Below are 223,762 nucleotides of genomic sequence, written 5' to 3'. Positions count from 1 at the left end.
GTCTACGGCTACCGCCTCGCGCCGGCCGACGACGGCACCCGCGTGACCTCGTACCACGACTGGTCCGCCATCCACCCGGAGTGGGCGGCGCGCGACATCTTCCCGGTGATCCACCCGCAGTCGATCAGGGCGACGCTCGGGATCCTGGCCCGGGCGGTCCAGAAGGACTGACCCCCAGCGGCGCCTCGGCCCCGACGTCCCAGGTCGCGGTGCGCACGAGGAGCTGCACGGCCTCGACGCGCACGGTCAGCGGCAGGCGGGGCGCGAGCGCGGCCTCGGCGCGTCGCAGGGCCGCGGCCGGGGCGGCGCGACGCAGGCCGACCGTCAGGTGCGGGACGAGCTCGCGGTCCTCGCGCTCCAGCGCGGGGAACGCCGCGTGGACCCGCTCGGCGATCTCCCGGAACGCGTCGACGGCGTGCGGTCCGTCGGGCGCCAGCCACAGCACCCGCTCGCCGAACCAGCGCAGCGCGCCGAAGGTGCACGCGAACGCCGGCACCGGGGCCACCGCCGCGCGCAGCGTCGCCACCGTCGCCGCCGTGACCTCCGCCGGGAGGACGAACGGGTGGACGAGGGTCAGGTGCGCGCCCAGGCCCCGCCGCGCGGTCGGGTCGAGCTCGTCGCGGAACGCCCCGACCAGCGGCTCGGCCTCGGGCACCAGGGCCGCGATCATCGTCCGGCGCGCGGCGGGGTCGAGGAGCGGGTCGGGGGACGGGCCGGGCACGGCCCGAGGATGCCGCTCGTCGAGGCGCTCCCGCAGGTCGGGCGGCCCGTGGCACGATCCTGCGGGTGACCGGGCGAGCGTCCCACGAGGAGTACCTGCGCGAGCTCGCGCTGCTGCGCCGCGTGCGGGACCGCATCGACCGCGAGTACGCCCGGCCCCTCGACGTCGAGGCGCTGGCGCGCGGGGTGCACCTGTCGGCCGGGCACCTCAGCCGGGCCTTCCGCCGCGCGTACGGCGAGTCGCCCTACAGCTACCTCATGACCCGGCGCATCGAGCGGGCGATGGCGCTGCTCCGGCGCGGCGACCGGAGCGTCACCGAGGTCTGCTTCGAGGTTGGCTGCTCGTCGCTGGGGACCTTCAGCACCCGGTTCAGCGAGCTCGTCGGGATGTCGCCGAGCGCCTACCGCCGCGAGGCGTCCCGCGAGACCGAGGGCATGTCGCCGTGCGTCGCCCGCAAGGTCACGCGACCGATCAGGAATCGAGAAGCACCGGTCGTCGAGCCCTCCCTAGCGTGAGCGGCATGACCAGCACCGGCAGCACCGACATCACGATCTACCAGGCCTACCTCCCCCACGACGACGCCGAGGCCGCCATCGCCTTCTACCGCGACACCCTCGGCTTCGAGGTCCGCCAGCACGTCGAGTACGGCGACATGCACTGGATCACCGTCGGCCCGCCCGGCCAGCCCGGCACGTCGATCGTGCTGCACCCGCCGACGGCCGACCCCGGCATCACCGACGACGAGCGCCGCGTGGTCGCCGAGATGATGGCCAAGGGCACCTACGCCGGCATCAACCTCGCCACCCCGGACGTCGACGCCACCTTCGAGCGGCTCCAGGCCGGTTCCGGCGACCGGGTCGACGTCGTCTCCGAGCCCACCGACCAGCCCTGGGGCGTGCGCGACTGCGCCCTGCGCGACCCCGCCGGCAACATGATCCGCATCTTCGAGGTGACGTGAACCCGGCTGTCCGACCAGCCCCGACCCGCCGCACCACCCGGAGGACCGAGACCCGATGAGCACGGCCACGCCGGACGTCCGATCCGACGGTCCCCTCGGCGTCCACACCGCCGACGGGCACGACCGCATCCGCGTGCACGGCGCCCGCGAGAACAACCTCAATGACGTCAGGGTCGAGCTGCCCAAGCGGCGCCTGACGGTGTTCACCGGCGTCTCCGGGTCGGGCAAGAGCTCGCTGGTGTTCGGCACGATCGCCGCCGAGTCACAGCGAATGATCAACGAGACGTACAGCGCGTTCGTCCAGGGCTTCATGCCGACCCTCAACCGCCCCGACGTCGACGTCCTCGACGGCCTGACCACGGCGATCGTGGTCGGTCAGGAGCGGATGGGCGGCGACGTCCGCTCGACGGTCGGCACGGCCACCGACACCGGTGCGATGCTGCGCATCCTGTTCAGCCGGCTCGGCGAGCCGCACATCGGTGGGCCGCAGGCCTTCTCGTTCAACGTGGCCTCGATCAGCGGCGCGGGGGCGGTGACGTTCTCCCAGGGCGGCCGCGAGATCAAGGAGCGCCGCGACTTCAGCATCACGGGCGGCATGTGCCCGCGCTGCGAGGGCCGCGGCGCCGTGTCCGACGTCGACCTCACCGTGCTCTACGACGACAGCAGGTCGATCAACGAGGGCGCGATCACGATCCCCGGCATGAGCATGGACGGCTGGTTCGGCCGCATCCTGCGCGGCTGCGGGTTCTTCGACCCGGACAAGCCGATCGCGCGGTTCACCAAGCGCGAGCTCGACGACCTGCTCCACAAGGAGCCGACGAAGCTCAAGATCGAGGGCATCAACCTCACCTACACCGGCCTCATCCCGCAGATCGAGAAGTCCTTCCTGTCCAAGGACCGGGAGGCGATGCAGCCCCACGTCCGCGCCTTCGTCGACCGCGCGGTCGTCTTCACCACCTGCCCGGAGTGCCACGGGACGCGGCTGTCCGCGGCGGCGCGGTCGTCGACGATCGCCGGGAAGAACATCGGCGAGGTCTGCGCGATGCAGATCAGCGACCTCGCCGCGTGGGTGCGGGGCCTCGACGAACCGTCGGTCGCGCCGCTGCTGGGCTCGCTGTCGGAGACGCTCGACTCGTTCGTCGAGATCGGCCTGGGCTACCTGTCGCTCGACCGGCCGGCGGGCACGCTCTCGGGTGGCGAGGCGCAGCGGACGAAGATGATCCGGCACCTCGGCTCGGCGCTCACCGACGTCACCTACGTCTTCGACGAGCCGACGATCGGGCTGCACCCGCACGACATCGCGCGGATGAACGACCTGCTGCTGCGCCTGCGCGACAAGGGCAACACCGTGCTCGTCGTCGAGCACAAGCCGGAGACGATCGCGATCGCCGACCACGTCGTCGACCTCGGGCCCGGGGCGGGCACCGGCGGCGGGGAGATCGTCTACGAGGGCGACCTCGACGGGCTACGGCACAGCGGGACGCGCACCGGGCGGCACCTCGACGACCGGGCGTCGCTCAAGACGTCGGTGCGCACCCCGACCGGCGCGCTCGAGGTGCGCGGGGCCGACGCCCACAACCTGCAGGGCGTTGACGTCGACATCCCGCTCGGGGTGCTCGTCGCCGTCACGGGGGTGGCGGGGTCGGGGAAGAGCTCGCTGATCCACGGGTCGGTGGCCGGGAGGGAGGGCGTGGTGGTCGTCGACCAGGCGCCGATCAAGGGCTCGCGGCGCAGCAACCCGGCGACCTACACCGGGCTCCTGGAGCCGATCCGCAAGGCGTTCGCCAAGGCCAACGGCGTGAAGCCGGCGCTGTTCAGCGCGAACTCCGAGGGCGCCTGCCCCAACTGCAACGGCGCCGGGGTGATCTACACCGACCTCGGGATCATGGCCGGCATCTCCACGGTGTGCGAGGTGTGCGAGGGCCGGCGGTTCGACGCCTCGGTGCTCGAGTACCTCCTCGGCGGCCGGGACATCAGCGAGGTCCTGGCGATGCCGGCCGCGGAGGCCGCGACGTTCTTCGGGGCCGGCGAGGCGAGGACCCCGGCGGCGCACCGGATCCTCGAGCGGCTCGTCGACGTCGGCCTCGGCTACCTGACGCTGGGGCAGCCGCTGACGACGCTGTCGGGCGGCGAGCGCCAGCGGCTCAAGCTGGCGACGCAGATGGCCGACCAGGGCTCGGTCTACGTCCTCGACGAGCCGACGACGGGCCTGCACCTGGCCGACGTCGAGCAGATGCTGGGCCTGCTCGACCGCCTCGTCGACTCCGGGCGGTCGGTGATCGTCATCGAGCACCACCAGGCGGTCATGGCGCACGCCGACCACGTCATCGACCTGGGGCCGGGCGCCGGGCACGACGGTGGGCGGGTGGTGTTCGAGGGGACCCCGGCGCAGCTCGTCGCCGACCGCTCGACGCTGACCGGGCGGCACCTCGCGGAGTACGTCGGGGCCTGATCAGGTCCCGGCGGGCGTCGGGGCCGAGAGGTCGGGGGCGCGGGCGTCGACGGACGGGCGGCCGGCGTCAGGCGGCGGCGACCAGGCCGACGAGGCTGCCGATCGCGGCGAGCACGGCCAGCGGGACCCCGACGACCAGCGCCGTGCGGACGTGGCGGAGCCGGCCCGTCGCCCACATCGCGGCGGCGGGCAGCAGCGCCAGGACGGCGACGCCGAGGAACGGCACGGCCAGGGCGGTGAGGACGCCGGCGGTGCCGGTGGGCACCGCACGCCCGGTTTCGGTGTCGAGCTGGGCGGGGACGACGTCGCCGGCCGCGGAGTCCGGGGTGGCGTCGACCGCGACCGCCGGTCCGCCGCTGTCGGGGACGAAGGTGCCGCGGCAGTCGTAGCGGCCCTTGCCGAGGGCGAGGCACTCGTCGACGGTGAGGGTGCCCGGGACGCCGGCGCCGCCGGTGGCGAGCTGGAGGTCGCCCCATGAGGTGACCAGGGGCGTCACGCCCATCACGATCCACAGGACCAGCAGCACCGCCCGCCCGGCCGGGCCGGGACCGCGGCCGCGGGTGGGCGTCGGGGCGCCGAAGAACTCCGTCACGGCGCCAGCATGATCGAGCCCGCGGCGCAGGAGTACTGAGGAAACGCTGTGGCTCGGTCGCCGGCGGCGGCGCGTCCCCACCCCGTGCCCGTTAGAGGGGGACGCGGGGTCGGCCGCCGGGTCGGGGCTGCTGGTCGGGGTCGATCCAGGGTGGTGGGGTGAACCAGGGCAGGCCGTCGCGGATGGTGACCTGCCAGTGGCCGTGGTGGATGAGCCGGTGGTGATAGCGGCATGCCAGCACCAGGTTGGCCAGGCAGGTCGGTCCACCGTCGGCCCAGTGGTGCAGGTGGTGGGCCTGGCAGCGGCGGGGCCGGCGGTCGCAGCCGGGGAAGGCGCAGCCGCCGTCGCGCAGGTTCAGCGCCCGGCGGATCGCCTCGGGCACGGCGCGGGTGGCCCGGCCGACGTCGAGGGGCTCGGAGCGCGACCCGAGCACCACGGGCACGACCTCGGCGTCGCAGGCCCACCGGCGCGCCGTGGCCGCGGCGACCCGGTGCCCGGAGTCGAGGGTGGCGTGGCCGGTGGCCGCCTGCAGCCACCGGTGGTCCATCGTGATCGTCAGCAGCGCCCGGCCGGGCCGCTCGACCCGCCCCGCCCGCTCGGGTGCCGGGCGCGGCGCGGGGATCAGGGGCTCCCCGGTGTCCTCGGTGTCCTCGGCGTCCTGGGTGTCCTCGGCGTCCTCGGCGTCCTGGGTGTCCGGGGCGGCGGTGCCGTCGACCGGCTCGAGCTCATCGGTGGGGGTGAGGCCGCCGGGGCGGCGGGCGTCCTGGACGAGGTCCTTGAGCCCGTCGGCGCGGCGGCGCCCGATCTCGCGGCGGTCCTCGGGCCCGCACGGCTGGGCCAGGGCGTCGATGACCTCGCAGAACGCCTCGGCGTCGACCGGGTCGTGCAGCCGGCCCTTGTACTCCAACGCGCCGTCGCGGCGCCGCCGGGCCCAGATCAGCTCGTCGCGGCAGTCCTCCCCGTCGGCCGGGGCGACCCCGTCCGGGTCGAGCCGCGCCAGCAGCGCCTCGGCGGCCTTGGCCAGCGCGCGCGGCGCCAACCGCGTGGCCTGGGCGGCCAGGATCGCCTCGGCCTGGGCCCACTGCTCGGCGCTCACCGTCTCGACCCGGTCCAGGCGGGCCATCGTGCGGCGGATCACCGCCAGGTGCCCCGCCCCGATCCGGCCCGCCGCGGCCACGGTCGCGGTCGCCGGCAGCCGTGGGGGCAACGACTCCCCCAGCAACGAGCACCGCGCCACGAGGTCGGCGGCCTCCTCGCACCACCGCTTCGCGTCGTGGGCGTCGACGCGCCACAGCTCCGCCACCAGCCGCGCGGTGCCCGCATCGCCGGTGCGCTCGGCGACCCCGTCGGCCTCGAGCGCGGCGATGTCCTCGAGCAACCGGAACTGCTCGGCGCGCAATGCGACCATCCGCGCCCGGGCACGGTCGAGCAGCTCCTGCCCGACCACACCCACCGGTTCGCTCATGTGTTCGAACCTAGGACACACCCCCGACACTGCGGCCCTGAACGCTGAGACCGGTCTCAGCTCACGGCACGTCGCCCCCGGGTCGCGGTCATCTCGACTCGGGTCATCGGGGGTGGCCGTCGGACACCGACCAGCTCGGCGGGGTCCTCGCCGCGCTGGGCCCCGAGCGCCCGGTCGTCGTCGGGCACCCCACCTCGCCCTGCTCGGCGGGCCCGAGCGCTTCGCGGCGACGCTGCGACCCCAGCTCGACGCCCCGGACTGACACCGTGGCCCCATGAGCTTCTTCGTGCGCCCCCCGGGCGACGGCGACCGGTACGAGTTCGGCGGCGCGACGTTCACGGTCAAGGCCGACGGCGGCGACACCGAGGGCCGCGTCGGTGTGATGGAGCAGTCCGGGCCACCCGGGCTGACCGTGCCGCCGCACACCCACGAGGGCGAGGACGAGATGTCCTACGTCCTCGCCGGCGAGCTCTCCGGGTTCTGCGGCGACGAGCGGTTCACCGCGTCGGCGGGCTCGTTCCTCTTCCTGCCCCGCGACGTCGAGCACGGCTTCGAGGTCGTCGGCGACGAGCCCGCCCGGGCGTTGACGATCGTCGGGCCGGCCCGGTTCGACGCGCTCATCCGCTCGCAGGGCCGCCCGCTGACCTCCTAGGCTGGTCGCGGGGAGGGATCGCCGTGCGGGACGAGGAACTGATCGTCGAGTTCGCGTTGACGCGCCTCGACCACCCCGGCACGGACCTCGAGGAGACCGCGACGCTGCTGGTGCGTCGGGTCGGCCCGGAGCAGATGCTGGAGTTCGCCTCGCAGAACCTCGCCGACCGGGGCGAGCTGCGTGGCGCCCTGTTCGACGCGGCCGTCGAGCGGGTCGTGCGCGTGGTGCTGCAGCTGCGCGACGCCCCGCTCTGACGGCCCGGCTCACGCCCCCCGGCGCTCGGGCGGCGGCACCGGCACCCAGGTGGGGTGCTTGCCGTGGCGGCCGTCCCCCGACGACCGCCCGCGCAGCCGGCGCCCGACCCACGGCAGCACGTGCTCGCGGTAGTACCGCAGCTCGGTGACCACGCCGCGCGCGCCCGCGCCGTCGGTGGGTCCCGCAGCGGGCGCCGGCCCCTCCCCGATCCCGGCGAGCACGAGGTCGGCGGCGCGGCGGTGGCCCGCCGGCCCGAGGTGGAGCCGGTCGGGCGACCAGTAGCCGGGCCGCTGGATCTCCGCGTCGTGGAAGACGTCGACGAAGCCGGTGCCGTGGGCGGCGAACTCGGCGGCGAGCTCGGCGATCCCGGCGGTGAGCAGCTCCCCGCGGCGCCGCACGACGCTGCCGAACGGGAGCCGCTGCGACGGGTCGGCGCCCGAGATGAGCACGACCCGCACCCCGGCGTCGGTCGCCCGGCGCACCGCCCGCTCGGTCATCGCGACGAGGTCGTCGACGGCGATGTGCCGGCGCAGCATGTCGTTGCCGCCGCCGTTCAGGGTGAGCAGCGTCGGGCGCGGCTCCAGCGCGAGGGCCGCGTCGAGCTGCTCGGTGACGATCGGGCCGAGCAGCCGCCCCCGCACCGCGAGGTTCGCGTACCCGATCTCCTCGCCGCGGGCCGTGGCCAGTCCGGCGGCGACGAGATCGGCCCAGCCGCGGGTCGCCCCGTCCCCGACCTCGTCACCCACGCCCTCGGTGAAGCTGTCCCCGATCGCCGCGAAGTACACGGCGACCATCCTGCGCGAGGATCAGCCGCCGATCTCCGCCCGGGGCCGGAAGTGCAGCTGGTTCCACACCGCCCACGACTGGTCCATCGTCGCCGTACGGATCTCCCAGCTGTACGCGAGACCGTCGTAGAGGCCGGTCGAGTAGATCGTGCCGTCGCGCTCGGCGGTGTAGAGCGGGCCCTGGGACGCACCCCCGGGCAGCGACCAGGTCTGGTACTGGTCGACGCGGGGCCCCAGCGACTCGGTGTCGCGGTAGAAGGCCTGGGCGCCCGCCGTGTCGGGCCATCGGGCGAAGATCACCCGCGCGTCCGGGGCGACGCCCGGGTAGCGGCAGATGACGGCCTCGGCCGGGTCGACCCCGGTGCTGGTGGTGAGCCGGTCCTGCGGGCCCGCGGGGCGGCAGTCGGCGCCCGCGGCGTCGGGGAAGACCTCGGTGACGGCCAGCGCCGCGGCGCCGGTGGACGGCGCCGGTGCGGTGGACCCCGCCGGGGCCGGGGCCGACTGCGGGGACGACGACGGTGGCGTGGCCGTCGTCGTGCTCCCGGAGTCGCGCTGCACGAGCAGCGCCACCGCCCCGACGACCACCAGCAGCAGGACGACCACGACGCCCGCCACGATCGCGGCGGTCCGGCCGTTACCCCGCCCTCCCCGCGGCGGCGGAGGGCCACCGGGCTCGGTGTAGCGGACGGTGCCGGGTCCCGGCGGTGGTGGGGGGAACGAGCCGGGACCGCCCATCGGCACGCCGGTGGCGGCCGGGCCGTGGGGAGCCGGCCCGTGGGGCGCGGAAGGGCGCCACGGCTCGGGCCCCGACGCCGGACGCGGACCGGGCAGCGGTCCGGGGACCATCGTCGGCGTGCTGCGCTGCGGTCCGGAGACCGGAAGCGCCGCCGGGCCCACCGCCGTCGGCTGCTCCCCGCCCTCCCGGTCGCCCCGGACCGCCGCGGCCGCGGCGACGGCGAGGTCGCCGGCGGTGGCGTAGCGGCGGGCGGGGTCCTTGGCCATGGCGGTCGCGAGGACGGCGTCGAGCGCGGGCGGCGAGCCCGGCGCGACCTCTGACAGGCGCGGGGGCGTCTCGTTGAGGTGGTCGTACATCAGGCCCGGGCCCTCGGACACGAACGGCGGGCGACCGGCGATCGCCTCGAACAGCAGGCAGCCCAGCGCGTAGACGTCCACGCGCCGGTCGAGGTCGCGGCTGAGGAAGATCTCCGGCGCCATGTAGGCGAGCGTCCCGATGGCCATGCCGGTGCCGGTCAGCGAGTTGCGCGACCCGTCGCCGACGGACCGGACGATGCCGAAGTCGACGAGGTAGACGAAGTCGCGCCCGCGGTGCTGGGTGATGAGCACGTTCGACGGCTTGACGTCCCGGTGGACGAGCCCGTCGTCGTGCGCGGCGTCGAGCGCCTCGGCGACCTGGTGCACGATCTCCACCGCCCGCGCCGGCTCGAGGCCGCCGTGGCGCTCGATCTCCTCGGCGAGGTCGGCGCCGGACACCAGGCGCATGTCGATGAACAGGTGCCCGTCGATGGTGCCGAAGTCGTGGATCGGGATGACGTGCGGCGACGACAGGCGCGCCGCGGTGCGCGACTCGCGGCGGAACCGCTCCTGGTACTCCGCGTCGTCGACCAGTCCGCCGTGCAGCCGCTTGAGCGCGACCGTGCGCTGGCGACCCGTGTCGTAGGCGCGGAAGACCTCGCCCATCCCGCCGCGCCCGATGCGCTCCTCGAGGCGGTAGGGCCCGAACATCTCCACCGGCCCGCTCGACGACGGCGGCGTGTGGCCCGGGGCCTCGGTGCTCATGGGCGGGGTCTCCTGGGTCACGGGGAGCAGATGTCACCGAGAGTATGCGCGATCACGGTCTACTAGGCCAACAGCGACTTCTTCGTGCCGCGACCATCACTCTGCGTGAAATCATCTCCCACGGCGGAACTCGAACGACGACCGCGGCACGCCGCGACGATCGGAGCAGTCGTGCCCGGCGAACGACGGCCGTCGACGGGCGACCGGCCGAACTTTGCCGGCGGAGCGCCTGAGATCGCCGCGCCGGGGAAGGACGACCACATGAGCGCTGACGACACCGTCAAGAACCGCACGCAGCAGGTGAAGGGCAAGGCCAAGGAGGCGGCGGGGCAGGCCACGGGCAACAAGAAGCTCGAGTGGAGCGGCAAGCGCGACATGGCCTCGGGCGAGGTGAAGCAGCGGGGCTCGAAGCTCACGGGGTCGTAGCGCCCGGCGAGGGGGCCCGGTGTGCCACGGATCGGGAGGCCGTGGCTGTCCCCGTCGGACCGGACGAGTGTCGGTGCCACACCGCACGGAGACGACCCGAGGAGCCCCCGATGCCCCGCACCCCGATCGACATCACCGTCCCCGACCTCACCGGCCGCCGCGTGGTGGTCACCGGCGCCAGCGACGGTGTCGGGCTCGGCCTCGCCACGCGCCTCGCCGCGGCGAACGCGGAGGTCGTCCTCCCGGTCCGCAACCCGCGCAAGGGGCAGGCCGCGATCGCCCACATCCGCGAGCGGGCCCCGCGCGCGACGGTCTCGCTGCGCGAGCTCGATCTGTCCTCGCTGGCCTCGGTCGCCGCGCTGGGCGAGACCCTGCGCGGCGAGGACCGCGCGATCCACGCGCTGATCAACAACGCGGGCGTCATGACTCCGCCCGACCTGCAGCGCACCGCCGACGGCTTCGAGCTGCAGTTCGGCACCAACCATCTGGGCCACGTCGCGCTGGTGGGCCACCTGATGCCCCTGCTGCGCGCCGGCCGCGCCCGCGTGGTCTCGCAGCTGAGCATCGCCGCCCGCCGCGGCCGCATCCACTGGGACGACCCGCACTGGGAGCGGGACTACGACGGGGGCCGCGCCTACGCCCAGTCGAAGATCGCCTCCGGGCTCTTCGCGCTCGAGCTGGCCCGCCGCAGCCGGGCGAACGGGTGGGGCGTCAGCAGCATGCTGTCCCACCCCGGCGTCGTGCCGACCAGCCTGCTCGCGGGGCGCCCCGAGGTCGGCCGCGCGCAGGACCTCCCGCAGATCCGGCTCATCCGGGCCCTGTCCCGGTGGGGCGTGCTCGGCACCGTCGAGACCGCGCTGCTGCCCGCCCTTTACGCCGCCACCTCCCCCGACGCGCGCAACGGCCGGTTCTACGGACCCGCGGGCCTCGGGCACGTGCGTGGTGGCCCCGCCGAGCAGGAGCTCTACGCCACCCTGCGCAGCACCGAGGAGGCCGCCCGCGTCTGGGCGCTCTCGGAGGAGCTCACCGGGGTCAGCTTCCGCACGGACGGGGTGAACGGTGCGCGCCCGCTGCCTCGGTCGCGCAGCATGCAGGTCTGAGTACCGTCCCGGGGACGGCCCACCGGCCGTCCCCGCGGCGCCCCGGAAGGAGCCCGCGCGTGTCCGACACCCTCGACCGGTTGCAGCCCGACCTCCGCCTGCCCGCCCGCCTCATGAGCGCGGCGCTCGGGCAGCGGCGCAGCGTAGAGAGACTCCGCCGCCCGCCCGGCGCGGTCGACCGCGTGCTCTCGGAGCTCGCCCGCCGCCGCGTGCCGAAGTCGTTGCGCGTCCACGAGGAGAGCGTCGCGCGGGCCGACGGGTCGCGGCTGCGGCTGCTCGTCATCCGGCCCCGCCGGCCGCGCCGCGACGTCCCGGGCCTGCTCTGGTTGCACGGCGGCGGGTACCTCACCGGCGAGCCGGAGCAGGGCATCGCCGTCGTGCGGTCGTTCGTCGAGGGCAGCGGCTGCGTCGTCGTGGCCCCCGCCTACCGCCTCAGCGTCGACGCGCCCTACCCCGCGGCCCGCGACGACGCCTACGCCGCGCTGCTGTGGCTGCGCGACCACGCCGACGAGCTGGGCGTGCGCCCCGACCAGCTCGCCGTCGGCGGCAACAGCGCGGGCGGCGGGCTGACCGCCGCGACCACGCTCTGGGCGCGTGACCGGGGCGAGGTGTCGGTGGCCTTCCAGATGCCGCTCTATCCCATGATCGACGACCGCACCCCGGTCGACGTCCTCGACGACGCCCCGGTGTGGGACGCGGTCACCAACCGGAACGCCTGGTCGATGTACCTCGGCGACCTCGACGGCACCGACGACGTCCCCGCCTACGCCGCGCCGGCACGGTGCACCGACCACGCCGGCCTCCCGCCGACCATGACGTTCGTCGGCGACGTCGACCCGTTCCACGACGAGACCACCCGCTACGTCGAGGCGCTGCGCGCGGCGGGCGTGCCCGTCGAGTTCCGGGTGGTCGCGGGCGCGTTCCACGGCTTCGACGTGATCGCGTCGAGCGCGAGCACGGCCCGCGAGGCCGTGGCGTTCCGGGACCAGTGGTTCGGCCACGCCGTGCGGACGTTCCGGGCGGCGCAGCCCGGCTGACCGTCAGGCCCTGATCAGGCGCTTCGTCGAGCGGCGGAAGGCCCAGAACCCGACGGCGGCGGCCACCAGCGTCAGCGGGGTCCCCATCGCGATCCTCGCGATCGCGAGGGCGCCGGTCGCGTCGAGGACGTAGAGCCACTGCGTCACGACGAAGCGCGCCGCGAACACCAGCGCCGCGGCCAGGGTGGCGACGTCGTGGGCGCGCCGGACCCCGCGGTCCGCGCGCCAGGGGTGGCCGCCGCCGTGCAGCGCGTTCCAGGCGAGGCCGGTGAGGGGCCGGCGCACGACGAGCGAACCGGCGGTCGCGGCGAACCCGATCAGCGCGGCGACGATGCCGACGAGGAAGAAGTCGCTCGCCGAGCCGGTCCAGACCGCGATCCCGCCCGCGACCGCGACGCCGAGCACCCCGCTGAGCGCGGAGGACAGGGGCGCGCCGCGGGCCCAGCGGACCGTGCCGAGCACGACCGCGACGGTCAGCGCGAGGACGACCGCCGCGAGCAGGGTGACGAACGGCGTCAGCGCGGCGAACACGACCTGCGGGAGCCCCGCGCCGACGATGCCCCACCAGCCACCGAGGCGGTCGAGCATGGTGGGCGGCGGGGCCGCCGTCGCGATCGGGACGGTCGGCGTCTCGGTGCGGGTCTCGTCGACCATCACCACGGTCCCTCCCCAGGGGGCGGGCCCGGCCGGGCCCGTGCGAAGCCCACGGAACGCCGTGCCGCTGCGGCACACTCAAGTCCGGCCGGGGTGACCCGGCTCACGCGCGCCGATCAGTACGACTTCGGCAGCCCGAGCACGTTCTGCGCGATGTAGGCCAGGACGAGCTCCTGGCTGACCGGCGCGATCTTCATCAGCCGCGCCTCGCGGAAGTACCGCGGTATCCCGTACTCCTCGGCGTAGCCCATGCCGCCGAGGGTCTGCAGCGCGCGGTCGGCGGCGAAGAAGCCCGCGTCGGCGGCGAGGAACTTGGCGGTGTTCGCCTCCCGCGCGCACAGTCGTCCGGTGTCGTAGAGCCACGCCGCCTTGCGGCACACCAGCTCGGCGGCGTCGAGTCGGGCCGTGGCCTCGGCGAGCGGGAAGGCGATGCCCTGGTTGCTGCCGATCGCGCGGCCGAACACCGTGCGGTCCGAGGCGTAGCGGACGGCGGCGGCGACCGCGGCCCGGCCGATGCCCAGCGCCTCGTGGGCGATGAGGATGCGCTCCGGGTTGAGGCCGTCGAGCAGGACGCGGAAGCCCTCGTGCTCGGTGCCGACGAGGGCGCTCGCCGGCACCCGGGCGCCGTCGAACGTCACCTCGTAGGAGGTCACGGCGTTGCGGCCCATCTTGGGGATCGGCGCGACCGAGACGCCCGGCGTCGCCATGGGCACGAGCAGGATCGAGATGCCGCGCATCGGCGATCCCTCGTCCCGTGGCGCGGTCCGGACGGCGAGGACGACGACCTCGCTCTCCCCCGCCTTCGAGATCCAGACCTTGCGGCCGTCGACGACGTACTCGTCGCCGTCGCGCACGGCCCGCGTGCTGATCCGCGAGGTGTCGGTGCCGGCGTCGGGCTCGGTGACGCCGAAGCAGGCGTGCAGCTCGCCGGTGGCGACGCGCGGCAGCGTCTCCCGCCGCATCCGCTCCGAGCCGTGCTTCGCGACGACGTTCATTCCGAACATGCCGAGGTGGACCGGGGTGCAGGCGTTCATGGCGCCGTCGGACGCGGCGAGGGTCTCGACGACGACGCTCGCCGCGGTCACCCCGAGCCCGCCGCCGCCGTACTCCTCGGGGACCGAGATGCCGAGCCAACCGCCGTCGGCCAGCGCCCGGTAGAAGTCCCACGGGAACGCGTGGTCGCGGTCGTGGCGGTTCCAGTACTCGCGGTCGAACCCGGCCGCGAGCTCGGCCACCGCGGTCCGGATGGCCCGCAGGTCCTCGTCCTCGGTGAAGTCCACGGCGTCACTCCTCGTCGGGATCGTCCGTCTCGGCGCGCAGCGCGTCCCCGTGCTCGTCGAGGCGAGGGGCGGGCGCCCAGTCCGGCGCGCCGCTGCGGGAGAAGCCCACCGGGCCGCGGGCCTGGCGCAGCGGCCCGGCGTGGGGATGCTCGGCGTGCTGCAGGAAGTCGACGGCGGCCAGGTGGGGGTCGTCGAAGAGGGCCGGGACGTCGTTGACGACGGTGGCCGGGACGTTCGCCGTCCGGCACAGGGCGATCACCTCGGCCGTGGTGCGCGTGGCGACGGCCTCCTCGAGCCAGCGGTAGAGCTCGTCGATGTGCCGGCTGCGCGCGCCGATCGAGGCGTAGCGCGGATCGTCCGCGAGCTCGGGGTGGCCCAACGCGGGGAAGACCGCGCGCCAGTGGGCGTCGGTGTAGGCCAGCACGCTCACCAGGCCGTCCGTGGTGCGGTACGGCCGGCGGTGCGGCGAGCTGGTGCGCGCGTAGCCGGCCGGGCCCCGCGGCGGGTCGAAGACGTAGCCGCCCTGCTGCTCGAGGAGCAGGAACTGCGCCATTGTCTCGAACATCGGCACCTCGACGGCCTGCCCCCACCCGGACGACGACCGCTCGACCAGCGCCGCGGCGATGGCGCCGACGGCCATCAGCCCGGTGACCTTGTCGGCGACGGGGCTGCGCACGAACTGCGGCTCGCCGGTCCCGGTCTGGGTCGCGGCGAGCCCCGAGACGGCCTGGATGACGTCGTCGTAGGCGGGCTGGGTGCCGTACGGGCCCCCGGCGCCGTAGCCGCGCATCGCGCACACGACGAGGGCCGGGTTGACCTGGCGGAGCGTCGCGTGGTCGATGCCGAGGCGGCGGTCGGCGCCGTCGGGGCGGTTGTGGGTCAGGACGTCGGCCCGCGCCACGAGCCGGTGGAGCCGCGCCCGGTCACCGGCGTCCTGCAGGTCAAGGACGACGCTCTCCTTGCCCGCGTTGGCGTTGAGGAAGATCGGGCCCAGGCCCTGCTCCCCGCCGTCGCCCACGCCCCGTACGACGTCACCCGCCGGCGGCTCCACCTTGATCACCCGCGCACCGAACTGTGCGAGGACCAGCGTCGCGTAGGGCCCCATGAACGTCGTGGTGAGGTCGACGACCGTGATCCCGGCGAGGGGTCCGCGCGGCCCGTCCGTCCCGCCGGCGTCCGGAGCCGCCACGTCCCACCTCCCCGTCACCGATCTCGGGCGGTGCGCCCGGGAGGACCCTAACCACACGTGGGACCCGATTCCCATGTTGAGTTCCGCGTACCGCCTGTCGTACGGTCGGCGTCCCCCACCAGCGTGACGCGGACCACACCGGGGCCCCGGAGGACGCATGATCCACGGACTCGCACGGCTCCTGGCCGTGGTGGCCCTCGTCGGCCTGGTGACGACGGGGTGTGCCGGCCGTGACGGGCCGCCCGGCACGGCCACGCTGGTCGTCGGCGACTCGTTCCCGACGTCGCACCCGTTCTCCCGCGACGGCGCGAGCTTCTTCATCGACCGCGCCGAGGAGCTCTCCGGCGGGCGGCTGGCCTTCGAGTACTACCCGTCCGAGGGCCTCGGCGCGGCCCAGGACTTCGTGACCCTGACCGACGCCGGGGTCATCGACATCGCGATGATCTCGCCGGGCTACGTCTCCTCGCAGCTGCCGCTGTCGGGGGTGGCGGACCTGCCCGGCATGAGCACCGACCCGTGCCGTGCCGCCCTCGCCCTCGAGCCGCTGCTCGCCGAGGGCGGGGTCCTCGCCCGGGCGGACTTCGCCCCCGACGGGTTGCGGCCCCTGGTGGTGGGGGTCGTGACCGGCTACGAGGTGATGACCGGCGGCGGGCGGGCGATCACCGACCCGGCCGACGTCGTGGGCCTGCAGCTGCGGTCCTCCGGCGGGGCCATCGACCGGACCGTGCAGGACCTCGGGGCCGCCCCGGTGGCCATGCCGGTGACCGAGCTCTACGAGGCGATCGCCCGGGGCACCGTCGACGGCACCGTCCTCGGCCCGATGAGCGCCCTGCCCTACCGGCTCGACGAGGCCGCCACGAACTCGACTCTCGGGGCCCAGCTGGGCAGCTTCACGATCACCTACTCGATCGCGCAGCGGACGTGGGACGGCCTGCCGCCCGACCTGCAGGGCGTCCTGGCCCAGGCCGGGCGCGACACCACCCGGCACCTCTGCGGCGCGGTCGCCGCCTACGACGCCCGGGCGCGGGACCGCCTCGCCGCCGGCGGTCTGGTCTTCCACGAGCTCGCCCCGGACGAGTCCGTGCGGTGGCGCGCGGCCGTCGCGCCGGTCCGCGAGCAGTGGGTCGCCGACATGGAGGCGATGGGCCTGCCCGGTCGCGCCGCGCTCGACGACCTCCTGGCCGCGCAGCAGCGGGTCGCCGGGGTCGCCCCGTGAGCGGGTTCGAGGCCGGGCTGCGGCGGGTCGAGGACGCGCTCGCGGGCGTCGCGGGCCTCGCACTGCTCGCCCTGACCGGGCTGGTGGTGCTGGGCGTGGTGCTGCGCTACCTCGTCGGCAGCCCCCTCTCGTGGGCCTACGCGTTCAGCACCGACTACCTCCTGACCGCGGTGTTCTTCCTCGCGCTGCCCTACACCGTGCGGGCGGGCGCGCACGTCCGCATCGAGGTCGCGTACCGGGCACTGCCCCGGCGGGCGCAGCGGTGGTGCGACGTGGTGGGCAGCGTGCTGTCGGTGCTCTTCGCCGCCGCCCTGACCTGGGGCGGGCTGCGGCTGACCCTCGGCGCGTGGGCGGACGGCGACGTCCCGCCGCCGGGCGGCGCCGAGCTGTCGTGGCCGGTCTGGACCTCGGCGATCATGGTGCCGATCGGGTGCGGCGTGCTCCTGGTGCGGCTGCTCCACACCCTCGTCGTGCACCCCGGCGGCGACGCGTTCGGCGACCGTCTCGACGACGCCGACACCACCACCGCCGCCCCGACCGAGGCGGGCCCCTGATGCTCGCGCTGCTCGTCGTCGTCCTGCTACTGGTGCTGCTGCTGATCCGCGTGCCCGTGGGGTTCGCGATCGGCGCCGCCGGGTGTCTCGGTCTCCTCCTGTACGGCGGCCTCCCGGCACTGACGGGGTTCCTCGAGACGACACCGGCCACGACCGCGTCCGCCTACTCGCTCTCCCCCATCCCGCTGTTCATCCTCATGGCCCAGTTCGTCCTGCACAGCGGCATGGCCTCGCGCCTGTTCGACAGCGCGCGGACGTGGGTCGGCCGCACCCCCGCCGGCCTCGGAGTGGCGACGACGCTGTCCGGCGCGGTGTTCGCCGCGATCTCCGGGTCGAGCACCGCGGCGGCCGCGACCCTGGCCTCGACGACGGTTCCCGAGATGACCCGCCGGGGCTACGACCCGCGGCTGGCGAACGGCCTGGTCGCCGTGGTCGGGACGCTCGCGGCGATGATCCCGCCCAGCATCATCCTCGTGTTCTACGCGGTCATCGCCGAGGAGAGCGTCGGCCAGGTGCTCATCGCCGGGTTCCTCCCCGGGGCGCTGGTCGTCGGCGCGCTCGTGCTCACCACCTGGCTGGTCATCTGGCGCCGCCCGGAGCTGGCGCCGCGCGGCGAGCGCCACGCGCTGCTGACCAAGGTGCGCACGCTGACCGCGATCGGGCCGGTCGTGGTGCTCTTCGTCCTGGTCACCGTGAGCATCTACCTCGGCGTGGCATCCCCCACCGAGGCCGCGGCGCTCGGCGCGGCCGGGGCACTCGTCCTCGGCCTCGTCGGGGGCGGCCTCGACGGCGCGGGCATCCGCGCCGCCGTGCTGGAGACCCTGTGCTCCACCGCCATGATCCTGCTGATCATCCTGTCCGCGCACGTGTTCGGCTACGTGCTCACCCTCAGTCAGGTCACCGGCACCGTCGTCGACGCGCTCGCCGCCATCCCGGCGCCGGCGACCGTGGTGTTCCTCGGCCTCGCCGTGGTCTACCTCGTGCTCGGCGCGTTCATGGACCAGATGGCGATCCTCGCGCTCACGGTGCCGATCGTGCTCCCGGTCATCGAGGAGCTCGGCTACGACCCGATCTGGTTCGGCGTCATGGTGGTGCTGCTCGCCGAGATCGGGCTGGTCAGCCCGCCGCTCGGGCTCAACGTCTTCATCGTCGCCCGGTCGACCGGCGTGCGGACCGAGGAGGTATTCCGCGGCGTGCTGCCCTTCGTGGGCGCCCTCCTGGTCCTGGTGCTCGTCCTCACGTTCGTGCCGGACCTGGTCCTGTGGCTGCCGGAGACGATGACGGGCTGACCTCCTCGCCCGCGCCGCGCAGCATGGCCTGGGCGGCCCACCGGATGATCCGGCTGCGCTCCTGGGCGTCGTCGACGTGGCACGCGTCCTTGAGGGCGATGAACGACTCGGTGCCGGCGAGCATGGCGAGACCGGCGACCAGGTCCGTGTGCGCCTGCGGCGCGAGCCGCCCCCGCAGCGGCTCGACGGCGTGCCGCATCCAGGCGAGACGTCGGCCCTCGAGCAGGCGGACCTCCTCGGCCTGGCCCGGCTCGAGCCGCGCCTCCTTGTCGAGCGACAGGCGGATGATCGCGCGGAACGCCGCCTCGTGGGCGGTGATCCGCTCGTGCATGGCCCGCAGGATCCGGTCGACGCGCTCCTCCACGTCCTCGGCGTCCGTGTCCTCCTCGGCCGCCTCCGCGGCGTGCGCTGTCTCGTCGAGCAGCGCGACGACACTGCCCATCGACGCCTCGAGGATCAGGCTCTCCTGGGTCGGGAAGTAGCGGTAGGCCGTGCTGCGGCCCACGAGAGCCTCGTCGGCGGCCTCGCCGACCGTCGGCACCTTGCCCTGGTCGAGCAGCGTCTGCGTGGCCTCCAGCACCGCGACACGCGTCCGCCTCTTCTGGTTGACCCGGCCCGACGCCAACGCATCTTCGGACCGCCACGACGGGACACCCTTTCCCATGACGGCACCGTAGGACACCGACGCGTCGCCCGGGCTGCTCGGTGGGGCTACTCGGCGGGGGCGGCGTCCTCGCGGTGCCGCTGGTGGTGCCGGCGGACCTTGAGCCGGTTGCCGCAGGTCCTCATCGAGCACCAGCGCCCGGAGTTCGCCCGGCTCCGGTCGAGCAGGAACAGGCGGCACTCGGGGTTGGCGCACGGCCGCAGCCGCCCGGGGTACCGCTGCGCGACCGCGCTCCAGGCCAGGACCAGCTCGACGGCGAGCCGCCGCGCGGCCGGGGTCTCGAGCCGCCAGGTGACGCCGCCGTCGCCGACCTCGGGGAGCTGACGGGCCCCGGCGAGGAGGTCGCCGAGCCGCTCGGGATCCGCCTCCCCCGCCACGACCTCCTGCAGCCGGGCGCGGGCGTCGCGCAGCGGGCCGAGCTCGGCGTCGTCACCGTCGCCGCCGTGGGCGCGCACCCAGGCGCGGAGCTCCTCGTCGTCGGCCCACCGGTCGGTCGGCCGCCCGTCCACGACCGGCGTGCTGTTGAGCGCCTCGACCAGCGCCTGCTCGTCGAGCACGGGGCACCACCTCCTGCCGCTAACCGTATCACCGCACTTGACAGGTTAGACCGTGCTGCGTTCACTGAGGACCACTAACCACCACGAAACACCGAAGGAGTTACGCCATGGTCGAGGTCCGTCACCGTGCCGCCGTCGTCGACGGCCACCGGCTCGCCTACCGGGAGGCCGGCCCGGCCGACGCGCCCGTGCTGGTGCTGCTGCACGGCTACCCCACGAGCTCGCGCATGTTCCGGCACCTCATCCCCGCGCTGGCCGACCGCTACCACGTGATCGCGCCCGACCACCTCGGGTTCGGGCGGTCCGACGCGCCGCCGATCGAGGAGTTCACCTACACCTTCGACGCCCTCGCCGACCTCACCCGCGGCCTGCTCGCGCGGCTCGGCGTCAGCCGCTATGCGATCTACGTCCAGGACTACGGCGCCCCGATCGGCTGGCGCCTCGCGCTGCGCGACCCGTCGGCGATCACCGCGGTCATCAGCCAGAACGGCAACGCCTACGACGACGGATTCGTCCCGGCGTTCTGGGCGCCGGTCTGGGCCTACGGCGCCGACCCCGGTCCCGACACCGAGGACCCCGTGCGCGCCGCGCTGAGCCTCGAGGCGATCCGCTGGCAGTACCTCCACGGCGTCGCCGACCCCGAGCTCGTCGACCCCGACACCTGGGCCCAGGACCACGCCGAGGTCTCCCGGCCCGGTCAGGAGCGCATCCAGCTCGCCCTGTTCGCCGACTACGCGACCAACCCACCGCTCTACCCGGCCCTGCACGCGTGGTTCCGCGCGAGCGGGGTGCCCCTGCTCGCCGTGTGGGGCGCCGAGGACGAGATCTTCGGGCCCGCCGGCGCCCGCGCCTTCGCCCGCGACCTGCCCGACGCCGAGATCCACCTCGTCGAGGGCGGCGGCCACTTCCTGCTCGAGAGCCACCTCGACCTCGTGGCCGGCCACGTCAGCGGGTTCCTCGGCCGCGCTCTCACGCCGGTGCTCGCCGGGGCGTGACGCCGCTCACGGACGGCCAGCACCCTCGGCGCCGCGCGACGGGCGCGCCGCGACGTCGACCGTTCGCCGGTCCCACCGCCGCCCCGCCGCACCCCTGACCGTGCACCTGCGCTGAACGTCGTCGTGCTCGATCACTCGCTGGACGTGAACGATCGTTGCGGGTGAGGCTGGGGCCGGCCTCCGTGGCGGCAGCGTTGCCGTCCTGCGCGTTGCCCTCGTCGAGGCCACATCCCGCGCCGACGCGTCGAGCCGACGCGCGCGCCGAGCGAAGGGGAGGAACCCATGGGTGTGCCCACCGGAGGCCGACGCGTCCTGCCGGAGCCGGACGTGCCACGACGGACGATCACGACGTGCGGGCCCGACGGGACGCCGCGGCCGTTCGACCCGGTGCGGCCGACCGAGCCGCCCGCCGGGGCGCCGAACGTCGTGCTCGTCGTGCTCGACGACCTCGGCTTCGGCAGCTCCAGCGCGTTCGGCGGACCCTGCCGGATGCCGACGGCCGACCGCCTCGCCGACGGCGGGCTGCGCTTCACCCGCTTCCACGTCACGGCCCTGTGCTCCCCCACCCGCCAGGCGCTGATGACCGGCCGGAACCACCACGCCGTCGGGATGGGCGCGACCACCGAGATGGCGACCTCGGCGCCCGGCTACACCGGCTACCGCCCGCGCAGCGCCGCGACGCTCGCCCGCGTGCTGCAGGGCAACGGCTACAGCACCGCGGCGTTCGGGAAGTGGCACCAGACGCCGCCGGCCGAGATCAGCCCCGTGGGCCCGTTCGACCGCTGGCCCACCGGCGAGGGGTTCGACCACTTCTACGGGTTCATGGCCTGCGAGATGAACCACTGGTACCCGCTGCTCTACGAGGGCACGACGCCCGTCGAGCCCACCCGGCGCCCCGAGGACGGCTACCACCTGTCCGAGGACCTCGTCGACCGCGCCGTCGACTGGGTGCACACCCAGCGCTCCCTGACGCCCGACCGCCCGTTCTTCACCTACCTCGCCTTCGGTGCCTCCCACGCCCCGCTGCACGTCGCCCCGGAGTGGCGCGAGCGCTACGACGGCGAGTTCGACGGCGGCTGGGACCGGCTGCGCGAGGACACGCTGGCGCGGCAGAAGGCACTCGGCGTGGTCCCCGGGCACGCCGAGCTCGCCCCGTGGCCCGACGGCGTCCCGCACTGGGACGACCTCGACGACACCCGCCGGGCGCTCGGCGCGCGGTTCATGGAGACGTTCGCGGGCTTCACCGAGCACGCCGACGCCCAGCTCGGCCGCTTCGTGGCCGCGCTCTCCGAGCTCGGGGCGATGGAGAACACGCTGTTCCTCTACCTGCTCGGCGACAACGGCGCGTCGGGCGAGGGCGGGATCGAGGGCACGCACGTCGAGCACCGCCTCGGCCACGGCATGGTCGACGACCCGGCCGAGATGCTCGGCCACCTTGACGGTATCGGCGGCCCGGCGAGCTACCCGATCGCGCCGGTGGGCTGGGCGCTGGCGATGAACACGCCCTACCAGTGGACCAAGCAGGTGGCCTCGCACTTCGGCGGCACCCGCGACGGGCTCGTCGTGCACTGGCCCGCCGGGATCGCCGACCGCGGCGGGCTGCGCCACCAGTTCCACCACGTCATCGACGTGCTGCCCACCGTCCTGGACTGCGCCGGCATCCCCCGGCCCGACAGCGTCGACGGCACGACGCAGCAGCCGGTCGACGGCACGAGCATGCGGTACACGTTCGACGACCGGGACGCCGCCGACCGCCGGCGCACCCAGTACTTCGAGATGTGCGGCAACCGCGGCGTCTACCACGACGGGTGGACGGCGGTGACGCGTCACGGCACGCCGTGGGAGATGGTGCCGACCGACAGCGGCGGGTTCGGCGACGACGTCTGGGAGCTCTACGACACGGTCGCCGACCCGAGCCAGGCCCACGACGTCGCCGCCGAGCACCCCGAGCTCCTCGCGCAGCTGCGCGAGCTGTTCGGGGTCGAGGCGGCGAAGTACCAGGTCTTCCCCCTCGACGACCGGGTCACCGAGCGGGAGAACCCGCGGCTCGCGGGCCGGCTCGACCTGGTCGGCGACCGCACGTCGGTGACGTTCCGGGGCTCGACCCGGCGCCTCATCGAGGAGACGGTCCCGAACGTCAAGAACCGGTCGCACGCGGTGGTCGCCGACGTCGAGGTGCCGGCGGGCGGCGCCGAGGGCGTTCTCGTGGCCCAGGGCGGGCGCTTCGGTGGCTGGGCGCTCTACGTCGCGGACGGGCGGGCCTGCTACGTCTACAACTTCTTCGGCCTGCGCCGGCACACCGTCCGCGCGGAGCACGCGCTCGCCCCCGGGCGGCACGAGGTCCGGATGGACTTCGCCTACGACGGCGGCGGGGACGGCCGGGGCGGGACGGCGACGCTGCGGGTGGACGGGCTCGTCGTGGGCACGGTGCGGGTGGACGCGTCGGTGCCGTACTACTTCTCGTTCGACGAGACCTTCGACGTCGGCGTCGACCTCGGCACCCCGGTCACCGACGACTACGCGGCCGGGGACAACGCCTTCACCGGCACCGTCCGCTCCGTGCGTGTCGAGCTCACCGCCCCGGAGCCCGAGCCGGGGCCCGACCCGGAGGCACGGCAGCGGCGGGTCATGACGTCACACTGACTCACACCGACCCCGCGCAACGGAAGCCCAGGTTCCCCGAGCTCGACTCCGGTGTGTTCGACGTCCGGGCCGCGACCCGGTAGCGGTTGCAGTACGAGTCGTGGCAGAGGTAGGAGCCCCCGCGCATGACGCGGGTGCTCCCCTCGTCCGGGCCGGCCGGGTCGAGCTCCGGGGAGCGGGCGTACCAGTCGGCGGCGAAGCGGTCGGCGCACCACTCCCAGACGTTGCCGACGGTCTGCCAGAGCCCGTAGCCGTTGGGCCGGTAGGTCTTGACGGGGGCGGTGGTCAGGTAGCCGTCGTCACGGGTGTTCTCGGTGGGGAACCGCCCCTGCCACGTGTTGAGGTTCCAGCGACGACCCAGCTCGTCGCCCCACGGGAAGCGCCCGCCCGCGAGACCGCCGCGGGCGGCGTACTCCCACTCCGCCTCGGTGGGCAGCCGCCGGCCCGCCCACGCGGCGTACGCCGTGGCGTCGTGCCAGGAGACGTGGACGACGGGGTGCTGGGCGCGGTCGCCGACCGACGACCCCGGCCCTTCGGGCCGTCGCCAGCACGCCCCGCGCACGGCGAGCCACCACGGGGCGCCGTCGACGCTGGTCAGGACGTCGGCGCGGTCGCCGGTGAAGGCCAGGTGGAACACCGCGGACGAGCCCCACCGCTCGGCGTCGGTGACGTGGCCGGTGTCCTTGACGAACCGGCCGAACGCCGCGTTGGTGACGGTGGTGGCGTCGATCGCGTAGGGGCTCAGCACGACGCGGTGCACCGGGCGCTCGCCGTCGCCGGGGTCGCCGTCGCCGTGGTGGTCCCCCATCGCGAACGCGCCGCCGCTGATCGGGATCTGACCTCGTGCCACGAGCGGGCAGTCTCGCCTCCGCGACCGTTCGGCACCAGCGGACAACCGAGCACGGAACTGTTGGGATGTGCCGCATGGACCTGTCGCTGCGCCGTCTGCGCACGCTGCGCGAGGTCGCGCGCCGCGGCGGGGTGAACGCGGCCGCGGCGGCGCTGCACTACTCCCCGTCCGCGGTCAGCCAGCAGCTCGAGGCGCTGGGCGTGGAGGTCGGCACGCCGGTGCTCGAGCGTGTCGGGCGCGGGGTCCGGCTCACCGAGGTCGGCCGGGTCCTCGTGGAGCAGTCCGAGCTGCTGCTCGCCGCCGAGCACCGGGCGATCGCCGCGGTCGAGGGCGCGCGCCGGCACCTGTCGGCCCGGCTGTCGGTCGGCATCTTCGCCGCCGCGGCGGCCGGCCTGCTGCCCGCCGTCATCACCGACCTCGCCGCGACCCACGCCGGCATCACCCTGGAGAGCACCGAGACCGACCAGGAGCAGGCCGTCCTCGACGTGCGGCACGGGCACCTCGACCTCGCCCTGCTGCTCGACTACCCCGACGCCCCGGAGCCGTGGGCGCCCGGGCTGACCGTCGTCCCGCTCGGCCAGGACCGCATCCACCTCGCGGCCCCCACCGGCTCGCCCTACCGCCCCGGCACCGACCTCGCCGAGCTCGCCGACGAGACCTGGATCATCTCCGGCCCGCACACCTACTACGGCCGCGCGGTGCGCACCGCCTGCCGCCGGGCCGGCTTCGAGCCGCACGTCCGGCACCGGGTCGACGGGCTGGCGACGGCGCTGGCGATGGTCGCCAACGGGCTGGGCGTGACGCTCGCCAGCGATCTCGGCCGCGTGTTCTGCCCGCCGACCGGCGTCGACGTCGTCCCGTTCGAGCACCCGCTGCTGCGCACGGTCGTCCTCGCGCACCTCCCCCACGCCGTCGAACGGCCGAGCGTGCGGGCCACGGTCGACGCCTTCGCCCGCGCCGCGGCGGCGCAGGGGCTGGCGGCGACGGGCTGATCGGACGGCCTGCTCAGCCGTCCGTGCCGCGCCGGCCGGGCGGGGACGGGGCGTTGAGCCGGAACCCCACGCCGAGCATCCGCACCGTGAACGCCAGCGCGGCGCCCACCAGCGACCACACGAGCGCCGTGCTGCCCAGCCGGTCGGCCACCACCACGACGAGCGCCCCGAGCAGCGCCGGGACCGCGTAGAGCTCGCTGGAGAGGACGGTGGGGATGCGGCGCACGAGGACGTCGCGGAGGGTCCCGCCGCCCACCGCCGTGATGCCGCCGAGGAGCACCGCCTGCCCGGCGCCGGCGCCGAGCTCGAGCGCCCGGGTCGCGCCCGTGACGGCGAAGAGGCTCAACCCGAGGGCGTCGAACACGGTGATCGAGAGCGTGACGCGCTCGAGCTGCCGGCTCAGGACGAAGGCGAGCAGCCCACCGGCCGTCGCCACCAGGAGGTAGCGCCAGTCGCTGAAGGTCGCGGGCGGCAGCGCGCCGAGCAGGACGTCGCGCAGGATGCCGCCCCCGAGCGCCGTGATCATGGCCAGGGTGACGACGCCGACGATGTCCAGCCGCGCGACGCGCACGGCGGTCAGGGCGCCGTTGAGCGCGAACGCGAACGTGCCGGCGAGGTCGAGGACCAGGGCGGCGGTGGAGGCGGCGGTCGCGGGGGTGGTCAGCCCGAACGCTCCTGCGCGAACCGCGCGTACCAGCGCAGCGCCTCCGGGTCGTCGACCGACGAGAGGTTCGCGGCCTTCTCCAGCGACCGCCCCGAGAGCAGCCTCTTGATCGGGACCTCGAGCCGCTTGCCCGTCAGCGTGTGCGGCACGGCCGGCGCGGCGAGGATCTCGTCGGGCACGTGTCGGGGCGTCAGGCGCGACCGCAGCGTCGACACGATCTTCTCCCGGAGCGCGTCATCCACCTCGTGGCCCAGCGCCGGCACGACGAACAGCCCCAGCCAGTAGCCGCCGTCGGGCAGGTCGACCCCGACGACCAGCGTCTCGGTGATCTCCTCCATCGTCTCGAGCACGTCGTAGAAGTCGCTGCTGCCCAGCCGCACGCCGCCGCGGTTGAGCGTCGAGTCGGACCGGCCGTGGATCGAGACACTGCCGTCGCCGTGCATCGTCACCCAGTCGCCGTGACGCCAGACGCCGGGCCAGGTGTCGAAGTAGGACTCGGTGTAGCGCACCGCCTCGGGGTCGTTCCACAGGTACACCGGCATCGACGGCATCGGCTGGGTGATGACGAGCTCCCCCACCTCGTCGACGACGGGCCGGCCCTCGTCGTCCCACGCGGCGGCGTCGACCCCGGCGATCGGGCCGCCGATGCGTCCCACCTGCACCGGGGCGTACTCGTTGGCGCCGACGAACGAGCCGGAGACGTCGGTGCCGCCGCTGGTCGAGTCGATGCGGATGTGGGGGCCGACGTGCTCGGACAGCCAGTGGTAGCCGTCCGGGGGCAGCGCCGAGCCGCTGAGCATGACGTGGCGCAGCCGGCCCAGGTCGTGCTCCCGGCGCGGTGAGACCCCGGTGTTCGCCGTCGCGGTGACGACCCCGGCGCCCATGAGCACGACGTCGGCGCCGGTCCGGGCGGCGACCTCCCACACCGCGCCGGGCGGGTGGTTGGGCGCGCCCTCGTAGAGCACGATGCTCGCGCCCTGGGTCATGGCGCAGAGCTCGATGTTCCAGAGCGCCCAGCCCGTCGAGGTGTAGGTGAACATCCGCTCGCCCTCGCGGAAGCCGCCGTAGAGCCCCGACCACAGCAGGCCCTGCAGGGTGATCCCGCCGTGCCCGTGCACCAGTCCCTTGGGCAGCCCGGTGGTGCCGGAGGTGAACAGCACCCACAGCGGGTGCGAGAACTCGACCTGCTCGAACTCGAGCTCTTCGTCGTGGGCCAGCAGGTCGGCCCACGGCGTCGTGCCCTCGGGGTCCGGCCAGTCGAACACGTACGGGACGTGGACGACGTGCTGGACCGTCGGCAGGTTCTCGCGCAACCGGGCGACGACCTCGCCGCGGTCGACGACCTTGCCGTTCCAGTGGTAGCCGTCGGCGGCGACGAGCACGGTCGGCTCGAGCTGCGCGAGACGGCCCGTGGTGCCCTCGGCGCCGAAGTCGGGCGAGCAGCAGGCCCACACCGCGCCGACCGCCGCCGTGGCCAGGCAGGCGACGAGTGCGTGCTCGGTGTTCGGCAGGTAGGCCCCCACCCGGTCGCCGGGCCGCACCCCCGCCCGGCGCAGCCAGCCGGCCGCCGCGGCTACCGCGCGGCGCAGCTCGCCCCACGTCGTCTCGCGGGCGGGCGCCACGCCCTCCTGGACGGCGAGGAGCGCGACGTCGTCGTCGGCGCCGCGGCGGAGCATGTGCTGCGCCCAGTTCAGCCGCGCGCCGGGGAACCAGCGGGTGTGCGGCATCGGATCCTCGGTGCGCACCTGCGTCCACGGGGTGGAGAACGCGACCCCGTAGTAGTCGACGATCGAGAGCCAGAACCGGTCGAGGTCCTCGACCGACCAGCGCCAGAGGGCGTCGTGGTCGGGGAACGGACGTCCCTCGCGCTCCTCGAGCCAGTCGAGGTAGGCGCGCAGCGGGGAGCTCGCGATGCGGTCCGCCGTGGGGCGCCAGAGCGTCTCGGTCGTCTGCGTCATCGCCACCGCCTCGTCGCGCCGGGTCTCCCCGTGAAGATAGAGGAACGGGCCACCGCAGCCACCTCCCCGGCGATCACGTCGCGGGTTCGCGGGCCAGGACTCGCCCCGGTCAGGATCCGGAGGGCGTCGTCCCACTCGCGGTCCCGCTCGCGGTCCCGCCCGCGGCGCGCAGGGCGGCCGCGACGGGCTGCACGTCGACGGGCTGGTCCCACGGGACCACCGAGAACGCACCCTTGTTCTCGTAGATCAGGTAGCGAACGTCGACCTCTCGCGCGACCCCGTGCGCGCGCAGCACCCCGTGCAGGTCGTCGAGCGTCAGTCCGGAGCGGCGCAGCTCCCTCTCCTGCAGACGGCCGTCGGCGATGAGCAGCAGGAGCGGCTGGTCGACCAACGCCGCCACCGGCCGGTGGCGTCGCAGCCGGGCCACGGCGCGGTGGGCGACCAGGATCGACACCAGCGCGACCACGCCCACCAGGAACGCCGTGTTCGACGCGGTGGCGGTGCGGCCGACGACGGCACCGACGCTGACGACGGCCACGAAGTCGAACGGCGCGAGCTGGGCGAAGGTGCGTCGCTCCCCGAACCGGAACCCGATCACCGCCACCAGGAACAGCAGCACCGCCTTGACCGCGGTCTGCCAGAGGTCGGTCCCCTGTCCGACGAACCAGCTCATGCGCGCACTCCCTCCGTCCGACGCCTCGACCCCCGGGTGGGGAGCGTGCGTCCGCCCCGGCTACCCGTGCCCTCGGGGCAGCCACGCGGAGCCGGTGCCCGGTGCCACCGCGACGACCGGCCGGCACGGACCGCTCGGCGCACCGGGTGGTGATGGCGACGGTGCGCGGTTACCCGCGCTCCATGGCCGATTTCACGGGCACCACCACCGTCGACGCCGCCGACGACGTCCTGTTCGCCTACCTCTCCGACGTGCACAACCTCCCGCAGTACTTCGCGCGCATGACCTCCGCCGAGCCCGGTGAGGGCAACGAGGTCCGCACCACCGCCGCGCTCCCCGACGGCTCGCAGGTCGAGGGGCGGGCGTGGTTCGAGGTCACCGAGGACACCCGCCACCTCGCCTGGGGCTCCGAGGGCGAGAACGGCTACCACGGCTACCTCGACGTCCGGGCGGTCGGCGACGACCGCAGCGAGGTCGAGGTGCACATCCACACCGAGCGGGTCACCGAGGACACCGACGGCAGCATCCAGGCCGGCGTCGACGAGACGCTCGCCGCGATCAAGCAGCTCGTCGAGCGGGCCGGCGCGCTCGACTGAGCCTCACGGGGTCTCGGCCGGGACCGCCTCCCGGCCGAGTTCCTCGGCGTCGACGAAGCGCGGCAGCGACGGGGCCGCCTGCTCGACGACGACGCTGTTCGACGTGCGGTTGATGAGCAGGCGCATGACGTCGGGCCGCGAGTAGTGGCCCACGGGGTCGGCGGCGGACTTGGCGATCGAGATCAGGGAGAAGTCGAGGTCGGCGACGACCAGCCCCTCCTCGGTCTCGGCCAGGTCCTCGCCCAGCGGCGTGCCCTCCGGGCCGAAGACGCGGGCGAAGCCGCCACCCTGCAGCAGCAGCTGTCGCTTGGTCTCCGTGTCGCAGTACAGGTCGTGCGCGGCCTGCCCGACCACCGAGCACGGGGCGACGACGAAGGTCTGCCCCTCCACGGCGTAGACGAGGCTGGCGGCGTTGTTGACCTCCGGCCCGAGCGCCCGCGCCCCACCCCGGTAGACCGAGAAGCTCGGCCACGCGGCGACGTGGATCTGCTCGCCGAGGCTGTACATCGCGTACTTCGTCAGCGGCTGGAAGTGCTCCCAGCAGTTCAGCGCGCCGAGGCGGCCGAGCGGGGTCTCGTGGACCTGGATGTCGCTCCCGTCGCCCTCGCCGAACACCGAGCGCTCGACGTGGGTCGGCTTGAGCTTGCGGCGCACGCTGACGACCCGGCCGGTGTCGCTGATGAACGCCTGCGCCATGTAGACGCTGCCGCCGGCGCGCTCGCTGAAGCCGAGGACCACCCAGACGCGGTGTTCGGCGGCGGCCGCGGCGATGCGTGCCATGTGCTCGCCGTCGCGGGTCATCGAGTGCTGGTGGTAGCGGTGCACGTACTGCATGCCCGACGCGGGCGCGTCGAGCCAGATCCACCAGGGGTAGCCGGGGATGAAGGTCTCGCCGAAGCCGACGAGCGCCGCGCCCTGCGCGGCCGCGTCGGCGATGTACCCGACGACCTGCTCCACGCCGGCGTCGATGTCGAGCCACCGGGGCTCGGCCTGGACGGCGGCCACCCGCACCACGTCCGTCATCGCGTTCCCTCTCGTCGGACCGCCCGGTGACCTCCCCACCCGACGTCGTCGGAGGCATCGTGCGCCGACGCCCGCGTCACCGGCTGCCGTCGCGTGCCGGACGGGATGACGATCCGTGCCTCAGCGGCGCGCCCGGTAGGCCGCCGGCGTCGTCCCGGTCTCGGCGCGGAAGGTGCGGTGGAGCTGGGTCTCGCCGGCGAACCCGCTCCGCCGCGCGACGACGGGCAGGGGCAGCGAGGGCGAGCCGCGCAGGAGCGCCCGGGCTCGGCGGACGCGCTCGCGGCGCAGCAGGCCGGCGACCGTCTCCCCCTCGGTCGCGAGCACCCGGTAGAGCGTGCGGCGCGAGACCCGGCAGGCGGCGGCGATCGCGTCGACGCCGACGTCCGGGTCGGTCGCCGCGCGCGCCACGACGCGGTGGACACGTTCGCGCAGCGCGGCACCCGGCTCCTCGGTCGCGGCGCCGGCGGCGAGCCCGAGGGCGAAGTCGAGCAGCCCGAGGGCGTGGGGCACGAGGCCCGGGTCGACGGTCCGCTGCTGCGCGAGCCCGACGAAGAAGTCGGCGACGAGCCGTCCCGGCCCGTCCGCGGGCAGCGCCACGGCGGTCGCGCCGTCGGTCCGGCGCCGGGTCAGTGCGGCCGTGGGCACCTGGACGACGAGCTGGCGGAACGGGTCGTCGAAGCGCAGCGTGTAGGGGCGGGTGCTGTCGTAGAACGCCATCGACCCGGCCGACAGCACGGCGCGGCGGTCCCCCTGGGTCACCGCACCGTGCCCGTCGAGCTGGATGCTCGCCAGCACGTAGTCCTCGTGGCCCTGCCGGATCAGCCCCGGCGTGCGGTCCACCTGCTGGGGCCCGGCCGCGACGAGGGACAGCGCGAGGTCGTCGGCCTCCGCGTGCTCGATCCGCCCCGCGAACGGGCCCGGTGCCACCGGACGGGCGGCGAGCTGGACGAACGCCTCGCAGATGACGTCGCGCCAGTAGGCGAACGCGTCGTCCTGGTCGACGGCGGCCGTGGACCACGCGGCGGGCGCCGGGGTCGCTCCCATACCTCCGGCATCGAAGCGCGCCCCGCACGGTGTGTCCACCGCCCGCCCACGACACCGGGGTTTGCGCTCCCCGCGCCGCGGGCGACCTCGCCCCATGGCCGACGACTACGGGCACTGGCAGGACGTCACCACCCGCTGGAACGACAACGACCAGTACGGGCACCTCAACAACGTGGTGCACCACGCGATCATGGACACGGTCGTCAACCGCTGGCTGATCGAGACCGGCTGTCTCGACCCGCACGGGGGCGACACGGTCGGCCTCGTCATCGAGGTGCGCTGCGAGTACAAGGCGCAGGCCGGGTTCCCCGACGTCGTGTCGGTCGGCCTGCGGGTCGGCGAGCTCGGCGACTCCAGCGTGCGGTTCGAGGTCGGCATGTACCGCGGCGACGGCGAGCTGTTCTTCACCGGTGACTTCGTGCACGCGTTCGTCGACCGCGAGACGGAGAAGACGGTACCGATCGAGGGTCACCGTCGGGCGGCACTGGAGAGCTTGCAGCGCACGGCATGAGGAGGACCTGCTGGCAGGGTCCGACCATCGACGAGGGTCGCGGGGTCGGGCGCCTACGGTGGGCGCGTGAGCACGGCGGCGGTGCGCGAGGTCGAGAGCCCGGCCGCCACGCCTCGCGCCCTCATCGTCTCCCTGTTCGGGCTCTACGCCCGCGACCTGGGTGGATGGCTGTCGGTCGCGACGATCGTGCGGCTCATGGCCGACCTCGGGGTGGACGAGCAGGCCACCCGGTCCGCGGTCTTCCGCCTCAAGAGGCGCGGCTGGCTGGACGCCGAGAAGGAGGGCCGGACCGCCGGCTACCGCGCCTCGGCGGAGGCCCTGGCGATCCTCGCCGAGGGCGACGAGCGGATCTTCGGCCGGCGCCGGGCGACCGCCGACGACGGCTGGCTGCTGGTCGTCTTCTCGGTGCCCGAGTCGGAGCGGGACCAGCGCCACCGGCTGCGGACGACGCTGGCCCGGCTCGGGCTCGGCACGGTCGGTCCGGGTACGTGGGTGGCGCCCGGTCACCTCGACCGGGCCGTGCTCGGCGCGCTCGACCGCGGCGGGCTGCGCCAGTTCACCGACGTCTTCCGCGCCGACCACCTGTCGTCGGCGCCGCCGCGCGACACGGTCGCCGCCTGGTGGGACCTCGAGGCCCTGCAGGCGACCTACGCCGAGTACCTGCGCCGGTTCTCCGCCGTCGCCGACCACGAGCCCGACGAACCCGACGGGCCCCGGGCCTTCGCCGACTACGTCCGGGCCGTCACCGCCTGGCGCCGCCTGCCCTACCTCGATCCCGGCCTGCCGCTCGAGGCGCTGCCCGAGGACTGGATCGGCCTGCGCGCCGAGGCGCTGTTCGCGCGGTTCCGCGCGCACCTGGCCGCGCCGGCCGCCGCGCACGTCCGGGCGGTCGTGCGGGGCTGACGCTCACCGGCTGACGCTCACACCGCCGCGACGGCCTGGATCTCCACCAGCGCCTCCGGCTGCCAGAGCCCCGTGACGCCCACGCCGGTCATCGCGGGGTAGTCGCGCCCCACGAGCTCCTTCCACACGGCGCCGATCTCCTTGCCGTGCGCCTGGTAGTCGGGGATGTCGGTGAGGTAGATCGTCACCGACAGGAACCGCGTCGGGTCTCCCCCGGCCTCGCGCAGCGCCGTGACCACGTTCGACAGCGCCCGGCGGAACTGCTCGACGATGCCGCCCGGGACGATCCGCCCGTCGCCGTCGAGGGCCGTCTGCCCCGAGAGCCAGACGAGGTCGCCGTGGCGCACGGCGTGGGTGAACCCGCGGGGCCTCGCGAGGGACGCCGGGTTGACGAGGGAGATGCTCACGGGGCCCTCCTGGGGTCTCCTGGTGTGGATCGTTGACGACCGTACCGAGAACGCAACACACTTTCCCGGTCGCCGACGACGCACGGAGGCCTGCCGTGAGCGACCAGCCCTACTGGAACCCGAAGACCGAGACCCTGCCGCGGGAAGAGCTGCGCGAGCTCCAGATGGTCAAGCTCCGCCGCACGGTCGCCTGGGCCAAGGCCCGCAGCCCGCACTACGCCCGGACGCTCGCGGACGTCGACCCGGAGCGGCTGCGCACCTGGGACGACGTGGCGCGGCTCCCGTTCCTCACCCGCGAGGAGTGGATGGCGAGCCAGGACGCGACCCCGCCCTACGGCCGGCTGCCCGTCACCGGGCCGGAGAACGCCATCCGGGTGCACACCACCAGCGGCACCTCGGGGCACACGCCGCTGCGCGCCCTCGACTCGCGCAAGGACTGGTCGTGGGCGGCGGAGATGTGGTGCTACGCCCTGTGGGGCGCGGGGGTCCGGCCGCACGACGTCGGCTACGTCGCGTTCGGCTACGGCAGCTTCATCGGCTTCTGGGGCCTGCACGGCGGCCTCGAGAAGCTCGGCGCGCTGACCGTCCCCGGCGGCGCCCGGACCACGCCGCACCGCGTGCAGCAGATCGTCGACTTCGGCGCCACCGTCGTCGCCTCCACCCCGACCTACGCGCTGCGCCTGGCCCAGGAGGCCGAGGCACGGGGGATCGACCTGCCCTCCGGACCGGTCCACACGCTGATCCTCTCCGGTGAGCCCGCCGGGTCGATCCCGGAGACCAAGGCGCTCATCGAGCGGGCGTGGGGCGCCACGGCGATCGACACCGCCGGCATGACCGAGGTGTCGACGATCGTCATGTTCGAGCCCGCCAACCAGCCCGGCGGCTGCCACGTGATCGAGGACCACTTCATCGAGGAGGTCATCGACCCGGCCACCGGCCGCGAGGTGCCCTACGGCGAGCGCGGCGAGCGGGTCTGCACCTCGTTCGGCCGGTCGACCACACCGCTGCTGCGCTACCGGACCGCCGACCTCGTCGTGAAGGTGCCGGCGGCAACGGCCGGCAACGGGCGCACGTTCGACCTGTACCGGGGCGGGATCGTCGGCCGGGTCGACGACATGAAGCTCGTCCGCGGCACGAACGTCTACCCGGGCGCGGTCGAGGCGATCATCCGCGGGTTCGACGGGATCGTGGAGTTCCAGATTCGGCTCGAGCACGTCGACGGGCGCGACGAGGTGATCCTCCTCGTCGAGTGCTCCCCGACGGTCGGCGACGGCGGGTGGCAGCGCCTGTGCGCCGACCTCGTCCGCGAGCTCGCCGACGCCCACGAGGGGCTGCGGTTCCTCGTGCGCCGCGCCGCCACCGACGAGCTGCCGCGCTTCGAGCTCAAGGCCAAGCGCCTCACCGACCTGCGCGCCGAGCAGCAGCGCGCGGCCCTCACGGTCCAGGAGACGGTATGAGCACCGACCTGCTCGGACGCGAGCTGACGCCCACCGAGACCCAGCTGCTGGACGCCTACGACGCCCTGCGCGCCCTCGCCGCCGACGACGACCTCGCCCCCTGCGCGGCCGCCGGCGTGCGCGCCGCACTCGCGCCGCTGGCCGTCGTCGTCACCGACCTCGGCCTGCGCTTCGAGCACCTCCTCGACGACGGGGTCTGACATGGGCACCGCACACCGCATCGCGAGCATCGGGGGCGGGCCGGGCGGGCTGTTCACCGCCATCCTCGCCAAGGCCTCGCACCCCGAGCGCGAGATCACCGTCTACGAGCGCAACGCCGCCGACGACACCTTCGGCTTCGGCGTCGTGTTCTCCGAGGAGACCCTGCAGAACATTGCCCACGCCGACCCGACCTCGATCGAGCGCATCCAGGCGGAGTTCCGCCACTGGTCGGCGATCGACGTCGACTTCCTCGGCACCGTCGAGCGCTCCGACGGCCACGCCTTCGCCGCGCTCGAGCGCAAGCGGCTGCTGCAAATCCTCGGCGAGCGCGCCGCCGAGCTCGGCGTCGACGTGCGCTACTCCACCGAGGCGCCGCCGCTCGGCGAGCTGTGCCGGGAGCACGACCTCGTCCTCGCCGCGGACGGGCTGAACAGCCGCACCCGGGAGACGCTCGCCGACGCGTTCGTGCCCTTGCGGGAAGGCCGCACGGCGAAGTACGCCTGGTTCGCCACCGAGCGGCCCTTCGACTGCTTCACCTTCCTCATCGTGCAGACGCGGTTCGGCCTGTTCTGGGCGCACATCTACCCCTTCGACGAGCAGCGCTCCACCTTCATCGTCGAGACCGACGAGGCCACCTGGCTCCGCGCGGGCCTCGACGTGCACACGGCGGTCGAGCGCCGGCCCGGGGAGAACGACGAGGCCTCGATGCGGTTCTGCGAGGAGATCTTCGCCGAGCACCTGCAGGGGTACGGCCTCATCGGCAACAACTCGGGCTGGCTGTCGTTCACGGTGATGCGCAACGAGCACTGGGCGGCGGGGAGGGTCGTCCTGGTCGGCGACGCCGCGCACACCGCCCACTTCTCCATCGGCTCGGGCACCAAGCTCGCCCTCGAGGATGCGATCGCGCTGGCCGGCGCGCTCGACCGCGAGAACGATGTCGACGCCGCGCTCAAGGCCTACGCCGAGGAGCGCCGGCCGCTGGTCGCGTCCCTGCAGCGCTCGGCACAGACGAGCCTGGAGTGGTTCGAGGGCCTCGCCCGCTACCGCCACCTCGCGCCGCCGCAGTTCGTCTTCCAGCTGCTCACCCGCTCGCAGCGCGTCACCTACGACAACCTGCGGCTGCGCGACGCCGCGTACGTCGGGCGACTCGATCGGTGGCTCGCCGAGCAGACCCGCGCGCAGGGCCTCGAGGTCGCCGACGGCACCCCGCCGATGTTCCACCCCTTCCGGCTGCGCGGGCGCACGTTCGGCAACCGCATCGTCGTCTCCCCCATGGCCCAGTACTCGGCGGTCGACGGGGTCCCCACCGACTGGCACCTCGTCCACCTCGGCTCCCGCGCGGTCGGCGGCGCCGGGCTCGTGATGACCGAGATGACGTGCGTGACCCCGCAGGGCCGCATCACCCACGGCTGCCCGGGGCTGTGGAACGACGAGCAGACCCGGGCGTGGCGGCGCATCGTCGACTTCGTCCACCGCGAGACCCCCGCGCTCATCGGCGCCCAGATCGGCCACTCCGGGCGCAAGGGCTCGACGAAGGTCATGTGGGAGGGCATGGACGACCCGCTGCCCGACGACGAGGCGTGGGAGGTCATCGCTCCCTCGCCGATCCCCTACCGATCGGACTCGCCGGTGCCGCGGGAGATGACGCACGCGGACATCGAGGCCGTCGTCGCCGCGCACGTCGACACCGCGCGCCGGGCCGCCGAGGCCGGCTTCGACCTGCTCGAGCTGCACTACGCCCACGGCTACCTCGTCTCGTCGTTCCTCTCGCCGCTGTCGAACCGGCGGACCGACCGCTACGGCGGGTCGCTCGAGAACCGGGCACGCCTGGGCCTGGAGATCCTCGACGCGGTCCGGGTGGTGTGGCCGGAGGACCGGCCGATCAGCGTGCGGATCTCCGCGACCGACTGGGTGGACGGCCTGGAGGGAGTCGGGCCGGGCTTCACCGGCGACGACGCGGTCGCGCTCGCCCCGATGCTCGCCGCGCACGGCGCCGACGTCGTCGACGTCTCCACCGGCCAGACCTCCACCGACGCCGACCCGCAGTACGGGCGGCTCTACCAGACCCCGTTCGCCGACCGGATCCGTCAGGAGACCGGCGTCCCGACCATCACCGTCGGCGCCGTCGCCTCGGTGGAGGACGCCAACACGATCGTCGCCTCCGGCCGCGCGGACCTGTGCGCCATCGCCCGCCCGCACCTGGTCGACCCGTACTGGACGTGGAACGCCGCGCTCGACCAGGACTTCCGCGGGGTGCCGGTCGCGAAGCAGTACCGCTCCGGGCTCTCGGCGCGCCGACGGGAACAGACGCCGTGACCCGCTCTCCCCGACTCAGTGCCCCTTGAACGCCTCGGCCAGCCACCACGACGGGCCGTCGGCGGTGACCTTCGCGTCCAGCAGCAGCGGCCGGTCCCGCGGGCCGTCGAGCCAGGTGCGCACGGCCGCGAGGTCGGCGGTCGAGCGCACGACGGCCGCGTCGCACCCGTGGCCGCGGGCGATGGCGGCGATGTCGGTGTCGGGGAACCGGACGGTGGCGTGGTCGCCGTCGGCGAAGTGGTGGAACTCCGCGCCGTAGCCGGCGTCGTCGTACACGACGATCACGATCCCGAGCCGGAGCCGCGCCGCGGTCTCCAGCTCGCTGATGCCCATGAGGAACCCGCCGTCGCCGCAGGCGGCGACCGGGAGACGGTCGGGACGCGCGAGCGCCGCGCCGATCCCGGTGGCCAGGCCGAGGCCGATGGACTGGAAGCCCTGGGTGAAGCAGAACCCGGCCTCGTCGGGGACCCGCAGGTAGGCCGCGGGGTGGCCCATGAAGTTGCCGGAGTCGACGGCGACGGTGCGCTCGAGCGGCAGCAGCTCGTCGAGCGCGGCCGACAGCACGCCCGGGTCGATCCGCTCCGACCCGGGTGTCCCGGGTCCGGGGGCGCGCCGGGCGTCGGTGCGGATCCGCTCCCCGACCTCGGGACGGCGGTAGCCGGCGGTCTTCCCGCAGGCGTCGAGCACGTCGGCGGCCGTGGCGGCCACGTCGCCGAGCACCCCGAGCGCGACCGGCCGGTTCGCCCCGAGCGCCTCGGCGGTGTCGTCGACCTGGACGAGGGTGGCGCCGGCGGTGAGCTCCCCGTGCCGCGTGGTCCACATCGTCAGCGACGCGCCCCACGCGACGATCAGGTCGGCGCCGGTGATGAGCTCGGCGGCCAGCGAGGTGGAGAACCCGCCGGAGATGCCCAGCGACCACGGCGAGCCGGTGAACAGGCCGTGGGCGACGGCGCTGGTCGCGAGCAGGGCGCCGCAGCGGTCGGCCAGCGCCTCGAGCTCGGCGCGAGCGCCGCGCGCCCCGCGTCCGGCGACGAAGACCGGGCGGGCCGCGCCGTCGAGCAGCGCGGCGAGCTCGGCGACCGCGGCCGGGTGGGGGCGGGGCGGGCGCCAGGTGGTGCGTGCCCGGGCCGGCCCGTCGATCGCGGGCGCGGCCTGCACGTCGAGCGGCAGGTTCAGCACCACGGTGCGGCGCTGGTCGCGGCAGAGGCCGTAGGCCCGGACGACGTCGGCGGCCGCCGAGGCCGGCGAGTGCACCCGCTCGGGGATCGCCCCGACCGCGCGGACCAGCGCGTCCTGGTCGATGCGGAAGTTGTTCCGGACCTGGGGCCCGGGGGTGTCGGCGGCGAGGACGAGCAGGGGCGTCCGCGACTTCGCGGCCTCCCCGATCCCGGTGACCGCGTTCGTCAGCCCGCAGCCCTGGTGCACCGACAGCACGCCCACCTCGCCCGACGTGCGGGCGTAGGCGTCGGCCATCGTCGCGGCCCCGCCCTCGTGCCGGGCCGCCGTGTAGGAGACCCCACCCGCGCGCAGGGCGTTGGTGACGTGGAAGTTGCCGCTGCCGACGACGCCGAACGCGTGGCCGACCCCGAGCTGCGCCAGCAGGGTCCCGACCTGGTCGGCGACGGTGCCACCCCCCGTCGCTGCGCTCGCCCCGGTGCCACCCCCCGTCGCTGCGCTCGCCCCGGTCACCGCTCCACCAGCGCGAGCACCCGCGCCGGCGACCCGGACCCGCCGACGATCGGCAGCGGGCAGACCACGACCACCGCACCGGTCGCCGGCAGGGCGCCGAGGTTGCGCAGGCTGGTCAGACCCCACTTGTGCGCGCCCATGAGGAAGTGGTGGCAGGAGAACGGCGGGTCGAACCCGCCCGCGGCGCCGGCGTCGGTCCCCACCGTCTCGACCCCGAACCCGGCCACGGGCGACGACTCGGCGATCCACCGCGCGCACGCCGCCGACACCCCGGGGGTGTGGGGGCCGGCGTCGTCGGCGTTGACGAACTCCTCCTGCGTGCCGCCCCGGGCCTCCCACCCGGTGCGGTAGAGCAGCCACCCGCCCTCGGGCAGCGGGCCGTGCTCGGCCTGCCAGGCCTCGATGTGGTCGACCTCGAGCAGGAAGTCCGGATCCTTCTCGACCTCGGCGGTCATGTCGATCACCGCGGCCGGCGCGACCATCGTCGTCGTCGGGAGCTGCGAGACGTCGGCGCCGTCGCGCCCGGTGACCCAGTGGTTGGGGGCGTCGACGTGGGTGCCGGTGTGCTCGCCGGTGCGGATGTCGTTCCAGTACCAGGCCGGCCCGCGGTCGTCGTAGCGCGAGAGCTCCTCGAGCCGGAACCGCGAGGTGTTCGCGAACGGCGGCGGCAGCTCCAGGATCGGGGTGGACTCCTGCAGCGGTGTGGTGAGGTCGACGACCTCGACGGCGCCGGAGCGCATCGCGTCGGCGACGGCGGTCAGGACGGACATGCGCGACTCCTCCGTGATCAGTGTCCGACGAGCATGGCCCGTCCGGGCCGGTGCGCGCACCATCCCGGTGACGACGACCGACCCCGGCGCCCGACGAGAGGGACGACCATGCCGCTGACGCGCGACCCCGGCCACTTCCTGCTCGGCCTGTTCTCCCCGAACTGCTCGTCGGGGCTCGCGGTCACCACGGTCCCCGAACGCTGGTCGGGGAGCTGGGAGGACAACCTCGCGCTCGCCCGCATCGCCGACGAGGCGGGGATCGACTTCCTCCTGCCCATCGCCCGCTTCATCGGCTACGGCGGCGAGACCAACTTTCACGAGGGCGTGCTCGAGCCCGTCCCGTGGGCCGCCGGCCTGCTCGCCCACACGCGGCGCATCCACGTCTTCTCGACGGTGCACACCGCGTTCAACCACCCCGTGGTGACGGCGAAGCAGCTCGCCACCGTCGACCGGATCGGCGGCGGGCGCGCCGGCATCAACATCGTCGCGGGCTGGAACAAGCCCGAGTACGACGCGATGGGGGTGGACCTGCCGACCGACCACGACGCCCGCTACGCCCGCGCCCAGGAGTGGTGGGACGTCGTGCGCCGGATCTGGACGCAGCCGGGCCGCTTCGACCACCACGGCGAGTACTTCCACCTGCGCGGGGTCGAGGGCATGCCCAAGCCGGTGCACGGGACGCTGCCGGTGCTCAACGCCGGGTCCTCCGGGCAGGGCCGCGACTTCGCCGCCCGCAACGCCGACTTCGCCTTCACCGTCGTCGCGGGTCCGGAGGACGGCGCGGGGGTCGTGGAGGCGGTGACGACGGCGGCCCGCGAGCGCTACGCCCGAGCGATGGGCGTGCTCACCCTGGGCCACGTCGTGTGCCGCCCGACGCGCGACGAGGCCCGGGACGCGCTGCACCACTACGCCGAGGAAGGCGCCGACGGGGAGGCCGTCGACAACCTCATGGCCCTGCAGGGCCTGCACGCCCGGTCGTTCACCCCCGAGATGCTCGCGACCTTCCGGCACCGGTTCGCGGCCGGTCACGGCAGCGTCCCGCTCGTCGGCACGCCCGACGACGTCGCCGCCGAGATCGCGCGGTACGCGGCGGCGGGGTTCTCCGGCATGACCCTCGCCTTCCTCGACTACGCCGCCGAGCTGCCCGGGTTCGCCGACGAGGTGCTCCCCCGCCTCGAGCGCCTCGGGGTGCGATGAGCACGGCGGGGGACGGCGCGGGAGGGCACCCGGCCCGGGGACGCCCGGCGGGGCCGACCGGCCCGGCGATCCGGCGCGCGTTCGACCTGCTCGACCTGTTCACCACCGCCCGGCCCCGCCTGACGCTGAGCCAGCTCGCCCGCCACGGCGACGTCCCGCTGTCCACCGCGCACCGGCTGGTCGCCGAGCTCGTGCGGTGGGGCGCCCTGGAGCGCGACGCGGACGGCAGCTACCACATCGGCCTGCGGCTCTGGGAGCTCGGCGCGCTCGCGCCCCGCGGGCAGGGCCTGCGGGAGATCGCCCTGCCGTTCCTCGAGGACCTCTCGCAGATCAGCCGGGAGAACGTGCAGCTCGCCGTGCGCGAGGGCGCCGAGCTGGTGTTCGTCGAGCGCATCGCCGGCACCGGAGCCGTCCCCGTCCACACCCGCGTCGGTGGGCGCTTCGCGCTCACGGCGACCGGCGTGGGCCTCGTGCTGCTCGCCCACGCCCCCACCGAGATCCAGGACGACGTCCTCAGCGGGCGCATCGAGCGCTACACCGACCACACGGTCACCGACCCCGCGCGACTGCGCCGGATGCTGGCGGACGTCCGCACCAACGGCTTCTCCATCAGCGACCGGCAGGTGACCACGGACTCGCTGTCCGTCGGCGCCCCGGTCCACGACCACCTCGGCCAGGTCGTCGCCGCGGTCTCGCTCGTCGTCCGCCACGGCGCGGCGTCCCCGCACGCCCTCGCGCCCCTGGTGCGCACCAGTGCGCGGGCGATCAGCCACGCCCTCGCCCGGCGACGCTGAACTTCCATATCTCGGAAGTCTCGTTCAGCACTCCCACCCCGGCACCGCATCCTCGGAGCACCCCGCCGGGACGACGTCCTCCCCGGCAGCGGCCCACCACCACCGTGTCGGGCCGCCGACGACCCCTGCAGACAACGGAGTGCTGCCGTGCCTGTCCCCTCCTGCCCCGAGCACCGGACCGACCGCCGATGAGCGCGCCGATCAAGGACCTCATCGACGACCGACCGATGTCCCGCTTCCAGTGGGGCGCGGTCGTGGTCTGCGTCCTGCTCAACGTCCTCGACGGCTTCGACGTGCTGGTCATGGCCTTCACCGGCAAGTCGGTGTCCGCCGAGTGGGGCCTGTCCGGGGCCCAGCTCGGCCTGCTGCTCTCCGCCGGCCTCGTCGGCATGGCCGCCGGGTCGATGTTCGTCGCGCCGTGGGCCGACCGGATCGGCCGGCGCCCGATGGTGCTCGGCTGCCTCGCCGTCGCGAGCGCCGCGATGATCCTGTCCTCGGTCAGCCAGGGCCCGGTGCAGCTCGGCCTGCTGCGCGTCCTGACCGGCCTGGGCATCGGCGGCATCCTCGCCACCAGCAACGTCATCGCCGCCGAGTACGCCTCGAACCGCTGGCGCGGCCTGGCCGTGAGCCTCAACTCGACGGGCTACGCCCTCGGCGCGACCCTCGGCGGCCTGCTCGCGACGCTGCTCATCGGCGGGCTCGGCTGGCGCTCGGTGTTCCTCGTCGGCGGTCTCGCCACCGCGGCCGCGATCCCGCTGGTGTGGTGGCGGCTGCCCGAGTCGCTCGACTTCCTCGTCACCCGCCGCCCCGCGGGCGCCCTCGAGCGGATCAACGCGCTGGTGCGGCGGATGGGCCACCCCGTCCTCGACGCGCTGCCCGACCGCCCGACCGCGCCGGCGGGCATCGGCGCCGGCTACCGCGAGCTGCTGACCCCGCGCCTGCGCCGGACCACGCTCGTGCTCTGGGTCGTCTTCTTCTGCGTCATGGCCGGCTTCTACTTCGTCACGAGCTGGACGCCGACCCTGCTCACCGAGGCCGGGCTCTCCCCGACCGCCGGCATCGCGGGCGGCACCCTGCTCAACGTCGGCGGGATCTTCGGCGCCGCCCTCCTCGGGCTGCTGGCGGCCCGGTTCGCGCTGCGCAACGTGCTCGCGACCTACCTCGTCGCCACCGGCGTCCTGCTCGCCGTGTTCATCGGCGCGACCTCGAGCCTCACGCTCGCCTTCGTCGTCGCCGCGGTGATCGGCGTCTTCGTCAACGGCTGCGTCGCCGGCCTCTACGCCCTGACGCCGACCGTCTACGAGGCGGCGGTGCGCACCACCGGCGTCGGCACCGGGCTCGCCATCGGCCGCGCCGGCGCCATCCTCGCGCCCACCCTCGCCGGCACCCTGCTCGACGGCGGCTGGACCCCGCAGTACCTCTACGTCCTCTTCGGCGCGGTCTTCGTCCTCGCCGCCGCGATGCTCTTCGTCCTCCGCCTCCGCCCCGCCGGACCGTCCGCGGCACGGCACACGGAGCAGCCCACCACCGTCCGAGCCGAGGGAGCGTCCTCGTGAGCACCATCCCGCGCAACCAGTGGTACGTCGCCGCCTACGGGGCGGAGATCAGCAACGAGCTCTTCGCCCGCACCATCTGCGACGAGCCGATCCTCTTCTGGCGGACCGCGCAGGGCACCGTCGTGGCCCACGCCGACCGCTGCGTCCACCGCCGCTTCCCGCTCTCCCAGGCGCCGTCGCGGCTGGTCGACGACACGGTGATCTGTGGCTACCACGGCTTCACCTACGGTGCGGACGGCCGCTGCGTCGCCGTGCCCGGGCAGACGAAGGTGCCGCGCACCGCCCGGCTCGCGGCGTACCCGGTCGTCGAGGTCGACTCGCTGATCTGGGTCTGGATCGGCGACCCGGCGCTGGCCGACGAGAGCCGCATCCCGCGCGCAACGTACCTCGACGCGCCCGGCTGGACCACGGTGCGCGGCCTGGAGCCGCTGGCGGCCCGATTCTCGCTGCTCGTCGACAACCTGCTCGACCTGTCGCACGAGACCTACCTGCACGGCGGCTACATCGGCACCCCCGAGGTCGCGTCCACCCCGATCACGACCGAGGTCGACGACGACGCCGGCGCCGTCTACGTCTCGCGGCACATGGACGACGCGGAGTGCCCGCCGTTCTACCGCGAGTCGACGGGGCTGGCGGGGCGGATCGCGCGCTGGCAGGACATCGAGTACACCCCGCCGTGCCTCTACAAGCTGCACTCGCGGATCGCGCCGGTCGGCTCGGTGCCGAACCCGGACGGCACCGACCCGGACGCGTTCCACGTCGAGGTCGTCTACGCGATCACGCCGGAGACCGAGCACTCGACGCACGACTTCTGGATGGTCGCCCGCGACTTCGCCCTCGACGACGAGGGCGTCTCCGCCTTCCTCGCCGAGAACAACCGCACCGTGGTGCTGCAGGACGTCGAGGCGCTGGACGTCCTCGAGAAGGTCATCGCGACCGAGCCCGCGGGCTACCAGGAGCTGTCGATCAACATCGACACCGGCGGCCTGGCCGCACGCCGGATGCTCGCGCGGATGGTCGGCGAGGCCCCGCGCAACGCCCCCGCGGCCCCGGTCCGGTGAGCATCCCCGAGGCCCCGCCGGTGCTGCGCGGCGAGCGGGTCCAGCGCGTGCACTGGGTGCTGGGCACCGACCAGCTGCGCGCCGTGTGCCACTGCGGCGCCGAGCGGCTCTTCGACGACCCCATCGAGCTGTGGGAGTGGCTGCTCGGCCACCCGGTCGACCACGAGCCGGCCCCCGCCGAGCCCACCGCTCCCCCGCCCCGCACCCCCCGCGAGCCGGCGACCGTGCCGGCCTGAGGAGCAACCATGACCACGACGACCGACCGCGAGCTGCGGCTCGTGCTGGACGAGAAGGAGACGCTGGCCGACGGCGTCGTCGCCCTCACGTGGCGCAGCGCCGACGGCTCCGAGCTGCCGCCCTGGGAGCCGGGCGCGCACCTCGACCTCGTCCTCACCGACGAGATCACCCGCCAGTACTCGCTGTGCGGCGACCCGGCGGAGCGCTCGGTCCTGCAGGTCGCCGTGCTGCGCGAGCAGGACGGGCGCGGCGGGTCCGCCCACGTGCACGACACCCTCCGCGAGGGCGACGTCGTGACCGCGCGCGGGCCCCGCAACCACTTCGCCCTCGTCCCGGCCGAGCGCTACGTGTTCGTCGCCGGCGGCATCGGGATCACCCCGCTGCTGCCCATGATCGAGCAGGTCGCCGCCGCGGGTGCGGACTGGCGTCTCGTCTACGGCGGGCGCACCCGCGGGTCGATGGCGTTCCTCGACCGCCTCGAGGAGCGCCACCCCGACCGCGTGGCGATCCGGCCGATGGACGAGGTCGGGCTGCTCGACCTGCCCGAGGCCCTGGGCGAGCCCGGGGCGACCGTCGAGCAGGTCGCGGTCTACTGCTGCGGGCCGGAGCCGCTGCTCGCGGCGGTCGAGGAGGAGTGCGCGCGGTGGCCCGCGGGGGCGCTGCACGTCGAGCGCTTCGCCCCGAAGGAGGGCGCCGACGACGGGCCGCGCGCGGCGTTCGAGGTCGAGCTCGCCGCGTCCGGGACCGTGCTGACGGTGCCGGCCGACCGCTCGGTGCTCGAGGTCGTCGAGGAGTCCGGGGTGCCGGTGCTGTCCTCCTGCCAGGAGGGCACCTGCGGCACCTGCGAGACGACCGTCCTCGACGGCGTCCCCGACCACCGCGACTCGCTGCTCACGCCCGAGGAGCGCGCAGCGAACGACACGATGATGATCTGCGTGTCGCGGTCCTGCTCCGGGCGCCTCGTGCTCGACCTCTGACGGGTCAGGTGGTCGGCGCGTCCGGCTCGTCGTCCGGCTCGTCGTCCGGCTCGTCGGAGGTGGCGTTCTCCGCGAGCTGGTCGTCGGGGTCCGACGAGGTCTCCCTCTCGGCGGGCTCGGCACCGGCCCCGCCGCCCGTCACGCGGGCGAAGGTCAGCATCGTCTGCTCGTCGTCCGTCGAGGGATCCGGGCTCGGCTCCTCCGTCACCTGGCCGTCGGGCCCTTCCCGGTCGCCGGCGTTGGTGGGTGCGGGCTCCTCGTCGCCATGCGCGGCGTCCGACACGCCCGCCCCCGTCGTGGGGGCGGCGGCCGGCGGCTCCGGGCTCCCGGCGGGCCGGGCGCGTGCCACCGACTCGGCGGGCTCCGCCGCGGCGACGGTCCCGGTCGGGGCCCCGGCCTCCGCGACCGGGGCGGCCGGCGCCTCCACGACCTCGGCCTCGTCGAGCACCGCCGGCGAGGCGGGCGCGGCCCGCGTCCCGGGCACCTCCGGGACCGTCTCCGAGACCGTCTCCGGGATCACCTCCGAGACCGTCTCCGGGACCGCCTCCGACACCGAGGCCGCGAGGACGACGGTCGGGGTGTCGACCCCGCCCGATCCCCGCGCCGCGAGCTCCGCCGGCGACGGGCCGTCGTCGGCGCCCGGGACGTCCTGGCCGAGGGCGAGACGCAGGACCCTCGCCTCGACCGGGTCCCCGAGGACGTTGCGTCCCGAATCCAGCGCCCGCAGCATCTCCTGCGCGGCCCGCAGCTGTGGCCAGCCGTTCGCCAGCGCGGACTCCGACCCGGGCGTGGAGCGCAGCGTGGTCATGGTGGTGCGCAGCGCGTCCCGGTGGAGCAGCAGCGCGGTCCGGCGCTCGAGCAGGTCCACCACCGCGCCGGGCGGCGATCCGGCACGGCGGGCAGGGGGCGAGGCGTCCCACCGGCGCCGGACGTCGTCCACGCGGCGGACCTCGACGTCGAGCGAGGCCAGGACGGGGGTGGCCTCGTGCGTCCACGCCGAGCTGCGGGCGAGCAGCGAGTCGGCGTCGTCCGCCGTCCCGGGCAGGGCCTCGGGCGGCCCGGCCGACCGCGTCTGCACGACGACCCCGCCGGCGAGGGCCGCGGCGGCGAGGGCACCGGCGACCACGACGCGGCTCGGCACCACGCGCGCGCGGCCCGCACCACGCGGTCCGGAGCGTCGAGCGGCGCGGTCGATGCTGTCCGGCAGGTAGCCGCGCCAGCCCGGCATCTCGTGTCGACCCTGGTGACTCGGCATGCCCTCGACGGACCTCCCCCTGATCGCGCGCCGGGGCCACCCTCCCCGCCCCCGGCCCGCACAGGGAAGCCCCGACGCCGAATCCCGGGACTATTTTCGACAGATCACAGAATGATTAAGGCGATCGCGCGAACGAGGCTCGGCGTTCGGCTGTGGACACGCAGCGGTCGCCGCGACGGTCCGGGCGCAGAGCGGTGTCGGCCCGATCGGGGGTCGGTCTCCCGGCCTCCCCACCCCGGCCTCCCCACCCCGGCCTCCCCACCCCGGTCACCCCTCGCCCAGCGCCGGGTAGCGACGGATCGCGATCGACTCGTGCAGCCCGAGATCCCCGCCGAGGGCGACCAGCCGGCGGCCCACCGCCCGGGGCAGGCGGGTGACGAGCGCGGTGCCGGTGGTGAGGGCCCACACGCCGGCCCTGCTGCCCGGGACGAGCCGACGGGCCATCGTGGTGGCGAACTCCCGGCTGCGGTGGACGTACTCAACCATGGCCGCCTCGTACGCCGGGTACGCGACCGTGGTGTCACCGCCGGCCTCGGCGACCTCGCCGGCGAGGGTGTGGGCACCGACGACGGCGAGGCTGGTGCTGCCCCCGACCGCGGGTCCGGGGCAGTAGCCGGCGTCCCCGACGAGCGCGACGCGGCCGCGGGACCAGGTGTCCAGCTCGAGCTGGGTGATGGCGTCGAAGTAGAACGCCGCGCTGCGGTCGACCTCGTCGAGGAGGTCGGGCACCGGGTCGCCGAGGTCGCCGAACGCCTCGCGCAGCAGCTGCTTCTGGCGCTCGACGTCGTGGTGCTCGACGGCGAGCTCCGCGGGCGGGCGGAACAGGAAGAACGCGCGCGCGTCCGGGGTGTGGCGCGCGCCGTAGACCCCCACCATGCGGTCTACCCCGAGCACCGTGGTCATCAGCCCCGGGGGTCGCCGATCGGCCGGGATCGTCGCGACCGCGATGTAGCCGCCGAGCCAGCGCGAGTACCCGGCCTCCGGACCGAACACGATCCCGCGCACGCCGGAGTGCAGGCCGTCGGCGCCGATCACCGCGTCGAAGCGGCGCGCGGGCGCCCGCTCGAAGGTCACGACGCCGTCGTCGGCGATCGCCGTGATCCGGTCGCCGAACACGTACTCCACGTCGTGCCGGGTGGCGTCGTGGAGGATCTCGCCGAGATCGTCGCGCATGATCTCGACGTGGCGGTCCGACAGCGCACCCATGAGGCGGGTCAGGTCGATCGTGACCTCGCGGGACGAGCCCTCGCGCCGGACGGTCATCCGCTCGGTGCCCGTCGCGCGGTCGCGGACCGCGTCCCGCAGACCCATCCGCTCGACGACCTCCATGGCGGGGGTGAACAGGTCGACGGCGTGGCCCCCGGTGCGGCGCAGGTGCGGCGACCGCTCCACCACGGTGACCGCGTGACCCGCCCGCCGGAGCCAGTAGGCCGTCACCGGGCCGGCCACGCTCGCGCCCGAGATCACGACGTCCACGGCGCACCTCCCACACCGACGCCGGCCACGATCAGCCGCCGTCGACGAGGCGCTCGATGTCGTCGTTGTGGCCCACGGCGAGGACGATGTCGTCGCGGGAGACGACGGTCTCGTTGGTGGCGTAGGTGAACGACCGGCCGTCCTTCTTGACCGCGACGACGGTGACGCCGTGCTCGCTGCGGATCGTCGACTCGGCGAGCGGCACGTCGACGATCTCGCGCGGCGGGCGGAGCTTCGCCAGGGCGAAGTCGGCGTCGATCTTGAGGTAGTCCAGGACGTTGCCGGAGACCAGGTGGGCCACCCGCTGGCCCATGTCCTGCTCGGGGAACACCACGTGGTGCGCACCGATGCGCTCGAGGATCCGGCCGTGGTGGGCGCTGGTGGCCTTGGCCCAAATGTCGGCGACCTCGAGGTCCACCAACATCGAGGTCACCAGGATGCTGTCCTCGAGGTGGTCGCCGATCGCGACGACGGCCCGGTGGAAGTCGCCGACGCCCAGCTGCTGGAGGGCCTCGACGTCGGTGCAGTCGGCGGTCACCGCGTGGGTGAGCTGCGAGGACATGTCCTGCACCCGGCGGTCGACGTTGTCGATCGCGAGCACCTCGGTGCCCTGGCGCTCGAGCTCGAGGGCGATCGCCGACCCGAAGCGGCCCAGCCCGATGACCACCACCGGCTCGTGCCTCGTCTCAGCCAATGATCGTCCTCTCCTGGGGGCGCTGATAGTGCCGAGGACGCTCGCGCAGGGCCAGCGCCGAGGCCAGCGCCAGCGGCCCGAGCCGGCCCACGAACATCAGCACGACGAGCACCACCTGCCCGGGGGCCGGCAGCTCCGAGGTGATGCCCGTCGAGAGCCCGACCGTACCGAGTGCGGAGAGCACCTCGAAGAGCACGCGGTCGAGGTCCTCGTCGCTGACCCCGAGCAGGACGAACGTCGAGACCATGGCCAGCCCGACACCGAGCAGCGCCACCGCCAGGGCCTGGCGCTGGTTGGCGATCGGGATGCGGCGGCGTCCCACGTCCACGTCGCGCTCCCCGCTCATCTCGGCCCACAGCACCGCGGCGAGGAGACCGAAGGTCGTGACCTTGATGCCGCCGGCGGTGCTCGCGCTGCCCCCGCCGATGAACATGAGGACGTCGGTGGCGAGCCAGCTCTCCGGGGTCATGGCGCCGATCTCGACGACGTTGAACCCGCCGCTGCGCGGCATCACCGACGAGAAGAAGCCGGCCAGGATCTTCCCGGCCACGCTCATCGGCCCGAACGTCGCCGGGTTGCCCCACTCCAGGGCGATCAGCATGACGGTGCCCACGACCAGCAGCACCGCCGAGGTCACGACGGTCAGCCGGACGGTCACCGACCACGTCCGCGGCCGCCACGACCGCAACAGCTCGAGGATCACCGGGAAGCCGAGGCCCCCGACGACGACCGCGAGCGCGACCGGCAGGAGCATCCACGGGTCTCCCGCGAAGACGGTCATGTTCTCGGACCACAGCACGAAGCCGCCGTTGTTGAACGCCGAGACCGCGTGGAAGACGCCCTCCCAGGCCGCCCGGGCCGGGTCGACGTCGTAGGCGGTGGCGAGGCGCAGCCCGAGGGCCGACGCCGTGACGGCCTCCCCCACGACGCTGAAGAGCACGACGTTGCGCAGCACCCGGCGCACGTCGCTGAGGTCGAGGCTGCCGGACTGGGCCTGGGCCACCAGGCGCGCCCGCAGGCCGAGGCGGCGCGACACCAGCACCACGAGCAGCGAGGCGACGGTCATGATGCCCAGCCCGCCGACCTGCATCAGCGCGAGGATCACGACCTGCCCGGCCGGCGACCAGGTCGTGCCCGTGTCGACGACGACCAGGCCGGTGACGCACACCGCCGACGTCGCCGTGAACACGCTCTCCAGCAGGCTCGCGCCCGCGCCGTCGGCCGACGACCCCGGCAGCAGCAACAGCCCCGTGCCGACGGCGACGCCGACGGCGAAGGCGGCGACGATGATCTGGCTCGGATTGCTCGCGCGCGGGCGGTGGCCCCGCGTGCGTCGACCCATGGGTGATCTGTCTACCGCAGGCCCCGGTTGCGGGCAGCGTTGCCCAGGGCAACGATTAGCTCGTGCAACGACATACGGCGCCGGACGACGAGCTCGTCGACGCGGTGATGACCGCGAGCCGGGCCCTGCTGGGCGTCGTGGTGCGCTCGCTGGCCGAGGTGGACGAGGACGTCACGCTGCCGCAGTACCGGGCGCTGGTGGTGCTGGGCCAGCGGGGGTCGATGCGGCCCGCGGAGGTCGCCACGGCGCTGGCGGTGACACCGCCGACGTCCACGCGGATGTGCGCGCGGCTCGAGGCCAAGCGACTCGTGGTGCGCGAGCGGCCCGCCGGCGACCGCCGTGCCGTCGCGGTCTCGCTCTCCCCCGCGGGGCGCGACCTCGTCGACGAGGTCAGCCGGCGCCGCCGCGCCGAGCTGCGCACGTTGCTCGCCGGGGTCCCCGACGCCCGCCGCGCCGCGGTCGTGGAGGGGCTGCGCGCCGTCGCCGAGGCCTCGGGCGAGGTGGGAGAGCGCGAGTGGGCGGTCACCGCCCACCCACGCACGCCCACCGGGGCCGACCGGTGAGGCGTCGGGGCCGGTGGCGGGCCTGGCCGGCACGCACCGGCCAGGCCCTGCACCGCTGGCTCGTCGACACCCGGCCGGGCCTGGTGGGGCTCGCCCTGATCATCGGGGTGGGCGCGGGCCTCGGCGCGGTCGCCTTCCGCTGGCTGATCATCTCGATCACGTGGCTCGCCACCGGACGGGAGGACTTCTCCGACGCCGGACGGGTCGCGAGCACCCACCTCGAGGCGCTCGGACCGTGGTTCCTCCTGCTCGTGCCGGTGCTCGGCGGGCTGGTCTACGGGCCGCTGGTCCACCGCTTCGCGCCGGAGGCCCGGGGCCACGGCGTCCCCGAGGTGATGGTGGCCGTGGCCCGCAACGGCGGGCGCATCCCGGCGCGGGTCGCCGGGGTCAAGGCGCTGGCCTCGGCCGTCTGCATCGGCACCGGCGGCTCGGTGGGCCGCGAGGGCCCGATCGTGCAGATCGGGTCGGCGCTGGGCTCCTCGATCGGCCAGGCGCTGCGGGTGCCCGCGGGGCGGCTGGTGCTCATGGTGGCGTGCGGCGCGGCGGGCGGGATCTCGGCGACGTTCAACGCGCCGATGGCCGGCGTCGTCTTCGGCCTGGAGATCATCCTGCGGGCGTTCGCCGCCGAGGCGTTCGGGGTGCTCGTGATCTCCTCGGTGACCGCCAACGTCGTCGCCCGGCTCCTGGTCGGCGACGACACGATCCTCCGGCTCCCCCCTTACACGCTCGGCTCGACCGCGGAGCTCCCGCTCTACGGGGTGCTCGGGCTGCTCGCCGGGCTGCTCGGCTGGGCGTTCGCCCGCGTTCTCTACGGCGTCGAGGACCTGTGCGACGCGGTGTGGCGGGGCCCCGAGTGGCTGCGTCCCGCCGTCGGCGGCGTCGTGCTGGGCGGGGTGCTCCTGGCCCTGCCCCAGCTCTACGGCGTCGGCTACCCGGTGCTCGAGGACGGGCTGGTCGGGCAGTACGCGACCGGGTTCCTGCTGCTGCTCGTGGTGGGGAAGATGCTGGCCACGAGCCTGACGATCGGCATCGGCGGGTCCGGCGGGGTGTTCGCGCCGTCGCTGTTCATCGGCGGGCTGGCCGGCACGGCGTTCGGCTCGCTCGCGGCCGCGCTCTTCCCGGGGCTGCACCTCGCGCCCGGCGCGTTCGGGCTGGTCGGGATGGCCTCGGTGTTCGCCGGCGCGGCCCACGCCCCGATCACCGCGGTGCTCATCGTGTTCGAGCTGACCGGCAACTACGCGGTGATCCTGCCCCTCATGATCGCGGTGGTGCTGGCCACCGGCCTGAGCCACCTGATCTCGCCGCGCACCATCTACACGCTCAAGCTCCTGCGCCGCGGCGTCGACATCGACGCCGGCGACGCCCCGCGCGACCCGCTGACCTCCCGCGCCCGGTAGTGACCTCCCGCGCCCGGTAGGCCACAGCACTTGCCGTTCCGGCAAGAACGCGCGACGCGGCGGCGTCCTCGCCCGCTGCGGGGCGGGGGCGTGCCCGGTCCGGTCAGCGCACCGCGGCCAGCCGCGACCCCGCCCGCGGCCACGGCGCGGCGGCGGCCTCCTCGTCGGCCAGGGCCTGCCGGTAGTACGCCTGGGCGGCCGCGACGCCCGCGCCCGCCTCGACGTCCACGCCCACGTCGAGCAGCGCCATCTCCGCCGCGGCGAGCGCGGTCAGGCACGAGACCTCGTTGACGTCGCCGAGGTGTCCGATGCGGAACACCCGGCCGGCCACCTTCCCGAGCCCGCCCCCGAAGGACGTCCGGTAGCGCTGGTAGGCCGTGCGGCACACCACGGCCCCGTCGATCCCGGCGGGCAGCCGCACGGCGGTCACGGTGTCCGAGTCCCAGCGCCGCGACAGGGCGCCCAGCTCCAGGCCCCACGCGTTGACGCCCTGGCGGACGCCCTCGCCCAGCCGGTGGTGGCGGGCGGCGACGTCGTCCATCCCCTCGTCGAGCAGGCGGTCGAGCGAGGCCCGCAGCCCGTGCAGGAGCGGCAGGGGCGGGGTGTAGGGGAAGTAGCCGACGTCATTCGCGGCGATCATGTCGCGGAACGCGAAGTAGCAGCGCTCGGTGGACGAGGTCTCGGCCGCCGCCAGGGCCTTCTCGCTGACCCCGAGGATGGCGAGGCCCGCGGGGAGCATGAACCCCTTCTGGCTGCCGGCGACCGCGACGTCGACGCCCCAGTCGTCCTGCCGGAAGTCCAGCGACGCGATCGACGAGACGCCGTCGACGAGCAGGAGCGCGTCGGAGCCCGCGGCGTCCATCGCCCGGCGCACGGCGGCGACGTCGCTGGTCACGCCGGTGGCGGTCTCGTTGTGGGTGACGAAGACGGCCCTGATCGACGGGTCGGCGCGCAGCGTCCGTTCGTAGGCCTCCACCGGGACGCCCTCGCCCCACTCGACGTCGTGGCAGACCACGTCGAGGCCGAGCCGGCGGGCCATGTCCACCCACAGGTGGGAGAAGTGGCCGTGCCGGGCCATGAGCACCCGGTCGCCCCGGTCGAGGCAGTTGCTGATCGCGGCCTCCCACGCCCCGGTCCCGGAGCCGGGGTAGAGCAGGACGCGACCCTCCCGCAGCCGGAACACCCGCTTGGTGTCGGCCAGGAGGTCGAGGACGAAGTCCGGGAAGTCCGGGGCGCGGTGGTCCTCCATCGCGACGTTCAGCGCGCGGCGGACCACCTCCGGCACGGTGGTCGGACCGGGGACGAACAGGTGGGTCGTTCCGATCTTCACGGCCGCTCCTCCCGACGGGCGCCTCGAGCACCCTCGACGCTAGGTCCCGCCGCGCCGTCCGGACTCCCCCGTGACGGGGAGGCGCCGGGGGGAACCCGTCGCGGGCCGTCCCCCTCCCCCCGGCGCCGGCGCGCGCTAGCGTGTCCACTGCTTGCAACCCGCAACTCCTCCAGGAGCGCCGATGTCGGACACCACCTGCCACATGTCGATGTCGGTCGACGGCTTCGTCGCCGGCCCCTCCCAGAGCCGCGACGACCCGCTCGGCCGGCGCGGCATCGAGGTGCACGGCTGGCACATCGGCGACCCCCGCGCCACCGAGGCCGACGAGACCGCGACGGGGTGGCTCCTGCGTCCCCGCGGGGCCTACGTCATGGGCCGGAACATGTTCGGGCCGGTCCGCGGCGAGTGGGACGAGGACTGGCGTGGCTGGTGGGGCCCCGAGCCGCCGTACCACGCGCCGGTGTTCGTGCTGACCCACCACGCGCACGACCCGATCGAGATGGAGGGCGGGACGACCTTCCACTTCGTCACCGACGGCTTCGACGCGGCCTACGCCCGGGCGCTCGAGACCGCCGGCGACCGCGGCGTGGACATCGCCGGTGGCGCCTCCACCGTCCGCCAGGCCCTGGTCGCCGGCGTGGTCGACGAGCTCACCCTCGACATCGCCCCCACCCTGCTCGGCGGCGGCGAGCGCCTGTTCGACGGCGTCGGCTCCTTCGACTTCGAGCCCGTCGAGGTGCTGCACTCCCCGCTGGCCACGCACATCCGCTACCGGCGGGTCGCCCGGGGCTGACCGCGGCGGGCGGGCCCGTCAGTACAGGAGCGTGCGGTAGTTCCCCGGCTCGTACCGGTCCTCCAGCTCCTGCAGCGAGCAGGAGGGGCTGGTCCGGTGGGCGATCTCGGCGACGCTCGGGAGGTCCGTGGGCGGCCACGCCTCGGGCTCCCACAGGTGGGAGCGCAGGAAGGCCTTGGGGCAGTGGAAGTAGACCTCGTCGACCGTCACCTCGACGACGATGCGGGGGCGGTGCCCGCGGACCTCGAGGTCGGCGGCGTCGTCGGGGTCGAGCAGGAGGCGCGCGCGCCCGTTGACCCGCAGGGTGTCGGTGCGGCGCGGGACGAGGAAGAGCAGCCCGACGTGCGGGTTGCCCACGATGTTGGTCATCGCGTCGACCCGGCGGTTCCCGGGCCGGTCCGGCAGCAGCAGGGTCCGCTCGTCGGCGACGCGGACGGCGCCCGCCGGGTCGCCGCGGGGTGAGACGTCCAGCGTCCCGTCGGCCCCGGAGGTGGCGAGCAGGTGCAGCGGCGAGCAGTCGACGAAGGCCCGGTCGACGTCGTCCAACGTCGGGCGCACCTTCTCCACCGCGCGGGCGCCCGGCCGGCCCACGATCGCCCGCAGCTGCTCGAGGTCGGTGATCTCGGTGCCGCCGCGTGCGCCCGGGGTCGTCATCGCCCCGACCGTACGGACCCCGGGTCCGCCCCGGAAGCGTCGCCGGCCGGCGCGAACAGCCGGCGCCGGACCGCGGCGCGCACGTCGGCCCGCGCGAGGGTGCCGTGGTCGGCCGCGATGAGGTGGTCGGCCACCGCGACCGAGAACGCGACGAGGCAGCGGGCCTCGAGGTCCTCCTCGTCGGCGCTGACCGGCCCGAGCAGCACGCGCAGGTAGGACATCCGGGCGTTGTCGACGCGTCGCAGGCGCTCGGCGACCTCGGTGTCGCGGCGGGCCCACTCGCGCACCGCGAGGTCGACCGGTCGCAGCTCGGTGCTGAAGGTGAGCTCGGCCGCCCGCAGGGCCCTCGCCATGGCGTCCCCGCCCTCGTCCTCGACCTGCGCGACGACGTCGCCGGCGCTGCGCGACTCCCAGGTGTCGAGCACCTCGCTCAGCAGGGCCCGCCGGTCGGCGAAGTAGCCGTAGAAGCCGCCCTTCGTGACCCCCAGCGCCCGCGCGAGCGACTCGATCTGCACCGCGTCCGGCCCGCCGGCGGCCAGCGCCTCGAGGCCCGCGCCGACCCAGTGGTGGCGCGGTGTGCGGGCGACCGCCATGCACGCTCTCCTTCGTCCGCCGGCTTCTGTACGGCACCGTACACATGCTGGTAGCGTCCGCGGCTCCGGTATACGACGGCGTATAGACCGAGGAGCGGACATGACCTCGACCGCCACGGACCGATCTGGGACCGCCGAGAGCCACCCGGGACTGACGCTGCCGCCGGGGCAGCGTCCGGTCGTCGGCTTCCCGCGCTTCGGCACCCACCTCCACCACCCCGCCCCGGCGGTGCCCGCCGACCACCGGATCGACGTGCGCGGGGCCGTGAGCCGACCGGTCGGGGTGTCGTCGGCGGACCTCGGACGCCTCCCGCGCCGGGAGCAGCGGGCCGACCTCCACTGCGTCGCCGGCTGGTCGGCGGTCGGCTTGACGTGGGAAGGGGTCCCGTTCGCGGCGTTCTGGCGCGAGGTCGTCGAGCCGGCGCTCGACCCGGCCGCCGTCGTCACCCACCTGGTCTTCGGCGGGCTCGACGGCCACCGGTCGGTCGTCACGATCGAGGACGCGCTGGCCGCCGACGTCATGCTCGCCGAGCACCTCGACGGCCGCCCCCTCGACGGCGACCACGGCGCGCCGGTCCGGCTCGTCAGCCCCAGCCAGTACGGCTACATCAGCACCAAGCACCTCAGCCGCATCGAGGTCCGCACCTCCGTGCCGACCGACATCCGCCGTTCACCGGCCCAGCGGCTGCTCGAGGAGCACCCCCGCGCGCGGGTCCGGGAGGAGGAGCGCCACGGCAGCCTGCCCGGCCGCCTGGTCCGGCCGGTCTACCACCTGCTGATCCCGCCGATCCGCTACCTCAGCGCGCTGGGTGCCGCGCGACGTGAGGGGCCGAGCACCGCGGGCCGGTGACCCCGGTGCCCGGCACGCTCGTCCTCGGGAGCCGGACGGCACCTCACGCCCCGGCCAGCTCGAACCGCGCCCGCGGACGCGAGCGCGCCTTCGCGCCCTCGAGGACGAGCAGGTCGAGCCGGCGGACCCGGGCCCGGATCGGCAGGCTCCGGCCGAGGCGGGCGGCGGCGATGCGCAGGTCGTCCACCGACGACGCGCGGGCGAAGCCGACGGTCAGGTGCGGGACGACCGGGCGGCGGCCGCCGTAGGGCTCGAGCTCGGGGAACTCCGCGCACACCCGCGTGGTCAGAGTGCGGAACGGTGCCTCGGAGACCGGCGCGAGCCAGAGGCAGTCGCGCGCGAACCACCGCGTCTGGTCGAAGGCGCAGTCGAACGCGGGCGCCTCGTCCAGGGCCGCGTCCAGCCGCTTGATCACCGTGTCGTCGATCATCGGGGGCGGCAGGAACGGGGCGAGCACCGTGACGTGCGCGGTCAGCCCGGCCGCAGCGCGCGGGTCGAGCCGCCACCGGTGCCCGGCGAGCGCGGTGTCGGCCTCGCCGATGAGCGCGACCAGGGCGCTGCGACGGCCCACATCGCCCACGTCGCCCACGTCGCCCTCGGGGCGCGCGCGAAGGTCGCTCGGGGGCACCGTAGGAGTGTGCACGATCATGTTGTGCGCGACAGGCTTCACCCGCGTGCGCGCTCCTCTCGCCGTCGGGGTCCAGCGGTTGGTGCGCTCGGAGCACCGCACTCCTAGCCGGAGCGGGGCCCGCTCCGCGGCCGACCGGCGCGTCGGGCGATGTAGAACGCCGGCGCCGTCGTCGTCGTCCCGCACTGCGGGCACCGTCGCTGCTCGTGGTGGCCGTCGTCGACGAGCTCACCGGGCGGGAAGGTCCGCACCCGCCCTCGGCACGGCTCCCCGGGGCAGATCAGGTCCTGGTGCCACACCAGGTGCTCGAGCGCCGAGGGGTCGGCCCCGCCGAACGAGGTGCGTGGCGCGACGTCGTCTCCCATCAGACCGACTGTCCCGTCCGTTCCGCACGTCGACGCCGCCGCGATCGGCAACTATTTTCCTCGCCGGGCGCAGGAACGGCCGCGTCGGCCGGACCGGGGCCCGGGGCGAGGAGGGCGCACGTCCGCCGTGGCGCCGGCGACCCCGACGCCTCAGCGCTGGGTGCGCCAGGGCCCGGTGATCGCGTAGCAGATCCCGGGCTCGTAGAGGTTGGCGAACAGCAGGCGCTTGTCGCGCGAGTAGACCGGCCCGGCCATCTCGTTGGTGTTGAGGTCGTTGCGCGCGATCGGGTAGGTCTCGCCGCCCGGGGTGGCCCCGACCAGGTGCTGCACGCCCTCGCCGTCCTCGGCCAGGATCACCCCGCCCCACGGCGAGACGGTGATGTTGTCCGGTCCGTCGTAGGTGCCGTCCCGGTCGGGGTCCGGGTTGACCCCGAAGCGCAGCACCAGCGTCAGCGTCCGGCGCCGCGGGTCGTGGAACCAGACCTGCCCGTCGTGGGGCACGGGGCTCTCGTCGCGGGCGAAGCTGCTGACGACGTACGCACCGCCGTCGCCCCACCAGCACCCCTCGAGCTTGCGGCCCCGGGTGACCTGCGGCGGGTTGAGCTGCAGCCGCGTGGGCACCGCGCGGGAGTCGCGGTCGGGCACCGCGGTCCAGCGCACCCGGTAGGTCGTCCCCACCTCGGTCGCGCGGGAGAGGTCGTCGACCGGCGCCCCGTCGCGGTCGGTGCACAGCATCGCCTCGTACGCGCCCTCGGCGGGCCCGAGGCGGCGCAGGGCGCCCTTGCCGCCGCGGAACCCGCGCGGCGGGGTCCAGCGGTAGAGCAGGCCGTTCGGTGTGGCGGCGTCCTCGGTGAGGTACATCGTGCTGCTGGCCGGGTCGACCGCGACGGCCTCGTGGGCGAACCGGCCGAGGGCCTTGACCGGCTGCGGGTCCCGGTTGGCGGCGCGGTCCTCGGGGTCGACCTCGAAGACGTAGCCGTGGTCCTTCGTGAAGCCGTTGACCCCGGCCAGGTCCTCGGTCTCCTCGCAGGACAGCCAGGTCTGCCAGGGGGTGACGCCTCCCGCGCAGTTGGTCGACGTGCCGGCCAGGGAGACGTACTCCCCCTGGCGGCGGCCGTCCTTGTCCACCGTGATCGTCGTGGTGCCGCCCGGGGCCTGCGGGTCGTAGGTGAACTCCGGCTGCGTCGGCACGACCAGCGGCCCCGCCGCCGCGCGCGCCCCGCGCAGCTCGTGGTTCTGCACGAGCACCGTGCCGTTCGCGCGCGTCGGGAAGGCGCCCATGCCGTCGCTGTTGGTCGGGCTGGGCTCCCCCGAGTCCAGCCGGGTCACCCCGGCCTCCGAGACGACGGTGTAGCGGAAGCCCTGCGGCAGCGCGAGCCGGCCGGCCGGGTCACGGACGACAGGGCCGTACCCCGGCCCGCCCGGCCCGCCCGGACCGGGTGCGGCGCCCGCGTTGGGCGCGGAGAACAGGCCCTCGGCGCTGCCCAGCAGGGCGACCCCGCCGACGGCGACGGCGGAACGGGTGAGGAAGCTGCGGCGGGACAGGCCCCCGGCGAGTCCGTCGGACACGGTGGTGGTTCCTCTCGGCGAGGCGGTGTCTCCGGATGGGTACGACGTGCGGGACGCTGCCCCACCGAAGTGTCCGTCACGTGGACGGCACGCGACGGGACGCCACGCGGAGCACGCACGCCCCGGCTGCCGGCCGCGCAACCCCGTCAGCGCCGGGGTGGCGCCGTGTCCCGCTCGTCGTCCCGACCCCGGCGCAGGGCGCGCATCGAGGCGCGGGCCGCGGTCCTCTTGCTCTGGAGCAGCGCGGCCTCGACGGAGCGCTGCGTCCGGCGGCAGTCCGTGGTCTCGACGACCAGCCGGTGGAACGGGCGTCCCGAGAGGTAGACGACCACGACGTCGGCGCCCCCGCGGGCGGCCCAGAGCTGGCGGCGCTCCCCGACCCCCCAGCACCCGGCGCGGAGCCGGCCGGGCCACCACACGCCGGGAGAGGGCAGGTGCGGGCTCGAGGCGACGGCGTCGGCGCGCGACATCGCCCGCGACCCGACGATGCGCTCGAAGGGCACGTGCAGAGCCCGGCGCCCGGCGGCGGCCCGATCGATCCCCGAGAAGCACAGCTCCAGTCCGGTCGGTGTCACCACGAGCTCGATCGCCATCGACACCTCACGTCCGTCCGGGGCAGGCCGACCGCCCGCCCGTCCAGCGCCACCCCGTTGCTGGAGGTGGGCCGACCGACGCCCTGTCGGCGCAGCGCACGTCACCCAGTCGACACGGCGCACGCCGGAGTTACCGGGACGGGGCGGCACCGGCCGGAATTCGTTCCGTCGACGGCACCCGGTGCCCTCGACGGGGGGTACCGCTACGCCCGAGTGGGCCGCGCCTCCGCGCCTCCGCGCCGGGCCACCGGGAACGCCCACCTCCGCCCGGCCGAGAACGTCCCTCACCCCGGGTCGGCCGGCGCCTGCGCGAAGCCCCGCATCAACCGCGCGGCGGTGCGCAGGTAGCGGACGACGGCGGCGAGCTCGGCCTCGGTGAACTCGCCCGCGGCGTCGTCGATGTCCGAGAACAGCGGGGAGAGCTCCCCGATCACGCGCGCCAGCGTCTCCTCGCCGGGGTGCAGCGCGACGCGGCGCCGATCGTCGGCGTCACGCTCCCGCCGTAGGTGGCCGGCGCGCTCGAGGCGGTCGACCAGCTCCGTCGCCGAGCCGCTGCTGATGCCCAGCCGCCTTCCGAGCTCGAAGGGTCCGAGCGGCACCTCGGCCGCGAGGACGTGACTCATCGCGGTGTAGTCGATCGCCCGGAGCCCCAGGCGCCGGGCCAGGGCGTGGTCGACCTCGTCGGCGGCGCGGTTGGCATCGCGCAGCGCCCACGAGGCCTCGGTCGCCGAGACCCGGGTGCGCTCGCGCTCCTCGACGGGATCCGCGGCCGGCTCCCTGTCCTCCGGACTTGCCATCCGTCCACCCTAGCCGCACACTTCTCCGCATCCAGGTATCTCGGAAACGGAGATACAATGGCATCGTCGACGGAGCAGACGGGACCGACGATCGTGACCACGCCGCGCGGCGCGTTCGGAGCGCGCCTCCGGGGCGAGCGCGGCCCCTGGGTGGTGTGCCTGCACGGCTTCCCCGACGACGCCGGCACCTGGGACGGGATCGCGGCGGGGCTCGCCGCCGACGGGTACCGCGTCGCCGCGGTCAACCTCCGCGGCTACGCTCCCTCGCCCCTCGACGGACCGCTCGACGCCGCCGGCCTCGTCGCCGACCTGAACGCCGTCGTCGACGCGCTGTCGCCGCAGGAGCCGGTCGCCTTCCTCGGCCACGACTACGGAGCCCAGCTCGCCTACACCGCTCTCGCCGAGCGCCCCGAGCGGTTCCGGTCCGCGGTGCTGATGGCCGGGGCCCACCCCGCGTTCGTCACCCGCAACGCCCGACGTCTCCCGCGCCAGCTGTGGATGAGCCGCTACATCGTGTTCTTCCAGCTCGGCGCCCTCGCCGACCGTGCGGTGAGCCGTCGCGACTTCGCCGCCGTCGACCGGCTGTGGCGCCGATGGAGCGCGCCGGACGCCGCGCTGCCGGCCGAGCACCTGGCCCACGTCAGGGAGACGCTGGCGCGAGCATGCCCGGGCCGGTCGCCATGTACCGCGCCGGCGGGTTCGCCGCCGAGCCCCGCCCGATCGCGGTGCCCACGCTCTATCTCACCGGCGCACGGGACGGCTGCGCCCTCCCGGAGCTGGCGGCCGGGCAGGACGCCCTGTTCACCGGGCCCTACCGCGCCGAGACCTGGCCAGACGTCGGGCACTTCCCGCACCACGAGGCCCCCACGCGGACCCTCCGCGCGGTCGCCGACTGGCTCCGCCACAGCGACACCCTCGAGGAGAACCGGTGACCGTCCGCACCCTCGCGCCCGCCCCGCCCGCCGACCGGACGGCTCCACCGGCACCGCCCCGCCCGCGCTACCGCTGGTGGCACGCCGCTGCGGTCGGAGTCGTGGCCAACCTGCCCGGCACCCTCGCCGGCGGGGGCACCGGCGAGCAGGAGTTCTACGCGAGCCTCCCCACACCCCGGTTCGCCCCGCCCGGCTGGCTCTTCGCACCGGTTTGGGCGGTCAACAACACCCTGACGCTCTGGGCGGATCTGCGGATCGCGAACCTGCCCGAAGGCACCCCGGGACGAGGCGCCGTGCTGGCGTCGGAGACCGCCACGTGGGTCCTCTACGCGGCCTTCTCCCCGCTCTACTTCGGCCGGCGCAGCCCCGCCCTCGGCGCCGCGGACACCGTCGTCGCCCTGGCCACCACGACCCACGCCTTCACCCGGGCCGCGACGCTCGACGCACGGGCCGCCCGGGCCCTCGCGCCCCGCCTGGCCTGGCTCGCGCTCGCCTCCTGCGTCTCGGTCGTGACGGCCGTGCGGGCACACGCGGGGCGGGCGTCGGCGAGGGCGTGACGAGCCCCCGCTGCTGCCCCACGCCGCGGCCGTGCCGAACCGGGCCGGAGCGCCGGGACGTGCGGGCCCCGCCGGGTCACCCCCGTTTCACGACGACCATGACGGCGAGGCGCCAGTCGAACCACGGCCCGGGTGGCTGGGCCGCGATCGCGTCGGCCAGGTGACGGTCGAAGAGCTCGGTGGCGACGGCGGCGCGCCGGTCCGGGTCGAGGTCCTGGAGCAGCGAGGGACCGAAGGACACCCGCAGGGCCGCGGCGACCCGGGCGGGGTAGGCCGCGGGGTTCCCGGACTCCTCGGTCTGGCGCCACAGGGGATCCCCGATGTCGACGAGCTCCAGGTGCTCGAGCTCGAGGTCGCCGCCGTCGCCGCCGTCGCCGAACGGGGCCCGCCACTCGGCATCCGTGCGGTACCAGGCCGGGATCGTCATCCGGTCCCGTTCCTCCTCGCGCAGGACGCCGCGCTCGACGAGCCCCTGCAGGCCACGGGCGACCTCGTCCATGGCGCGCTCGGCGCCGGACCGGCGCGTGCGTCCCTCCCCGTGGGCGGCGCCGACCACGATCACGAGGCGGGCCCCCGGCAGCATCTCCGCGGCCCTCGCACCGAGGAACGCGGACCAGTCGGCGGCGCCCGCCCGCGCCCAGGCCTCGTCCTGCTCGCGGTTCGCACTGCTGAACCAGAAACCGTCGAGCGGCCCCGGGACCTCGCCGAGCCAGTGCACGGCGATGGAGCTCCACCCGACGCTCACCCAGCCGTCGGGGAGCAGCTGCTCGTAGAAGGACCGTCCGACGGCCGCGGTGTGCACGCCCGGGCGCCGGTAGGTGCCCGGGTCGTCGGCGACGGTGCGGAAGAGCGACCCGAAGTCGTTGTCCGGCAGGTCGGTGTGGCACACCCACACCGGCTGGTCCTCGCCCCGGGTCTGCCGGACGGCCTCGACGGCGGCCGCCATCGGCGCCAGGGAGTTCTGCCCCTCGGACGCCCCGTAGTCGACGACGGTGACCACCCCGGCCGGGCCGAGCGGCGCGCGGGCGGCGGCGTCCCGGAACAGGTCGAGACCGAACGCGGACGACGCGGCCTGGGCCGAGGCGTTGGCGTTGTAGCGCCCGCCGCCCTCCATCGCGGTGGACATGGCGTGGGAGGCTAGCGCGGCACGCCGGCGCGGGCGGTCCACCGCCCGCACCCCCGCGACGGACGGTCCGGTCACGCGACACACCCGCAGCCGGCGGCGGTCTTGGCCTCGGTGGCGGTCACGCCGGGCTCGGTCGGCGCCTCGTCGTGGGAGCAGCAGGCGGTGACCCCGCAGCACGCGCCCGCCGCGGCCGGGGTCCCGGCGGCGTCGGCGTCGGGCATCGTGGCTCCGATCCCGCTGGTGCCGAAGTCCGGCGAGTCCTCCGTGACGGTGTAGACCTCCCACGGCTCGTCACCCGGACCCCGCACCCACACCTTGTCCTGGCGGGCGTAGCAACAGGTGGTGTCCTCCTCGACCTGGGTGAACAGCCCCAGCTCCGAGAGGCGCGCGGTGGCGTCGTCGACCTCGTCGGTGGACGTCACCTCCACCCCGAGGTGGTCCATCACCGTCGGGCGGTCCGGCCGACCCTCGAGCAGCACCAGCTTCAGCGGCGGCTCGGCGACCGCGAAGTTGGCGTAGCCGGGGCGGCGCTTGGCCGGCTCCACCCCGAAGAGCCGGCTGTAGAAGCGGATCGAGCCCTCCAGGTCGGAGACCCGCAGGGCGAGCTGCACACGGGACACGGCGTCCTCCTCGAACTCGACGACGTCTGTTTCGACGTCGGTCGAAGCAGAGGTTGCTCCTTGGTTCGACACGTGTCAAGGTAGACGTATGTCGAATCAGGAGGGGACGCGGGAGCGAGGGCCGGCCCCGCTCGCCGACGTCGTCGGGTGCTGCGAGCCGCTGGCCCGCGAACCGCTGACCGCCCGGCAGTCCACCGAGCTGGCGCGGGTGTTCAAGGCCATGGGCGATCCCGTGCGGCTGCGACTGCTCTCGCTGATCGCCTCCCACGCCGGCGGCGAGGCCTGCGTCTGCGACCTCACCGACGTGTTCGACCTGTCCGGGCCCACGATCTCCCACCACCTCAAGGTGTTGCGCGAGGCCGGGCTGATCACCGGCGAGCGCCGGGGCACCTGGGTCTACTACCGGGTCCGACCCGAGCTGCTGGACCAGCTGTCGGCCGTGCTGGTGCCCGCCGCTCCGGACAGCCCCGCCGCGCTGCCGGCCGACCGCGACGAGCTGCCGGTGGTCGAGGCGTGAGCACCGAGGACCTGACCTCGCGCGATCCGGCCGGCGCCGAGGGGGCCGGGGTCGTCGCGAAGCTCTCCACCCTCGACCGGTTCCTGCCGGTGTGGATTCTCGCGGCCATGATCCTCGGGCTGCTGGCCGGCCGGCTGATCCCCGGTCTCGGCGAGGCCCTGGGCGCGGTCGCCATCGACGGCGTCTCGCTACCGATCGCCCTCGGCCTGCTGATCATGATGTACCCGGTGCTCGCCAAGGTCCGCTACGACCGCCTCGACACCGTCACCGGCGACCGACGGCTCCTGGTGTCGTCGCTGGTCCTGAACTGGGTGCTCGGGCCCGCGCTCATGTTCGCCCTCGCGTGGCTCCTGCTGCCCGACCTGCCCGAGTACCGCACCGGGCTCATCATCGTCGGGCTCGCGCGCTGCATCGCCATGGTCATCATCTGGAACGACCTCGCCTGCGGCGACCGCGAAGCCGCCGCCGTGCTCGTCGCCCTCAACTCGGTGTTCCAGGTGATCGCCTTCGGCGCCCTGGGCTGGTTCTACCTCGCGGTCCTGCCCGGCTGGCTCGGCCTGCCCACCGCCGGGCTCGACGTGTCGGCCTGGGCCATCGTGCGCTCGGTGCTGATCTTCCTGGGCATCCCGCTGCTCGCGGGCTACCTCACCCGCCGCCTCGGGGAACGCGCTCGCGGCCGCGACTGGTACGAGACCCGCTTCCTGCCCCGGATCGGACCGTTCGCGCTCTACGGGCTGCTGTTCACCATCGTGATCCTGTTCGCGCTACAGGGCGAGGCGATCACCAGCCGGCCCCTCGACGTCGTCCGGATCGCGCTGCCCCTGCTCATCTACTTCGCCGTCATGTGGGCCGGCGCCTACGCCCTCGGCCGCGCGGTCGGTCTGGGCTACGGACGTACCACCACACTCGCGTTCACCGCCGCGGGCAACAACTTCGAGCTCGCCATCGCCGTCGCCATCGCCACCTTCGGCGCCACCAGCGGCCAGGCTCTCGCCGGGGTCGTCGGCCCCCTCATCGAGGTGCCCGTCCTGGTCGCCCTGGTCTATGTGTCGCTGTGGCTGCGCCGCCGACTCTTCCCGTCCCGCACCGGTGACGCGGAGCCCACCGAACCAGGAGCACGCTGAGATGAGCGAGCTGAGCAACGATGCCGTCGACCCCCACCCCACCACCAGCCCTGTCGGCCCGGCCGGCCCGGCCAGTCCCGTGGTCCCGCCGCGACGCGACCTCGAGGCGCTGAGCCTGCTCTCCACCGACCACCACCTCGCCCGCGCCGCCGACACGCTCACCGAGCGCTTCGCCGGGGTGTTCTCCCCCGAGACCGTTGCGACCTGCGTCGTCGAGTCCCACGAGCTGCTCTCCACCACCGCGAAGCTCACGACCCACCTGACCGTCCTCGCCGAGCGGTTCGCCCGCGAGCGCCTGACCGCCGCCGCTCAAGCCCAGGGAGCACTCGTGTCCGACGTCCCCGAGGTCCTGTTCGTCTGCGTCCACAACGCCGGCCGGTCCCAGATGGCCGCCGCACTGCTCGATCACCACGCCCGGGGCGCGGTCCACGTCCGCTCCGCCGGCTCCACCCCGGCCGACGAGATCAACCCGGCGGTCCGCGAGGTGATGGCCGAGCTCGGCCTCGACCTCTCCCGCGAGTTCCCCAAGCCGCTCACCACCGACGTCGTCGAAGCGGCCGACGTCGTCATCACCATGGGCTGTGGCGACGCCTGCCCGGTCTTCCCCGGCAAGCGTTACCTCGACTGGGAGCTCACCGACCCCGCCGGCAAGGGCATCGACGACGTCCGCCCCATCCGCGCCGACATCGACCGCCGCGTCCGCGCCCTGCTGACCGAACTGGTCCCCGCCGCCACCATGTGACCGTGGCCGACACCGGCGCCGCGACGACCAGCAGGCGACGCGCCCTCACCGGTGCTGTCCTGCTCGACCTGGCGGTCAGCCCGCTGTTCGCCTGGGACGTCTTCACCGACTCCCTCGGCCGCGATCTCGGCATCAGCCGTGCGGTGCTCGCCGGCGTGTTCTCCGTCGGCCTGGCCGCCTTCATGCTCGGCGTGCTCACCGGCGGGCGGGCCGCCGACAGGTACGCAGCGCGCCGGCTCGCCCTCGTCGCGCTCGCCGGCACGGTGCTCGGGCTGCTCGGCAGCGCCGCCGCGTCCTCCGTGGTGCTGCTGCTCCTGACCTTCGGTGTGCTGGTCGGCGGCTCCACCGGACTCGGCTACGCCACCGCTGTCCGTGTCGCCGGTACCGTCGCCTCCGGCCGCGGTCTCGCCCTCGGCCTGGTGGTGAGCGCCTACGCCGCCGGCAGTGCGGTCCTCGCGCCGTTCGCCGCAGCCCTGCTGGCGGCGGTGGGCCGCAGCGCGACCTTCGTCGTCCTCGCCGCGGTGCTCGGCGCCGTGCTCGCCGTCGCCGCCGCCCTCGTCCCCGGCGCCCGGCCCACCCCGCGCCGCCCGCGGGACCCCGCCGCCCACCGGTCGCGGCCGAGCCGGCCCGTCGTCGCGCTGTGGCTGGCGTTCGGGCTCGGCAGCGCGCCGGCCCTCGCCGCGTTCGCCCAGGCCGGCGACCTCGCCGGCGACGCCGCGACGGCCGGCCTCGCGGTGGTGCTGCTCAACCTCGGCAACTTCGCGGGCCGGCTCGTCGCCGGGCCCCTCTCCGACCGCATCGGCCGGCGCGCCGCACTGCACGGCAACGCCGCGCTGCTCCTCCTCGCCTGCCTCCCCCTGGCGGTCGGCGCGGGCGGACCGGTCGCCCTGGGCGCCCTGCTCCTGCTCGGCACCCAGTACGGGGCGCTGTCGACGCTGACGCCGGCGGCCACGTCCGACGTCGTGTCCGCCGACCGCTTCGGCACCACCTACGGGCTGGTGTTCACCGGGTGGGGCTTCGCCGGCCTTCTCGCGCCCGCCGCCGCCGCACTGGCCACGGTGACCGGCTACGGGGCCGTCTACCTGCTCTTCCTCGGGGTCGCCGCGCTGGCCTGGGCCGCGGTGGGGGCCTACGGGCGCCTCGCCGCAGATCACGCGTGAGGCGCCAGCGCCGTGAGCCGGAAGCGGAAGAACTCGTGGCGCCGGGCGTCGGGGCCGTCGGGGTACCAGCCCACCGCGCCGGTCGCCGGGACCACGGAGGTCCCGAAGAGCCGGGTGGTCGTGACCCGTCCGCCGAAGGGGTACCAGTCCCACCGGCCGGTCCCGTCGGGGTCGCCCCAGCGCATCGTGCGGAACGTCCGCGGCCGCCCGGTGTCGTCGAGGTGGAGGTGCAGGTCGACGGGGGTGTCGCCGACGGCGAAGTGGACGCGCAGGTGGCGGTCGTCGGGCGCGGACCACGAGACACCGGGGCCGGGCAGAACGGCCGCCGGCGCCCAGATGGCCTCCGCGCCGGCGCGCCCGGCGGCGCTGCGGCTGACGTCGGGGCCGTCCGCGTCCACCAGGGTCAGCAGCCGCGCGAGGGTCCAGCGCATCCGCCCCGGTCCCGCACCCCCGCGGTCGGCGCCGCGGATGACCCCGCCGACCGTCGCCGACCAGCGGAAGCCCCGCCGCGGCGCGAGGACCTCGTCGGCCCGGAACGGGAGCCACACGCGCCCCAGCCGCAACGACCCGCGCATCCGCAGGCGCACCCCGGGGACCACGGGCGCCCCGGGGAGCAGGGACTGCGCGAAGTAGCGCAGGACCGCGGGGGGCACCCGATCCCGCAGGTCGCACGGCCAGAAGACCGCGGCAGCGACCGGCTCGCGCTCCGCCCGCGCCTCGCCCGCCATGTCGTCCCCCTGGTCGTCCCCTGGTGGACCCGCCGACCCGTCCAGGCTCGGGTCGCACCGGCGCCGCCGCCAGGGCCGTTGGTCCCCGTGCGCCCACGGGGTCGCGAGCCGATGTCCTCAGGCCGCCCCGCGGCGCGGCGCCACCGTGTCGAGCCTCCCGATGTGGACGTGGGAGAAGTCCTCGGCGGTCCCGTCGTCGAGCACCCGGCCGACGCGCACACCGGCGAAGTCGGTGACCCAGCCGTCGTCGCCGGCGCGGCCGATGCCCACCCCGGCGTGGTCGACGACCCGACGTCGCGTCCCGGCGGTGCTGTCGGCGGTGCTGTAGGTGGTGCTGTCGGTGGTGCTGTCGGTGGTGCTGGGCATGGCTGTCTCCTCTCCGCGCGGGCCCTCGCCCGCTCGAGGAGACGCTCGTCCGCGGGACGGGTCGGCTCCCGGGTCCTCCGTCCCGGACGCGGGGGTCGATGGTCGTCCGCCGCGGGCCGGTGCGGCGGTCACGACGTGCCCACCTCCGGCCCTGCGTCGTCCGTCGCCCCCGCCGCGGCCCCTGGTGCGCCGTCGACGACGTTGTCCTCGCGCAGCAGCCGCCGGCGCAGCCGGTTGACGTCGCCGGCGCGCTGGCGCAGCACGGCCGCGAGGCCGTCGAGCAGCTCGGCGAGCTCGCGGGCGTGCGGCACCGGAGCGCCGTCGAGCGCGGCCAGCACGTCCTCGCTGAAGAGCCGGCCCATGAGGTCCGCGACGCGCCGGCCGCGGGGAGTGAGGTCGATCAGGGTGCTGCGCCGGTCGGACGGGTGCGGGCGGCGCACGACGAGCCCCTTGATCTGCAACCGGTCGACGAGCGCGGTACCCGCCGGCGCCGTCACGCCCAGGCGCGCGGCCAGGATCGCGACCGGCCGGGCGCCCTCACGCCCCAGGTCGGAGAGGGTCAGCACCTCGCCGACGCCCAGCCCCAGCGCGTCGGCGTAGGCCCGGCGGTAGGCGTCGACGGCGAGGACCAGCTCCCGCATCCGGTCCGGCACCTCGGTGGGGCCCGGCCCCTCGGTCACGTCGACCACCTCCGCACGACCACTCCCCCGCCGGGCAGACGTCCGCCCCCGGGTCGGCGCCGTGCCGTCCCGGGGGCGGAGCTTCCTCAGTGACGCGCACCCAACGGGTCGTTCCAGGTCGTGACCAGCGCGTAGAGGATCACCACGTCCAGCGCGATCACGACGATCGACCACACGGGCGCCACCGGGATCATCACCAGGTGCACGATCGCGCTCAGCCCGACGACGGCGATGCCCGCCCCCCGGGCCCAGCTCGCCGCCTCGCCGAGCAGGCCGGCCCCGACGATCGCGACCAGTGCGCCGATCACGAGGTGGATCCAGCCCCACGTCGCCCACGACAGCACGAGCACCGTGCCGGTGCCGGTCACGAAGTACGTCGGGCTGACGATCGCCGCCAGGCCCTGGACGACGCCGAAGACCCCGACGACGACCATCACGACGGCGCCGAAGCGCACCCAGCCGGCCCAGGTGTCCCGGTCCGTCGCGCGTGCGGGCGCCGACGGACCGTCCGTCGCCCCGGCCGACCGCGCCGGGGACTCGGGACGAGCCCCGGCGGTCTGCTCGCTCATGGCTCCTCCTCCCACCATCGCTCGCGGGCCCGTCGGTCGACGCGCCCAGCGGCAACGGTCACCCCGCGCGGCGTGCACCGGCAGGGACCAACGGCCCGACCGGGACGGACGGCGGTCCCGGCCCCCGCCCCGGCCGGTCCCCGCGGAGGGGACCGACGGCCCTGGCGGGGGACGACGGTCTCGGGCGGGATGGCGGCATGACGACCACACGCTCCGGACCCCCGGACCCGGCTCCGGGCCTGCGTCCCACCCGGCCCGTGCGGGTGGTCACCGAGCAGACGTCCGTCGCCGAGGCCCTGCGCGTCATGCGCGTGGCCGGGGTGCGGCACCTACCGGTGATCGCCGGCGACCGCTGCACCGGGCTCCTCGTCGACCGCGACGTCATCGCCGCGGCCGTGGACGGCGTCACCGCACCGGTCGGGCGCCTGGTCCGGGGACCCGTGCCGACCGTGGAGGCCGGCGCCACCGCGGCCCGCGTCGCGCGGGCGGTGCTCGCCGGCGGCCTGGACGCCGCGGTGGTGGTCGAGGAGGGCGCCGTGGTCGGCATCGTCACCACGACCGACGCCCTGCTCGCCCTCGCGCACCTCGACGAGGACTGAACGCCCCGCCCGCTCCGGTCCGGTCGGCCCTGCTCGCCGGCGGCCGTCGCCGCCAGCGTCGGCGCACGCACCCGCGACGCCCGGAGGGCCGCCATGACCACCACGCCCGTCCCGCAGTCCCCGCCCCCACCACCTCCGCCGTCCCCGCCGCCACCATCCGCACCGCGCTTCCCGGCCCGGGTCCGCGGCGACCTGGACCCCGGGCTCTCCCGCTGGCTGTGGCTGGTCAAGTGGATCCTGGCGGTCCCCCACTGGATCGTCCTGGCGTTCCTGTGGGTCGCGCTCGGGCTCGTCACGGTCGTCGCCTTCGTCGCGATCCTCGTGACCGGGCGCTACCCGCGGGTGCTGTTCGACGTCACCGTCGGGGTGCTGCGGTGGACGTGGCGCGTGGCCTTCTACACCAACGCGGCGTTCGGCACCGACCGCTACCCGCCCTTCAGCCTGCGGCCCGATCCCGCCTACCCCGCCGACCTGGAGATCGAGTACCCGGAGCGGCTCTCCCGGGGCCTGGTCCTGGTGAAGTGGTGGCTGCTGGCGCTCCCCCAGTACCTGGTGGTCGGCCTGCTGATCGCGAGCCCGTGGTGGATCTGGGAGGACCAGGGCTACCGGTGGTCCCTGGGTGCGGGCGGGCTCATCGGCCTGCTGGCCCTCGTCGCCATCGTGGTGCACGCCGTGCGCGGGACCTACCCGCGCCCGCTGTTCGACCTGATCATGGGCTTGAATCGCTGGGTTCTGCGCGTCGCGGCCTACGTGCTGCTGACGACGGATCGCTACCCCCCGTTCGTGCTCGAGCCGGGTCCGCGCGAGCCGGGGGCGCCGGCGACGACGGCACCCTCGCCCGCGCCCCCGCCCCGTCCGGGCTGGACGGTGGGCCCGGTCCTGGGGCTCGCCCTGGGCGCGGTGCTGTGCCTCGGCGCCGTGGCTCCGGTGGTCGGCGGCGCGACGGGGCTGGCGACCGACGCGGCGGGTCGCGACGCCACCGGCTTCCTCACCACCCCGCCGACGGTCGTGACGGGCACGGGTTACGCGGTGCGGTCCCCCGAGCTGCTGCTCGAGCCGAGCGACCCGACCCTCTTCTCGCCCGGCGCGGCGCTGGGCGACGTGCGGGTGCGGGCCGCCGCGCTGGAGCCGGGGCGCCCGGTGTTCCTCGGGATCGCCCCGCGCGACGCGGCCGACCGCTGGCTCGCCGGCGTCGCCGTGGGCACCGTGGCGGAGAGCCGGGACGGCGACACGGGGCCGCGGGTGGTGGAGCAGCCCGGCGGGCCGCTGTCCGGGCCGCCCGCCGACGCCGGCATCTGGGTCGCCCAGGTCTCGGGCCCGGGGACGCAGACCCTGACGTGGCGCCCCACGCCGGGCGACTGGGTGCTCGTCGTGGTCCAGCCCGACGGGCGGGCGGGGATCGACGTGGCCGCCGACGCCGGCGCCACCGTGCCCGGCCTGCGGGCCCTCTCGCTGGCGCTGCTGGTCGCGGGCGCGGTGCTGGTCGGCCTCGGTGCGACCGCGGTGACCGCGGCCGTCGCCACGGCGCACCGACGGGGTCGACCGACGACCGAGCCGGTGGCCTGAGACGAGCGACGGCCCCGCCCTCCCGTCGGGGAGGGCGGGGCCGTCGTCCGCCGCCGGGGACGCCTACCAGAGCTGCCCCTCGGCGGCGTCGCCCGGCACGGCGTCCGGGTCGCAGAGCTCGTCGAGGACCGGTCCGCCGGCGTGGACGGGCTCCAGGCCGACGACCTGGAAGCGCAGGACCTCGCGGGTGGGTCCGGGCCCGTCGGGACGCCACGCGAGGATGCCGGTGCTCGGGACGGTGAGGCCGTGGAAGGTGCGGTGCTCGAGGATCTCCGCGCCGAAGGGGACGTCGCGGAAGAAGCCGGTGCGGTCCGGGTCGCCCCAGCGCACGGTGCTGATGCGGCGGGGCAGGCCGCCGTGGTGCAGGGTCAGCCGCACCCGGACCGGGGCGCCCGCGACGGCGAAGGCGACGGTGGCCGTGTCGCGGTCCTCGACGTTCCACCGGGTGTGCTCCGCGGGGAGCAGGACCGGGGGCACCCACATCGCGCTCAGCGCGGCGTGCGCGAGGTCGGCGCGGGCGAGGTCGGGGCCCACCAGCGCGGGGTGCACGCACCGGCCGAGCACGGTCGTGGCGCGCCGCGCGCGACCGGCCACCCAGGAGTCGACGACGCGCAGGCCGCCGACCACCCGCATCTCCCGGAAGTAGCCGTGCGTCGGCAGCGTCACCTCGTGCCCGCGGTAGGGCCACCAGGCGCGGCCGACGCGCACGACGCCCCGGACGCGCAGGCGTGCCCCGATCACGTCACGGGCCGACGCCGCCACCGAGTGGTCGCGGAACCGGGCGGCGATCGCGGGGTGGGTGTCGGGCTCCTCCTCGAGCACGGGCGCCGTGCCCTCGACCGACCGATCGTCCGTCGCCACCATCGTGTCCTCCTCACATCGCGCTGCGTGGCCTCCAGCGTCGGACGCGTCGCGGGGTCGCCGGCAGGGTCGGCGGCGTCGCGGGGTGACCCCGGGCGACCCGTCATCTCCGGGCCCTCCGGCCCTGCTCGCCCCGGCCGGCCCCGCCGACCGTCAGGTCATGACCACGCACCCGTGACCACGCACCCCGTGACCACCGCGGCGCGTGCCGCCGGCGTCCCGCCCGAGGCCCTCGACGACGACCAGCCGGTGCGCTTCCTCATGGGCCCGCTCGCGCCGGTCGAGGTGCCGGACACCACGCGGGTGAGCACCGCCCTGCACCGGCTGCGCGAGCTCGGCACCGACCACCTGGTGGTCCGCGGGCACGGGACGGTGCGGGCCGTGAGCGAGGTGGACCTCCTGCGCCACCTGCTCGACGGCGGGGCCCGGCCGGCCCGGATGCTCGACACCGTCGGCGCGCTGGCGACCCGCGTGCCGACGGTCGCGCCCTCGGTGCCCCGGTCGCGCGCCGCCGAGCTGATGCTCGCCGAGGGCCACGGACTGCTGCTCGTCGTGGTCGACGGCGAGCCGTGCGGGGTCCTCGACGCCCGGACGCTGCTGCACAGCGTGGCGGAGCGCTTCCGCCGTCGGTGAGGGAGCCCGTCGGTGAGGGAGCCCGCCGGTGAGGGAGCCCGCCGATCAGGGGTAGAGGCGGACCGCCGCGTGCCCGACGCCGGTGTCGTGCTCGGCGGCGGCGAGCGTCGCGGCCCGGACCGCGGGGTCGTCGAAGGCCTCGACGTGCGGCTCGACCTGCAGCCCGCGCAGGGCGGCCTCGACGACCGCCCGCTCGAGCACGACGCCGGCCAGGACGGCCTCGCGCACGCCGTCCTCGTGGGTGCACACCGCCAGCACGGGGTCGCGGCGCCACGGCAGCTCGAGGGTGAGGGTGTCGGCCGGGACGGGCGCCGGGGTGCGCCAGGCCGGGACCCCGTCGCGGGTCGGGCCGTTGAGCAGGTGCAGCCACGCCCCGCGGGACGCCGCGGCGTGGGCGACGTCCACCACGCGCGAGGCGTCGGCGGGGGCGGCGTAGCGCGGCGAGGCGGCGCCGCCCGCCCGGCGGTCGACGCGGCGACGGCCCAGGTCCATGGGGGTGGCAGGGCGCCGGCGCGTCGCGGACACCGCGGCGAGGGGCCGGGCGTCGGCGTCGGTGGCGACGACGGTGCGGGGCGCCCACCCGGACGAGCGCAGGGCGTTCTCCACGGCCCCGACGAGACGCCCCGCGTGCACCAGCACGCGGTGCGGCGGGATGCCCGCCGCGGAGAGCGCCGCCGGGTCGAGGGTCAGCTCGACGCGCCGGTCGCGGACCGAGACCGCGCACGCCGCCCCCGGCCCGGCCAGCGGCTCGAGGGCGCGCAGCAGGGCGGCGACCTCCGTGGGGCTCCACCGCTCGGACGACCGGGTGCGGGTCACGCTCATGCCGGGACTGTGCGCGGGTGCGCGCCCGTCTCCCAGGGCCGGACGTCACCGAGGTCGGGCCCTCCGTGCCCCCGGCGCCCGGTCCGGTGGCCCTGCCGCGGCGGCGCGGACCCTCGAACGATCGCGGGATGGACACCGCCTCCGGCCCGCGCCGGGCCCGCGACCTCATGACCAGCCCCGTGCTCACGGTGCCGCCCGACGCGCCCCGCGCGGCCGTCGCGGCCCTGCTCGTGTCCCACGGCATCGCCTCGGCCCCCGTCGTCGACGCCCGGGGCCGCCTGCTCGGCGTCGTCGACGAGCGGCGCCTCGTCGGGGCCGCCGACGACGCCCCCGCCGCCGAGCTGATGACCCACGTGCCCACCGCCGATCCGGACACCCCGGTCGACGAGCTCGTCGACCGCCTCCTCGACGCCGGCTGCCGGGCGCTGCCGATCCTGCAGGAGGAGATCCCCGTCGGTGTCGTCAGCCGCCGCGACGTGCTGCGGCGCGTGGCCCGCGGCGAGCTGGACGTGCACGGCGCGCGCGCGGCGGCCGACGCGCCGGTGGTCGTCGGCGTGGACGGGTCCGACGAGTCCGTGCAGGCCCTGCGCTGGGCGGCCGGCATCGCGCAGGCGGAGGGCGCGCCGCTCGTGGCCCTCATCGCCTCCGGCCCGGCCGACCTCTACGGCACCGCCGGCGACCGCGCCCGGGACGCCCGCGCGGAGCTCGAGAGCGCGGTGCGCCGCGCGCTCGGCGACGACGCCGCGGAGCGGGTCCGGCTGAGCCTGGAGGTCCGCGAGGGCCGGCCCGCCCGGGTGCTGCTGCGCGCGAGCGAGGACGCCCGCATGCTCGTGCTCGGCACCCGCCACGTCGAGGGCCTGGGCGACCCGCCCGGGGGCTCGGTGACGGCGCGGCTGGTCAGCCGCGCCTGGTGCCCGGTCGTCGCCGTGGTGCCGGTGCCGGAGGCCGGGCCGGCCTACCGGGTCGAGGACCACGCCCGGGCCGTGCCGACGCGCTGACGCGCCGGACCGCCCGTGGGTCCGCCCCGGTGCCGGACCCGAGGTCCGGCACCGGGGCGGTGCTCTCTGGCGGTCTGCTCGGTGGCGGTCAGCGCATGCTCGGGTGATCCGGACCGGTGAAGCGGCGCCAGGCCGCCTCCCACGCCCGCAACCGGGCGCGGTCGAGCACCCAGCGCAGCCCGGCGAGGAGGCCCACCGACACCAGGAGGTCGCCGAGCAGGATGACGAGCGCGGTGAGGACACCCTGGGTGGCGGGGAAGCCCGGGCTCAGCGGCGCCCCCGTCGGCCGGTCCGCGGCGTCCACCCACAGCACGCGGGTGTCGCCGGGCCGGGTCTCGGCGGGCACCCGCACGACGGCCTCGCGCGGGGTGCCGTCCGCGGCGGTCCACCGGACCGGCGCACGCTCCTCGTTCACGACCACGTCGGGCCGGGGCGGCGCCTGACGCGGGTCCGCCACGACCTCGCCGACGACCTGGTGGCGCTCGGCCCGCTGCGCGGCGACCTGCGGGGTCAGGTCCGCCGTCACCTGGCTCCCGACGGCCAGGGCCACCGGCACGAGGAGCAGGCCGACGAGCAGCAGCACCCAGCGGGCCCCCACCTCGAGGCGGTCGCTGGGCCGCCGCAACGTCGAGCGGCGCGGGAGGAACAGCCCGATCGCGCGGTGCACCGCACCCGTCCCGGTCGTGCTCATCGTCGGCCGCCTCCTCGCTCGCTGGGTCGGCGGCCAGCGTGGGCGGCGGGGGCGCAGGCCCGGTACGGGCGGCGGGCCCGTCCTCGACGGGCACTCGGCCCGGCCCCCCGGGGACCAGCGGCGGGACCTTCGACCCTGATCATCAACAGCCCCGCCACGGCACGGTCGTCGGCGATCCCCGCGTCCGGTGCGGGCCCGACGCGGGAGGCCCTCGAGATGGCGCTGGACCTGGCGCGCTGGCAGTTCGGCGTGACGACCGTCTACCACTTCCTGTTCGTGCCGCTGACGATCGGCCTGTCGCTGCTGGTCGCGGGCATGCAGACCGCCTGGGTGCGCACCGGTGACGAGCGCTGGCTGCGGATGACGAAGTTCTGGGGCAAGCTCTTCCTGATCAACTTCGCCATGGGCGTCGTGACCGGCATCGTCCAGGAGTTCCAGTTCGGGATGAACTGGAGCGACTACAGCCGCTTCGTCGGCGACGTCTTCGGTGCGCCGCTGGCGATCGAGGGCCTGCTCGCCTTCTTCCTCGAGTCGACGTTCCTCGGCCTGTGGATCTTCGGCTGGGGCCGGCTCCCGCAGCGGGTCCACCTGGCGACGATCTGGGCCGCAGCGATCGGCACCCTGCTCTCGGCCTACTTCATCCTGGCCGCGAACTCCTGGATGCAGCACCCCGTCGGGTCCGTGGTCAACCCGGTCACCGGGCGCGCCGAGCTCACCGACTTCGGCGCGGTGCTGACCAACTCCACGGCCGTGGGCGCCTTCACCCACACCATCACCGCGGCCTTCCTGACCGCCGGCATGTTCATCCTCGGCATCTCCGCCTGGCACCTCGCGCGGCGCAACGAGACGCGGGTGTTCCGCTCCTCGCTGCGCCTGGCGCTGGTCACGGTGCTCGTCGCCGGCGTCGGCACGGTGGTCACCGGCGACGTCCAGGCCCGCCTCATGACCGAGCAGCAGCCGATGAAGATGGCCGCCGCCGAGGCCCTGTGGGACACGAGCACGCCGGCCTCGTTCTCGCTGTTCACCATCGGCAGTCTCGACGGCTCGCAGGAGGTCTGGAGCATCCGGGTGCCCAAGGTGCTCTCCTTCATGGCCACCGGCGACCCGGACGGCACGGTCGAGGGGATCAACGACGTCCAGCGGTCCTCCGAGGCGCAGTTCGGTCCCGGTGACTACCGGCCCAACGTGCCCGTCGCCTACTGGACCTTCCGCGTCATGATCGGCTTCGGCGCCCTGGCCATGCTCCTCGCGCTGGCGGGGCTCTGGCTGCAGCGCGGGGGCCGGGTGCCGACGTCCCGCTGGTTCACGTGGGCCGCGCTGGCCGGCATCGGGTTCCCCGTCGTCGCCAACTCCGTCGGCTGGATCTTCACCGAGATGGGCCGTCAGCCGTGGGTCGTGTACGGGACGCTGCGGACCGCCGACGGGGTGAGCCCCTCGGTCGGCCCCGCCTCCGTGGCGACGTCGCTGATCGTGTTCACCGTGCTCTACGGCGTGCTCGCCGTCGTCGAGGTGACCCTGCTCGTCCGCTACGCCCGCAAGGGGCCCGACCCCCTGCCCCCGCCCGACGAGGACGCGCCGAGCACGCCGGCGCCGCGTCCGCTCGCCGTCGCGTACTGACCCCCGCCGACACGAGGAGAAGAGGGACGCCGTGATCGGCCTCGCCCTGACCGACATCTGGTTCCTGCTCATCGCCCTGCTCTGGACGGGCTACTTCGTCCTCGAGGGCTTCGACTTCGGCGTCGGCGCCCTGCTGACCCGGCTGGGCCGCGACGAGGTCGACCGCCGGCGCGTCGTCAACACCATCGGCCCGCTCTGGGACGGCAACGAGGTGTGGCTGCTCGTGGCCGGCGGGGCGACCTTCGCGGCGTTCCCCGAGTGGTACGCGAGCCTGTTCTCCGGGTTCTACCTGGCGCTGCTGGTGCTGCTCGTCGCCCTCATCGGTCGCGGGGTCGCCTTCGAGTACCGCGGCAAGGTCGACGACGACACGTGGCGCCGGCGCTGGGACGCCGTCATCGTCACGACGTCGGCGGTCCCCGCGCTGCTGTGGGGCGTGGCGTTCGCCAACATCGTCGCCGGGGTGCCGCTGGACGCCCGGCACGAGTACACCGGCACGCTGCTGACGCTGCTCAACCCGTACGCGCTGCTCGGCGGCCTGACCACGCTGCTGGTGTTCCTGCTCCACGGCGCGGTGTTCGTCTCCCTCAAGACCGACGGCGACCTGCGCCTGCGGGCCCACCGCCTGGCCCTGCGCCTCGGCGCCGGCGCGGTGCCGGTCGCGGCGGTCTTCCTCGTCTGGACCCAGCTCGCGCACGGCAAGGGCTGGACGATCCTCAGCGTCGTGGTGGCGGCGCTCGCCCTCCTCGGAGCGGTCCTGCTCGTGGGACGGGCCCGCGAGGGGTGGGCGTTCACGCTGACCGCGGTGACCATCGTGGCCACCACGGTGACGCTGTTCGGCTCGCTCTACCCCGCGGTCCTGCCGTCGTCCACCGACCCGGCCGGCACGCTGACCACCACCAACGCCGCGTCGACGCCCTACACGCTGCAGATCATGACCTGGGTCGCGCTCGCCGTGACCCCCGTCGTGCTGGCCTACCAGGCCTGGAGCTACTGGGTCTTCCGCCGGCGCCTGACCCGCGACGACATCCCGCCGCCCACCGGCCTGCCCCCGCGCGAGCGGCGCCCGCGGGTGGAGCGGTGAAGCCCCTGGATCCCCGCCTGCTGCGCCACGTCCGCCCGGCCCGCACCTTCGTGGTGCTCACGGCCGCGGCGGGCGTGGTCACGGCCGGGCTGGTCGTCGCCCAGGCGGACCTGCTCTCGCGGGTGGTGGCGCGGGCGTTCCTCGACGGCGCACCGCTCGCGGCGCTGACGACCCTGCTGGCGGGGCTCGTCGTCGTGGTCGCCGGGCGGGCCCTGCTGGCCTGGGCCACCGAGGCCGCCGCGGTGCGGGCGAGTGCCCGGGTGATCGGGCAGCTGCGGGCCGACCTCGTCGACCAGGTCCTGCGCCTCGGCCCGCGCGACCCGCGCCTGCCCTCGACCGGCGAGCTCGGCACGCTCGCGACCCGCGGCATCGACGCCCTCGACGGCTATCTGCGCCGCTACCTGCCCACGCTCCTGCTCGCCACGACGGTGCCGCTGCTGGTCGGGGTGCGGCTGCTGACCGCCGACTGGCTCTCCGCGGTGATCGTGGCGGTCACCGTGCCCCTGATCCCCCTGTTCATGATCCTGGTCGGCCTGCGCACCCGCGACGACACCACGCGGCGGTGGCGGGCCCTGGCGGTGCTGGGCCACCACTTCCTCGACCTCGTCGCCGGGCTCGACGTGCTGGTCGCCTTCGGGCGCGCCGGCGCCCAGGCCGGGCGGCTGCGCGCCGTCGCCGCCGAGTACCGCCGGGCCACCATGCGCACCCTGCGGGTGGCGTTCCTGTCCGCGCTGGTGCTCGAGGTGCTGGCGACGCTCTCGGTCGCCCTCGTCGCGGTCTCGGTGGGCCTGCGCCTGGCGGAGGGCCGCCTCGACCTCGCCACCGGGCTCCTGGTGATCATGCTGGCGCCGGAGATCTACCTGCCGCTGCGCGCGGTCGGCGCCCGGTTCCACGACAGTGCCGAGGGCCTCGCCGCGGCCGACGAGGTGTTCGCGGTGCTCGGCACCGCCGCGCCGGCGGGCCCGGGGGGCGCCCGCCGGCCGGCGCCCGACCCCTCGCGGGTGCCGGTGCGCCTCGAGCGGATCGGCGTCGACGGACGCGCCGGCCCCGTGCTCGACGACCTCTCGCTGACCGTGGCGCCCGGCGAGGTCGTCGGGCTGCGCGGCCCGAGCGGCGCGGGGAAGTCGACGCTGCTCGACCTGGTCACAGGGCTGCGCCGCCCCGACCGCGGCCGCGTGCTCGTCGGCGGCGTCCCGCTCGACGAGCTCGACCCGGCGGCCTGGCGCGCCCGCGTCGCGTGGGTGCCGCAGCGTCCCGTGCTCGTCGCGGGCACGGTCGCCGACAACGTCCGCCTCGGCGCGCCCGAGGCGCCCGACGCGGCGGTCGCCCGCGCCGCGCGGGTCGCGCGGGTGGACCTGCCGCTCGACACCCCCGTCGGCGAGCGGGGCGCGGGGCTGTCCACCGGCCAGCAGCGCCGCGTCGCCCTCGCCCGCGCGCTGCTCGCCGACCGCCCCCTGGTCCTGCTCGACGAGCCCACCGAGGGCGTCGACGCGGCGACCGAGGCCGCCCTGCTGGCGTCCCTGCCCCACGCCCTCGCCGGCGGCAGCGCGATCGTCGTCAGCCACCGCCCCGACGTGCTCGCCGCGTGCGACCGGGTCGTCGATCTCGCCGGCCCGCCCCCGGGCCCCGCGGGAACCACCGCGCCCGCGGTCGCCACCGCTCCCCCGCCGGCGCCACCCGCGCCGGTCCCGGCGCCGGCGCCCGAGGAGGCCGTGGAGGCCGTGGAGGCCGAGGAGGCCGAGGAGGCCGTGGAGCCGACGGCGGCCGAGGGGCGCGTGGCGGGCGCGCTGCGCTGGTTCGCCGCCGCTGCCCGCCCCCGCGCGGGCCGGCTCGCGGTCGCCGTCGTGCTCGGCGCCGGGGCGCTGGGCAGCGCGGTGGCGCTGACCGCCACGTCGGCGTGGCTGATCTCCGCGGCCGCGCTGCAGCCGCCGCTGCTGACCCTGATGGTCGCGATCGTCGCGGTGCGCACGTTCGGGCTGGCCAAGGGCGTGCTGCGCTACCTCGAGCGCCTGGCGTCCCACGACGCCGCCCTGCGCCTGGGCGCGGACCTGCGCGTGCGCGTGTGGCGGGCCCTCGTGCGCCGGGGCCCGGCCGCGACCGCCGGGCAGCGCCGCGGCGACCTCCTGTCCCGGCTCACCGGCGACGTCGACGCCCAGCAGGACGTGCTCATCCGCACCGTCGTGCCCGCCGCGTCCGCGCTGCTCGTCGGCGCGGCGCTGGTCGGTCTGTTCACCGTCCTGCTGCCCGAGGCGGGCCTCGCCCTCGCGCTGGGCCTGATCCTCGCGGGCGTCGTCGCCCCGCTGCTCGGTGTCGCCGCCGGCCGGCGGGCCGCGCGGAGCACCGCCACGGCCCGCGCCGCGGTGGCCACCGGCACCCTCGAGCTGCTCGACGGCGCCGCCGACCTCCTCGTCCTGGGTGCGGCGGACCGCCGCCGGCGACGGCTCGCCGCGCACGACGCCGAGCTCGCCGGCCGCCTCGTGGCGCAGGCGGGCGGTGCGGGTGTCGGCGCGGGGCTCGGGGTCCTCGGGCTCGGGCTCGCGATGGTCGCGGCGACGGTCCTCGGCGTGCTCGCGCTGGCCGACGGGCGGCTGGCGCCGACGGCCCTCGCGGTCCTCGCGCTCACGCCGCTGGCCGCCGCCGAGCTCGTCGCCGGGCTGCCCGACGCCGCGACGCGTCTCGCCGAGGCGGTCCCGGCCACCCGCCGGCTCGCCGGGCTGGAGGCCGCACCCGCCCCGGTCACCGACCCGCCCCGCCCCGCGCGCGTGCCCGACGACCCGCTGGTCGCCGCCGAGGCGCTGGCCGTGCGCTGGCCGGACGCGACGCGGGAGGCGGTCAGCGGGGTGTCGTTCGCGCTCCCGCCCGGCGAGCGGATGGTGCTCGCGGGGCCGTCGGGATCGGGCAAGAGCACGGTGCTCGCCGCGGTCCTGCGCACCCTCGCGGCCGCGCGCGGCGCCGTCACCCTCGACGGCCGGGACACCGCGACGATGGCCGCCGAGGACGTGCGCGCGCACATCGCGTGGTGCGGGCCGGCCGCGCACCTGTTCGACAGCACCCTGCGCGAGAACCTGCGCCTCGCCCGCCCCACGGCGACCGACGGGGAGCTCGTCGACGCCCTGCGGCACGCACGCCTCGGCGGGTGGTTCGCGTCGCTGCCCGAGGGGCTCGACACGCCGCTGGGCGAGCACGGCGGCCCGGTCTCCGGCGGCGAGCGCCAGCGGCTCGCGGTGGCCCGGGTGCTGCTGGCCGACCGTCCCGTGCTCGCCCTCGACGAGCCCACCGCCCACCTGGACGCCCCCACGGCCACGGCGCTCGCCGACGAGATCACCGAGCTGAGCCGTGGCCGCACGGCGCTCGTCGTGTCCCACCGGCCCGCCGAGTTCCCGGGGCTGCCGGTGGTGGAGCTGGGGCGCACCTCCGTCCCGGGCGTGGCCGGATCCCGGGCTGCCGTGGCGGCGCCCCGCTGAGCGGGCCACCCGACCGAGGCACGACAGAGCTGGCTGGACGACGCCCGGATCGGGCTCTCCGGACCGGGCCCGACGGCACATACGCACAAGATCGCGTCGAGGCCGACGTCCTGGTGGGACGCCGGCGCGCCGGGTCGGCGAGGCGCCGGCGCTGTTCGTCCCTTCCTCGAGGGCCGGGCGTGGCGTGGCGAGGTCGGCCCCGCGGAGCGGGTCGCACCGTCGCCGGGAGGTCAGCGTGCGAGCGCCGCCCGCACCTGGTGGGCGATGACGAGGTCCTCCCGGGCGTGCACCACCACCGTGCGCGCCGTCGCCCCGGGAGCCGACACGTCGCCCTCCGCCCCGCCGACCGCGGCCGCGTCGGCGTCCCGGTCGACGGCGAGACCGAGGAAGCCGAGCCCGTCGACCACGCGGCGTCGCAGCACCGGGGCGTTCTCCCCCACCCCGCCGCTGAACGCGAGCACGTCGACACCGCCGGCCGCCGCGGCCATCGCGGCGAGCTGCGCGCACGCCCGGTGCACCCACACGTCCACCGCGAGGGTCGCGTCCGGGTCGCCGGCCTCGGCGGCCGCGAGCACGCGGCGCATGTCGGGGTCGCCGGCGAGCGCCGCCAGGCCGGAGTCGTGGGTCAGCGCGTGCTCGACCTCGGCGGGTGGCACGCCGGCGTGCACGCTCAGCCAGGTGACCGCGGACGGATCGAGGTCCCCGCACCGGGTCGCCATGACCAGCCCGGCGGTGGGTGTGAACCCCATCGTCGTGTCCACCGACCGGCCGCCGAGCACGGCGCACGCCGACGCCCCGGAGCCGAGGTGGGCCACGACCACGCGCAGCTGCTCGAGCGGCCGGCCGACGATCGCCGCCGCCCGCGCCGAGCCCCACGCGTGCGCGAGCCCGTGGAACCCGTACCTGCGCATCCCGTGCTGCGCGCGCCAGGCCGCGGGCACGGCGTAGGTGCTCGCGGCGGCGGGCATCGTCGTGTGGAACGCCGTGTCGAAGCACGCCACCGCCGCCACGTCCGGCAGCGCCTCGCCCATCGCCCGCAGGCCGGCCACGGCCGGGGGCTGGTGCAGCGGCGCGAGCACGGTGAGCCGGTCGATCCGGTCCACGACGTCGGGCGTGGTCACGACCGGGCCGGCGAGGTCGGGGCCCCCGTGCACCACCCGGTGACCGATCGCGTCCACCCCGCCGGCCTCGCCGGCCAATCGCATCGCGGCCGCCTCGAGCTCCCCGGCCGCGGGCCGGCCCCGCGGCGCGTCGAGGTCCGCCCGGTGGACCACCGTGTCGTCGGGCTCCACCACCCGCAGCTTGACGCTGCTCGACCCCGCGTTGACGACGAGGACGCGCATCAGCGGACGTCGGCCAGCGGGTCGTGCTGGTCCGGTCCGACGCGCACGTCGTCGGGGAAGTCCGACGCGGTGTCCGCGCCCGTCCCGGGCCGCTCCGCCCGCCCGTCCGGGTCGCCGGGGTCGGTCCACACCCAGTCGCGCACGTCCGGCCGGTCCTCCCCGTGCCGCCGGGTGTACTCCCGGCAGGCGAGCCTCTCGTCGGCCATGCGCTGGCGCAGCCCCGCGTGGCGGACCCCGAGGCCCGGGACCCGGTCGATGACGTCCATGACCAGGTGGAACCGGTCGAGGTCGTTGAGCATGACCATGTCGAACGGCGTGGTCGTCGTGCCCTCCTCCTTGTAGCCGCGCACGTGCAGGTTCGCGTGGCCGGTGCGCCGGTAGGTCAACCGGTGGATCAACCACGGGTAGCCGTGGTAGGCGAAGACGACCGGCCGGTCCGGCGTGAACAGGGCGTCGAACTCGCGGTCCGGCAGCCCGTGCGGGTGCTCGGCCGGGGTCTGCAGGCGCATGAGGTCGACGACGTTGACCACGCGGACCCGCAGGTCGGGCAGGTGGCGGCGCAGCAGGTCGACCGCCGCGAGGGTCTCCAGCGTCGGGACGTCACCGGCGCAGGCCAGGACCACGTCCGGCTCCGCGTCGCGGTCGTTGCTGGCCCACTCCCACACGCCGAGCCCGCGGGTGCAGTGCGCCACCGCGGACTCCATGTCCAGCCACTGCGGCGCGGGCTGCTTGCCGGCGACGACGACGTTGACGTAGTCCCGGGTGCGCAGGCAGTGGTCGGCGGTGGAGAGCAGGGTGTTCGCGTCCGGCGGCAGGTAGACCCGCACCAGCTCGGCCTTCTTGTTGACGACGTGGTCGATGAAGCCCGGGTCCTGGTGGGAGAAGCCGTTGTGGTCCTGGCGCCACACGTGCGAGGTCAACAGGTAGTTCAGCGAGCCGATCGGGCGCCGCCACGGGATCCCACGGGTGACCTTCAGCCACTTCGCGTGCTGGTTGAGCATCGAGTCGACGATGTGGATGAACGCCTCGTAGCAGGTGAACAGCCCGTGCCGGCCGGTGAGCAGGTAGCCCTCGAGCCAGCCCTGGCACAGGTGCTCGGAGAGCACCTCCACCGCGCGGCCCGACGGCGCCAGGTGGTCGTCACCGTCGTGGATCTCACCGTCGAACTGCCGGTCGGTGACCGCGAAGACGTCCTGCAGCCGGTTGGAGGCGATCTCGTCGGGCCCGAAGAGCCGGAAGTTCTCCGGGTTCCGACGCACCACCTCCCGCACCCAGCCGCCCATCACCCGGGTCGCCTCCGCCACCGGTCCCCCGGGCCGGTCGACGGGCACCGCGTGGTCGCGGAAGTCGGGCAGCCGCAGGTCGCGCAGGAGCTCGCCGCCGTTGGCGTGCGGGGTGGCGCTCATCCGCCGGTCACCGCCGGGGTGCAGTGCCGCGAGCTCGGGCCGCAGCCGGCCGGCGTCGTCGAACAGCTCCTCGGGCCGGTAGGAGCGCATCCACCGCTCGAGCTCGGCGCGGTGCTCCGCGTTCTCCCGCGTCCCGGCCAGCGGCACCTGGTGCGCCCGGTAGGTGCCCTCGACGGGCACCCCGTCGACCTGCCGGGGACCGGTCCAGCCCTTCGGCGTGCGCAGGATCAGCATCGGCCACCGCGGCCGCGACACCGGGCGTCCGCCGGCCTCCGCCTCGGACGCCTCCCGGCGGATGCGGGCGATCTCGTCGACGATCTCGTCCATCGCGTCGGCCATGCGCCGGTGGACCGAAGCATGGTCCTCGTCCAGGCCCGCCTCGACCACCCACGGACGGTGGCCGTAGCCGGTGAACAGCGCCAGCAGCTCCTCGTCGGGGATGCGCGCGAGCACCGTCGGGTTCGCGATCTTGTAGCCGTTGAGGTGCAGGACCGGCAGCACGGTGCCGTCGTGGACGGGGTGGCAGAACTTGTTCGCGTGCCACGCCGTCGCCAGCGGCCCGGTCTCGGCCTCGCCGTCGCCGACGACGCACGCGACGAGCAGGTCGGGGTTGTCGAAGACCGCGCCGTAGGCGTGCGCCAGCGAGTAGCCCAGCTCGCCGCCCTCGTGGATCGAGCCCGGGGTCTCGGGCGCGACGTGGCTGGGGATGCCGCCGGGGTAGGAGAACTGCCGGAACAGCGTGCGCATCCCCTCCTCGTCGGGCGTGACGTGGGAGTAGCGCTCGGAGTAGGCGCCCTCGAGCCACGTCGCCGCGACCACCGCCGGCCCCCCGTGGCCCGGCCCGGAGACGAACAGCGGGGTGAACTCGCTGCCGCGGGCGACCCGGTTGACGTGCGCCCACAGGAACGTCTGACCCGGGGTCGTGCCCCAGTGCCCGAGCAGGCGGGGCTTGATGTGCTCTGCGGCGAGCGGCTCGCGCAGCAGCGGGTTGTCCCGCAGGTAGATCTGGCCCACGGCCAGGTAGTTCGCCGCGCGCCACCACGCGTCGAGCAGGGCCAGGTCGTCGGCGCCGTCGCGCCCCTCCACCGTGCCGCCTGCCCGCGGCTCAGGCGGCACGGACGGCACCGGAGGAACGGACGGCGTCGACGACCCGTCGGATGGCGGCGGACGCCGCGGCCGCGCTCGGGTCGACCGAGAGCCAGCCCTGCAGGCTCGCCTCCGCGGTGAGGTCGCCGTGCTCGGCGAGCACCAGCAGCTCGACCAGCGCGTCCCTCCAGCTCGCGCTGTCCGGCGGGGCCGCCTCCACCGGGGACGGGGCGACGACGCCCGGGCGGAACGGATCGGTGACGGTCATCGGGTCTCCTCGCGGCCGCGGGCCGGCCATCGCGATCGGGTCGTCGGCGGCGACCGGCGACGGACCATTGACTCCCGACCTCCGGTGCCGCGGCCAGGCGCACTCGGACCGTCATCGGCGCCGAAGGTCCCGAACCGGGCGGATCGACCGGGTCCGCGGACGGCCTAGGCTCGCGACGCCCCGGACACGGAGAGGACCGCCATGACCTCGTCGCGCGGTGACGTGCCGTCGTGGACGTTCCTCACCAACCACGGGCACGTCCTCGTCGCGCTCGCCCGTGACCCGCACCGGCGGCTCCGCGACGTCGCCCTCGAGGTGGGCATCACCGAACGCTCCGCCCAGTCGATCGTGGCCGACCTCGAGGCCGCCGGGTACCTGCGCCGGGTGCGGGTGGGGAGGCGCAACCGCTACGAGGTGGAGACCTCGCGACCCCTCCGCCACCCCGCCGAGCGGGACCACGTGGTCGGCGAGCTGCTCGGGCTGTTCACCGGCGCCGTGGAGGAGGACGGCGAGCGACCGCCCTGACAGGTGTTGCCGAGATACACGAATTCTGCTTCACTTGTTGCGCAGGAGGGGAGTAACCCCCGCGCCCCTGGTCGTCACCACGGGCCGCGTCCGGTCACGGACGCCGCCCCGGCCGGGCGGGCCCGCGTCCTGGGCCGGGTGAGACCTCCGAGTGTGGATCGCGCACCTCGGAGGAGAGTTCATGGACGTCACGCTCGGGATCTGGCTCGCGGTCGTCGCGGGCATCGTCGCCATGCTCGCGGTGGACCTGGTCGCCCACCGCCGGGCCCACGTGATCGGGGTCCGCGAGGCCGCTGCCTGGTCGGCGGTGTGGGTGGCCATCGGGATCGGCTTCGGGATCGCCGTGTGGTGGGTCTGGGGCGCCGAGTTCGGTCAGCAGTACTTCGCGGGCTACCTGATCGAGAAGTCGCTCGCCGTCGACAACGTGTTCGTCTGGGCGGTGATCTTCAGCTTCTTCGGGGTCCCCCGCGAGTACCAGCACCGGGTCCTGTTCCTGGGCGTCGTCGGCGCCCTCGTGCTGCGGGGCGCGTTCATCGCCGCGGGCGCGGTGCTCATCGCGAACTTCTCCTGGGTGCTCTACCTGTTCGCGGCGTTCCTCGTCGTCACCGGCGTCCGGATGGCGGTCCAGCGCGACAGCCACATCGACCCCGAGCGCTCCCGCACCCTGCGCTGGTTCCGCCGCGTGGTGCCGATGACGGACGCGTTCCACGGCCAGCGCTTCCTCGTCCGGCGGGCCGGGGTCCTGCTCGCCACTCCCCTGCTCGCCGTCCTGGTGCTCGTGGAGGCCACCGACGTCGTCTTCGCGGTCGACTCGATCCCGGCGATCTTCGCCGTCACCGACGAGCCGTTCCTGGTGTTCACGGCCAACGCCTTCGCGCTGCTCGGCCTGCGGGCGATGTACTTCCTGCTCGCCGACCTCATCCACCGCTTCGTCTACCTCAAGCTGGGGCTCGCCCTGGTCCTCGTCTGGGTGGGCGTCAAGATGGCCCTCAAGGTCGACGTCACCTACATCCCCACCCCGATCTCGCTCGCGGTCATCACCACGATCCTGGCCGTGGCGGTGGGGGCGAGCTGGTGGACGACGCGGGGACTGCCCGCACCCGACGCCGCCGGCGCCCCGGTGGCCGCCGGACCCTTCCGGCACGCGACCGCGGACGAGCTGGCGGAGCTCGAGCCGGTGGTCGCGCGGCGGAGGAGGTCGTCCGGCACCTCGCGGGACGGGGCCACGTCCGATCGCTGAGGCCCGGGCACCCGGCGAGCGGCAGCGCGCCGACCTACCCGCCGACCTACCCGCCGCCCGTCCGGTGCCCCGGCCCGGCCGGCGCGTCGGCGCCGACCCCGGCGAGCGGCATCGGCGGCACGACCACGACGGGGCAGACCGCGTGGCGCACCACCTCCGGGGTCGCGTGGTGGTGGAACCACCCGGCGTCGACGCCGAGGACGAGGACCTCGGCCCCGCGGGCCCGGTCCAGCAGGGCCCGGTCCACGTGCTCGCCGCCCGTCACCCGGACGGCGACCATCGCCACCCCGCGCCGTGCGGCCCGGTCGGCGGCGAAGCGCCAGGCGCCGGTGCAGCCGTCGGTGCCGTCGTCGCCGACGAGCACGGGGGCGTGGTCCCCGTGCGGCGCGGCGGGGTCGTAGCCGGTGGGCACGACGACCACCGGGACGTCGACGTGCCCGGCGACACCCCGGACGACCCCGCCGAGCAGCCGGTCGCCGACGGGCCCGAGCCCGTCGCTGCCCACCACCAGCAGCTCCGCGTGCCGCGCCTGGGCCCGCAGGACCGGCACCGGCGCGCCCCGGATCACCCGGGTCTCGACCTCCAGGGTCGGCGCGACGTCGGAGGCCGTCGCCGCGGCGGCCTGCAGCGTCTGCCGGGCCCGTCCGCGGAGGGTGGGAGCGACGGTCAGCCCCCACCCGGGGTGGTGGCCGACGGGCAGCACCAGGGCGTGCACGAGGCGCAGCACCAGATCCCGGTCCCGCGCCTCCCGCGCCGCCCAGCGCACGACCCGCTCGTCGGGGTCGAACCCCAGCCCCACCACCACCGCACCACGCACCACGACCACCTCCGCGTCCGGCAGGACCTCGAACCGTCCCGACCGACCCTCTCCACCCGGTCGCGGGTCCCGGCAGGGGCCGACGCCCCGACCCGGTGGGACCTCCGTCCGGCGGCGGGCGACCTGCGGCCCTCGATCCCCCCGTCCCGACGAGGTGGGCTGGGCCCGGAGAGGAGCCCCGCCATGGACACCCCGCCCGCCCGCCGGCCCTCCGAGGCCGTCGACCTCGTGTCGCGCGTCGTCGTCCTCCGGCGCCGCGGCGCGCCGCGCGTGACGGTGCTCGCGGCGACGGACCAGGCCCGGCGGTCGCTGGACCACGAGACCCACCACGGCGTCCGCCGCACGCTGACGCGGATCCTGCGGTCCCTCGACGACGGACTCGACGCCGGGCCCGAGCTGGACGCGGCCCTGCGGCTCGCCGACCGCGACGTGCGTCGGCCACCGTCGGCGGGATCGGTGCCCTGAGCACCCGGGGACGGTGACCGCCGGTCGGCCGTGCGGGGCCGGGCTCAGTCCGACCGCGGCCACCAGGACGACCGCGGCCACCAGGACCGGCGGGGCGGACCGGGCGGCGGGACGACGAGGACGGGGCAGCGGGCGCGCAGCGTCACCGCCCCGACGGGTGAGGCGGCCACCCTCGACAGCACCCGGCCACGCCCGGACCGCGAGAGGACGAGGAGCCGCGCCTGCCCGGACAGGTCGACCAGCGCGAGGGCGGGGTCGCCCTCGGCGACCTGCACCTCGACCGGGATCCCGGGGTGCGACACCCGCCAGGCGGCGAGACGGTCCCTCCAGGACTCGCCCTCGTCGTCCAGCGCCTCCCCGGCGGTGGCCGTGTCGAGCGTCCACGGCGACGGGGCCCGCACACGCAGCGCGAGCAGCGGTGCCCGGCGCTGCGCGGCGGCCTCGAAGGCGGCGTCGACGGCCTCGTCACCGGTGCGGGGCGCCAGCGCCAGGACGACCGGGCCCCGGGTGTGCGGCGGCTCGTCGGGGACCACCGCGACCGGTTCGTAGGCGCTGTCGACGAGATCGTCGACACCGGCGAGGCGCTGGGGCACGACGAGCATCCCGCTGCCCGCCGCGGCGCGGGCGAGCCGGTCCACCAGCGACGACCCGCCCAGCACGGGATCGAGCACCGGTCGGACCAGCCGGGCGAGGACTCCGAGCGGCCCGTCGCGCGGCTCGCCGGGCCCGTCGGCGGCGGGTTCGACGAGGAGCTCGAGGCGGGCGCCGGTCCGGCGCGCCTGCCGGCGGGCCCAGGCGACGACCGCGTGCCGGTCCGGGCCCGCCGGCGCGAAGGCGCGCACGACCGCGGAGGACCGCGGCCGACGCGGGCGCACCTCCCCCACCGCCGACTGCGCGCCGCCCCGGGGACCGGGGGCGCCGGCCGCAGGACGGCTCCTCACCGCGCCGCGGCGTGGACGCGCTCGGCGGAGCGGGGCCGCTGCCGCACGCCGGGCGGGGGCACGACGGCGACCGGGCAGGGGGCGCGGTGCACCACGGCACGGCTCACGGAGCCGAGCAGCAGGCCGGCGAAACCCCCGCGGCCCCGCGTCCCGACCACCAGGAGCCGCGCGCCACGCGCCACCTCGAGCAGGGCGCGGGCCGGGCGGGAGCGTGTGACGACCGTCGTCACCCGCAGGTCGGGGTGCGCGGCGCAACGACCGGAGAGCTGCTCGACCAGCACCCGCCGCTCGTCCTCGGTGATCGCGTCGAGGTCGATGAACGCCTCGGGCACGGTGTCGATGAGGGGGTCCGACCAGGTGTGCACCGCGATCAGCGGGCGCCCCTCCGCGTCGGCGACGGCCACCGCGAAGTCGATGGCCGCCTCGCTGGCGGGCGATCCGTCGACCCCGACGACGACCGGCGCGTCGGGACCCGGGCCGGCCGTCCCGCGGACGACGACGACCGGACCCTCCGCGTGGGAGGCCACCGTGGACGCCACCGAGCCCAGCAGCGCGCCGCCGAGCCCGTCGGCACCCTGCTCCCCGACCACGAGCACCCCCGACCCGGAGCGCTCCATCAGCGTCTCGGCGGCGGGACCGTCGACCAGCTCCTCGGTGACCGCCACCGACGGCGCCGCCGCCCGCGCGGCCTCGGCCGCCCGGGACAGCTCGTGGCGGGCCTGCGCCTCGACCTCGCGCTGGTAGCGGCGCCAGAGCGAGGCGTCGGCCAGCAGGGAGGAGTCGACGGCGCCGTAGGCGAGCACCACGTGCAACCCCCGCCCCATCGAGGCCGCCGACCCGGCGGCCCAGCGCACGGCCGCGAGCGACGACTCCGAGCCGTCGGTCCCCACCACCACCGATCCGCCCGGGCCGACAGCCCGGCCCGTGCCGGCGCCGTCGCCGTCGCCGTCGGGGACGGTCGCGGGGCCGGTGGTGGGGAGGGGGTCGCGTCGCTCGTCCATGGCTCTCTCCTCCGGTGGGGTCGGTGCCGGGGACGAGCGTCGCCCGGGGCGGCGGCCGGCGCCCGGGCCGACCGGGCCCCGCCGGGCGGGCCGTTGGTCGTCGGCCGCCCGGCCGGACACCGGCGGTCAGGCCCGGACCCGGCCTGCGCCTCGCCGCGCCACCGCGCGCAGGGCGACGACGGTCAGGAACCAGGTGACGACGACGCCCGCCACGAAGGCGCCCACCAGCACCGCCCCGAGACCGGGCACCAGACCCCAGACGAGCGCGGCGACGCCCACCACGAAGGTCGTCCCCCCGGCGACGACCAGGGTCGGCGTGCCGAGCGGGACGAGCGAGACGCTCGCGATCGCGGCCACCGCCACCACCCCGAGCCCGAAGCCCGCCATGCCGCGCGGGTCGGCCACGAGCCACGCCGAGCCCGTGGCGACGAGGACGAGGTACTGGACGACGAGCACCGCGACCAGCAGGTCGACGAGCAGGGCGCGCGGGGTCCGCAGCACCGCGGTCACGAGCGCACCTCCTGCGACACGCGCACCGCGGTCGGCGCCGCGACCTCGGGCGGGGGCGACGGCACGATCAGCACCGGGCACGAGGCGTGCAGGACGAGAGCCGGGCGCGTCGGGTGGTGGGGGTGGCGCCAGCCGTGCTGGCCGATCCCGAGGACGACCAGCTCGGCCCCGCGGGCCTGGTCGGCGAGGACCCGGTCCGCGCGCTCCTCGGCCAGCACGACCCGCACCGAGGGCGGGCGGTCGGGGCCGAGCGCGGGGACGTCCTCGGACAGGAGGCGGGCGTCGCGGCCGGCGCGCACCACCACCAGCGGCGCCCCGCGCGTCGAGGCCCGCGCGGCCGCGAACCGCACGGCCGCCCGCGAGGCCGGGGAGCCGTCGTCGCCGACGACTACCGCGGCGGCGCCCTGCGCGCGGTCGCGCACCCGCGGGTCGCAGCCCTGGGGGACCACCACGACCGGCACGTCCACGTGGCCGACGAGGCCGCGACCGATGCCCCGCAGCGCGAGGTCCAGGAGACGGGGCAGGCCGTCGTTGCCGACGACCAGCAGCGACGCCGACCGGGCGTGCGCGCGCAGCACGCCGACGGGGTCGCTCTCCACCACGTCCTCGCTCACCGCCAGTCCCGGGGCGACGGCCTGCGCCGCCTCCCGCATCTCCCGCAGCTCGCGCCGCGCCAGCGACCGCAGGCCGGTCGCGACGTCCACGCCGACCAGGCCACCGTGCCCGCCGCGCGGGATCACCAGGCCGAGCACCAGGCGCAACGGCACTCCGCGGTCGCGCGCCTCGGCGGCCGCCCACCGCACGGCGGTCTCCCCGTGGCCCTCGAGGGACACCCCGACGACCACGGCTCCACCGCCCTCGCCGGCCCGGTCGTCGATCCTCGTCCCCGACTCCGCCTCGGACATCGGCCCACCTCCTCGTCGCCCCCCAGCCTGCTGAGCGCGACACCGTCGACGGCAGGGCCGGAGGGCCCGCGCGGCCGGGACCGGGGGCCGCGGGGCGAGGGGATGACCGGCGAGCGGGCTCTGATCAGTCCCCGTGCCCGTCGGGCACCACCCGGACGGGACAGGGCGCGTGCAGGACGCAGCCCCACCCGACCGAGCCGAGCAGGGCACTCGCGACCGCCCCGCGCCCCCGGTGCCCGACGACGAGCTCGTCGGCGTCCGCGGCCGCGCGGACCAGGACGTCGGCGGCGTCGCCCGGCGTGACCTCGACCGTGACGGGCGGGCGGACACGGTGCTCGTGGCCCAGCTCGTAGGCGGCGTCGGTGACCATGCCCCGCACCGCGCCCGCCAGCGACTCCTCGATCTCGGCGCGGGCGGGCAGGGGTGTGGGTGCCGCCGGCATGCGCCATTCGGGCGGCTCGTACACCGCGACCACCCGCACGCGCGCGCCCCGGCTCGCGGCGGAGCGCATGGCGTCGACGAGGGCCGACCGCGAGCCGGGCGATCCGTCGACCCCCACCACCACGGTCGGCCGGTGCGGCTCACCCACCGGGGACACCGGCCTTTCCGACCGCTCGCTCCCGCAGGATCGCCACGACCTCGGCCTCCTCGACCCGGTGGAACTCGACGTAGCTCGCGGCCACGTCGTGGAACGCGGCCGGGCGCGCGAGGACGACGAGCTCGTCCACGTCCTGCGCGAGGACGTCCACGGCGGCCGGGGCACCCACCGGGGCCGCGAGGACCACCCGGCGGGCGCCCCGGGCACGGAGCACGGCGACGGCGGTCCGCACGGGTGTGGCCACGGCGACGCCGTCGGTGACCAGCACGACGGTGCGCCCGCCGACCGGTACGCCCGGTCGTCCACCCCGGTAGCGCCGGACGAAGCGGTCGACGACGGCCCGCTCGCGGCGCACCGCCGCGGCCAGCTCGGCCTCGCCGACGCGCAGCGCGCCCACGAGACCGTCGTCGAGCGCCAGCACGCCCTCCTCGCCGACGGCGCCCAGGACCAGCGAGGCCCGGGCGGGGACGCGGACCTCGCGCGTCACGGCCACGTCCAGCGGCGCCGCGAGCGCCGCGGCGACGGGCGCGGCGACGAGCACACCACCGCACGGCGTGCCGAGGACCACGACGTCCTCGCCCGCGAGGTGGCCCAGCCGCCGGGCCAGGCGCATCCCGGCATCGCGGCGATCGGCGAAGGTCATGACGCCGGGACGGCGACGCCCGCGGCCAGCGCGGCACCCCAGGCCCGCGCGCGCTCGAGCTCGCCGTCGCGCAGCGGGCCCTCCGAGCCCGCCACCCAGAAGGTGTGCGCCCCGCCGACGGTCAGTCCGCGGCGGCGGAGCCGGCGGGCGACGGCGCGCGCCGCCGAGCCCGGGACGCGCGGCCGCACGACGCGGGTGTCGAACGCCGCCCCGACCAGGCCGGGCCGGTCGGGCAGCGTCTCGAGCCACTCGCGCACCCCGGGTCCCCGCGACACGGTCGGCCGCGCGACCTTCGCGGCGGCGTCCTGCCGGGTCGCCGGCCGGGTCATGCCGAAGGCTTGGGTCGGCCCGCCCACGACGAGGAGGGCGACGTCGTCCCCCGGCTCCTCGGGCGCCGCGCCGACCTCCACCACGTCCACGGGCAGGTGCGTCGCGATGCCCTCGGCGACCGCGCGGGCCACCGCCTCGGTGTTGCCGTACATCGACTCGAAGACCACCAGGGACCGGGACACGGTCCACCTCCTCCTCTGTCGGACTCCGTCCGGGCTCTCCCCGGACTCCGTTCAGACCTCGACGACGGTCCACGTGGCGCGCGGGCGCGGGGTGCGCACGGCGGCGAGCGCCGCGTCCACGGCGGCGTCGACGGCGCCGGCGGTGTCGATCACCGTGGCCTCGAGCCACGGGTCGGCGTCGGCGGCCATCACCGCGGCCACCAGCGGGGTGGCGTCCGACGCCGACCCGCGCCGGCGTCGGATGCGCTCGTCGGCGACCGCGCGCGGCGCCTCGCAGCGCAGCGAGGTCAGCGCGGCCGAGCAGCGCGCCGCGAGGGCCGTCGCGGCCTCGCGCGGCGCCGCGGCGGTCCACGAGGCGTCGAGCACCACCGACTCCCCCAGCCCGAGGAGCTCCTCGGCCCGGTGCAGGAGCTCGCCGTAGGTCGCGGCGGTGTGCTCGGAGCCGTAGAGGCCCGTGCCGTAATCGGCCGCGGCACCCGTCGACGGGTCGAGGCCGGCGATCTCCTTGCGGACCCGGTCGCTGGACAGCAGCGTCGCCCCGAGCCGGTCGGCGAGCCCGCCGGCGACGGTGGTCTTGCCCGTCCCGGGCAGGCCGCCCACGAGCACCAGCCGGACGCGGCCCTCCTCGAGGTGCGCGGCGGCCAGGTCGAGCAGGTCACGGGCCTGGTCGGCGCCCTCGCCGCCCTGGTCGACCCGCACGCACGTCACCGACGAGCGCACCGACGCCCGGTAGGCCGTGAGGTGGTGGCGCAGCGCGGGCGGCGCGGGGTCGGCGGCGAACTCGGCGTACCAGCCGAGGAAGCGCTCGGCGAGCCCCGCGTCGCCCAGGCGCTCCAGGTCCATCGCGAGGAACGCGGCGTCGTCGAGCCCGTCGACGTAGCGCAGGCGGTCGTCGAACTCCAGGCAGTCGAGCACCACCGGCCCGTCCGGGAGGCAGAAGACGTCGTCGGCGAGCAGGTCGCCGTGGCCGTCGACCACCCGGCCCTCGCGGCGGCGGCGGTCGAACAGGGCGCGCCGGCCGTCGAGGAACGCGCCCGCGGCCGCGGCCACGTGGTCGACGACGTCGGCGGGCAGGAGCGTCCCGGCGTGCCGGCGCAGCCCGTCGAGGACGCCGGTCCACCGGGTACGCGCGGCCTCGACCGTTCCCTCCCGGTCCACGGCCGGGCCGCGGGCGGCGGTGCTGTGGAAGGCCGCGAGGCGCCGGGCGAGCGTGCGGACCTGGTCGTCCACCGGCTCGCCCGCCCGCACGAGCGCGGCCAGGCGCCGGTCGGCGGACATCCGCCGCATCGCCACGAAGTACTCGCAGGCCATCCCGTCCGGCCCGAGCAGGCTCTCGAGCCCGAGGTAGGCCTCGGGACTGAGCCGCCGGTTGAGGGCGATCTCCCGCAGGCACGCCTCCCGCCGGCGCTCCAGGGTGGTGAAGTCGCAGAACCCCAGGTCGACGGGCTTCTTCATCTTGTGCACCCGATCCCCGGCGAACCACAGGACCGCCGTGTGGGTCTCGACGACCGCGGGCGCCGGCCCGGGACCGGTCACCGGGAACCCTCCGTGGCGGCCACCGCGGAGGACGCCGGGTCCAGGCTCCGGGGCCCGAGGACGGCGACCGGGCACGGGGCCGCCGCGAGCAGGGAACGCGCGGTCGAGCCGGGGCCGCCCAGCCTGGTGGCGCCGCCACGGCGGTGGCCGACGACGACCTCGTCGGCGCCGGCCGCGCGCTCCAGCAGGGCGCGGGCCGGGCGGTCGACGACCACGTCGGTGCGCACCGTGACGTCGGGCCCGGGGCGCAGGGCGGCGGCGACGAGCCGGTCCAGGCCGTGCCGGGCCGCGGTGAGGTCGGCCTCGGTCACCTCGGCGCCCTCGGCGTCGTCGGGCGGGGGGACGATACGGACCGCCTCGAGCGGCACGCCCAGCTCGGCCGCGGTACGCACGGCGAAGGCGAGCACCGCGGCCGCCGAGGGCCCGTCGTCCACGCCGGTCACGACGGCCCGACGAGCGACGGCGCCGCGCGGGGTCGGTCCGCGGTACTCGGGGATGAGGAGCACGGGGCACGGCGCCGCGGCGATCACGCGCTCGGTGGTGTGCCCCGCCTCCGTGCCGAGACGCCGGTGCCGGTCGCCGAGGACCAGCACCGAGCCCGGCGCGGCGGCGCCGACCAGGGTGTCGGTGATGTCGCCGGCACGGCAGAGGAGCTCCACCGCGAGGTCGGGTGCGGTGCGGGCGAGGTAGGACTCGGCGCGGCGGCCGGCGTCGTCGTACCAGGGGGCCAGGGGCGTCTCGGGGCCGTGGGTGTGCACGAGGACCAGCGGCCCGCCGCGGCGCCGAGCCTCGCGGACGGCCCGGTCGAGCACGCGCTGGCGCAGCAGCCCGTCGTCGACCCCGACGACCACGGGGGCGCGCATCACACGCCCTCCTCGGCCCAGACGGGGTCGGACGCCACCCAGCGCTCGGCCGCCCCGGCCGGCAGCACGGCGACCGGGCACGGCGCTGCGCGGACCACACGCTGGCTCGTCGAGCCCAGCAGCGTTCCGGTGACAGCACCCCGCCCGCGCGAGCCCAGGACGACCAGCGCGGCACCCTCTCGGGCCTCGCGCAGGATCTCCTCGCTCGGGTCGCCACGGTGGAGGACCTCGTGGAGCCGGACGCCCGGGTGCCGCGTCGCGAGCCCGCCCCGCGCCTCGGCGAGGTCGCGCCGGCGGTCGTCGGCGTCGACGTCCGTCTCGCCACGGGGAGCGACACCGACGACGGTGACGCGCGCGTGCCAGCGGTCGGCGACGTCGGCGGCGAAGGCGACGGCGCCGTGGGACTCCGGCGAGCCGTCGACGCCGACGAGGACCGGCCCGTCGTGGCGCTCGTCGGGGTCCCAGCGCGGTCCGACCACGACGACCGGGCACGCGGCCCGGGACATGGTGTGCGCCAGGGTGCGGCCGACGGTGAGGTCGAGGGCCCCGTCGAGGTGCCGCGCCCCGACGACGAGCAGATGCGCGCGGTGGGCGACCGCCACCAGCGCCGGACCGGCCACGCCGTCGACCACCGACAGCCGCGGCGCCGGCCCGGGTGCCGCCGCCTCCACGATGCGGCGCGCCTGGCCCAGCAGGGACAGCGCCCGGCCGGTCGGTGCGCGCAGCTCGTCGGGTTCCCGGTCGGACGGCGGCAGCACCTGGACGACGTCGAGGGGCAGGCGCCGGCGGTGGGCCTCGCGGGCCGCCCATCCCACCGCCCGCAGCGTCCCGGGGTCGCCGTCCACCCCGACGACCACCCCGGCGGGTGGCACCGAGCGATCGATCATCGTCCAGCCTCCTCCGGCGGCCTGGCCGCCATGGTCGTGATGCGTGTGTGTACGAGCGGGTGTCAGGCGATCGGGCCGACCGGCAGCGGTCCGGCGAGGACCTGCGCGTCGTGTCCGGCGTCGTCCTGCGCGGCCTCGTGCGGCTCCGAGGCCGCGGGCACGACCGTGACCGGGCACGGGGCGTGCAGGACCACCGACAGCCCGACCGATCCGAGCAGGGCGCTGCGCAGCCCGCCGCGGCCGCGGTGACCCACCACGAGCATCGCGGCGTCCTGCGCCTCCCGGGTGAGGACGGAGGCGGCGGGGCCGGTGACCGCGACGACCGTGACCGGCACCGCGCGGTCCGCGGCGCGGAGCCCGGCGCGCAGCTCCTCCACCCGCTCGCGGGCCGTCTGCTCGACCGCCGCCCGGAGCTCCCCGCTGTCGGCGAGCAGCGGGTAGCCGTAGGCGGTCATCCAGGCGTCCGGGGGCTCGTGGGCGACGACGACCCGGACCGTCGCCCGGCGTCGGCCGCCCTCGGCGATCGCCCAGAGCACGGCGGTCTCGCCGTGCCGCGAGCCGTCGAACCCCACGACGACCGTCCCGCCGTCGCCCTGCGTCGTGTCCATCCCGTCCACTCCCCGGTCCGTCGGAGCCGCTGGCCGGGGTCCACCCTCGCGCTGCGTTGCGTCCCGGCACCGGAGCCGGACGGTCCCTCCGCACCGGGCCGTCGGTCCCTGGTGGGCGCCCCGGCCGGGGACGGACGCTCTGCGCCGAGGACGAGGAGGACGTCGTGGCCGCAGCGGGAGGCATCGTGACGATGCGAGAGGACCGGGCACCCGGGTCGGTGGCGGTGGCCGAGCTCCTGCGCGCCGGGGCGAGCGCGCCCTCGAGCCACAACAGCCAGCCGTGGCGGCTGCGGTGGCACCACGACGCGGTCGAGGTCCACGGCGACCCCGGACGCCGGCTCGCGGTCGCCGATCCCGACGCCCGCGAGCTGCGGCTGGCCTGCGGCGCGGCCCTGCTCAACGTGCGGCTCGCGGTGCGCGCCCAGAGCCGGCGGGCCCACACCCAGCTGCTGCCCGACCCGGCGGACCCCTGGTTCCTCGGGCGGGTGCGTCCGGGCTCGCTCCTGCCGCCGTCGCTGTGGGAGAGCGAGCTGGCGACGGCGATCCCGCGCCGGCACACCGACCGCCATCCCTTCGACGGGCGGCCGCTCCCGGCCCTGCTGCGCGACCAGCTGGCCCGCGCGGCGGGGCGTGAGAGCTGCCGCCTGGTGGTGGTCACCGACGCCCGCCAGCGACGCCGCCTGCGCGAGCTCACGGCGCAGGCCCACCGGGCGCAGCGCGCGGACCCGGCGTTCGTCGCCGAGTGGGAGCACTGGATCGGCCACACCGCGCGGGACGAGGACGGCCTCCCGCCCGCGCACGCGCAGGCGGCGCCACGGGCCGACGCCGCCTGGCGGCCCCGCGACTTCGGCGACGCCGTCACCGACACCGACCGCACGGCGCTGACCGTCGGCACGGAGGACGAGCCGACCATCGCCGTGGTCCTCTCCTACGACGACGGCCCTCTCGCCCACGTGCGGGCCGGCGCGGCGATGCAGCAGGTGCTGCTCACGGCCACGGCCCACGGGGTGGGGGCGTCGTTCGTCGCACCACCCCTCGAGGTCCCGGCCGTCCGCGACGAGGCGCGCGCCCTGCTCGGCGGGGTGCTATGGCCGCAGGTGGTCCTGCGTCTGGGGTGGGGGCGGTCGGTGCACCCGACGCCCCGCCGCCGCGACCCCGGCGCCTGATCAGGTCGGGTTGATCAGGACGGGGTCTCGAACGGGACCCACCACGACAGCCGGGTCCCGGACCCGGTCGGCCGCCGTCCGACGCTCGCCTCCCCGCCGAGCGCCCGGGCGCGGGCGGTCAGGTTCGCGAGGCCGCTGCGCGCCACGGTGGCGGGGACGCCGACCCCGTCGTCGGTCACGTCGACGGCCAGGACGTCGTCCACGGACACGGTCACCACCACCGAGTCCGCGCCGCCGTGACGCACGGCGTTCGAGACGCCCTCGCGCACGACGGCCTCCACCTGCACGGCGAGCTCCTCGGGCACGGTGTCGACCGGTCCGGACAGGCGCACCACGGGCTCGGTCTCGACGTGGGCGCTCATCTCGGCGACGGCGGCCCGCAGCCGCCCCCCGAGGCCCGGGGTGGTGCCGACGGCGTGGAGGTCGAAGATGCTCGTGCGGATGTCGCGGACGATGCCGTCGATCGTGTCGACCGCCTCGTTGACCCGTCCCGCGGCCTCCGGCCGGCCGCGGAGCCGGGCCTGGGTGGCCTGGAGGCCGAGGCCGAGCGCGAACAGGCGCTGGAGCACGTGGTCGTGCAGGTCGGCGGCGATGCGCTCCCGGTCCGCGGCCACGTCGAGCTGCCGGCGGGCGCGCTGGGACTCGGCGAGCCGCAGCACCAGCGCGGCCTGGTCGGCGAACGAGGCCGCGGTGGAGAGGCCCTCGGACCCGATGGGCGGCGAGCCCGGGCGCCGCACCACCACGAGCACACCGGTGATCACCTCGGTGCCGTCCAGCGGCAGGAGCAGCGCCGGCCCGAGGTGCTCCTCGCGGCCGTCGACGGCGAGCACCAGGTCGGCCTCGAGGCGGGGCAGGCGCAGGCGCGCCACCGCGTCGAGCGCGGCGCCCGCGAGCTCCGCGCCGGTCGGCAGGCGGGCCTCGAGACCGACGCTCACCGTCACCCGCACCGGCGGCGCCTCGTCGCGCTCGCCGGCCACGGCCGGCGGGGTGATGATGACCGCGCCGACGCCGTCGGCGAGCTCGGCGGCGCGCTCGGCCGCCAGCACGAGGGCCTCCGTCGGGTCCGCGCCGGCCAGGACCTGGGTCGTGATCTCCCCGGACGCCTCGAGCCAGCGCTGGCGGCGTTGTGCCTCGCCGACGAGCCGCTCGGTGTCCTGATGCAGTCGCGCGTTGTCGACGGCCACCGCCGCGGCGGCCGCCAGCGCGACGATGAGCTCCTCGTCGGCGGCGGTGAAGCCCTCGCGCTTGTCGGTGAGGTAGAGGTTGCCGAAGACCTCGCCCCGGACGCGGACCGGGACCCCGAGGAAGGACCCCATCGGCGGGTGGTGGGGCGGGAAGCCGACCGAGGCCGGGTGGTCGTGCAGGTCGTCCAGGCGCAGGGGCGTCGGGTGCCGGATGAGCTCCCCGAGCAGGCCCCGGCCGCGGGGCAGGTCGCCGATCCGCGCCCGCGTGGCCTCGTCGATCCCGGTGTGGACGAAGCGGGCGAGGCCGTCGCCAGCCTCGTCGAGCACGCCGAGCGCACCGTAGCGCGCACCCACCAGGTCGGTGGCCACCTCGACGAGGCGGCGCAGGGTGGCGTCCAGGTCCAGGCCCTCGGCCACCGCCACCATCGACGAGAAGAGGGCCGCCACCTGGTCGGTACCGGCCCTGCTCAACCGAGGCCCGGGCGGGCCCGACCCCTCGACGAGATGTCGTGCCGTGCCCTGCGTGTCCACCACGACGGCCGTCTCCCCCTCCGCGTCGCACCTCGGCCGCCCATCCTGGCCCCGACGGCCCGGCGCGGCCAGGGCCGGAGGTCCCGCGCCGGTCCCCCGGCGACGGTCCGCCGCCCCGTCCCCGCCGCCCGGCCCGGAGGTCCCGTGACCGCCGGGCCGACGGCCCTGCCGTCTCGCCCGGAGCCTCGGCTGTGATCGGCCCATGAGCGTCCTCGACCCCGCCGAGCCCACTGTCGACCGGCGCGTGCTGCTCGCGGACGGCAGCCCGGTGGACATCCGGCCCCTGGACCGCCGGGACGGGCCCGCCCTGGTGCGCCTGCACCGCGAGCTGCCGGAGCACGACCGGTGGCTGCGGTTCGCGACGCTCTCCCCGCACGCGCTCGACACGTACGCGGTCGAGGCCGCGGCCTCGAGCACCGTCTGGGGGGCGTTCCTGGGCGCCGAGCTGGTCGGCGCGGTGCAGGTCGCACCGGCCGGGGCGCGCCCGGAGGACGCGGAGGTCGCCGTGACGGTCGGGCACCGGGTGCAGGCTCACGGGGTGGGGACCGCCCTGCTCGAGCGGGCCGTCCAGGAGTCCGTCCGGCGCGGCGTGCGGCGCTGGACCGCCGAGGTGCTCACCGAGAACGCCGCCATGCGCCGGGTGTTCGCCGACCTCGGGCTACCCGTGACGCGCGAGCTGGACGGCCCGTCGCTGCACGTCGTCGTCACCCTGCCCGACCCCGGGGACCCGGCCGCGACGGCCGCCTTCGCCACCGCGACCGCGGCCCGGGCCGCCCACGCGGCCCGGGCCGGCCTCGGCCCCGTCCTGCGCCCGCGCTCGGTGGCGGTCGTCGGCGCGGGTCGGCGGCCGGGCTCGGTGGGCCGGGCGGTCCTCGACGCCGTGCTCGCCGGTGGCTTCACCGGACGCGTCCACGTCGTCCACCCGCACGCGGACCGCGTGGCGGGCCTCCCGGCCGTGGCCTCGGTCGACCTGCTGCCCGAGGCGCCCGACCTCGCGGTCCTCGCCACCCCGCCGGCCACCCTCCCCGCGCTCGTGCAGGCGTGCGGGGAGCGCGGGGTGCGGGCCGTGCTCGTGATCACCTCGGGGCTCGCGGCCGCCGGGGTCGACGGCGCCGTCCTGGAGGCCGTGCACCGGCACGGGATGCGCCTGGTCGGGCCGAACTGCCTGGGGCTGGTCGACACCGCGCCCGACGTGCGGCTCGACGCGACCTTCGCCCCGGGCGCAGCGCCGTCCGGCTCGGTCGGCGTCGTCACCCAGTCCGGCGGGGTGGCGATCGCGGTGCTCGAGGCCCTGCGGGGGCTCGGGCTCGGTGTCTCCACCCTCGTCTCGGTCGGCGACCGCTACGACGTCAGCAGCAACGACCTGCTCGCCTGGTGGTCCGAGGACACCGGCACGCAGGTGGCCGTCCTGCACGTCGAGTCGTTCGGCAACCCGCGCGCCTTCTCCCGCCTGGCGCGGCGGGCCTCCGCCCGGATCCCCGTGCTCGCCGTGCGGGCGGCGAGCAGCGAGGTCGGGGCGCGGGCGGCGGCGTCGCACACCGCGGCGTCGGCCACGCCGGCGGTGCGCCGCGACGCCCTCTATCGGCAGGCGGGGGTCCAGCCCGTCGACGACCTCGGCGAGCTCGCCGGTGCCCTCGCCGCGCTGTCCTGGAGCGCGCCCGCCGCGGGCGACCGGATCGCGGTGCTCGGCAACGCCGGCGGGACGAACGTGCTCGCCGCCGACGCGTGCGTGGCCGCCGGGCTGCGCGTCCCGCCGCTGGGCCCGGCCACCCGGGCCCGACTCGACGCCCTGCTCCCGTCGACCGCGGCCACCGGCGGGCCCGTCGACACCACCGCCACCGCCGATGCGACGACCTTCGCCGCGTGCCTCGACGTGCTGCGCGAGGCCGCCGAGGTCGACGCCGTGCTCACCGTCGCCTGCCCGACCGCCCTCGGCGACCCGGGCACGGGGCTCGGCGCCGCCCTGGCCCGTCCGGCCGGGCGGGCGGTCCCCGTCGTCACGGTCGCGCTGGGCCGACGGGCCCGGGTGGCTCCCCTGCTCGACCCGGACGGCATCCCGCGCGCGGCCGTGTTCGCCGACCCGGCCGACGCCGTGCGGGCGCTCGCGCACCTCGTCCGCCGCGGTGCCGACCTCGCCCGCGACCCCGGGCGCCCGCTGCCCGCCGACGAGCACCCCGTCGACCTCGCCGCCGCCCGGGCGGTGGTGGCGGGCGCCCTGGACGCCCACCCCGGCGGCGGGTGGCTGGAGCCGGACGAGTGCGCCACCCTCCTGCACGCCGCGGGGCTCGACCTCCTGCCGGCCCGCGTGGTGCGCACCGTCGACGAGGCGGTCGCCGCCGCCCGCGCGATCGGTGGACCGGTCGCGCTCAAGGTCGTCGCCGAGGGCGTGCTGCACAAGTCCGAGCAGGGCGGGGTCGCCCTGTCGCTGCGGGGCGACGTCGCCGTCCGGGCCGCGGCGACCGGTTTCGTGGCCGCCTTCGCCGGGGCGTGGCGCGGGTTCGTCGTCCAGCCCATGGCGCCCGCGGGCGTCGAGATGCTCGTGGGCGTGGCCGGCGACCCGGACTTCGGTGCCCTCGTCACCGCCGGCGTCGGCGGGACGGGCACCGACGTGGCGGACCGGCGCTGGCACCGCCTCGTCCCGATGACGACCACCGATCTCGCCGAGCTCCTCGACGAACTCCCGCTGCGCCGCGGCATCGCGGCGCGGCTGGTGGACCGCGAGCGGCTCGGGACGGTCGTCGCCCGGGTCGCCCGGCTCGCCGACCTCCTCCCCCAGATCGCCGAGATGGACCTCAACCCCGTCGTCTGCACCCCGGACGCGTGCCGGCTCGTGGACGCCCGCGTCCGCGTCGCGCCCGTCGCGGTCGATCACGGTGCTTGACAGCACCGTCGTTCCTCGGACGATGAGGGTTCGTCCCACGTCCAGACCGCAGCGTGCCGGAGAGGTGCTGTGCCCGACCGTCCCGAGCCCACGACCCCGTCCGAGGGCCTCGCGTTCCCGACGGTGGCGCGGCTCGAGCTCGACGACCTGCTCGACCAGCTCATCGACCGTGCCACCGAGGTCAAGCTCACCCAGGGCCGGCTGCGCGGCCTGCTCGACGCCGTCCACCACATCACCGCGGGCCACGAGCTCGACGACCTCGTCGCGCGGATCGTCGAGAACGCCCGGAGCCTGGTGCGGGCGCGGTACGCGGCCCTCGGCGTCGTGCGCGACGGCCGGCTGATCCGCTTCGTGCACGTCGGCATGGACGCCGGCACGGTGGCCCGGATCGGCGAGCTGCCGCAGGGCAAGGGTGTCCTCGGCGAGCTCATCGACCACCCGCGGGCCCTGCGCCTCGACGACCTCTCCACCCACCCGTCGGCCGTTGGCTTCCCCGCCGACCACCCGCCGATGCGGTCCTTCCTCGGGGTGCCGCTGCTCGCCGGCGGTACCGTCTACGGGAACCTCTACGTCACCGAGAGCGAGCACGAGAGCGGCTTCGGTGCCGACGACGAGCAGCTGCTCACCGCGCTCGCCGGGGCGGCCGGGATCGCCGTCGAGAACGCCCTGCTCCTCGACGGGGAGCGCCGGCGCGCACGCTGGCAGGCCGCCTCCGCGCAGCTGGCCAGGAGCCTGCTCGCCGGGGACCTCCCGCCCGAGGACGAGCTCCAGCACCTGCTGGAGACCGCGGTGGACGTGGCCCGGGCGCACGGTGCGGCGATCACGGAGGTCCGGGACGCCGACCCGTCCACGGCCCACGTCGCGGCGGCGGCGGGGCACCTCGCCCCCTGGGCCGGTCGGACCGCCGAGGTCCCCGGCTCGATCACCCAGACCGCCCTCGACGCCGCCGGGCCGGTGCTCGTCGCCGACGCCACGGCCGATCCCCGCACCACCGGGGTGGTCGAGCGGGCACCGGAGGTGCGGTCGGTGCTGGCGGTGCCCCTCGACGCCCCGCCCTCCGGCTCCCGGGCGGTGCTCGTGCTGACCCGCGCCGCCGCCGACGACGTGTTCGGCCCGGTCGAGGCGGAGATGCTGCTCGCCTTCGCCGCCCACGCCACGACCGCCATCGAGCTCGGCCGCGGGCGGCGCGATCGTGAGGCCGTCCGCGCCCTCGAGGACCGCGAGCAGCTCGTCCTGTCGCTGTCCGAACAGGTGCTCCAGCGCGTCCAGCGGGTGGGGCTCGCGCTCACCGCCGCGGCCTCGGGCGCCGAGCCGACGCTGCGCGACCAGCTCCTCGCCCAGGTCGCCGAGCTCGACGACGTCACGCGCGCCGTGCGCGACACGGTGTTCCCCCGCTGACCCGGCGGCCGGCCCTCAGCGCCGGCTCTCCTCGTCGGGCCCGGCGAAGTGGCGCCACTCGTCGTCCCACTGCCGCATCCGGACCCGGTCGAGGACCCAGCGCAGGCCGGCGAGGAGCAGCAGCGAGACGGCCAGGTCCCCGAGGACCAGGACGAGGGTCAGGAGACCACCCCGGGTGGCCGGGTCGCTCGGGTGCATCGGCGCCGGCACCGGCCGGTCCTGGCCGTCCACCCACAGGGGATGAGTGTCCCCGGGGCGGACGTTGGAGACCACGTCCGTCCGGGCCTCCCGCGCGGTGCCGTCGGCGGCGATCCTGCGCACCGGTGCGCGCCAGCCGATGGCGCCGCTGTCCTCGTGACCGCCCCGGCAGGCGCTGCGCGTCGGCGGTGACGGTGGCGGTGACCTGGTGCCGCTCGGCCTGTTGTGCGACGACCCAAGGTTCGGACGGCGCAGCGCCGAGCGACGCGGCACGAAGGCGCCGACCCACCGCCGGGTCGCCTCGGTCGTCCTGTCCATGTGAGCCGCCTCCCGCTGCTCCGCGACGTCGACGCCGAGCGTCGCCCCCGGCCGGGTGCCGCAGCACCGCCGGCGGACCTCGTGACGGTGGTCGGCGGACCCGGTACCGACGGGACCATCGGCCGGTCCTCAGCCGTCCCCGGTCGGGTCGAGCACCAGACGCCGACCCGTGATCCGGTGCGCGGCGATGCGCACGACGTGGGCGCCCCGCCGGCGGACCCAGGGCCGGTGCGCCACGTCGAGGACGGCGATCAGCTCGTCGACATCGGTGACCACCTCGGCGCGCCCGACCACGAGCACGCTCCAGCCGGTGCGGGTGTCGGCGTCGACCCGGTCGGCCTCGAAGGCGACCAGGTCGCCCCGTCGGGCGGCCTCGAGCTTCGGTCCCGCCCCGGTCCGCACGATGATCGAGGGACCGTGCCGGAGGAAGTTCACCGGGTGCGCGGCGGGCCCGGTCGCGTCGGTGAAGACCATGCGCCCGACGGGGACGCTGTCGAGCAGGCGGTGGCACTCGGCCACCGTCATCTCGCCGGTCTCGCCGGTCTCGCCGCTCCTCGTCATCGCGTCTCCGATCTCGCGCCGGTCCCCGCCCGTGCGCTGCACGCTGCGGGAGCCGGGCCTCGAGGATCAGGGACGCAGGACCCGGATCGGGGGCCGATCGTCCCGCTCGGCGGGGCACTTCGTGCCTGGTGGCCGACGTCCGCCGGCGCGCACCCTCGAGAACGGCGACGGGAGACGAGGAGACCGGCATGGAGACGCGCCGCGAGGCCGGGGGGACGTCGCCGGCGGGGTCCGGGACGCCGACGAGCCCGCGGGAGGCGGTGCTCGCCGCGCTCGAGGGCTCGCTGCGCGCGCCGTCGGAGCACAACACCCAGCCCTGGCGGTGGACCCTCTACCCCGACCGCCTCGAGCTCGCCGTCGACCCGCACCGGCGGCTGCCGTTCACCGACGAGCGCGGCCGGGGCGCCCTGCTCGCCTGCGGCGCCGCGCTGCACCACCTGCGTCTCGGTCTCGCCGTTCGCGGCTGGACCCCGCTCGTGCGGCTCGACCGGGAGGGTCCGCCGCAGCACCGGGTGGCGGAGGTCGGCTGGCAGGCGGCCGACGCCGTCGCCGACGACGTGCGCCGGCAGGCCGCCGCGATCGAGCGTCGCCGGACCGACCGCCGCCGCTTCGCCGCCGACCCCGTCGACCCCGGCGTCGTCGACGAGCTCGCCCGCGCCGCCCGGGCCTTCGGCGGCGCCCTGCGCGTGGTCGCGGGCCACGCCCGCCGCTCCCTCGTCGAGGCGATGCGCGACGCCGCGCTGCTCCAGCTCGCCCGGCCCGGGTACGCCGCCGAGCTGCAGCGCTGGACGCACCGCTACGCGGGCGGCGCCGACGGGATCCCCCACGCCGCCCGGCTCGCCGAGCCCCACCTCTACGACGACCTCGTGCTGCGGTGGTTCCCCGGTGGGGGTCTCCACCAGCCCCCCGGCGGCGCCGACCACGCGGACGCCTCCACCCTGCTCGTCCTGTCCGCCGGTGGCGACGACACGGCGTCGGTCGTGCGGGCGGGCGAGGCCATGAGCGCGGTCCTCCTCGAGGCGACGAGCCACGACCTTGCCGCGACGCCGATCACCCAGGTCGTCGAGGTGGTGGAGACCCGCGAGCGCGTCCGCCGGCTCGTCGGGGGCCATCCGGTCGTCGTCCTCCGGGTCGGCCGGGCCCTTCCGGAGGCGCCGCCCCCGCCGCGCACGCCCCGCCGCGGGCTCGCCGCGGTCCTGGTCGACCACGGCGGCGCCGAGCAGGAACCCCGGTGACCCGACCGGACACCTGGACGCTCGTGCTCGACGGCTGGGATCCCGCCGACGAGGGGCGCCGGGAGGCGCCGTGCACCCTCGGCAACGGCTACCTCGGCACCCGCGGTGCGCTGCCGGAGAGCCGCGCGGACGGCGTGCACTACCCGGGCACCTACGCCGCCGGCGTCTTCAACCGGCTGTCCGACGTGGTCGGCGGCGTGGCGGTCGAGAACGAGAGCATGGTCAACCTCCCGAACTGGCTCGACCTGCGCATCGCGGTGGAGGACGGCGCGTAGCTCGACGTGTCGGGCGTGCGGGTGCTGGAGCACCGCGAGCAGCTGGACACGGCGCGCGGCGTGCTGCACCGCACCACCCGGTTCGTCGACGGCGCCGGCCGGCACACCCGGCTGCACCAGCGCCGGTTCGTGCACCGGGAGCGCCGGCACCTGGCGGGACTGCACACCGCGGTCGTCGCCGAGGCGTCGTGCGCAGCGACGTCGCCGACCTCCAGGGCGGCACCACCGCTGAGGGCGTCCACCTCGGGGCGATGGCCGGGGCCGTCGACCTCGTGCAGCGCTGCTTCGCCGGCGTGGAGACCCGCGGCGACGTGCTCCGGTTCAATCCGCACTGGCCCGGTCGCTTCGGTGTGCTCGAGCTGGCACTGCACTACCGGGGACGGCCCCTGACCGCGCGGGTGACCGACCGGGAGGTGTGCGTCTCGGCCGACGACGGGCCCGGGGAGCCGGTCTGCGTCGCGGTCGGCGACGAGACCTGCGACCTGCGGCCCGGGCAGACGGTGCGGCTGCGGCTGCCGCGCGCCTCCCCGCTACCGCCGCCGCGCCCGGGGCGAACCGTGTCGACGACCGGCTCGACGCGTCACGGCGTCTCGCGGTCGCCGTGACCGGTGTCGAGCAGCTCGTCGATCGCGTCGACGGTCACGGTCGCGGCGGTGGCGAACGGTTCGAGGACCGCCGAGGGGCCGGCGGCTCGCAGCCGGTCGGCATCGACGCTGTTGAAGGCGGTCACCGCGGTGCGTCCTCGGTAGTCGTGGTGGCGGAGGTTGTGCAGCAGCGCGAGGTTGGTCTCGAGGTCGGGGATGGCGCTGATGACGCAGCGGGCGCGGGCCAGGGGCAGGGTCTCGAGGAGGTGGACGTCCTCGGCACCTCCGTACAGGGTCGTCACGCCGTCGCGGGTGTCGTCCCGCGTCTTCTGCGGGTCGTAGTCGACCGCGAGCACCCGATGGCCGGCACGAGTGAGCCGATCGACGAGGTGGCCGCCGAAACGACCGAGCCCGTAGACGATGACGTCGGTGTCGGCGTCGGCATCGTCCTCGGTGCCGGCGCGGTGGGCCCGGTCGGCGCCGCGCCGCTCGAGCGGGGCGAGCCAGCGCTTGATGCGCTCGTAGATCGGGTGCGAGTACATGATCAGGTAGGTGGAACCACCGATCGTGATCAGTCCGACCACGGTGATCAGGCTGACGGTGGCGTTGGTGATGTGGCCGAGGCTGAGCCCGAGTGCGGCCAGGATGAGGGAGAACTCGGAGATCTGGGCGACGGTGAGTCCGGCCAGGAAGCCCACCCGGACCGGATAGCGCATCGCGGCCATGATGAGCACGACGATCAGCGGGTTGCCGACGAGCACGAAGACCGAGAGGACGGCGGCTTCGGTGAGCTGGGCGGCGGCGTCGGTGAACTCGAGCCTGGCGCCGAGGTCGAGGAAGAAGAACAGCAGCAGGAAGTCGCGGAGGCTGGTCAGGCGGGCGCCGAGGGCCGCGCGGTAGGCGGTGGGGGCGAGTGAAATCCCGGCGAGGAAGGCGCCGACCTCCGAGCTGAAGCCGAGCGCCTCGCTGAGCGCCGCGACCGAGACGGCGTAGGCGACGCCGAAGAGGACGAGCAGCTCCTGGGACCGGGCGATGTGGTGCAGCAGCCGGGGCAGGACGTAGCGCATGAGCAGCCCGATGCCGGCCAGGAGGCCGAGTCCCCGGCCGACCATCGCGACGATGCCGAGGGCGAGGTCGTCGCCGATGCGTTGCCCGAACGCGGTCAGCGCGATCATCACCAGGACCACGACGATGTCCTGGACGATGAGGAAGCCGACCGCGATCCGACCGTGGAGCTGGTCGAGCTCGCGCTTGTCGGACAGGAGTTTGACGATGATGATCGTGGAGGAGAACGTGAGGGCGACCGCGACGTAGATCGCGGGGACGACGTCCATGCCGAGAGCGATCGCGATCAGGTAGCCGAACACCGAGGTGAACAGCACCTGCCCGAGCCCGGTGGCCAGCGCGACGGGCCCGGTGCTGCGGATCAGGTGCGGGTCGAGGCGCAGGCCGACGAGGAACAGCAGGATCGCGATGCCCATCCGGGCGAGCAGCTCGATGGTGCCGTCGGCCACGACCCAGCCGGTGCCCACCGGGCCGACGAGCACGCCGACGCCGATGAACGCGACGATCAGCGGCTGTCGCAACCGGACCGCGAGCAGCCCGACCGCGGCGGCCAGGGCGAGGATGATCGCCACGAGGGGGAAGGCGTGCAGCTCCACAGGTCAGCCCCTCCTCATCTTGTGGCCCCGCGGGCCGGTCGGAGGCGCTTGTCCACGGCAGGATGCGCAGCCAGACCTCCGCGTCGAGGGGGGCGGTGTCGAAGATCGTGTTCATGGCGGGCAGGCAGGTGATGGCGGCCTGTCCGAGCGCCTGGACCCCCACAAAGTGGTCACGGGGCGGGCGTGCTCGTGTCGGACGGGGACCGGGGTGCGCTGCTCGGGCCGCCCTGGTCCTCCTGGACGCCGTGGTCGGTGCGCTCGGTGTTCTCCATGCCCGCGCCGGCTCGCGGGGCCGGTGCCGGTTCGACGACGAGCACCGGCACCGGGGAGTGGTGGACGACGTCGGCCGACACACTGCCCAGCAGCCGGGCCGACAGGCCCCGTCCGCGCCGGCCGACCACGAGCAGGTCCATGTCCTGCTCCTCGGCGAAGCGGCGCAACGCTGCGCCCGGCGAGCCGGCCAGCACCTCGTACCGCGCGGTGATACCGCGTGCGCCGGCCCGGGCGGCTGCGGCGGCCAGCCGTTCGGTGGCGGCGTCGAGCAGCTCGTGGGTGTCGTCGTCGGCGTCCTCGTAGCAGACGACCTCGGTCAGGACGACCATCCCGCGCTGCGGGCCGAGCAGCTCCAGCGCGGTGGCCAGGGCCCGCTCGGACTCGGGTGACCCGTCCAGCCCGACGAGCACGCGGGGCTGATCCGGCGCTCCGGTCTGACGGTTCGGGACGGCGTCCGGGCCGGGCGCGGCCAGCCGGGCGCGACGCTCCACCCGCTCCAGCGCCGCGGGCACGAACAACGGCCCGAGCGCCACCGCGACGAACAGCCATCGGGGGCTGTGTCCGAGCCGGATCATCCACCAACCGGTGACCAGCCCGACGACCAGCCAGATCAGCACGACGACGAGGACGGAGGTCGGGGTCGCGTTCATGGTCGTACCGTCGCGACCGGGACCGGCCACGTGCCACGGACCGACGGTCCCGCGGCCGAGGCCGGAGGGCCCTGCTCCCCCACTCCGGCGGGGCCTGCGGGCCGTCGCCGTCACCGGCCGGCCGGGGGCTCCCGCTGCGCGGTGAGGTGGTGGACCGTCGCGAGCGCCCAGAGCACCACGGTGAGCACGACGAGCACCGCGAGCATCACGCGGCTGCCGGTGACCAGGGTGCTCACCGCCGCGAGCGCGGCGAGCCCCCCGAGCGCGGCGAGCGGGCGCATGACCGCGAGCTCGCGCGCGGCCGTCCGCCAGGAACCTCCCACCACCGCCGCCGTCAGCCCGAGGACGAGCACGACGACCGCGGTGAGCCGCGTGTCGGCCAGCGGCCAGGTCGTCTCCGGCACCGACGCCATGGCGAACACCGCGACGGCCGTGAGCACGAGGAACCCGGCCACGACGTCGTGACGTGTCAGGGCGCCCGCACGGCGCCGCCCTGTCGAGGACATGGCCGCACCCTGCGTCACGCGGGACGGGCACAGCAGGGTCGCTGGGCCCGGATCGGGCAGGGTCCCGGGGACCTTCTCGGTGCCGGGCAGCCCGGCGATCGGGCGACGTCGGCTCCCGTGCCGGCCGTGACGCCGCGCGGCCCGGACGTCCTCAGCCGAGGTGCCGGCCGCGGACGACCACCACGGGGCACGGGGCGTGGTGCACGCAGTACGACGCCGTGGAGCCGAGGTGCATGCCGGGCAGCTCGCCACGTCCGTGGCTCCCGATGACCAGCAGCTGGGCGCCCTCGGCCCACGCCGCCAGCGCCAACGCCGGCCGCTGCTGGACCAGGTGCTTCTCGATCCCGACGTCGGCCTCGGTCTCCTGGACCTCGGCGACCACCCGGTCCAGGACCTCGCGCGCCTCCCGGGCGTAGTCGGCCTCGGTGTACGTCGGCACCAGCATGATCGTGGCCGGGACCTCCCAGCCGGTGACGGCGTGGACCTCGGCGCCCGTCAACCGGGCCTGGCGCACCGCCCATCGCAGCGCCTCGACGCTGCGCACCGACCCGTCGATCCCCACCACCACCGGGCCCGCCTGCGCTTCCGCCATCGTGCTCCTCCCACCGTCCGTGTCTCGGAGGACCACCCGAACCCGGTCGCGGCGGGCGGTGAAGAGGGCGTCCGTCCCGGTCGGCGGGGCCGGTCGTGCCGGCGACCGCGTGCCGCGCCCCGGCGCGCGGGCCGGACAGGGGACACAGGGCCCGCTCCTCCGGGGACCTGCGGCGCCGAGCCGGCGACCGGGAGGACCTCGATCCGGTGCGCCGGCGGGGGTGCGCTGGACTCGCCGAGAGGAGACCCCCATGGACATGCCGGAGCGTCGCCGGACCGAGGCCTACGACCTCGCCTCCCAGGTCGTGGGCCTGAGCCGCCGCGGGGTGCCGCGCGCGACCCTGCTCGCCGCCCTGGACCAGGCGCGGACCTCGTTGCGCCGCGAACCCGACCGCGACGTCCGGCGCACCCTGACCTGGGTGGTCGGTGCCGTCGATGCAGGACGAGCAGGCCTCGGCCTGCATCGACGCGACCCTGCGCGTCGCCGCCCGCGACCTGGAGCGGTCGACCGAGGACCGACGGTGATGCACCGGCGGGGCGAGGACCGCCAGTGCCACCCGCACTCCTCCGGACGGGGCCGACGACCCGTCGGTGCAGTCCCGGGGTCCGTACCCGTGGCGTACCGAGCGCGGCAGGCTGGCCGTCGTGACCAGTGAGGTGCCGGGCGTCCCGGCGACGGACCGCACCGCCGATCTCGTGCTCGTGGGCTTCGACGGCTCGCGGGGGGCGGCCCGCGGGATCGCGACGGCCGCGCTGCTGTTCCCGCGAGCGGCCGCGCGCGTGGTGACCGTCTGGGCGCCGGCGTCCGTGGACCCGGTGCTGAGGCACCGGGTGACCCGGCTCGCCCACACCCTCGACCGTCTGGGCGCCCTGATGGAGCAGGAGTCCGCGGCCGACGCGCAGGAGACGGCCGTGGAGGGAGCGGCTCTCGCGCGGGCGGCGGGGTGGTCGGCCGAGCCGGTGGCCCACCGCGCCTACGCCGACCCGGGTGCCGTGCTCGCCGGCATCGCCGACGACCTCCACCCGCGCGCGGTCGTCGTCGGTGCACGCGGTCTGGGCGGGACGGCGGCGGTGATGGGCAGCGTCTCCGACCTCGCCGTGCACCACAGCCCGGTCCCGGTGCTCGTGGTCCCCCCGCTGCTGCGCCGCGAGCGTGCGGCCGCGGCGACGGGCCCGGTGCTGGTCGGCCACGACGGCTCCGCGGGCGCCGAGCACGCGCGGAGCGCGGCCGCCGCCCTGCTGCCGGACCGCGACCACGTCGTGGCCCACGTCCACGCCGGCGGCACCACGGACGGGGCCGGGGACCTGCCCCCGGCCGCCGTCGACCTGCACGCGCACGGACGGGGCGCACGGGCGGTCGCGAACGCGCTGGACACGGCGGCCGCGGAGCGCGACGCGGGTGTGGTCGTGGTCGGCTCGCGTGGACGCTCGGCACTGCGCGAGATGCTGCTGGGCAGCACGGCAATGGCGGTGCTGCACCACGTCCACCGACCGGTCCTCGTCGTGCCGAGGCGCGCATCGGAGGGCTGAGCGGCGGAGACCGTCCCTGCTCCTCGAGGCTGCTCGGGGAGGTCAGCCCGTGCGGCCGAGGACGTCGTCGATGAGCTCCTCGATGGGGCGCAACGGCCGGTAGCGCGCGCGGGCCGCGACGGCCGGGCGCGCCGGGAACGCCTCGGGCGACGGCTCGATCCCGGGTCGACAGCCCTCGCCCACGGTGGCCTCCGGTGACGACGCGTCCTCGTCCACGGGACCTCCTCCGATGACGGCGACCTCGGGCGCTGCCCCAGGGTGACCGTCCGGGGACCCGCCGTGCAGGGCCGAAGGTCCCGAGGCGGACACCCGGCGACCGGACCCGGCCGCTCCCCCGGCGAGACGAGTCCAGCCCAACCGTCGGGCAGGCCCCTCGGTCCCGCCGCCGCGCGACCGTCGACCCAGGGTGGCCGGTCGCGGCCACCGGAGGCTGGGGCTCGTGCCGAGGACCGCGGGGGGACCGCCGCCAGCCACGCCGCCCTCGCGTTCCGGCAGGAGCAGCACACCGAGCACGCGGTCGCTGCGCTGGAGGCGTACCTGCCGGGGCCCTCAGTTCACCGGTGGCCGCGGCGCCGACGTCGTCCTCGACTGCGTGGGCTCCGACGCCACCCTGGCCCTCGGCGACCTCACGGTGATCGGGCTGGCGGGCGGGACGCTGCCGGTCGGGTTCTTCGGCGTGCGCCCTACGAGCTGTCGGTGCAGACCACGTACTGGGGCACGCGCCCCGAGCTGGTCGAGGTGCTCGACCTCGCCGCCCGCGGCCTGCTCCGCACCGAGGTCACGACGTATCCCCTCGACGGTGCCCTCGACGCCTACCGGGCGCTGGAGCGGGGCGCGATCACCGGCGCACCCGGCGGGTCAGGTGGGTGCCGGCACCACCGTCACCGGGCAGCGGGCCCGCAGTACGCAGCCCAGGGCGACGGGCCCGGTGAGGCGGCCGTGGCGCGCTCCCCGCCCCCGGTGCCCGACGACCAGGAGATCCGCGTCGGCCGCGACGTCGACGAGGACGTCCGCGGGCGGGCCTGCGACGCCCACGACCTCGATCCCGCCCTCGGCCGGTGGCTCGCCGGCCGCCGCCCGCTCGGCGACGACCTCGTCCACCAGCGCCCGGGCCCGCGTCGTCGCCCCGTTGCCCGGGTCGGGCGTGGGCGGGCGATGGTCGAGGGCGAACAGGTCGGCCCAGTAGTCCACGGGCAGGTAGGAGACGACGACCCGCACGCCGGCGCCGCGCCGCGCCGCCTCGCCCAGGGCGTGGTGCAGGGCGGTACGGGACCCCTCGGAGCCGTCGACCCCCACGACGACGGCGTGGTCCTCCGTCACCGTCACGTGCCGGCCGCCACGCCGCTGCGGGCGCGCTCGGCGCCGTCGCCGGTGAGGGCGGCCCGCACGACCGTGACCGGGCACGGGGCGTGGAGGACGCAGCCCAGTCCGACGGACCCGAGCAGGGCCGAGCGGAACGCCCCGCGGCCCCGGTGGCCGACCACGAGCAGGTCGGCGCCGCGCGCGGCGGCGACCAGGACGGGCGTCGGGCGGCCGAGCCGCGCGACGACGTCGACGGACACGTCCGCGTCGTCCGCGACGACATCCCGCGCATGCTCCCGGGCGCGACGCTCGGTGCTCTCCCGCACCTCCTCGGGGTTGACGGGCAGCGACTCCACGTCGATCGCGGTGAGCGCCGGGACGTCGCACGCGGCGACCGCGAGGACGCGGCCGTGCCGGCGGCGGGCCTCCGCCACCGCGTGGTGCAGCGCCGCGTCGGCGTCGGGCGACCCGTCCACGCCGACGACGACCAGCGGGGCCGTCGTGTCGTCATCCATCGTCGTGTCCTCCGTCGGGATCAGCAGGGCCGGGGTCGGGATCGGGCGGGACGACCGCCACCGGGCACGGGGCGCGCAGCACGGTGCCGTGGGCGACCGAGCCGAGCAGCCAGCGCGCGAGGGCGCCGTGGCCGGTGCGCCCGACCACCACCACGGCCGCGCCCAGCTGCTCGGCGACGTCGATCACCGCCACGGTCGGGTCCTCGGCCCGCACGACGGCGTCGACGTGCGGGACGGGCCGGTGGCGCGCCTGCTCCTTCACGATCTCCTGCACGAACCGTTCGACGCGGGGGCGCAGCGCGTCGCGCACGCCGGCCAGGGTGGGACCCGCCAGCGGGCGGAACCCCACGGTCGTCGGGGGCGGCGCGACGCCGGTGACCGCGAGGACGCGGGTCTCCCGGCGCACGCCCTCGTCGAGCGCGAAGCGCAGCGCGGCCGCCGACCCGGGTGACCGGTCCACGCCGACGACGACGGCTCCGTCGGGCCCCGGCGCGCGGGGCCGCACCACGAGCACCGGGCACGGGGCGAGCGCGAGCACCCGCAGACCGGTCGACCCGAGGACGGCGCTGCCCAGCGGACCCCGCCCGCGGTGGCCGACCACGAGCAGCGGGGCCCCGCCGGCCGCCTCGGCGAGCACCGGCGCGGGCGAGCCCGGCAGCGCGCGGACCGCGAGCGGGACCTCCCGCAGTTCGGCGGACAGCGGCGTCCGGGCCTCGTCGGCGAAGCGCTGCGCCTGCTCGTGGACCGCCGCGGCCATCCGGTCCGGCTCCGGGAGGTCGTCGACGTCCTCGCCGTCCGCCCAGGAACCGGCCGCCGGGAAGGCGGTCACGGCGGTGACGGGCTCGTGCCGTCGCCGGCCCTCCGCGAGGGCCTCCGCCAGCGCCGCCGCGGCGGCGGGCGAGCCGTCGAGGCCCACGACCACGCCCCGGGTCGGCGTCACGGTCGGCGTCACGGTCGCCGCCCGTCGTCGAGCAGCGCGGCCAGCAGCCCGCGGGTGGTCACCACCTGCCACGTCGTCTCGGGTCGCGGACGGACGGGCAGTGCGGGCAGACCCGTCCCGAGGAGGCGCCGGCCGGCGTGGCGCACCGAGTCCTCCGCGTCCAGCGTCTCGACCCCGCAGGGGCGGTCGAGGACGTCGCGCACGGTGGTCCGGTGCTGGACGAGCGGTCCGCCGGCCGGCCAGCGCTCGGCGAGCCCGCCGGCGGTGACGACGGCGATCGGCATCCCGTCGCGCACGACGACGCCGCACGCGTCGGGATCGCGGTGGAGGCGCGCCCAGGCCTGCGGCAGGGGCGTCGACTCGGTGATCAGCGTGGCCGAGCGGGCGATGGGGTCCACCGGACCGTCGAGGTCGACCGCCACCGCCTCGTCGAGGGTCGAGGTGGACACGCCGGGCCCCTCAGGCCGCGACCGGCTCGGGGACGACGGTCACCGGGCAGCTCGCGTGGAGCACGCAGCCCAGACCGACCGAGCCCAGCATCATGCTGCCGAAGGCGCCCCGGCCGCGGTGACCGACGACGAGCTCGTCGGCGCCCCGGGCGAGGTCGACCAGCACCTCGGCCGGCCGCCCCGGCGCGACCTCGACGGTCACCTCGGGCAGCGCCGCGTCCCACTCCGTCTCCTCCAGGACGTCGTCGACCATGGCCCGGGCCGCGCGCAGCTCCTCGTCGCGCAGCGCGTCGGGGTCGGGCATCGGGAGCGCCGACGCCGGGCCGTAGCCCCAGGCCGCCCACATCTCCGGCGGCTCGTAGACGGCCACGGCACGCACCCGTCCGCCACGGCGCGCCGCGGTGCGGATGGCCTCCTGCAGCGCGAGCCGCGATCCGTGCGACCCGTCGATCCCGCAGACGATGACGCCGGCCTGACCGTTGTCGGTCATGTCTTCCCTCCCTCGGTGCGGCCTCGTGCCGCGGGTCCACCGTCGCGTGGACGGCACCGGGGGAGGCAGAGCCGGACGGTCCGCGGTCCGTCCCGTCGCGAGGGGTCGAAGGTCCCGCGTCGCGGGTCAGGACTGCTCGAGCAGGAAGCCGACGAGGTCGCGCATCGACACGATCCCGGTGATCGGGCCGGCCGCCGGGTCCTCCCCCTCGCCGCCGCGGACCAGGACGTGGCGGACCGCGGCGTCGGTCATGAGGCGTGCGACGTCGAGGACCGCGGTGTCCTCGCCGGTGGACACCAGGTCGACGGTCATGAGCTCGGTGGCCTGGGTGCCGAGGTCGCCGCCGCCGGCGATCACGGCGACGAGGTCGCGCTCGGAGACGACACCGACCGGCTCGTGCCCGTGCACCACGAGCACCACGCCGATCTCGTCCATCGCGAGCTCCTCGGCCACCTCCTGCAGCGTGGCGTCGGGCGGGACGGTGGCGAGGTCGCGCTGCGCCACCTGACGGATCGGGGTGGTCGCCCGCTCGGGACGGGTGACGGTCGGGCCCATGGCTCCTCCTCGGGGTGCTCGGGCCCGAGGCTCGCGGCGCTGCCGGCACGCCGGCAGGGACGACGGTCCGCCTGCTTCGGGACCTCCGTCGCCCTCACCGTCGTGGACGTCCCCGTACCCCAATGTCTCGACGTTAGGCTGGGGCGGTGCCGAAGCGCGCCGTGGACCGCCAGAGCCCCGTCCCCCTGTGGTCCCAGGTCCAGGACGACCTGCGCCGGCGCCTGACCGAGGGCGAGTTCGACACGGCGTTCCCGGGCGAGAACGCGCTCGTCACCGACTACGACGTCAGCCGCAACACCGTGCGCGAGGCGCTGCGGGGGCTGCGGGCCGAAGGTCTGGTCACGGCCGAGCGGGGACGGGCCCCGCGGGTGCGCCGCGCGGAGATCGAGCAGCCCGTCGGCACGCTCTACAGCCTGTTCGCCTCCGTGGAGGCCGCGGGGCTGACGCAGCGCTCCGAGGTGCGGGTGCTCGACGTGCGGGCCGACGGCGTGGTGGCGGCCCACCTCGGGCTCGAGGAGTCGACCCCGCTCGTGCACCTCGAGCGCCTGCGCCGGGCGGGCGACGCGCCGCTGGCCGTGGACCGCGTGTGGCTGCCGGCCGCGGTCGCCGCCCCGATCCTCGACGCCGACTTCACCCACACCTCGCTCTACACCGAGCTCGCCGCACGGACCGGCACCCGCCTGGAGTCGGGTCACGAGCGGATCAGCGCCCAGGTCCCGACCGCGGGCGAACGGAAGCTGCTCGAGTGCGGCGTGGACGTCGCGGTCTTCGTCATCGAGCGCACCGGCATCGCCCAGGGGCGACCGCTCGAGTGGCGCCAGACGGTCGTGCGCGGCGACCGCTTCGCCCTCGACGCCCGCTTCTCCGCCCGCGGTCTCCACCTCGGCGTGGCCCCGCCCCCGCCGCGCCCCCCGGCGATGCCCACGGCCGCCGGGACCTGAGTCCGGCACGAGGACGGCCCTTCCGCGGTCCGGTCGGGAGCGCTCCGCGCGAGACCGTCGCGCCGCGGGACACCACGCCGAGACCTCGGTTGACGCCTCACTCGAACTCTCCTAATGTTGGGACATACCAACGACGAGGGAGGTTCCGTGCACGTCGAGGTCATCGCCACCGAGGCCCTCGGAGACCGCAGCTACGTGGTGCACGACGGCGAGATCGCCCTCGTCGTCGACCCGCAGCGCGACCTCGACCGCGTCCACGCGGTCCTGGCCGAGCAGGGGGTGCGGGTCGGCGCGGTCGCCGAGACCCACATCCACAACGACTACGTCACCGGCGGCCACGCGCTCGCCGCGCAGATCGGGGTCGACTACCTCGTCAACGCCGAGGACCCCGTGGCCTTCGACCGCCGTGGGGTCGCCGACGGCGACGAGATCGCGGTGGGGAGCCTGCGCGTGCGGCCGGTCGCCACACCGGGGCACACCGTCACGCACCTGTCCTACGTCGTCGACGACACCGCGGCACCCGACGAGCCGGCCGCGGTCTTCACCGGCGGCTCGCTGCTGTTCGGCAGCGTCGGGCGCACCGACCTCGTCGACGCCGCCCGCACGATCGAGCTGACCCACCACCAGTACCGGTCGGCCCAGCGGCTCGCCCAGCTGCCCGACGAGACCCGCGTCTTCCCCACGCACGGCTTCGGCAGCTTCTGTTCCTCGGGCGGTGCGACGGGCGCCGACTCCAGCACGATCGGCGCCGAGCGCGCCGCCAACGACGCCCTGCTCGCCGCCGACGAGGACAGCTTCGTCGCGACGCTCGTCGCGAACCTGACCGCCTACCCTCGCTACTACGCGCACATGGGCCCGCGGAACCTGGCCGGACCGGACGCCGCCGACCTCTCGCCCGTGGCCGCGGTCGACCCGGACGAGCTGCGCAAGCGCATCGCCGACGGCGAGTGGGTCGTCGATCTGCGCGACCGCACCGCCTACGCGGCGGAGCACGTCGCGGGCACGGTCGGCATCGCGCTCGGCGGCCAGTTCTCGACCTACCTGGGCTGGCTGCTGCCCTGGGGCACGCCGGTCACGCTGATCGGGGACACCGCCGACGACGTCGCCGAGGCCCAGCGGCAGATGGCCCGCATCGGTATCGACCGCCCGGCGGGGGCGGCGGTCGGCACCCCGGCCGAGCTGGCCCCCTCGGGCGACCTCCGCCACTACCCCACCGCCACCTTCGCCGACGTGGCGGCCCGGTCCGGGGCCGAGGCCGACGAGCCCGTCCTCGACGTCCGTCGTGACGACGAGCGCGCGCAGGGCGGCATCCCCGACGCCGCGCACCTCCCCCTGCAGGACCTGCTGACCCGCCTCGACGAGCTGCCGGACGGGCGGCTGTGGGTGCACTGCGCCTCGGGCTTCCGGTCCAGCATCGCCGCGAGCCTGCTCGACCGCGTGGGACGCGACGTCGTCCTCGTGGACGACGAGTACTCCCGGGCGGTCGAGCTCGGTCTCGCGACCGGCTGACCGGTCGCCGTGACGCTCGCGCTCGAGATCGGCATCGGTCTCGCCATCGGGCTCGTGGTCGGAGCGCTGGGTGGCGGGGGCGGCGTGCTCACCGTGCCCGCCCTCGTCTACCTGCTCGGGGCGTCGACCCACGAGGCCGCCACGGCATCACTGGTGATCGTCGGCATCGCCGCCCTCACCGGGCTCCCCGCACACGCCCTGCGCGGCCACGTCCGCTGGCGCGCCGGGCTCGCCTTCGCGGCGGTCGGCACCGGATCGGCCGTCGCCGGCACCGTCCTCGCCCGCGACCTCGACCCGGCGGCGCTGCTGCTCGCCTTCGCCGGGGTCATCACGGTGGCCGCCGTGCTGATGATCCGCGACGCCCGCCGTGGCGAGGACGAGGACGAGGACGACGACGACGACGCGGGGTCCCCCCGCACCGACCCGCGGGCTCCCGCGCGGCAGCGCTCCCGCGTGCTCCGTGCGGCGCTGGTGGTCCTCGGCGGCCTGGCGGTCGGCCTCATGACCGGCCTGTTCGGCGTGGGCGGCGGCTTCCTCGCCGTCCCCGTCCTCATGCTGGTGATGCGGTGGCCGGCCCGTGCGGCGATCGGCACGTCGCTGCTGGTCATCGTGATCAACTCGGTGGGCGCGCTGGTCCCCCGGCTCGGCACGGAGTCCCTCGACGCCCGCGTCGTCGTCCCGGTGACCGCTGCGGCCGTCGCGGGCACCCTGCTGGGCAAGCTCGTCGCCGACCGCGTCTCCACACCGTCCCTGAGCCGCGTCTTCGCCGCGCTGCTGCTGCTGCTCGCCGCGTACACCGCTGTGCGGTCCGGCATCACGCTCGCCGCCTGACGACGGCGTGTCGGCCCGCCGTGGCGCGGTTTCGATGTCCTTCCGGCCCGGGCAGCCGCCCCCATGTCAGCTGCGCATGATGGAACGGATTCGCTCCCGCGGGGTCGAGGCCTCGCCTCGACCATCGGTGTCGGCGTCGCCTCCGGGCTCGCCACCGCGGCCGGCGTGCTCGCCGCCCGGAAGGCGGCCACCATCGCGAAGATCAGCCAGGGACATCCCCTGAAGCACCGGGTGCTCGACGCCGCGGCCGGCACGATCCAGCCGAAGTACCCGCTCGACGCGATGAGCACGTACCTCAACGGCTTCCACATGTACGCCGACGACATGGGACGCCAGGTGGAGGCGTCGCACTTCTGCATCCACCTGCAGCCCGACCTGCACCAGTGCGTGATCTTCGACCGGAACGCCACCGACGCCCGTCTGATCGGGATCGAGTACATCATCAGCGCAGACCGTTTCCGGAGCCTGCCCGAGGACGAGAAGCGGCTCTGGCACAGCCATCACTACGAGGTCAAGTCCGGCGTCCTGGTCACCCCGGGGGTCCCGGAGCTCGCGTCCCGCGCCTACTTCGAGGATCTCGTGACGACCTACGGGAAGACCTTCCACACCTGGCAGTACGACCGCGACGACTTCCCCTACGGCGTCCCGCAGCTGATGATGGCCTTCACCCGGGACGGGCAGGCCGACGAGGCGCAGATCGCCGAGCGGGACCGGCGGGTCGGCGTCTCGAGCTCGCAGACCCGGCAGCGCCGTGCCGACATCCCCACCCCGGACGTGCTCCCGGGCGCGAACCCGTGGGAGAGCGGCCGCACCGTGCAGACCACCGTGGAGGAGCGGCCGTTCCACCGCCCGTGACCCCGTGATCCCGTCGCACCGGAGTGGCGCCCCCCACCCGGACCCCGTCGTCCCGCCGGCTTGAATGACGGTATGTTGGTACTTGTTCAGCGCGACGAGAGGACGGCGATGGCGAACGTGCGCGAGACCTCGGTCGACGAGTTGGCGGCGTCCGGCTGGGCGCCGGGCCGCCTGGTGGACGTCCGGTCCACCGAGGAGTTCGAGGCCGGCCACGTCCCCGGGGCACACCACGTTCCCCTCGAGGACGTGCTGGCGGACCCCGCGCGCTTCGGCCCGGAGCCGGTGCAGATCATCTGCCGCTCGGGCGGCCGGAGCGCCACGGCAGCCGAAGCCGTCGAGCAGGCCGGGACCCCGGCGGTCTCCGTCGCGGGCGGGACAGCCGCCTGGATCGAGTCCGGCCGCGCCGTCGACACCTCGCACTGACGACCCTCGACGACCCTCGACGACCCCCGACGACCCCCGACCGCTCCCGACCGACCCGGAGGCCCCGTGAGCACCGCGACCCGCCCCCTTCTCGACACCGCCGCCGTGCGCGCGCTGCTCGCGTCGCACCCTGGCACGCGCCTCATCGACGTGCGCAGCCCCGGCGAGTTCGCCGCCGCGCACATCCCGGGCTCCTACAACGTCCCCCTCGACCTGCTGCGCGAGCACCGCGACGAGCTCCGCGCGGAGCACGACGACCCGGTGGTGCTCGTCTGCGCCTCGGGCGCGCGGGCCGAGCAGGCCCGCGGCGTCCTCGACCGCACCGGCATGGAACGGCTCGAAGTGCTGCGGGGCGGCGTCACCGACTGGCAGCGCGACGGCGGCCCGATCCGCGAGGGTGCGGGCACGTGGGCCATGGAGCGGCAGGTGCGGCTCACCGCCGGGTCGCTCGTGCTCGCCGGCGTGCTGGGGAGCCTGCGCTACCGACCCCTCGTCGCCCTCGCCGGCGTGATCGGCGCCGGCCTCACGTTCTCCGCCGTGACCGACACCTGCGGCATGGCGCGGCTGCTGGCCCTGCTGCCCCACAACCGCCGAGGCGCCCCGGACCCGGCGTCCGCCCTGGCCGCGCTGGCCTGAGCGACGGCGCCCCGTGCCCGGGGACGCGGTGACTCACACCTGACTCACACCCGACTCACACCCGCGCCGCGGGTCCGCCCGCGCCGGCCGGCTCCGACGTCTCCTGCCCGGGCGACGGTGGCACGACGACGACCGGACAGGCGGTGTGCAGCACGCAGCCCAGGCTCACGGAGCCGAGCATCGTGCTGCGCAGCCCGCCACGGCCACGGTGTCCGACCACGAGCAGGTCGGCGTCCCGGGCCGCCTCGACGAGGACCGGCGCCGCCCGACCGGCCACCGCCTCCACCGAGATCGGTACCGCGCGCAGGTGCTCCGGGAGGCGTGCGCGGACGTGCTCCACCTCGGCGTTCATCTGATCCCGCCTCCCGGCGCGGACCACGTCGGTGTCGGGCACGGGCTCGATGCCGGCGGCGAAGGCCCAGACCTCGGGGGGCTCGAGAGCGGTGATCACCCGCACCTGCGCGCCCCGGAGCGCGGCCTCCTCGACCGCGAACCGCAGCGCCGTCTCCGCCTGCGGCGACCCGTCCAGGCCGACCACCACGGTCGTGCGTCCCTGCTGCTCCATCACTCCTCCTCGGCGTGTCTGCGCCCGTGGACGTCGACCGTCACCGGGTCCCGGCTGCGGCGTCGCTGCTCTCCGGCACGACCAGGACGGGGCAGGGCGCGTGCAGCACGCAGCTCAACGCGACCGAACCCAGCGCCACGCTGCGCAGGCCCCCGCGCCCCCGGTGCCCCACGACCAGCAGGTCGGCGCCCCGGGCCGCCTCCACGAGCACGTCGCCGGCACGCCCGACGCGGGCCCGGACCTCGACCGTCACCCCGGCCACCCCGGGGTCGTCGGCCATGACCCGGTCGACGCGGTCGCGGGTGTCCTGCTCGTGCGCGGCCTGGATCTTGGCCTCGTCGTGCATCGGCAGCCCGTAGAACTCCGACAGCGACATCTCCGGGCGCTCCCAGGCCGACACCGCCAGGAGCCGCCCGCCTCGACGCGCGACCTCCCGTAGGGCATACCGCAGGGCCGCGTCCCCGTGCGAGGTGCCGTCGGCACCGGCCACCACGAGGGGACCACTCTCCTCGGACATCGCGCCCTCCCGTCCACGTCGTCCCGACGCGGCTGCGCCGGAGCCGGGTCCGCACCCGGCGTACGCAGACTCCCCCACCCGACACCGCGACGACAGGGCCGAAGGGCCGCCCGACGGTCCCGACGGTCCGGTCCCGACGGCCCGGCTCCCGCCGGACCGCGACGGTCAGGGCACGAGGACCGCCGCGCCGGTGACGCGGTCCGCCGCGAGGTCGGCGAGCGCCGCCGCGGCGGCATCGAGGGGGTAGGGCACCGTCGTGACCTCGAGGTGGTGCTCGCCCGCGACGCGCAGGAACTCGCGGGCGTCGGCGCGGGTGTTCGACGTGACGCTGCGCAGCGAGCGTTCCTGGAACAGGTGGCGCTGGTAATCGAGCACCGGGACGTCGGTGACGTGGATGCCGGCGAGGGCGAGCGTGCCACCCCGGTCGAGGGCCTCGAGGGCGGGCGGCACCAGCTCGCCGGCCGGCGCGAAGAGGATCGCCGCGTCGAGGGGCTCCGGGGGCGGGTCGGCGGCACCCTGGGCGGAGGCCGCGCCGAGCCGCAGCGCGAGGTCCCGGGCGTCGGGACTGCGCGTCATGACGTGCACCGTCGCCCCCTGGGCCAGGGCGACCTGGCTCGCGAGATGGGCGCTGCCACCGAACCCGTAGACCCCCAGCCGCCCGCCCTCGGGCAGCTCGGCGCGGCGCAGGGCACGGAAGCCGATGATCCCGGCGCACAGCAGCGGGGCCAGCTCGGCGTCGCTGTAGCCGCCGGGCAGGGGGTGAGCGAAGTCGGCGGGCACGGTGGCGTACTCGGCGTAGCCGCCGTCGGCGTCCCACCCGGTGTAGAGCGAGGAGGGGCACAGGTTCTCGTCGCCGCGCCGGCAGTACCGGCAGGTACCGCAGGTGCGGCGCAGCCACGCGATGCCGACGCGGTCGCCGGCGGCGAAGCCCGCGACGGCCCCGCCGACCCGCTCGACGCGCCCGACGACCTCGTGGCCCGGAACCACCCCGGGTCGGCGGACCGGCAGGTCACCCTCGGCCACGTGCAGGTCCGTGCGGCACACCCCGCACGCCGAGACGGCGACGAGCAGCTCGTCGGGCCCGGGTTCGGGCACCGGCTCGTCCACCCGCTCGAGCGGTCCCCCGGCCGCCGGGCCCGGGCGCGTGACACGGAACGCGCGCATGCGCTCTCCTCCCCCGCTCGGTCGTCGGCACGGTCCGCGGCCGTCGACGACGACGGCCGGGGCTCGAGCACGGTTCCTCCTCGGCCAGTGGGACGCCCGGTGGGGCGACCTGGCGGTCAGCCCACCGCTCGCCGTGGCCCGGACCAGGAGCCGTTCGACCCGGGGGATCGCACCGAGGGACCCGACCGGGGTGGTCGGGCAGCCCCGTACGTCGTCACCGTCACCCGGTCTCCTCGCTCTTGACCTTGTTGGCCAGGACCGCCGCCTGCACCCGCCGCTGCATCCCCAGCTTGGAGAGCAGGGCCGACACGTAGTTCTTCACCGTCTTCTCCGCGAGGAACATCCGCTGGCCGATCTCCCGGTTGGTCAGCCCCTCGCCGATGTAGCCCAGCACCTCCCGCTCCTTGGCGGTCAGCTCCGCCAGCGGGTCCGGGGCCTCGGTGCGGGTGCGGAAGCGGTTCATCAGCGCCGACGCGGCGCGGCCGTCCAGCAGCGAGCGCCCGGAGCCCACCTCCCGCACCGCGTTGACGATGTCGTTGCCGCGCACGTCCTTGATGACGTAGCCCGACGCACCCGCCAGCACCGCGTCGAACATCGCCTGCTCGTCGGTGAACGAGGTCAGCATGAGGCAGGCCAGCTCCGGCATGCGGGAGCGCAGCTCCCGGCACAGCTCGATCCCGGTCCCGTCGGGCAGCCGGACGTCCAGCACGGCCACCTGCGGGCGCAGCGCCGGGATCCGCGCCAACGCCTCGGCCACCGACCCGGCGCCGCCCACGACCTCGAGGTCGTCCTGGGCGTCCAGCAGGTCGGCGACACCCCGCCGCACCACCTCGTGGTCGTCCACCAGGAACACCGTGATCACGGCACACTCCTCCACTGCAGCTCTGCGGGTTCCCGGGGACGTGACGACGGCCCGCGGTCGGTCAGCGGCGGGACCGGTGCCGGCCGGTCGAGCGGCGCGACGAGGTCCACGCCGCCCAGCATCGACGGTGCGGACATCCGCGGACAGGGTCGAACGTCCCGACGATCACGCCAGATCCAGAGGCACCTCCATCGTCATGCCTCCCTCGTCCGGCGCTCTCGACCGCCCCGCGGCGGCGCAGTGATCACCCCCGATCCGACCCGGTCGCCCCCACCACGTCGGCGCTCCCGGCGTCGTGCCGGCGGTCCGGCCGCTCGGCGAGCAGCACGGGAACCGCCGCGTGCCGGCTCACCCGGTGCGCGACGTCGCCGAGAAGGTGCCGGGTGCGACCGGCCCCGTGGCGCCCCAGCACGATGACGGCGGCTCCCCGAGCGGCGGCCACCGTCTCGACCCCCCGGGCGGGCTGGCCACAGACCACCTCGGTCTCCACCTGCTCCGCGCCGGGGCCGAACCAGGCGGCGCGGTCGGCCAGCAGTGCGCGGGCCTCCCGCCGTCGTCCGTCGTCCGCGTCGCCGGCCGCGTCCGGGTCCAGCACCGTCACCAGGACCATCGGCACCCGTGCCGGGTCGAACAGGCGGGCGGCCAGGCGGACGGCCCGGTCGGACCCGTGCGAGCCGTCGACGCCGACCACGACCGGCATCCCGGCCGCGCGGGGGTGCTCGTGGGCGAGGTCGACCACCGTCACGGACCGGTCCGCCCGCTCCGCGGCGATCGGGATGAAGAGAGGGCCGAGCACCGCCCCGATGAGGTACCAGCGCAGGTCGCGGTAGCCCTGGCGGCCCAGCAGGACCAGCGCGGCCAGCAGTCCGGTCGCCATCCACACGGCCACGACGACGACGGCGACCAGCGAGGTGGTCATGACGCGGGGGTGCGCGGGGCCGGCGAGGTGAGGGTCGGGCGGCCGCCGGAGGCGTTGGCGACGGCGTCGCCGATCGTGACGGGAGCGCTGTCGAGAACGGCGCCTGCGAGGGTCGCGCCGCCGTCCTGGTCCAAGGTCACCGTGACCGTCCAGCTGCTGATCGTCATAGCCCGACCCTGACCCGGGCGGGCTCCGGGGACAGGGGGCCGCCGGGCCGGCTCTCCGGGCCGAAGGTCCCGCGCTGCGCTCTGGTCGGGCCCGGGTCTCCTGCCGGCGCGCAGACCGTCCGGTCGCTCGGAACTCGCCGTGGCGCTCAGGCCGATGCCCGCAACCGCTGGCGGGCGAGCCGCTCGAGGAGCTCGGGCAGGGCGCCGGGCGGCACCGCTCGAGCTCCCGCCGGCACCGGAGCACCGTGGCCGACACGTCCGCGACGGGCCGGGCGGGGAACTCCGCGCGGAGCCGCGTGACGGTGTGCGGGACGGCGTCGTCGTCGCCGCCGGTGGGCTCGACGTCGTTGCCGGGCAGGGGCGTGGGGAGCGGCGGTCGAGCAGACATCGGGTCCTGTTCGTGTCGGGGCCGGTCCTGCCGACCGTGACGCGCCCCCGGTCCACGGGGCAGGGCCGAACGTCCCGACCAGGACGAACCCGACGCCGGTCGCTCGCGACCTCCCCGCGACCACCGTCGCGCCGTCACGCCGCCGGCGCGTCCTCGAACCGCTCGATCCGCGTCTTCCGCACCGGGACATCGCCGCCCGCCGGCGGGGCGGACCTGCCGCCGCGCGCGGAGGGGAGCCGGCGGTCGAGGGCGTCGAGCAGCGGCAGGACCATGAGGGCCGGCGGCAGGGCCACCGGGACCCAGAGCAGGCCGGTCACCGCACGGCCTGCGAGGTCGACGGGCTGGTGCCCACGACGACCACCGGGCACCGGGCGCGGCGGGCGCACCCGGCGGCGACGGAGGTCAGGCGCCCGTGGTCCGTGCCGTGTCCCACGACCAGCTGCTCGGCACCGGCGGACTCCCGGACGAGAACGTCGACGGGACGGCCGCCCACCGCGCGGACCGCGACCGGCACCGGAGGGACCCCGTCGCCGAGGACCTCCCCGACGAACGCCCGCAGCGTCGCCTCCTCCGCAGCCCGGACCCCGCGCTCGTCGGGGACGGGGAGCAGGTGTCCTCCGGGCAGCGAGGCGAGCGCGCCCCAGAAGTAGCCGACGGCGTCGTAGGCGGTCACGACGGTCACGCGCTCCCCGGTCGCGGAGGCCCGGCGCACGGCCTCGAGGAGGGCGCGCCGCGAGCTCGTCGAACCGTTGACGCCGCAAACGACGCCCCCGGTCACCGCCGACCTCCGGAGGGCATCGGAGCGGGCACCCCGCTGGGGCGGGGTTCCCAGTGCCGGAACGCGGCGTAGCCGCACCCCGCCGCCACGGCGACGGGCCAGCTCACGAGGCCGGTGACCGCGAGCGCGGCGACGCCGAGGTAGATCGGGACCGGGTTCGCCGGCAGACGGGCGCGCACCTGGTCGACGAGCGCCGCGCCGCGCCGCAGCTCCCGGTCGAGGACGTCGCCGACGTGGGCACCACCGGCGGTGGGGATCACGGGGCGGACCGCGGACCCGTCCGGCGGGGTGGCCTCCGGCGGGGTGGCCTCCGGCGGGGTCGTGGACTCCTCTGTCGTGGTCATGCCCGCGATGCTCGGCCGCCGACGCCCGCCGCAGGAGGGCCGTTGGTCCCCCGGAGCGGGGCGGACCTGCCCGGACGCCCCCGTCGGGGAGTTCCCGCTCAGCCCGGGACGGCGAGGTCCACACGCGCAGGTTTCGACCGCGGCCCGGGGATCGTCGCCCGCAACGTGACGGGCCCGGGCACCGCGGTGACGGGACAGGGGGCGACCCGCGCCAGGCGCAGCAGCGACGACGGCGACCACACGCCGGCCCGCGGCACGACGAGCTCGTCGGCGGCGAGGTCGCGGGCGGCGCCGAGGACCGCGCGCTGCGGGTCCTGGGGCCACCCGAGGACGTCGACGGTGACGCCGCCGCACCCCCCGTCACGGCGGAGGCGCTGGACGGCAGGCGTGACCACGGCGAGGGTCGCCTCCCGGACGGCGCGCACCTGCTCCTCGACCGTGGGCGAGGGCCGGTAGCCGCGCGGCCAGTCCCCGCGGACCGGCAGCGGGTGGAAGCCCGCCACCACCGTCACGCGGTCCCCGTCCCGGCCGCGCCGCACCACGTCCCCCACCGTCGTCGCCACGATCTCGGGGACCGAGGCCGCCGAGCCCGCCGCCGAGCCCGCCGCCGGGTCGACGCCGACGACGACGTGGCGGGCGCGAGCGGCGCGGACGGAAGGACCCACCACCGTGACCGGCCCCGGCGCACCGGCGAGCAGCGCCGCGACCGTCCGCCCGCGACGGACGGGCCGCCCCACGACGAGGGCGGCGCCGCCGCCCACCGCGGCGAGCAGCACGTCGCAGGCGCGACCCGGGCACCGGGACAGGGACACCGGCGGAGGAGCCGGAGCCCCGAGGACCTCCGCCGCCCGGGCGGCGGACCGCTCCGCCGCGGCCGGCTCGGTCTCCGCCAGCGCCTGGTCGGACCCGGCGGAGCAACCGGCCACGCTCCCCTCGACCTCGTGCCGGATCGCCCGGACCACACGCACGGCCCCGCCTGCGCGGACCGCGCTCGCCGCCGCCCAGCGCAGGGCCGACCAGGACGCGTCGTCGTCGGCGAGGCCGACCACGAGGTCCGGGGCCGCCGTCCCGTCCGTCACGGACATGGCGATCCCTCTCCGAGCGGGTACGAGGTGTGAGGTCAGGCCGTGACGGCGGACGGCCGCATCCGGCCGGCGACGAGGATCGTCGCGCCCTCGATCAGGACCTGGACGCCGATCAGGAGACCCAGCAGCGACGGCACCGCGATCGTGAGGTTGAACAGCACGATCAGTCCCAGAGCGATCGACAGGATGCCGCTGACGACGAGGACCACGCGGGCCGCGGGCACCTGCGTCGCGGCGAACAGCCGGGTGAGCCCGACGGCGAGGAAGAGCGCGCCGGCCAGCAGCGTGAGGCCCGCGGCACCCGCGAGCGGGTCCCGCACCATGATCACGCCGAGGACGATGAGCACGGCGCCGCCGAGCGCGGCCGACCACGAGACGCCCGACTCGCGGCGGAAGAACGCCCCCACGACGGCGACCACACCGGACCCGATCGCGATCCATCCGAGGAACAAGACGGACAGGAAGGTCGCGATCACCGCGTTGCCCAGCACGAACAGCCCGGCCAGCAGCAGCAGGATCCCGAGCACCACGTCCCAGCCGGTCCTGCGTCGTTCCATGACGGTCGCCATGATCGTGCTCCTTCCACCTCGAGGTGGGGCGACCGTCGCTCCGCGCGGCCGTGCCCGGTAGGGGCCCAGGTCCCGGAGGCGGCGGGGCGATCGTCCCGCCCGAGCTCGGCTGCTGGCGTGGGGCTCACCGCCCCGCTCGAGTCCTGCTGACGAGATCCGCCTCCGGGAAGAGGTCGAGACCGACCCCTCCGACCGTCAGCGTCCGGCCACCCGGCGCTGGTCCGGGCTCCCCACGCAGGAGACGGCCGAGTACCGGGCCGACGACGTCTGGGCCGCGATCACCTCACCGTCCACCAGGATGCGGCACGTGATCAGCCCGGCGACGGCGGTCGAGGCCTGCACGGTGAGGGTGTAGGTGTCGTGGCCGTCGCCGGACGTGGTCCTCGTGCTCCACGGGAGGGCGACGCCGTTCTCCCGCGACGCGGATCCGTTGCGGCCGTAGGTCACCAGGCCCCGGACGGCGTCCCCGGTGGCCTCGTAGACCACGCCCGACCGGACCGGCACCGGAGGCGCCGTGCGCTGCGCCGGGACGGGCACGGCCGCGCGGATCGCGGCGAGGAGCGCGATGACGAGGACGGCGCCGACCGCGACGGCGAGGACCGCGGCGCGCCACCGGGACCGCGGCTCCGCCGGCCGGAGGCGGGACCCGCCCCGGGAGGGCGAGACGAGCCGCACGTCGCGGGGGACGGTCGGGACAGGCGGGTGGGCGGTGGGGAGGACGGGACGCAGCCGGGAGGTCGGCTCGTCCCCCGGTGGGCCCGGGATCGCGGGATCGGAGCGCCGCGCCGGAGCGCCTGCCCGTCGGGGCGGCGGCCGACCGGGCCCCGCCGGGGCCGGCCCGTGCGGGCCCGGCCGGCCGTGCGGGTCTCGCGGCTGATCCACACCGAACCTCTCGACGGCCGACCGGAGCTGGTCGGGACGGGTGTCGCAGCCCGCGCGCTCCCCTCGCGCCGGACGTCACCGGGACGGGCGGGCAGGGGTCCCCTCGTCCGGCCCGAGCGGCGCTCGGCAGCCGGTGCCGGCGCCGCCGCACTCTCCCAGCGGGCCCGCGCCGCACGTCCCGGTCCGACCTTGCGACTCGCTGACGACTCCCGGGGGCGGAGGGGACGCCCGTGGAGCGCCAGCAGCCGGGGCCGACGCCGGGCCCCGCACGGCAGGACGCGCGGCGAGCACGCGCACCTGACGATCAGCTGACGAGGGCGCGCGCGCTGCTGTGCGGGCACGCCCCGGGTGGCCGGGGACGGGTAGCGTTCTCACACCGACGCCGCGGGAGGCCAGCAGATGGGGACGCGTGTCCTGCTCGTCGAGGACGACGAGCGCATCCGTCAGGCCCTCGGGCTGGCCCTGGCCGACGAGGGCTACGACGTCGTGGAGACCGCCACCGGCGAGGAGGCGCTCGAGGTCGTCGACCCCGACCTCGACGTCGTCCTGCTCGACCTGATGCTGCCGGGCATCGACGGCATCGAGGTCTGCTCGACGCTGCGCTCGCGCGGCGACCTGCCGATCATCATCGCGACCGCGCGCTCCGACACCGCCGACGTCATCGCCGGTCTCGAGGCCGGCGCGGACGACTACGTCACCAAGCCGCTCGTCGCCGGGGAGCTCGCCGCCCGCATCAAGGCGCTCCTGCGCCGGCGGCGCCCCGGGGGCGCCGAGGAGCCGCCGGGCCCGCCGGAGCTGCGGGTGGGCGATCTGGTCATCAGCCCGGGGCGCGAGGCGGTCGAGCGGGCCGGGCAGCCGCTGCACCTGACCCACACCGAGTTCCGGTTGCTGGTCGAGCTGGCCACGGCCCGCGGCGACGTCGTCACCCGCGAGCAGCTCCTGCAGCGGGTCTGGGGCTACGACTACTTCGGCGACACCCGGCTGCTCGACGTCCACGTCCGCCGGCTCCGCCGGAAGATCGAGCCCGATCCCGACGACCCGACCCTGGTGCTGACCGTTCGCGGCTCGGGGTACCGCACCGGACCATGACCGACCTGCGTCGCCGCTGGGAATCGGTGTCGCTGCGGTGGCGGGTCGCCCTCGCGTTCGGCGTGGTCACGACCGCCGTCGCCGCCCTCCTGTCGGCGACGACCTGGCAGCTCGCCTCGAGCTACATGCTCGACCAGCGGGCACGGGGCGCGACCAACCAGGCCGTGGTCGACGCCCGACTCGTCGCCGACAGCCTCGGACGGGGTTCCGCCGACCTGCCGACGCTGCTCGTCGGGCTCACCGGCGAGCCCCAGACCGCCGTGCTGCTGTTGTCCGACGGGCGCTGGACCACGGCGGGACGGCAGGTCGACGCCGACGACGTCCCTGCCGCCCTGCTCGCCGTCGCGTCCTCGGGGACGGCGGCCCGCCAGCGGCTGGTCCTCGACGGGAGCCCGGTCCTCGCGGTGGCGCTGCCCGTGAGCGCCGACGGCGACCTGTTCGTCCGGCTCGTCCCCCTGACCGAGCTCGACCGCACGCTGCGGTACGTGTCGATCGTCCTGGTCGCCGGCACCGTCCTGGCCGGGCTGTTGGGGGTGCTGCTCGGGTGGTGGACCGCCCGGCGGGCCCTCGCGCCGCTGACCGAGCTCACCGACGCCGCGGGGCGCATGGCCGAGGGCGACCTGTCCGCCCGTCTCCCGGTGCGGCGCGAGGCCGACCTCGCGCCGCTGGCGTCGCGGTTCAACGCCACCGCCGAGGCGCTGGAGGAACGGGTGCAGCGCGACGCCCGCTTCGCCGGCGACGTCAGCCACGAGCTCCGCACCCCGCTCACCACCATGATCAACGCGGTCGAGGTGCTCCGCCGCCGGCGCTCCGACCTCCCCGATGCCGCCGGACGGGCCGTGGACCTGCTCGGCGCCGACGTGCAGCGGTTCCACCGCATGGTGGAGGACCTGCTGGAGATCTCGCGCGGTATCCAGGTGCCGCACGGCCACGACCTCGCCCCGGTCGACCTCGCCGTCGTCGTCGGCAACGTGCCCGACACGCTCGTCGCCGGTGCCGACGTCGAGGTCGTGGACCCGCCGCCGCTCGTGCTGGCCGACCGCCGGCGCCTCGACCAGGTCGTCGCGAACCTGTGCGACAACGCGCGGCACCACGGCGGCGGAGTGGTCCGTCTCGGGGTCGTGCGCCGCGACGGGCAGGCGGCGATCGAGGTCGACGACGCCGGGACGGGCGTGCCGGAGGACCTGCGCGAGCGCGTCTTCGAGCGGTTCACGCGCGGCGGGCGCTCCGGGCGCAACGGGGCCTACAGCGGGGGCACCGGCCTCGGTCTGGCGCTGGTCGCCCAGCACGTCCGCGGACTGGGCGGTCGCGTGTGGGTCGAGGACCGCCCGGGCGGCGGGGCGCGGTTCGTCGTCGCTCTCGAGGAGGTGTCGTCGTGACCCGGCGTGCGGGCCGGCTGCTGGCCGCGGGCGCGGTCGTCCTCGGCGCGACCGTGGCGTGCGGGGTCAGTCCCGAGCGGGACCCCGAGCCCCTGCCCCCGACGACGCCGGTGGTGCTCCCACCGTCGGTCACCCAGGAGCCGGCCCCACCGACGCCGAGCCCGCCGCCGAGCCCGACGCCGGTGCTACCGGTGCCGGGTGCCGCCGGGTCCTGAGCGGGCTCAGTTCGGGGCGCCGAGGCCGAGCGCGCGGCAGGACGGGACGGTCGCGGCCTGGGCGGTGAGCGACGGCGGCAGCGCGAGGTCGGGCAGGGACACCGTCGGACCCGCGAGGACGAGCCGGCCGCGGATCTTCTGCAGGGTGTCGAGCAGCGTCCCGGACGAGGCCTCCGGGACCGCGAGGAGGTCCTCGCGCAGCATCGTGAGCTGCTCGGTCCGGTTGCGCAGCAGGCGCACGACGGGCTCGGTCACCATCTGCCCGGCCTCGACCGGCGGGGGTCCGGCGCGGTTGATCCCGTCCGCGGCGGCGTCGAACGCCCGGATGCGCTCGTCGAGGTAGGCGAGCATCTGCTGCCGCGACCCGAGGAGGTCCTCCACGCGCACCTCGGGCGGCCCCGGGGCCCGCACCGCCGGGGTCAGGGCGGTGCACACCTGCGCGAGCCACGTCTCGGGCGTCGGGTTGCCCGACGGGTTCTCCGGGCCGAAGGGCCGGGGCTGCGGGGGCGCAGCCTCCACGCCGTAGGCGCACCCGGAGAGCAGTCCGAGCAGCAGGACCAGGGGCATCAACACGCGGCGCACACCTCAGCGTGCCCGCGTGTCGGTCGCCGACATCGCCCTCGTCGGCTTCGTCAGGCGATCGTCAGCCGATCACACCCGTGCCGGACCGGGGGACGTGCTCACGTGGAGACATGGGCAGCCCCGCCGTCGAGGACCCCGACCAGCCCGAGCGGCCCGACCGGCTCCACCTGCTGCTGCGGGGCGCGCTGGCGACCGCGCTCGCGGGCCTGCTCGTGGCCGCGCTGCTGACGCCGGTCGCGGTCGGCGCGGGCACGGTGCTCGCCCGGGCCTCCACGGGGGTCGGGGGCACGACCGTCGGCGTCGTCGACCGCGCGCCGGACGCGGCCACGGTGGTGACCGACGCGACCGGCGCACCGATGGCCCTGCTCTACCGCCGGTTCCGGCTGCCCGTCGGGCCGGCGGGGATCGCGGGCACGATGAAGGCCGCGATCGTCGCGATCGAGGACCGGCGGTTCTACGACCACGACGGCGTCGACGCGCGGGGCCTCGCCCGCGCGCTGGTCAGCAACGCGGTGCGCAGCACGCCGCTCGAGGGCCAGGGCGCCTCGACGATCACCATGCAGTACGTCAAGAACCAGCGGCTCTACACGCTCGCCGACACCCCGGAGGAGCGCCGGGCCGCGACCGCCGACACCGTCGGGCGCAAGCTCACCGAGGTCCGGCTCGCGCACCGCGTCGAGGACCGGCTCGACAAGGACACAATCCTGGCCCGCTACCTCGACCTCGTGTACTTCGGCCGCGGCGCCTACGGTGTCGAGGCGGCCGCCCGCACCTGGTTCGGCACGAGCGCCGCGGCCCTCACGGTGCCGCAGGCGGCCCTGCTGGCCGGCATGGTCCGGGCCCCGGCGAACTACGACCCGATCGACCGTCCCGACGCCGCCCGGGCCCGGCGGGACCAGGTGCTCACCGCGATGACCGAGGTCGGCTCGCTGACCCCGGCGCGGGCCGCCGCCGCCCGCGCCGCCCCGCTCGGTGTCCTCCCCGACCCGACGCTGCCCGCCGAGGGGTGTCCCGCCGCGCGCGAGGGGACCGGGTTCTTCTGCCGCGAGGTGGTCGACCGCCTCGGCGCCGCGGGCCTCGACCTCGCCACCGGCGGCTACACGGTGCGCACCACGCTGGACCCGCAGGCGACGACCGAGGCCCGCGAGGCGGCCCGGGACGCGGTCGACCCGGACGGCGAGGTCGCGGAGGCCGTCGCGGTGATCGCGCCGGAGGCCGACCGCCGACCGGTTCTCGCCCTGACCGCGAACCGGCCCTACGGCGGCGACGCCGCCGCGGGCGAGACGATGCTGCCCGTCACGACCGCCCCGTTGCGCGGGGCCGGGTCGATCTACAAGATCTTCACGGCGGCCGCCGCGCTCGAGCGCGGGCTGGTGACCCCGGACAGCGAGCTCGACGTGCCCGAGCGTTACACCACCACCGCGTTCGACGACGCCGGCGCCGACTACACGGTCGAGAACCTCGGCTCCTACGACGACGAGATGACCCTCGAGCGGGCGCTCGCCGAGTCGCCCAACACCGCGTTCCTGGCCCTCCTCGACCGGCTCGGCAGCATCGACCCGGTCGTCGACGTCGCCCGCCGCCTCGGCCTGCGCACCACCCTCGCCGCACCGGGACCCGACGGCCGTTCCCTGGCCGAGCGGGTGCGCGCCGCCGAGCAGGCGTCGTTCACGCTCGGACCGGACCCCACGAGCCCGCTCGACCTCGCGAACGTCGCCGCGACGATCAGCGCGGGCGGCAGCTGGTGTCCCCCGACGCTGGTGGCGCAGGTGACCGACCGCGCGGGCCGGGACGTCACCCCGCCCGCGTCGCCCTGCGAGCGGGCCGTCTCGCCGGTGGTCGCCGACCAGCTGCGGACCGCGCTGTCGGAGGACCACGTCGACGGCACCGCCGCCGACGCCGCCGACGACGCCGGCTGGCGGCGGCCGATGATCGGCAAGACCGGGACCACCCAGCGGTCGGCGTCGGCGGCGTTCCTCGGCGCCACCGACCGCTACGCCGCCGCCGTCGCGGCCTTCTCCCTCGACGAGCCCGAGCCGGTCTGCGTCGACCCGGTGCGCACCTGCTCCGACGGCGACCTCACCGGGGGCTCCGCGCCGGCGGACACGTGGTTCGACCTCATGACCCCGCTGCACCGGGGCTCGGGCCCGTCCCCCGACGCGGACGACGGCGCGGACGGTGACGACGACGGTGACGGCGACGGTGACGGCGACGGTGACGGCGACGGTGACGGCGACGGTGACGACGACGACGACGAGGACGAGGACGAGGACGACGACGAGGACTGAGGCACCGGCCGGGCGGGCACGTGTGACCGTGGCCCTGATGCGCCGGCGACCGCCCCGGACACGCGTGGGTCGGATCGCGGCGTCGGCGTCCCGGCATCGCCTCCCCGCGCTGGCGGCGGAGTCGGCGTTCTTCGCGGCACTGGCCGTCTTCCCCGCCCTGCTCACCGTCGTCGCGATCCTGAGGGCCACCGGGACGGTGCTGGGGGCGGACGCCGACGTGGCCGCCGCCGAGGGCATGACCCGGCTGCTGCGGGTGGTGCTCACCACGCGGGGCAGCGCCGCGGCGGACGCCGCCGCGACGCTGCTGACCACCAGCACCACCGGCCTGCTGACCGTCGGCACCGTGGCCGCGCTGGTGCTGCTGGTGCGGGCCCTGCGCTCGGTGCTGCACGCCCTGGCCACCATCGCGGGACGCCCGGCCCGGACCTGGCGTGCCGCCGGCGCGCTCGGGGTCCTGCTGCTCGTCGGCGGCGCCACCGTCACCGCCGCCGCGGTGCAGGACCCGCTGCTGGTGCTCGACGTCCCGGCGGGGCACCTCGTGTGGCGCCTCCTGCGCTGGCCCGTCGTCGTCGCGGCCCTCGTCGCGTGGGCGGTGCTGGTGCTACGGGTGGGGATGCGGTTGCGCCGGGGGACCTGGCAGGTCTCGCTGGTCGGCGCGGCCATCGCCGTCGCCGGGTGGCTCACGGCCAGCGCGGTCTTCCCGCTCTACGTCTCGGTCGTGGCCCGCCTCGCGCGGGGGCTCGGCGCGCTCGGGGGCGGGCTGATCCTGCTCGTCTGGCTGTACCTGCTCACGCTGTCGCTCTACCTCGCCGCGGAGACGCTGCGCGAGCTCCGCGACGGCGGGTCCGAGGACACCCCGCGGGCCCCGCAGTGACGAGCGACGCCCCGCGGCCCAGGGGCCGCGGGGCGCCGGTCGTCGTGCGGGGGTGATCCGACCTCAGCGGTGGTCTCCGCCGGTGGCCTTCCGGGGGCCCTTGGTCAGGGACGCGCCGGCCCCGGTGCCGATCACGGCCGCGCCGAACGCGAGCCCGAGCCACAGCGCGGACCAGCCGGCCGCGTTCTGGACGGCCTGGATCGCCTGGGCGACCACGGCCGGGTTGCCGGCGAACTGCTGCGGGCCGGTGAGGACGAGGAGCTGGGTGAGCCCGCCGAGGCTGCCGGCGAGGGCGGCGCCGCCGAGCAGGCCGAGGACGAGCAGGCCGACGGTGCTCAGCGCCCAGGTCATCGCGCCCTGCAGCGCCGCGTTCGGCGAGCCAGCTCGCCACGACGAGGCCGTGCCGCCCGCGAGGCCGCCCACGAACAGGGCGATGATCGCGAGGAGGGCGCTAACGATGCTGGCCGCCACGCCGGCGCCGGCACCGTCGACACCGAGCGCGATCCAGCCGAGGGCGATGAACAGCATCTGCAGCACGACGTAGACGGGCAGCGCGACCACGGCGCCGACCCACGCCGGCCCCCAGCGGGTCGTTCGCTCCTCGGAGTGGGACGTCGGCTGCTCGGCGACGGCGGTCCGGTCCTGCGACGACGTGTCCGTCGCGTCGGAACGCTGATCGAAGGTGGTCATGGGGGTGTACCTCCACGAGAGACGGGTCTCGGTGGTGTCCGGGGCTGCGTGCCGGCCCCGGTGACGGGTCGCGAACGCTTCGGGGGGCCTCGGGCCTCACCGCGTCCGCCGCGACGCCCGGCTGGTCCATCAACCGGCCACCCTCCGGCTGCCCCGCGCCGCCGTGCCCACAATCTTGCGTCGGCCTTGCAACCGGCTCGGGGCTCCGTCGCAGGTCAGACGTCCCGTCGCCCGGCGGCGCGGCCGGGTGTCCTCACCCCGCCGCGACGCCGGCACGGCAGGCGGCGATCGCGGCCTCCAGCCGGGCCTGCTGGCGCTGCACCTCGTCGAGCACCCCCCGCAGGGCGCGCGGGTCGAAGTCCCGGAGAGCGCCGACCGCCCGGTCGAGATCGGCGCGGATCGCGGCCCCGGCGTCGGCCGCCGCGGGGCACGGCACGCCCGGCACCGGCGTCGGTGTCGCGGCGACCGGCGGCGCAGGCGGGGCCGGGGCGGGCACGTCCGCGACGTCGCGCGCGACCCACCCCCCGCCGGCGCCGATCGCGAGGGCGAGGACCACCAGCACGATCCACGGCCACCGCCGTCCGGACACCGACCCCGTCCCGGCGGCCGTGCCGTCCTCGCCGGCCTCCCCGCCGGCCTCCCCGCCGGCCTCCTCGCCGGCCTCCTCGCGGGCCTCCTCGCCGACCTCGGCGCCGTCGTCCGCCCGGTCCGACGGGCCCCCGCCGTGACCGACGTCCGCCCGGTCCCCACCCACGACACCGAGGGTGGCACGCCACCGCCACGGGCGTGACCGCTCGATGGACGCGTCAAGCCCGGGGTGGCAGCGTTCCCGTGGTGGGCGCCGCACGGGGCACGCCGACGGGCGCCGAGCCGGAGGGCCCGGAGCCGGGGGGCGGCCCGCCCCGGGGTCGCACCGCCCTCGTGCGCGCCACCGCCGTCGTCCTGACCCGCGGATGGTGGGCGGTGCTCGCACTCGTCGGCGTCGGGGTGTGGCTCACGGTGACCTCGCTCCCGACGCTCGCCGGCGCGAGCGAGGGTGCGGGGGGTGGCGGGCTCGCCTCGGTGATCAGCGAGGACGCCCCCGCGGTGCAGGCGCAGCTCCGGGCCTACGAGATCTTCGGCCTTCCCCTGCTGACACGCACCGCGGTGGTGCAGCACCACCCGGACGGTCTCGACCCGTACGCCCAGGCCCGGGCGACGCTGCGCGCGGCCGAGGTCTCCGAGCCCGCCTTCCGGGGCCGGCCGACGCCGCCGCTGCTGCTGGCGGTCCCGGTGTTCGACGGGCTGCCGCGCGGCGTGCCCGAGGGCCTCACGCCGGGGTCGGGCACCGCCCTCACCCCGGAGGCGCTGACGACGGCCGGCCCGACGACAACGATCGTCACCTACCTGTTCACCGATCCGCGCACGCCGACCTGGCTGCAGGAGCAGGTGGCCCGCGACTACGCCGCCCGGTTCGACCACCCGGGCGACCACATGCTCGGGGTGAGCGGGACGATCCCGCTCCAGTCGGAGCAGGCCCGGCTCGTGACGGAGAACCTGCCCGCCGTCGAGATCGGCTCGGTGGTGGCGGTCGCCCTGGTCGTCGCCCTCGCGTTCCGGTCGGTCCTCGCGCCGGTGATCACGTTGGTCGCGGCCGGGCTCGCCTACCTGCTCGCCGACCACCTCGTGGGGACGGTCGCGGCGGCCTACGGGGTCAGCGCGCCGGCCCAGCTCGAGCCGGTGCTGGTGGCCCTGGCCCTCGGCCTGAGCACGGACTACGCCGTCCTCTTCCTCTCCGGGACGGCGCGGCGGCTGCGGGCCGGGGAGGACGGCCGGGCCGCCGCGCGGGGGGCCGTGGAGGGCTACCTCGCGATCGTGGTCGTCGCCGGCCTGACCGTCGCTGCCGGCGTGGCCGCCCTCGGCGTGGCCCGGACGCAGCTCTTCCAGGCGTTCGGGCCGGGTCTCGCCCTCACCGTGCTCGCCTCGCTCGTGGTGTCGGTGCTGGTCGTGCCGCCGCTGCTGGCGCTCTCCGGCCGGGCCGTGCTGTGGCCCGGACGGCCCGTGCGGCCCCGGCAGGACGGCCGCGAGCGGGCGTCGCCGCTGGAGCCGGATCGGGGCCGCAGCCGGTTCGTCGGCGTCATCACGCAGCGGCGGGGCGCGGCGCCGGCGGCGGCGGTCGCCGGGCTCGCCGTCCTCGTGGTGTGCGCCCTGCCCGTCACCGCGATGCAGGAGTCGGTCTCGCCCATGGACGCGCTGCCCGAGGGCAACCAGGTCCGCGTGGCCTGGGAGGGCGCCGCGGCCGGGTTCGCCCCCGGCGTCCTGTCCCCCACCGAGGTGCTCGTGACCGGCCCCGGGGTCACCGAGCGCCGGGACGCCCTCGAGGACCTGCAGCGGGCGCTGGCCGAGCAGCCCGGCGTGGCCGGGGCCCTCGGGCCGATCCAGGGGCGGCTCCCCGAGGCCGTCCCCGACCGCTACGCGCTCTTCCTCGGGCCGAACGGGGACGCGGCGCGCTTCCTGCTCGTGCTCGACGCCGACCCGCTGGGCGCCGAGGCCCTCGACACCCTGGGGACGGTGCAGCGGGCGATGCCGGCCCTGCTCGAGGACGCCGGGCTCGAGGGCGTGTCCACGGCCTACGCCGGCGACACGGCCCTCGGCCTGGGTCTGGTCGAGAGCGCCCGCGCCGACTTCGTCCGGGTGGCCGTGCTCGTCGCCGCGGTCGAGCTGCTGCTCCTCGTGCTGTTCCTGCGCAGCCTGGTCGCGCCGCTCTACCTGCTCGCCTGCAGCGTGCTCGTGGTCGCCTCCTCGCTCGGGCTGACCTCGCTGGTCTTCGGCGAGCTGGGGCAGGAAGGGCTGATCTTCTTCGTCCCGTTCGCGGTGGGCGCCCTACTCGCGTCCCTGGGCTCGGACTACAACATCTTCAGCGTGGGTGACGTCTGGCAGGCGGCGCGCACGCGCCCGCTCGCCGAGGCGCTCGCCGAGGCGATCCCCCGCTCGACCCGGGCCATCGGCGCCGCCGGGGTCACCCTCGCGGCGAGCTTCGGACTCGTGGGCCTGGTGCCGCTCGCCCCGTTCCAGGAGCTCGCCTTCGCGATGGCGGTCGGGGTGCTGCTGGACACCTTCCTCGTCCGCGCCTTCCTCGTGCCCGCGCTCGTCTGGTGGGTGGGTCCCGCCAGCGCCTGGCCGAGCAGGCGCCTGCGGTCGCCGGTGTCGGTCCGGCGGCCGTCCGGGTAGGCGGTGACGATGTCCGCCGCGTGGCCACTCGGGACCAGTGTCGCCGTCCTCGTGGCGGCGGCCGCCGTCATCGTCGTCGCCGGCGTGCGGCTGACCCGCGTGGCGGACTCGCTGTCCGAGCGCACCGGTCTCGGCGACGCGATCGGCGGCGCGCTGCTGCTCGGTGCGGTCACGTCGCTGCCGGGGATCGTCACCACCGTCACCGGCTCGCTCGGCGGTGATCCCGCCTTCGGCCTGGCCAACCCGATCGGCGGGGTCGCCGTGCAGACGGTGTGGCTGGCCATCGCCGACCTGGTCCACCGGCGCGCCAACCTCGAGCACGCGGCGGCGTCGCTGCCGAACGTGATGCAGGCCGTGATCCTCATGGCGCTGCTCGCCGTGCCCGTCGTCGCCTACGCCACCCCCGACCTGCGGTGGGGCTGGATCCACCCGGTGACCCTGCTGATCCCCGTGGCCTACGGCTACGGGCTGCACCTGCTGCGCACCCTGCAGCGCCAGCCCATGTGGCAGCCGGTCCAGACCTCGGCGACCGAGACCGAGGAGGGGCAACCGCCCGCCGACGACCGGCCGCTCTCCCGTCTCTGGCTGGCCCTCGCGGGACTCGGCCTGGTGGTCGGCGTGGCCGGGTGGGCCATCGGGCGGGGCGGGCTGGGCGTCGTGGCGGCCACGGGCCTGCCGAGCGGGGTGGTCGGCTTCACCCTGACCACCGCCATCACCTCGCTGCCGGAGCTGATCGTGCTGCTCACCGCGGTCCGGATGGGCGCCCTGACGCTCGGGGTCGGCAACATCATCGGCGGCAACACCTTCGACACCCTCATGATCACGGTGGCCGACCTGTTCTACCTCGACGGCCCGGTCTACCGCGACGCCGGCGACCAGAGCCTGGTGCTCCTCGGCGGGACCTCGCTGATGATCGCCGTCCTCGCCGGCGCCCTCGTCGTCCGCGATCGCCGGGGCATCGGCTTCGAGGGCCTGCTCATCCCCGGCGTCTACCTCGGCACCGTCGCCCTGGCCTACTCGGCGGCCTGACGCCGTCAGCCGACCGCAAGGGCGGGATCCGCTTCGGTGCGGCGCCGACCGTCAACACCCCTGGCGTCGCCGGTGCACCGCCGCACGTCGACAGCAGCGTCCACCCCGCGGGCATGGAACACGGACCGAACACAGCCACTCATGGAGGTGCGCGATGAAGGCCGTCGTCTACAAGGACGCCCACTCGGTCGCCGTCGAGAACGTCGACGACCCCCGGATCGAGGCGCCCACCGACGTCCTGGTCCGGATCACGACCACCGCGATCTGCGGCTCGGACCTGCACATGTACGAGGGGCGCACGGTCGCCGACACCGGCATCGTGTTCGGCCACGAGAACATGGGGATCGTCGAGGAGGTGGGCTCGGGCGTCACCCGCGTCCGGGCCGGTGACCGGGTGAGCCTGCCGTTCAACGTCGCCTGCGGGTTCTGCCGTAACTGCCTGTCCGGCAAGACCGCGTTCTGCCTGACCACCAACCCGCCGTACGCCGGCGCCGCCTACGGCTACGTCGGTATGGGCCCCTACACCGGTGGCCAGGCCGAGTACCTGCGCGTCCCCTTCGCCGACTTCAACTGCCTGGTGCTCCCACCCGGCGACGAGCACGAGAACGACTTCGCGATGCTCGCCGACATCTTCCCCACCGGCTACCACGCCACGGTGCTCGCCGACCTCAACCCCGGCGAGACCATCGCCGTGTTCGGAGCCGGACCGGTCGGGCTGATGGCCGCCTACTCGGCGATGCTCAAGGGCGCGTCGAAGGTCTTCGTCGTCGACAAGGTGGCCCACCGCCTGCAGCTGGCCGAGCAGATCGGGGCGATCCCGATCGACTTCTCCGCCGGCGACCCCGTCGAGCAGATCGCCGACCAGACCGACGGCGTCGGCGCCGACAAGGGCGTCGACGCCGTGGGCTACCAGGCCACTGTCTCCAGCGGCGAGGAGCAGCCCGCCGTGGTGCTCAACCAGCTCGTCGACGCGGTGCGCCACACCGGCCGGCTCGGCGTGGTGGGGCTCTACCTGCCCCAGGATCCCGGTGCGCCGGACGAGAACGCCGCCAACGGCCGTCTGCTGTTCAACATCGGCCGCTTCTTCGAGAAGGGCCAGAAGATGGGCACGGGCCAGGCCGACGCCAAGGCCTACAACGCCCAGCTGCGTGACCTCATCGTCGCCGGGCGGGCCACCCCGTCGTTCGTGGTGTCGAAGGAGCTTCCTCTCGACGAGGCCCCCGACGCCTACGAGCGCTTCGACCGCCGGGAAGAGGGCTACTCCAAGGTCGTCCTCCGGCCCGGCAAGGCGGCGTGACGAGCGCCGGCACCTCCACCGCCGAGATCGGCACGACCACGTCCCGGGCGGCCGCGCAGGGCCCTGCTCGCCGAGGTCGTGATCACCTTCCGCTGATGGACGGCAGTGACGAGCGGGGCCGGCGCGCGGCGTCGGCCCCGCCCACCGGGTAGCCGCATCCCATGTGGTTCGACGCATGGGGTGAGCTCGTCCGGGTGCTGCTGGTGGGGACGGCGGCCTACGCCTTCCTCGTCGTCCTGCTCCGTGTGTCGGGCAAGCGGACCCTGGCCAAGCTCAACGCCTTCGACCTCGTGGTCACCGTCGCCCTCGGCTCCACGCTCGCGACGATCCTGCTCAGCACCGACGTCTCGTGGTCCGAGGGCGCCGTCGCGCTCGCCCTGCTCGTGGCGCTCCAGTTCGTGGTGGCGTGGACGACGACCCGGTGGCCGGCGACCCGCACCGCGGTGACCTCGGCACCGACGCTGCTCGTGCTCCACGGCGAGATCCTCGAGGAAGCCCTCGTGAAGCACCGGATCTCACCGGGCGAGCTGCGCCAGGCGGTCCGCGCGAGCGGCAGCGGCGACCTCTCCCGGGTCGGAGCCGTCGTGCTCGAGAGCGACGGCACGCTCAGCGTGGTCCCGGCCTCCGCGCTGGGGAACGCCTCAGCCCTGCGCGACGTCCCCGGGACGCCCGCCTGAGTCCCGGCGTCGGTGCTGCCACCACCACCGGCCCATCGGTACGGCCGCCACCGCGACGAGCAGCAGCGCGTGGCCGACCACGCCGAGGGCCATCAGGAGGATCCCGACCACCAGTCCGACCGCGAGCGCCGAGGTCGGCCACCACGGGATCCGGCGTCGGGCGGAGCCCGTCCGCCGGTCCGGTTACGGCGGATCGCCCACCGCCGCGGAGGCGCCCGCCCGGTCCGTCCCGGTCTCGCCCTCCGGCTCGGTCTCCGGCTCGGCGCTCTCGGCGGGCTCCGTCCGGGCCTCGGCCGGCCGGTCACGGCGCAGCGACTCGCTGACGCTGCGCGCGACGGCGACGAGCGGGACCGCGATGACCGCACCCGCCACGCCGAACAGCACCCAGCCCGCGGTCACCGACAGCAGGATGACGACCGGGTGCAGCTTGACCGCCCGGCTCTGCACGAACGGCTGGAGGAGGTTGCCCTCGACGTTCTGCACCACGAGCACCACGCCGAGCACGAGGAGGGCGATGACGGGCCCGCGGGTCACCAGCGCCACCAGCACCGCCGCGGCTCCGCTGATCGTGGCGCCCAGCAACGGCACGAAGGCCCCGAGGAACACCAGCAGGCTCAGCGTCAGCGCGAGCGGCACCCCGAGGACGACCAGACCGATCCCGATCAGCACGGCGTCGGCCACCGCGATGACGACCACGCCGCGGACGTACCGGCTCAGCGTCTCCCAGCCGCGCCGCCCGGCCTCCTCGAGGCGCTCCCGGTGCCGTGCGGGGCCGACGGCGACGACGGACCGCCACATCGCCGAGCCGTCCTTGAGGAAGAAGAACAGCACGAACAGGGCGATGAGGAGCCCGGACAGCACCGTGATCACGGTGTTCGCGGCGGCGACACCACTGGGCGCCGCGGCCCGGAGGGCGTCGACGAGGCGGGCGCGCACCTCGTCCACCTGCTCGGGTCGCAGCGCGAGCGGGCCGGTCACCAGCCAGTCGCGGATGCCGTTGATGCTCGCCGTGAGCGACGACGCCAGGTTCTCGAGCTGCCCCCGGATCCGCTGCTCGAGGAGGTAGCCGGTGCCCCCCACCGCCGCGACGAGGACCAGCACGCTCACGATCGCGGCCAGCCAGGCCGGCAGCACACGGTGCAGCAGCCGGGCCAGCGGGGAGAGCAGCGCGGCCAGGAGCAGCGCGGTCGCCAGCGACAGCGTGACCAGGGCCAGCTGCAGGGCGATCCAGCCGAGCACCCCCACCGTCGCCCCGATGACCAGCAGGCCCCCCGCAGACCGCGACGGCCCGGCGGAACCACCGCGGGACGAGCTCGCGCCCCGCGTCCCCGCCGCCGGTCACGGCCGGCTCCCGCGCGCCCACAGGAGCAGCGGCACGGCGGCCAGGACGGCCGGTCCGATGACGAACCACATCGCGTTGTATCCCTGGGTGTCGGGGAAGAGCGGGGCGGCCAGCGACACCGCGGCGCCGACGGCGAGCGGCCCGAGCAGGCATCCCGCGCCGCGGCTGAGCAGGAAGAGCCCGGCGGCGCCGCCGTGGTGCTCGGCGGGGAGCACCTGCATCAGCGCGGAGTAGTTGAGCGTCATCACGACACCCGCCCCGGCCGCGGGCAGCGGGACCAGCGCGATCATCCACGCGCTGTGGGAGAACCCCGCACCGATCAGCCCGGCGCCGTAGGCCGCCGAGGCGACGGCGAGGACACGCCGGTGGCCGACGGTGTCGGCGACACGCCCCGCCAGGGGCACCGCGACGACGAGACCCAGCGCGACGAGCGGGAACACCACCCCCGACACGAAGCTGGCGCTGCGGCCGAGCCCGACGGTGAAGAACAGGACGACGAACGCCTTGAGGCCCTGGAGGGCGACGTTCCACAGCAGGGTCGCCCCCAGGACCACGGCGACCTCGCGGTCCCGCGCCAGCCGGACGACCGCCCGCAGCCCGCCCGGTGAGGCCGACGCGCCCGCCAGCGGCTCCCGACGCGAGGACCACAGGCCCGCGAGGAGCGTGACCGTCCCGATCGCCACGGCGCCCACCGCCGCGAGGAACACCGCCGGCGCCCAGAGGTCGAGCAGGAAGCCGCCGCCGACCAGGGCCGCCCCCAGCCCGGCGAAACGCCAGGAGGAGGCCGCGGTCCGGGAGCGGCCGCTCACCTGCCTCGGCACGAGGTCGGGGTAGAGCGCCTCGTAGGGCGTCAGGTACGCGAAGTGCCCGACGAAGTACGCGGCGGCCCCGACGACGAGCACGGTCCGGCTGAGGTCGGTCGCCACCAGCAGCAGGCCGGTCAGGCACAGTGGCGCCGCGACGAGGACGAACCAGAGCCGGTGGGCCACCGTCCGCGCCGCCCGGTCGTTGGCCAGGCCGACCAGCAACGGCAGGACGAGACCCGCCGCCCCCTCCCCACCGATGACCAGGCCCGTAACGAGCGGACCCGACTCCGCGCCCAGGAGGCTCGGCAGATAGGTGGTCAGTGCGGTGATGGCGAAGGTGGTGCCGAACGCCGGGGCGCCCAGCATCACCAGGAACGGCCATCGGCCCCGTCGGTCGCCCTCGTCCGCCTGGGCGGGCGCGGTGTCGTGGGTCGGCCTCGTCACCAGCACCTCGCTCGACCCGATGTCCGCCGCGCCCTGCGCCCGCCGGAGACTTCCCTCTTGCCGCGGGCCGGGGTTGCCGGTCGTCGGGCATCCGCAACCTTGCGCAGGTCTGACGATGGGGCGGTCGGGGGACGCCCGCGAGGCGACCGCCGGCTCGAACACCACGCTCGGCAGGTCGCGGTCCGGGAGTCAGGTGTCGAGGGCCCTGATCGCGAACCGGCGCCCGATCAGAAGTCCTGGCCGGACTCCCGGGCGACGGCCTCGCCCGCCGAGGCTCCGGTGTGTCGGCGCAGGTGCACGACGCGGGTCATCCGGATCACGGGCCGGATCAGGAGCTCGACGCTCCCGACCAGGAAGAGCCAGGTCCCCGCGGTGGCGGTCGACTCCGAGAAGAACAAGATGCTGCCGACGGTGAACCAGAGTCCGATGAGGATGTCGTTGACGATGCTCAGCGCCTCGTACCGACGGCGGATCACCAGCTCGTCATGGCCGATGCGCAGGATCGTCCCGGACGCCCTCGTGCCGTCGCCGTCGGCCGGGGTGCCCCCCGCCGTCGTTCCGCTGGTCGTCGTCATGCGTCCCGGCTTCCCCGCCGGCCGAGCCGGTGCGGCGCCCACCGACTGACGATCAGCTGACGGAACCGCAGGTCGGGTTGGTCATCAGCTTCGCCACCGTCTGGCCCGCCGACGTCTGGCTCAATCCGTCACGGCATCGAGGAGGCCATGCGAGGGTGCTCGCGACGACCCCTCGTTCGGGCCCTCGGGACCGCGCCCGGCCACGCCGAGGAGCATGGCCGGTCGCGGCCCGAGCACGGACCCGGGGGTCCGCCGTGTCCGGCTCAGCAGGTCACCGCTCGTCCGGCGGCGGGGCGGACCGCTCCTTCTCCCGGTTGTCGTGGGCCTGCTTCGCCGCCGGCGCCCGTTCCTCGTCGTACTGGTCCTCGGGCGTCTCGGCGTTCTCGTGCGCGCGCTGCGACGCGCGGGGCGCCTCGGGCTCGGTCATGGTTCACCTCCTGGTCGGGATGTCGGGAGGCTCATGGGATGCCCGTTCCCGGCGCCGCCCAGACAGGCGGCGTCGCTGCTCGGGGGCGGGGCGCGGGCACGGGCGGGCGCCGCGTCGTTGGACGATCAGCGTGCCGCCCGGCCGGTGGTGGGCATCCCCTGACCACGCCGACCTGTCCGAGGAGGAGTCATGGCCGATCCGGCACGCAGACGCGACCGCGGGGAACGCCTCCACCAGGTCTGGTGGGCCTCTCGTTGGATCCTCAACCTGCTGCTCCTGGCCCTCGTCGTGGTCTTCATCCTCCAGAACCGCGAGCCCGTGACCGTGAGGCTGCTCGTCCCGATCGTCCAGATGCCGCAGTGGGTGGCGTTGACGCTGACGCTGGTGATCGGCGCGGCGATCGGGTTCCTGTCCGGGCGACGGCGATGACCAGCCCCAGATGACCCAGCACGCTGCGACCGGCAAGGAGGACCCGTGACCCACACCGCGCACCACACCGACGTGGTCGTCGCCGGGATCGACGGCTCCCTGGCCTCCCGTCTCGCGCTGGCCCGGGCGGCCGACGAGGCGGCGCGGCGAGGGTGGCACCTGCACGTCATCACCGCCTGGCAGGACCCCGCACCGTCCACGGAGGTCGACGACGGAGCCGACCAGCCCGACGATCCCGCAGGGGAGGCGACCGCGCTCGTCGACCGCGAGGTCCTCGCGGTCCTCGGAGAGGACGCCACGACGGCGCGCCGCGCCGAACCCGGCCGTCCCGCGGAGGTCCTCCTCGAGGCGGCGCGGCACGCCCGGCTGCTCGTGATCGGTGCACCGGGTCAGGGCGTCCGCGACCGGTGGCGAGGGGTCGCCGAACAGATCGCCCGCCGGGCCCGGTGCGAGGTCCTCATGGTGCCCGGCCCCGAGGGGCAGGCCGGCGACACGGCGTGACGTGCCCTCGGGGGGAAGACTGGCGCCATGAGTGCGGTCTACGCCCTGAACCTGTTCGACCTCGCCCCGAACGACGACTACAAGGCCTACTCGAAGAGGTCCGCTGCCGCCGTGGCCAAGCACGGCGGCAGCGTGGTCGCCCTCGGTCGGCTGAGCGGGGACTCCCCCAGCTCGGGGGGCTCCCCCCGCCAGGTCCTCGTGCTCGTCGAGTGGCCCTCGAGCGAGGCGTTCCAGGCGTTCAAGGACGACCCCGACCACGTCGACCTCCACCCGCTCCGCGAGGGCGGGACGGAGAACTACCTGTGGTGGGCCTACGACAAGCTCGAGGACCTGCGACCCGTGGTCAACGACAGGGACGTCTGACGGGGACCGCCGGCCGGTCCGGGTCGACCCGGACCGGCCGGCGGCGACGGTGCGGAGGCACCGGCCCGCCCGTCAGTCCTGCCGGGACGGCGACGCCTGGGAGAACTCGGCGACGGTGGTCTCGCCCAGGGATGGGTCCACGGCCTCGTGGTCGTCCTCGTCGAGACCGGAGCCGTCGGCGGGCTCGTTGAGGTCCGAGCTGTCCTCCTGGGAGTGCCGACCGTTGCCGTTGCCGTTACCGGACGCGGTCAGCACCGCTCCCGGCGGCCTGGCGGCCGCCCGCAGTCCCGGCATCGGGGACGCCTCGGACGGCATGCGGACCACGAAGCGTTCCGTGGACATGGCCTTCACCAGCCCGACGCACATCGTGATGAGGACGAGGCAGAAGGGCAGGCCGGCGAGGATGGACGCGGTCTGCAGCGCGCTGAGGGCATCGGCGCCGCTGGCGGCACCGGCGGCGAGCAGGACCGCCGCGATCACCCCCTCCATGACCGCCCAGAACAGGCGCTGCTGCCAGCGCGGGTTCGGGTCGCCGCCGTTGGTGAGGATGTCCACCACGAGGGACCCGGAGTCCGACGAGGTGGCGAAGAACAGGACGACGACGATGATCGCCACCGCCGACGCGAGGAGCGAGACGATCCCCGCGACCGGGAGCTGCTGGAGCAGCACGAACATGCCCGTGTCCGTCGACGCCTCGGCCAACGGGTTGGTCGGGTTCTGCAGCAGGGCCGCCAGCGCGGTGTCACCGAAGACCGTCAGCCACACCATCGACGCGCCGACGGGCGCGAACAGCGCCCCGGCGACGAACGAGCGGATCGTGCGGCCGTAGGAGATGCGGGCCAGGAACATGCCGACGAACGGCGACCAGGAGATCCACCAGCCCCAGTAGAAGAGGGTCCAGCTCGCCTGCCACTCCTGGGCGGCCGGGTTGCCGGGGTAGGTCTGGAAGCTCTGCGCCGGCAGGTTCTGCAGGTAGTAGCCGATGTTGGTGACCGTGGTGTTGAGCAGGTCGCGCGTCGGGCCGAACGCGAACACGAACACCATCAGCGCGAACGCGAGCCACAGGTTGATCAGCGACAGGTTCCTGATGCCCTTGTCGATGCCGAGCATCACCGAGACCACCGCGATCGCGGTGATGCCGAGGATCAGGAAGACCTGCAGCGTCGTGGTGTTCGTGAGCCCGAACAGTGTCTCGAGCCCGGCGCCGACCTGCTGGGCGCCGAGGCCGAGCGAGGTGGCCAGGCCGAACAGGGTGCCGAACACCGCCAGGACGTCGACCACGAAGCCGGGCCACTGGTTGATCCGCTCGCCGAGCAGCGGGTAGAGGGCCGACGCCGGGCGCAGCGGCAGGCCCTTGCGGAACGCGAAGTAGCCGAGCGCCAGTCCGAGCACGATGTAGATCGCCCACGGGTGCAGGCCCCAGTGGAAGAACGTCAGGAACATCGCGTTCTGCGCGGCCTCGGGCGTCCCGGCCGGCCCGACCGGCGGCTCCTGGAGGTAGCTCACCGGCTCGCTGACCGCGTAGTACACGAGCCCGATGCCCATGCCCGCCGTGAACAGCATCGCGAACCAGGACATCGTGCCGTACTCCGGCTTCGAGTCGGCCGGCCCGAGGCGGATACGGCCGTACCGCGAGGCCATGAGCACGAGGACGAAGATCAGGAAGCCGCTGGCGCTGAAGATGTAGAGCCAGCCGAAGTTCTCGACGATCCCCGAGTTGACCGCGCTGGCGGCCGAGGACAACGAGGACGGGGAGATCACGCCCCACAGGACGAGCCCCACCGCGATCACCGCCGAGGAGACGAAGACGGGCGGGCTGGTGTGCTCGCGGAGATATCGGATCACGACGGGGTTCCTCCTCGGGGCGGGCGTAGCTCGTGCTCCGGCGTCGGGGCGAGCAGGATAAGGGGTATGCCGCGCTCGGCGTCGGCTCCGAGACGCTCGTACTCGGTCCGCGTCGCGGCGACGCCTGCACGGGTCGAGATCCGCTGCGCCGCGTCTCCCTCGACGTCGCGGTCGAGCATCCGCATCAGCGCTGCCGCGGTCCGGGGACGGCGCCGTGCGTACTCGGCCAGGCGCCGGCCGGATTCCACCGACGGTAACGGGTACGCCCAGCCGTCGCGCCGCCGAGCGCCGACCTGATAGCTCACCTCGGGGTGGGCGACGACGTTGCGGTACCACTGCGCGCGGCCGCCGTAGCCCGACGCGACGACGTAGGAGCCGGTCACCGGGCCCCGCCCGACGACCTCGAGCACGGCGTGCCGGGGCCGGCCCGTGCGGCGCCCGACGTGGGTCAGCAGCACCAGACGACGCCCGAAGATCCAGCCGAGGCCGCACCGGTAGACCAGGATCGGTGCGCGCACGAGGGCACGCGAGAGCCGGCGTCGCGCCGGATCGGCGGTCCGCATACGTGTGCCCCTCCTCGGTGTCCGCGTCCGAGTGGACCGCCGCCGCACCCCCGCGCGCCACCGGCACGGCCGGACGTCAGGTGATCGCAAGGCGCCACCGGCTCACGCGGGCGCGCCCGGATTCGTTGATCCCCCACGGGGGCGGTGTGCGGCCGTCGAGGGGGCGGCCGCGCACCGCCCCGCCGCGTGTCGACGGAGACCGGAGGAGACCGAGGATGGACGACCCCCGCCCGACCGACCGTTCCGGCGAGGTCGAGGAGACGGTCTGACGGTGTCGCCCACCCCTCGCCGGCGGGCCTTCACGGTCCTGTGGGGCCTGCTCGTCGTGGCCGTCCTGCTCGGCGTCAACCTGCCGCCCGCCCTCGCCTACGTGTCCCGCTGGCGCCACGAGCGGCTGGTCAACAGCCTGCCCTACATGCAGCAGCACGGCCGCTGGGACGTCGTGACCGTGCCGCCGACCGACCGCGTCAACGCCATCCACGCCGCCCTGCTGCCCAGCGGCAAGGTCCTGCTCATCGCCGGGTCGGGCAACAAGGAGGACCTGTTCGCCACCAAGGCGCTCAAGAGCCTGCTCTACGACCCCCGCGACGGCTCCTCGCGCATGATCCCGGTGCCCGACGACATGTTCTGCGGCGGCCAGACGCTGCTGCCCGACGGCCGGCTGCTCGTGGCCGGTGGCACCGCGCGCTACGAGAAACTGGACGGTGCGGTCACCCACGCCGCCGGGGCGATGCGCGTCAAGAACGAGGACCCCGACGTCGCCCGCCCGGTGCCGGCCGGCACCGAGTTCGTCTCCCCCACCGGGCTGCGCTACCGCAGCGCCCGGGACGCCCTCGTGCCACCGGCGGCGAAGACCACCACCAGCACGGGGGCCACGGTGACCGCCAGCGAGGTCACCGTGTTCGTCGAGGCCGTCGTGCCCGGTCCCGGGTCGGTGAACCCGGACCGGGAGCAGTACGCCATCGCCGGGCTGCCGCCGGAGCGCAGCCGGAACCTCTACGGCCTCGGCGCCCCGATGACCCTCGAGAAGCAGGACTACCAGGGCACCGAGAAGGCCTACACCTTCGACCCGGTCAGCGAGACCTGGAGCCGCGTCGGCGACATGGCCTTCGCCCGCTGGTACCCGACCCTGACCCCGATGGTCGACGGGCGGGTCCTGGCCACCTCCGGCCTCGACGGCGTCGGCGAGGTGCTCAACGGTCAGACCGAGATCTTCGACCCCGCGACGAACACCTGGACCGAGCGCAAGGACCTCACGCAGTACTTCCCGACCTATCCGGGGATCTTCACCACGGACCGGCCGGACGAGATGTTCTACACCGGCACGACCGCGGGCTACGGCCCCGCCGACCAGGGCCGCGTGCCCGGTCTCTGGGACCTCGAGGACAACACCGTGAGCCCGGTGCCGGGGCTGCGCGACCCCGATCTGCTCGAGACCGCCGGCGCCACCTGGGTCGGGCCGGTCCAGGACCAGCGGATGGCCGTCATCGGTGGCGGCGGGATCGGCGAGAGCCCCCGCTCCACCGCGCGCATCGACGTCGTCGACCTCGACGACCCGGCGCCGCGGTTCACCCCGGGCCCCGACCTCCCCGCGCCCACCCGCTACCCGAATGTCGTCACGCTGCCCGACGACTCGGTGCTCATCAGCAACGGCTCGGGCGACTACCGCGGCAAGGGCGCCTCGGACCACCTCCTCGCCCGGCTCTACCGGCCGGGACCCGACGGCGGCACGCTCACCGAGGCCGCCGCCCCGGATGTGGGCCGCAACTACCACACCGAGGGGCTCCTGCTGCCCGACGGCCGCGTGCTCACCGCCGGCTCGGACCCGCTGTTCGACGACGAGAACAACACCGTGCCCGGCACCTTCGAACAGCGCCTCGAGATCTACTCGCCGCCCTACCTCTTCCGCGGGCCGCGACCCGAGATCACCGAGGCACCCGGGGAGATCGAGCGCGGCGACACCGCGCTCGTCGCCACCCCCGCCCCCGAGCGGGTCGAGCGGGCCCGCCTGCTGCGGCTCGCGACCTCGACCCACGTCACCAGCGTCGACCAGCGCTCGGTGGCCCTCGACGTGCGGCCCGCGCGCCGGGGGGTCGCCGTCGACGTACCCGCCGCGACCGAGACCGTGCCGAGCGGCTTCTACATGCTCGTGCTGGTCGACGACCGGGGCGTGCCCTCCGAGGGCCGCATCCTGCGCGTCGGCGGGGACGGGTCGAGCCGGACGGAGTGACGGGCGGCGAGATCGTCAGACCGCCGCAAGCCCGCGTACGGGCCGTCCGTGGTGACCTGGACGGGCACGGGCGCGACCGGCTCGTGGCGACGTGGACCCCAAGACGAGAGGTGCGTCATGAGCCTGCTGGGCAACCTGCACGACCTGATCGGTGACCTCCCGGACGGCGGCGCGTCCTGCCCTCCCCCGGAGCCGCCGCCGACCGAACCCTGGCGGCGACCCGTTCGTGCCGGCGGGAGCGGGCCCGCGACGTGCTCGGTGCGCTCGTCCCCCACCCCGACCCGGTCGTACGACGCCACGAGGTCGGCGGTCGCGTAGTCGCCCAGCCGCGGTCGGCACCACCACGGTCCCGGCTCGTGGTGGGGCATCCCCCGTCAGCTGACGATCCGCCGACGATGCGCGTCTCCCCACGGCGGGGGCGTCCCCGTCCGGGCACCTCTCGCCCATGCCCCCACGACGCGCGCACCGATGGCCCCTCGCTCTCCGGCTCGGGGACCACGTGCCCCGGCCCGACGCTCGACGACGGCGACGCGGTGGCGCCGGGGCAGCCGCGGTCCTCATCGCCGCGCTGGTGCTCTCGGCCTGTTCCGCCGGGTCCACCGAACCGGCCGCTCCCGCAGCCACCTCCGCCACCTCCGCGCCCGCGCCACCGCCGGCCCCGTCGCCCGCCCCGGCGCCGTCGCTGCCCGACGTCATCGCCCGGGTCGAGCCGAGCGTGGTCACCGTCCGCCTGCCGGGCGGAGTGGGCAGCGGCGTGGTGTACCGCGACGACCTCGTCGTCACGAACCAGCACGTCGTCGGCGACGTGCGGGGGGTGGTCCTGCAGTTCGCCGACGGCAGCACCACCTCCGGTGAGGTCCTGGCGGCCGACCGCATCAGCGATCTCGCGGTGATCCGCAGCGACCGCGGCGGACTGCCGCCGCTGCCGGTGCGCACCGAGCTCCCCCGCCAGGGCGAGGCCGCGATCGCGGTCGGGAGTCCGCTGGGCCTGGAGAACACGGTCACCGCGGGCATCGTGTCCGCGGTCGGACGGGAGCTGCCCGGACGCACTCCCGGGTCGCCGCTGGGCCTGATCCAGACCGATGCGCCCATCTCGCCGGGCAACTCCGGCGGCGCGCTGGTCGACGCGCAGGGGCGGCTGATCGGCGTCAACGAGATCTACATCCCGCCCGGGACGGGAGCGGTGTCGTTGGGCTTCGCCATCCCGTCGGCCACCGTCGTCGACGTCGCCGACCAGCTCATCACCCGCGGTGCGGTGGCCCATCCCTGGATGGGGGCGTCGCTCACCGCGCTCACCCCCGAGATCCGCGACCGCCTCGGGGTCGACGCGCCGGCCGGTGCCCTCGTGCTCGAGGTCGTCCCCGGCGGGCCGGCCGAGCGCGCCGGACTGCGATCGGGAGACGTGATCACCGGGTTCGCCGGCGCCCCCGTCGCCTCGGTGGAGGACGTCGTGACCCGGCTCGCCGACACCGTTCCCGGACAGAGCGTGCCGCTGACGGTCGCGCGTGCCGGAGCGCCGACGACGCTCCGCCTGGTGGTGGGGGAACGGCCGAGCTGAGCCGGGAGGGCTACCCCTGACGAGGTGTCCCGCGCCATCGTGCGGAGCTTGCGAACGACTGACGTTCGGCGACCGGGTCGGTGGGCGTCGACCTGAGAACCGCGTGAGCCCGAGAGCCCTCCGACGGCTCCGTTCGGCCGTGCCGCGCGCTGCTCGTCGTGTGCGACGGACCCGCCACCGCCGATGTCGCCATCGCTCTCTCAGTCTCACCCTCACCCGTTCGCGAGCCTCCTACCGTCCGTCGCCATCGGATCACCGGGCGGCGCCGCTCCCCCTCGCCGCCGCCCGCGTCCGACGACCTGACCGAGAACGACCACGATCTCGGCGCGGGCCCGGGCTCCCCCTCGACACCCGCCGCGTCCACGCCGAGGCCAGGAGGTTCCCGTGCCCCGACGCGGAAGACACCGCACGACCGCACCCGTTCGCATCGCCGCCGCCGCGGCCGCCGCCCTCGTGGCCGGTGGCATCGTCGTCGCCGCCGGCTCGGCGTCCGCCACACCTGACGCCGACTCCGGGGAGAGCTCGAGCATCGTCAGCACGCTCACCGACTCGCTCGGGTCGGACGGCGGCGACGAGCGGGACTCGGACGACCGGCACCAGGACGACGGCTCCGATCGCGAGGAGTCCGGCCGCGACGAGTCCGGCAGCGAGGGCACGGACGACGAGGCCGAGAGTGACGACCAGGAGCAGGGCGACGGCCGCGACGACCACGGCCGCGACGACCACGGCCGCGACGATCGTGGCGGTGACGACGAGAATCGTGGCGACGACCACGGCCGCGACGGCCGCGACGGTCGAGGCGGTGACGACGAGGACCGTGGCGACCGCGGGGACGACCGGGGCAAGGACCGCGGCAAGGACCGCGGGGAGGACCGCGGGGAGGACCGCGGGGAGGACCGCGGGGAGGACCGCGGGGAGGACCGCGGCGAGGACCGCGGGGAGGGCGAGCAGGCTCCGGAGGAGGAGCAGTTCCCGGGTCGTGGCGAGGCGGCGCCGCCGGACGCCGGCGACTTCGTCGACATCCGCGAGGTCGAGCCCGGCACCGGCGGGGGACGCGGCGGCCGGTTCTCCGAGGCCGGCACGTTCCGCACCGAGTGCGGCACCAACGCCGACGGCGCCCACCGCAACAGCGACAACATCGTGCTGGGTCCGGGCAAGCGCAACGCCGCCCAGCACGTCCACGACTACGTCGGGTCGACGGCGACCACGTTCGCATCCTCGGACGAGGAGATGCGGTCCGCGTCGACGACCTGCGGCAACGGCGACCGGTCGACCTACTACTGGCCGGTGATCCGCGACCTGAACAGCACCGGGTCGGACGCCTTCGAGGACGGCGGCGGGCTCGACGGCAACTTCGGCGCCGTCCTGCCCGCGGCGTCGGTCGACCTGACGTTCCACGGCAACCCCGCCGAGGACGTCGTCGCCGCGCCGCAGGGGCTGCGGATGCCCACCGGCGACGCCAAGGCGCGCACGAACGGCGACGAGAACGCCAACGCGAAGTGGACCTGCACCGGCTTCGAGGACCGGACGACGACGCAGTACCCGCTCTGCCCCCAGGGCAGTGACCTCGTGCGCATCCTCGACTTCCCCAGCTGCTGGGACGGGGAGAACACCGACTCGGAGAACCACCGCGACCACCTGGTCTTCCCCGAGGACGACGGGTCGTGCGCCGAGGGCACGCAGCCCGTCCCGGCCCTGCGGATGACGCTGACCTACGACCGTCCGGACGGTCGCGCCTTCGCGCTCGACTCCTTCCCCGACCAGCAGCACGCCCCCGAGACCGACCACGCGAGCTCGATCAACTTCATGCCCGACGAGCTGATGGACCGCGCGGTGGGCTGCATCAACGACGGTCAGGACTGCTGACGTCCGATCGCGCCGACGTCCGGCCGCCCACCGGTTCTCCGGTGGGCGGCCGGCGTGCGTCGGCACGGAATGTGACCGTCTCGGGCCGCGTCCGCTCCGAACAGCGAGAACGGGGGTGCTCCATCGCCCGATCGGCGGCAGCTCGGCCGCCTCGAGTCGCGAACAGCCTTCGCAGGGGGGACCGGACGTGGGAACATCATCCGGTGCTGATCGGAGGCGCCGTCGCGCCGCGATGAGAGGGGACGCGATGACCGAGGTTCGGACCCCACCGACGACGAGTCCCGAGGGTGGCGTCCGGATCAAACCGGTGGTGTTCTACGGCTCCGCCGCCGTGACCCTGGCCATCGCGTTGTGGGCGATCTTCGCCCCGACGTCCGCGGCCGACACCATCGGCGCGGTGGTGAGCTGGACCTCGCAGTGGTTCGGCTGGTTCTACATCCTGCTGACCACGGTGGTCCTGGTCTTCGTCATCGTCGTGGGGGCCTCGCGCCTCGGCCGGACCCGGCTCGGTCCGGAGCACTCACGGCCGGAGTTCAGCACCTTCGCCTGGGCGTCGATGCTCTTCGCCGCCGGGATCGGCACCGACCTGATGTTCTTCGCGGTCGTCGAGCCGGTCACCCAGTACCTCTCCCCGCCGCGCGGCGAGGGCGGCACCCTGCAGGCCGCCGAGGACGCCACGGTGTGGACGCTCTTCCACTACGGCATCAGCGGCTGGGGGCTCTACGCGCTGATGGGCATGGCGCTGGCGTACTTCGCCTACCGCCGCAACCTCCCGCTCGCGATCCGCTCCGCGCTCTACCCGATCTTCGGCAAGCGGATCCACGGCGGGATCGGCACCGCGGTCGACCTGGCCGCCGTCCTCGGCACCATCTTCGGGGTCGCCGCGTCGCTCGGCATCGGCGTGGTGCTGCTCAACTACGGGCTCACCTTCCTCTTCGGCATCCCGGAGGGCACCGGGGCGCAGATCGGGCTGGTGGCGCTCGCCGTCGCCATCGCCACCGCGTCCGCGGTCAGCGGCGTCGACCGGGGCATCAAGCTGCTCAGCCAGCTCAACGTGCTCCTCGCGATCGGGCTCGCCCTCTACCTGCTCGTCGCGGGCAACACGGTGTTCCTGCTCAACGCGCTCGTGCAGAACGTCGGCGACTTCGTCAGTTCCTTCCCCGGCCTGACACTGGAGACGTTCGCGTTCGACCAGCCCGTCGACTGGCTCAGTGCCTGGACGCTGTTCTTCTGGGCGTGGTGGATCGCCTGGGCGTCCTTCGTCGGGCTGTTCCTGGCCCGCATCTCCCGGGGCCGCACCATCCGCCAGTTCGTGGCCGGGACGCTGATCATCCCGTTCACCTACATCGTCATGTGGATCTCGATCTTCGGGAACAGCGCCATCGAGGTCATCCGCAACGGCGACGCGGCCTTCGGCGCGAACACGATGGAGAACAACGCCCAGGGCTTCTACCAGCTGCTCGCGCAGTACCCCGCCGTCCCGCTCGTCGCCGGGGTCGCCACCTTCGTCGGCCTGCTCTTCTACGTCACGTCGGCCGACTCGGCCGCCCTCGTGATGGCCAACCTGACCTCCCACCTGCCGACGCCGCAGTCGGACGGGGCCCGCCCGGTGCGCATCTTCTGGGCCGTCGCCACCGGTCTGCTCACGGTCGGGATGCTCGCCGTCGGCGGGGTGCCGGCGCTCCAGAACGCCACCATCATCATGGGGCTGCCCTTCGCCTTCGTGATCCTGCTGGTCATGTACGGGCTCTGGAAGGCGCTCCGGTCGGAGGCCCTGCTCGCGGAGAGCCAGCGGTCGGCGCTGCGGTCGTCGATCTCCGGCCGCGCCGGCGCCCACCCGCACGGCCTGCCGGGATGGCGACAGCGTCTCGACCGGGCCCTGTCCTTCCCCGGGCCGGAGCGCGCTCGGGAGTTCCTCGACGACGTGGCGCTCCCCGCGGTCGAGGAGGTGGCCGCCGACCTCAGCCAGCGGGGGGTGGACGCCGAGGTGCTCCAGGAGCGCGACGACGACGGCACCGCGATGGTGGCGCTGGTGGCGGGCGCCGGCGAGGAGCACCCGTTCGCCTACGAGATCCGGCCCCGGCAGGTACCGGTCCCGGTCTACGGGCGGGCCGTGCCGGAGGGCAGCGACACCTACACCCGCCTCGAGGTGCACCTGCGCGACGGTGGCCAGGACTACGACGTCATGGGCTACACGCACGGGCAGCTGATCGACGACGTCCTCGACCAGTACGAGCGGCACCTCGAGTTCGTCCGTCTCGAGCAGGGGATCCGCTGAGCGCGACCCGCCCCTGACTCAGCACCCTCTCAGCCGCCCGCGGCACACTGGGTCCCGGTGTGCCGGGAAGCCTGGTCGGCGGTCACGACGACGTCCGCGACCAGCGAGGTGGTGCCCGATGGCGACCGAGCCGACCCGGCCCGAGCCCGCCCGACCCCTCACCGACCGGGAGAGGGCGGTGCTCGCCGAGATCGCGGCCGAGCTCCGGCGCACCCCCGGACGAGCCGAGGCCCGGGGGCCCCAGGGCCGGCGACCCGGACGTGCGCAGCTCGCGAGGCCGGAGAGCCCCCGGCCCGGAGCGTCCCGACCGCCCGGACCACGGACACGGGCCGTCGTCGAGGTGGTGGTCGTCGTCGTGCTCGCCGTCGTGCTCATGCCGACGGTGTGGGTGGGCGCCGTCCTCGCCGTGGTCGTGCTGGTCGGCCCCCTCGCCGCGACGTGGTGGGCCCGCCACCGCGGCGGGGGCTGACGACCCGGACCGGACACCGACAGAGCGGCGCGCCCGGGGCCGTCGGTGTGCCCCGAGCGCGACGCGCGGACCTCCGCCTCGTGGCGAGCGGAGGGAGCTCGTGATCAGGTCTCGCGGCCCCCGACCACCTCCGACCGGGGCGCCGCAGGTCGCGGCCGGGGCTCCCTCGTCGCCGGGCTCCTGGGCGCCCTCGTCCTGGTCCTGCGAGGGCGCCGGGCGCAGCCGCCGTCGCGGGAGGTCGGGGGGTGACGTGCGGTCGGTCAGAGCGCGCCGCGGCGGATCGCCACGAGGACGATCGCCATGGGCAGCAGCACGACGGCGAGGGAGATCAGTACGCCGGCCCAGGCGCTCGGTAGCACCACCAGGGCGACGGCGAAGACGACGGCGGCCTGGATGGTGGCGTTGTAGGCGCGGGGCGAGAGGCTCTCGTGCCACCGTGTCCGGGTCCGCCGCATGCGCATGCTCAGCGCCGGGTCCTCGGAGGTCGCCTGCGCCTCCAGATCGGACAGCGCCTTCCGCTCCCGCTCGGACAGGGGCCGCGGGTCACGGGGCTGGGGGTCGGGCGCGGCGGGCGTGGCGGCCATGACGACCTTTCCGTCGAGGACAGGACCACGCCGACCAGGCTTCCCGGCACACCGAGGACGACGGTATCGGGAGGAGCTGATGGGAGGCTGAGAGGACGCTGCGCGGCGGTTCGGGGAGCTTCCGCGGGACCCTGCCGCGGCGTAGCGTCCGCGTCGGAGCGCCGGGAAGCCTGGTCGGCACGCAGGAGCTGTCTGGTCCGACCTGTGGGGTGCCCGTGGACGCGTCCGCCGTCAGCACGCGTGCGCTGACCAAGCGCTACGGCTCCGTCCTCGCCCTCGACCACCTCGATCTCGACGTGCGCCCGGGCGAGGTGTTCGGCTTCCTCGGGCCTAACGGCGCCGGCAAGTCGACGACCATGCGCCTGTTGCTGGGTCTCGCCCGGCCCACCTCCGGGCAGGCGCGGATCTTCGGCGTGCCCGTCCAGGACGTCGAGCGAGCCCACCCGCTGCTGGCCCACGTCCCGGCCGACGTCGCCCTGTGGCCGCGCATGACCGGTGCCGAGATCCTCGGACTGCTGGGCGGCACCGGGCCGCCCGTCGATCTCGGCCGCCGCAGGGAGCTCACCGAGCGGCTGGCGCTCGACGTCGGGCGACTCGCTCGCACGTACTCGTCGGGCAACCGCCAGAAGGTGGCGCTGGTCGCCGCCTTCGCCACCGACGCGCCGCTGCTCCTGCTCGACGAACCCACCAGCGGCCTCGATCCCCTCGCCGAGCGGGAGTTCCGCCGCGTGGTCGTCGAGGCGCGCGAGGCCGGCCGGACGGTGTTCCTCAGCTCGCACCAGCTCGGTGAGGTCGACGCGGTCTGCGACCGCGTGGGCGTCCTGCGGGCCGGGCGGCTCGTCGAGGTCTCCAGCATCGCCGCGCTGCGCCGGCGCCTGCGGCGCACCGAGTTCGCGGTCACCCACGACGGGCCCGCCCCCGTCCTGGACCGGGTGCCGGGGGTCGGCCAGGTCGAGCGGCCCGCGCCCGGGCACCTCACCTTCACCGTGTCCGGTCCCCCGGGTCCGGCCCTCGCGGCGCTGGCGGGCGCCGAGGTCCGCTCCGTCGAGGCGCGCGAGCCGTCGATCGAGGAGCTCTTCCTGTCCTACTACGGGGAGCGGGCGTGACCGGCGTCGGCAGCGTGGTGCACGCCCCGGCGCGCCACGCCCGGCACACCGAGCCCGCCGGGCGGGCCCCGTCCACCGCGGTGGCCGGGCTCGTCGCTCGCGAGGTCCGCCGCGGCGCCCTCGTCGTCGTGCTCGTGACCGGTGCGATGACCGCGCTCACCGCCCTCACCCACCGGGGGCTCGCCCCCGGCGACGTGGCCGGTCTCGCCGTCCTCGCCGCCAACGCCGCGGTCCGCACCCTGTTCGGGGAGCCGACAGCCCTGGACACGGCCGGCGGCTTCGCGGTGTGGCGCACGGGGACGCCGCTGGCGGTCCTGGTGGGCGCGTGGAGCGCGCTCACCGCCGTGCGTGTGACCCGCGGGGAGGAGGACGCCGGCCGCTGGGCGCTGGTGGCGGGGGGCCGGATGACGACGACCGCCCTGGTGTCGTGGCACCTCGCGGTCGTGGCCGCGGCCGGCCTGCTCACCGGCGTCGCGGCGACGAGCGCCCTGCTGGTGGCCGGCGCGGACGGCACCGGGGCCGTGCTGCACGGCCTGGGCCTCGGGCTCGTCGCGGTCCTGTTCGCCGGCGTCGGCGGCCTCGCCGCCCAGGTCTGGTCCCACCGGGGTGCCGCGAGCGCCGCCGCTGCCGCGGTCATCGGGGTCGCGCTGCTGGCTCGCATGGTCGGCGACGGGGTCGCGGCGCTGTCGTGGCTCCGCTGGACCTCGCCGTTCGGCCTGCTGGCACTGTCCCGTCCCTACGCCCGCGACCACGTGCTGCCGCTGCTGGTGCTCGGGTGCGCGGCGATCGTCCTGGTCGTGGCCGCTCCCCTGGCCGCGGGCCGCCGCGACCTCGAGACCGGCCTGGTGGGGGTGCCGGCAGCGCGGCCGGCACGGCTGCGCCTGCTGGGGTCGGTCCCGGCATTCGCGGTGCGGCGCCTCCTCGCGCCGCTGGCGGGGTGGGCGGTGGCCGTCGCGGCCTCCTTCGGGCTCGTCGGGCTCGTCGGGGTGTCGGCGACGACGTTCCTGCGCGAGAACCCCCGGTTCGCCGTGCTGGCCGAGCAGGCGGGGATGGGCGGTCTCGACGGGATGAGCGGCTACGCCGCCGCCCTGTTCGCGGTCCTGGCCGTCCCGCTCGGCGTCTTCGCCGCGGCCCGCGTCGCGTCGGTCGCCGCCGAGGAGACCGCCGGCCGGCTGACCCTGCTGCTCGCGGGCCCGGTGCGCCGACCGATGCTCGTGCTCGCCGAGGCCGCTGCCACCGCCCTCGGCGTCGTCGTCCTGGCGCTCACCGCCGCCGTCGCGTTCCGGGCCGGGGCCGGGCTCGGCGGCGGCGCGATCTCCCTCGGAGCCGCGGTGGCCGGTGTGCTGAACGTGGTCCCGGTGGCGCTGCTCTGCCTCGGGGCCGCCGTGGCGGCGCTGGGGTGGCGTCCGCGGTGGACCGCGGCGGTGGGCGCCCTCCCGGCCGTCGGCGGCTTCCTGCTCCAGGCGCTCGCCGAGGACGCCGGCGCCCCGAGATGGGTGCTCGCCCTCTCGCCGTTCCGCCACGTCGCCCCCGTGCCCCTGACGGACGCGCACCCGCCGGGCGCCCTGGTCATGGCCGTCGTGGCCGCGGCGCTGCTGGCGGCGGGGATCGCGGGCCACACCCGTCGGGACCTCGGACCCTGACGGCCCGCCTCCGCGACGCCGGCGCGACCCGGCGGGCCCGTCAGGCGTCGGAGGGCTTGCGGGCCGGCTCTTCGCCGGAGCGCCGCGGGCTCGGGACGGTGGGACGGCCGCCCCACCCGCCGACGGCGGAACCGGTGTGGCCCGTCGTGTCGTGCCCGGCCACCGATCCCCGTCCCTGCGTGTCCTCCGGCGCCGTCGCGGCGCGGGTGCGGCGCACCGAGAACCGGCCGAGGGCGAGCCCGGCCAGCAGGGTCGTGACCGCGCCCAGGCCGCTGGCCATGCCGAGCCGCTCGGCGGCGCTGATGCCCTCACCGGTCACCCCACCGACGAGGACCCCGCTCGGGGTCCAGGGCCACAGGGCGACCCCGATCGTCAGCCAGAGGCCCGCCGCGGCGGCGACCGCCGCGGCGACGAGCCCGACGAGGGGGCGCCGGGTCACGACCAGCGCGATGCCGACGACCAGGAGCACCACGCCGGGGACGATCTGGAGCCAGAGCGCCGCCCACGGCCTCGTCCACGGACCGGCCGGGCTGAGGGCGTAGCCGAAGTAGGGTCCGACCAGCGGCACGAGGAGCGACCACAGCCCCAGGACCGCGATGCCGGCGCCCGCCAGCACGCCCCGGTTCTCGGCGGTCCGGAGCTTCCCGCCGCGCGGTGACTCGTCGGTGTGCGCGTTCATCGAGTCCGCCTCCTCCATCTCCACGGTGTGTCGAGGGCGCCGCGACCGGTCGGTGACGCTCGTGTGCGGCGTGCTCAACGGTTGCCCGTCCGTGGCCGCATGCGGAGATGCGCAGGCTGACGATCCGCTGACACTCGTCGACGGGGACACCGGGGTCTCCCGGGTCCGGGCGTGCTCAGGTCACCGAGCGGCGCAGCGCCGGACGGTCGAGCTTGCCGCTGCCCGTGCGCGGGAGGGCGTCGACGATCTCGATGCGACGGGACCGGCGATCGGCGCTCGTCACCGGTCCGGGCCCAGGGAGTTCAGCTGCCCCACTCAGGGTCCGTCGGCTGGACGGCCCCATGCCTCGACTTGCCCGGCCCCTGAGTGAGCCTCCGGGGCTTCCCCGAGGTCGTGCGGTGCCTGACGAAGAACGCTGGGAGCCGAGAGAGACCGTGCGAGGACGGAGGCTCGGCGTGATGCCCGGTGTCGACACCCTGCTCGCCGTCCAGGGCGGTGGCGTCCCGGGGCTGGCGCCTCTCGCCACGGCAGGGACCCCGGGCTGGCTGCTGGCGATGCTCGGACTCGGCATCCTCGTCGAGGGCCCGGCGGCCACCGTGGTCGCCGGCTCCCTCGCGGGGGCCGGTCTGCTCGGTTGGAGCGCGGTCTGGGCCGTGGCCGTGGTCGCCGACGTCGCCGCCGACAGCGTCTTCTACCTGCTCGGACGAGGCGGCCGTCGGCCGTGGTCGGCAGGACTGATCGCACGGCTCGGCCTGACCGAGGACCGGCGCGCCGCGCTCGTCGATCGTGTGACCACGAGCCTGCCGTGGGTCGTGGTCGGCGCGAAGCTCGTCGACATCGCGGCGATACCGAGCTTCGTGGCCGTGGGTCTCGCCGGGACGCCCTACCGCCGGTTCGCGGCGTGGGTCGTGCCCGTGACGGGCGTGCGGGCCGCGGTGCTCGTCGCGCTCGGCGGGCTGGTCGGCCGCTCGTTCGCCGCGGACCTCGTCGAGCGGCCGTGGCTCGTCGTCGCGGTCGGCGCCGGCCTCGGGCTCGGGCTGCTGATCCTGCGCGCGCTCGGCACGCGTGCGCTCACCGTCTGGAGGAGACGCACGTGAGAATCCTTCTCGGGGCGGACACCTACGCCCCCGACGTCAACGGGGCCAGCTACTTCGCCCAACGCCTCGCCGCGGGCTTCGCCGAGCGCGGCCACGACGTCCACGTCGTCGCCCCGGCCGGCGACACGCGCAGCCGGATCGCGATGCCGGCCGGGCCCGTCACCGAGCACCGCCTGCGCTCGGTGCCCGTTCCCCGGCCGCGTGGCTTCCGGCTGTGCCCGCCGGTGGGGCTGCGGCGGCTCTCGGGGAAGCTGATCGACCGCATCCGTCCCGACGTGGTGCACGTCCAGAGCCACTTGCTCGTGGGCCGGGCCCTGCTGACGGCCGCCGCCGAACGGGGCGTGCCGTCGGTGGCGACGACGCACATGGTCCCCGACAACCTCCTTCCCGCGCTCCCGGTACGCCCGCTGCCGGCGGCCGTGTTGCGCAGGCTGTTCTGGCGCGACGCCGCGCGGGTCCTGGAGCGAGCCGGCGTCGTCACGGCTCCGACCGCGCACGCCGCGGCGCTGGCCGAACACCACGGTGTCGCCGGTCCGATCCTGCTCGTGTCGAACGGCCTCGACCCGACCAGGTTCCGCCCCGACACCGCAGGGCGCGCAGCGGCCTTCCGGAGCCGGCACGGACTCGGACACGGGCCGCTGATCGGGTTCGTGGGGAGGCTGGACCGCGAGAAGCACGTCGACGAGCTCGTGCGCGCACTGGCCCTGCTACCGGAGGTGCTCGACGCCCGGCTGGTGGTGGTCGGCGACGGCGCCGACCGGGCACGGGTGCTGGAGGTGGCCCGCCGGAGCGGGGTGGCGGGCCGCGTGGTGCTGACAGGACGGCTGGACGATGACGACATCCCGGACGCGTATGCGGCGTTCGATGTGTTCGTCAACGCCGGCACCGCCGAGCTCCAGAGTCTGAGCACCCTCGAGGCGATGGCCACGGCGCTCCCGGTCGTGGCCGTCGACGCGGGGGCGTTGCCGCACCTGGCCCGCCACGGTGAGAACGGTTGGCGCTACCCGCACGGTGACATCGACGCACTGGCGAGGGCGCTGTGCGACCTCTTGAGTGACCGGTCCCGAGCACGGCGGATGGGAGCGGCCGGCCGGCGCCTCGCGCTCGAGCACGCGTTGCCGCTCACGCTCGACGCCTTCGAGGACCTGTACCGGACACCGCAGGGTGGGCGCCCTGCCCGCGAGATGACCTGTCGTGGAGGTCGAGCCGCGTGACGACGACGGAGAGCCCCGACGCCCGCGTGCGCGAGCGGGTGGTGGATGGGGTCCGGACCCGGTGGGTCGAGTACGGCGACCCGACCCATCCCCCGCTGCTGGCCCTCCACGGGTTGCGGGGCACCCACGAGGGCTTGGGTCCGATCGCCCGTCGGCTCGCCGGCCTCCACGTCGTGGTGCCGGACCTTCCTGGTTTCGGCGCCACGGCGCCGTTCGAGGACCGTCCGCACGACGTCGCCGGATACGCCCGGTGGGCAGCGGCGTTGGTGGCCGCGACGTCGTCACCGCCGACGCTGCTCGGGCATTCCTTCGGGACGGTCGTCGCCGCTGCGGCGGCCGCGCGAGCCGGGATCCGGGTCCGAGGGCTGGTCCTCGTCAACCCGATCACGCGCCGCGCGACGGGGCCCGGCGCCCTGGCGGCCGCCGCCGTTCACGAGGCCACGGCACTGATCGGCCTGCGCGCGCGGAACGCGCTTCTGCGCCACCGGGCGCTGGCCGATCTCGCCACACTCACCATGACGACCACCGCCGACCCGGCGCTGCGCGCCTGGGTCCGCGAGGAGCATCGCACCCACTTCGTCCGCTTCGCCGACGTCCACGCTCTCGGCCAGGCCTTCCGCGCCGCTCGTACGGGGACCATCGCCCGATACGTCCCCGCCCTCGACGCTCCGACGCTGCTCGTGGCGGGGGCCCGCGACCAGGTCGCTCCGCTTCAGGGCATCGATGCCCTGAGAAGCGCGTTCCCGCAGGTCGACCTGGAGATCGTCCCTGAGGTCGGACACCTGTTGCACTACGAGGCTCCCGATGAGGTCGCCGCCATCGTGCAGGACTTCCTGGAGCGGGTCGGATGAGGGTTCTCGTGGACTGCCGCTACATCCAGGTCGGCCGCGCCGACGGCATCAGCCGATACACCCGAGGAGTGGTGCGGGCTCTGGATCGCCGTCATCCCCTCGAGCTGCTGGTCTGCGATCCGCGGCAGCTCGACGGGCTCCCCGACCGACCCTGGCACCGGATCGGCAGCCCCACCTCACCGCTCGAGCCGTTCGTCGCCCGGCGGATCAACCGGATCGGCGCCGACGTCGTCTTCAGCCCCATGCAGACCGTCGGGAGCCTCGGACGGCGCTTCGCGCTCGTGCTCACCGTGCACGACCTCATCTACTACCGGCACCGCACTCCTCCGCCGTGGGTCCCGGCCCACGTGCGACTGCTGTGGCGGCTCTACCACCTCTCGTGGTGGCCACAGCGGCTCCTGCTGGACCGTGCCGACGCCGTCGCCACGGTGTCCGCGACGACCGCGCGGCTGCTCGCCCGGCACCGGCTCACCCGCCGTCCGGTGAGCGTGGTGCCCGACGCCACGGACTTCCACCTGCCGCCGGCGACGCCGCCCCGGGCGCGGCCCGACGGCGTGCCTCGCCTGGTGTACGCGGGCTCGTTCATGCCGTACAAGAACGTCGAGACCGTCGCCGCGGCGGCCGCGCGGTTGCCCGGCTACGAGTTGCACCTGCTCAGCCCGGCGCCACCGGAAGCGCGTGCCCGACTGGCCGCTGCGGCCGGCTCCGGGCGACTGGTCTTCCACGACGGGGCCGGCGACGAGAGCTATCGGGCCCTGCTCGACTCCGCCGTCGCCCTGCTCTCCGCGTCGCGTGACGAGGGGTTCGGGCTGCCGGTGCTGGAGGCGATGGCGCGGGGCACACCGGTCGTGGTCAGCGACATCCCGGCCTTCCGTGAGGTCGCCGGGCCCTGCGGGATCTTCGTCGACCCCGACGACGCGGACGGCTTCGCCCACGCCGTGAGGCAGCTCGAGGAACCAGCCCGGTGGGCCCGTCGGTCGGCCGCCGCCCGAGAACAGGCCGCCGACCAGACATGGGAGAACACGGCTGAGAGCCTGCTCAGCGCTCTCCGTACCGCTGTCGGAGACCCTCACGGCTGGATTCCGGCCGGGTCGTGGTCGGTCTCTTCGAATCCGGACCTTCTCCGCGGTTGCCGCGGCCGTCCGTCGTGATCGCGAGAACGACGTCGCTCGGGCGGCAGCGCTCGCTGCCGACGGGTGATCGTGGAGCCAAGCTCGGGGGCTCTGCCTCCACGGGCAGCTCCACGCTCACGGGCCGATGAAGATTCATCGACCCGTGAGCTGCGTCGGGACGACAGGATTTGAACCTGCGACCCCTTGACCCCCAGTCAAGTGCGCTACCAAGCTGCGCCACGTCCCGATCGCCCGCGCCCTGGGGCGCGACATCGAAAGGTTACCCCACGGCGGCGTCCCGGCCACGACCCGGGGCCGCGGGCCCGGGGTGAGCGGCGACGTGCCGTGCGGTAGGCATGGGCGGTATGGGGGGATTCCGTCGTTCCGTTCGCCGCCGTGCGCCGCTCGCCCTGCTCGCGGTGCTGGCCGTCGCGCTCGCCGCGTGCGGCGGGACCACCAGCGACGACCCGACACCGGGGACCGTCGCCCCCGGCGAGCGGGACCCGCTGATCCAGCCGTTCGCGTCGGACAGCATCTGGAACACGCCGATCGGGAGCGGGGCGGTCTACGTCCCGGCCGGGCTCGAGCCCCTGCCCAACGGGCTGACCAGCGGCCGCATGCCCCAGGTCGACGACGAACCGATCATCCTGAGCCCCGGGGCGCCCGAGACGCCGATCCTCTACAGCCGCGGCGGCTTCGGCGGCGACCGGTGCGTGGCCGATCCGTCGCGGCTGCTGCGGACCGCGCCGATTCCCGCCGGATACGTCCTGCCCAGCGACAACAAGAACCAGAGCACCGCGATCCTCGGCGCCGACCGGCGCACCGTCATCAACGTCCAGCCGCTCGCCCGCTGCGAGGCCGGCGGGCCCGCGACCAGCCTCGTGTACTTCCCCGACACCGACCTCTACGGCCCCGGCGTCGACGGCGCGCACGGCGGGTCGGGCCTCTCCGCGCTCGGTGGGTCGATCCGCCTCGGCGAGCTGCGGCCCGGGCAGGAGGGGCCGCGCCACGTCCTGAAGGTCAACGTCTACGGCCGCGGTGAGCTCGCCCGGTGCACGGACTCCGCGAGCTGCTCCCGCTGGCCCGCCCGCAAGAGCGACCGCGCCGGCCCGCGCAACTACGGCACCGACGGCGACAACCGCAACGGCGCGATGCGCCTCGGCGCCCTGCTCGCGCTGCCGCCGTCGGTCGACATCGGGGCGATCGGCCTGACCACCGAGCCCGCGCGTCAGCTCGCGTGGACGCTGCAGAACTACGGCGCCTACGTCGTCGACGACACCAACGGCCCGCAGTTCGCCCTCAACGCCGAGGTCGGGCCGGCCGGGTCGATGCGGGAGCAGTTCCGCGACGACTGGGGCTACGACTTCGAGGTCGACTCCGAGGTCACTGACAACCCGTGGGCCGAGGACGTCAAACGGATCCGCCCGCTGCTCCAGGTCGTCGACAACAACGGGCCGGACAGCGTCGGCGGTGGCGGGACCCCACGCCAACCGCTGCTCCCGCCGCTGGGCGACCCGCCGCCGCGGACGGTGGTGCAGCCGCCGCTGGAGGACCAGCCGGAGCCCCCGACGCTGGTGCGCTGACTCCGGCGGATGCGCACCCCCGGTGATCCGCGACATAGTGGGCGGTGTGGCTGCGACGACGCTGACGGCGGCGAACCTGGCGGACCTGCCCGCGGACGTCCCGGGACCGAGCTACGACCGCGGCGCGGTGTCGGTGGGCATCGTGCACTTCGGGGTCGGCGGGTTCCACCGGGCGCACCAGGCGATGTACCTCGACGAGCTGATGCAGCAGGGCAAGGCCCTGGACTGGGGCATCTGCGGCGTGGGCGTGCTCGAGGCCGACAAGAAGATGGCCGAGGTCACGCAGACCCAGGACGACCTCTACACCCTCGTGCTCAAGCACGCCGACGGCCGGCGCGAGGCGCGGGTGATCGGGTCGATCGTCGACTACCTCTACGCGCCCGACGACCCCGAGGCCGTGCTCGACCGCATGGCCGACCCGGCCACGCGGATCGTCAGCCTCACCGTCACCGAGGGCGGCTACCACAAGAACGCCAGCACCGGCGAGTTCGACGACCGCGACCCCGCCATCCAGGCCGACATCGCCGCGGAGCCGGGCACCGCGCCGCGGACGACGTTCGGTTTCCTCGTCGAGGCGCTGCGCCGGCGCCGCGACGACGGCACCGGCCCGTTCACGGTGATGTCCTGCGACAACATCCAGGGCAACGGCCACGTCGCCCACGCCATGATCACGGCGTACGCCCGGCGGAGGGACCCGGAGCTCGCCGACTGGATCGAGGAGAACGTCCCGTTCCCCAACTCGATGGTCGACCGGATCACGCCGCGCACCACCGACTCCGACCGCGAGGAGCTCGAGGCCGACATCGGCATCATCGACGCCTGGCCCGTGGTCTGCGAGCCCTTCACCCAGTGGGTGCTCGAGGACCGGTTCGCGGCCGGGCGCCCCCCGTTCGAGGACGTCGGGGTCCAGGTCGTCGACGACGTCGAGCCCTACGAGCTGATGAAGCTGCGCCTGCTCAACGCGAGCCACCAGGCGATCGCGTACCTCGGCTACCTCGCGGGCTACCGGTACGCGCACGAGGTGGCGGGCGACGCGCTGTTCGCCGGCTTCACCCGCGCCTACATGGACCGCGAGGGCACGCCGACCCTCGCGCCCGTGCCCGGCGTCGACCTCGACGACTACAAGGCCACGCTCATCGAGCGCTTCGCCAACCCGGAGATCCGCGACACCCTCGCCCGCCTGGCCGCCGAGAGCTCCGACCGGATCCCGACGTGGCTGGTGCCGGTCATCCGCACCAATCTGGAGCGCGGCGGCGAGATCGAGCGCTCCGCCCTGGTCGTCGCGGCGTGGGCGCGTTACGCGGAGGGGGTCGACGAGAGCGGCGAGCCGATCGAGGTCGTCGACACCGGCCGCGCCGAGGACCGCATCGCCGCCGCCCGCCGCTACCCCGACGAGCCGCTGGCGTTCCTCGCCGACCGTGACCTGTTCGGCGACCTCGTCGACGACGAGCGCTTCACCACGGCCTACCGCGCGCACCTCGACGCCCTGCACACCGACGGCGCCCGCGCGACCGTCCAGGCCCTGGAGCAGCGGCTGGGCCGGTGAGCCCGGATCAGCGCGGGCTGGGGAGGGCAGGCGCGGACGGAGCGGAGACCCAGGCGACGAGCTGGTCGGGCGGGAGGGGACGCGAGAACAGGTAGCCCTGGGCGGTGGTGCAGCCCATGTCGAGCAGCGTCCGCGCGGCGAGCTCGGTCTCGACGCCCTCGGCGATGAGGTCGAGGCCGAACGAGTGGGCCAGGCCGACGATCGACCGGACGATGGAGAGGTCCTCGGCGGTCCGCCCCAGGTCCTGCACGAAGGTTCGGTCGATCTTGAGGATGGTGACCGGCAGCGCCTTGAGCTGGGCCAGCGAGCTGTAGCCGGTGCCGAAGTCGTCGATGGCGACGCACACGCCGAGCCGGCGCAGGCCGCGCAGCGTCGCCGACGCCGCGTCGAGGTCGCCGACGACGGCGTGCTCGGTGACCTCGAGGACGAGGTCGCGCCCCTGGAGGCCGTGGCGGGCCAGCACCTCGGCGACGGCGTCGACGAAGTCGATGGCGAGGAGCTGCACCGGCGAGACGTTGACCGCCATGGTGAAGTCCGGGCCGACCACGTCGGGGCGGTCACGGCGCCACGCGGCCAGCTGGCGGCACGCGCCGTCGAGCACCCAGCGACCCAGCTCGCCGGCCAGGTTGGTGGCCTCGGCGACGCCGACGAACAGCTCGGGCGACACCGGCCCCAGCGTCGGGTGGTGCCACCGCAGGAGCGCCTCGACACCGCCGGTCGACGCGGTGCGCAGGTCCACGACGGGCTGGTAGTGGATGGCGAGGGTGCCGTCGCGGATCGCCGAGAGCAGGCTCATCTCGACGGTGACCCGCACCTCCTCGCGGACCCGCATCTCCGTGGTGAACGTGACGACCTCGTTGCCGCCGCGCTCCTTCGCCGTGAGCACGGCCTGGTCGGCGCTGCGCAGCCACACGCCGACCTCGGCGGTCGGGGCGTGCGCCACGGCGATCCCGACGCTGACGGTGCGCCGCAGCGACTGCCCGCCGAGCCGGATCGGCTCGGCCATCGCGCGCTGCACCCGCGTCGCGATCGCGGCGGCCTGCGCCTCGTCGGCGGACCCCGCCAGGGCGACGACGAACTCGTCGCCGCCGAGGCGGGCCACCATGTCGTTGACGCCCACCGCGGCGCGGATGCGCTCGGCGACAGCGATGATGAAGCGGTCGCCCGCGTCGTGGCCGAGGAAGTCGTTCGTGGCCTTCAACCGGTCGACGTCGATGAACAGCAGCGCCCGCGGCCCGGGCGGCGGCGACGTCAGCGTCGCCTGCAGGTGCGCGAGCAGCGCGCGGCGGTTGGGCAGGCCGGTGAGCTCGTCGTGGTGGGCGATGTGGCGCAGCTGGTCCTCGGCGAGCAGACGGGCCTGCATCTGGGCGATGAGGGTGGCGATGGTCCGCAGCGCGCGGGTCTCGTCGGCGCTCCAGCCCCGGTCGCCGTACTTGACGAACCCGAAGATGCCGGTCGTGCTCCCGCCCGACCGCAGCGGGATCGAGACGGCCGAGGTGGCGTCCACGCCCGATCCCTGCTTGACCCGCTCCTGGTAGCCCTCCGAGTCGGCGGGGCGCACGGCGTAGATGTCGACGAGGTGCTCGGTCGCCGCGAAGGACGGGTCCGCGGCGTCGAAGAAGATGACGCCGAGCGGGTCCGGGTCGGGCACGACCTCGCGGGGCGGCCACTCCGCGATCAGCACGGTGGCCCGCCGCGCGGCGTCGTGGAACCGCAGGAAGCTCAGGTCCACCTGGAAGTAGGCGACGAGGACCTGCAACATCTCCTCGCTGGCCGTCCGCAGGGTCGTCGAGTCGACGCCCATGAGCGTGGTCGCGACGCGGGTGACGAGCTCGTCGAGGTTCGTCGGCCCGATCTCGCTCTGCGTACGGTTCACGCACGCAGCGTAGCCGTCCTGCGGCCGTTCAGGTAATCGAGGAGATCTCGGTCAGCGGACGCCGGCGGCTGCGGGGTGCGGGGACGTCGGTGTGGCTCAGCCGCAGGACCAGGGCCACCGACTCCTCGGGCCCGAGGCCCGCGATCCCTCGGAAGGCGGACCGCAGGGCCCCGAGCTCGTCGGCGAACCGGGGCGACAACACCACCAGATCGTGGGGGTGTGTCGCGTAGAGGAACACCGGGGACGTCGGGTGCACCGCGAGGCCCTGCTCCTCGGCGGCCACCCACACCGCCTCGACCGCGGCGCCGCCCCGCACGAAGTCCGCCGGCGCCGACCCCGCGACCGTGACGACCGCGAGGGCGGAGCTCGACGCCAGCCGGTCGCGGGTGTCCTCGCCGAGCGCGTCGCCGGCGTCCCAGTCGGCGAGCAGGGCCATGACCTCGGGGCGCCGGGCGATCGCCAGCTTCGCGAGGTCCGCGGGGTCCAGGCCGAGGGTCCGGGTCTCGATGCCGACGTCGGTCCGCGCGGCGCCGGGCTCGACCAGCTCGGCGAACATCTCCCGGTGCAGCCGCTCGGTCAGGTAGCGCACGCGGTCCGACGCGGCGAGCGTCTCCCCCGCGGCGGCCAGGTCGTCGCCGGTGACGAGGTGCACCCGCCCGCCCTCCGCGTGCGCGGCCTCCCGCACCGCCGCGACCACCGCGTCCGCGAGGGGTGCCGGCCGGCCGTGCGCCCGGTTGGTCCCCCGGCGCAGCACCCCGGCGTGGGCGGCCGCGAGGCGCTCGTCGCCGCCGGGCTCGAGACGCAGGGTCGCCACGAGGTCCGGGTCGGCGGGGTCGCCGACGAGCCGGCACGGCCCGAGGGCGCCCGCGGCCGCGGCCGCTGCGCGCGCGTTGAACAAGGCCGCGCCGAGCGCGACGTAGCTGCCGCGGTGCCCGACGTCCATCGTCGTCGTGCGCGCGCGGTCCAGGCGCAGGCGGACCTCCGCGTCGTGGACCTCCACCCGCCACGGCTGGACGTTGCCCCCCGACGGGGCGCGCCGGACGGCCTCGAGGATCCCGTCGACGACCGCCTCAGCGGGCCCCGGAGCCGGCGGGTCCACCGGCTCGTCCTCGGGGGCCGGGGGCTGCTCGACCGGCACGGCCCCGAGCGCGTCGAGACGCTCGTCGAGGTCGACCCGGACGCGCCCGGACGCGAGCTCGCGCCCGGTGCCCAGCCGGCGCACCGCCGCGGCGACGGTCGCCCCGCCCAGCGTGACGTCGCCGCCGAGCTGCGGCCACGTGGTCAGCGTGCGGCCGACCTCGACCATGGACGCCGCCGTCCGCGCCGAGAGGTCCCCGGCGCCGAGGATCCGCAGGACGTGGGGCACCTTGTCCTGCGCCGACAGCGCGCGCAGCGCCGCCGAGTCCACGTCGCCGAGCAGGCCGTGGAGCAGGGGGCGGTCCGGCTCGAGGTCGAAGCGCTCGACGTCGAGCAGGCCGCGGTCGCTGGTCTCCATCAGCACCGGGATGCGCCGGCGGCGCGCCTCCTCGCGCAGCCGGACCTTGACGTCGAGGGAGTCGCACTCCTCGACGAGCACGTCCAGCCCGTCGAGGAACGCGGCGAGGCCGTCGTCGGTGACGCCGTCCGGCTCCACGACCGTGGTCAGGTACGGGTCGAGCTCGGCGATCCGGCGGGCGGCGACCACGGCCTTGTTGACGCCGAGGTCGAGCAGCGTCGCGGGCAGGCGGTTGAGGTTCGAGACCTCCACCGCGTCGAAGTCGGCCAGCCGCAGCTCGCCGCACAGCCCCTCCAGGGCCAGCGTGTGCGCGATCGTGTGCCCGACGCTCAGGCCCACCACGCCGATCCGCAGCCGGCGCAGCCGGTCCTGCTCGGGCGCGGTGATCTTGTTCCGGTTCCGGTCGAGGCGCAGCCGCCGGAAGGCCTCCTCCCCCAGGACGGCGACGACCGTGCGCCGCCACGGGTAGTAGGCCCAGGTGCTCGACGACCCGTCCGACCCCGCCGACCCGGACCGGACGCCGGCCAGGTCGGCCTGCTGGGCCTCCCGCCGGTCGATCACGGTGACGCCCGGGTCGGCGCGCAGCCCGGCCAGGACCTCGGCGTCGGCGGGAACGGTCTCGTCGAGGAGGACGGCGCGCCACGCCCGGTCGTCGGCCGGCCCGGCGCCGCTCACCGCGTGACGGCCGGGATCGCGGGCGACAGCAGCTGGGCGGTCTCCAGGTCGAGAGCCCGGCGGACGCCGTCCGGGACCGTGTCGGGCAGGTCCCAGCGGTCCCACCAGAGGAGGTTGGTGCGGTAGCGGACGTCGGGGTAGCCGGCGGTCGCGAGGCCGCCGACCGCCTGCGCGCCGCTCGCGGCCCACATGGGCAGGGCGTGGGCCGCGGCCGTCCCGAACGCGTACCGGGCCCCGAGGATCATCGAGGCGTGCAGCGGTACCCGGGCGAAACCGCCGACGATCTCGCGGCGGCCCGGGACGTCGCGCTCCACCCACACCGTCTTCGACTCCACCACCCCGAACGGCAGGCGCTCCTCGATCAGCGCCCGGACGAGAGGCTGGTCGGGGTGCCCGTCCCACTCCGCGACGGCGTGCGCCTCGTCGGCTCTGGTGTAGGGCCCCTGGGAGCGCAGGCCGGCGACCACGCGGTCGTCGGGCGAGAGGGCGACGAAGAACAGCGCCGTGGCCGCGCCCTCCCGCACCCGGTCGAGCTCCACGACCCCGCCGACACCGTGGGCGGCGTAGCTGCGCGCGGCCCCGGCGAGGTACTCGTCCCACAGCTCCGGCTCGGCGCGCGGCGTGCTGACGACGATGCGGTGGGGGGACTCGGCGATGCGGTAGCCCCGTGCTCGCGCGCCCGAACGGCCGTCCAGGGTGATCACTGCAGTCACGGCGGCTCCCGACCCGTCGGCCGGACCCCGACCCCGACGACCGCGATCCGACAAGATCCATCGTCGTCGGACGGTTGCCGCGGGCACACCGCCGTGGAGGTGTCACGGTGATCGCTCGTCGGCCTCGTGGCGGCCACGAACCGTGGGCGCCTGCTCCCGGCCGGTGACCGCGGACGCAGCAAACTCGGACGATCGGAGTGGAGCTCGCGGGGGCCGAGGACGTCAGCCGGTGGTCGCGAGCGGGCGCCGCGGATCGCGTCCGGCGAGGGCGAGCACCCGGTCGAGCTCGCTCCCGCCGTCGGTGGTCACCACCGGCCCGTAGAGCCCGGTGCGCTGCTCCTGGGGCGCGTGCTCGAAGTTCACGACGAAGCTGCGGACGATCGCGAGGTCCTCGTCGCGCACGTCGTACGGCGCGCCGATCGCCTGCGCGAGATCCCAGCCGTGCAGCACCAGCTCCTCGAGCGCCACGACCCCGAGGTCGGCGCGCGGCATCGACAGACCGCCGGCCTGGCCCTCGCCCTCCCATGCGCTCGGCTCCCGCCAGGCGGCGACGAGCGCATCCAGGCGGGCGTCGAGCTCGCCGCGCCAGTCGTCGGGCAGCTGCTCCGGCGCCCCGCCGGCCTGCGCCTCCTCGTGCCGGGCGACCCGCACGAAGTGGCCGGCGAAGGCCAGCAGGTGCCCGAGCAGGTCGCGCACCGACCACTGCCCGCACGGGGTCGGTCGGGCGAGGTCGTCGTCGCGCACCCGGGCGACGACGCGGGCGGTCTCCTGCGCGGCGGGTCCGAGATCGTGCACGTCGATCACTCCTTCAGGACAGCGAAGTCCTAGGAATGTATCAGCGTCCGCGACCTCCGCGCTTCCCCTTCTCGCGGACCCGCACGTTGATCTGCACCGGGGTGCCGGTCAGCGGGAAGGTCTCGCGCAGCTTGCGCTCGAGGAAGCGCCGGTACCCGGCCTCGAGGAAGCCCGACGTGAACAGGACGAACGTCGGCGGCCGGTTCTGCGCCTGCGTCGCGTAGAGGATCTTCGGCTGCTTGCCGCCGCGCACCGGCGGCGGGGTGGCGGCGACGACGTCGGCGAGCCACTGGTTGAGCTGGCCGGTCGGCACGCGCCGGTCCCAGTTCTCCAGCGCGGTCCGCATGGCCGGCGCGAGCTTCTGTACCGCCCGGCCCGTGCGCGCCGAGATGTTGACCCGCTCCACCCACGGGAACCGCACCAGCGCCCGCTCGAGCTCGCGCACCATGGCGTGGCGACGGTCCTCGTCGACGAGATCCCACTTGTTCATCGCGAGCACCAGCGCCCGCCCCGCCTCGGCGACCTGCGAGGCGACCCGCAGGTCCTGCTCGCTGATCGGCTCGGAGGCGTCGAGCAGCAGCACCGTCACCTCGGCGGCCTCGATCGCGGCCTTCGTGCGCAGTGACGCGTAGTACTCGGTGCCCGACGCCTGCCCGACCTTGCGCCGCAGGCCGGCCGTGTCGACGATCTTCCAGGTCTCGCCGTCGATCTCGACCAGCGAGTCGACCGGGTCGGTCGTGGTGCCGGCGACGGCGTCGACCACGGAGCGGGTCTCGCCCGTGAGCTGGTTGAGCAGGCTCGACTTGCCCACGTTCGGCTTCCCGACCAGCGCCACCCGCCGCGGGCCGCCCTCGAGGTCCACGTCGTCCCGCGGGGTCTCGGGCATGGCCTCGAGCACGAGGTCGAGCAGGTCGCCCGACCCGCGCCCGTGCAGGCCCGACACCGGGTGCGGCTCACCGAGCCCGAGGCGCCACAGCGCGGCGATCTCGCCCTCGCCCCGCGAGTCGTCGATCTTCGTGGCGGCGAGGATCACCGGGCGGTCCGAGCGGCGCAGCGTGCGCGCCACCGCCTGGTCGACCGCCGTGGCGCCGACCTGGCCGTCGACCACCAGCAGGATCACGTCCGCCGTGCGCATCGCCGTCTCGGCCTGGGCCGCGATCGCGGCCTGCATGCCCTTCGCGTCCGGCTCCCAGCCGCCCGTGTCGAGCAGCGTGAACCGCCGCCCGTTCCACAGCGCGTCGTAGGCGACGCGGTCGCGCGTCACGCCCGAGACGTCCTGGACCACGGCCTCGCGGCGGCCCAGGATGCGGTTGACCAGCGTCGACTTGCCCACGTTGGGGCGCCCGACGACCGCCAGCACCGGCTGCGCCGGGCGTGCGGTGTCGGGAAGATCGCCCGTGCCTTCGCCGACGAGCGAAGCGGGCCCTTCCTGACTCACGTCATCCTCCGTGTCTGCCGACTCCCGCGTCGGCGAGGCCGGTGACCAGTCCGCGGTCCTCGGCCAGGTGCTGCAGGCGTGCGAGCACGCCCTCGATGTCCAGGGTCGAGGTGTCGACCTCGACCGCGTCCTCCGCCGCGCGCAGCGGGGACGCCGCGCGCGAGGAGTCGAGCGTGTCCCGCCGGGCCAGGTCGGCCCGGGTGTCGGGGGCGCCGGAGCGCCCGGCGGCGGTGTTCTCCGCGTCCCGCCGGCCCGCGCGGACCAGCTCGGAGGCGGTGAGGAACACCTTCAGCCCGGCGTCCGGCAGGACGACCGTGCCGATGTCGCGTCCCTCGACGACGATCCCCGCCCCGTCGGCCAGGGCCTCGTCGACGATGCGGCGCTGCTCGGCCACGAGGTGGGTGCGCACCGCCGTGAGCGCCGAGACCGCCGACACCGCCGAGGTGACCTCCGTGCCGCGGATCTCGGCGTCGACGTCCTCGCCGTCGAGACGCACCCGCGGCTCGGCCGGGTCGGTGGACACGGTGACCCGCGCCCCGAGCGCCACGCCGACCACGTCCTCGCCACCGTCGGACGCGGTGGCGGCGACGTCGAGGGCCAGGCCCGCGCGCAGGACGGCGAGCGTCACGGCGCGGTACATGGCGCCGGTGTCGAGGTAGCGCGCGTCCAGCCGCATCGCGAGCCCGCGGGCCGTGGTCGACTTGCCGGTCCCGGAGGGCCCGTCGACGGCGACCACCCCGCGCAACGTCCCGTCCATCCCCGCGCCTCCCGAACGTCGACCCGACAGCGTTCGGAAGACCATTGTGCCCTGCGCACGGGTGTGACGTCCGCCCCGTCCGGCGCTCGTCACGTCCGTCGGCGACCGCAGATCAGAGCCCGACGGCCTTGTACAGCGCCCCGACCTCGTCCTGGCCCAGCTTGCGCAGCGTGCCGGGCCGCTGGTCGCCGAGGCGGACGTCACCGACGGCGGTGCGCACGAGGCGCGCCACGGGCTTGTCGACGGCGTCGAGCAGGCGCCGCACGATGTGCTTGCGGCCCTCGTGCAGCACGACCTCGACCATCACCCGCGCACCCGAGCGGTCGACGACCCGGAAGCTGTCCACCGCGACCGGCCCGTCCTCGAGCTCCACGCCCTCGCGCAGCCGGCGCCCGAGGTCCTTGGGGATGGGCGCGCGGATCTCGGCGAGGTAGGTCTTGGGCACCTCGTACGACGGATGCATCAGCCGATTCGCGAGCTCGCCGTCGTTCGTCAGCAGCAGCAGGCCCTCGGTGGCGGCGTCGAGGCGCCCGACGTGGAACAGGCGCTGCCCCTCGGCCTTCTCCAGGACGATGTCACCGACGCAGCGGCGGCCCTGCTCGTCCCACATCGTCGAGAGCATGCCCTCGGGCTTGTTCAGCGCGAGGTGCACGGTCTCGGTGTCGGTGACGATCCGCGAGCCGTCGACGTGGATCACCGCGGTGTCCGGGTGGACCCGGATGCCCATCTCGGTGACGACCTTCCCGTCGACCTCGACGCGGCCCTCCCGCATGAGGATCTCCGCCTGCCGCCGCGAGGCGACGCCCGCCTCCGCGAGCACCTTCTGCAGGCGGACACCCTCGCCGCCCTCCGACCCGCTCACCGCGCTCCTCCGCTCACCAGGTCCTCCAGCCTACGGCCTGCTCAACGCACCCCGTTCCAGACCTCCTGCTCGGGACCGTCTGGGGTGTCGGTCTCGCTGTCCTCGGCCGCGAAGCGGCGCGTCGTGGGCGTGCCGGCGGTGTACTCGGGCCAGCCGGGGTCGCCGTCGCGGGCGAAGGCCACCCAGGCCGTGCGCATGCGGGCGGCGAGCGCGCGGGTCTCCTCGGTGTCGGGCACGGCGAGCGCGCCGGTGTCGACGTGCCCGACGGCATCGAAGACGAACGGCAGCTCGCGGCCGTGGCAGGCACCGAGGCCGTCCTGGCCCCAGGCGAACAGGTAGCGCCAGGTCCGGCCCGAGGAAGCGCCGTGCGCGTCGGCGAGGCGGCGGGTGGGCACGCCGAACATCCAGTCGGTGCGGATCGCCTCGTGCAGCGCGGCCGGCGTCGCGCCCCGCACCGCGGCGCGGTAGGCGTCGATCACGCGGTCGGGGTCGTCGTGCAGGCGGGCGACGGTGGCGCGCAGGGCCTCCTCGCCGGGCGGCGCGAGCCCGAGCGCCTCGTCGACGAGCCGGTAGAGGGCCATCTCGTCGACGTTGTGGCCGACGAGCAGGTCGACCTCGCTCGCCGCGCCGGCCGCCACGGCGTCCACGGGCGGGCCGTCGAGCAGGTCGCCGTCGATCACGGGACCGAGCACGGCCAGGCCCATGAGCGGGTCGCGCAGCCCCGCGACGGCGAGGTCGGGCGGGTGCCCGCCGAGCCGCGCGACGGCGGCGACGAGGCCCTCGTCGGGGACGTCGACCAGCGCGTGCGGGTCGACGCCGAGCTCGTCGGCCAGGGCCTGCGTGGCGACGGCGGCCTGGGCGGGCGCGAGCACGTGCGAGCCGCCGCCGCTCTGCACCACCGCGCGGCGCACGAGGCCCCGCGGGGCGGCGACGAGCAGGTCGGCGACGCTCAGCGCGCCCGCCGACTCCCCGAACACCGTGATCCGGTCCGGGTCGCCGCCGAACGCCGCGGCGTTGTCGCGCACCCACTGCAGGGCCGCGATCTGGTCGTGCAGCCCGCGGTTGGCGACGACGCCGGGCAGCGCCGCGAACCCGGGCACACCGAGGCGGTAGTTGATCGAGACGACGACGGCGCCCTCCCGGGCGAGCCGCGTGCCGTCGTAGACCGGGGCGCGCCCGGTGCCGCCGGTGAACGACCCGCCGTGCACGAACACCATCACCGGTAGACCCGAGCCACCGGCGTCGGGCGTGCGCACATCGGCGGTCAGGTAGTCCGCGCCGGGCACCCAGCCGGGGCCGACGATCGGGGCGAGGTCGGGCATGCCGGCGATGTCGGTCGGGGCCTGCGGCGCCGTCGGGCCGCGCGCGGTGGCGTCGCGCTCACCGTCCCAGCGGGCCGGCTCGGGGCGGGCGAAGCGCCGCTCCCCCACCGGCGCCGCCGCGTACGGCACGCCGAGGAAGGCGGCCACCCCGTCGGTGACGGTGCCGCGGATGATGCCACCGGTGGTCTTCCGGGTGTCGTCCACTCTGCGCGGATGCCCTATTCGTCGATGTCGTCCACGTCGGGCAGCAGCGGGGCGATCGGGGGCAGCTCGTCGATCGACTGCAGGCCCAGGCGCTCGAGGAACAGCTCGGTCGTGCGGTAGAGCGTGCCGCCGCCGACGTCGGTGCCCGCCTCGATGATCAGCCCGCGGGCGGCCAACGTGCGCATGACGCCGTCGACGTTGACCCCGCGCACCGCCGCCACCCGCGAGCGGGTCACCGGCTGGCGGTAGGCGACGATCGCGAGCGTCTCCAGGGCCGCGCGGGTCAGGCGGGTGCGCTGGCCGTCGAACACGAAGCGCTCGACGTACGGCGCGAAGCGGTCGCGGCTGTAGAGCCGCCAGCCCTCGCCGGTGGCACGCAGCTCGATGCCCCGCTCGCGCTCGGTGTACTCGGCGGCCAGGGCCTGCAGGGCGTCGCCGACCCGGGCGACGGGCTGGCCGAGGACGTCGGCGAGCTGGTCGGTCGGCGCCGGCGCGTCCACCACGAGCAGCACGGCCTCGAGCGCCGCGACGAGCTCGGTGTCGGAGTCGAGGGTCTCCTCGATCTCCTCGAGGGGATCGGGCTCGTTCACGCCTCCTCCTCGACCATCCCGGCGCTGCCCGCGTCACCCCCGGGCGCCCAGCGGACGCGGAGCTCGGCGAACGCCTCGGGCTGGTCGAGGGCGACGTCGCGGGCGCGGTACATCTCGAGCACGGCGAGGAAGCGTCCCACGACCTCGATGCCCTGCTCGCAGTCGGCGACGAGCTCGGCGAACGTCGCCGCGCCCGCCGCCTGCAGCCGCCCCGAGAGGATGCGGACCTGCTCGGGCACCGACACCGTCGACGCGTGCAGGTGGTCCAGGCCGACCGTCGGCGGCGGCTTGGGACGGAACACCGCGGCCGCGATCTCGGCGAACCCGTCGGCGTCGACGCCCAGCTGCACGGGCGGGAGCAGCTCGGCGAACCGCGGCTCCAGCGTCACCGCGCGCGGGTAGCGCATGCGCGCCGCGCCCTCGAGCTCGCGGAAGAGGGCCGCCACCTGCTGGTAGGCGCGGTACTGCAGCAGGCGCGCGAACAGGACGTCGCGCGCCTCGAGCAGCGCGAGGTCCTCCTCGTCCTCCACCTCGGCCTGCGGCAGCAGCCGGGCGGCCTTGAGGTCGAGCAGGGTCGCCGCGACGACGAGGAAGCCCGTGGTCTCCTCGAGGTCCGCGTCGTCGCCCAGCGCGGCCGTGTAGGCGATGAAGTCGTCGGTGACGCGCGAGAGCGCGACCTCGGTGACGTCGAGCTCGTGGCGGCCGATGAGCTGCAGGAGCAGGTCGAACGGCCCGGCGAAGTTGTCCAGGCTGACCTGGAACCGGACGCGTTCGGGGGCTTCCGGCGTCAGCGTCACCGGGCGATGACCTCGCGGGCCAGGGCGCGGTAGGCCTCGGCGCCGGCCGACCGGGTGGCCCACCGGGTGATCGGCTCGCCGGCCACGGTCGTCTCGGGGAAACGCACGGTGCGGTTGATGACGGCGTCGAAGACGAGCTCGCCGAAGGCCTCCACGACGCGGGTCATCACCTCGCGGGTGTGCAGCGTCCGCGGGTCGTACATGGTGGCCAGGATGCCGGTGATCTCGAGCTTGGGGTTCAGCCGGTCCTGCACCTTCTCGATCGTGTCCATCAGCAGCGCCACCCCGCGCAGGCTGAAGAACTCGCACTCGAGCGGGATCAGCACGCCGTCCGCGCACGCCAGCGCGTTGACCGTCAGCAGGCCGAGGGACGGCTGGCAGTCGACGAGGACGTAGTCGTAACGGTCGAGCACCGGCGCGATCGTGCGACCCAGCGACTGCTCGCGGCCGACCTCGGTGACCAGCTGCACCTCGGCCGCGGAGAGGTCGATGTTCGACGGCAGCAGGTCCATCCCCTCGACGGTGGTCGGGCGGATGACGTCGTCGATCGTCGTGCCCTTCTCCATGAGGAGGTTGTAGATCGTCGTCTCGAGCTGGTGGGGCTGCACGCCCAGGCCGACCGACAGGGCGCCCTGCGGGTCGAAGTCGACGAGCAGGACCCGCCGGCCGTACTCGGCGAGCGCGGCGCCGAGGTTGATCGTGGAGGTCGTCTTGCCGACGCCGCCCTTCTGGTTGCACATCGCGAGGACCGTCGCGGGTCCGTGCCCGTCGAGGGGCCCGGGGACCGGGACGTGCCGGCGCGGGCGGCCCGGCGGGACCTCGGCGGTCTGCTCGGGCGCCTGCCCGGGTGGGTTCTCGGGGGGCTGGTCGGTGGCCGGCCAGAGGACCGGCTGCGGGTTCGACATCGCGTGTCCCTCCCTCGCGTGCCCGGCCGCGTGCTCGTGCGATCAGCCTAGGCACCGCGTCGGGCACGCCGGTGCGCGACTCGCCGAGCACGCCGCGGGCTCCGTCACGCTCGTCACCGACGGCCACCCCCTCCTGCCCGTTGTGTCACGATCTCCCGGTCAGCGGAAGGCGGGACGACGCCCTGGCGTGACCACTCGCATACTCTCCGCTTCCCTGCCGTCCGTCGACCACGAGGACGTGAGCGATGACGACCGAGCCGACCACCGCCACGCCCGGCCCGGGCACCCGCAGGGCCGGCACGGGCTGGGTGCGCCCGCTGTGCTGGTCCGCCGTGGCCCTCGAGGGCTTCGACCTCGTCGTCATCGGCGTGGTCATGCCGGTGCTGCTCCGGGACCCGGCGTGGGATCTCGATCCCGCGGGGGCCTCGGTGGTGGTCACCGTCGGCCTGCTGGGCGTCATGGTCGGGGCGCTGACCGTCGGCACCGTCGCCGACCTCTACGGACGCCGCCGCGTCCTCATCGCCACCGTCATCGCGTTCTCGTTGCTCACCCTGGCCTGTGCCTTCGCCACCGGGGCAGTGGTGCTGGGCGTGCTGCGGTTCCTCGCGGGCATCCCCCTGGGCGGGGTGCTGCCGGTCGCGCTGACCCTCGTCGCCGAGAACGCGCGGCAGGGGCGCGGGAGCAGCGCCACCACGGTGCTGATGACCGGCTACCACGTCGGCGCCGTCGCGACCGCGCTGGTCGGAGCCCTGTTCCTCCAGTCCGTCGGGTGGCAGGTGATGTTCGTGGCCGGGGCGCTGCCGGCCCTCGTCCTCGTGCCGCTGCTCCTGATGCGCCTGCCCGAGTCGGCGCAGTACCTGGAGAGCCGTGGCGCCTCCCGCGACTCGAGCTGGCGGGCCGGGCGCGGGGCGGACGTTGCGCAGCGCGCTCCCGGCCGTCGTGGCAACCCGGTGACGGCGCTGTTCCGCGACGGGCTCGCCCGCCCGACGCTGGCGTTCTGGATGGCCTCGTTCATGGGTCTGCTGCTGGTGTACGGGCTCAACACCTGGCTGCCCGAGATCATGCGCTCGGCCGGGTACGCGCTCGGTGCCGCGCTGGTCCTGCTGCTCGTGCTCAACGTGGGCGCGATCCTGGGCCTGCTGCTGGCCGGCTCGGTGGCGAACCGGATCGGCGTCCGACCGGCGACGATCGCGTGGTTCGTGGCGGCGACGCTGTTCCTGGCGCTGCTGTCGATCCGGCTGCCCGGCATCGGTATCTACGTGAGCGTGCTGCTGGCCGGGGTGTTCGTCTTCTCGGCCCAGGTACTCGTCTACGCCTACGTGTCCCAGCTCTATCCCGCGGAGGCCCGCGGGACGGCACTGGGCACCGCGGCCGGTGTCGGGCGCCTGGGCGCGATCGCCGGACCGATCATCGGCGGGGCCCTCCTGCAGGCGGGCATCGCCTACCCGTGGGGCTTCTACGCCTTCGCCGTCGTCGCCGCCCTCGGCGCCCTCGGCGTCGTGCTGGTGGGCCGGGCGCCGGCACGTGCGTGATCTTCCGAGCTAGAGCTCAGAAGATCATGCACGGAGGTACCGGACCACCGTCGTCGCGATCTGGTCGGCGACGACGTCGGGCGGGTGCAGCGGCAGCACGATGTGGCTGATCGTCAGCCGCGCCGCGACCTCGGCGGCCGCGGTCGCGGTGGCCGCGTCGAGCCCCGGCCGGCGACGCGCCAGGAAGTCCGCCGCGCGGTCGCGCGCGGCGGCGACCAGCGGCTCGGCCTCGCTCGTGAGCAGCGGCAGCAGTTCCGCGGCGCCCTGGCCGGTGAGCAGCACGCGCAGCAGCGGGTCGCGGGCGGTGGTGTCGAGCGTGGTCCGCACGGCCGACGACCAGGCGCGGTACAGGTCGTCCTCGCCGTCGAGGGCCGCCTCGAGCTCGCCCAGGAACTCCTCGGTCCGGCGCAGGACCAGCGCCGCGGCGAGGCCCTGCTTGCTCGCGAACTCGTTGTAGAGCGTCTGGCGGCTCACCCCGATGCCGTCGGCGACGTCCTGGAGCCGCAGCCCGCGCCAGCCGCCGGCCACCAGCAGCTCCGCGGCCCGCTCGAGCGCCTCGTCGCGCACGAGTCCCCGGGTGCGGGCGGCGAAGGAGCTGGGCACGGCGCGAGGGTAGACGCTCCCGGCCGTGATGTCTCCACCGTGGACACGAACGCGATCCGTGTCTAGCGTCCGGGGCACCAGCCCACGCCCCGGAGGTGGCCGTGTCCGTGGTCCGCACCGCGACGGGCGAGCGCCTGTCGTCCGTCGTGCTCACGCCGATGCCCGCGGGCGTCGACCGCCGCATCCTCGAGCGGTCGCGGCCGCGCCGGGTCGTGCCGCTGGCCGAGCCGCCCGCCGGCTCGGGCCTGGTCGCCGTCCCCGGTGACGCCGGCCCGCCCGTCATCGGGCACACGCTGACCTACATCCGCTTCGGCCACGCCTTCACCCGCGCCCGGCACGCGACGCTGGGGCCGGTGTCGTGGTGCGGGTTCGCGGGCGAGCACGTCGTCATCGCCGCCGGCCCCGAGGCCACCCACGCCGTGCTGACGAACCCGGAGAAGGCCTACTCGCAGGACGGCTGGCGGTTCCTCGTCGACGACTTCTTCCACCGCGGGCTCATGCTCCTCGACGGCGACGAGCACCGCGTGCACCGCCGCGTCATGCAGGAGGCGTTCACGGCGCCGCGGGTCCGCGGGTACGTCGACCGCACGGTGCGGGTGCTGCGCGAGGCCATCCCGACCTGGCCCCACGGGCGCGAGGTCCGCCTCTACCCGGTGCTCAAGCGGCTGACCCTCGACGTCGCCACGCACGTCTTCATGGACGACCGCTCGGGCCCCGAGGCCGAGGCCGTCAACGACGCGTTCATGGCGTGCGTGCAGGCGGCCAGCGCGATCGTGCGCCGCGACCTGCCCGGCACCCGCTTCCGCGCCGGCCTGCGCGGGCGGGCGCTGCTCGAGCGGTACTTCCGCGAGGCGCTGCCCGCCAAGCGCCGCAGCGACGGCGACGACCTGTTCGCCGCCCTGTGCCGGGCCCGCACCCCGGAGGGCGAGGCGTTCACCGACGACGACGTCGTCAACCACATGATCTTCCTGATGATGGCCGCCCACGACACGTCGACGATCACCAGCGCGGCGGCCGCCTACTACCTCGCTGCCCACCCGGAGTGGCAGGAGCGGGCGCGGGCGGAGTCGCTCGCGCTCGGCGACGCACCGCCGGACCGCGCGGCGCTCGAGTCGCTGACGACGCTGGACCTGGTGATCCGGGAGTCGCTGCGCCTCGCCGCGCCGGTGCCGGTGGTCATGCGGCGCACGACGCGCGACACCGCGCTGCTCGGCCACCACCTCCCGGCGGGCCGGCTCGTCATGGCCGCGGGCGCGGTGAACCACTTCGACCCGGCGATCTGGACCGACCCCGACGTCTTCGACCCCGAGCGCTTCGCCGAGCACCGCCGCGAGGACAAGGGCCACCGCGACGCCTGGATCCCGTTCGGCGGCGGCGTGCACAAATGCCTGGGGATGCTGTTCGGCTCGCTCGAGGTGACCGCGATCCTGCACGAGCTGCTGCGCCACCACCGCATCACCGTCGCGCCGGGCTACACCCCGCGCTGGGACAACACCTCGCTGCCCGTGCCCGCCGACGGACTCCCCCTGCGCCTGGAGCCGCTGGGCTGACCGGGTCATGTGAGCACTTTCCTGCCTCATAGGGCAGGAAAGTGCTCACATACGGGCGCGGGGGTGGGCCATCGCGAACACCTCGCGGAGGGTGTCGACGGTGACCTGGGTGTAGATCTGCGTCGTGGTCACCGAGGCGTGGCCGAGCAGCTCCTGCACGACGCGCAGGTCGGCGCCGCCGTCGAGCAGGTGGGTGGCGAACGAGTGCCGCAGGGTGTGCGGGGAGATCGCACCGGCGACGCCCGCCCGGTCGGCCGCCTCGCGCAGCGACGCCCAGGCGCTCTGGCGCGACAGGCGCGCCCCGCGGGCGTTGAGGAACAGCGCCGGCGTGCCCCTCCCCCGCGCGGCCAGCGCCGGGCGGGCGCGCACGCGGTAGGCCTCGAGCGCGGCGAGCGCCGGCCGCCCGATCGGCACGATCCGCTGCTTGCCGCCCTTGCCGGCCAGGCGCACCGACCGCTCGGTGGTGTCGACGTCGTCGACGTCCAGACCGACGGCCTCGGAGATCCGCGCGCCGGTGGAGTAGAGCAGCTCGAGCAGGGCGCGGTCGCGCACCCCGGCGACGTCGTCCGACTCGCCCCCGCGCGTCGTCAGCAGCCGGTCGACGGTCGCGACGTCCAGCGCCTTCGGCAGGCGCCGCGGCGGCGCGGGCGGGTGCACCTCGCGCGCCACGTCCACGGCGACCATGCCCTCGGCCAGCGCGAACCGGTGCAGGCCCCGGACCGCGACGACGGCCCGCGTCGCCGACGCCGTGGCCAGCGGCGCCCGCCCGCCGGCCCCGGTGCGCAGGGCCACGAGGAAGTCGCCGACCTGACGCTCGGTCACGTCGGCGAGATCTTTCACGCCCTGATCGGCGAGGTGCTCGAGGTAGCGCGCGAGGTCGCGGCGGTACGACGCGAGCGTGTTCTCCGCCGTGCCGCGCTCGACGAGCAGGTGGTCGAGGTAGGCACGGACCGCTGTCGCCGGGACCGTCACGCCACCCCCGGCAGCACCTCGGAGAGCTCGCGGACGGGCAGGTCGTGCGCCGCGCCGACGCCGGGGATGGTCAGCTCGCCGCCGACGACGTTGACGCCCTTCGCGAGCGCGGGGTCGGCGGCCGCGGCCTTCTCCAGCCCCTGGTCGGCGAGCGCGAGCACGTAGGGCAGCGTGACGCCGGTGAGCGCGCGCGTCGAGGTGGTCGGCACGGCGCCCGGGACGTTGGCGACGCAGTAGAAGATCGAGTCCTGCACGCGGTAGGTCGGCTCGGCGTGCGTGGTCGGGCGGGTGTCGGCGAAGCAGCCGCCCTGGTCGACGGCGAGGTCGACGAGCACCGACCCGCGCCGCATCTGCCCCACCAGCTCCGACGACACCAGCACCGGGGCCCGCGCGCCGGGCACGAGCACGGCGCCGATGACCAGGTCGGCCTCGCGGCAGGCCCGCTCGACCTCCGGCGCGCTGGAGAGCACGGTGCGCACGGTGCCCGAGAAGATCTCGTCGACGCGGCGCAGCGCCCGGACGTTGGTGTCGAGCACCTCGACCGACGCCCGCAGCCCCACCGCGATCGTGGTCGCTGCGAGCCCCGAGGTGCCGGCGCCGATGACGGCGACGCGGCCCGGGCGCACGCCGGGCACGCCGCCGAGCAGCACGCCGCGCCCGCCCTGCGCGTTCTCCAGGTGGTGCGCACCCACCTGCGGGGCCATGCGCCCGGCGATCTCACTCATGGGTGCGAGCAGCGGCAGCGCGCCGTCGGCGGTCTGCACCGTCTCGTACGCGACGGCCGTCGCCCCGGCGTCCATGAGCGCGGTCGTGCACTCCCGCGACGCCGCGAGGTGCAGGTAGGTGAAGAGCACCTGCCCGCGCCGCAGCCGGTGGTACTCCTCCCCCACCGGCTCCTTGACCTTGAGCAGCAGCTCGCTCGACGCCCACACGTCGTCGACCTGCTCGAGGATCGTCGCCCCGGCCTCGCGGAAGGCGTCGTCGCTGATCGCGGAGCCCTCGCCCGCGCCGGCCTCGACGAGGACCTCGTGACCGCGGCGCCGGAGCTCGGTCACCCCGATGGGCGTCAACGCCACCCGGTCCTCGTGGTCCTTGACCTCCCGCGGCACGCCCACCTTCATGGCCGGACCATAGCGGGACGCCGGGGCCCGCAGCGCCCGCCGCGCGCGATCGGGTCAGAATGATCTCCGTGCGCCTGGGGACCACGTTGCCGCAGTTCGGGGACGCCGCCGACGAGGCCGACCGGATCGGCGCCTTCGCCGCCGCGGCCGAGGAGGCGGGTGCCGCGAGCCTGTGGGTCGGCGACCGCCTGCTCGCCGCCGTCGACCCGCGGATCGGCTACGGCGGCACCGACACGATCCCGACCGAGTTCCGCCGCGCCCTCGACCCCTTCGCGCTGCTCGCGGTCGCGGCGTCGGCGACGTCGCGCGCGACGCTCGGCACCAGCGTGCTCGTCGGACCGCTCTACCCGCCCGCGGTGCTGGCCCGCTCGCTCGGCACGATCAGCGCCATCGCCCGGGGCCGGCTGGTCGCGGGGCTGGGCATCGGCTGGTCGCCCGAGGAGTACGCCGGCGCCGGTCTCGACTTCGACCACCGCGGCGCCCGCCTCGACGAGCTGCTCGACGGCCTCGACACCCTGTGGTCCGACACCCCCGCGCCCCTGCCCGGCCCGCGGTTCCCGCTGCCCGCCGCGCACGTCGACACCCCGCGCGAGCGCCCGGCGATCTACCTCTCGGCGTGGACGGAGTCCGCGCTGCGCCGCGTCGGGCGCCGCGCCGACGGGTGGCTGCCGGTCGGCCGCCTGCCCAGCGACGACCTCGACGGCCAGGCGCGCGCGCTGCTCCGGTTCCGCGCGAACGTCGACGCCGCCGCGACCGAGGCGGGACGCGACCCCGCCGCCGTCGGCACCGCGCTGCGGATCAACGTGGCGGCCGGCGTCGACGCGGCCGGGATCGCCGACGGCACCCGGCGCCTCGTCGACGCCACCGGGTTCACCGACGTGTTCGTCGACCCCATGTACGTCGCACCCGGCCTCGACGCGACCCTCGACCTGCTCGAGGATCTGGTGCGCCGGACGGCGTAGTCCGCTCGCGCCCGCGCCGTGATCAACGGGGACTTCGCGCGCCTAGAAGCAGCGAACCGCGCGTTCGCTGCGCACGACCCCCGTGGTGCTCAGCCCCGGGCGGCGCGGCGGGCCGCGTACTCGCTCGGCCGGTCCACCCAGGGGGCGTCGACGGGCCGGGCCGCGGACCGGCCGTCGCGCACCGCCGCCGCCGCGAACACGCCCGCCACGCACGGCCCGTTGACCAGCGCGCCGGACAGGGCGCCGGTGACGAGGTCGTCGAGCGGGATCCGGCGGATGACGAGGTCCGCCTCCTCGTCGTCGCCGCCGGCGGGCCGCTCCACCGACCGCAGCCCGCGGGCCAGGAACACCCGCACCGACTCGTCGGCGAAGCCCGGGCACCCGACGATGTCGACCAGCGTCGACCACTCGTCGGCCTCGATCCCGACCTCCTCGACCAGCTCGCGGCGCGCCGCCGCGACCGGCTCCTCGGTCGGGTCGTCGAGCAGCCCGGCCGGCATCTCCCAGATGCGCCGCCCGAGCGCGGGCCGGTACTGGTAGATCATGACGAGCCGGTCGTCCTCGTCGAGCGCCGCGACGGCCACCGCGCCGAAGTGCTCGACCTTCTCCCGGCCGGCCACCCGCCCGCCGGGCATCCGCACGTCGTCGCGGCGCAGCGCGAAGATGGGGCCCTCGTAGAGCGTCTCGCTGCCGACGACGGCGAAGTCGTGCGGACGGCCGTCCGGGCCGTCGTGCGGGTCGGCGAGGGTGTCGGGCGTCCGGGGGCCGGTCGTGGAGGGCCCCGTCACGAGGAGGCCCGCGCCGGCTCGTCGAGGCGCCCGGTCTGCTCGGTGAGGTCGGCGCCGGCAGCGCCGTCCGCGCCGTCCGGGACGTCCGCGTCGTCCGGACCGTCGGTCCGCAGGTCCAGGCGCTGGGAGGTGACGTAGCGCAGCGACGCCGCCACGAAGGCCCGGAACAGCGGGTGCGCGCGCGTCGGCCGGCTCTTGAGCTCGGGGTGCGCCTGGGTACCGACGAAGAACGGGTGCCGGTCGCGGGGCAGCTCGACGAACTCGACGAGCCCGCCGTCCGGCGAGGTCCCGGAGAACACCAGCCCCGCGTCGGCGAGCCGCTCGCGGTAGGCGTTGTTGACCTCGTAGCGGTGGCGGTGGCGCTCGGAGATCCGCCCGGTGCCGTAGGCCGCGCGCGTCACGGTGTCCGGCGCGAGCACCGCGGGCCAGGCGCCGAGGCGCATCGTGCCGCCCATGTCCCGTTCGCCGGCCACGACGTCGGTCTGGTCGGCCATCGTCGAGATCACCGGGTGCGGGGTGGTCTCGTCGAACTCCGCGGAGTTGGCGTCCTCGAGCCCCGCCATCGACCGCGCCGCGTGGATGACCATGCACTGCAGCCCCAGGCACAGGCCCAGCGCGGGGATGCCCTGGCGGTGGGCGTGGTCGAGCGCGCCGACCTTGCCCTCGATGCCGCGGATGCCGAAGCCGCCGGGCACGAGGATGCCGTCGACGCCCTGCAGCGCCGCGGCCGCGCCGGCCGGGGTCTCGCACTCGTCGGAGGGCACCCAGCGCATCGTGACCCGGGCCCGGTGGGCGAACCCGCCGGCGCGCAGCGCCTCGGTGACCGAGAGGTAGGCGTCGGGGAGGTCGACGTACTTCCCGACGATCGCGATCTCGACCGTCTCGCTCGGGTGGTGCACGCGGTCGAGCAGGTCGCCCCACACCGTCCAGTCGACGTCGCGGAACGGCAGCCCGAGCCGGCGCACCACGTACGCGTCGAGGCCCTCGCCGTGCAGCACCTTCGGGATGTCGTAGATCGACCGCGCGTCGGGGCAGGCGACGACGCCGTCCTCCTCGACGTCGCACATGAGGCTGATCTTGCGGGTCATGTCCTCGGGGATCGGCCGGTCGGCGCGCAGCACCAGGCCGTCGGGCTGGATACCGATGTTGCGCAGCGAGGCCACCGAGTGCTGCGTCGGCTTGGTCTTCAGCTCCCCCGACGGCGCGAGGAACGGCACCAGCGACACGTGCAGGAAGAAGCAGTTGTCGCGGCCGACCTCGTGGCGCAGCTGGCGCGCGGCCTCCAGGAAGGGCAGCGACTCGATGTCGCCGACGGTGCCGCCGACCTCGGTGATCACCACGTCGGGCGCCGGGTCCGCCGTCCGCATGGCGAGCACGCGGGACTTGATCTCGTCGGTGATGTGCGGGATGACCTGCACGGTGTCACCGAGGTACTCGCCGCGGCGCTCCTTGGCGATGACGCTCGAGTACACCTGGCCGGTGGTGACGTTGGCCCGCGCGGACAGGTCACGGTCGAGGAAGCGCTCGTAGTGCCCGATGTCGAGATCGGTCTCGGCGCCGTCCTCGGTGACGAAGACCTCGCCGTGCTGGAACGGGTTCATCGTCCCGGGGTCGACGTTGAGGTAGGGGTCCAGCTTCTGCATCGTCACGCGCAGGCCGCGCGCGGTGAGCAGCTGGCCCAGGCTCGACGCCGTCAGGCCCTTGCCGAGCGACGAGGCGACGCCCCCGGTGACGAACACGTGCTTGGTCGTCCGCGTCGGCTGCATGATCAGGACCCCGTCGCGGTCGTGACGGCCGTTCGGGCGATCCTCCGTCGGGAGAGTCCGCGATCCACGGGACCCCACCGTAACAGCGTGTCGCCTCCCCGCCCGAGCGACCCTCCTCAGCCGGCGGCGGGCTGCGGGATGAACGTCCCCGCGGCCGGGCCGTAGACACCGGAGCGCCCGTCGGCCTGCTCGCGCAGCGCCAGCACCGTCGCCACCCGCGACGACGGACCCTCCAGCGCGTCGACGGTCGACAGCCCGCTGCGCATCGCCGGGTCCGCGCGCACGGCCTCCACCGCGCCCGACCCGCTGCGGCCGGCGAGCACCGCACCGGCCCCGACCCGGTCCATCTCCCCCGCGATCCGCGCGACGACGGCGTCGCGGGCGGGGTCGGCGGTCCCGCCGGTGACGACGAGCGCGAGCTCGCCCGGCGACGGGTCCACCGTGTCGGGGGCGGCCAGGTAGCCGGCGTCGGCGAGGGTCCGCAGCGCCGTCGCGACCTCGGGGCCCGTGGTCTGCTCGTCCATCCCCTGCGGGCGGGTGACGAGCAGCGACCCGAGCAGCGAGCCGGTGAGCGTGCCGGTGTCGGTGGTGGTCGGCAGCTGCGCGCCCGCGGGCAGCAGGCGCGGCACCAGCGCGCGCAGCTCCTCGGCCCGCTCGGGCGCGACGGCGGCGTCGGTCAGGACGAGGCGGCCGGTGACGCGCCCGCCCGCGCGGGCCACGAGGTCGGCGACGGCGTCGACGTCCGCCGGGTCCGCGCCGGGCGTGGCGACGACGGCGACCCCGCGGCCGGGCAGCACGCCCGCGACCGTGGACGGGGCGCCGGCCGCCACGAGGCGTTCGGTGGCGAGCAGGCGCGCGCCGACCGCGTCGCGCTCCCCGCGGGTCGCCACGACCTGCTCGGCGAGCTGGTCGCGGTCGGAGGTCAGCGCGCCGAGCACGCGGCCCGAGAGCGCCGAGGCCCCGAGCACGACCCCCAGCGCGAGCGCGAGCAGGACCGCCGCGATCGACACGACGTGGTAGCGCAGCGACATCATCCACGGACCCCCTGAGCAGCGGCGAGCGCCGCCGTCCACCCCTCGCGCACGAGCATCACGATCGCCTCGGCGACGCCGCTGGCCAGCAGCGCCGTCGCGCCGACCGCCATGACGGCCAGCAGCAGGAGCAGGACCGCGCCGGTGGTGACGCGGTGGCGGTGGAGCGCCGCGACCGCCGACGCGTCGACCAGCGTCGGGCCCAGACGCAGCCGCGTCAGGACCGTCGACGGGTTACTGCCGGTGCGGCCGCGGTCGAGGAAGCCCGAGAGCGTGGCGTCGAACCCGCACGCGACCACCAGCGAGGCGCCGTGGCGCTGGGCGAGGATCAGGGCCATGTCCTCGGGGTTCGCCGACGAGGCGAACCCGACCGGGTCGATGCCGGCGTCCTGCAGGCGCGCGAGCCCGGCGATGTGCCCGTCGAGGTCGGCGGGGACGACGACGTCGACGGCCTTGCGCGCGAGCTCCGGGTCGATCTCCAGCGCGGTGCCGACGACCACCGACGGCGTCCAGCCCGCGGCCCGCAGCGCCTCGGCCCCGCCACCCACACCGACGAGCACCGGGCGCTCCTCGCGCACGAAGTGCCGCAGGCGCCGCAGCTCGGTCGCGCGGTCGGGGCCCGGGGCCACGACCAGCACGGTGCGGCCGTTCATCGCCGTCTCGAGGCCCGGGACCCCGACGCCGTCGAGCAGCATCATCCGCTCGCGGCCCATGAACTCGGTGGTGTTCGCCGAGAACGCCTCCAGCTGCGCGGCGAGCCCGGAGCGGGCCTCGGCGAGCTGGTCGGCGACCGTCTCGGGGGTCTGGGAGAAGCCGCGGGCGATCTCCTCGTCACCCAGGTACACGCCGCCGTCGTGGAGCCGGACCGAGGCGCCGTCGCGCAGGCGGCGCAGCACCGCGTCGCCGACGTCGTCGACCAGCGCCACCCCGGCGTCGGTGAGGATCTCCGGGCCGAGGTTCGGGTAGCGGCCCGAGATCGACGGCGAGACGTTGACGACCCCGGCCACCCCGGCGTCGACGAACGCGTGCGCGGTGGCGCGGTCGAGGTCAACCTGGTCGATCACGGCGACGTCGCCGCGGCCGAGCCGGCGCAGCATCTCCGGGGACACCTCACCGCCGGAGCGACCCCCGAGACGCGCCGTGCCGACGACCCCGACCGGCGCCTCCTTCGTCTTCCCGCGCGGCCACTTGATGCCCATGGGTCGATGGTGGTCTCCCGGGGCGCGTGGGACGGAGGCGACGCGCCGAGGGGGACCCCGCCGGTCACCCGGCCCGGCGACTCCGGCGGCTCCCGTTACGCCGCGTGGCCGCACCGCGACTGATCGGTGTCGGGGCTCCGGTAGCGGCCTCGCTGCCCGACCCCGCCCGGTCGGCCGCGGCCGCCGCGAGGAGCTCCTCGGCGTGGGCGCGGCCGGTCTCGGTCTCCTCGGTGCCGGCGAGCATCCGGGCGAGCTCGACCGTGCGCTCGCCGTCGTCGAGCGCGCGGACGCCGCTGCGCGTGACCCCGTCGGTGGCCGCGACGTCGGCGAGACCGCCCTTGTCGACCACGAGGTGGCGGTCGGCGTACGCGGCGACCTGCGCGAGGTGGGTGACGACGACGACCTGGTGGGTGGCGGCGAGGCGCGCGAGGCGCCGGCCGACCTCCACCGCGGCGCGCCCGCCGACCCCGGCGTCGACCTCGTCGAACACCAGCGTCGGCGTGGTGTCCGCCCCGGCGAGCACGACCTCGACCGCGAGCATGACCCGCGAGAGCTCGCCGCCCGAGGCGCCCTTGTGCACCGGCAGCGCCGGCGCGCCCGCGTGCGGGGTGAGCAGGAGCTCGACCTCGTCGGCACCGTCCGGGCCGGCGGCCACCCGGACGCCGTCGACCTCGAGCGCCGCCGCGTCGCCCGGCGCGGCGTCCTTGGCCCGCACGGCGAGCGCCACCGACGCCGTCCCCATCGCCAGGCCGTCGAGCTCGGCCGACACCGCGGCGCCGAACCGGTCGGCGGCCTCGCGGCGGGCGGCCGACACCCGCGCGGCGTGGCCGGCGAGCTCGCCCGCGAGCTGCTCGGCCTCGGCGGCCAGCGCGGCGAGGGCCTCGTCGGAGGTGTCGAGGCCGGTGAGCCGCTCGCGCGCCTGGTCGGCCCAGGCCAGCACCCCGTCGACGTCGGCGGCGTACTTGCGGGTGAGCCCCTTGAGCGCGGCCTGCCGGGCGAGCACCTGCTCGAGACGCTGCGGGTCGGCCTCGAGGCGCTCGAGGTAGTCGGTGAGCTCCGCGGCGGCGTCGCCGATCAGCGCGGCGGCCTCGGCGAGCCGGGGGTCGAGCGCCGCGAGCACCGGGTCCTCGTTGCCCTGCACGCGGCGGCGCGCCTCGCCCAGCAGGCCCACGGCGTCCGACTCCTCGCCCGTGCCGTCCGGTGGACCCGCGAGGGCCGCGAGCGCGCCCGTGGCGGTGGCCCGCAGGTCGTCGGCGTCGGCGAGGCGGCGGGCCTCGGCGACGAGCTCGGCGTCCTCGCCGGGCTGCGGGTCGACCGCCTCGATCTCGGTGAGGCCGTGGCGCAGCATGTCGGCCTCGCGGCTGAGCTCACGAGCCTGCTCGCGACGCCGGCCCAGCTCGGTGACCGCGTGCCGCCACGCCGTGCGCGTGCGCCGGTAGGCGGCCAGGGGCTCGGCCACCGCGGCGCCGGCGAACCGGTCGAGCACCGCACGCTGCTCGGCCGAGCGCAGCAGGCGCAGGGCCTCGTGCTGGCCGTGGACCGCGAGCGCGGCGTCGGTGACGTCGCCCAGCACCGCCATCGGCACCGACCGCCCGCCCAGGTGCGCCCGCGAGCGCCCGTCGGCGGAGACCGTGCGCGCGGCGATGAGGCTGCCGTCGTCGTCCAGCGCCGCGCCGGCGTCGGCGGCCAGGCGCAGGGCCGAGCGGGGCGGACCGTCCTCGTCCTCCTCCCCCTCGTCCTCGGCCTCCGGCGCCGGGGGCAGCAGGAAGCGGCCCTCGACAGTGGCGCGCGTGGCCCCGCGGCGCACGCGCGAGGAGTCGGCCCGACCGCCCCCCAACAGGTGCAGCCCCGTGACCACCATCGTCTTGCCCGCGCCGGTCTCCCCCGTGACCACCGTGAGTCCGGGGTGCAGGTCGAGGGTCGCGTCCTCGATGACCCCGAGGCCCTGGATCCTCAGCTCGCTGAGCACGGCCTCACGATAACCACGTCCCCCGACGCTCCGGGGCCGAACACGCCGATCCGATCGAACACGTGGTCGAACGGTCGGTGTCGGGCGGTCGACGGGGCGGGGCGGGGCGGGGCGGAGCCGGGTCAGGGCCGTCGGCCGCGCCACCCCTGGACGGGCAGGCCGAACTTGCGGACCAGCCGGTCGGTGAACGGCTGCACGCGCAGCCGGGCGAGCAGCACGGGGTTCCGCCCGCGGACCACCTCGACCCGCGAGCCCGGCGGCAGCTCGATCGTGCGCCGGCCGTCGCAGACCAGCACACCCGCGTCGCCGCGGTTGGAGACCTCGAGGGCCACCGACGACTCCGGCGACACCACGAGCGGGCGCGCGAAGAGCGCGTGCGCGTTGCTCGGCACCAGCAGCATCGCCTGCACCTCGGGCCACACCACCGGCCCGCCCGCCGAGAACGCGTAGGCCGTCGAGCCCGTCGGCGTCGCCACCAGCACCCCGTCGCAGGCGAACTCCGACACCGGCCGCGCGTCGACCTCGAGCACCACGTCGAGCAGCCGCGCCCAGTTCATCTTCTCGACGATCGCCTCGTTCAGCGCCCACGTCCGGCCCAGCTCGGTGCCGTTCTGGTGCGCGACGACGTCGACCGTCATGCGCTCCTCGACCCGGTAGGTGCGCGCGACGACGGCGTCGAGGACCTCGTCGAGGTCCTCGGTGTCGGCCTCCGCGAGGAACCCGACGCGACCGAGGTTCACCCCCAGCATCGGTACCCGCGCGTGCCGGGCGAGCTCCGCGGCCCGCAGCAGCGTCCCGTCCCCGCCGAGGACCAGGACGATCTCCATGCCCAGCGCGGCGTCCGAGTCGGGCGAGACCGTGCGCGGGCGCTGGGACTCCGGCAGGTCGTCGAAGAGCCCCTCGTCGGTGGAGTACTCGTCGGGCAGGATCCGCAGGGCGAACCCGGCCTCGGCCAGCCGGCGGGCGGCCTCCGACGCCACGCGCCGGGTCGCGTCCCGCCCGGTGTGGACGACGAGCAACGCGTGGCGCGCCGTAGGGTCGCCGTTCGGGTGGTCGGCCTCGGGGTGGGTGTCCACCGACGCGACGCCGTGCTCGCCGGGCGGCGGGCCGGCGACCCCACCGACCCCGTTGCCCCGTGCCTCGGTCCCGACGCCGGTCACCGGCGCCCTCCCCTCGTCCGCGTCGTTCACGCCGGTCCCCGTTCCACGGCCCGGCGGACCAGGGCCTCGTCGTCCGCGCCGGGGGCCCCGCCCGTGTCGTCGTCGGCCCGCTGCAGCCAGCAGAAGTACTCCACGTTGCCCGACGGCCCGGGCAGCGGGCTCGCGACGGCGTCGCGCAGCACCAGCCCCCGCTCCCGCGCCGCGCCCACGACGTCGAGCACGGCCGAGGCCCGCAGCGCCGGGTCGCGCACGACCCCGCCCGCGCCCAGCCGGTCGCGACCGACCTCGAACTGCGGCTTCACCATCGGCACGAGGTCCCCCCCGGGGAGCGTGCAGGAAACGAGCGCGTCGAGGACCAGGCGCAGCGAGATGAACGACAGGTCGGCGACGACGAGCTCGACCGGCCCGCCGATGTCGTCGGGAGTCAGGGCGCGGACGTTGACGCGGTCGTGGACGGCGACCCGCGGGTCGGTCCGCAGCGACCACACCAGCTGCCCGTAGCCCACGTCGACGGCGACGACCTCCCGCGCCCCGCGGCGCAGCAGGACGTCGGTGAAGCCGCCGGTGGACGCGCCGGCGTCGAGGCAGCGACGACCCTCGACGGCCAGGCCCTGCGGCACGAACGCCTCGAGCGCCCCGAGCAGCTTGCCCGCCCCGCGCGACGCCCACCCCGGGTCCTCGACGTCCTCGCGCACCACGACGGCGGCCGCCGTCTCCACGGCCGTCGCGGGCTTCGTCGCGACCGTCCCGCCGACCGTCACCCGGCCGTCGGCGATGAGCCCCGCCGCGTGCTCCCGCGACCGCGCGAGCCCGCGGCGGACCAGCTCGGCGTCCAGGCGCAGCCGGCGCGCGGTGGACCGGGCCACCGCGCTCAGGTCCGGTCCAGGTCGGCCAGCACCGCGACCAGCGCGTCGTGCACCGCCTCGAACCGGACCGCGTGCTCGGCCGCGTCGTGCTCCCCGGCGCCGTCCCGCCCCTCGGCGGGCAGCGCGGCGACCGCGTCGCGCAGGGTGGCGAGCGCGTCGGTCATGGCGTGTGCTCCCGGGCGGTCGGTGGGCGGGTGCTCCGGACACCACGCTAACGCCTCAGCCGGTGGTCAGCCCGAGTGTGCTGATCACCTTCTCGGCGGCCTCGTCGTCGCCGCGGACCGCGTCGTGGGGTTCCGACGACGCCCACGCCGCGCGGCAGAGGGCCCGCAGGGCGGCGATGGTGTCGCCGGTGTCGCCGTCCCGGCCCTCGAGGAGGAGCGCCGAGCCGTCGCGGCGGGCGGCCCAGCCGCCGGTGTCGCCGTCGTCGATCGCGGTCGGGGCGAGGTCGTCGCCGAGGACCCGCAGGTCGGCGCCGAGGTACGTGGGGCGCCATCCGGACGGCGCGGCGAGGAGGCCCGCCGGGGTCGAGACGCCGGTGAGCACGAGCAGGCTCTCGGCCCCGACCGCGTGGGCGCCGGCGATGTCGGTGTCCAGCCGGTCGCCGACGACGAGGGGGTGCCGGGCGCCGACCCGGTCGATGGCCTGCTGGAGCAGCGGCGCGGCCGGCTTGCCCGCGACGTCGGGCTCGCGCGCACACGCCGTGCGCAGCACCGCGACCATCGACCCGTTGCCCGGGAGCAGGCCCCGCTCGTTGGGCAGGGTGGGGTCCACGTTGCAGGCGACCCAGGCCGCGCCCCGGTTCAGCGCCAGCGCCGCCTCGGCGAGGATGCGCCAGCCGGTGTCCGGCGAGTGGCCCTGCACCACGGCCACCGGCTCGTCCTCCTCGGCCCGGACCGGCTCGAGGCCGACGAGGCGGATCTCCTCGGCGAGCGCCTCCGTGCCGACGACCAGCACCTTGTCGCCGGGCGAGAGCCGCTTGGCCAGCACCGCGGCGCCGGCCTGGGCGCTGGTGACCACGTCGTCGACGTCGAGGGTCAGGCCGAGCTCGCGCAGGTGGTCGGCGACCTCGTCGGGCCCGCGGGAGGCGTTGTTGGTGACGTAGGAGACCGTCGCCCGCGCCCGCACGGCCTCGAGGGTCTCGACCGCGCCGTCGATCGCCGCCGGGCCGCGGTACACCGTGCCGTCGAGGTCGACGAGCAGCGCGTCGTGCGCGCTCACCCCGTCGACCCCGTGCCGGGCGCCGCGTCCTCGCGCTCGGGGTCGGCGGGCGCTCCGGCCTCGGCCTCGGTGTCCTCGGCGGCGGTGTCCTCGGCGGCGGTGTCCTCGTCGACCGCCGCGACGCTCTCGCGGTCGTCGGCGTCGTCCGTCCCGTCCTCGGCCATCTCGTCGGCCTCGGCCTCGGTCTCGGCCTCGGTCTCGGCCTCCGCCATGGCGTCGACGTTCTCGTCCTCGGCCGGCTCGGGGTCGCTCGCGACCGCGGTGTCGCCGACGCCGAGCATGATCGCCCGCTCCTCGGCGTCGGTCTCGCCCTCGACGTCGGTGCGGGCGGCCTCGAGGAAGGCGCGGACGGCGTCGTCGGGGCGCCCGGCCGCCTGCAGGGCCTCGGCGTAGGCGTAGAAGAGCCGCGGCACCCACGGGTCGTCGCGGGACGCGTCGAGCGTGGGCACCTGGAGCCCGACGACCGCCGCGTCGTACTCGCCCAGGTCGCGCCGGGCGCCCGACACCACGATGAGGAGCTCGACGGCGTCCTCCATGCCGAGGTCGCGGGCCTCCGGGCTGCGCGACAGCTCGATGGCCCGCTCGGGGCGGCCGAGGGCGCGCTCGGCGTCCGCCATCACCGGCAGGTGACCGTCGCCGCCCATCCGCCGGCTCGCCCGCAGCTCGGAGAGCGCCTCGGCCCACTCACCGGCGTGGTAGGCCGCGAGGCCCGAGGCCTCGCGGACGATCGCCACCCGGCTCGCCCGGTGCCGCGCGAAGCGGGCGTGGGCGAGGGCCTGCTCGGGGTCATCGTCGACGAGTTCCCCCACGGCGACGAGGTGCCGCGCCACCGTGTCCGCGAGGTCCTTCGGCAGGCCGCGCAGGTCCCGGCGCGCCTCCTGGTCGAGCAGGTCGGGCGTGATGTCGTCGGGCAGGGGCGGCGCGACCGGACGCGGCGCCGCGTCCTGGTGGCGCTGGACCGGCTCCTCACGACGGTCGCCCCGATCGCGGGTCTGCTCGTACGGACGGTCCCCGCGCGGTCCCTGGCGGTCGCGATCGGGGGCCCGGCGCGCGCCCTCCGGACGCCCGCCGCGACCACGGTCGGCGCCGGGCCGGTCGTCCCGGCGCGGGCCGCCCGAGGGGCGGTCACCGGAACGACGGTCATCGCGAGCACGCCCGCCCTGGGGCCGGTCGCCCTGCGGGCGGTCACCACGCGGGCGGTCGTCACGCGGACGATCACCACGGGCCCGGTCGCCCTGCGGGCGCTCGCCACGCGGGCGGTCGTCACGCGGACGGTCGCCACGGGGCCGGTCGTCACGCTGACGGTCGTCGCGCGGACGGTCGCCACGTGGCCGGTCGCCCTGGGGGCGCTCACCACGCGGGCGGTCGTGACGCGGCCGGTCGCCCTGCGGGCGCTCGCTACGCGGGCGGTCGTCACGCTGACGGTCGCCCTGCGCACGATCACCACGCCGCTCGCTCCGGCCGCCGTCGCCGCCCGCGCGCGGACCGCGCGGGGAGCCGCCGGTGGGACGGTCGTCGGGGCGGCCGCCGGACCCGGGAGCTCCGCCACGGTCCCGCGACGGGCCGCCGGGACGTCCGCCGTAACGGTCGGTGCGCGGTCCGCCGCGGCCGGCACCCCGGTCGTCCCCGCTCGCACGCCGAGGGCCACCGCGCTCCGGGCGGCCGGAGCCCTGGTCGCCGCCGGACCGCCGGTCGGGTCCACCGCCGCGTGGGCGCTCACCGCCACGGTCCTCGCGCGGACCGCGGTCGCGACCGCCCGAGCGGTTCCCGCCCGTTCCCTGGCCACCGCCGCGGAGTCCGCCCGTCCGGGGACCACCGCGCGCGCTGGGCGGACGGCCACCGCTGGACGGCTGGTCGTCGCGTGGTGCGCCCGCGGTCCTGCCGCGGCGACCGCCGTCGTCGCCTCCGCGAGCGCCGGCGCCCTCCGACGGGTCGGACGACATGGACGGCCTCCTGTGGACATGCGAACGGGCAGGGCTCCGGCCGGAGTCCTGCCCGTTGAGGTCCTGCTCGATCTCGTGACGGCTCCTGAGAGCCGCCGATGCTGTTACCTACCCCGGGTGTGGGGGTGGTCGGGTGTTCCGGCGGTGTCCTACTCTCCCACGACCTGTCGGTCGCAGTACCATCGGCGCTGGAGGGCTTAGCTTCCGGGTTCGGGATGGGTCCGGGCGTTTCCCCTCCGCTGTGACCACCGGAACACCCCACCACCCCCACAGATCACCTGTGGGGTGGGGTGTGTGGTCGTTGGGATATGCACAGTGGACGCGAACATCGTGTTCGTTACGCATTTGCTTTCACACGTCGTGAGTCTTGAGGTGTGTGTGGGCAAGTCCTCGGCCTATTAGTACCAGTCCACTGAACGCCTTGCGGCGATTACATGTCTGGCCTATCAACCCACTGGTCTGGTGGGGGCCTTAACCCTCGAAGGGGTGGGAGACCTCATCTTGGAACAGGCTTCCCGCTTAGATGCCTTCAGCGGTTATCCTTTCCGAACGTAGCCAACCAGCCGTGCCCCTGGCGGGACAACTGGCACACCAGAGGTTCGTCCGTCCCGGTCCTCTCGTACTAGGGACAGCCTTCCTCAAGTCTCCTGCGCGCGCGGCGGATAGGGACCGAACTGTCTCACGACGTTCTAAACCCAGCTCGCGTACCGCTTTAATGGGCGAACAGCCCAACCCTTGGGACCTACTCCAGCCCCAGGATGCGACGAGCCGACATCGAGGTGCCAAACCATGCCGTCGATATGGACTCTTGGGCAAGATCAGCCTGTTATCCCCGGGGTACCTTTTATCCGTTGAGCGACACCCCATCCACCTGGTGGTGCCGGATCACTAGTCCCGACTTTCGTCCCTGCTCGACCCGTCGGTCTCACAGTCAAGCTCCCTTGTGCACTTGCACTCGACACCTGGTTGCCGACCAGGCTGAGGGAACCTTTGGGCGCCTCCGTTACCCTTTGGGAGGCAACCGCCCCAGTTAAACTACCCACCAGGCACTGTTCCTGGACCAGATCATGGTCCGAGGTTAGATGCCCAATTCGACCAGAGTGGTATTTCAACGTCGACTCCACGACCACTAGCGTGGCCGCTTCCCAGTCTCCCACCTATCCTACACAAGCCGAACCGAGCACCAATACCAAGCTGTAGTGAAGGTCCCGGGGTCTTTCCGTCCTGCCGCGCGTAACGAGCATCTTTACTCGTAGTGCAATTTCGCCGAGTCTGTGGTCGAGACAGCGGGGAAGTCGTTACGCCATTCGTGCAGGTCGGAACTTACCCGACAAGGAATTTCGCTACCTTAGGATGGTTATAGTTACCACCGCCGTTTACTGGCGCTTAAGTTCTCAGCTTCGGCCTTGCGGCCTAACCGGTCCCCTTAACGTTCCAGCACCGGGCAGGCGTCAGTCCGTATACATCGTCTTGCGACTTCGCACGGACCTGTGTTTTTAGTAAACAGTCGCTTCCCCCTGGTCTCTGCGGCCCCACCCCGCTAACCCGCAAGGGGTCTCACGGGACAGGGCCCCCCTTCTCCCGAAGTTACGGGGGCATTTTGCCGAATTCCTTGACCACAGTTCGCTCGAACGCCTCGGTATTCTCTACCTGACCACCTGTGTTGGTTTGGGGTACGGGTCGCGTAGGAACTCGCTAGAGGCTTTTCTCGGCAGCATGGGATCACTCTGCTTCGCCTCAACCGGCTATGCGTCACGTCTCAGCCTCATGGTGTACGGATTTGCCTGTACACCGGCCTACACGCTTGCACCAGCACTACCACTAGCTGGCGGAGCTGCCCTCCTGCGTCACCCCATCGCTTGGCTACTACCAGGCGGGGTCCCGCGCTCCCCCCGAGCTGCTCCCGAAGGAGACAGCCGGGGCTCGGGCGGTTAGCACACCTGGATTCGCCAGGGACGCGCCTACACGAGCACGGGAATATCAACCCGTTGTCCATCGACTACGCCTGTCGGCCTCGCCTTAGGTCCCGGCTCACCCTGGGCGGAAAAACCTGGCCCAGGAACCCTTGGTCATCCGGCGGCAGAGTTTCTCACTCTGCTATCGCTACTCATGCCTGCATTCTCACTCACACGGGCTCCACGGCTGGATCACTCCGCCGCTTCACCGCCCGCATGACGCTCCCCTACCCAACACCACCACCATCCCGCAGGAAGTGTTCACGTGGTGTTGCCGCGGCTTCGGCGGTGCGCTTGAGCCCCGCTACATTGTCGGCGCAGGACCACTTGACCAGTGAGCTATTACGCACTCTTTCAAGGATGGCTGCTTCTAAGCCAACCTCCTGGTTGTCTGGGCGATCCCACATCCTTTCCCACTTAGCGCACGCTTAGGGGCCTTAGCCGGCGATCTGGGCTGTTTCCCTCTCGACGACGAACCTTATCGCCCGCCGTCTCACTGCCGCGCTACACGCTCACCGGCATTCGGAGTTTGGCTGACTTCAGTAAGCTTGTCGGCCCCCTAGGCCAACCAGTGCTCTACCTCCGGTGAGTACCACGCGACGCTGCACCTAAATGCATTTCGGGGAGAACCAGCTATCACGGAGTTTGATTGGCCTTTCACCCCTACCCACAGCTCATCCCCCAGGTTTTCAACCCTGGTGGGTTCGGGCCTCCACGCCGTCTTACCGGCGCTTCACCCTGGCCATGGGTAGATCACCCCGCTTCGGGTCTAGAGCACGCGACTAGAAACGCCCTGTTCGGACTCGCTTTCGCTACGGCTACCCCTCGACGGGTTAACCTCGCCACGTACCGCTAACTCGCAGGCTCATTCTTCAAAAGGCACGCCATCACCCCGCTGTGAAGCTAAGGCTCTGACGGCTTGTAGGCACACGGTTTCAGGTACTATTTCACTCCCCTCCCGGGGTACTTTTCACCTTTCCCTCACGGTACTCGTCCGCTATCGGTCACCAGGGAGTATTTAGGCTTACCGGGTGGTCCCGGCAGATTCACAGCGAATTACACGGGCTCGCTGCTACTCGGGCACGCCACCACGAGGTGGGCGGTGTTTTCGTCTACGGGGGTCTCACCCTCTACGCCGACGCGTCCCAACGCCTTCGACTAACACCACACCACCACCGCACCGGCACGGCAGTACCGGTCCGTGACGCCCCACAACACCCCACCAGCAACGCCTGCCGGCTCTCACACTGGCGGGGTTTAGCCTCTTCCGCTTTCGCTCGCCACTACTCACGGAATCACTCTTGTTTTCTTCTCCTGCGGGTACTGAGATGTTTCACTTCCCCGCGTTCCCTCCCACCGTCCTATACATTCAGACGGCGGTGACACCCCATGACGGGTGCCGGGTTTCCCCATTCGGACACCCTCGGATCAACGCTCGGTTGACAGCTCCCCGAGGACTATCGCGGCCTCCCACGTCCTTCATCGGCTCCTGGTGCCCAGGCATCCACCGTGCGCCCTTGACAACTTGACCAACACACACATCAAGAAATCACGACACAAATGTGCACAGAAACAAAAGATGCTCGCGTCCACTGTACAATTCTCAACGACCACACGAACCAGCGCCCAACCCCACCACACGGTGAAGCGGGCGCTGCCCGTCCAGAGAAGACGTTGTCCCCTCAGGACCCAACAGTGTGCCGCCCCCCGACCCCACCAAGGGGCCAGGAGGACATGTCCGGTGTTTCCACTTTTCTCGAGCAACCCCTTCCCACCCCACGACCACGCCCGAAGACGCGGACCGTGGGAGGTACCGGGGCCCTCCACCACCACGGTGCAGCGCGCAGGACACTCGCCTGCGAGCACCACACCACCAGCGGTGTCCGGTGAAGCTCCTTAGAAAGGAGGTGATCCAGCCGCACCTTCCGGTACGGCTACCTTGTTACGACTTCGTCCCAATCGCCAGTCCCACCTTCGACCGCTCCCCCCCTTGCGGGTTGGGCCACGGGCTTCGGGTGTTACCGACTTTCGTGACGTGACGGGCGGTGTGTACAAGGCCCGGGAACGTATTCACCGCAGCGTTGCTGATCTGCGATTACTAGCGACTCCGACTTCACGGGGTCGAGTTGCAGACCCCGATCCGAACTGAGACCGGCTTTACGAGATTCGCTCCACCTCACGGCTTCGCAGCCCTCTGTACCGGCCATTGTAGCATGTGTGAAGCCCTGGACATAAGGGGCATGATGACTTGACGTCATCCCCACCTTCCTCCGAGTTGACCCCGGCAGTCTCCCATGAGTCCCCGGCATAACCCGCTGGCAACATAGGACAAGGGTTGCGCTCGTTGCGGGACTTAACCCAACATCTCACGACACGAGCTGACGACAGCCATGCACCACCTGCACACCAGCCACAAGGGAACGCCCATCTCTGGACGCGTCTGGTGCATGTCAAACCCAGGTAAGGTTCTTCGCGTTGCATCGAATTAATCCACATGCTCCGCCGCTTGTGCGGGCCCCCGTCAATTCCTTTGAGTTTTAGCCTTGCGGCCGTACTCCCCAGGCGGGGCGCTTAATGCGTTAGCTGCGGCACGGAACCCGTGGAATGGACCCCACACCTAGCGCCCAACGTTTACGGCATGGACTACCAGGGTATCTAATCCTGTTCGCTACCCATGCTTTCGCTCCTCAGCGTCAGTATCGGCCCAGAGACCCGCCTTCGCCACCGGTGTTCCTCCTGATATCTGCGCATTTCACCGCTACACCAGGAATTCCAGTCTCCCCTGCCGAACTCTAGTGATGCCCGTATCGACCGCACGCCCAGAGTTAAGCCCCAGGTTTTCACGGCCGACGCGACACACCGCCTACGAGCTCTTTACGCCCAATAATTCCGGACAACGCTCGCACCCTACGTATTACCGCGGCTGCTGGCACGTAGTTGGCCGGTGCTTCTTCTCGACCTACCGTCAGCCATGCCAAAAGCATGACCTTCGTCGATCGCGAAAGAGGTTTACAACCCGAAGGCCGTCATCCCTCACGCGGCGTTGCTGCGTCAGGCTTCCGCCCATTGCGCAAGATTCCCCACTGCTGCCTCCCGTAGGAGTCTGGGCCGTGTCTCAGTCCCAGTGTGGCCGATCACCCTCTCAGGCCGGCTATCCGTCGTCGCCTTGGTAGGCCATCACCCCACCAACAAGCTGATAGACCGCGGGCCCATCCCCCACCGAAAAAACTTTCCACCAACCAGCATGCACCAGTTGGTCCTATCCGGTATTAGACCCGGTTTCCCAGGCTTATCCCGAAGTGGAGGGCAGGTCACCCACGTGTTACTCACCCGTTCGCCGCTCGTGTACCCCGAAGGGCCTTACCGCTCGACTTGCATGTGTTAAGCACGCCGCCAGCGTTCGTCCTGAGCCAGGATCAAACTCTCCAACAAAAAACATTGGAACAAACAGTCCCAGCAAAAACACCCGGCCCCCACTAGCCAAGGACCAGGCGACTCAAAGAAACCCCACGACACCACACACACGCCACCAACGACGCACACATGATGCCGACGAGGACAAACACACCAAACATTCAGCACACTGTTGAGTTCTCAAAGGACAACCACACGCGCCTCGCCGCGACCGGATCGGTCGGGTTCTTCGCGGTGCTCCCACCCTACACGATCCACCGTGGTGGACCCGCCGGTAGGGCGACCTCCTAGCTTAGTTGTCCGCAGGCCCCGGGGGCAACCCCGTTCTTGCGATGACCAGAACTCTACACACACCGGAAACCCGCCCTGCACCGGGGGGTCGATCTCCGTGTCGTTGCTGGTCACGGGTGGTTCCCGCCTCGTACGGGGCCGAAACCGCCCGTCAGGAGCCCAGGAGCTCCACGCCGGCGGTGTTGCGCTTGCCCCGGCGCACGACGAGCCAGCGGCCGTGGAGCAGGTCGCCGTCGGCCGGCTCCCAGTCCTCGGTCTCGATCTTGGTGTTGTTCACGTAGGCGCCGCCCTCGGCGACGGTGCGTCGGGCCGCGCCCCGGCTGGCGGACAGGCCGCTGCCCACGAGCAGGTCGACGATCGTGGGCTTCTCCGACCGCGTCGCGGTGAACGACGGGATCTCCGCGACGGCCGCCGCGAGCGTCGACGCGTCCAGCGCGGCCAGCTCCCCCCGTCCGAACAGCGCGCGGCTGGCCGCCTCGGCCCGTTCCACCTCGTCCTCGCCGTGCACGAGCGCCGTCACCGACCGGGCGAGCGCCCGCTGCGCCTCGCGCGCCTGCGGCTTCTCCTCGGTGAGGCGCTCGAGCTCGGTGATCTCGTCGTGGGACAGCCAGGTGAAGGCGCGCAGGTAGGTGCCCACCATCGCGTCCTCGGCCTGGATCCAGAACTGGTAGAAGGCGTACGGGCTGGTCAGCCGGCGGTCGAGCCAGACGGTGCCGCTCTCGGTCTTGCCGAACTTGGTGCCGTCGGCCTTGGTGATCAGCGGCGTCCCCAGCGCGTGCAGGGACCGTCCCTCGACGCGGTGGACGAGGTCGGTACCGGCGGTGAGGTTGCCCCACTGGTCGCTACCGCCGGTCTGCAGCGTGCAGCCGTAGCGGCGGAAGAGCTCGAGGAAGTCGTAGGACTGGAGCAACTGGTAGGAGAACTCGGCGTAGCTGATGCCCTCGTCGGACTCCATGCGCCGGCTCACGGCCTCCTTGGCGAGCATCCGCCCGACCCGGAAGTGCTTGCCGACGTCGCGCAGGAAGTCCAGCGCCGAGAGGCCCTCGGTCCAGTCCAGGTTGTTCACCAGCAGCGCGGCGTTCGGTGCCCCCGAGGAGAAGTCGAGGAACGGGCGGAGCTGCGCGCCGAGCTCGTCCACCCAGCCGGCGACGACGTCGCGGTCGTTGAGAATGCGCTCCGACGTCGGCTTCGGGTCGCCGATCAGGCCCGTCGCCCCGCCGACCAGCGCGATAGGACGGTGGCCCGCCTGCTGGAAGCGGGCGAGCGTGAGCCACTGCAGCAGGTGCCCGATGTGCGCGCTGGGCGCGGTGGGGTCGATCCCGGAATAGAGCGTGACCATCCCCGCGTCGAGGTCCCGGCGCAGCGCGTCGAGGTCGGTGCTCTGGGCGATGAGACCCCGCCAGGCGAGGTCGTCGAGGATGTGCGGTCCGGTCACGCGACCAGTCTGCCGAACCCGGTCACCAGTCCGGTCCGTCGGTCCGGGCACGCCCCGCCTTGTACGGCGTCACGGCCCGGGAGCCGGCGACCCAGAACCGCCACGGCCGCTCCTGACCCGCGGCGACGCCGACCCGCGGGCCGGTGCGGACGTCGTCGTCACCGACCGGCGCCCCCGCCAGCAGCCGCACCGGCGAGGACGGGGAGAGCACGTCGACGCCGTTGGCCTCCCGGTCGAGCCCGAGCAGGGTGCACAGCCGCGCCGGCCCCCGGGCGAGCTCCGCGTCGCGACCGCGGGCCGTCGGCCGGCGGGCGTGGGCCGCGCCGACGTCGGAGAGCACCTCCCCCGCCCGCAGCAGCACCGCACCCGCGACGCCGTCGCGCAGGCAGACGACGTTGGCGCAGAAGTGCATGCCGTAGACGAAGTAGACGTACAGATGGCCCGCCGGGCCCCACATCACCGCGTTGCGGGCGGTCCGGCCGCGGTAGCAGTGCGAGCCCGGGTCGTCGGCGCCGCGGTAGGCCTCCACCTCGACGAGCCGGACGCGGACCTCGCCCTGCGGCGTGTCCGCGGCGATCTCGCAGCCGAGCAGCCGGCGCGCCGCCGGGAGGACGTCGTCGGCCAGCGCCGACCGGTCGAGCAGCATCGGCCGCGATCCTGCCCCAGGCGTCGGGCCGGTCAGCGCGCGAGGTGGTCGACGGCCCGCACCGGCTCGGCCTCGTCGTACCCGACGGGCAGGTGCACGCGCCCGGCCGTCGTGCGGAAGTAGACCTCCCAGGCGTGGAAGGCCAGGTAGGCGCGCTCGTCGTCCTGCATCACGGCGGCGTAGGCGCGGACGGCGCGGACGTAGCGCTCGTCGTCGTTGTAGCGCTCCAGGGCCCGGTCGAGGCCGTCGGCGGTGGCCCCGCCGTTGGCGCGCAGGTAGTTGGCCGCGCCGAGGATCGCGTCGTGCGGATCGGTGACGTCACCGCCGAGCCCGTAGCTCGCCCAGGTCGCGGGCATGAACTGCATGGGACCCCGCGCGCCGGCCTCGGAGTGCGAGGCGATGCGGCCCATGCGGCTCTCGACGAGGTTCACCGCGGCGAGCACCGTCCAGGGCACCCCGAAGCGCTCCTGGGCCTCGGCGTAGTGGGCCCGCAGCTGCTCGGGCGGCAGCGGCGCGACGATGCGCCAGGCCGGGAGCATCTCGCCCGGACCGCGCTTCGCCATGGCGAGCAGGTCGCGCCCGGCGCCGACGATGCGCCCGGTCGCCTCGGCGGTCCCCGGCGACAGCGCCGCGAGCACGGCCGGGAGCCGCTCGGGGCGGAAGGCGAGCTCCTCGTAGGCGACCTGGGCGATGCGGCCAGCGGCCGCGACGTCCTGGGGCGAGCGGGCGGGGTCGGCGACGGTGCGCCGGGCCTCCTCGAGCACGGCGGCCAGGGCCACGGGCTCCGTGGGGACGCTCGGGCCGTGGGGGCCGATCGGGTCGGACGACGAGATCGACGACGGCGGCGGCGACGCGGTGGCGGGCGTGCTCGGGGCAGGCGGCGCCGGGTCGCGCGCGCAGCCGGCGAGGGCCGTCAGCGCCGCCGCGAGCAGCGCGACGAACGCCACCCACCGCCGGCTTCCGAGCACGAGGTCCAGCCTAGGCGTCGGGAATCCTCGGAGTGATCGAAGTACCGATACGGACGTTGAGTGTCCGCAACGGCACTTCGCTGACAAACCCTCAGCGGCGGTCGATGGGGCGGCCGGCCCAGGCGTGGGCCTCGATCGCGGCGGCGAAGACGCGGTCGAGCTGCTCGGACACCCGCTTCGGGGCCGTGCCGCCGTGGGCGTCGCGCGAGGCGATCGACCCGGCGACGGTGAGCACCGCGCGGACGTCCGGGGTCAGCGCCGGGTCGCACTGCGCGAGCTCGTCGTCGGTGAGCTCGTCGAGCCCGACGCCGCGGGCCTCGGCGGCCCGGACGCACGCCCCCGCCGCGGCGTGGGCTCGGCGGAACGGGACGCCCTCGCGCACCAGCCACTCGGCGAGGTCGGTGGCCAGCGTGAAGCCGGCCGGGGCGAGCTCGGCGAGGCGGTCGGTGTGGAAGGTCAGCGTCCTGATCATGCCGGCCATCGCCGGGAGCACCATCGCGAGCTGGGCCGCCGAGTCGAACAGCGGCTCCTTGTCCTCCTGCAGGTCCCGGTTGTAGGCCAGCGGGAGCGCCTTGAGCGTCGTCATCAGCCCGGCGAGGTTGCCGACGAGCCGCCCCGCCTTGCCGCGCGCGAGCTCCGCGACGTCCGGGTTCTTCTTCTGCGGCATGATCGACGACCCGGTCGACCAGGCGTCGGCGAGCGTCACGTACCCGAACTCGGCGGTCGCCCAGAGGATGACCTCCTCGGCGATCCGCGAGAGGTCCACCGCGATCTGGGCCAGCACGTACGCGCCCTCGGCGGCGAGGTCGCGCGCCGCCGTGCCGTCGATGGAGTTGTCGACGGCGTCGACGAACCCCAGGTCGCGGGCCACGGCGGCCGGGTCGAGGCCCAGCGACGTGCCGGCCAGCGCCCCCGACCCGTAGGGCGAGTACGCCAGCCGCCGGTCGAGGTCCCGGCAGCGCCCGACGTCGCGCAGCAGGGCCTGGGCGTGCGCCCCGAGGTGGTGGGCGAGCAGCACCGGCTGGGCGTGCTGCAGGTGCGTGCGCCCCGGCATGGCGGCGTCGGGGTGGGCGCGGGCCTGGATGAGCAGCGCGTCGACCACGCCCGCCACGCCCCGCACCACGTCGCGCAGCTCGTCGCGCAGCCACATCCGCAGCTGCGTGGCGATCTGGTCGTTGCGCGACCGCCCGGCCCGCAGGCGCCCGCCGACGTCCTCCCCCGCCCGCTCGATGAGGCCGCGCTCGAGGGCGGTGTGCACGTCCTCGTCGTCCTCGGCGGGCACGAACGCGCCGGAGTCGACGTCGTCGGCGAGCCGGCGCAGACCGTCGAGCATGGCCTCGAGCTGCTCGTCGGTGAGCAGCCCCGCCCCGTGCAGCACCCGCGCGTGGGCCCGGGACCCGGCGATGTCGTACGGCGCGAGCACCCAGTCGAACTGCGTCGACTGCGACAGCGCCGCCATCACCGCGTCCGGGCCCGACGCGAACCGCCCGCCCCAGAGGGCCGAGCCTTCCGGCATCAGCCCAGGTCCCGCTTCGCCGCGATCTTGGAGGGCAGGCCCCAGAGCTGGACGAAGCCCTTGGCCAGCGACTGGTCGAACAGGTCGCCCTCGTCGTAGGTGGCGAGGTTGAAGTCGTAGAGGGACTGCGCGCTGCGCCGGCCCGTCGGGACCGCGCGGCCGCCGTGCAGCGTCATCCGGACCTCGCCGGTGACGTGCTCCTGGGTGGTGTCGACGAAGGCGTCGAGGCTGCGGCGCAGCGGCGAGAACCACAGGCCGTCGTAGACCAGCTCGCCCCAGCGCTGCTCGACCTGGCGCTTGAACCGCGCCTGCTCGCGCTCGACCGTGACGTTCTCCAGCTCCTGGTGCGCGGTGATCAGCGCGATGGCGCCCGGCGCCTCGTAGACCTCGCGGCTCTTGATGCCGACCAGGCGGTCCTCGACCATGTCGAGGCGCCCGATGCCCTGCGCGCCCGCCCGCTGGTTGAGCTGCTCGATGGCCTGCAGCACCGAGACCTTCTGGCCGTCGATCGACACCGGCACGCCGGCCTCGAAGCCGACGACGACCTCGTCGGCGTCGCGGGGCTCGGCGGGGTTCGCGGTGTAGGAGTAGACGTCCTCGATCGGCCCGTTCCAGATGTCCTCGAGGAAGCCGGTCTCGACCGCGCGGCCCCAGACGTTCTGGTCGATCGAGTACGGCGAGCGCTTGCTGACGTCGATCGGGAGCGAGCGCTCCTCGGCCCACTGGATCGCCTTCTCGCGGGTCCAGGCGAAGTCGCGGACCGGGGCGATGACGTCGAGGTCCGGGGCCAGCGCGCCGACGCCGACCTCGAAGCGGACCTGGTCGTTGCCCTTGCCGGTGCAGCCGTGGGCGACGGTCGAGGCCCCGTGGGCGCGGGCCGCGTCGGCGAGGTGCTTGACGATCAGGGGGCGCGACAGCGCCGAGACCAGCGGGTAGCGGTCCATGTAGAGCGCGTTGGCGCGCAGCGCCGGGAGGCAGTACTCCTCGGCGAACTCGTCGCGCGCGTCGGCGACCGCGGCCTCGACCGCGCCGCAGTCCAGGGCCCGCTTGCGGATGACCTCGAGGTCCTCCCCGCCCTGGCCCACGTCGACCGCGACCGCGACGACCTCGCGGCCGGTCTCCTCGGCGATCCAGCCGATGGCGACCGAGGTGTCGAGGCCCCCGGAGTACGCCAGCACGATGCGCTCGCTCACTGCTGTCCTTCTTCCGTCTCGTTCTCGTGTGCGGAGGACGACCGCGCCGTCGTCCTGGTGCCCAGGGCCCGCAGGCGGGCTGCGAGCCCGGCCCCGTCGAGGGGCTCGCGGGCGACGACGAGCACCGTGTCGTCGCCGGCGATGGTGCCGACCACCTCGGCCAGCGAGGCCCGGTCCAGGGCGCTGGCGAGGTAGTGCGCGCCCCCGGGCGGGGTGCGCAGGACCGCGAGGTTCCCGGAGTGGTCGGCGGAGACCAGCAGCTCGGCGAGCAGCCGGGACAGTCTGTCGGTGCCGCCGGTGACGCCGCGCACCGGGCTCCCGTCGTCGGGCACGACGTAGCGCCCGACGCCGCCGTCGACGCCGCGGAGCTTCACCGCGCCCAGCTCGTCGAGGTCGCGCGAGAGCGTCGCCTGCGTGACCTCGACGCCCTCCGACGCCAGCAGCGCGGCCAGCTCGGCCTGGCTGTGCACCTCGCGCTCGGTGAGCAGCGCGACGACCCGGGCCTGGCGGGAGGCCCGGCTCCCGATCGGCGTGCTCCCCTGAACACCCTTCGAGGCGGTCTCGGTCACGAGTGCTCCAGCAGCCACGTGAGCACCGCCTTCTGGGCGTGCAGGCGGTTCTCCGCCTCGTCCCACACCGCCGACGCCGGGCCGTCGATCACACCGGCGGTGATCTCCTCGCCGCGGTGGGCGGGCAGGCAGTGCAGCACGGTGACGTCGGCCGCGGCCCGCGCCACCGCCTCCTCGTCGAGGCGGAACGGCGCGAGGGTGGCGCGGTCGCGGCCGTCGGACTCCTGGCCCATCGAGGTCCAGGTGTCGGTGGCCAGCACGTCCGCGCCCGCGGCGGCCGCGGCGGGGTCGTCGGTGACGACGACGGAGCCGCCGGTCTCCGCGGCCCGCGCCGTCGCGTCGGCGACGACCGAGGGGTCGGGCGTGAAGCCCGCCGGCGCGCCGACCCGCACGTGCATCCCGGCGGTCGCCCCGCCGAGCAGCAGCGACTGGGCCATGTTGTTGGCGCCGTCGCCGAGGTAGGCGAGCACCTGGCCGGCGGTGCGCCCGCGGCGCTCGACGACGGTCTGCAGGTCGGCGAGGACCTGGCAGGGGTGGAAGCCGTCGGTGAGCGCGTTGACGACCGGGACGGTCGCGTGCGCCGCCATCTCCTGGATGCGCTCCTCGGCGCCGGTGCGCCAGACGATGGCGTCGACGTAGCGCGAGAGCACCCGCGCGGTGTCGGCGATCGTCTCGCCGCGGCCCAGCTGGGCGGCCTGGCCGTCGATCATCACCGGGGTGCCGCCGAGCGCGGCGATGCCGACCTCGAACGACACCCGCGTGCGGGTCGAGGCCTTGTCGAACACCACCGCCACCGCCCGCGGACCCTCCAGCGGGCGGAAGCGGAACGGGTCGGCCTTCATGGTGGCCGCCAGCTCGAGCACCTCGGCCTGCTCGGCCGGGGTGAGGTCGTCGTCGCGCAGGAGGTGGCGGACGCGCGTCCCGGTGATCGTCACGAGCCCGCCGCCTCCGCGGCCGCGGCGCCCTGGTCGAGCACCTCGGGCAGGGCGGCGACGAAGCCGTCGAGCTGCGCGTCGGTGACGACGGCGGGCGGGGCGAGCCGCAGGCGTCCGGGCACCGCGTTGTTGATCAGGTAGCCGGCCTCGCGGGCGGCCGCCGTGACCTGCGCGGACACCGGCTCGCGCAGGGCGACGCCGATGAGCAGGCCGGCCGCGTCGACGCCGGTCACCTGCGGGTGGTCGAGCTCGCCGATCCGCCGGCCCAGGTCCTTGCCGATCTCCTCGGCGCGGTCGAGCAGCCCGTCGGCGGCGATCGTGTCGAGAACGGCGAGCGCCGCGGCGCAGGCGACCGGGTTGCCGCCGAACGTCGTCCCGTGCTGGCCGGGACCGAGCAGCTCGCCGGCGTCGCCGATCCCGAGGCACGCGCCGATCGGGAGCCCGCCGCCCAGGCCCTTGGCCAGGGTCACGACGTCGGGCGTGATGCCGGCGCGCTGGTGGGCGAACCAGACGCCGGTGCGCCCGGTACCGGTCTGCACCTCGTCCATGACCAGGAGCGCGCCGTTCTCGGTGGTGATGTCCCGCGCCGCCTGCAGGTAGCCCTCGGGCGGGACGATGACGCCCGCCTCGCCCTGGACGGGCTCGAGGAACACCGCGGCGGTGGCGTCGTCGACCGCGGCGCGCAGGGCCTCGACGTCGCCGTAGGGCACGAACTCGACCCCGGGCGGCATGGGCTCGAACGGCTCGCGCTTGGCGGGCTGGCCGGTGAGCGCGAGCGCGCCCATCGTCCGACCGTGGAACCCGCCCTCGGCCGCCACGATCTTGGTGCGACCGGTCCGGCGGGCGATCTTGAACGCGGCCTCGTTGGCCTCGGCGCCGGAGTTGCAGAGCAGCACGCGCCCCGGGTGGCCCAGCAGGCCCAGCAGGCGCTCGGCAAGTTCCACGGCGACGGGGTTGATGACGAGGTTCGACGTGTGGCCCAGCGTCGCGACCTGCCGCGACACGGCCTCGACGATCGCCGGGTGGGCGTGGCCGAGGAAGTTGACGGCGATCCCGCCGAGCAGGTCGAGGTACTCGCGGCCGTCGGCGTCCCACACCCGCGCGCCCTCGCCGCGCACGAGGCTGATCGGCGGGGTGCCGTAGTTGTCCATGAGGGAGCCGACCCATCGGGAGCGGAGGTCCTCACTCGTGACGGTCATGTCTCAGGCCTCCTTCCCGTCGGCCGGCAGGACCATCGTCCCGACGCCGGCACTCGTGAACACCTCGAGCAGCACGGAGTGCGCCACCCGCCCGTCGATGACGTGCGCCCGCGGCACGCCGCCCTGCACCGCGCGCAGGCAGGCCTCCATCTTCGGGATCATGCCGCTGGCCAGCGTCGGCAGGAGCGCGGCGAGCTCGACGTCGTCGATCGTCGAGCGCAGGCTCGAGCGGTCCGGCCAGTCGGTGTAGAGCCCCTCGACGTCGGTGAGGACGACGAGCTTGCGGGCGCCGAGCGCCTCGGCCAGCGCGGCCGCGGCGGTGTCGGCGTTGACGTTGTGCACGACGCCGTCGACGTCGGGGGCGACGGTCGAGACGACGGGGATGCGCCCGCCCGCGACGAGGTCGAGCACGGCAGCCGGGTTGACCTCGACGACGTCGCCGACGAGGCCGACGTCGACCTGCTCGCCCTCGACCGTCGCGGTGCGCCGCGCCGCGGTGAACAGGCGCGCGTCCTCGCCCGAGAGCCCGACGGCGTAGGGGCCGTGGGCGTTGATCAGCCCGACGAGCTCGCGGCCGACCTGCCCGACGAGCACCATCCGGACGACGTCCATCGTCTCGGGCGTCGTGACCCGCAGGCCGCCGCGGAACTCGCCCTCCATCCCGAGCCGGCCGAGCATGCTCGTGATCTGCGGGCCGCCGCCGTGGACGACGACCGGGCGGATGCCGGCGAGGCGCAGGAAGACCATGTCCTCGGCGAACGCGCGGCGCAGCGCGTCGTCGGTCATGGCGTTGCCGCCGTACTTGACGACGACGACCGCGCCCTGGAAGCGCTGCAGCCAGGGCAGGGCCTCGGCCAGGACGCCGGCCTTGGCGGCGGCCTCGTGGTAGCGGTCGGGGACGTCGGCGGGGACGGGGATGCTGGTCTCGGCGGTGCTCATGTGGAGTACGCGCTGTTCTCCTCGACGTACGCGTGCGAGAGGTCCGTCGTCAGCACCGTGGCCCGCCCGTCGCCGAGCCCCAGGTCGACCTCGACGGTGACCTCGGGGCCGGAGAGGTCGGCCTTGCTCCGGTCGCCGACCGCGGTCGCGGCCTCGCAGAGCAGCACGCCGTTGACGGTGACCGACAGGGTCCCCGGCTCGACCTTCGCCTCGCTCGCCCCGACCGCGGCGGCGATCCGGCCCCAGTTCGGGTCGGAGCCGAACAGCGCGGTCTTGACGAGGCTGTCGCGGGCGATCGTGCGGGCGGCGACCAGCGCGTCGTGGTCGTCGCGGGCCCCGGTGACGGTGACCGCGATCCGCTTGGTGACGCCCTCGGCGTCGGCCTGCAGGCCCCGCGCCAGGTCGGCGCAGACCTCGGTGACGACCTCGGTGAACGCGTCGGCGTCCGCCTCGACGCCCGAGGCGCCGGAGGCGAGCAGCAGCACGGTGTCGTTGGTGCTGGTGGAGCCGTCGATGTCGAGGCGGTCGAAGGTCCGGGCGGTGGCGGCGCGCAGGGCGGCGTCGGCGGTGGCGGCGTCCACGACCGCGTCCGTCGTGACCACGACCAGCATCGTCGCGAGGCTCGGGGCCATCATCCCGGCGCCCTTGGCGAAGCCGCCGACCGTCCAGCCGTGACGGCTCGCGGCGGCCTGCTTGTCGACGGTGTCGGTGGTGAGCACCGAGGTGGCGGCGCGCGTGCCCGCCTCCTCGCCGTCGGCGAGCTCGCCCGTGGCCGCGTCGACGCCCGCGAGGATCTTGTCGAGGGGCAGGCGTTCGCCGATGAGGCCGGTGGAGCAGACGGCCACCTCGATGGCGCCGCAGCCCAGGACGTCGGCGACGTGCTCGGCGGTGCGGTGGGTGTCGCCGAACCCGTCGGGGCCGGTGCAGGCGTTGGCACCGCCGGCGTTGAGGACGACGGCGCGCAGGTCGTGCTCCTGGAGCACCTGCTGCGACCACAGCACGGGCGCGGCCTTGACCTGGTTGCGCGTGAACACGCCCGCCGCGACCTGCTGGGGCCCGTCGTTGACGACGAGGGCGAGGTCGGGGCGCTCGCCGTGAGCCCGCAGGCCGGCGCGGACGCCGGCGGCCCGGAAGCCCCGGGGGGCGGTGACGCTCACGGGTCGCTCCTGTTCACGGGTGCAGTCCCGTCGTCGGGAGACCGAGGGTCTCGTCGAGGCCGAGGGCGAGGTTGACCGACTGGAACGCGCCGCCGGCCGTGCCCTTGGTGAGGTTGTCGATGACGGCGGTCACGACGAGCCGCCCGGCGTCGGGGTCGACGGCGACCTGGATCTGCACGCTGTTCGACCCCACGACCGACTTGGTCTGCGGCTGCACGCCGGCGGGGAGCAGGTGCACGAACGGCTCGGCGTCGTAGGCCTTCGCGTAGGCCTCGCGGGCCTGCTCCTCGGTGATCGCGTCGTCGGCGAGCGGGGCGCCGGCGACCGCGAGGATGCCGCGGGGCATGGGCGCGAGCACGGGCGTGAACGACACCCGCACGGGCTGGGGGCTCACCGTGCTGAGGTTCTGGGTGATCTCCGGGGTGTGCCGGTGCCCGCCGCCGACGCCGTACGCGGTCGCCGAGCCCATGACCTCGGCGCCCAGCAGGTGCGGCTTGGCGGCCTTGCCCGCGCCGGAGGTCCCGGAGAACGCGACGATGCTGACCTCGGGCGCGACCAGGCCGGCGGCGACGGCCGGGAAGGCGGCCAGGGTGCTCGCCGTCGGGTAGCAGCCGGGGACGGCGATGCGCCTCGCGTTCCGGAGGGCCTCGCGGGCACCGGGCAGCTCGGGCAGCCCGTACGGCCACGCGCCGGCGTGGTCGCCGCCGTACCAGCGCTGCCAGGCGGCCGGGTCGGTGAGGCGGTGGTCGGCGCCGCAGTCGACGACGAGCACGTCGGTGGTGCCGCCCGCCCTCCCGAGCTGCGCCGCGAGCTCCGCCGAGCGCCCGTGCGGCAGCGCGAGGAACACGACGTCGTGCCCCGCGAGCTGCTCGGGCGTGGTCTCGGCGATCACGCGATCGGCGAGCGAGGGCAGGTGGGGCTGGTGGGCGCCGAGGGTGGTGCCCGCGGACTCCCCCGCCGTCACCGCCCCGATCTCGACCTCGGGGTGGCCCAGGGCGAGCCGCAGCACCTCACCCCCGACGTACCCGCTGGCTCCGGCGACCGCGACGCGCATACGCATCACTATGCATGTTCACGGAAAGCCATGCAACGGCGGGGGGCCGGGAGTGGCCGGCCACGGGTCAGGGGGTGTCGCGCAGGGAGTGCCGGGGCTTCGTGGTCGACGGGTACGGCGCGCGGGGGCCCCTGTCGGCGCTGCTGCCGGCACTGCTGCCGGCACTGCTGCCGGCACTGCTGCCGGCACTGCTGCGGGGCGCCGACGGGAAGGAGGGGTGCGGCTCGCGGAACGCGCCCGAGGGCTCCCCGAAGGACAGCGACGGGGTGGGCTCGCGGAAGGAGTCCGACGGCAGGGGTTCGCTGAAGGACTCCCTGACCGGCTCGCCGAACGGCAGCGACGGGTGCGGCTCGCGGATGCTCTCGAAGCTGCCCGACCGCGTCATCTGCAGGGCGGGAATGCCCTGGGAGTCGGTGGCGCTGCCGGTCGGGATGCGGGTCCCGGACGGGGGCGTCGGCGGCACGAAGGACGCGGACGGCGCGGACGGCGCGGACGGCGCGGCGGGACGGGGGCCGGTCACGGCCGGGTCGGCGCCCCAGGTCGGCACCACCGGCGTGGCGCCGGTCGGCAGGTCCTCGGCCCCGGCACCCGGGGTGACGTCCGGGATGGCGTCCGGGGTGGCGTCGGCCACGCGCGGCGCGACCGTCGGCGGGGCGTCGGCGTCCGGCATCGGGGCGGCGTCGCGGCGGCCGACGGCGACGAGGTCGCGGCCGAGGAGCCCGGAGACGATCCAGTCCAGGGCGATGCGCACGGTCCGGTCGGCGGTCGGCATGGCCCACAGGTGGTAGGCGCGGTGCAGGGCGAACGCGGGCCACCCGGTCGCGCGCAGGGGGCCGATCTGGGCCGCACCGCGCCGGCGGCCCAGACCGGCCACGGCGCCGGCGTTCTGGTGGCGGTAGCCGCGCAGCAGCCGGCCGGCGAGGAACGCGTCGACGTTGCGCGCGAGCAGCCGGGCCTGGCGCACGGCGTGCTGGGCGGTCGGGGCGGTGGTGACCGGCTCGCCGTCGCGCGGCGCGGGCACGGTCACGTCGGGCACCGCGGCGCAGTCGCCGGCGGTGAAGACGTGGGCGCGGTCGCGGACCTGCAGCGTCGTCGCGCAGCGCACGCGGCCGCGCGGGTCGAGGGGCAGGTCGGTGCGCTCGAGCAGCGGGTTCGGCACGGAGCCGGCGGCGACGACGATCGTGTCGGTGGCGAAGGTCGGCCCGCCGGCGAGGACGACGCGCCCGCCCTCGGCCGAGGTGATCTTCGCCCCGACCCGGACCTCGACGCCGCGGCGCAGCAGCTGGGCGTGCACGCGGGCGGCGAGCGCGGGGCTCACCTCGGGCATGATCCTCCCGGCGGCCTCGAGGAGCACCCACTGGATCTCCTCGGCGATGTACCCGGGCTGGTGCTTCGCGGCGCGGCGCGTCATGTCCTCGAGCTCACCGAGGACCTCCAGGCCCGCGAAGCCGCCGCCGATCACCGTGAAGGTCAGCAGGCGCCGGCGCTCGCTCGGGTCGGTCGTGGACGAGGCGGCGTCGAGGCGGGACAGGACGTGGTCGCGCAGCGCGAGCGCGTCGGTGACCGACCGGAACGGCAGCGCCCGCTCGTCGAGGCCCGGGATCGGCAGGCGTCGGGGGGCCGTCCCGGGCGCGACGACGAGGACGTCGTAGCCGATCTCGCGGGTGCCGCCGTCGGGCAGGCTCACCACGGCGCGGCGGGAGGCGTCGTCGATCGCGGCGACCGAGCCGGTGATGACGTCGCAGCGACGCAGGACCCGGCGCAGCGGCACGGTGAGGTGGCGCGGCTCGATGGCGCCGGCGGCGGCCTCGGGCAGGAACGGCTGGTAGGTCATGTGCGCCTGCGGGTCGACGACCGTGATGCCGGCGATCGCCGTCGACGCGTCGCCCGGGCCGAGGTGGCGCCCGCCGCGCGTCCCGCCGGGCAGGCGGGCCTGCAGCGCCCGCGCCGCGACGAGGCCGGCGTAGCCGCCGCCGACGACGAGCACCCGCGCCCCCTCGGCGGCCGCCGCCGCGCCGCGGGCGCGCAGCCGCACGAGGAACACCACGGCGACGGCGCACAGGAACCCGCCGAGGCCCGCGGCGCCCCACGCGGGCAGGGCGCCGAACACCCAGAACAGGGCGACCACGATCGGCCCGATGACCAGCAGCACGCCGCGCCCGACCACGAAGTCCGCGGTCGACCAGGTGCCGCCGGCGTCCTCGGCCTCGTCGGGAAGGGCCGGGTCCGACGGTTCCTGCGGCTCTCCGGGCGCGCTGGACATGCGTGAGGGCTCCTCGCGGTGCGGGGTCGAGGGGTGCCGTGGCCCGGGCGAGGGGGAGCCCCCGGGTCACGGCCAGGTCACGCTACGGAGACGGACGGCTCCGCGGGGCGGAGCTGAGAACGCGCCGCGCCGCCGACCGTCGATCACCCCGCACCGCGCGGTCACCGGTCGGGTGATCGCCCGAACGGGTCAGTGACCGACCGCCGGGCTCTCAGGTCCGCGACGAACGGTCCCGGCGGGCAGGCGGGCGTGCGCCCGAGCGACGGCGGCGTCGGTGCGGGCGTCGAGGGTGCCGAACGGCGTGACCTCCAGGCGATCGCGCGGCGCCGCCCACGTCCCGACGATCCGCCCGCGGTGGACGATCGTCGGGCGGAACACCCCGTTGCCACCCGGGACGACCCGGTCGAGCTCGCCGGGGGCGAGGACGTGGCCGCGGTCGGCGTAGCCGAGCACGAACTCGTCGAACCCGGGCAGCAGGTGCACCCCGAGCGCGGCGCGCCGGTGCGCGGCGAGGCGGTCGGGCACGGCCGGGTCGAGCAGGTGCTCGGTGCCGTCGACGTCCATCGACGCCAGGTCGGGACGGGCGAGCGCGATGCCGGTGTCGACGTCGGCCATCGGGAGGCCGGTCCACCGGGCGACGTCGGTGCGGGTGGCGGGACCGTGCGAGCGGAAGTAGCGCCGCACCCACTCCCCCAGCGCCTCGTCGCGCTCGAGCACCCGCGGCGACGGGATCCAGCGCGCGACGTCGACGACCACCGGCTCGCCGTCGCGCAGCGGCCCGAAGCACAGGACGCCGGTGGACGCGAGCTCGCCGAGCAGGTGGTAGCCGCGGCCCTGCGCCGGGTCGAGCCCCGCGGCCTCCCACGCGGCGAAGAGCTCCGCGCGCGTGGCGGGCACGGTGGCGAGGGCGAGCTCGCGGGCGCGGTCGAGGTCGGCGTCGACCAGGCCCAGCTCGACCCGACGGCGTGCCGCCCGGACCCGCGGGCGCGGGGTACCGAGCGGGAGCATCCAGCCGAGGTCCTCGGCCGGCACGAGGTGCAGCGTCCCGCGCATCGGCCAGCTGCGGACGACCGCGCCGGCGTCGCACGCCGCGGTCACCGCGTCCCGGGACCGCGACGCCGTGCGCAACGCCAGCGACGTCACCGCGCCCGGGAGGTCCTGGGCCTGCACGGCACCGAGGCGCCGGACGACCGCGGCGACGTCGTCCGTGCGCGGCGCCACCAGCCCCAGCGCGACGAGCCGCAGCAGCCCGACCTCGCTGGTCCTCACGCGCTGGTCCTCACGCGCTGGTCCTCACCCACCGAGATGCTGCCGGAACCACGCCACGGCGTGGGCGTCGACCTCCGCGGCGTGCGGCGTCTGCGGTGCGGGCTCGAGGCCCGGCTCCTCGGCCAGCGCGTGGCCCATGCCGTCGACCAGCACCACGTCGGCGGGCCCGGCCGCCGCCGCCGCGAGGTCCCGGGCCGGTCCGAGGAACGCGCTCGCGTCGTCCTGCGACCCGACGACCAGGCGCACCGGCGTCGTGCCCAGTTCCGCGGCGCGCGCCGGGTAGTCCATGCGCGCGGCGACGGCGTCGGACTCCGGCGTCCACGCGTAGTCGACCCCGAAGAGCGCGCCCAGCACCGACACGACCGGCCGCAGCGCCACCATCGGGCTGACGACGACGAGCGCCGCGACGTCCGTGCGACGCGTCGCCACCTCCAGCGCGACCCCAGCGCCGGCCGAACCGCCGAAGAGCCCGAGCGGGCCGGTGAGGCCGCGCTCGCGCAGCGCGGCCAGCACGC

Annotated in this window: 219 protein-coding genes, 1 tRNA gene, 3 rRNA genes and 2 pseudogenes (2 of these 225 running past the window's edge); 89 read left to right on the top strand and 136 right to left on the bottom strand. The window is 75.3% G+C overall.

Going from position 1 to position 223,762, the window contains the following annotated elements; genetic code table 11:
- Positions 1-171 carry the final stretch of an SRPBCC family protein gene (locus ACYX4T_RS04680; protein ID WP_476013416.1) on the top strand. It extends 309 nt beyond the left edge of the window, so 171 of the gene's 480 nt are visible here — the last part of the coding sequence; its start codon lies off the left edge, out of view; its stop codon occupies positions 169-171.
- On the opposite strand, the gene ACYX4T_RS04675 is transcribed toward ACYX4T_RS04680, so the two are convergent.
- Positions 125-721: a 2'-5' RNA ligase family protein gene (locus ACYX4T_RS04675; RefSeq protein ID WP_476013415.1), complete on the bottom strand. Its 597-nt coding sequence runs from the start codon at positions 719-721 to the stop codon at positions 125-127. The two genes, ACYX4T_RS04680 and ACYX4T_RS04675, sit on opposite strands and share 47 nt — an antisense overlap.
- A 65-nt stretch (positions 722-786) precedes the next feature.
- Between ACYX4T_RS04675 and ACYX4T_RS04670 the strand changes: the two genes are divergently transcribed.
- From ACYX4T_RS04670 to ACYX4T_RS04660, 3 genes are read left to right on the top strand one after another with little or no spacing between them, the layout of a single operon-like run.
- Entirely contained in the window at positions 787-1,236 is a 450-nt protein-coding gene (locus tag ACYX4T_RS04670; protein WP_476013414.1) for a helix-turn-helix transcriptional regulator, read from the top strand.
- Positions 1,237-1,241: 5 nt separating this feature from the next.
- Complete coding sequence (locus tag ACYX4T_RS04665) at positions 1,242-1,679, top strand: VOC family protein (protein WP_476013413.1); 438 nt, start codon at positions 1,242-1,244, stop codon at positions 1,677-1,679.
- Positions 1,680-1,734: 55 nt separating this feature from the next.
- Entirely contained in the window at positions 1,735-4,131 is a 2,397-nt protein-coding gene (locus ACYX4T_RS04660) for an ATP-binding cassette domain-containing protein (protein ID WP_476013412.1), read from the top strand.
- Positions 4,132-4,198: 67 nt separating this feature from the next.
- Here the strand turns inward: ACYX4T_RS04660 and ACYX4T_RS04655 are convergent, their stop codons facing one another.
- Complete coding sequence (locus ACYX4T_RS04655; RefSeq protein WP_476013411.1) at positions 4,199-4,723, bottom strand: hypothetical protein; 525 nt, start codon at positions 4,721-4,723, stop codon at positions 4,199-4,201.
- Positions 4,724-4,814: 91 nt separating this feature from the next.
- Positions 4,815-6,188, bottom strand: a complete 1,374-nt coding sequence (locus ACYX4T_RS04650) for an HNH endonuclease signature motif containing protein (protein ID WP_476013410.1) — start codon at positions 6,186-6,188, stop codon at positions 4,815-4,817.
- A 274-nt stretch (positions 6,189-6,462) separates the two neighbouring features.
- Between ACYX4T_RS04650 and ACYX4T_RS04645 the strand changes: the two genes are divergently transcribed.
- A complete protein-coding gene (locus ACYX4T_RS04645) occupies positions 6,463-6,840 on the top strand; it encodes a cupin domain-containing protein (RefSeq protein ID WP_476013409.1) in 378 nt (125 codons plus the stop codon).
- Between the two features lie 23 nt (positions 6,841-6,863).
- Positions 6,864-7,094: a hypothetical protein gene (locus tag ACYX4T_RS04640; protein ID WP_476013408.1), complete on the top strand. Its 231-nt coding sequence runs from the start codon at positions 6,864-6,866 to the stop codon at positions 7,092-7,094.
- A gap of 9 nt (positions 7,095-7,103) precedes the next feature.
- Here the strand turns inward: ACYX4T_RS04640 and ACYX4T_RS04635 are convergent, their stop codons facing one another.
- Both ACYX4T_RS04635 and ACYX4T_RS04630 read right to left on the bottom strand, forming a co-directional pair.
- Positions 7,104-7,889: an SGNH/GDSL hydrolase family protein gene (locus ACYX4T_RS04635; protein ID WP_476013407.1), complete on the bottom strand. Its 786-nt coding sequence runs from the start codon at positions 7,887-7,889 to the stop codon at positions 7,104-7,106.
- Between the two features lie 12 nt (positions 7,890-7,901).
- The gene (locus ACYX4T_RS04630) at positions 7,902-9,677 is read right to left on the bottom strand and encodes a serine/threonine-protein kinase (RefSeq protein ID WP_476013406.1); all 1,776 of its coding nucleotides are present in this window, start codon (positions 9,675-9,677) and stop codon (positions 7,902-7,904) included.
- Positions 9,678-9,938: 261 nt separating this feature from the next.
- Here ACYX4T_RS04630 and ACYX4T_RS04625 point away from each other — a divergent pair, with 261 nt between their 5' ends.
- The 3 genes from ACYX4T_RS04625 (at position 9,939) to ACYX4T_RS04615 (ending at position 12,240) form a co-directional block, all read left to right on the top strand.
- On the top strand, positions 9,939-10,103 hold the full coding sequence (locus ACYX4T_RS04625) for a CsbD family protein (RefSeq protein WP_476013405.1): 165 nt from the start codon (positions 9,939-9,941) through the stop codon (positions 10,101-10,103).
- Positions 10,104-10,213: 110 nt separating this feature from the next.
- Positions 10,214-11,203, top strand: a complete 990-nt coding sequence (locus ACYX4T_RS04620; protein ID WP_476013404.1) for an SDR family oxidoreductase — start codon at positions 10,214-10,216, stop codon at positions 11,201-11,203.
- 59 nt (positions 11,204-11,262) lie between these two features.
- A complete protein-coding gene (locus ACYX4T_RS04615) occupies positions 11,263-12,240 on the top strand; it encodes an alpha/beta hydrolase (protein ID WP_476013403.1) in 978 nt (325 codons plus the stop codon).
- Positions 12,241-12,243: 3 nt separating this feature from the next.
- Here ACYX4T_RS04615 and ACYX4T_RS04610 read toward each other — a convergent pair whose 3' ends face one another.
- From ACYX4T_RS04610 to ACYX4T_RS04600, 3 genes are all read right to left on the bottom strand, one after another.
- A complete protein-coding gene (locus ACYX4T_RS04610) occupies positions 12,244-12,894 on the bottom strand; it encodes a DUF3159 domain-containing protein (protein ID WP_476015179.1) in 651 nt (216 codons plus the stop codon).
- 116 nt (positions 12,895-13,010) lie between these two features.
- A complete protein-coding gene (locus tag ACYX4T_RS04605) occupies positions 13,011-14,174 on the bottom strand; it encodes an acyl-CoA dehydrogenase family protein (RefSeq protein WP_476013402.1) in 1,164 nt (387 codons plus the stop codon).
- 4 nt (positions 14,175-14,178) lie between these two features.
- Positions 14,179-15,363 (bottom strand): CaiB/BaiF CoA transferase family protein, encoded by a 1,185-nt coding sequence (locus ACYX4T_RS04600; protein WP_476013401.1) that lies wholly within the window; start codon positions 15,361-15,363, stop codon positions 14,179-14,181.
- A 157-nt stretch (positions 15,364-15,520) separates the two neighbouring features.
- Between ACYX4T_RS04600 and ACYX4T_RS04595 the strand changes: the two genes are divergently transcribed.
- Genes ACYX4T_RS04595 through ACYX4T_RS04585 form a run of 3 tightly spaced genes read left to right on the top strand, consistent with a single transcriptional unit; the run spans position 15,521 to position 18,422 of the window.
- Positions 15,521-16,579, top strand: coding sequence for a TRAP transporter substrate-binding protein (locus tag ACYX4T_RS04595; protein WP_476013400.1), 1,059 nt, complete (start codon positions 15,521-15,523; stop codon positions 16,577-16,579).
- A complete protein-coding gene (locus ACYX4T_RS04590) occupies positions 16,576-17,133 on the top strand; it encodes a TRAP transporter small permease (protein WP_476013399.1) in 558 nt (185 codons plus the stop codon). Before ACYX4T_RS04595 ends, ACYX4T_RS04590 begins: the two co-directional genes overlap by 4 nt.
- Positions 17,133-18,422, top strand: coding sequence for a TRAP transporter large permease (locus ACYX4T_RS04585; protein ID WP_476013398.1), 1,290 nt, complete (start codon positions 17,133-17,135; stop codon positions 18,420-18,422). The genes ACYX4T_RS04590 and ACYX4T_RS04585 overlap by 1 nt, the downstream gene beginning before the upstream one ends.
- On the opposite strand, the gene ACYX4T_RS04580 is transcribed toward ACYX4T_RS04585, so the two are convergent.
- Together ACYX4T_RS04580 and ACYX4T_RS04575 are read right to left on the bottom strand one after the other, a co-directional pair.
- Positions 18,370-19,002, bottom strand: a complete 633-nt coding sequence (locus ACYX4T_RS04580; protein ID WP_476013397.1) for a hypothetical protein — start codon at positions 19,000-19,002, stop codon at positions 18,370-18,372. The two genes, ACYX4T_RS04585 and ACYX4T_RS04580, sit on opposite strands and share 53 nt — an antisense overlap.
- A 131-nt stretch (positions 19,003-19,133) precedes the next feature.
- Positions 19,134-19,643 (bottom strand): CGNR zinc finger domain-containing protein, encoded by a 510-nt coding sequence (locus ACYX4T_RS04575; protein WP_476013396.1) that lies wholly within the window; start codon positions 19,641-19,643, stop codon positions 19,134-19,136.
- Between the two features lie 107 nt (positions 19,644-19,750).
- Between ACYX4T_RS04575 and ACYX4T_RS04570 the strand changes: the two genes are divergently transcribed.
- Together ACYX4T_RS04570 and ACYX4T_RS04565 are read left to right on the top strand one after the other, a co-directional pair.
- Entirely contained in the window at positions 19,751-20,638 is an 888-nt protein-coding gene (locus ACYX4T_RS04570; RefSeq protein WP_476013395.1) for an alpha/beta fold hydrolase, read from the top strand.
- A 282-nt stretch (positions 20,639-20,920) separates the two neighbouring features.
- Positions 20,921-23,281 (top strand): arylsulfatase, encoded by a 2,361-nt coding sequence (locus ACYX4T_RS04565; protein ID WP_476013394.1) that lies wholly within the window; start codon positions 20,921-20,923, stop codon positions 23,279-23,281.
- 1 nt (position 23,282) lies between these two features.
- Here ACYX4T_RS04565 and ACYX4T_RS04560 read toward each other — a convergent pair whose 3' ends face one another.
- Positions 23,283-24,089 carry a formylglycine-generating enzyme family protein gene (locus tag ACYX4T_RS04560; protein ID WP_476015178.1) on the bottom strand — a complete coding sequence of 269 codons (807 nt, stop codon included), beginning with the start codon at positions 24,087-24,089 and terminating at the stop codon, positions 23,283-23,285.
- 116 nt (positions 24,090-24,205) lie between these two features.
- On the opposite strand from ACYX4T_RS04560, the gene ACYX4T_RS04555 reads away from it, so the two are divergent.
- A complete protein-coding gene (locus ACYX4T_RS04555) occupies positions 24,206-25,123 on the top strand; it encodes a LysR family transcriptional regulator (RefSeq protein ID WP_476013393.1) in 918 nt (305 codons plus the stop codon).
- Between the two features lie 13 nt (positions 25,124-25,136).
- Here ACYX4T_RS04555 and ACYX4T_RS04550 read toward each other — a convergent pair whose 3' ends face one another.
- From ACYX4T_RS04550 to ACYX4T_RS04540, 3 genes are all read right to left on the bottom strand, one after another.
- Positions 25,137-25,694 carry a trimeric intracellular cation channel family protein gene (locus tag ACYX4T_RS04550; protein WP_476013392.1) on the bottom strand — a complete coding sequence of 186 codons (558 nt, stop codon included), beginning with the start codon at positions 25,692-25,694 and terminating at the stop codon, positions 25,137-25,139.
- A gap of 89 nt (positions 25,695-25,783) precedes the next feature.
- Positions 25,784-27,745: an acetoacetate--CoA ligase gene (locus ACYX4T_RS04545; RefSeq protein ID WP_476013391.1), complete on the bottom strand. Its 1,962-nt coding sequence runs from the start codon at positions 27,743-27,745 to the stop codon at positions 25,784-25,786.
- 109 nt (positions 27,746-27,854) lie between these two features.
- Entirely contained in the window at positions 27,855-28,418 is a 564-nt protein-coding gene (locus ACYX4T_RS04540; RefSeq protein WP_476013390.1) for a DUF421 domain-containing protein, read from the bottom strand.
- A gap of 182 nt (positions 28,419-28,600) precedes the next feature.
- Here ACYX4T_RS04540 and ACYX4T_RS04535 point away from each other — a divergent pair, with 182 nt between their 5' ends.
- Positions 28,601-29,014 carry an SRPBCC family protein gene (locus tag ACYX4T_RS04535; RefSeq protein WP_476013389.1) on the top strand — a complete coding sequence of 138 codons (414 nt, stop codon included), beginning with the start codon at positions 28,601-28,603 and terminating at the stop codon, positions 29,012-29,014.
- A gap of 3 nt (positions 29,015-29,017) precedes the next feature.
- On the opposite strand, the gene ACYX4T_RS04530 is transcribed toward ACYX4T_RS04535, so the two are convergent.
- Both ACYX4T_RS04530 and ACYX4T_RS04525 read right to left on the bottom strand, forming a co-directional pair.
- On the bottom strand, positions 29,018-30,037 hold the full coding sequence (locus tag ACYX4T_RS04530) for a carbon-nitrogen hydrolase family protein (protein WP_476013388.1): 1,020 nt from the start codon (positions 30,035-30,037) through the stop codon (positions 29,018-29,020).
- A 120-nt stretch (positions 30,038-30,157) separates the two neighbouring features.
- A complete protein-coding gene (locus ACYX4T_RS04525; RefSeq protein ID WP_476013387.1) occupies positions 30,158-31,081 on the bottom strand; it encodes an AraC family transcriptional regulator in 924 nt (307 codons plus the stop codon).
- A gap of 94 nt (positions 31,082-31,175) precedes the next feature.
- Here ACYX4T_RS04525 and ACYX4T_RS04520 point away from each other — a divergent pair, with 94 nt between their 5' ends.
- Both ACYX4T_RS04520 and ACYX4T_RS04515 read left to right on the top strand, forming a co-directional pair.
- Positions 31,176-31,592, top strand: coding sequence for an acyl-CoA thioesterase (locus ACYX4T_RS04520; RefSeq protein WP_476013386.1), 417 nt, complete (start codon positions 31,176-31,178; stop codon positions 31,590-31,592).
- Positions 31,593-31,658: 66 nt separating this feature from the next.
- Positions 31,659-32,495, top strand: coding sequence for a PaaX family transcriptional regulator (locus tag ACYX4T_RS04515; protein WP_476013385.1), 837 nt, complete (start codon positions 31,659-31,661; stop codon positions 32,493-32,495).
- A 17-nt stretch (positions 32,496-32,512) separates the two neighbouring features.
- On the opposite strand, the gene ACYX4T_RS04510 is transcribed toward ACYX4T_RS04515, so the two are convergent.
- Complete coding sequence (locus tag ACYX4T_RS04510) at positions 32,513-32,902, bottom strand: RidA family protein (RefSeq protein ID WP_476013384.1); 390 nt, start codon at positions 32,900-32,902, stop codon at positions 32,513-32,515.
- Positions 32,903-32,997: 95 nt separating this feature from the next.
- Here ACYX4T_RS04510 and ACYX4T_RS04505 point away from each other — a divergent pair, with 95 nt between their 5' ends.
- From ACYX4T_RS04505 to ACYX4T_RS04495, 3 genes are read left to right on the top strand one after another with little or no spacing between them, the layout of a single operon-like run.
- Positions 32,998-34,359 carry a phenylacetate--CoA ligase family protein gene (locus ACYX4T_RS04505; protein ID WP_476013383.1) on the top strand — a complete coding sequence of 454 codons (1,362 nt, stop codon included), beginning with the start codon at positions 32,998-33,000 and terminating at the stop codon, positions 34,357-34,359.
- Positions 34,356-34,559 (top strand): hypothetical protein, encoded by a 204-nt coding sequence (locus tag ACYX4T_RS04500; RefSeq protein WP_476013382.1) that lies wholly within the window; start codon positions 34,356-34,358, stop codon positions 34,557-34,559. Before ACYX4T_RS04505 ends, ACYX4T_RS04500 begins: the two co-directional genes overlap by 4 nt.
- Position 34,560: 1 nt before the next feature.
- Positions 34,561-36,876 carry a bifunctional salicylyl-CoA 5-hydroxylase/oxidoreductase gene (locus ACYX4T_RS04495; RefSeq protein WP_476013381.1) on the top strand — a complete coding sequence of 772 codons (2,316 nt, stop codon included), beginning with the start codon at positions 34,561-34,563 and terminating at the stop codon, positions 36,874-36,876.
- Positions 36,877-36,891: 15 nt separating this feature from the next.
- Here the strand turns inward: ACYX4T_RS04495 and ACYX4T_RS04490 are convergent, their stop codons facing one another.
- Together ACYX4T_RS04490 and ACYX4T_RS04485 are read right to left on the bottom strand one after the other, a co-directional pair.
- Positions 36,892-38,565 (bottom strand): thiamine pyrophosphate-binding protein, encoded by a 1,674-nt coding sequence (locus ACYX4T_RS04490; RefSeq protein WP_476013380.1) that lies wholly within the window; start codon positions 38,563-38,565, stop codon positions 36,892-36,894.
- A complete protein-coding gene (locus tag ACYX4T_RS04485) occupies positions 38,562-39,335 on the bottom strand; it encodes a cyclase family protein (RefSeq protein WP_476013379.1) in 774 nt (257 codons plus the stop codon). Before ACYX4T_RS04485 ends, ACYX4T_RS04490 begins: the two co-directional genes overlap by 4 nt.
- A 108-nt stretch (positions 39,336-39,443) precedes the next feature.
- Here ACYX4T_RS04485 and ACYX4T_RS04480 point away from each other — a divergent pair, with 108 nt between their 5' ends.
- The 6 genes from ACYX4T_RS04480 (at position 39,444) to ACYX4T_RS04455 (ending at position 45,157) form a co-directional block, all read left to right on the top strand.
- Positions 39,444-40,532: an LLM class flavin-dependent oxidoreductase gene (locus ACYX4T_RS04480; protein ID WP_476013378.1), complete on the top strand. Its 1,089-nt coding sequence runs from the start codon at positions 39,444-39,446 to the stop codon at positions 40,530-40,532.
- Positions 40,529-41,326, top strand: a complete 798-nt coding sequence (locus tag ACYX4T_RS04475; RefSeq protein ID WP_476013377.1) for an IclR family transcriptional regulator — start codon at positions 40,529-40,531, stop codon at positions 41,324-41,326. Before ACYX4T_RS04480 ends, ACYX4T_RS04475 begins: the two co-directional genes overlap by 4 nt.
- Before the next feature lie 188 nt (positions 41,327-41,514).
- Complete coding sequence (locus ACYX4T_RS04470; protein WP_476013376.1) at positions 41,515-42,882, top strand: MFS transporter; 1,368 nt, start codon at positions 41,515-41,517, stop codon at positions 42,880-42,882.
- Positions 42,879-43,943 (top strand): Rieske 2Fe-2S domain-containing protein, encoded by a 1,065-nt coding sequence (locus ACYX4T_RS04465; RefSeq protein ID WP_476013375.1) that lies wholly within the window; start codon positions 42,879-42,881, stop codon positions 43,941-43,943. Before ACYX4T_RS04470 ends, ACYX4T_RS04465 begins: the two co-directional genes overlap by 4 nt.
- Positions 43,940-44,179: a hypothetical protein gene (locus tag ACYX4T_RS04460; RefSeq protein ID WP_476013374.1), complete on the top strand. Its 240-nt coding sequence runs from the start codon at positions 43,940-43,942 to the stop codon at positions 44,177-44,179. Before ACYX4T_RS04465 ends, ACYX4T_RS04460 begins: the two co-directional genes overlap by 4 nt.
- Positions 44,180-44,188: 9 nt before the next feature.
- Positions 44,189-45,157 (top strand): PDR/VanB family oxidoreductase, encoded by a 969-nt coding sequence (locus ACYX4T_RS04455; protein ID WP_476013373.1) that lies wholly within the window; start codon positions 44,189-44,191, stop codon positions 45,155-45,157.
- 4 nt (positions 45,158-45,161) lie between these two features.
- On the opposite strand, the gene ACYX4T_RS04450 is transcribed toward ACYX4T_RS04455, so the two are convergent.
- From ACYX4T_RS04450 to ACYX4T_RS04435, 4 genes are all read right to left on the bottom strand, one after another.
- Positions 45,162-46,412 (bottom strand): serine/threonine-protein kinase, encoded by a 1,251-nt coding sequence (locus ACYX4T_RS04450; RefSeq protein WP_476013372.1) that lies wholly within the window; start codon positions 46,410-46,412, stop codon positions 45,162-45,164.
- Positions 46,413-46,679: 267 nt separating this feature from the next.
- Complete coding sequence (locus ACYX4T_RS04445) at positions 46,680-47,888, bottom strand: FAD-dependent monooxygenase (RefSeq protein ID WP_476013371.1); 1,209 nt, start codon at positions 47,886-47,888, stop codon at positions 46,680-46,682.
- Between the two features lie 31 nt (positions 47,889-47,919).
- Positions 47,920-48,582 (bottom strand): potassium channel family protein, encoded by a 663-nt coding sequence (locus ACYX4T_RS04440; protein ID WP_476013370.1) that lies wholly within the window; start codon positions 48,580-48,582, stop codon positions 47,920-47,922.
- The gene (locus ACYX4T_RS04435) at positions 48,575-49,924 is read right to left on the bottom strand and encodes a TrkH family potassium uptake protein (protein WP_476013369.1); all 1,350 of its coding nucleotides are present in this window, start codon (positions 49,922-49,924) and stop codon (positions 48,575-48,577) included. Before ACYX4T_RS04435 ends, ACYX4T_RS04440 begins: the two co-directional genes overlap by 8 nt.
- 62 nt (positions 49,925-49,986) lie before the next feature.
- Here ACYX4T_RS04435 and ACYX4T_RS04430 point away from each other — a divergent pair, with 62 nt between their 5' ends.
- Together ACYX4T_RS04430 and ACYX4T_RS04425 are read left to right on the top strand one after the other, a co-directional pair.
- On the top strand, positions 49,987-50,487 hold the full coding sequence (locus ACYX4T_RS04430; protein WP_476013368.1) for a MarR family winged helix-turn-helix transcriptional regulator: 501 nt from the start codon (positions 49,987-49,989) through the stop codon (positions 50,485-50,487).
- Complete coding sequence (locus ACYX4T_RS04425; protein WP_476013367.1) at positions 50,484-51,884, top strand: chloride channel protein; 1,401 nt, start codon at positions 50,484-50,486, stop codon at positions 51,882-51,884. Before ACYX4T_RS04430 ends, ACYX4T_RS04425 begins: the two co-directional genes overlap by 4 nt.
- A 103-nt stretch (positions 51,885-51,987) precedes the next feature.
- Here ACYX4T_RS04425 and ACYX4T_RS04420 read toward each other — a convergent pair whose 3' ends face one another.
- A complete protein-coding gene (locus ACYX4T_RS04420; protein ID WP_476013366.1) occupies positions 51,988-53,214 on the bottom strand; it encodes a pyridoxal-phosphate-dependent aminotransferase family protein in 1,227 nt (408 codons plus the stop codon).
- Positions 53,215-53,395: 181 nt separating this feature from the next.
- On the opposite strand from ACYX4T_RS04420, the gene ACYX4T_RS04415 reads away from it, so the two are divergent.
- On the top strand, positions 53,396-54,007 hold the full coding sequence (locus ACYX4T_RS04415; RefSeq protein WP_476013365.1) for a dihydrofolate reductase family protein: 612 nt from the start codon (positions 53,396-53,398) through the stop codon (positions 54,005-54,007).
- Positions 54,008-54,025: 18 nt separating this feature from the next.
- On the opposite strand, the gene ACYX4T_RS04410 is transcribed toward ACYX4T_RS04415, so the two are convergent.
- Together ACYX4T_RS04410 and ACYX4T_RS04405 are read right to left on the bottom strand one after the other, a co-directional pair.
- Positions 54,026-54,661, bottom strand: a complete 636-nt coding sequence (locus ACYX4T_RS04410; protein ID WP_476013364.1) for an MSMEG_1061 family FMN-dependent PPOX-type flavoprotein — start codon at positions 54,659-54,661, stop codon at positions 54,026-54,028.
- Entirely contained in the window at positions 54,658-55,254 is a 597-nt protein-coding gene (locus tag ACYX4T_RS04405) for a TetR/AcrR family transcriptional regulator (RefSeq protein ID WP_476013363.1), read from the bottom strand. The genes ACYX4T_RS04410 and ACYX4T_RS04405 overlap by 4 nt, the downstream gene beginning before the upstream one ends.
- A 100-nt stretch (positions 55,255-55,354) precedes the next feature.
- Between ACYX4T_RS04405 and ACYX4T_RS04400 the strand changes: the two genes are divergently transcribed.
- On the top strand, positions 55,355-56,104 hold the full coding sequence (locus tag ACYX4T_RS04400) for a molybdopterin-dependent oxidoreductase (RefSeq protein ID WP_476013362.1): 750 nt from the start codon (positions 55,355-55,357) through the stop codon (positions 56,102-56,104).
- A 43-nt stretch (positions 56,105-56,147) separates the two neighbouring features.
- On the opposite strand, the gene ACYX4T_RS04395 is transcribed toward ACYX4T_RS04400, so the two are convergent.
- The 5 genes from ACYX4T_RS04395 to ACYX4T_RS04375 all read right to left on the bottom strand — a co-directional run bounded on the left by ACYX4T_RS04395 (position 56,148) and on the right by ACYX4T_RS04375 (position 60,056).
- Positions 56,148-56,684, bottom strand: a complete 537-nt coding sequence (locus tag ACYX4T_RS04395; protein ID WP_476013361.1) for a 2'-5' RNA ligase family protein — start codon at positions 56,682-56,684, stop codon at positions 56,148-56,150.
- Between the two features lie 152 nt (positions 56,685-56,836).
- On the bottom strand, positions 56,837-57,097 hold the full coding sequence (locus tag ACYX4T_RS04390) for a hypothetical protein (protein WP_476013360.1): 261 nt from the start codon (positions 57,095-57,097) through the stop codon (positions 56,837-56,839).
- A gap of 150 nt (positions 57,098-57,247) precedes the next feature.
- On the bottom strand, positions 57,248-58,666 hold the full coding sequence (locus ACYX4T_RS04385; protein WP_476013359.1) for an alkaline phosphatase PhoX: 1,419 nt from the start codon (positions 58,664-58,666) through the stop codon (positions 57,248-57,250).
- Between the two features lie 146 nt (positions 58,667-58,812).
- The gene (locus ACYX4T_RS04380; RefSeq protein ID WP_476013358.1) at positions 58,813-59,259 is read right to left on the bottom strand and encodes a hypothetical protein; all 447 of its coding nucleotides are present in this window, start codon (positions 59,257-59,259) and stop codon (positions 58,813-58,815) included.
- 284 nt (positions 59,260-59,543) lie between these two features.
- Entirely contained in the window at positions 59,544-60,056 is a 513-nt protein-coding gene (locus ACYX4T_RS04375) for a MarR family transcriptional regulator (protein ID WP_476013357.1), read from the bottom strand.
- A 57-nt stretch (positions 60,057-60,113) separates the two neighbouring features.
- Here ACYX4T_RS04375 and ACYX4T_RS04370 point away from each other — a divergent pair.
- From ACYX4T_RS04370 to ACYX4T_RS04360, 3 genes and pseudogenes are all read left to right on the top strand, one after another.
- A pseudogene (locus ACYX4T_RS04370) lies at positions 60,114-60,491 on the top strand (alpha/beta fold hydrolase); the annotation flags it as partial.
- A 227-nt stretch (positions 60,492-60,718) separates the two neighbouring features.
- Positions 60,719-60,988 (top strand): alpha/beta fold hydrolase, encoded by a 270-nt coding sequence (locus tag ACYX4T_RS04365; RefSeq protein ID WP_476013356.1) that lies wholly within the window; start codon positions 60,719-60,721, stop codon positions 60,986-60,988.
- Complete coding sequence (locus ACYX4T_RS04360) at positions 60,985-61,545, top strand: tryptophan-rich sensory protein (protein ID WP_476013355.1); 561 nt, start codon at positions 60,985-60,987, stop codon at positions 61,543-61,545. The genes ACYX4T_RS04365 and ACYX4T_RS04360 overlap by 4 nt, the downstream gene beginning before the upstream one ends.
- A gap of 76 nt (positions 61,546-61,621) precedes the next feature.
- Here the strand turns inward: ACYX4T_RS04360 and ACYX4T_RS04355 are convergent, their stop codons facing one another.
- On the bottom strand, positions 61,622-62,671 hold the full coding sequence (locus ACYX4T_RS04355) for a class I SAM-dependent methyltransferase (protein ID WP_476013354.1): 1,050 nt from the start codon (positions 62,669-62,671) through the stop codon (positions 61,622-61,624).
- A 71-nt stretch (positions 62,672-62,742) separates the two neighbouring features.
- Complete coding sequence (locus tag ACYX4T_RS04350) at positions 62,743-63,291, bottom strand: ArsI/CadI family heavy metal resistance metalloenzyme (RefSeq protein ID WP_476013353.1); 549 nt, start codon at positions 63,289-63,291, stop codon at positions 62,743-62,745.
- 88 nt (positions 63,292-63,379) lie between these two features.
- Between ACYX4T_RS04350 and ACYX4T_RS04345 the strand changes: the two genes are divergently transcribed.
- From ACYX4T_RS04345 to ACYX4T_RS04330, 4 genes are read left to right on the top strand one after another with little or no spacing between them, the layout of a single operon-like run.
- A complete protein-coding gene (locus ACYX4T_RS04345; protein ID WP_476013352.1) occupies positions 63,380-63,808 on the top strand; it encodes an ArsR/SmtB family transcription factor in 429 nt (142 codons plus the stop codon).
- On the top strand, positions 63,805-64,932 hold the full coding sequence (gene arsB, locus ACYX4T_RS04340; RefSeq protein WP_476013351.1) for an ACR3 family arsenite efflux transporter: 1,128 nt from the start codon (positions 63,805-63,807) through the stop codon (positions 64,930-64,932). The genes ACYX4T_RS04345 and arsB overlap by 4 nt, the downstream gene beginning before the upstream one ends.
- Position 64,933: 1 nt before the next feature.
- On the top strand, positions 64,934-65,674 hold the full coding sequence (locus tag ACYX4T_RS04335; RefSeq protein ID WP_476013350.1) for an arsenate reductase ArsC: 741 nt from the start codon (positions 64,934-64,936) through the stop codon (positions 65,672-65,674).
- 2 nt (positions 65,675-65,676) lie between these two features.
- Positions 65,677-66,834, top strand: coding sequence for an MFS transporter (locus tag ACYX4T_RS04330; protein WP_476013349.1), 1,158 nt, complete (start codon positions 65,677-65,679; stop codon positions 66,832-66,834).
- Here the strand turns inward: ACYX4T_RS04330 and ACYX4T_RS04325 are convergent.
- From ACYX4T_RS04325 to ACYX4T_RS04310, 4 genes are all read right to left on the bottom strand, one after another.
- On the bottom strand, positions 66,825-67,562 hold the full coding sequence (locus tag ACYX4T_RS04325; protein WP_476013348.1) for a DUF6544 family protein: 738 nt from the start codon (positions 67,560-67,562) through the stop codon (positions 66,825-66,827). The genes ACYX4T_RS04330 and ACYX4T_RS04325 overlap by 10 nt on opposite strands.
- A gap of 117 nt (positions 67,563-67,679) precedes the next feature.
- The gene (locus tag ACYX4T_RS04320) at positions 67,680-67,928 is read right to left on the bottom strand and encodes a hypothetical protein (protein WP_476013347.1); all 249 of its coding nucleotides are present in this window, start codon (positions 67,926-67,928) and stop codon (positions 67,680-67,682) included.
- 128 nt (positions 67,929-68,056) lie between these two features.
- Positions 68,057-68,608: a MarR family winged helix-turn-helix transcriptional regulator gene (locus ACYX4T_RS04315; protein WP_476013346.1), complete on the bottom strand. Its 552-nt coding sequence runs from the start codon at positions 68,606-68,608 to the stop codon at positions 68,057-68,059.
- A gap of 86 nt (positions 68,609-68,694) precedes the next feature.
- The gene (locus ACYX4T_RS04310; protein WP_476013345.1) at positions 68,695-69,177 is read right to left on the bottom strand and encodes a DUF7144 family membrane protein; all 483 of its coding nucleotides are present in this window, start codon (positions 69,175-69,177) and stop codon (positions 68,695-68,697) included.
- A 197-nt stretch (positions 69,178-69,374) separates the two neighbouring features.
- Between ACYX4T_RS04310 and ACYX4T_RS04305 the strand changes: the two genes are divergently transcribed.
- Both ACYX4T_RS04305 and ACYX4T_RS04300 read left to right on the top strand, forming a co-directional pair.
- A complete protein-coding gene (locus ACYX4T_RS04305; RefSeq protein ID WP_476013344.1) occupies positions 69,375-69,776 on the top strand; it encodes a CBS domain-containing protein in 402 nt (133 codons plus the stop codon).
- 93 nt (positions 69,777-69,869) lie between these two features.
- Complete coding sequence (locus ACYX4T_RS04300) at positions 69,870-71,342, top strand: DUF4389 domain-containing protein (protein WP_476013343.1); 1,473 nt, start codon at positions 69,870-69,872, stop codon at positions 71,340-71,342.
- A 63-nt stretch (positions 71,343-71,405) separates the two neighbouring features.
- Here ACYX4T_RS04300 and ACYX4T_RS04295 read toward each other — a convergent pair whose 3' ends face one another.
- Positions 71,406-72,206, bottom strand: coding sequence for a DUF6544 family protein (locus ACYX4T_RS04295; protein WP_476013342.1), 801 nt, complete (start codon positions 72,204-72,206; stop codon positions 71,406-71,408).
- A gap of 171 nt (positions 72,207-72,377) precedes the next feature.
- Between ACYX4T_RS04295 and ACYX4T_RS04290 the strand changes: the two genes are divergently transcribed.
- A complete protein-coding gene (locus tag ACYX4T_RS04290) occupies positions 72,378-72,836 on the top strand; it encodes a CBS domain-containing protein (RefSeq protein ID WP_476013341.1) in 459 nt (152 codons plus the stop codon).
- 45 nt (positions 72,837-72,881) lie between these two features.
- Here ACYX4T_RS04290 and ACYX4T_RS04285 read toward each other — a convergent pair whose 3' ends face one another.
- The gene (locus ACYX4T_RS04285; protein ID WP_476013340.1) at positions 72,882-73,658 is read right to left on the bottom strand and encodes a serine/threonine-protein kinase; all 777 of its coding nucleotides are present in this window, start codon (positions 73,656-73,658) and stop codon (positions 72,882-72,884) included.
- Positions 73,659-73,786: 128 nt separating this feature from the next.
- On the opposite strand from ACYX4T_RS04285, the gene ACYX4T_RS04280 reads away from it, so the two are divergent.
- A complete protein-coding gene (locus ACYX4T_RS04280) occupies positions 73,787-74,656 on the top strand; it encodes a CBS domain-containing protein (protein ID WP_476013339.1) in 870 nt (289 codons plus the stop codon).
- Between the two features lie 88 nt (positions 74,657-74,744).
- Here ACYX4T_RS04280 and ACYX4T_RS04275 read toward each other — a convergent pair whose 3' ends face one another.
- Complete coding sequence (locus ACYX4T_RS04275; RefSeq protein ID WP_476013338.1) at positions 74,745-75,347, bottom strand: Rv1733c family protein; 603 nt, start codon at positions 75,345-75,347, stop codon at positions 74,745-74,747.
- A gap of 216 nt (positions 75,348-75,563) precedes the next feature.
- Here ACYX4T_RS04275 and ACYX4T_RS04270 point away from each other — a divergent pair, with 216 nt between their 5' ends.
- Genes ACYX4T_RS04270 through cydD form a run of 3 tightly spaced genes read left to right on the top strand, consistent with a single transcriptional unit; the run spans position 75,564 to position 81,509 of the window.
- A complete protein-coding gene (locus ACYX4T_RS04270) occupies positions 75,564-76,964 on the top strand; it encodes a cytochrome ubiquinol oxidase subunit I (RefSeq protein ID WP_476013337.1) in 1,401 nt (466 codons plus the stop codon).
- A 31-nt stretch (positions 76,965-76,995) separates the two neighbouring features.
- Positions 76,996-78,045: a cytochrome d ubiquinol oxidase subunit II gene (gene cydB / locus ACYX4T_RS04265; RefSeq protein WP_476013336.1), complete on the top strand. Its 1,050-nt coding sequence runs from the start codon at positions 76,996-76,998 to the stop codon at positions 78,043-78,045.
- Positions 78,042-81,509 carry a thiol reductant ABC exporter subunit CydD gene (gene cydD, locus ACYX4T_RS04260; protein WP_476013335.1) on the top strand — a complete coding sequence of 1,156 codons (3,468 nt, stop codon included), beginning with the start codon at positions 78,042-78,044 and terminating at the stop codon, positions 81,507-81,509. Before cydB ends, cydD begins: the two co-directional genes overlap by 4 nt.
- A gap of 230 nt (positions 81,510-81,739) precedes the next feature.
- Here cydD and ACYX4T_RS04255 read toward each other — a convergent pair whose 3' ends face one another.
- The 3 genes from ACYX4T_RS04255 to ACYX4T_RS04245 are packed head-to-tail and all read right to left on the bottom strand — an operon-like array spanning position 81,740 to position 85,612.
- The gene (locus ACYX4T_RS04255) at positions 81,740-82,852 is read right to left on the bottom strand and encodes an acetate/propionate family kinase (RefSeq protein WP_476013334.1); all 1,113 of its coding nucleotides are present in this window, start codon (positions 82,850-82,852) and stop codon (positions 81,740-81,742) included.
- Positions 82,852-85,374, bottom strand: coding sequence for a phosphoketolase family protein (locus ACYX4T_RS04250; protein ID WP_476013333.1), 2,523 nt, complete (start codon positions 85,372-85,374; stop codon positions 82,852-82,854). Before ACYX4T_RS04250 ends, ACYX4T_RS04255 begins: the two co-directional genes overlap by 1 nt.
- Positions 85,364-85,612, bottom strand: a complete 249-nt coding sequence (locus ACYX4T_RS04245) for a hypothetical protein (RefSeq protein WP_476013332.1) — start codon at positions 85,610-85,612, stop codon at positions 85,364-85,366. The genes ACYX4T_RS04250 and ACYX4T_RS04245 overlap by 11 nt, the downstream gene beginning before the upstream one ends.
- Positions 85,613-85,813: 201 nt before the next feature.
- Between ACYX4T_RS04245 and ACYX4T_RS04240 the strand changes: the two genes are divergently transcribed.
- Positions 85,814-86,137 (top strand): MarR family transcriptional regulator, encoded by a 324-nt coding sequence (locus ACYX4T_RS04240; protein ID WP_476013331.1) that lies wholly within the window; start codon positions 85,814-85,816, stop codon positions 86,135-86,137.
- A gap of 181 nt (positions 86,138-86,318) precedes the next feature.
- Positions 86,319-87,377, top strand: a complete 1,059-nt coding sequence (locus ACYX4T_RS04235; RefSeq protein WP_476013330.1) for a TerC family protein — start codon at positions 86,319-86,321, stop codon at positions 87,375-87,377.
- Positions 87,378-87,423: 46 nt separating this feature from the next.
- On the opposite strand, the gene ACYX4T_RS04230 is transcribed toward ACYX4T_RS04235, so the two are convergent.
- Entirely contained in the window at positions 87,424-88,194 is a 771-nt protein-coding gene (locus tag ACYX4T_RS04230; RefSeq protein ID WP_476013329.1) for a universal stress protein, read from the bottom strand.
- A 183-nt stretch (positions 88,195-88,377) separates the two neighbouring features.
- Between ACYX4T_RS04230 and ACYX4T_RS04225 the strand changes: the two genes are divergently transcribed.
- Positions 88,378-88,659: a hypothetical protein gene (locus tag ACYX4T_RS04225; RefSeq protein ID WP_476013328.1), complete on the top strand. Its 282-nt coding sequence runs from the start codon at positions 88,378-88,380 to the stop codon at positions 88,657-88,659.
- 44 nt (positions 88,660-88,703) lie between these two features.
- On the opposite strand, the gene ACYX4T_RS04220 is transcribed toward ACYX4T_RS04225, so the two are convergent.
- The 11 genes from ACYX4T_RS04220 to ACYX4T_RS04170 all read right to left on the bottom strand — a co-directional run bounded on the left by ACYX4T_RS04220 (position 88,704) and on the right by ACYX4T_RS04170 (position 97,663).
- Positions 88,704-89,534, bottom strand: coding sequence for a universal stress protein (locus ACYX4T_RS04220; protein ID WP_476013327.1), 831 nt, complete (start codon positions 89,532-89,534; stop codon positions 88,704-88,706).
- A gap of 62 nt (positions 89,535-89,596) precedes the next feature.
- Positions 89,597-90,601 (bottom strand): universal stress protein, encoded by a 1,005-nt coding sequence (locus tag ACYX4T_RS04215; RefSeq protein ID WP_476013326.1) that lies wholly within the window; start codon positions 90,599-90,601, stop codon positions 89,597-89,599.
- A gap of 126 nt (positions 90,602-90,727) precedes the next feature.
- The gene (locus ACYX4T_RS04210) at positions 90,728-91,111 is read right to left on the bottom strand and encodes a hypothetical protein (RefSeq protein ID WP_476013325.1); all 384 of its coding nucleotides are present in this window, start codon (positions 91,109-91,111) and stop codon (positions 90,728-90,730) included.
- On the bottom strand, positions 91,108-92,016 hold the full coding sequence (locus ACYX4T_RS04205; protein WP_476013324.1) for a universal stress protein: 909 nt from the start codon (positions 92,014-92,016) through the stop codon (positions 91,108-91,110). The genes ACYX4T_RS04210 and ACYX4T_RS04205 overlap by 4 nt, the downstream gene beginning before the upstream one ends.
- Positions 92,017-92,140: 124 nt before the next feature.
- A complete protein-coding gene (locus tag ACYX4T_RS04200; RefSeq protein WP_476013323.1) occupies positions 92,141-92,605 on the bottom strand; it encodes a universal stress protein in 465 nt (154 codons plus the stop codon).
- Positions 92,598-93,257: a phosphoribosyltransferase gene (locus ACYX4T_RS04195; RefSeq protein WP_476013322.1), complete on the bottom strand. Its 660-nt coding sequence runs from the start codon at positions 93,255-93,257 to the stop codon at positions 92,598-92,600. The genes ACYX4T_RS04200 and ACYX4T_RS04195 overlap by 8 nt, the downstream gene beginning before the upstream one ends.
- A complete protein-coding gene (locus tag ACYX4T_RS04190; protein WP_476013321.1) occupies positions 93,254-93,769 on the bottom strand; it encodes a flavodoxin family protein in 516 nt (171 codons plus the stop codon). The genes ACYX4T_RS04195 and ACYX4T_RS04190 overlap by 4 nt, the downstream gene beginning before the upstream one ends.
- Before the next feature lie 51 nt (positions 93,770-93,820).
- Positions 93,821-95,305: a bifunctional aminoglycoside phosphotransferase/ATP-binding protein gene (locus ACYX4T_RS04185; protein ID WP_476013320.1), complete on the bottom strand. Its 1,485-nt coding sequence runs from the start codon at positions 95,303-95,305 to the stop codon at positions 93,821-93,823.
- On the bottom strand, positions 95,302-96,168 hold the full coding sequence (locus ACYX4T_RS04180) for a universal stress protein (protein ID WP_476013319.1): 867 nt from the start codon (positions 96,166-96,168) through the stop codon (positions 95,302-95,304). Before ACYX4T_RS04180 ends, ACYX4T_RS04185 begins: the two co-directional genes overlap by 4 nt.
- Entirely contained in the window at positions 96,168-97,055 is an 888-nt protein-coding gene (locus ACYX4T_RS04175) for a universal stress protein (RefSeq protein WP_476013318.1), read from the bottom strand. The genes ACYX4T_RS04180 and ACYX4T_RS04175 overlap by 1 nt, the downstream gene beginning before the upstream one ends.
- Positions 97,056-97,117: 62 nt before the next feature.
- The gene (locus ACYX4T_RS04170; RefSeq protein ID WP_476013317.1) at positions 97,118-97,663 is read right to left on the bottom strand and encodes a universal stress protein; all 546 of its coding nucleotides are present in this window, start codon (positions 97,661-97,663) and stop codon (positions 97,118-97,120) included.
- A gap of 164 nt (positions 97,664-97,827) precedes the next feature.
- Between ACYX4T_RS04170 and ACYX4T_RS04165 the strand changes: the two genes are divergently transcribed.
- A complete protein-coding gene (locus tag ACYX4T_RS04165; RefSeq protein ID WP_476013316.1) occupies positions 97,828-98,829 on the top strand; it encodes an Acg family FMN-binding oxidoreductase in 1,002 nt (333 codons plus the stop codon).
- Positions 98,830-98,843: 14 nt separating this feature from the next.
- Here the strand turns inward: ACYX4T_RS04165 and ACYX4T_RS04160 are convergent, their stop codons facing one another.
- Positions 98,844-100,460: a GAF domain-containing sensor histidine kinase gene (locus ACYX4T_RS04160; protein WP_476013315.1), complete on the bottom strand. Its 1,617-nt coding sequence runs from the start codon at positions 100,458-100,460 to the stop codon at positions 98,844-98,846.
- Positions 100,461-100,746: 286 nt separating this feature from the next.
- Here ACYX4T_RS04160 and ACYX4T_RS04155 point away from each other — a divergent pair, with 286 nt between their 5' ends.
- Both ACYX4T_RS04155 and ACYX4T_RS04150 read left to right on the top strand, forming a co-directional pair.
- The gene (locus ACYX4T_RS04155; RefSeq protein WP_476013314.1) at positions 100,747-103,425 is read left to right on the top strand and encodes a bifunctional acetate--CoA ligase family protein/GNAT family N-acetyltransferase; all 2,679 of its coding nucleotides are present in this window, start codon (positions 100,747-100,749) and stop codon (positions 103,423-103,425) included.
- 69 nt (positions 103,426-103,494) lie between these two features.
- Complete coding sequence (locus ACYX4T_RS04150) at positions 103,495-104,823, top strand: GAF domain-containing protein (protein WP_476013313.1); 1,329 nt, start codon at positions 103,495-103,497, stop codon at positions 104,821-104,823.
- Between the two features lie 15 nt (positions 104,824-104,838).
- On the opposite strand, the gene ACYX4T_RS04145 is transcribed toward ACYX4T_RS04150, so the two are convergent.
- Both ACYX4T_RS04145 and ACYX4T_RS04140 read right to left on the bottom strand, forming a co-directional pair.
- Positions 104,839-105,339 (bottom strand): hypothetical protein, encoded by a 501-nt coding sequence (locus ACYX4T_RS04145; RefSeq protein WP_476013312.1) that lies wholly within the window; start codon positions 105,337-105,339, stop codon positions 104,839-104,841.
- A 129-nt stretch (positions 105,340-105,468) separates the two neighbouring features.
- Complete coding sequence (locus ACYX4T_RS04140) at positions 105,469-105,900, bottom strand: pyridoxamine 5'-phosphate oxidase family protein (protein WP_476013311.1); 432 nt, start codon at positions 105,898-105,900, stop codon at positions 105,469-105,471.
- A gap of 188 nt (positions 105,901-106,088) precedes the next feature.
- Between ACYX4T_RS04140 and ACYX4T_RS04135 the strand changes: the two genes are divergently transcribed.
- The 3 genes and pseudogenes from ACYX4T_RS04135 to ACYX4T_RS04125 all read left to right on the top strand — a co-directional run bounded on the left by ACYX4T_RS04135 (position 106,089) and on the right by ACYX4T_RS04125 (position 108,015).
- On the top strand, positions 106,089-107,135 hold the full coding sequence (locus ACYX4T_RS04135; RefSeq protein ID WP_476013310.1) for an Acg family FMN-binding oxidoreductase: 1,047 nt from the start codon (positions 106,089-106,091) through the stop codon (positions 107,133-107,135).
- A pseudogene (locus ACYX4T_RS04130) lies at positions 107,132-107,581 on the top strand (glycoside hydrolase family 65 protein); the annotation flags it as partial. The gene ACYX4T_RS04135 and the pseudogene ACYX4T_RS04130, both read left to right, overlap by 4 nt.
- Before the next feature lie 17 nt (positions 107,582-107,598).
- Positions 107,599-108,015, top strand: a complete 417-nt coding sequence (locus ACYX4T_RS04125; protein ID WP_476013309.1) for a glycosyl hydrolase family 65 domain-containing protein — start codon at positions 107,599-107,601, stop codon at positions 108,013-108,015.
- Here the strand turns inward: ACYX4T_RS04125 and ACYX4T_RS04120 are convergent.
- The 4 genes from ACYX4T_RS04120 to ACYX4T_RS04105 all read right to left on the bottom strand — a co-directional run bounded on the left by ACYX4T_RS04120 (position 107,991) and on the right by ACYX4T_RS04105 (position 111,676).
- Entirely contained in the window at positions 107,991-109,655 is a 1,665-nt protein-coding gene (locus ACYX4T_RS04120; protein ID WP_476013308.1) for a cation:proton antiporter, read from the bottom strand. The two genes, ACYX4T_RS04125 and ACYX4T_RS04120, sit on opposite strands and share 25 nt — an antisense overlap.
- A gap of 170 nt (positions 109,656-109,825) precedes the next feature.
- Positions 109,826-110,578, bottom strand: coding sequence for a universal stress protein (locus ACYX4T_RS04115; RefSeq protein WP_476013307.1), 753 nt, complete (start codon positions 110,576-110,578; stop codon positions 109,826-109,828).
- Between the two features lie 110 nt (positions 110,579-110,688).
- Positions 110,689-111,084, bottom strand: coding sequence for a hypothetical protein (locus ACYX4T_RS04110; RefSeq protein ID WP_476013306.1), 396 nt, complete (start codon positions 111,082-111,084; stop codon positions 110,689-110,691).
- 151 nt (positions 111,085-111,235) lie between these two features.
- On the bottom strand, positions 111,236-111,676 hold the full coding sequence (locus ACYX4T_RS04105; protein WP_476013305.1) for a universal stress protein: 441 nt from the start codon (positions 111,674-111,676) through the stop codon (positions 111,236-111,238).
- A 644-nt stretch (positions 111,677-112,320) separates the two neighbouring features.
- Here ACYX4T_RS04105 and ACYX4T_RS04100 point away from each other — a divergent pair.
- Entirely contained in the window at positions 112,321-113,205 is an 885-nt protein-coding gene (locus ACYX4T_RS04100) for a universal stress protein (RefSeq protein ID WP_476013304.1), read from the top strand.
- A gap of 42 nt (positions 113,206-113,247) precedes the next feature.
- On the opposite strand, the gene ACYX4T_RS04095 is transcribed toward ACYX4T_RS04100, so the two are convergent.
- From ACYX4T_RS04095 to ACYX4T_RS04065, 7 genes are all read right to left on the bottom strand, one after another.
- Positions 113,248-113,421 (bottom strand): hypothetical protein, encoded by a 174-nt coding sequence (locus tag ACYX4T_RS04095; protein WP_476013303.1) that lies wholly within the window; start codon positions 113,419-113,421, stop codon positions 113,248-113,250.
- A gap of 642 nt (positions 113,422-114,063) precedes the next feature.
- Positions 114,064-114,531 carry a universal stress protein gene (locus ACYX4T_RS04090; protein WP_476013302.1) on the bottom strand — a complete coding sequence of 156 codons (468 nt, stop codon included), beginning with the start codon at positions 114,529-114,531 and terminating at the stop codon, positions 114,064-114,066.
- Positions 114,528-115,022 (bottom strand): universal stress protein, encoded by a 495-nt coding sequence (locus tag ACYX4T_RS04085; protein WP_476013301.1) that lies wholly within the window; start codon positions 115,020-115,022, stop codon positions 114,528-114,530. Before ACYX4T_RS04085 ends, ACYX4T_RS04090 begins: the two co-directional genes overlap by 4 nt.
- Complete coding sequence (locus ACYX4T_RS04080) at positions 115,015-115,962, bottom strand: universal stress protein (RefSeq protein WP_476013300.1); 948 nt, start codon at positions 115,960-115,962, stop codon at positions 115,015-115,017. The genes ACYX4T_RS04085 and ACYX4T_RS04080 overlap by 8 nt, the downstream gene beginning before the upstream one ends.
- A gap of 8 nt (positions 115,963-115,970) precedes the next feature.
- Positions 115,971-116,411: a CBS domain-containing protein gene (locus ACYX4T_RS04075; protein ID WP_476013299.1), complete on the bottom strand. Its 441-nt coding sequence runs from the start codon at positions 116,409-116,411 to the stop codon at positions 115,971-115,973.
- Positions 116,412-116,421: 10 nt separating this feature from the next.
- Entirely contained in the window at positions 116,422-116,901 is a 480-nt protein-coding gene (locus ACYX4T_RS04070; protein WP_476013298.1) for a universal stress protein, read from the bottom strand.
- 126 nt (positions 116,902-117,027) lie between these two features.
- Entirely contained in the window at positions 117,028-117,456 is a 429-nt protein-coding gene (locus ACYX4T_RS04065) for a CBS domain-containing protein (protein WP_476013297.1), read from the bottom strand.
- A 146-nt stretch (positions 117,457-117,602) separates the two neighbouring features.
- On the opposite strand from ACYX4T_RS04065, the gene ACYX4T_RS04060 reads away from it, so the two are divergent.
- The 6 genes from ACYX4T_RS04060 to ACYX4T_RS04035 all read left to right on the top strand — a co-directional run bounded on the left by ACYX4T_RS04060 (position 117,603) and on the right by ACYX4T_RS04035 (position 122,651).
- Positions 117,603-118,397, top strand: a complete 795-nt coding sequence (locus tag ACYX4T_RS04060; protein WP_476013296.1) for a GntR family transcriptional regulator — start codon at positions 117,603-117,605, stop codon at positions 118,395-118,397.
- 147 nt (positions 118,398-118,544) lie between these two features.
- A complete protein-coding gene (locus tag ACYX4T_RS04055) occupies positions 118,545-119,906 on the top strand; it encodes an MBL fold metallo-hydrolase (RefSeq protein ID WP_476013295.1) in 1,362 nt (453 codons plus the stop codon).
- Between the two features lie 9 nt (positions 119,907-119,915).
- Entirely contained in the window at positions 119,916-120,737 is an 822-nt protein-coding gene (locus tag ACYX4T_RS04050; RefSeq protein ID WP_476013294.1) for a sulfite exporter TauE/SafE family protein, read from the top strand.
- A gap of 165 nt (positions 120,738-120,902) precedes the next feature.
- Entirely contained in the window at positions 120,903-121,592 is a 690-nt protein-coding gene (locus ACYX4T_RS04045; protein ID WP_476013293.1) for an OBAP family protein, read from the top strand.
- Between the two features lie 108 nt (positions 121,593-121,700).
- A complete protein-coding gene (locus ACYX4T_RS04040; RefSeq protein ID WP_476013292.1) occupies positions 121,701-122,015 on the top strand; it encodes a rhodanese-like domain-containing protein in 315 nt (104 codons plus the stop codon).
- 66 nt (positions 122,016-122,081) lie between these two features.
- Positions 122,082-122,651, top strand: a complete 570-nt coding sequence (locus ACYX4T_RS04035; RefSeq protein ID WP_476013291.1) for a rhodanese-like domain-containing protein — start codon at positions 122,082-122,084, stop codon at positions 122,649-122,651.
- Between the two features lie 55 nt (positions 122,652-122,706).
- Here ACYX4T_RS04035 and ACYX4T_RS04030 read toward each other — a convergent pair whose 3' ends face one another.
- The 13 genes from ACYX4T_RS04030 to ACYX4T_RS03970 form a co-directional block, all read right to left on the bottom strand.
- Complete coding sequence (locus ACYX4T_RS04030; RefSeq protein WP_476013290.1) at positions 122,707-123,216, bottom strand: universal stress protein; 510 nt, start codon at positions 123,214-123,216, stop codon at positions 122,707-122,709.
- Between the two features lie 40 nt (positions 123,217-123,256).
- Entirely contained in the window at positions 123,257-123,733 is a 477-nt protein-coding gene (locus ACYX4T_RS04025) for a universal stress protein (RefSeq protein ID WP_476013289.1), read from the bottom strand.
- A 165-nt stretch (positions 123,734-123,898) separates the two neighbouring features.
- Entirely contained in the window at positions 123,899-124,897 is a 999-nt protein-coding gene (locus ACYX4T_RS04020) for a zinc-binding alcohol dehydrogenase family protein (protein WP_476013288.1), read from the bottom strand.
- A gap of 220 nt (positions 124,898-125,117) precedes the next feature.
- Positions 125,118-125,759 (bottom strand): response regulator transcription factor, encoded by a 642-nt coding sequence (locus tag ACYX4T_RS04015; RefSeq protein WP_476013287.1) that lies wholly within the window; start codon positions 125,757-125,759, stop codon positions 125,118-125,120.
- Positions 125,756-125,896, bottom strand: coding sequence for a hypothetical protein (locus ACYX4T_RS04010; protein WP_476013286.1), 141 nt, complete (start codon positions 125,894-125,896; stop codon positions 125,756-125,758). The genes ACYX4T_RS04015 and ACYX4T_RS04010 overlap by 4 nt, the downstream gene beginning before the upstream one ends.
- Positions 125,897-126,003: 107 nt before the next feature.
- Positions 126,004-126,678, bottom strand: a complete 675-nt coding sequence (locus tag ACYX4T_RS04005; protein ID WP_476013285.1) for a universal stress protein — start codon at positions 126,676-126,678, stop codon at positions 126,004-126,006.
- Positions 126,675-126,845 carry a hypothetical protein gene (locus ACYX4T_RS04000; RefSeq protein WP_476013284.1) on the bottom strand — a complete coding sequence of 57 codons (171 nt, stop codon included), beginning with the start codon at positions 126,843-126,845 and terminating at the stop codon, positions 126,675-126,677. Before ACYX4T_RS04000 ends, ACYX4T_RS04005 begins: the two co-directional genes overlap by 4 nt.
- Before the next feature lie 522 nt (positions 126,846-127,367).
- A complete protein-coding gene (locus ACYX4T_RS03995) occupies positions 127,368-127,550 on the bottom strand; it encodes a hypothetical protein (RefSeq protein WP_476013283.1) in 183 nt (60 codons plus the stop codon).
- Complete coding sequence (locus ACYX4T_RS03990; RefSeq protein ID WP_476013282.1) at positions 127,547-128,011, bottom strand: universal stress protein; 465 nt, start codon at positions 128,009-128,011, stop codon at positions 127,547-127,549. The genes ACYX4T_RS03995 and ACYX4T_RS03990 overlap by 4 nt, the downstream gene beginning before the upstream one ends.
- A complete protein-coding gene (locus tag ACYX4T_RS03985) occupies positions 128,008-128,355 on the bottom strand; it encodes a hypothetical protein (protein WP_476013281.1) in 348 nt (115 codons plus the stop codon). Before ACYX4T_RS03985 ends, ACYX4T_RS03990 begins: the two co-directional genes overlap by 4 nt.
- 98 nt (positions 128,356-128,453) lie before the next feature.
- A complete protein-coding gene (locus ACYX4T_RS03980) occupies positions 128,454-129,440 on the bottom strand; it encodes an adenine nucleotide alpha hydrolase family protein (protein WP_476013280.1) in 987 nt (328 codons plus the stop codon).
- Between the two features lie 35 nt (positions 129,441-129,475).
- Positions 129,476-129,997 (bottom strand): HdeD family acid-resistance protein, encoded by a 522-nt coding sequence (locus ACYX4T_RS03975; protein ID WP_476013279.1) that lies wholly within the window; start codon positions 129,995-129,997, stop codon positions 129,476-129,478.
- Positions 129,998-130,204: 207 nt separating this feature from the next.
- On the bottom strand, positions 130,205-130,684 hold the full coding sequence (locus tag ACYX4T_RS03970) for an MmpS family transport accessory protein (protein ID WP_476013278.1): 480 nt from the start codon (positions 130,682-130,684) through the stop codon (positions 130,205-130,207).
- 606 nt (positions 130,685-131,290) lie between these two features.
- On the opposite strand from ACYX4T_RS03970, the gene ACYX4T_RS03965 reads away from it, so the two are divergent.
- The 3 genes from ACYX4T_RS03965 to ACYX4T_RS03955 are packed head-to-tail and all read left to right on the top strand — an operon-like array spanning position 131,291 to position 133,574.
- A complete protein-coding gene (locus tag ACYX4T_RS03965) occupies positions 131,291-131,980 on the top strand; it encodes a winged helix-turn-helix domain-containing protein (RefSeq protein WP_476013277.1) in 690 nt (229 codons plus the stop codon).
- Complete coding sequence (locus ACYX4T_RS03960; protein WP_476013276.1) at positions 131,977-133,359, top strand: sensor histidine kinase; 1,383 nt, start codon at positions 131,977-131,979, stop codon at positions 133,357-133,359. The genes ACYX4T_RS03965 and ACYX4T_RS03960 overlap by 4 nt, the downstream gene beginning before the upstream one ends.
- Positions 133,356-133,574 carry a hypothetical protein gene (locus ACYX4T_RS03955; protein WP_476013275.1) on the top strand — a complete coding sequence of 73 codons (219 nt, stop codon included), beginning with the start codon at positions 133,356-133,358 and terminating at the stop codon, positions 133,572-133,574. The genes ACYX4T_RS03960 and ACYX4T_RS03955 overlap by 4 nt, the downstream gene beginning before the upstream one ends.
- 6 nt (positions 133,575-133,580) lie before the next feature.
- On the opposite strand, the gene ACYX4T_RS03950 is transcribed toward ACYX4T_RS03955, so the two are convergent.
- On the bottom strand, positions 133,581-134,147 hold the full coding sequence (locus ACYX4T_RS03950) for a hypothetical protein (RefSeq protein WP_476013274.1): 567 nt from the start codon (positions 134,145-134,147) through the stop codon (positions 133,581-133,583).
- Between the two features lie 119 nt (positions 134,148-134,266).
- Between ACYX4T_RS03950 and ACYX4T_RS03945 the strand changes: the two genes are divergently transcribed.
- Together ACYX4T_RS03945 and ACYX4T_RS03940 are read left to right on the top strand one after the other, a co-directional pair.
- Positions 134,267-136,444: a transglycosylase domain-containing protein gene (locus tag ACYX4T_RS03945; RefSeq protein ID WP_476013273.1), complete on the top strand. Its 2,178-nt coding sequence runs from the start codon at positions 134,267-134,269 to the stop codon at positions 136,442-136,444.
- A 64-nt stretch (positions 136,445-136,508) separates the two neighbouring features.
- Positions 136,509-137,318 (top strand): YhjD/YihY/BrkB family envelope integrity protein, encoded by an 810-nt coding sequence (locus tag ACYX4T_RS03940; protein WP_476013272.1) that lies wholly within the window; start codon positions 136,509-136,511, stop codon positions 137,316-137,318.
- A gap of 63 nt (positions 137,319-137,381) precedes the next feature.
- Here ACYX4T_RS03940 and ACYX4T_RS03935 read toward each other — a convergent pair whose 3' ends face one another.
- Complete coding sequence (locus ACYX4T_RS03935; protein ID WP_476013271.1) at positions 137,382-138,008, bottom strand: hypothetical protein; 627 nt, start codon at positions 138,006-138,008, stop codon at positions 137,382-137,384.
- Positions 138,009-138,261: 253 nt separating this feature from the next.
- Positions 138,262-138,762, bottom strand: coding sequence for a hypothetical protein (locus tag ACYX4T_RS03930; RefSeq protein ID WP_476013270.1), 501 nt, complete (start codon positions 138,760-138,762; stop codon positions 138,262-138,264).
- Between the two features lie 80 nt (positions 138,763-138,842).
- On the opposite strand from ACYX4T_RS03930, the gene ACYX4T_RS03925 reads away from it, so the two are divergent.
- The 4 genes from ACYX4T_RS03925 (at position 138,843) to ACYX4T_RS03910 (ending at position 144,221) form a co-directional block, all read left to right on the top strand.
- Entirely contained in the window at positions 138,843-141,218 is a 2,376-nt protein-coding gene (locus tag ACYX4T_RS03925; RefSeq protein WP_476013269.1) for an MMPL family transporter, read from the top strand.
- A gap of 9 nt (positions 141,219-141,227) precedes the next feature.
- Complete coding sequence (locus tag ACYX4T_RS03920; protein WP_476013268.1) at positions 141,228-142,247, top strand: sodium:calcium antiporter; 1,020 nt, start codon at positions 141,228-141,230, stop codon at positions 142,245-142,247.
- Positions 142,248-142,401: 154 nt separating this feature from the next.
- Complete coding sequence (locus tag ACYX4T_RS03915) at positions 142,402-143,544, top strand: glutathione-independent formaldehyde dehydrogenase (protein WP_476013267.1); 1,143 nt, start codon at positions 142,402-142,404, stop codon at positions 143,542-143,544.
- A 161-nt stretch (positions 143,545-143,705) separates the two neighbouring features.
- The gene (locus tag ACYX4T_RS03910; protein WP_476013266.1) at positions 143,706-144,221 is read left to right on the top strand and encodes a DUF421 domain-containing protein; all 516 of its coding nucleotides are present in this window, start codon (positions 143,706-143,708) and stop codon (positions 144,219-144,221) included.
- Here ACYX4T_RS03910 and ACYX4T_RS03905 read toward each other — a convergent pair.
- From ACYX4T_RS03905 to ACYX4T_RS03885, 5 genes are all read right to left on the bottom strand, one after another.
- Complete coding sequence (locus ACYX4T_RS03905) at positions 144,186-144,332, bottom strand: hypothetical protein (protein ID WP_476013265.1); 147 nt, start codon at positions 144,330-144,332, stop codon at positions 144,186-144,188. The genes ACYX4T_RS03910 and ACYX4T_RS03905 overlap by 36 nt on opposite strands.
- Before the next feature lie 72 nt (positions 144,333-144,404).
- Entirely contained in the window at positions 144,405-145,460 is a 1,056-nt protein-coding gene (locus ACYX4T_RS03900) for an AI-2E family transporter (protein ID WP_476013264.1), read from the bottom strand.
- A 99-nt stretch (positions 145,461-145,559) separates the two neighbouring features.
- Entirely contained in the window at positions 145,560-146,813 is a 1,254-nt protein-coding gene (locus tag ACYX4T_RS03895) for an MFS transporter (protein WP_476013263.1), read from the bottom strand.
- Between the two features lie 227 nt (positions 146,814-147,040).
- On the bottom strand, positions 147,041-147,388 hold the full coding sequence (locus ACYX4T_RS03890; protein ID WP_476013262.1) for a YrhK family protein: 348 nt from the start codon (positions 147,386-147,388) through the stop codon (positions 147,041-147,043).
- A gap of 271 nt (positions 147,389-147,659) precedes the next feature.
- Positions 147,660-147,815, bottom strand: a complete 156-nt coding sequence (locus ACYX4T_RS03885) for a hypothetical protein (protein WP_476013261.1) — start codon at positions 147,813-147,815, stop codon at positions 147,660-147,662.
- Positions 147,816-148,004: 189 nt separating this feature from the next.
- Here ACYX4T_RS03885 and ACYX4T_RS03880 point away from each other — a divergent pair, with 189 nt between their 5' ends.
- Genes ACYX4T_RS03880 through ACYX4T_RS03870 form a run of 3 tightly spaced genes read left to right on the top strand, consistent with a single transcriptional unit; the run spans position 148,005 to position 149,108 of the window.
- Entirely contained in the window at positions 148,005-148,244 is a 240-nt protein-coding gene (locus tag ACYX4T_RS03880) for a LapA family protein (RefSeq protein WP_476013260.1), read from the top strand.
- Positions 148,245-148,289: 45 nt separating this feature from the next.
- Positions 148,290-148,745, top strand: coding sequence for a universal stress protein (locus ACYX4T_RS03875; RefSeq protein WP_476013259.1), 456 nt, complete (start codon positions 148,290-148,292; stop codon positions 148,743-148,745).
- Positions 148,746-148,772: 27 nt separating this feature from the next.
- Positions 148,773-149,108, top strand: coding sequence for a DUF1330 domain-containing protein (locus ACYX4T_RS03870; RefSeq protein WP_476013258.1), 336 nt, complete (start codon positions 148,773-148,775; stop codon positions 149,106-149,108).
- Positions 149,109-149,180: 72 nt separating this feature from the next.
- Here the strand turns inward: ACYX4T_RS03870 and ACYX4T_RS03865 are convergent, their stop codons facing one another.
- Together ACYX4T_RS03865 and ACYX4T_RS03860 are read right to left on the bottom strand one after the other, a co-directional pair.
- Entirely contained in the window at positions 149,181-150,953 is a 1,773-nt protein-coding gene (locus tag ACYX4T_RS03865) for a BCCT family transporter (protein WP_476013257.1), read from the bottom strand.
- Complete coding sequence (locus ACYX4T_RS03860) at positions 150,950-151,516, bottom strand: nitroreductase family deazaflavin-dependent oxidoreductase (RefSeq protein WP_476013256.1); 567 nt, start codon at positions 151,514-151,516, stop codon at positions 150,950-150,952. Before ACYX4T_RS03860 ends, ACYX4T_RS03865 begins: the two co-directional genes overlap by 4 nt.
- A gap of 271 nt (positions 151,517-151,787) precedes the next feature.
- Here ACYX4T_RS03860 and glxA point away from each other — a divergent pair, with 271 nt between their 5' ends.
- From glxA to ACYX4T_RS03835, 5 genes are all read left to right on the top strand, one after another.
- The gene (glxA, locus tag ACYX4T_RS03855) at positions 151,788-153,746 is read left to right on the top strand and encodes a radical copper oxidase GlxA (RefSeq protein ID WP_476013255.1); all 1,959 of its coding nucleotides are present in this window, start codon (positions 151,788-151,790) and stop codon (positions 153,744-153,746) included.
- 499 nt (positions 153,747-154,245) lie between these two features.
- A complete protein-coding gene (locus tag ACYX4T_RS03850) occupies positions 154,246-155,304 on the top strand; it encodes a S1C family serine protease (protein ID WP_476013254.1) in 1,059 nt (352 codons plus the stop codon).
- A gap of 384 nt (positions 155,305-155,688) precedes the next feature.
- Entirely contained in the window at positions 155,689-157,170 is a 1,482-nt protein-coding gene (locus tag ACYX4T_RS03845) for a DUF1996 domain-containing protein (protein ID WP_476013253.1), read from the top strand.
- A 247-nt stretch (positions 157,171-157,417) separates the two neighbouring features.
- Positions 157,418-159,448 carry a choline BCCT transporter BetT gene (gene betT, locus ACYX4T_RS03840; RefSeq protein WP_476013252.1) on the top strand — a complete coding sequence of 677 codons (2,031 nt, stop codon included), beginning with the start codon at positions 157,418-157,420 and terminating at the stop codon, positions 159,446-159,448.
- A 118-nt stretch (positions 159,449-159,566) separates the two neighbouring features.
- Entirely contained in the window at positions 159,567-159,917 is a 351-nt protein-coding gene (locus ACYX4T_RS03835) for a hypothetical protein (protein ID WP_476013251.1), read from the top strand.
- A gap of 260 nt (positions 159,918-160,177) precedes the next feature.
- On the opposite strand, the gene ACYX4T_RS03830 is transcribed toward ACYX4T_RS03835, so the two are convergent.
- Positions 160,178-160,501 (bottom strand): DUF3040 domain-containing protein, encoded by a 324-nt coding sequence (locus tag ACYX4T_RS03830; protein ID WP_476013250.1) that lies wholly within the window; start codon positions 160,499-160,501, stop codon positions 160,178-160,180.
- 215 nt (positions 160,502-160,716) lie between these two features.
- Between ACYX4T_RS03830 and ACYX4T_RS03825 the strand changes: the two genes are divergently transcribed.
- Together ACYX4T_RS03825 and ACYX4T_RS03820 are read left to right on the top strand one after the other, a co-directional pair.
- Entirely contained in the window at positions 160,717-161,607 is an 891-nt protein-coding gene (locus ACYX4T_RS03825; protein WP_476013249.1) for an ABC transporter ATP-binding protein, read from the top strand.
- Positions 161,604-163,250 (top strand): polyketide antibiotic transporter, encoded by a 1,647-nt coding sequence (locus ACYX4T_RS03820; RefSeq protein ID WP_476013248.1) that lies wholly within the window; start codon positions 161,604-161,606, stop codon positions 163,248-163,250. The genes ACYX4T_RS03825 and ACYX4T_RS03820 overlap by 4 nt, the downstream gene beginning before the upstream one ends.
- Positions 163,251-163,290: 40 nt before the next feature.
- Here ACYX4T_RS03820 and ACYX4T_RS03815 read toward each other — a convergent pair whose 3' ends face one another.
- Positions 163,291-163,929: a hypothetical protein gene (locus ACYX4T_RS03815; RefSeq protein WP_476013247.1), complete on the bottom strand. Its 639-nt coding sequence runs from the start codon at positions 163,927-163,929 to the stop codon at positions 163,291-163,293.
- A gap of 458 nt (positions 163,930-164,387) precedes the next feature.
- On the opposite strand from ACYX4T_RS03815, the gene ACYX4T_RS03810 reads away from it, so the two are divergent.
- The 4 genes from ACYX4T_RS03810 to ACYX4T_RS03795 are packed head-to-tail and all read left to right on the top strand — an operon-like array spanning position 164,388 to position 168,242.
- Complete coding sequence (locus ACYX4T_RS03810) at positions 164,388-165,026, top strand: hypothetical protein (protein WP_476013246.1); 639 nt, start codon at positions 164,388-164,390, stop codon at positions 165,024-165,026.
- Positions 165,023-166,240 carry a glycosyltransferase gene (locus ACYX4T_RS03805; RefSeq protein ID WP_476013245.1) on the top strand — a complete coding sequence of 406 codons (1,218 nt, stop codon included), beginning with the start codon at positions 165,023-165,025 and terminating at the stop codon, positions 166,238-166,240. The genes ACYX4T_RS03810 and ACYX4T_RS03805 overlap by 4 nt, the downstream gene beginning before the upstream one ends.
- Positions 166,237-167,091: an alpha/beta fold hydrolase gene (locus tag ACYX4T_RS03800; protein WP_476013244.1), complete on the top strand. Its 855-nt coding sequence runs from the start codon at positions 166,237-166,239 to the stop codon at positions 167,089-167,091. Before ACYX4T_RS03805 ends, ACYX4T_RS03800 begins: the two co-directional genes overlap by 4 nt.
- Positions 167,088-168,242 carry a glycosyltransferase family 4 protein gene (locus ACYX4T_RS03795; RefSeq protein ID WP_476013243.1) on the top strand — a complete coding sequence of 385 codons (1,155 nt, stop codon included), beginning with the start codon at positions 167,088-167,090 and terminating at the stop codon, positions 168,240-168,242. Before ACYX4T_RS03800 ends, ACYX4T_RS03795 begins: the two co-directional genes overlap by 4 nt.
- A gap of 134 nt (positions 168,243-168,376) precedes the next feature.
- Here the strand turns inward: ACYX4T_RS03795 and ACYX4T_RS03790 are convergent.
- Positions 168,377-168,450, bottom strand: a tRNA-Pro gene (locus ACYX4T_RS03790).
- A gap of 118 nt (positions 168,451-168,568) precedes the next feature.
- On the opposite strand from ACYX4T_RS03790, the gene ACYX4T_RS03785 reads away from it, so the two are divergent.
- Positions 168,569-169,786, top strand: coding sequence for a hypothetical protein (locus ACYX4T_RS03785; protein WP_476013242.1), 1,218 nt, complete (start codon positions 168,569-168,571; stop codon positions 169,784-169,786).
- Positions 169,787-169,832: 46 nt separating this feature from the next.
- Positions 169,833-171,332, top strand: coding sequence for a mannitol dehydrogenase family protein (locus ACYX4T_RS03780; RefSeq protein WP_476013241.1), 1,500 nt, complete (start codon positions 169,833-169,835; stop codon positions 171,330-171,332).
- 7 nt (positions 171,333-171,339) lie between these two features.
- On the opposite strand, the gene ACYX4T_RS03775 is transcribed toward ACYX4T_RS03780, so the two are convergent.
- From ACYX4T_RS03775 to ACYX4T_RS03725, 11 genes are all read right to left on the bottom strand, one after another.
- Complete coding sequence (locus tag ACYX4T_RS03775; RefSeq protein ID WP_476013240.1) at positions 171,340-173,208, bottom strand: putative bifunctional diguanylate cyclase/phosphodiesterase; 1,869 nt, start codon at positions 173,206-173,208, stop codon at positions 171,340-171,342.
- Between the two features lie 28 nt (positions 173,209-173,236).
- Positions 173,237-175,378: an Rv1355c family protein gene (locus ACYX4T_RS03770; RefSeq protein ID WP_476013239.1), complete on the bottom strand. Its 2,142-nt coding sequence runs from the start codon at positions 175,376-175,378 to the stop codon at positions 173,237-173,239.
- Positions 175,375-176,091 (bottom strand): hypothetical protein, encoded by a 717-nt coding sequence (locus ACYX4T_RS03765; RefSeq protein ID WP_476013238.1) that lies wholly within the window; start codon positions 176,089-176,091, stop codon positions 175,375-175,377. Before ACYX4T_RS03765 ends, ACYX4T_RS03770 begins: the two co-directional genes overlap by 4 nt.
- A gap of 222 nt (positions 176,092-176,313) precedes the next feature.
- Positions 176,314-176,886 carry a TIGR03086 family metal-binding protein gene (locus ACYX4T_RS03760; RefSeq protein ID WP_476013237.1) on the bottom strand — a complete coding sequence of 191 codons (573 nt, stop codon included), beginning with the start codon at positions 176,884-176,886 and terminating at the stop codon, positions 176,314-176,316.
- Positions 176,887-176,926: 40 nt separating this feature from the next.
- Complete coding sequence (der, locus tag ACYX4T_RS03755) at positions 176,927-178,324, bottom strand: ribosome biogenesis GTPase Der (RefSeq protein WP_476013236.1); 1,398 nt, start codon at positions 178,322-178,324, stop codon at positions 176,927-176,929.
- Position 178,325: 1 nt separating this feature from the next.
- The gene (cmk, locus tag ACYX4T_RS03750; protein ID WP_476013235.1) at positions 178,326-179,081 is read right to left on the bottom strand and encodes a (d)CMP kinase; all 756 of its coding nucleotides are present in this window, start codon (positions 179,079-179,081) and stop codon (positions 178,326-178,328) included.
- 112 nt (positions 179,082-179,193) lie between these two features.
- On the bottom strand, positions 179,194-179,943 hold the full coding sequence (locus ACYX4T_RS03745; protein WP_476013234.1) for a pseudouridine synthase: 750 nt from the start codon (positions 179,941-179,943) through the stop codon (positions 179,194-179,196).
- Positions 179,944-179,984: 41 nt separating this feature from the next.
- Positions 179,985-181,469 carry a carboxylesterase/lipase family protein gene (locus ACYX4T_RS03740; protein WP_476013233.1) on the bottom strand — a complete coding sequence of 495 codons (1,485 nt, stop codon included), beginning with the start codon at positions 181,467-181,469 and terminating at the stop codon, positions 179,985-179,987.
- A 14-nt stretch (positions 181,470-181,483) separates the two neighbouring features.
- Complete coding sequence (gene scpB / locus ACYX4T_RS03735) at positions 181,484-182,059, bottom strand: SMC-Scp complex subunit ScpB (protein ID WP_476013232.1); 576 nt, start codon at positions 182,057-182,059, stop codon at positions 181,484-181,486.
- Positions 182,056-182,856: a segregation and condensation protein A gene (locus ACYX4T_RS03730; RefSeq protein ID WP_476013231.1), complete on the bottom strand. Its 801-nt coding sequence runs from the start codon at positions 182,854-182,856 to the stop codon at positions 182,056-182,058. The genes scpB and ACYX4T_RS03730 overlap by 4 nt, the downstream gene beginning before the upstream one ends.
- On the bottom strand, positions 182,853-183,761 hold the full coding sequence (locus ACYX4T_RS03725) for a ParA family protein (protein WP_476013230.1): 909 nt from the start codon (positions 183,759-183,761) through the stop codon (positions 182,853-182,855). Before ACYX4T_RS03725 ends, ACYX4T_RS03730 begins: the two co-directional genes overlap by 4 nt.
- A 245-nt stretch (positions 183,762-184,006) precedes the next feature.
- On the opposite strand from ACYX4T_RS03725, the gene ACYX4T_RS03720 reads away from it, so the two are divergent.
- Positions 184,007-185,293, top strand: a complete 1,287-nt coding sequence (locus ACYX4T_RS03720; protein ID WP_476013229.1) for an MFS transporter — start codon at positions 184,007-184,009, stop codon at positions 185,291-185,293.
- Between the two features lie 24 nt (positions 185,294-185,317).
- On the opposite strand, the gene ACYX4T_RS03715 is transcribed toward ACYX4T_RS03720, so the two are convergent.
- Positions 185,318-185,896: a TetR/AcrR family transcriptional regulator gene (locus ACYX4T_RS03715; protein WP_476013228.1), complete on the bottom strand. Its 579-nt coding sequence runs from the start codon at positions 185,894-185,896 to the stop codon at positions 185,318-185,320.
- A gap of 158 nt (positions 185,897-186,054) precedes the next feature.
- Between ACYX4T_RS03715 and ACYX4T_RS03710 the strand changes: the two genes are divergently transcribed.
- Positions 186,055-187,446, top strand: coding sequence for a cytochrome P450 (locus ACYX4T_RS03710; protein ID WP_476015177.1), 1,392 nt, complete (start codon positions 186,055-186,057; stop codon positions 187,444-187,446).
- A gap of 45 nt (positions 187,447-187,491) precedes the next feature.
- Here ACYX4T_RS03710 and xerD read toward each other — a convergent pair whose 3' ends face one another.
- Positions 187,492-188,418 (bottom strand): site-specific tyrosine recombinase XerD, encoded by a 927-nt coding sequence (xerD, locus tag ACYX4T_RS03705; RefSeq protein WP_476013227.1) that lies wholly within the window; start codon positions 188,416-188,418, stop codon positions 187,492-187,494.
- Positions 188,415-189,539 (bottom strand): alanine dehydrogenase, encoded by a 1,125-nt coding sequence (gene ald, locus ACYX4T_RS03700; protein WP_476013226.1) that lies wholly within the window; start codon positions 189,537-189,539, stop codon positions 188,415-188,417. The genes xerD and ald overlap by 4 nt, the downstream gene beginning before the upstream one ends.
- A gap of 68 nt (positions 189,540-189,607) precedes the next feature.
- On the opposite strand from ald, the gene ACYX4T_RS03695 reads away from it, so the two are divergent.
- Positions 189,608-190,501: a TIGR03619 family F420-dependent LLM class oxidoreductase gene (locus tag ACYX4T_RS03695; RefSeq protein ID WP_476013225.1), complete on the top strand. Its 894-nt coding sequence runs from the start codon at positions 189,608-189,610 to the stop codon at positions 190,499-190,501.
- 89 nt (positions 190,502-190,590) lie between these two features.
- Here the strand turns inward: ACYX4T_RS03695 and ACYX4T_RS03690 are convergent, their stop codons facing one another.
- The 27 genes from ACYX4T_RS03690 to ACYX4T_RS03560 form a co-directional block, all read right to left on the bottom strand.
- Complete coding sequence (locus ACYX4T_RS03690) at positions 190,591-191,289, bottom strand: NUDIX domain-containing protein (protein ID WP_476013224.1); 699 nt, start codon at positions 191,287-191,289, stop codon at positions 190,591-190,593.
- On the bottom strand, positions 191,286-193,055 hold the full coding sequence (locus ACYX4T_RS03685; RefSeq protein ID WP_476013223.1) for a CTP synthase: 1,770 nt from the start codon (positions 193,053-193,055) through the stop codon (positions 191,286-191,288). The genes ACYX4T_RS03690 and ACYX4T_RS03685 overlap by 4 nt, the downstream gene beginning before the upstream one ends.
- 116 nt (positions 193,056-193,171) lie before the next feature.
- Entirely contained in the window at positions 193,172-194,089 is a 918-nt protein-coding gene (locus tag ACYX4T_RS03680; protein WP_476013222.1) for a copper transporter, read from the bottom strand.
- Entirely contained in the window at positions 194,086-195,285 is a 1,200-nt protein-coding gene (gene steA, locus ACYX4T_RS03675; RefSeq protein ID WP_476013221.1) for a putative cytokinetic ring protein SteA, read from the bottom strand. Before steA ends, ACYX4T_RS03680 begins: the two co-directional genes overlap by 4 nt.
- A gap of 64 nt (positions 195,286-195,349) precedes the next feature.
- Positions 195,350-197,254, bottom strand: a complete 1,905-nt coding sequence (gene recN / locus ACYX4T_RS03670; protein WP_476013220.1) for a DNA repair protein RecN — start codon at positions 197,252-197,254, stop codon at positions 195,350-195,352.
- A gap of 122 nt (positions 197,255-197,376) precedes the next feature.
- On the bottom strand, positions 197,377-198,330 hold the full coding sequence (locus ACYX4T_RS03665) for an NAD kinase (RefSeq protein ID WP_476015176.1): 954 nt from the start codon (positions 198,328-198,330) through the stop codon (positions 197,377-197,379).
- Positions 198,331-198,440: 110 nt separating this feature from the next.
- A complete protein-coding gene (locus ACYX4T_RS03660) occupies positions 198,441-199,280 on the bottom strand; it encodes a TlyA family RNA methyltransferase (RefSeq protein ID WP_476013219.1) in 840 nt (279 codons plus the stop codon).
- 5 nt (positions 199,281-199,285) lie between these two features.
- Positions 199,286-199,444, bottom strand: a complete 159-nt coding sequence (locus tag ACYX4T_RS03655) for a hypothetical protein (protein ID WP_476013218.1) — start codon at positions 199,442-199,444, stop codon at positions 199,286-199,288.
- 55 nt (positions 199,445-199,499) lie between these two features.
- A complete protein-coding gene (locus tag ACYX4T_RS03650; RefSeq protein WP_476013217.1) occupies positions 199,500-200,501 on the bottom strand; it encodes an HAD-IIA family hydrolase in 1,002 nt (333 codons plus the stop codon).
- Positions 200,498-201,331: a hypothetical protein gene (locus ACYX4T_RS03645; protein WP_476013216.1), complete on the bottom strand. Its 834-nt coding sequence runs from the start codon at positions 201,329-201,331 to the stop codon at positions 200,498-200,500. The genes ACYX4T_RS03650 and ACYX4T_RS03645 overlap by 4 nt, the downstream gene beginning before the upstream one ends.
- 1,249 nt (positions 201,332-202,580) lie before the next feature.
- Positions 202,581-202,697, bottom strand: a 5S ribosomal RNA gene (rrf, locus tag ACYX4T_RS03640).
- Positions 202,698-202,822: 125 nt separating this feature from the next.
- Positions 202,823-205,930: ribosomal RNA gene (locus ACYX4T_RS03635) — 23S ribosomal RNA — on the bottom strand.
- 369 nt (positions 205,931-206,299) lie between these two features.
- Positions 206,300-207,831, bottom strand: a 16S ribosomal RNA gene (locus ACYX4T_RS03630).
- The 16S, 23S and 5S rRNA genes sit together here, the layout of an rRNA operon.
- 424 nt (positions 207,832-208,255) lie before the next feature.
- Positions 208,256-209,539 carry a tyrosine--tRNA ligase gene (gene tyrS, locus ACYX4T_RS03625; RefSeq protein ID WP_476013215.1) on the bottom strand — a complete coding sequence of 428 codons (1,284 nt, stop codon included), beginning with the start codon at positions 209,537-209,539 and terminating at the stop codon, positions 208,256-208,258.
- Between the two features lie 22 nt (positions 209,540-209,561).
- A complete protein-coding gene (locus ACYX4T_RS03620) occupies positions 209,562-210,185 on the bottom strand; it encodes a DNA-3-methyladenine glycosylase (protein WP_476013214.1) in 624 nt (207 codons plus the stop codon).
- Positions 210,186-210,217: 32 nt separating this feature from the next.
- On the bottom strand, positions 210,218-211,153 hold the full coding sequence (locus ACYX4T_RS03615) for a lytic transglycosylase domain-containing protein (RefSeq protein ID WP_476013213.1): 936 nt from the start codon (positions 211,151-211,153) through the stop codon (positions 210,218-210,220).
- Positions 211,154-211,244: 91 nt separating this feature from the next.
- On the bottom strand, positions 211,245-212,669 hold the full coding sequence (gene argH / locus ACYX4T_RS03610; RefSeq protein WP_476013212.1) for an argininosuccinate lyase: 1,425 nt from the start codon (positions 212,667-212,669) through the stop codon (positions 211,245-211,247).
- Positions 212,669-213,862 carry an argininosuccinate synthase gene (locus tag ACYX4T_RS03605; RefSeq protein WP_476013211.1) on the bottom strand — a complete coding sequence of 398 codons (1,194 nt, stop codon included), beginning with the start codon at positions 213,860-213,862 and terminating at the stop codon, positions 212,669-212,671. Before ACYX4T_RS03605 ends, argH begins: the two co-directional genes overlap by 1 nt.
- Positions 213,859-214,431, bottom strand: a complete 573-nt coding sequence (locus ACYX4T_RS03600; RefSeq protein WP_476013210.1) for an arginine repressor — start codon at positions 214,429-214,431, stop codon at positions 213,859-213,861. Before ACYX4T_RS03600 ends, ACYX4T_RS03605 begins: the two co-directional genes overlap by 4 nt.
- Positions 214,428-215,366 carry an ornithine carbamoyltransferase gene (gene argF, locus ACYX4T_RS03595; RefSeq protein WP_476013209.1) on the bottom strand — a complete coding sequence of 313 codons (939 nt, stop codon included), beginning with the start codon at positions 215,364-215,366 and terminating at the stop codon, positions 214,428-214,430. Before argF ends, ACYX4T_RS03600 begins: the two co-directional genes overlap by 4 nt.
- Positions 215,363-216,565, bottom strand: coding sequence for an acetylornithine transaminase (locus ACYX4T_RS03590; protein ID WP_476013208.1), 1,203 nt, complete (start codon positions 216,563-216,565; stop codon positions 215,363-215,365). The genes argF and ACYX4T_RS03590 overlap by 4 nt, the downstream gene beginning before the upstream one ends.
- A 3-nt stretch (positions 216,566-216,568) precedes the next feature.
- Positions 216,569-217,504 carry an acetylglutamate kinase gene (gene argB, locus ACYX4T_RS03585; RefSeq protein ID WP_476013207.1) on the bottom strand — a complete coding sequence of 312 codons (936 nt, stop codon included), beginning with the start codon at positions 217,502-217,504 and terminating at the stop codon, positions 216,569-216,571.
- Positions 217,501-218,661, bottom strand: coding sequence for a bifunctional glutamate N-acetyltransferase/amino-acid acetyltransferase ArgJ (gene argJ / locus ACYX4T_RS03580; protein ID WP_476013206.1), 1,161 nt, complete (start codon positions 218,659-218,661; stop codon positions 217,501-217,503). The genes argB and argJ overlap by 4 nt, the downstream gene beginning before the upstream one ends.
- Before the next feature lie 13 nt (positions 218,662-218,674).
- The gene (argC, locus tag ACYX4T_RS03575; RefSeq protein ID WP_476013205.1) at positions 218,675-219,721 is read right to left on the bottom strand and encodes an N-acetyl-gamma-glutamyl-phosphate reductase; all 1,047 of its coding nucleotides are present in this window, start codon (positions 219,719-219,721) and stop codon (positions 218,675-218,677) included.
- Positions 219,722-219,782: 61 nt separating this feature from the next.
- Positions 219,783-221,978: an NAD(P)/FAD-dependent oxidoreductase gene (locus ACYX4T_RS03570; protein WP_476013204.1), complete on the bottom strand. Its 2,196-nt coding sequence runs from the start codon at positions 221,976-221,978 to the stop codon at positions 219,783-219,785.
- A 189-nt stretch (positions 221,979-222,167) separates the two neighbouring features.
- Positions 222,168-223,247, bottom strand: coding sequence for a winged helix DNA-binding domain-containing protein (locus tag ACYX4T_RS03565; protein WP_476013203.1), 1,080 nt, complete (start codon positions 223,245-223,247; stop codon positions 222,168-222,170).
- Between the two features lie 24 nt (positions 223,248-223,271).
- Positions 223,272-223,762: the 3' portion of an alpha/beta hydrolase family protein gene (locus ACYX4T_RS03560; RefSeq protein WP_476013202.1), read on the bottom strand. It continues 313 nt past the right edge of the window; the window shows 491 of its 804 coding nt (coding positions 314-804); its start codon lies beyond the right edge, outside the window; the stop codon is at positions 223,272-223,274.

Source organism: Actinomycetospora sp. ABD4_176 (assembly GCF_056311855.1).
The sequence above is the reverse complement of the archived record's forward strand: the minus strand, read 5'-3'. Positions and strand labels throughout refer to the sequence as shown.

What these genes read in the sequence shown, in the direction of transcription:
- ACYX4T_RS04625 (WP_476013405.1), top strand. Translation starts at nt 9,939, where the DNA reads ATGAGCGCTGACGACACCGTCAAGAACCGCACGCAGCAGGTGAAGGGC.
- ACYX4T_RS04310 (WP_476013345.1), bottom strand. Translation starts at nt 69,177, where the DNA reads ATGAGCGAGCAGACCGCCGGGGCTCGTCCCGAGTCCCCGGCGCGGTCG.
- ACYX4T_RS04535 (WP_476013389.1), top strand. Translation starts at nt 28,601, where the DNA reads ATGGCCGATTTCACGGGCACCACCACCGTCGACGCCGCCGACGACGTC.
- ACYX4T_RS04005 (WP_476013285.1), bottom strand. Translation starts at nt 126,678, where the DNA reads ATGACCACCTCGCTGGTCGCCGTCGTCGTCGTGGCCGTGTGGATGGCG.
- ACYX4T_RS03725 (WP_476013230.1), bottom strand. Translation starts at nt 183,761, where the DNA reads ATGTCGAACCCGCAGCCGGTCCTCTGGCCGGCCACCGACCAGCCCCCC.
- ACYX4T_RS04455 (WP_476013373.1), top strand. Translation starts at nt 44,189, where the DNA reads ATGACCACGACGACCGACCGCGAGCTGCGGCTCGTGCTGGACGAGAAG.
- ACYX4T_RS04470 (WP_476013376.1), top strand. Translation starts at nt 41,515, where the DNA reads ATGAGCGCGCCGATCAAGGACCTCATCGACGACCGACCGATGTCCCGC.
- ACYX4T_RS04180 (WP_476013319.1), bottom strand. Translation starts at nt 96,168, where the DNA reads ATGCGCGCCCCCGTGGTCGTCGGGGTCGACGACGGGCTGCTGCGCCAG.
- ACYX4T_RS04245 (WP_476013332.1), bottom strand. Translation starts at nt 85,612, where the DNA reads ATGACCGTCACCGATCCGTTCCGCCCGGGCGTCGTCGCCCCGTCCCCG.
- ACYX4T_RS04585 (WP_476013398.1), top strand. Translation starts at nt 17,133, where the DNA reads ATGCTCGCGCTGCTCGTCGTCGTCCTGCTACTGGTGCTGCTGCTGATC.
- ACYX4T_RS04295 (WP_476013342.1), bottom strand. Translation starts at nt 72,206, where the DNA reads ATGGTGGCGACGGACGATCGGTCGGTCGAGGGCACGGCGCCCGTGCTC.
- ACYX4T_RS04300 (WP_476013343.1), top strand. Translation starts at nt 69,870, where the DNA reads ATGACCACCACGCCCGTCCCGCAGTCCCCGCCCCCACCACCTCCGCCG.
- ACYX4T_RS03890 (WP_476013262.1), bottom strand. Translation starts at nt 147,388, where the DNA reads ATGACGACGACCAGCGGAACGACGGCGGGGGGCACCCCGGCCGACGGC.
- ACYX4T_RS04630 (WP_476013406.1), bottom strand. Translation starts at nt 9,677, where the DNA reads ATGAGCACCGAGGCCCCGGGCCACACGCCGCCGTCGTCGAGCGGGCCG.
- ACYX4T_RS04215 (WP_476013326.1), bottom strand. Translation starts at nt 90,601, where the DNA reads ATGGACGAGCGACGCGACCCCCTCCCCACCACCGGCCCCGCGACCGTC.
- ald (WP_476013226.1), bottom strand. Translation starts at nt 189,539, where the DNA reads ATGAAGGTGGGCGTGCCGCGGGAGGTCAAGGACCACGAGGACCGGGTG.
- ACYX4T_RS04085 (WP_476013301.1), bottom strand. Translation starts at nt 115,022, where the DNA reads ATGGATGACGACACGACGGCCCCGCTGGTCGTCGTCGGCGTGGACGGG.
- ACYX4T_RS03685 (WP_476013223.1), bottom strand. Translation starts at nt 193,055, where the DNA reads ATGCAGCCGACGCGGACGACCAAGCACGTGTTCGTCACCGGGGGCGTC.
- ACYX4T_RS04665 (WP_476013413.1), top strand. Translation starts at nt 1,242, where the DNA reads ATGACCAGCACCGGCAGCACCGACATCACGATCTACCAGGCCTACCTC.
- ACYX4T_RS04570 (WP_476013395.1), top strand. Translation starts at nt 19,751, where the DNA reads ATGGTCGAGGTCCGTCACCGTGCCGCCGTCGTCGACGGCCACCGGCTC.
- argH (WP_476013212.1), bottom strand. Translation starts at nt 212,669, where the DNA reads ATGCCGGAAGGCTCGGCCCTCTGGGGCGGGCGGTTCGCGTCGGGCCCG.
- ACYX4T_RS03935 (WP_476013271.1), bottom strand. Translation starts at nt 138,008, where the DNA reads ATGACCACCTTCGATCAGCGTTCCGACGCGACGGACACGTCGTCGCAG.
- ACYX4T_RS04255 (WP_476013334.1), bottom strand. Translation starts at nt 82,852, where the DNA reads ATGCGCGTCCTCGTCGTCAACGCGGGGTCGAGCAGCGTCAAGCTGCGG.
- ACYX4T_RS04520 (WP_476013386.1), top strand. Translation starts at nt 31,176, where the DNA reads ATGGCCGACGACTACGGGCACTGGCAGGACGTCACCACCCGCTGGAAC.
- ACYX4T_RS03910 (WP_476013266.1), top strand. Translation starts at nt 143,706, where the DNA reads ATGTGGTTCGACGCATGGGGTGAGCTCGTCCGGGTGCTGCTGGTGGGG.
- ACYX4T_RS04380 (WP_476013358.1), bottom strand. Translation starts at nt 59,259, where the DNA reads ATGGCGATCGAGCTCGTGGTGACACCGACCGGACTGGAGCTGTGCTTC.
- argC (WP_476013205.1), bottom strand. Translation starts at nt 219,721, where the DNA reads ATGCGTATGCGCGTCGCGGTCGCCGGAGCCAGCGGGTACGTCGGGGGT.
- ACYX4T_RS04170 (WP_476013317.1), bottom strand. Translation starts at nt 97,663, where the DNA reads ATGGACACGACGCAGGGCGACGGCGGGACGGTCGTCGTGGGGTTCGAC.
- ACYX4T_RS04450 (WP_476013372.1), bottom strand. Translation starts at nt 46,412, where the DNA reads ATGCCGAGTCACCAGGGTCGACACGAGATGCCGGGCTGGCGCGGCTAC.
- ACYX4T_RS04195 (WP_476013322.1), bottom strand. Translation starts at nt 93,257, where the DNA reads ATGACCTTCGCCGATCGCCGCGATGCCGGGATGCGCCTGGCCCGGCGG.
- ACYX4T_RS03915 (WP_476013267.1), top strand. Translation starts at nt 142,402, where the DNA reads ATGAAGGCCGTCGTCTACAAGGACGCCCACTCGGTCGCCGTCGAGAAC.
- ACYX4T_RS04540 (WP_476013390.1), bottom strand. Translation starts at nt 28,418, where the DNA reads ATGAGCTGGTTCGTCGGACAGGGGACCGACCTCTGGCAGACCGCGGTC.
- ACYX4T_RS03860 (WP_476013256.1), bottom strand. Translation starts at nt 151,516, where the DNA reads ATGCGGACCGCCGATCCGGCGCGACGCCGGCTCTCGCGTGCCCTCGTG.
- ACYX4T_RS03680 (WP_476013222.1), bottom strand. Translation starts at nt 194,089, where the DNA reads ATGATGTCGCTGCGCTACCACGTCGTGTCGATCGCGGCGGTCCTGCTC.
- ACYX4T_RS04335 (WP_476013350.1), top strand. Translation starts at nt 64,934, where the DNA reads ATGAGCGAGCTGAGCAACGATGCCGTCGACCCCCACCCCACCACCAGC.
- steA (WP_476013221.1), bottom strand. Translation starts at nt 195,285, where the DNA reads ATGGGCATCAAGTGGCCGCGCGGGAAGACGAAGGAGGCGCCGGTCGGG.
- ACYX4T_RS04275 (WP_476013338.1), bottom strand. Translation starts at nt 75,347, where the DNA reads ATGAGCACGACCGGGACGGGTGCGGTGCACCGCGCGATCGGGCTGTTC.
- ACYX4T_RS03980 (WP_476013280.1), bottom strand. Translation starts at nt 129,440, where the DNA reads ATGTCCGTGACGGACGGGACGGCGGCCCCGGACCTCGTGGTCGGCCTC.
- ACYX4T_RS03620 (WP_476013214.1), bottom strand. Translation starts at nt 210,185, where the DNA reads ATGCTGCTCGACCGGTCGGCGCTGGCCGACGACGTCCTCCCGGCGGCG.
- ACYX4T_RS03710 (WP_476015177.1), top strand. Translation starts at nt 186,055, where the DNA reads ATGCCCGCGGGCGTCGACCGCCGCATCCTCGAGCGGTCGCGGCCGCGC.
- ACYX4T_RS04560 (WP_476015178.1), bottom strand. Translation starts at nt 24,089, where the DNA reads ATGGGGGACCACCACGGCGACGGCGACCCCGGCGACGGCGAGCGCCCG.
- ACYX4T_RS04020 (WP_476013288.1), bottom strand. Translation starts at nt 124,897, where the DNA reads ATGCGCGCGTTCCGTGTCACGCGCCCGGGCCCGGCGGCCGGGGGACCG.
- ACYX4T_RS04240 (WP_476013331.1), top strand. Translation starts at nt 85,814, where the DNA reads ATGACCTCGTCGCGCGGTGACGTGCCGTCGTGGACGTTCCTCACCAAC.
- ACYX4T_RS03815 (WP_476013247.1), bottom strand. Translation starts at nt 163,929, where the DNA reads ATGAACGCGCACACCGACGAGTCACCGCGCGGCGGGAAGCTCCGGACC.
- ACYX4T_RS04155 (WP_476013314.1), top strand. Translation starts at nt 100,747, where the DNA reads ATGAGCGTCCTCGACCCCGCCGAGCCCACTGTCGACCGGCGCGTGCTG.
- ACYX4T_RS04115 (WP_476013307.1), bottom strand. Translation starts at nt 110,578, where the DNA reads ATGAACGCGACCCCGACCTCCGTCCTCGTCGTCGTGCTGATCTGGCTG.
- ACYX4T_RS04485 (WP_476013379.1), bottom strand. Translation starts at nt 39,335, where the DNA reads ATGTCCGTCCTGACCGCCGTCGCCGACGCGATGCGCTCCGGCGCCGTC.
- argB (WP_476013207.1), bottom strand. Translation starts at nt 217,504, where the DNA reads ATGAGCACCGCCGAGACCAGCATCCCCGTCCCCGCCGACGTCCCCGAC.
- ACYX4T_RS04410 (WP_476013364.1), bottom strand. Translation starts at nt 54,661, where the DNA reads ATGACGACCCCGGGCGCACGCGGCGGCACCGAGATCACCGACCTCGAG.
- ACYX4T_RS04105 (WP_476013305.1), bottom strand. Translation starts at nt 111,676, where the DNA reads ATGGCGGAAGCGCAGGCGGGCCCGGTGGTGGTGGGGATCGACGGGTCG.
- ACYX4T_RS03985 (WP_476013281.1), bottom strand. Translation starts at nt 128,355, where the DNA reads ATGACCACGACAGAGGAGTCCACGACCCCGCCGGAGGCCACCCCGCCG.
- ACYX4T_RS03590 (WP_476013208.1), bottom strand. Translation starts at nt 216,565, where the DNA reads ATGACCGTCACGAGTGAGGACCTCCGCTCCCGATGGGTCGGCTCCCTC.
- ACYX4T_RS04025 (WP_476013289.1), bottom strand. Translation starts at nt 123,733, where the DNA reads ATGTCCGAGGAGAGTGGTCCCCTCGTGGTGGCCGGTGCCGACGGCACC.
- ACYX4T_RS04400 (WP_476013362.1), top strand. Translation starts at nt 55,355, where the DNA reads ATGACCTCGACCGCCACGGACCGATCTGGGACCGCCGAGAGCCACCCG.
- ACYX4T_RS04660 (WP_476013412.1), top strand. Translation starts at nt 1,735, where the DNA reads ATGAGCACGGCCACGCCGGACGTCCGATCCGACGGTCCCCTCGGCGTC.
- ACYX4T_RS04030 (WP_476013290.1), bottom strand. Translation starts at nt 123,216, where the DNA reads ATGGAGCAGCAGGGACGCACGACCGTGGTGGTCGGCCTGGACGGGTCG.
- ACYX4T_RS04345 (WP_476013352.1), top strand. Translation starts at nt 63,380, where the DNA reads ATGTCGAATCAGGAGGGGACGCGGGAGCGAGGGCCGGCCCCGCTCGCC.
- ACYX4T_RS03785 (WP_476013242.1), top strand. Translation starts at nt 168,569, where the DNA reads ATGGGGGGATTCCGTCGTTCCGTTCGCCGCCGTGCGCCGCTCGCCCTG.
- ACYX4T_RS03795 (WP_476013243.1), top strand. Translation starts at nt 167,088, where the DNA reads ATGAGGGTTCTCGTGGACTGCCGCTACATCCAGGTCGGCCGCGCCGAC.
- ACYX4T_RS03880 (WP_476013260.1), top strand. Translation starts at nt 148,005, where the DNA reads ATGGCCGATCCGGCACGCAGACGCGACCGCGGGGAACGCCTCCACCAG.
- ACYX4T_RS03870 (WP_476013258.1), top strand. Translation starts at nt 148,773, where the DNA reads ATGAGTGCGGTCTACGCCCTGAACCTGTTCGACCTCGCCCCGAACGAC.
- ACYX4T_RS04365 (WP_476013356.1), top strand. Translation starts at nt 60,719, where the DNA reads ATGCCCGGGCCGGTCGCCATGTACCGCGCCGGCGGGTTCGCCGCCGAG.
- ACYX4T_RS04145 (WP_476013312.1), bottom strand. Translation starts at nt 105,339, where the DNA reads ATGGACAGGACGACCGAGGCGACCCGGCGGTGGGTCGGCGCCTTCGTG.
- ACYX4T_RS04610 (WP_476015179.1), bottom strand. Translation starts at nt 12,894, where the DNA reads ATGGTCGACGAGACCCGCACCGAGACGCCGACCGTCCCGATCGCGACG.
- ACYX4T_RS04065 (WP_476013297.1), bottom strand. Translation starts at nt 117,456, where the DNA reads ATGGGCCCGACCGTCACCCGTCCCGAGCGGGCGACCACCCCGATCCGT.
- ACYX4T_RS04040 (WP_476013292.1), top strand. Translation starts at nt 121,701, where the DNA reads ATGGCGAACGTGCGCGAGACCTCGGTCGACGAGTTGGCGGCGTCCGGC.
- ACYX4T_RS04405 (WP_476013363.1), bottom strand. Translation starts at nt 55,254, where the DNA reads ATGGCGGTCGCCCGCACACCGCGCCACCACTGGGTCGGCGCGGGCCTC.
- ACYX4T_RS04010 (WP_476013286.1), bottom strand. Translation starts at nt 125,896, where the DNA reads ATGTCCGCACCGTCGATGCTGGGCGGCGTGGACCTCGTCGCGCCGCTC.
- ACYX4T_RS04650 (WP_476013410.1), bottom strand. Translation starts at nt 6,188, where the DNA reads ATGAGCGAACCGGTGGGTGTGGTCGGGCAGGAGCTGCTCGACCGTGCC.
- ACYX4T_RS03655 (WP_476013218.1), bottom strand. Translation starts at nt 199,444, where the DNA reads ATGACCGACGCGCTCGCCACCCTGCGCGACGCGGTCGCCGCGCTGCCC.
- ACYX4T_RS04285 (WP_476013340.1), bottom strand. Translation starts at nt 73,658, where the DNA reads ATGAGCGTGACCCGCACCCGGTCGTCCGAGCGGTGGAGCCCCACGGAG.
- ACYX4T_RS04175 (WP_476013318.1), bottom strand. Translation starts at nt 97,055, where the DNA reads ATGATCGATCGCTCGGTGCCACCCGCCGGGGTGGTCGTCGGGGTGGAC.
- ACYX4T_RS04235 (WP_476013330.1), top strand. Translation starts at nt 86,319, where the DNA reads ATGGACGTCACGCTCGGGATCTGGCTCGCGGTCGTCGCGGGCATCGTC.
- ACYX4T_RS04480 (WP_476013378.1), top strand. Translation starts at nt 39,444, where the DNA reads ATGCCGCTGACGCGCGACCCCGGCCACTTCCTGCTCGGCCTGTTCTCC.
- ACYX4T_RS04475 (WP_476013377.1), top strand. Translation starts at nt 40,529, where the DNA reads ATGAGCACGGCGGGGGACGGCGCGGGAGGGCACCCGGCCCGGGGACGC.
- ACYX4T_RS04635 (WP_476013407.1), bottom strand. Translation starts at nt 7,889, where the DNA reads ATGGTCGCCGTGTACTTCGCGGCGATCGGGGACAGCTTCACCGAGGGC.
- ACYX4T_RS04375 (WP_476013357.1), bottom strand. Translation starts at nt 60,056, where the DNA reads ATGGCAAGTCCGGAGGACAGGGAGCCGGCCGCGGATCCCGTCGAGGAG.
- ACYX4T_RS03960 (WP_476013276.1), top strand. Translation starts at nt 131,977, where the DNA reads ATGACCGACCTGCGTCGCCGCTGGGAATCGGTGTCGCTGCGGTGGCGG.
- ACYX4T_RS04645 (WP_476013409.1), top strand. Translation starts at nt 6,463, where the DNA reads ATGAGCTTCTTCGTGCGCCCCCCGGGCGACGGCGACCGGTACGAGTTC.
- ACYX4T_RS03945 (WP_476013273.1), top strand. Translation starts at nt 134,267, where the DNA reads ATGGGCAGCCCCGCCGTCGAGGACCCCGACCAGCCCGAGCGGCCCGAC.
- ACYX4T_RS04495 (WP_476013381.1), top strand. Translation starts at nt 34,561, where the DNA reads ATGGGCACCGCACACCGCATCGCGAGCATCGGGGGCGGGCCGGGCGGG.
- ACYX4T_RS04595 (WP_476013400.1), top strand. Translation starts at nt 15,521, where the DNA reads ATGATCCACGGACTCGCACGGCTCCTGGCCGTGGTGGCCCTCGTCGGC.
- ACYX4T_RS03570 (WP_476013204.1), bottom strand. Translation starts at nt 221,978, where the DNA reads ATGTCCAGCGCGCCCGGAGAGCCGCAGGAACCGTCGGACCCGGCCCTT.
- ACYX4T_RS04390 (WP_476013360.1), bottom strand. Translation starts at nt 57,097, where the DNA reads ATGGGAGACGACGTCGCGCCACGCACCTCGTTCGGCGGGGCCGACCCC.
- ACYX4T_RS04000 (WP_476013284.1), bottom strand. Translation starts at nt 126,845, where the DNA reads ATGACGATCAGCAGCTGGACGGTCACGGTGACCTTGGACCAGGACGGC.
- ACYX4T_RS03830 (WP_476013250.1), bottom strand. Translation starts at nt 160,501, where the DNA reads ATGGCCGCCACGCCCGCCGCGCCCGACCCCCAGCCCCGTGACCCGCGG.
- ACYX4T_RS04435 (WP_476013369.1), bottom strand. Translation starts at nt 49,924, where the DNA reads ATGGGTCGACGCACGCGGGGCCACCGCCCGCGCGCGAGCAATCCGAGC.
- ACYX4T_RS04140 (WP_476013311.1), bottom strand. Translation starts at nt 105,900, where the DNA reads ATGACGAGGAGCGGCGAGACCGGCGAGACCGGCGAGATGACGGTGGCC.
- ACYX4T_RS04205 (WP_476013324.1), bottom strand. Translation starts at nt 92,016, where the DNA reads ATGTCCGAGGCGGAGTCGGGGACGAGGATCGACGACCGGGCCGGCGAG.
- ACYX4T_RS03975 (WP_476013279.1), bottom strand. Translation starts at nt 129,997, where the DNA reads ATGGAACGACGCAGGACCGGCTGGGACGTGGTGCTCGGGATCCTGCTG.
- betT (WP_476013252.1), top strand. Translation starts at nt 157,418, where the DNA reads ATGACCGAGGTTCGGACCCCACCGACGACGAGTCCCGAGGGTGGCGTC.
- ACYX4T_RS04325 (WP_476013348.1), bottom strand. Translation starts at nt 67,562, where the DNA reads ATGGCGGGCGAGGCGCGGGCGGAGCGCGAGCCGGTCGCTGCCGCGGTC.
- ACYX4T_RS04500 (WP_476013382.1), top strand. Translation starts at nt 34,356, where the DNA reads ATGAGCACCGACCTGCTCGGACGCGAGCTGACGCCCACCGAGACCCAG.
- ACYX4T_RS04620 (WP_476013404.1), top strand. Translation starts at nt 10,214, where the DNA reads ATGCCCCGCACCCCGATCGACATCACCGTCCCCGACCTCACCGGCCGC.
- ACYX4T_RS04555 (WP_476013393.1), top strand. Translation starts at nt 24,206, where the DNA reads ATGGACCTGTCGCTGCGCCGTCTGCGCACGCTGCGCGAGGTCGCGCGC.
- ACYX4T_RS04415 (WP_476013365.1), top strand. Translation starts at nt 53,396, where the DNA reads ATGTCGGACACCACCTGCCACATGTCGATGTCGGTCGACGGCTTCGTC.
- ACYX4T_RS04110 (WP_476013306.1), bottom strand. Translation starts at nt 111,084, where the DNA reads ATGTCCTCGACAGGGCGGCGCCGTGCGGGCGCCCTGACACGTCACGAC.
- ACYX4T_RS03720 (WP_476013229.1), top strand. Translation starts at nt 184,007, where the DNA reads ATGACGACCGAGCCGACCACCGCCACGCCCGGCCCGGGCACCCGCAGG.
- ACYX4T_RS04565 (WP_476013394.1), top strand. Translation starts at nt 20,921, where the DNA reads ATGGGTGTGCCCACCGGAGGCCGACGCGTCCTGCCGGAGCCGGACGTG.
- ACYX4T_RS03810 (WP_476013246.1), top strand. Translation starts at nt 164,388, where the DNA reads ATGCCCGGTGTCGACACCCTGCTCGCCGTCCAGGGCGGTGGCGTCCCG.
- ACYX4T_RS04070 (WP_476013298.1), bottom strand. Translation starts at nt 116,901, where the DNA reads ATGACCGACAACGGTCAGGCCGGCGTCATCGTCTGCGGGATCGACGGG.
- ACYX4T_RS04355 (WP_476013354.1), bottom strand. Translation starts at nt 62,671, where the DNA reads ATGTCCACCGCGATGGAGGGCGGCGGGCGCTACAACGCCAACGCCTCG.
- ACYX4T_RS04525 (WP_476013387.1), bottom strand. Translation starts at nt 31,081, where the DNA reads ATGGGAGCGACCCCGGCGCCCGCCGCGTGGTCCACGGCCGCCGTCGAC.
- ACYX4T_RS03835 (WP_476013251.1), top strand. Translation starts at nt 159,567, where the DNA reads ATGGCGACCGAGCCGACCCGGCCCGAGCCCGCCCGACCCCTCACCGAC.
- ACYX4T_RS04270 (WP_476013337.1), top strand. Translation starts at nt 75,564, where the DNA reads ATGGCGCTGGACCTGGCGCGCTGGCAGTTCGGCGTGACGACCGTCTAC.
- ACYX4T_RS04545 (WP_476013391.1), bottom strand. Translation starts at nt 27,745, where the DNA reads ATGACGCAGACGACCGAGACGCTCTGGCGCCCCACGGCGGACCGCATC.
- ACYX4T_RS03965 (WP_476013277.1), top strand. Translation starts at nt 131,291, where the DNA reads ATGGGGACGCGTGTCCTGCTCGTCGAGGACGACGAGCGCATCCGTCAG.
- ACYX4T_RS04530 (WP_476013388.1), bottom strand. Translation starts at nt 30,037, where the DNA reads ATGACGGACGTGGTGCGGGTGGCCGCCGTCCAGGCCGAGCCCCGGTGG.
- ACYX4T_RS04320 (WP_476013347.1), bottom strand. Translation starts at nt 67,928, where the DNA reads ATGCCCAGCACCACCGACAGCACCACCGACAGCACCACCTACAGCACC.
- ACYX4T_RS03885 (WP_476013261.1), bottom strand. Translation starts at nt 147,815, where the DNA reads ATGACCGAGCCCGAGGCGCCCCGCGCGTCGCAGCGCGCGCACGAGAAC.
- ACYX4T_RS03920 (WP_476013268.1), top strand. Translation starts at nt 141,228, where the DNA reads ATGTCCGCCGCGTGGCCACTCGGGACCAGTGTCGCCGTCCTCGTGGCG.
- ACYX4T_RS04225 (WP_476013328.1), top strand. Translation starts at nt 88,378, where the DNA reads ATGGACACCCCGCCCGCCCGCCGGCCCTCCGAGGCCGTCGACCTCGTG.
- ACYX4T_RS04135 (WP_476013310.1), top strand. Translation starts at nt 106,089, where the DNA reads ATGGAGACGCGCCGCGAGGCCGGGGGGACGTCGCCGGCGGGGTCCGGG.
- ACYX4T_RS04305 (WP_476013344.1), top strand. Translation starts at nt 69,375, where the DNA reads ATGACGACCACACGCTCCGGACCCCCGGACCCGGCTCCGGGCCTGCGT.
- ACYX4T_RS04280 (WP_476013339.1), top strand. Translation starts at nt 73,787, where the DNA reads ATGGACACCGCCTCCGGCCCGCGCCGGGCCCGCGACCTCATGACCAGC.
- cmk (WP_476013235.1), bottom strand. Translation starts at nt 179,081, where the DNA reads ATGGACGGGACGTTGCGCGGGGTGGTCGCCGTCGACGGGCCCTCCGGG.